General features: G+C 46.5%; 179 protein-coding genes, 4 tRNA genes and 1 pseudogene (2 of these 184 running past the window's edge). 148 read left to right on the forward strand and 36 right to left on the reverse strand.

Annotation, left to right across the window (positions count from 1 at the left end; translation table 11 throughout):
- From ACTHPG_RS16675 to ACTHPG_RS16735, 13 genes are all read left to right on the forward strand, one after another.
- Positions 1 to 662 carry the 3' portion of an efflux RND transporter periplasmic adaptor subunit gene (locus ACTHPG_RS16675; RefSeq protein WP_440390657.1) on the forward strand. Its footprint begins 448 nt before the window's first position, so only the last 662 of its 1,110 coding nucleotides appear in the window; its start codon lies beyond the left edge, outside the window; the stop codon is at positions 660 to 662.
- Positions 662 to 3,574: an ABC transporter permease gene (locus tag ACTHPG_RS16680; protein ID WP_440390658.1), complete on the forward strand. Its 2,913-nt coding sequence runs from the start codon at positions 662 to 664 to the stop codon at positions 3,572 to 3,574. The genes ACTHPG_RS16675 and ACTHPG_RS16680 overlap by 1 nt, the downstream gene beginning before the upstream one ends.
- A 2-nt stretch (positions 3,575 to 3,576) precedes the next feature.
- Complete coding sequence (locus ACTHPG_RS16685; protein WP_278298937.1) at positions 3,577 to 4,440, forward strand: ABC transporter ATP-binding protein; 864 nt, start codon at positions 3,577 to 3,579, stop codon at positions 4,438 to 4,440.
- Positions 4,441 to 4,461: 21 nt separating this feature from the next.
- On the forward strand, positions 4,462 to 5,913 hold the full coding sequence (locus ACTHPG_RS16690; RefSeq protein ID WP_440390659.1) for an ABC transporter substrate-binding protein: 1,452 nt from the start codon (positions 4,462 to 4,464) through the stop codon (positions 5,911 to 5,913).
- 133 nt (positions 5,914 to 6,046) lie between these two features.
- A complete protein-coding gene (locus tag ACTHPG_RS16695; protein ID WP_017687342.1) occupies positions 6,047 to 6,211 on the forward strand; it encodes a hypothetical protein in 165 nt (54 codons plus the stop codon).
- A 71-nt stretch (positions 6,212 to 6,282) separates the two neighbouring features.
- Positions 6,283 to 6,356: transfer RNA gene (locus ACTHPG_RS16700), tRNA-Met, on the forward strand.
- Positions 6,357 to 6,412: 56 nt separating this feature from the next.
- Positions 6,413 to 6,486: transfer RNA gene (locus ACTHPG_RS16705), tRNA-Ile, on the forward strand.
- A gap of 187 nt (positions 6,487 to 6,673) precedes the next feature.
- Complete coding sequence (locus ACTHPG_RS16710) at positions 6,674 to 7,099, forward strand: hypothetical protein (RefSeq protein WP_440390660.1); 426 nt, start codon at positions 6,674 to 6,676, stop codon at positions 7,097 to 7,099.
- Positions 7,100 to 7,333: 234 nt separating this feature from the next.
- On the forward strand, positions 7,334 to 8,890 hold the full coding sequence (locus ACTHPG_RS16715; protein WP_440390661.1) for a tetratricopeptide repeat protein: 1,557 nt from the start codon (positions 7,334 to 7,336) through the stop codon (positions 8,888 to 8,890).
- Between the two features lie 138 nt (positions 8,891 to 9,028).
- Positions 9,029 to 9,208, forward strand: a complete 180-nt coding sequence (locus tag ACTHPG_RS16720) for a hypothetical protein (RefSeq protein ID WP_062835425.1) — start codon at positions 9,029 to 9,031, stop codon at positions 9,206 to 9,208.
- A gap of 169 nt (positions 9,209 to 9,377) precedes the next feature.
- Positions 9,378 to 10,052 (forward strand): hypothetical protein, encoded by a 675-nt coding sequence (locus ACTHPG_RS16725; protein WP_440390662.1) that lies wholly within the window; start codon positions 9,378 to 9,380, stop codon positions 10,050 to 10,052.
- A gap of 117 nt (positions 10,053 to 10,169) precedes the next feature.
- Positions 10,170 to 10,292 (forward strand): sporulation protein YjcZ, encoded by a 123-nt coding sequence (locus ACTHPG_RS16730; protein WP_083679583.1) that lies wholly within the window; start codon positions 10,170 to 10,172, stop codon positions 10,290 to 10,292.
- Between the two features lie 157 nt (positions 10,293 to 10,449).
- Positions 10,450 to 10,779, forward strand: a complete 330-nt coding sequence (locus tag ACTHPG_RS16735) for a DUF1904 family protein (protein WP_339235837.1) — start codon at positions 10,450 to 10,452, stop codon at positions 10,777 to 10,779.
- Between the two features lie 39 nt (positions 10,780 to 10,818).
- On the opposite strand, the gene ACTHPG_RS16740 is transcribed toward ACTHPG_RS16735, so the two are convergent.
- Positions 10,819 to 12,045, reverse strand: a complete 1,227-nt coding sequence (locus ACTHPG_RS16740; RefSeq protein ID WP_440390663.1) for an MFS transporter — start codon at positions 12,043 to 12,045, stop codon at positions 10,819 to 10,821.
- A 141-nt stretch (positions 12,046 to 12,186) separates the two neighbouring features.
- On the reverse strand, positions 12,187 to 12,375 hold the full coding sequence (locus ACTHPG_RS16745) for a DUF6199 family natural product biosynthesis protein (protein ID WP_051447369.1): 189 nt from the start codon (positions 12,373 to 12,375) through the stop codon (positions 12,187 to 12,189).
- Positions 12,376 to 12,687: 312 nt separating this feature from the next.
- Here ACTHPG_RS16745 and ACTHPG_RS16750 point away from each other — a divergent pair, with 312 nt between their 5' ends.
- Positions 12,688 to 13,836, forward strand: coding sequence for an ATP-binding protein (locus tag ACTHPG_RS16750; RefSeq protein ID WP_440390664.1), 1,149 nt, complete (start codon positions 12,688 to 12,690; stop codon positions 13,834 to 13,836).
- A 110-nt stretch (positions 13,837 to 13,946) separates the two neighbouring features.
- Entirely contained in the window at positions 13,947 to 14,429 is a 483-nt protein-coding gene (locus tag ACTHPG_RS16755) for a NucA/NucB deoxyribonuclease domain-containing protein (RefSeq protein ID WP_215079494.1), read from the forward strand.
- A 122-nt stretch (positions 14,430 to 14,551) separates the two neighbouring features.
- Here the strand turns inward: ACTHPG_RS16755 and ACTHPG_RS16760 are convergent, their stop codons facing one another.
- On the reverse strand, positions 14,552 to 14,776 hold the full coding sequence (locus ACTHPG_RS16760; RefSeq protein WP_440390665.1) for a hypothetical protein: 225 nt from the start codon (positions 14,774 to 14,776) through the stop codon (positions 14,552 to 14,554).
- A gap of 207 nt (positions 14,777 to 14,983) precedes the next feature.
- On the opposite strand from ACTHPG_RS16760, the gene ACTHPG_RS16765 reads away from it, so the two are divergent.
- The 3 genes from ACTHPG_RS16765 (at position 14,984) to ACTHPG_RS16775 (ending at position 18,954) form a co-directional block, all read left to right on the forward strand.
- The gene (locus ACTHPG_RS16765) at positions 14,984 to 15,433 is read left to right on the forward strand and encodes a hypothetical protein (RefSeq protein ID WP_440390666.1); all 450 of its coding nucleotides are present in this window, start codon (positions 14,984 to 14,986) and stop codon (positions 15,431 to 15,433) included.
- Between the two features lie 236 nt (positions 15,434 to 15,669).
- Positions 15,670 to 15,755 (forward strand) — tRNA-Leu (locus ACTHPG_RS16770).
- Between the two features lie 277 nt (positions 15,756 to 16,032).
- The gene (locus tag ACTHPG_RS16775; RefSeq protein WP_440390667.1) at positions 16,033 to 18,954 is read left to right on the forward strand and encodes an insulinase family protein; all 2,922 of its coding nucleotides are present in this window, start codon (positions 16,033 to 16,035) and stop codon (positions 18,952 to 18,954) included.
- Between the two features lie 155 nt (positions 18,955 to 19,109).
- Here the strand turns inward: ACTHPG_RS16775 and ACTHPG_RS16780 are convergent, their stop codons facing one another.
- Positions 19,110 to 19,817, reverse strand: a complete 708-nt coding sequence (locus ACTHPG_RS16780) for a helix-turn-helix domain-containing protein (protein ID WP_440390668.1) — start codon at positions 19,815 to 19,817, stop codon at positions 19,110 to 19,112.
- Positions 19,818 to 20,066: 249 nt separating this feature from the next.
- Here ACTHPG_RS16780 and ACTHPG_RS16785 point away from each other — a divergent pair, with 249 nt between their 5' ends.
- The 5 genes from ACTHPG_RS16785 (at position 20,067) to ACTHPG_RS16805 (ending at position 23,702) form a co-directional block, all read left to right on the forward strand.
- On the forward strand, positions 20,067 to 21,287 hold the full coding sequence (locus ACTHPG_RS16785; protein WP_440390669.1) for a MalY/PatB family protein: 1,221 nt from the start codon (positions 20,067 to 20,069) through the stop codon (positions 21,285 to 21,287).
- 242 nt (positions 21,288 to 21,529) lie between these two features.
- Positions 21,530 to 22,198, forward strand: coding sequence for a uracil-DNA glycosylase (gene ung / locus ACTHPG_RS16790; RefSeq protein ID WP_440390670.1), 669 nt, complete (start codon positions 21,530 to 21,532; stop codon positions 22,196 to 22,198).
- A 19-nt stretch (positions 22,199 to 22,217) separates the two neighbouring features.
- Entirely contained in the window at positions 22,218 to 22,637 is a 420-nt protein-coding gene (locus tag ACTHPG_RS16795) for a hypothetical protein (protein WP_017687369.1), read from the forward strand.
- Between the two features lie 232 nt (positions 22,638 to 22,869).
- Complete coding sequence (locus tag ACTHPG_RS16800; protein WP_440390671.1) at positions 22,870 to 23,454, forward strand: TIGR00730 family Rossman fold protein; 585 nt, start codon at positions 22,870 to 22,872, stop codon at positions 23,452 to 23,454.
- A 119-nt stretch (positions 23,455 to 23,573) separates the two neighbouring features.
- Positions 23,574 to 23,702 (forward strand): hypothetical protein, encoded by a 129-nt coding sequence (locus tag ACTHPG_RS16805; protein WP_255319930.1) that lies wholly within the window; start codon positions 23,574 to 23,576, stop codon positions 23,700 to 23,702.
- Between the two features lie 218 nt (positions 23,703 to 23,920).
- Here ACTHPG_RS16805 and ACTHPG_RS16810 read toward each other — a convergent pair whose 3' ends face one another.
- On the reverse strand, positions 23,921 to 24,187 hold the full coding sequence (locus ACTHPG_RS16810) for a hypothetical protein (RefSeq protein WP_440390672.1): 267 nt from the start codon (positions 24,185 to 24,187) through the stop codon (positions 23,921 to 23,923).
- A gap of 232 nt (positions 24,188 to 24,419) precedes the next feature.
- Here ACTHPG_RS16810 and ACTHPG_RS16815 point away from each other — a divergent pair, with 232 nt between their 5' ends.
- The 8 genes from ACTHPG_RS16815 to ACTHPG_RS16850 all read left to right on the forward strand — a co-directional run bounded on the left by ACTHPG_RS16815 (position 24,420) and on the right by ACTHPG_RS16850 (position 31,444).
- Positions 24,420 to 25,157, forward strand: coding sequence for a glycerophosphodiester phosphodiesterase (locus tag ACTHPG_RS16815; RefSeq protein WP_440390673.1), 738 nt, complete (start codon positions 24,420 to 24,422; stop codon positions 25,155 to 25,157).
- Positions 25,158 to 25,429: 272 nt separating this feature from the next.
- The gene (locus ACTHPG_RS16820; RefSeq protein ID WP_036614761.1) at positions 25,430 to 26,485 is read left to right on the forward strand and encodes a FecCD family ABC transporter permease; all 1,056 of its coding nucleotides are present in this window, start codon (positions 25,430 to 25,432) and stop codon (positions 26,483 to 26,485) included.
- A gap of 2 nt (positions 26,486 to 26,487) precedes the next feature.
- Entirely contained in the window at positions 26,488 to 27,519 is a 1,032-nt protein-coding gene (locus ACTHPG_RS16825; RefSeq protein WP_440390674.1) for a FecCD family ABC transporter permease, read from the forward strand.
- A 44-nt stretch (positions 27,520 to 27,563) separates the two neighbouring features.
- Positions 27,564 to 29,279 carry an ABC transporter ATP-binding protein gene (locus ACTHPG_RS16830; protein ID WP_440390675.1) on the forward strand — a complete coding sequence of 572 codons (1,716 nt, stop codon included), beginning with the start codon at positions 27,564 to 27,566 and terminating at the stop codon, positions 29,277 to 29,279.
- A gap of 233 nt (positions 29,280 to 29,512) precedes the next feature.
- Positions 29,513 to 29,842, forward strand: coding sequence for a hypothetical protein (locus tag ACTHPG_RS16835; protein WP_440390676.1), 330 nt, complete (start codon positions 29,513 to 29,515; stop codon positions 29,840 to 29,842).
- A gap of 64 nt (positions 29,843 to 29,906) precedes the next feature.
- Positions 29,907 to 30,476 (forward strand): DUF3221 domain-containing protein, encoded by a 570-nt coding sequence (locus tag ACTHPG_RS16840; RefSeq protein ID WP_440390677.1) that lies wholly within the window; start codon positions 29,907 to 29,909, stop codon positions 30,474 to 30,476.
- 48 nt (positions 30,477 to 30,524) lie between these two features.
- The gene (locus tag ACTHPG_RS16845; protein ID WP_440390678.1) at positions 30,525 to 30,953 is read left to right on the forward strand and encodes a DUF5071 domain-containing protein; all 429 of its coding nucleotides are present in this window, start codon (positions 30,525 to 30,527) and stop codon (positions 30,951 to 30,953) included.
- Positions 30,954 to 31,006: 53 nt separating this feature from the next.
- Entirely contained in the window at positions 31,007 to 31,444 is a 438-nt protein-coding gene (locus tag ACTHPG_RS16850; protein ID WP_440390679.1) for an Imm8 family immunity protein, read from the forward strand.
- Positions 31,445 to 31,583: 139 nt separating this feature from the next.
- Here the strand turns inward: ACTHPG_RS16850 and ACTHPG_RS16855 are convergent, their stop codons facing one another.
- On the reverse strand, positions 31,584 to 32,486 hold the full coding sequence (locus tag ACTHPG_RS16855) for a manganese catalase family protein (protein WP_091014199.1): 903 nt from the start codon (positions 32,484 to 32,486) through the stop codon (positions 31,584 to 31,586).
- A gap of 264 nt (positions 32,487 to 32,750) precedes the next feature.
- Between ACTHPG_RS16855 and ACTHPG_RS16860 the strand changes: the two genes are divergently transcribed.
- From ACTHPG_RS16860 to ACTHPG_RS16875, 4 genes are all read left to right on the forward strand, one after another.
- Positions 32,751 to 33,059 carry a hypothetical protein gene (locus tag ACTHPG_RS16860; RefSeq protein WP_440390680.1) on the forward strand — a complete coding sequence of 103 codons (309 nt, stop codon included), beginning with the start codon at positions 32,751 to 32,753 and terminating at the stop codon, positions 33,057 to 33,059.
- A 56-nt stretch (positions 33,060 to 33,115) separates the two neighbouring features.
- Complete coding sequence (locus tag ACTHPG_RS16865; protein WP_433745322.1) at positions 33,116 to 33,436, forward strand: DUF3889 domain-containing protein; 321 nt, start codon at positions 33,116 to 33,118, stop codon at positions 33,434 to 33,436.
- A gap of 196 nt (positions 33,437 to 33,632) precedes the next feature.
- Positions 33,633 to 33,854 carry a hypothetical protein gene (locus ACTHPG_RS16870; RefSeq protein ID WP_421885944.1) on the forward strand — a complete coding sequence of 74 codons (222 nt, stop codon included), beginning with the start codon at positions 33,633 to 33,635 and terminating at the stop codon, positions 33,852 to 33,854.
- The gene (locus ACTHPG_RS16875) at positions 33,838 to 34,119 is read left to right on the forward strand and encodes a hypothetical protein (protein ID WP_440390681.1); all 282 of its coding nucleotides are present in this window, start codon (positions 33,838 to 33,840) and stop codon (positions 34,117 to 34,119) included. The genes ACTHPG_RS16870 and ACTHPG_RS16875 overlap by 17 nt, the downstream gene beginning before the upstream one ends.
- A gap of 74 nt (positions 34,120 to 34,193) precedes the next feature.
- On the opposite strand, the gene ACTHPG_RS16880 is transcribed toward ACTHPG_RS16875, so the two are convergent.
- From ACTHPG_RS16880 to ACTHPG_RS16890, 3 genes are all read right to left on the reverse strand, one after another.
- Positions 34,194 to 34,430, reverse strand: coding sequence for a DUF3892 domain-containing protein (locus tag ACTHPG_RS16880; protein ID WP_017687389.1), 237 nt, complete (start codon positions 34,428 to 34,430; stop codon positions 34,194 to 34,196).
- Positions 34,431 to 34,543: 113 nt separating this feature from the next.
- Positions 34,544 to 34,987 carry a GNAT family N-acetyltransferase gene (locus tag ACTHPG_RS16885; protein ID WP_440390831.1) on the reverse strand — a complete coding sequence of 148 codons (444 nt, stop codon included), beginning with the start codon at positions 34,985 to 34,987 and terminating at the stop codon, positions 34,544 to 34,546.
- Positions 34,988 to 35,226: 239 nt separating this feature from the next.
- Positions 35,227 to 35,484 (reverse strand): hypothetical protein, encoded by a 258-nt coding sequence (locus ACTHPG_RS16890; RefSeq protein WP_440390682.1) that lies wholly within the window; start codon positions 35,482 to 35,484, stop codon positions 35,227 to 35,229.
- A 146-nt stretch (positions 35,485 to 35,630) separates the two neighbouring features.
- Between ACTHPG_RS16890 and ACTHPG_RS16895 the strand changes: the two genes are divergently transcribed.
- The 5 genes from ACTHPG_RS16895 to ACTHPG_RS16915 all read left to right on the forward strand — a co-directional run bounded on the left by ACTHPG_RS16895 (position 35,631) and on the right by ACTHPG_RS16915 (position 40,254).
- Positions 35,631 to 35,703, forward strand: a tRNA-Val gene (locus tag ACTHPG_RS16895).
- A gap of 182 nt (positions 35,704 to 35,885) precedes the next feature.
- Positions 35,886 to 38,099: a M1 family metallopeptidase gene (locus tag ACTHPG_RS16900; RefSeq protein WP_440390683.1), complete on the forward strand. Its 2,214-nt coding sequence runs from the start codon at positions 35,886 to 35,888 to the stop codon at positions 38,097 to 38,099.
- Positions 38,100 to 38,307: 208 nt separating this feature from the next.
- Positions 38,308 to 38,580 (forward strand): hypothetical protein, encoded by a 273-nt coding sequence (locus ACTHPG_RS16905; RefSeq protein ID WP_440390684.1) that lies wholly within the window; start codon positions 38,308 to 38,310, stop codon positions 38,578 to 38,580.
- On the forward strand, positions 38,567 to 39,565 hold the full coding sequence (locus ACTHPG_RS16910; RefSeq protein ID WP_440390685.1) for a hypothetical protein: 999 nt from the start codon (positions 38,567 to 38,569) through the stop codon (positions 39,563 to 39,565). The genes ACTHPG_RS16905 and ACTHPG_RS16910 overlap by 14 nt, the downstream gene beginning before the upstream one ends.
- 2 nt (positions 39,566 to 39,567) lie before the next feature.
- Positions 39,568 to 40,254, forward strand: coding sequence for a hypothetical protein (locus ACTHPG_RS16915; protein WP_440390686.1), 687 nt, complete (start codon positions 39,568 to 39,570; stop codon positions 40,252 to 40,254).
- 124 nt (positions 40,255 to 40,378) lie between these two features.
- Here ACTHPG_RS16915 and ACTHPG_RS16920 read toward each other — a convergent pair whose 3' ends face one another.
- On the reverse strand, positions 40,379 to 41,572 hold the full coding sequence (locus tag ACTHPG_RS16920; RefSeq protein ID WP_440390832.1) for a chromate transporter: 1,194 nt from the start codon (positions 41,570 to 41,572) through the stop codon (positions 40,379 to 40,381).
- 222 nt (positions 41,573 to 41,794) lie between these two features.
- Here ACTHPG_RS16920 and ACTHPG_RS16925 point away from each other — a divergent pair, with 222 nt between their 5' ends.
- From ACTHPG_RS16925 to ACTHPG_RS16945, 5 genes are all read left to right on the forward strand, one after another.
- Entirely contained in the window at positions 41,795 to 42,214 is a 420-nt protein-coding gene (locus ACTHPG_RS16925) for an organic hydroperoxide resistance protein (protein WP_017687397.1), read from the forward strand.
- 143 nt (positions 42,215 to 42,357) lie between these two features.
- Entirely contained in the window at positions 42,358 to 42,537 is a 180-nt protein-coding gene (locus tag ACTHPG_RS16930; RefSeq protein ID WP_310336912.1) for a hypothetical protein, read from the forward strand.
- Positions 42,538 to 42,611: 74 nt separating this feature from the next.
- On the forward strand, positions 42,612 to 42,812 hold the full coding sequence (locus ACTHPG_RS16935; RefSeq protein ID WP_433745291.1) for a hypothetical protein: 201 nt from the start codon (positions 42,612 to 42,614) through the stop codon (positions 42,810 to 42,812).
- Between the two features lie 199 nt (positions 42,813 to 43,011).
- Complete coding sequence (locus ACTHPG_RS16940; RefSeq protein ID WP_278298976.1) at positions 43,012 to 43,566, forward strand: copper amine oxidase; 555 nt, start codon at positions 43,012 to 43,014, stop codon at positions 43,564 to 43,566.
- 98 nt (positions 43,567 to 43,664) lie between these two features.
- Entirely contained in the window at positions 43,665 to 43,982 is a 318-nt protein-coding gene (locus tag ACTHPG_RS16945; protein WP_036614722.1) for a DUF1292 domain-containing protein, read from the forward strand.
- Between the two features lie 204 nt (positions 43,983 to 44,186).
- Here the strand turns inward: ACTHPG_RS16945 and ACTHPG_RS16950 are convergent, their stop codons facing one another.
- Entirely contained in the window at positions 44,187 to 45,662 is a 1,476-nt protein-coding gene (locus ACTHPG_RS16950; RefSeq protein WP_278299186.1) for an aminotransferase class I/II-fold pyridoxal phosphate-dependent enzyme, read from the reverse strand.
- Positions 45,663 to 45,838: 176 nt separating this feature from the next.
- Here ACTHPG_RS16950 and ACTHPG_RS16955 point away from each other — a divergent pair, with 176 nt between their 5' ends.
- From ACTHPG_RS16955 to ACTHPG_RS16970, 4 genes are all read left to right on the forward strand, one after another.
- Positions 45,839 to 47,131 carry an MFS transporter gene (locus ACTHPG_RS16955; RefSeq protein WP_440390687.1) on the forward strand — a complete coding sequence of 431 codons (1,293 nt, stop codon included), beginning with the start codon at positions 45,839 to 45,841 and terminating at the stop codon, positions 47,129 to 47,131.
- Positions 47,132 to 47,385: 254 nt separating this feature from the next.
- On the forward strand, positions 47,386 to 47,985 hold the full coding sequence (locus tag ACTHPG_RS16960) for a hypothetical protein (protein ID WP_278298978.1): 600 nt from the start codon (positions 47,386 to 47,388) through the stop codon (positions 47,983 to 47,985).
- A gap of 508 nt (positions 47,986 to 48,493) precedes the next feature.
- Complete coding sequence (gene gndA, locus ACTHPG_RS16965; protein ID WP_440390688.1) at positions 48,494 to 49,903, forward strand: NADP-dependent phosphogluconate dehydrogenase; 1,410 nt, start codon at positions 48,494 to 48,496, stop codon at positions 49,901 to 49,903.
- 203 nt (positions 49,904 to 50,106) lie between these two features.
- Positions 50,107 to 50,616 (forward strand): shikimate kinase, encoded by a 510-nt coding sequence (locus ACTHPG_RS16970; protein ID WP_440390689.1) that lies wholly within the window; start codon positions 50,107 to 50,109, stop codon positions 50,614 to 50,616.
- A 145-nt stretch (positions 50,617 to 50,761) separates the two neighbouring features.
- On the opposite strand, the gene ACTHPG_RS16975 is transcribed toward ACTHPG_RS16970, so the two are convergent.
- Positions 50,762 to 51,067: a rhodanese-like domain-containing protein gene (locus ACTHPG_RS16975; protein WP_017687407.1), complete on the reverse strand. Its 306-nt coding sequence runs from the start codon at positions 51,065 to 51,067 to the stop codon at positions 50,762 to 50,764.
- Positions 51,068 to 51,172: 105 nt separating this feature from the next.
- Between ACTHPG_RS16975 and aroA the strand changes: the two genes are divergently transcribed.
- The 4 genes from aroA (at position 51,173) to ptsP (ending at position 56,798) form a co-directional block, all read left to right on the forward strand.
- Positions 51,173 to 52,468: a 3-phosphoshikimate 1-carboxyvinyltransferase gene (gene aroA, locus ACTHPG_RS16980; protein ID WP_440390690.1), complete on the forward strand. Its 1,296-nt coding sequence runs from the start codon at positions 51,173 to 51,175 to the stop codon at positions 52,466 to 52,468.
- A gap of 59 nt (positions 52,469 to 52,527) precedes the next feature.
- Complete coding sequence (locus ACTHPG_RS16985) at positions 52,528 to 52,962, forward strand: CoA-binding protein (protein ID WP_124116073.1); 435 nt, start codon at positions 52,528 to 52,530, stop codon at positions 52,960 to 52,962.
- A 198-nt stretch (positions 52,963 to 53,160) separates the two neighbouring features.
- Positions 53,161 to 55,041 carry a glucose PTS transporter subunit IIA gene (locus tag ACTHPG_RS16990; RefSeq protein WP_440390691.1) on the forward strand — a complete coding sequence of 627 codons (1,881 nt, stop codon included), beginning with the start codon at positions 53,161 to 53,163 and terminating at the stop codon, positions 55,039 to 55,041.
- The gene (gene ptsP, locus ACTHPG_RS16995) at positions 55,038 to 56,798 is read left to right on the forward strand and encodes a phosphoenolpyruvate--protein phosphotransferase (RefSeq protein ID WP_440390692.1); all 1,761 of its coding nucleotides are present in this window, start codon (positions 55,038 to 55,040) and stop codon (positions 56,796 to 56,798) included. Before ACTHPG_RS16990 ends, ptsP begins: the two co-directional genes overlap by 4 nt.
- A gap of 121 nt (positions 56,799 to 56,919) precedes the next feature.
- Here ptsP and ACTHPG_RS17000 read toward each other — a convergent pair whose 3' ends face one another.
- Positions 56,920 to 57,444 carry a type 1 glutamine amidotransferase domain-containing protein gene (locus ACTHPG_RS17000; RefSeq protein WP_440390693.1) on the reverse strand — a complete coding sequence of 175 codons (525 nt, stop codon included), beginning with the start codon at positions 57,442 to 57,444 and terminating at the stop codon, positions 56,920 to 56,922.
- A 276-nt stretch (positions 57,445 to 57,720) separates the two neighbouring features.
- On the opposite strand from ACTHPG_RS17000, the gene ACTHPG_RS17005 reads away from it, so the two are divergent.
- From ACTHPG_RS17005 to ACTHPG_RS17020, 4 genes are all read left to right on the forward strand, one after another.
- On the forward strand, positions 57,721 to 58,134 hold the full coding sequence (locus ACTHPG_RS17005; protein ID WP_440390694.1) for a hypothetical protein: 414 nt from the start codon (positions 57,721 to 57,723) through the stop codon (positions 58,132 to 58,134).
- A 122-nt stretch (positions 58,135 to 58,256) separates the two neighbouring features.
- Complete coding sequence (gene ytxJ, locus ACTHPG_RS17010; protein WP_440390695.1) at positions 58,257 to 58,604, forward strand: bacillithiol system redox-active protein YtxJ; 348 nt, start codon at positions 58,257 to 58,259, stop codon at positions 58,602 to 58,604.
- Positions 58,605 to 58,696: 92 nt separating this feature from the next.
- Positions 58,697 to 59,710, forward strand: coding sequence for a catabolite control protein A (gene ccpA, locus ACTHPG_RS17015; RefSeq protein WP_440390696.1), 1,014 nt, complete (start codon positions 58,697 to 58,699; stop codon positions 59,708 to 59,710).
- A 120-nt stretch (positions 59,711 to 59,830) separates the two neighbouring features.
- Positions 59,831 to 60,526 (forward strand): 5'-methylthioadenosine/adenosylhomocysteine nucleosidase, encoded by a 696-nt coding sequence (locus tag ACTHPG_RS17020; protein ID WP_440390697.1) that lies wholly within the window; start codon positions 59,831 to 59,833, stop codon positions 60,524 to 60,526.
- Between the two features lie 121 nt (positions 60,527 to 60,647).
- On the opposite strand, the gene ACTHPG_RS17025 is transcribed toward ACTHPG_RS17020, so the two are convergent.
- Entirely contained in the window at positions 60,648 to 61,280 is a 633-nt protein-coding gene (locus ACTHPG_RS17025) for a GNAT family N-acetyltransferase (RefSeq protein WP_440390698.1), read from the reverse strand.
- 294 nt (positions 61,281 to 61,574) lie between these two features.
- Here ACTHPG_RS17025 and acsA point away from each other — a divergent pair, with 294 nt between their 5' ends.
- Positions 61,575 to 63,299: an acetate--CoA ligase gene (gene acsA / locus ACTHPG_RS17030; RefSeq protein ID WP_440390699.1), complete on the forward strand. Its 1,725-nt coding sequence runs from the start codon at positions 61,575 to 61,577 to the stop codon at positions 63,297 to 63,299.
- 238 nt (positions 63,300 to 63,537) lie between these two features.
- Here the strand turns inward: acsA and ACTHPG_RS17035 are convergent, their stop codons facing one another.
- Positions 63,538 to 66,636 (reverse strand): transglycosylase domain-containing protein, encoded by a 3,099-nt coding sequence (locus tag ACTHPG_RS17035; protein ID WP_440390700.1) that lies wholly within the window; start codon positions 66,634 to 66,636, stop codon positions 63,538 to 63,540.
- Between the two features lie 293 nt (positions 66,637 to 66,929).
- Between ACTHPG_RS17035 and ACTHPG_RS17040 the strand changes: the two genes are divergently transcribed.
- Positions 66,930 to 67,139 (forward strand): helix-turn-helix transcriptional regulator, encoded by a 210-nt coding sequence (locus ACTHPG_RS17040; protein WP_440390701.1) that lies wholly within the window; start codon positions 66,930 to 66,932, stop codon positions 67,137 to 67,139.
- Between the two features lie 553 nt (positions 67,140 to 67,692).
- Here the strand turns inward: ACTHPG_RS17040 and rpsD are convergent.
- Positions 67,693 to 68,292, reverse strand: a complete 600-nt coding sequence (gene rpsD / locus ACTHPG_RS17045; protein ID WP_062835377.1) for a 30S ribosomal protein S4 — start codon at positions 68,290 to 68,292, stop codon at positions 67,693 to 67,695.
- A 465-nt stretch (positions 68,293 to 68,757) separates the two neighbouring features.
- On the opposite strand from rpsD, the gene ACTHPG_RS17050 reads away from it, so the two are divergent.
- The 5 genes from ACTHPG_RS17050 (at position 68,758) to ACTHPG_RS17070 (ending at position 73,826) form a co-directional block, all read left to right on the forward strand.
- Complete coding sequence (locus ACTHPG_RS17050) at positions 68,758 to 70,749, forward strand: sensor domain-containing diguanylate cyclase (protein WP_440390702.1); 1,992 nt, start codon at positions 68,758 to 68,760, stop codon at positions 70,747 to 70,749.
- A 101-nt stretch (positions 70,750 to 70,850) separates the two neighbouring features.
- The gene (locus ACTHPG_RS17055) at positions 70,851 to 71,738 is read left to right on the forward strand and encodes a hypothetical protein (RefSeq protein ID WP_440390703.1); all 888 of its coding nucleotides are present in this window, start codon (positions 70,851 to 70,853) and stop codon (positions 71,736 to 71,738) included.
- Between the two features lie 111 nt (positions 71,739 to 71,849).
- Positions 71,850 to 72,965, forward strand: coding sequence for an aminopeptidase (locus ACTHPG_RS17060; RefSeq protein WP_440390704.1), 1,116 nt, complete (start codon positions 71,850 to 71,852; stop codon positions 72,963 to 72,965).
- A 96-nt stretch (positions 72,966 to 73,061) separates the two neighbouring features.
- A complete protein-coding gene (locus ACTHPG_RS17065) occupies positions 73,062 to 73,307 on the forward strand; it encodes an HPr family phosphocarrier protein (RefSeq protein ID WP_036614658.1) in 246 nt (81 codons plus the stop codon).
- 225 nt (positions 73,308 to 73,532) lie between these two features.
- On the forward strand, positions 73,533 to 73,826 hold the full coding sequence (locus ACTHPG_RS17070) for a YlaN family protein (protein WP_017687426.1): 294 nt from the start codon (positions 73,533 to 73,535) through the stop codon (positions 73,824 to 73,826).
- A gap of 235 nt (positions 73,827 to 74,061) precedes the next feature.
- On the opposite strand, the gene cax is transcribed toward ACTHPG_RS17070, so the two are convergent.
- Complete coding sequence (gene cax / locus ACTHPG_RS17075) at positions 74,062 to 75,132, reverse strand: calcium/proton exchanger (protein ID WP_339310020.1); 1,071 nt, start codon at positions 75,130 to 75,132, stop codon at positions 74,062 to 74,064.
- Between the two features lie 183 nt (positions 75,133 to 75,315).
- On the opposite strand from cax, the gene ACTHPG_RS17080 reads away from it, so the two are divergent.
- Positions 75,316 to 75,678: an Asp23/Gls24 family envelope stress response protein gene (locus ACTHPG_RS17080; protein WP_017687428.1), complete on the forward strand. Its 363-nt coding sequence runs from the start codon at positions 75,316 to 75,318 to the stop codon at positions 75,676 to 75,678.
- A 175-nt stretch (positions 75,679 to 75,853) separates the two neighbouring features.
- Here the strand turns inward: ACTHPG_RS17080 and ftsW are convergent, their stop codons facing one another.
- On the reverse strand, positions 75,854 to 77,143 hold the full coding sequence (ftsW, locus tag ACTHPG_RS17085) for a putative lipid II flippase FtsW (RefSeq protein WP_440390705.1): 1,290 nt from the start codon (positions 77,141 to 77,143) through the stop codon (positions 75,854 to 75,856).
- 13 nt (positions 77,144 to 77,156) lie between these two features.
- Positions 77,157 to 77,504, reverse strand: a complete 348-nt coding sequence (locus ACTHPG_RS17090) for a YugN family protein (RefSeq protein WP_062835371.1) — start codon at positions 77,502 to 77,504, stop codon at positions 77,157 to 77,159.
- Positions 77,505 to 77,714: 210 nt separating this feature from the next.
- Between ACTHPG_RS17090 and ACTHPG_RS17095 the strand changes: the two genes are divergently transcribed.
- From ACTHPG_RS17095 to ACTHPG_RS17130, 8 genes are all read left to right on the forward strand, one after another.
- On the forward strand, positions 77,715 to 78,884 hold the full coding sequence (locus tag ACTHPG_RS17095; RefSeq protein ID WP_440390706.1) for an amidohydrolase: 1,170 nt from the start codon (positions 77,715 to 77,717) through the stop codon (positions 78,882 to 78,884).
- Positions 78,885 to 79,033: 149 nt separating this feature from the next.
- The gene (locus tag ACTHPG_RS17100; RefSeq protein WP_440390707.1) at positions 79,034 to 80,728 is read left to right on the forward strand and encodes a DNA repair helicase XPB; all 1,695 of its coding nucleotides are present in this window, start codon (positions 79,034 to 79,036) and stop codon (positions 80,726 to 80,728) included.
- A gap of 36 nt (positions 80,729 to 80,764) precedes the next feature.
- A complete protein-coding gene (locus ACTHPG_RS17105) occupies positions 80,765 to 82,483 on the forward strand; it encodes a hypothetical protein (protein WP_440390708.1) in 1,719 nt (572 codons plus the stop codon).
- Positions 82,484 to 82,635: 152 nt separating this feature from the next.
- A complete protein-coding gene (locus ACTHPG_RS17110) occupies positions 82,636 to 83,073 on the forward strand; it encodes a YlbF family regulator (protein WP_278298997.1) in 438 nt (145 codons plus the stop codon).
- 30 nt (positions 83,074 to 83,103) lie between these two features.
- Complete coding sequence (locus ACTHPG_RS17115) at positions 83,104 to 83,367, forward strand: YlbG family protein (protein WP_095290540.1); 264 nt, start codon at positions 83,104 to 83,106, stop codon at positions 83,365 to 83,367.
- A gap of 165 nt (positions 83,368 to 83,532) precedes the next feature.
- Positions 83,533 to 83,970 carry a hypothetical protein gene (locus ACTHPG_RS17120; RefSeq protein WP_017687436.1) on the forward strand — a complete coding sequence of 146 codons (438 nt, stop codon included), beginning with the start codon at positions 83,533 to 83,535 and terminating at the stop codon, positions 83,968 to 83,970.
- Positions 83,971 to 84,100: 130 nt separating this feature from the next.
- Entirely contained in the window at positions 84,101 to 85,015 is a 915-nt protein-coding gene (locus tag ACTHPG_RS17125; protein ID WP_440390709.1) for a selenium metabolism-associated LysR family transcriptional regulator, read from the forward strand.
- Positions 85,016 to 85,094: 79 nt separating this feature from the next.
- Positions 85,095 to 85,964 (forward strand): PHP domain-containing protein, encoded by an 870-nt coding sequence (locus tag ACTHPG_RS17130; RefSeq protein WP_440390710.1) that lies wholly within the window; start codon positions 85,095 to 85,097, stop codon positions 85,962 to 85,964.
- A gap of 144 nt (positions 85,965 to 86,108) precedes the next feature.
- Here the strand turns inward: ACTHPG_RS17130 and ACTHPG_RS17135 are convergent, their stop codons facing one another.
- Positions 86,109 to 86,555 carry an N-acetyltransferase family protein gene (locus ACTHPG_RS17135; RefSeq protein ID WP_440390711.1) on the reverse strand — a complete coding sequence of 149 codons (447 nt, stop codon included), beginning with the start codon at positions 86,553 to 86,555 and terminating at the stop codon, positions 86,109 to 86,111.
- Positions 86,556 to 86,840: 285 nt separating this feature from the next.
- The gene (locus ACTHPG_RS17140; protein WP_440390712.1) at positions 86,841 to 88,613 is read right to left on the reverse strand and encodes an Rqc2 family fibronectin-binding protein; all 1,773 of its coding nucleotides are present in this window, start codon (positions 88,611 to 88,613) and stop codon (positions 86,841 to 86,843) included.
- Between the two features lie 354 nt (positions 88,614 to 88,967).
- Here ACTHPG_RS17140 and ACTHPG_RS17145 point away from each other — a divergent pair, with 354 nt between their 5' ends.
- The 19 genes from ACTHPG_RS17145 (at position 88,968) to spoVM (ending at position 110,551) form a co-directional block, all read left to right on the forward strand.
- Positions 88,968 to 91,826 carry a cation-translocating P-type ATPase gene (locus tag ACTHPG_RS17145; protein ID WP_440390713.1) on the forward strand — a complete coding sequence of 953 codons (2,859 nt, stop codon included), beginning with the start codon at positions 88,968 to 88,970 and terminating at the stop codon, positions 91,824 to 91,826.
- Positions 91,827 to 92,010: 184 nt separating this feature from the next.
- Complete coding sequence (gene dapF / locus ACTHPG_RS17150) at positions 92,011 to 92,844, forward strand: diaminopimelate epimerase (RefSeq protein ID WP_440390833.1); 834 nt, start codon at positions 92,011 to 92,013, stop codon at positions 92,842 to 92,844.
- A 213-nt stretch (positions 92,845 to 93,057) separates the two neighbouring features.
- Positions 93,058 to 94,947: a bifunctional homocysteine S-methyltransferase/methylenetetrahydrofolate reductase gene (locus ACTHPG_RS17155; protein WP_440390714.1), complete on the forward strand. Its 1,890-nt coding sequence runs from the start codon at positions 93,058 to 93,060 to the stop codon at positions 94,945 to 94,947.
- 19 nt (positions 94,948 to 94,966) lie between these two features.
- On the forward strand, positions 94,967 to 95,866 hold the full coding sequence (locus ACTHPG_RS17160; protein WP_440390715.1) for a YicC/YloC family endoribonuclease: 900 nt from the start codon (positions 94,967 to 94,969) through the stop codon (positions 95,864 to 95,866).
- Between the two features lie 51 nt (positions 95,867 to 95,917).
- Positions 95,918 to 96,178, forward strand: coding sequence for an extracellular matrix/biofilm regulator RemA (gene remA / locus ACTHPG_RS17165; protein ID WP_006209218.1), 261 nt, complete (start codon positions 95,918 to 95,920; stop codon positions 96,176 to 96,178).
- A gap of 13 nt (positions 96,179 to 96,191) precedes the next feature.
- Positions 96,192 to 96,764 (forward strand): guanylate kinase, encoded by a 573-nt coding sequence (gmk, locus tag ACTHPG_RS17170; protein ID WP_017687445.1) that lies wholly within the window; start codon positions 96,192 to 96,194, stop codon positions 96,762 to 96,764.
- 157 nt (positions 96,765 to 96,921) lie between these two features.
- Positions 96,922 to 97,134, forward strand: coding sequence for a DNA-directed RNA polymerase subunit omega (gene rpoZ / locus ACTHPG_RS17175; protein ID WP_036614619.1), 213 nt, complete (start codon positions 96,922 to 96,924; stop codon positions 97,132 to 97,134).
- A gap of 138 nt (positions 97,135 to 97,272) precedes the next feature.
- A complete protein-coding gene (coaBC, locus tag ACTHPG_RS17180) occupies positions 97,273 to 98,508 on the forward strand; it encodes a bifunctional phosphopantothenoylcysteine decarboxylase/phosphopantothenate--cysteine ligase CoaBC (protein WP_440390716.1) in 1,236 nt (411 codons plus the stop codon).
- 3 nt (positions 98,509 to 98,511) lie between these two features.
- Positions 98,512 to 101,061 carry a primosomal protein N' gene (priA, locus tag ACTHPG_RS17185; RefSeq protein WP_440390717.1) on the forward strand — a complete coding sequence of 850 codons (2,550 nt, stop codon included), beginning with the start codon at positions 98,512 to 98,514 and terminating at the stop codon, positions 101,059 to 101,061.
- Positions 101,062 to 101,178: 117 nt separating this feature from the next.
- Positions 101,179 to 101,667, forward strand: a complete 489-nt coding sequence (def, locus tag ACTHPG_RS17190) for a peptide deformylase (RefSeq protein WP_145322836.1) — start codon at positions 101,179 to 101,181, stop codon at positions 101,665 to 101,667.
- Between the two features lie 12 nt (positions 101,668 to 101,679).
- Positions 101,680 to 102,633 (forward strand): methionyl-tRNA formyltransferase, encoded by a 954-nt coding sequence (gene fmt / locus ACTHPG_RS17195; RefSeq protein ID WP_440390718.1) that lies wholly within the window; start codon positions 101,680 to 101,682, stop codon positions 102,631 to 102,633.
- On the forward strand, positions 102,630 to 104,132 hold the full coding sequence (gene rsmB / locus ACTHPG_RS17200) for a 16S rRNA (cytosine(967)-C(5))-methyltransferase RsmB (RefSeq protein WP_440390719.1): 1,503 nt from the start codon (positions 102,630 to 102,632) through the stop codon (positions 104,130 to 104,132). Before fmt ends, rsmB begins: the two co-directional genes overlap by 4 nt.
- A gap of 254 nt (positions 104,133 to 104,386) precedes the next feature.
- Positions 104,387 to 105,427 carry a 23S rRNA (adenine(2503)-C(2))-methyltransferase RlmN gene (gene rlmN, locus ACTHPG_RS17205; RefSeq protein ID WP_440390720.1) on the forward strand — a complete coding sequence of 347 codons (1,041 nt, stop codon included), beginning with the start codon at positions 104,387 to 104,389 and terminating at the stop codon, positions 105,425 to 105,427.
- A gap of 7 nt (positions 105,428 to 105,434) precedes the next feature.
- The gene (locus ACTHPG_RS17210) at positions 105,435 to 106,211 is read left to right on the forward strand and encodes a Stp1/IreP family PP2C-type Ser/Thr phosphatase (RefSeq protein ID WP_440390721.1); all 777 of its coding nucleotides are present in this window, start codon (positions 105,435 to 105,437) and stop codon (positions 106,209 to 106,211) included.
- The gene (gene pknB / locus ACTHPG_RS17215) at positions 106,208 to 108,418 is read left to right on the forward strand and encodes a Stk1 family PASTA domain-containing Ser/Thr kinase (RefSeq protein ID WP_440390722.1); all 2,211 of its coding nucleotides are present in this window, start codon (positions 106,208 to 106,210) and stop codon (positions 108,416 to 108,418) included. Before ACTHPG_RS17210 ends, pknB begins: the two co-directional genes overlap by 4 nt.
- A 61-nt stretch (positions 108,419 to 108,479) precedes the next feature.
- Complete coding sequence (rsgA, locus tag ACTHPG_RS17220) at positions 108,480 to 109,388, forward strand: ribosome small subunit-dependent GTPase A (protein WP_440390723.1); 909 nt, start codon at positions 108,480 to 108,482, stop codon at positions 109,386 to 109,388.
- A 1-nt stretch (position 109,389) separates the two neighbouring features.
- The gene (gene rpe, locus ACTHPG_RS17225) at positions 109,390 to 110,049 is read left to right on the forward strand and encodes a ribulose-phosphate 3-epimerase (RefSeq protein WP_433745189.1); all 660 of its coding nucleotides are present in this window, start codon (positions 109,390 to 109,392) and stop codon (positions 110,047 to 110,049) included.
- 3 nt (positions 110,050 to 110,052) lie between these two features.
- Positions 110,053 to 110,304 (forward strand): hypothetical protein, encoded by a 252-nt coding sequence (locus tag ACTHPG_RS17230; protein WP_105410212.1) that lies wholly within the window; start codon positions 110,053 to 110,055, stop codon positions 110,302 to 110,304.
- Positions 110,305 to 110,470: 166 nt separating this feature from the next.
- Positions 110,471 to 110,551, forward strand: coding sequence for a stage V sporulation protein SpoVM (spoVM, locus tag ACTHPG_RS17235; protein ID WP_019424875.1), 81 nt, complete (start codon positions 110,471 to 110,473; stop codon positions 110,549 to 110,551).
- Positions 110,552 to 110,744: 193 nt separating this feature from the next.
- On the opposite strand, the gene rpmB is transcribed toward spoVM, so the two are convergent.
- Positions 110,745 to 110,933, reverse strand: a complete 189-nt coding sequence (gene rpmB / locus ACTHPG_RS17240; RefSeq protein ID WP_017687459.1) for a 50S ribosomal protein L28 — start codon at positions 110,931 to 110,933, stop codon at positions 110,745 to 110,747.
- Between the two features lie 636 nt (positions 110,934 to 111,569).
- On the opposite strand from rpmB, the pseudogene ACTHPG_RS17245 reads away from it, so the two are divergent.
- The 9 genes and pseudogenes from ACTHPG_RS17245 to glsA all read left to right on the forward strand — a co-directional run bounded on the left by ACTHPG_RS17245 (position 111,570) and on the right by glsA (position 123,418).
- Positions 111,570 to 113,380, forward strand: a pseudogene (locus ACTHPG_RS17245) (DAK2 domain-containing protein).
- A gap of 76 nt (positions 113,381 to 113,456) precedes the next feature.
- Positions 113,457 to 114,320, forward strand: coding sequence for a DegV family protein (locus ACTHPG_RS17250; RefSeq protein WP_440390724.1), 864 nt, complete (start codon positions 113,457 to 113,459; stop codon positions 114,318 to 114,320).
- 10 nt (positions 114,321 to 114,330) lie between these two features.
- Positions 114,331 to 116,376, forward strand: a complete 2,046-nt coding sequence (gene recG / locus ACTHPG_RS17255; RefSeq protein WP_440390725.1) for an ATP-dependent DNA helicase RecG — start codon at positions 114,331 to 114,333, stop codon at positions 116,374 to 116,376.
- A 113-nt stretch (positions 116,377 to 116,489) separates the two neighbouring features.
- A complete protein-coding gene (locus ACTHPG_RS17260) occupies positions 116,490 to 116,777 on the forward strand; it encodes a stage VI sporulation protein F (protein ID WP_278299015.1) in 288 nt (95 codons plus the stop codon).
- Positions 116,778 to 117,708: 931 nt separating this feature from the next.
- The gene (locus ACTHPG_RS17265) at positions 117,709 to 119,361 is read left to right on the forward strand and encodes a LytS/YhcK type 5TM receptor domain-containing protein (RefSeq protein WP_440390834.1); all 1,653 of its coding nucleotides are present in this window, start codon (positions 117,709 to 117,711) and stop codon (positions 119,359 to 119,361) included.
- 10 nt (positions 119,362 to 119,371) lie between these two features.
- Entirely contained in the window at positions 119,372 to 120,169 is a 798-nt protein-coding gene (locus tag ACTHPG_RS17270; protein ID WP_440390726.1) for a LytR/AlgR family response regulator transcription factor, read from the forward strand.
- Between the two features lie 180 nt (positions 120,170 to 120,349).
- On the forward strand, positions 120,350 to 121,585 hold the full coding sequence (locus ACTHPG_RS17275) for an L-lactate MFS transporter (RefSeq protein ID WP_440390835.1): 1,236 nt from the start codon (positions 120,350 to 120,352) through the stop codon (positions 121,583 to 121,585).
- A gap of 271 nt (positions 121,586 to 121,856) precedes the next feature.
- Positions 121,857 to 122,339 carry a GNAT family N-acetyltransferase gene (locus ACTHPG_RS17280; protein WP_440390727.1) on the forward strand — a complete coding sequence of 161 codons (483 nt, stop codon included), beginning with the start codon at positions 121,857 to 121,859 and terminating at the stop codon, positions 122,337 to 122,339.
- Positions 122,340 to 122,476: 137 nt separating this feature from the next.
- Positions 122,477 to 123,418, forward strand: coding sequence for a glutaminase A (gene glsA, locus ACTHPG_RS17285; RefSeq protein WP_440390728.1), 942 nt, complete (start codon positions 122,477 to 122,479; stop codon positions 123,416 to 123,418).
- Positions 123,419 to 123,641: 223 nt separating this feature from the next.
- Here the strand turns inward: glsA and ACTHPG_RS17290 are convergent, their stop codons facing one another.
- Both ACTHPG_RS17290 and ACTHPG_RS17295 read right to left on the reverse strand, forming a co-directional pair.
- Positions 123,642 to 123,983, reverse strand: a complete 342-nt coding sequence (locus ACTHPG_RS17290; RefSeq protein ID WP_440390729.1) for a YolD-like family protein — start codon at positions 123,981 to 123,983, stop codon at positions 123,642 to 123,644.
- The gene (locus ACTHPG_RS17295) at positions 123,980 to 125,224 is read right to left on the reverse strand and encodes a DNA polymerase IV (RefSeq protein WP_440390730.1); all 1,245 of its coding nucleotides are present in this window, start codon (positions 125,222 to 125,224) and stop codon (positions 123,980 to 123,982) included. Before ACTHPG_RS17295 ends, ACTHPG_RS17290 begins: the two co-directional genes overlap by 4 nt.
- Before the next feature lie 857 nt (positions 125,225 to 126,081).
- Between ACTHPG_RS17295 and ACTHPG_RS17300 the strand changes: the two genes are divergently transcribed.
- The 6 genes from ACTHPG_RS17300 (at position 126,082) to ACTHPG_RS17325 (ending at position 134,214) form a co-directional block, all read left to right on the forward strand.
- A complete protein-coding gene (locus ACTHPG_RS17300) occupies positions 126,082 to 128,307 on the forward strand; it encodes a hypothetical protein (RefSeq protein ID WP_440390731.1) in 2,226 nt (741 codons plus the stop codon).
- A gap of 26 nt (positions 128,308 to 128,333) precedes the next feature.
- Positions 128,334 to 129,542 (forward strand): HEAT repeat domain-containing protein, encoded by a 1,209-nt coding sequence (locus ACTHPG_RS17305; RefSeq protein ID WP_440390732.1) that lies wholly within the window; start codon positions 128,334 to 128,336, stop codon positions 129,540 to 129,542.
- Between the two features lie 22 nt (positions 129,543 to 129,564).
- The gene (locus ACTHPG_RS17310; RefSeq protein ID WP_440390733.1) at positions 129,565 to 130,965 is read left to right on the forward strand and encodes a glycosyltransferase family 2 protein; all 1,401 of its coding nucleotides are present in this window, start codon (positions 129,565 to 129,567) and stop codon (positions 130,963 to 130,965) included.
- Positions 130,966 to 131,030: 65 nt separating this feature from the next.
- Complete coding sequence (locus ACTHPG_RS17315; protein WP_440390734.1) at positions 131,031 to 131,834, forward strand: response regulator transcription factor; 804 nt, start codon at positions 131,031 to 131,033, stop codon at positions 131,832 to 131,834.
- 80 nt (positions 131,835 to 131,914) lie between these two features.
- Positions 131,915 to 133,282, forward strand: a complete 1,368-nt coding sequence (locus ACTHPG_RS17320; RefSeq protein ID WP_278299022.1) for a nucleotide sugar dehydrogenase — start codon at positions 131,915 to 131,917, stop codon at positions 133,280 to 133,282.
- A gap of 8 nt (positions 133,283 to 133,290) precedes the next feature.
- The gene (locus ACTHPG_RS17325) at positions 133,291 to 134,214 is read left to right on the forward strand and encodes a hypothetical protein (protein WP_440390735.1); all 924 of its coding nucleotides are present in this window, start codon (positions 133,291 to 133,293) and stop codon (positions 134,212 to 134,214) included.
- A gap of 263 nt (positions 134,215 to 134,477) precedes the next feature.
- Here the strand turns inward: ACTHPG_RS17325 and ACTHPG_RS17330 are convergent, their stop codons facing one another.
- The gene (locus tag ACTHPG_RS17330) at positions 134,478 to 135,350 is read right to left on the reverse strand and encodes an AraC family transcriptional regulator (RefSeq protein WP_440390736.1); all 873 of its coding nucleotides are present in this window, start codon (positions 135,348 to 135,350) and stop codon (positions 134,478 to 134,480) included.
- Between the two features lie 683 nt (positions 135,351 to 136,033).
- On the opposite strand from ACTHPG_RS17330, the gene ACTHPG_RS17335 reads away from it, so the two are divergent.
- The 9 genes from ACTHPG_RS17335 (at position 136,034) to ACTHPG_RS17375 (ending at position 145,968) form a co-directional block, all read left to right on the forward strand.
- Positions 136,034 to 137,212, forward strand: coding sequence for an LLM class flavin-dependent oxidoreductase (locus ACTHPG_RS17335; RefSeq protein WP_440390836.1), 1,179 nt, complete (start codon positions 136,034 to 136,036; stop codon positions 137,210 to 137,212).
- 213 nt (positions 137,213 to 137,425) lie between these two features.
- Positions 137,426 to 138,700 (forward strand): ABC transporter substrate-binding protein, encoded by a 1,275-nt coding sequence (locus ACTHPG_RS17340; RefSeq protein ID WP_440390737.1) that lies wholly within the window; start codon positions 137,426 to 137,428, stop codon positions 138,698 to 138,700.
- A 3-nt stretch (positions 138,701 to 138,703) separates the two neighbouring features.
- Complete coding sequence (locus ACTHPG_RS17345) at positions 138,704 to 139,576, forward strand: carbohydrate ABC transporter permease (RefSeq protein WP_440390738.1); 873 nt, start codon at positions 138,704 to 138,706, stop codon at positions 139,574 to 139,576.
- A 49-nt stretch (positions 139,577 to 139,625) separates the two neighbouring features.
- Positions 139,626 to 140,441, forward strand: a complete 816-nt coding sequence (locus ACTHPG_RS17350) for a carbohydrate ABC transporter permease (RefSeq protein ID WP_440390739.1) — start codon at positions 139,626 to 139,628, stop codon at positions 140,439 to 140,441.
- A 113-nt stretch (positions 140,442 to 140,554) separates the two neighbouring features.
- A complete protein-coding gene (locus ACTHPG_RS17355; protein WP_133385462.1) occupies positions 140,555 to 141,772 on the forward strand; it encodes an MFS transporter in 1,218 nt (405 codons plus the stop codon).
- Between the two features lie 698 nt (positions 141,773 to 142,470).
- A complete protein-coding gene (locus ACTHPG_RS17360; protein ID WP_440390837.1) occupies positions 142,471 to 143,097 on the forward strand; it encodes a cell wall hydrolase in 627 nt (208 codons plus the stop codon).
- A 513-nt stretch (positions 143,098 to 143,610) separates the two neighbouring features.
- Positions 143,611 to 144,489, forward strand: a complete 879-nt coding sequence (locus ACTHPG_RS17365) for an SPFH domain-containing protein (protein WP_440390740.1) — start codon at positions 143,611 to 143,613, stop codon at positions 144,487 to 144,489.
- Between the two features lie 215 nt (positions 144,490 to 144,704).
- The gene (gene yaaA, locus ACTHPG_RS17370; protein WP_440390741.1) at positions 144,705 to 145,457 is read left to right on the forward strand and encodes a peroxide stress protein YaaA; all 753 of its coding nucleotides are present in this window, start codon (positions 144,705 to 144,707) and stop codon (positions 145,455 to 145,457) included.
- Between the two features lie 229 nt (positions 145,458 to 145,686).
- Complete coding sequence (locus ACTHPG_RS17375) at positions 145,687 to 145,968, forward strand: DUF6809 family protein (protein WP_440390742.1); 282 nt, start codon at positions 145,687 to 145,689, stop codon at positions 145,966 to 145,968.
- 138 nt (positions 145,969 to 146,106) lie between these two features.
- On the opposite strand, the gene ACTHPG_RS17380 is transcribed toward ACTHPG_RS17375, so the two are convergent.
- On the reverse strand, positions 146,107 to 147,468 hold the full coding sequence (locus ACTHPG_RS17380; protein WP_440390743.1) for a right-handed parallel beta-helix repeat-containing protein: 1,362 nt from the start codon (positions 147,466 to 147,468) through the stop codon (positions 146,107 to 146,109).
- Between the two features lie 570 nt (positions 147,469 to 148,038).
- Entirely contained in the window at positions 148,039 to 149,631 is a 1,593-nt protein-coding gene (locus ACTHPG_RS17385; RefSeq protein WP_440390744.1) for a catalase, read from the reverse strand.
- A gap of 181 nt (positions 149,632 to 149,812) precedes the next feature.
- On the opposite strand from ACTHPG_RS17385, the gene ACTHPG_RS17390 reads away from it, so the two are divergent.
- Positions 149,813 to 151,795 carry an ATP-dependent DNA helicase gene (locus ACTHPG_RS17390; RefSeq protein ID WP_440390745.1) on the forward strand — a complete coding sequence of 661 codons (1,983 nt, stop codon included), beginning with the start codon at positions 149,813 to 149,815 and terminating at the stop codon, positions 151,793 to 151,795.
- 556 nt (positions 151,796 to 152,351) lie between these two features.
- Here the strand turns inward: ACTHPG_RS17390 and cysK are convergent.
- Together cysK and ACTHPG_RS17400 are read right to left on the reverse strand one after the other, a co-directional pair.
- On the reverse strand, positions 152,352 to 153,293 hold the full coding sequence (cysK, locus tag ACTHPG_RS17395) for a cysteine synthase A (RefSeq protein ID WP_440390838.1): 942 nt from the start codon (positions 153,291 to 153,293) through the stop codon (positions 152,352 to 152,354).
- Positions 153,294 to 153,506: 213 nt separating this feature from the next.
- The gene (locus ACTHPG_RS17400; RefSeq protein WP_440390746.1) at positions 153,507 to 153,893 is read right to left on the reverse strand and encodes a hypothetical protein; all 387 of its coding nucleotides are present in this window, start codon (positions 153,891 to 153,893) and stop codon (positions 153,507 to 153,509) included.
- Between the two features lie 448 nt (positions 153,894 to 154,341).
- Between ACTHPG_RS17400 and ACTHPG_RS17405 the strand changes: the two genes are divergently transcribed.
- Positions 154,342 to 157,908, forward strand: a complete 3,567-nt coding sequence (locus tag ACTHPG_RS17405; RefSeq protein ID WP_440390747.1) for an S-layer homology domain-containing protein — start codon at positions 154,342 to 154,344, stop codon at positions 157,906 to 157,908.
- Between the two features lie 447 nt (positions 157,909 to 158,355).
- On the opposite strand, the gene ACTHPG_RS17410 is transcribed toward ACTHPG_RS17405, so the two are convergent.
- Positions 158,356 to 158,589, reverse strand: a complete 234-nt coding sequence (locus ACTHPG_RS17410; protein WP_440390748.1) for a hypothetical protein — start codon at positions 158,587 to 158,589, stop codon at positions 158,356 to 158,358.
- Positions 158,586 to 159,623: a nucleotide-binding protein gene (locus ACTHPG_RS17415; protein WP_440390749.1), complete on the reverse strand. Its 1,038-nt coding sequence runs from the start codon at positions 159,621 to 159,623 to the stop codon at positions 158,586 to 158,588. The genes ACTHPG_RS17410 and ACTHPG_RS17415 overlap by 4 nt, the downstream gene beginning before the upstream one ends.
- Positions 159,624 to 160,473: 850 nt before the next feature.
- Between ACTHPG_RS17415 and ACTHPG_RS17420 the strand changes: the two genes are divergently transcribed.
- Complete coding sequence (locus tag ACTHPG_RS17420) at positions 160,474 to 161,208, forward strand: YitT family protein (RefSeq protein ID WP_440390750.1); 735 nt, start codon at positions 160,474 to 160,476, stop codon at positions 161,206 to 161,208.
- A 202-nt stretch (positions 161,209 to 161,410) separates the two neighbouring features.
- On the opposite strand, the gene ACTHPG_RS17425 is transcribed toward ACTHPG_RS17420, so the two are convergent.
- Positions 161,411 to 161,881 (reverse strand): DUF2188 domain-containing protein, encoded by a 471-nt coding sequence (locus ACTHPG_RS17425; protein ID WP_440390751.1) that lies wholly within the window; start codon positions 161,879 to 161,881, stop codon positions 161,411 to 161,413.
- Positions 161,882 to 162,082: 201 nt separating this feature from the next.
- Here ACTHPG_RS17425 and ACTHPG_RS17430 point away from each other — a divergent pair, with 201 nt between their 5' ends.
- From ACTHPG_RS17430 to ACTHPG_RS17480, 11 genes are all read left to right on the forward strand, one after another.
- Positions 162,083 to 162,883, forward strand: coding sequence for a lipid II flippase Amj family protein (locus ACTHPG_RS17430; protein WP_440390752.1), 801 nt, complete (start codon positions 162,083 to 162,085; stop codon positions 162,881 to 162,883).
- Positions 162,884 to 163,464: 581 nt separating this feature from the next.
- Positions 163,465 to 164,070 (forward strand): anthranilate synthase component II, encoded by a 606-nt coding sequence (locus ACTHPG_RS17435; RefSeq protein WP_440390753.1) that lies wholly within the window; start codon positions 163,465 to 163,467, stop codon positions 164,068 to 164,070.
- 28 nt (positions 164,071 to 164,098) lie between these two features.
- Entirely contained in the window at positions 164,099 to 165,895 is a 1,797-nt protein-coding gene (gene pabB, locus ACTHPG_RS17440) for an aminodeoxychorismate synthase component I (RefSeq protein WP_440390754.1), read from the forward strand.
- A 17-nt stretch (positions 165,896 to 165,912) separates the two neighbouring features.
- Positions 165,913 to 169,683, forward strand: a complete 3,771-nt coding sequence (locus ACTHPG_RS17445; protein WP_440390755.1) for a condensation domain-containing protein — start codon at positions 165,913 to 165,915, stop codon at positions 169,681 to 169,683.
- Entirely contained in the window at positions 169,673 to 172,141 is a 2,469-nt protein-coding gene (locus ACTHPG_RS17450) for a non-ribosomal peptide synthetase (RefSeq protein WP_440390756.1), read from the forward strand. Before ACTHPG_RS17445 ends, ACTHPG_RS17450 begins: the two co-directional genes overlap by 11 nt.
- Positions 172,134 to 185,648: an amino acid adenylation domain-containing protein gene (locus ACTHPG_RS17455; RefSeq protein WP_440390757.1), complete on the forward strand. Its 13,515-nt coding sequence runs from the start codon at positions 172,134 to 172,136 to the stop codon at positions 185,646 to 185,648. Before ACTHPG_RS17450 ends, ACTHPG_RS17455 begins: the two co-directional genes overlap by 8 nt.
- Positions 185,649 to 185,731: 83 nt before the next feature.
- On the forward strand, positions 185,732 to 199,708 hold the full coding sequence (locus ACTHPG_RS17460; RefSeq protein WP_440390758.1) for an amino acid adenylation domain-containing protein: 13,977 nt from the start codon (positions 185,732 to 185,734) through the stop codon (positions 199,706 to 199,708).
- Between the two features lie 28 nt (positions 199,709 to 199,736).
- A complete protein-coding gene (locus ACTHPG_RS17465) occupies positions 199,737 to 199,889 on the forward strand; it encodes a hypothetical protein (protein ID WP_440390759.1) in 153 nt (50 codons plus the stop codon).
- A 141-nt stretch (positions 199,890 to 200,030) separates the two neighbouring features.
- Positions 200,031 to 200,645: a TetR family transcriptional regulator C-terminal domain-containing protein gene (locus ACTHPG_RS17470; RefSeq protein WP_440390760.1), complete on the forward strand. Its 615-nt coding sequence runs from the start codon at positions 200,031 to 200,033 to the stop codon at positions 200,643 to 200,645.
- 72 nt (positions 200,646 to 200,717) lie between these two features.
- Positions 200,718 to 201,956 carry an MFS transporter gene (locus ACTHPG_RS17475; protein WP_440390761.1) on the forward strand — a complete coding sequence of 413 codons (1,239 nt, stop codon included), beginning with the start codon at positions 200,718 to 200,720 and terminating at the stop codon, positions 201,954 to 201,956.
- Between the two features lie 17 nt (positions 201,957 to 201,973).
- Positions 201,974 to 202,684 carry a thioesterase II family protein gene (locus tag ACTHPG_RS17480; protein ID WP_440390762.1) on the forward strand — a complete coding sequence of 237 codons (711 nt, stop codon included), beginning with the start codon at positions 201,974 to 201,976 and terminating at the stop codon, positions 202,682 to 202,684.
- 57 nt (positions 202,685 to 202,741) lie between these two features.
- Here the strand turns inward: ACTHPG_RS17480 and msrA are convergent, their stop codons facing one another.
- Positions 202,742 to 203,704, reverse strand: a complete 963-nt coding sequence (gene msrA / locus ACTHPG_RS17485; protein ID WP_440390763.1) for a peptide-methionine (S)-S-oxide reductase MsrA — start codon at positions 203,702 to 203,704, stop codon at positions 202,742 to 202,744.
- Positions 203,705 to 203,885: 181 nt separating this feature from the next.
- Positions 203,886 to 204,497 (reverse strand): TVP38/TMEM64 family protein, encoded by a 612-nt coding sequence (locus tag ACTHPG_RS17490; RefSeq protein WP_440390764.1) that lies wholly within the window; start codon positions 204,495 to 204,497, stop codon positions 203,886 to 203,888.
- 199 nt (positions 204,498 to 204,696) lie between these two features.
- Between ACTHPG_RS17490 and ACTHPG_RS17495 the strand changes: the two genes are divergently transcribed.
- Together ACTHPG_RS17495 and ACTHPG_RS17500 are read left to right on the forward strand one after the other, a co-directional pair.
- A complete protein-coding gene (locus tag ACTHPG_RS17495) occupies positions 204,697 to 205,635 on the forward strand; it encodes a Gfo/Idh/MocA family protein (RefSeq protein WP_440390765.1) in 939 nt (312 codons plus the stop codon).
- 32 nt (positions 205,636 to 205,667) lie between these two features.
- On the forward strand, positions 205,668 to 205,982 hold the full coding sequence (locus tag ACTHPG_RS17500; protein ID WP_440390766.1) for a hypothetical protein: 315 nt from the start codon (positions 205,668 to 205,670) through the stop codon (positions 205,980 to 205,982).
- A 25-nt stretch (positions 205,983 to 206,007) separates the two neighbouring features.
- On the opposite strand, the gene ACTHPG_RS17505 is transcribed toward ACTHPG_RS17500, so the two are convergent.
- The gene (locus ACTHPG_RS17505) at positions 206,008 to 206,826 is read right to left on the reverse strand and encodes an AraC family transcriptional regulator (protein WP_133385436.1); all 819 of its coding nucleotides are present in this window, start codon (positions 206,824 to 206,826) and stop codon (positions 206,008 to 206,010) included.
- 190 nt (positions 206,827 to 207,016) lie between these two features.
- Here ACTHPG_RS17505 and ACTHPG_RS17510 point away from each other — a divergent pair, with 190 nt between their 5' ends.
- From ACTHPG_RS17510 to ACTHPG_RS17535, 6 genes are all read left to right on the forward strand, one after another.
- A complete protein-coding gene (locus ACTHPG_RS17510) occupies positions 207,017 to 208,129 on the forward strand; it encodes a Gfo/Idh/MocA family protein (RefSeq protein WP_440390767.1) in 1,113 nt (370 codons plus the stop codon).
- Between the two features lie 209 nt (positions 208,130 to 208,338).
- Entirely contained in the window at positions 208,339 to 209,307 is a 969-nt protein-coding gene (locus ACTHPG_RS17515) for a sugar phosphate isomerase/epimerase family protein (RefSeq protein WP_062835305.1), read from the forward strand.
- 24 nt (positions 209,308 to 209,331) lie between these two features.
- Positions 209,332 to 210,060, forward strand: a complete 729-nt coding sequence (locus ACTHPG_RS17520) for a ThuA domain-containing protein (RefSeq protein ID WP_440390768.1) — start codon at positions 209,332 to 209,334, stop codon at positions 210,058 to 210,060.
- A 334-nt stretch (positions 210,061 to 210,394) separates the two neighbouring features.
- Positions 210,395 to 210,691: a winged helix-turn-helix transcriptional regulator gene (locus ACTHPG_RS17525; protein WP_076333333.1), complete on the forward strand. Its 297-nt coding sequence runs from the start codon at positions 210,395 to 210,397 to the stop codon at positions 210,689 to 210,691.
- A gap of 194 nt (positions 210,692 to 210,885) precedes the next feature.
- The gene (locus ACTHPG_RS17530; RefSeq protein WP_440390769.1) at positions 210,886 to 211,617 is read left to right on the forward strand and encodes a hypothetical protein; all 732 of its coding nucleotides are present in this window, start codon (positions 210,886 to 210,888) and stop codon (positions 211,615 to 211,617) included.
- Between the two features lie 193 nt (positions 211,618 to 211,810).
- Positions 211,811 to 212,524 (forward strand): hypothetical protein, encoded by a 714-nt coding sequence (locus ACTHPG_RS17535; RefSeq protein ID WP_440390770.1) that lies wholly within the window; start codon positions 211,811 to 211,813, stop codon positions 212,522 to 212,524.
- A gap of 88 nt (positions 212,525 to 212,612) precedes the next feature.
- Here ACTHPG_RS17535 and ACTHPG_RS17540 read toward each other — a convergent pair whose 3' ends face one another.
- Positions 212,613 to 213,329 carry a Crp/Fnr family transcriptional regulator gene (locus ACTHPG_RS17540; RefSeq protein ID WP_440390771.1) on the reverse strand — a complete coding sequence of 239 codons (717 nt, stop codon included), beginning with the start codon at positions 213,327 to 213,329 and terminating at the stop codon, positions 212,613 to 212,615.
- Positions 213,330 to 213,759: 430 nt separating this feature from the next.
- Between ACTHPG_RS17540 and adhE the strand changes: the two genes are divergently transcribed.
- From adhE to ACTHPG_RS17590, 10 genes are all read left to right on the forward strand, one after another.
- Complete coding sequence (adhE, locus tag ACTHPG_RS17545; RefSeq protein WP_440390772.1) at positions 213,760 to 216,372, forward strand: bifunctional acetaldehyde-CoA/alcohol dehydrogenase; 2,613 nt, start codon at positions 213,760 to 213,762, stop codon at positions 216,370 to 216,372.
- 811 nt (positions 216,373 to 217,183) lie between these two features.
- Positions 217,184 to 219,442: a formate C-acetyltransferase gene (gene pflB, locus ACTHPG_RS17550; RefSeq protein WP_440390773.1), complete on the forward strand. Its 2,259-nt coding sequence runs from the start codon at positions 217,184 to 217,186 to the stop codon at positions 219,440 to 219,442.
- A 95-nt stretch (positions 219,443 to 219,537) separates the two neighbouring features.
- Positions 219,538 to 220,290 (forward strand): pyruvate formate-lyase-activating protein, encoded by a 753-nt coding sequence (pflA, locus tag ACTHPG_RS17555; protein ID WP_440390774.1) that lies wholly within the window; start codon positions 219,538 to 219,540, stop codon positions 220,288 to 220,290.
- Between the two features lie 211 nt (positions 220,291 to 220,501).
- Positions 220,502 to 221,869 carry an ABC transporter substrate-binding protein gene (locus ACTHPG_RS17560; protein ID WP_440390775.1) on the forward strand — a complete coding sequence of 456 codons (1,368 nt, stop codon included), beginning with the start codon at positions 220,502 to 220,504 and terminating at the stop codon, positions 221,867 to 221,869.
- Between the two features lie 52 nt (positions 221,870 to 221,921).
- Positions 221,922 to 222,806: a carbohydrate ABC transporter permease gene (locus ACTHPG_RS17565; protein ID WP_440390776.1), complete on the forward strand. Its 885-nt coding sequence runs from the start codon at positions 221,922 to 221,924 to the stop codon at positions 222,804 to 222,806.
- Positions 222,806 to 223,636 carry a carbohydrate ABC transporter permease gene (locus ACTHPG_RS17570; protein WP_278294248.1) on the forward strand — a complete coding sequence of 277 codons (831 nt, stop codon included), beginning with the start codon at positions 222,806 to 222,808 and terminating at the stop codon, positions 223,634 to 223,636. Before ACTHPG_RS17565 ends, ACTHPG_RS17570 begins: the two co-directional genes overlap by 1 nt.
- 32 nt (positions 223,637 to 223,668) lie before the next feature.
- Positions 223,669 to 225,504, forward strand: a complete 1,836-nt coding sequence (locus ACTHPG_RS17575; protein ID WP_440390777.1) for a cache domain-containing sensor histidine kinase — start codon at positions 223,669 to 223,671, stop codon at positions 225,502 to 225,504.
- Positions 225,501 to 227,132, forward strand: a complete 1,632-nt coding sequence (locus ACTHPG_RS17580; protein WP_440390778.1) for a response regulator transcription factor — start codon at positions 225,501 to 225,503, stop codon at positions 227,130 to 227,132. Before ACTHPG_RS17575 ends, ACTHPG_RS17580 begins: the two co-directional genes overlap by 4 nt.
- 28 nt (positions 227,133 to 227,160) lie before the next feature.
- The gene (nagZ, locus tag ACTHPG_RS17585; RefSeq protein ID WP_440390779.1) at positions 227,161 to 228,807 is read left to right on the forward strand and encodes a beta-N-acetylhexosaminidase; all 1,647 of its coding nucleotides are present in this window, start codon (positions 227,161 to 227,163) and stop codon (positions 228,805 to 228,807) included.
- A gap of 274 nt (positions 228,808 to 229,081) precedes the next feature.
- A protein-coding gene (locus ACTHPG_RS17590; protein ID WP_440390780.1) for a stalk domain-containing protein crosses the window boundary here: on the forward strand, positions 229,082 to 230,686 show its 5' portion. 645 nt of this gene lie beyond the right edge of the window; only the first 1,605 of its 2,250 coding nucleotides appear in the window; the start codon lies at positions 229,082 to 229,084; its stop codon lies off the right edge, out of view.

Genomic DNA, 230,686 nt, shown 5'->3' on the forward strand with positions numbered 1-230,686 from the left:
ATGAGATGGACCCGGTGGAGTTCGAAGAGGCAACGATTGCGTTTGAAGAACTGCGCCAGGAACTCGCCGATCTGGAAGCACAACTGGGCAAAGCCACGTTGACTGCTCCGTTCGGTGGTACCGTAATTGCTGTGCAGGTTGAGAAGGGCGCAGCCGTGAAAGCGTATGATCCGATTGCTACGATTGCGGATACATCGAATCTGGTTGTGGCAGCTACCTTTGCCAAGGAAGATCTGGAGAAGTTCTCAGCCGGTATGAAGGCAGAAGTGGACATTAATGGAGCCGGTAAAGTCCCTGGCAAAATTAAAGTCATGCCTCTTGCTGAAGCATCGAGCAGTGGTAGTGGCGAAGGAACGGGGGAAGGTGGGACCCCTCCAACCAAGGAGACGCTGGATAAGTATGTGATCGTAACACTTGCAAAAATGCCTAAAGGCGTAGAACGTGGCACCCCTCTCTCGGTCTCAATTGTAACGCAGCGTACCGAGAACGCCATTGTGATTCCTGTATCCGCTTTACGCTCCATCGGTTCAAGAACGTACGTACAAGTCGTGGAGAGTGATGGTAGCAAGCGTGAAGTGGACGTTGAAGTTGGTCAGCAGACATCGACAGATGTTGAGATTCTGAAAGGTCTGACCGTAGGCGAGAAAGTAGTGGGGCGCTAATGGGGCTGCCATTGCTTCGACTGCTGTTCCGCAAAATGTGGAACACGCGCTGGATGACCTTTAGCACACTGATCGGATTAATTGTGGCGGTTGCGTTCACCGTCAGTATCCCCATGTATGCCGATGGTGCGTTGAAACGGGTCGTCGCGCAAACGCTGCAGGATAACAGTGAAGGATTGCCAGCCGGTTCGTTACTCATGAGTTATCAGGCACCTGGTGGCGTGAAGACAGACACACGGGGTCTGGACGAAGTGGATCGTTATATTCGTGAGGACGTTCCTCGCGACATCGGGTTTCCTTTCCATACGTATGTGAATTCGAGATCCATTCGCAGCACAGAGGTGAGCCCCGAAGATCCAACCAAAGTGGATGCCAGCAGAGCACGCAGTATGAGCCTGGGTACGATGAGTGGGCTGGATGCACAGGTGAATTACTCTGCCGGGGTGAAACCTGGAAACCAGGTCAAAGATGACACGATTGAGGCAGTCATGTTGGAAGAGGGCATGTACCGTAACGATCTGCACATTGGTGACATTCTGGAATATCCGGTTTATAGCGGTCTTGATATCACGTTGCGTGTGAAGATTACCGGGTCCTTCAAGGCAGATGATCCGAACAGCCCTTACTGGGTGCAAGGATTTGACGGCATGATGAATGGACTTTATGTGGATGAATCGGTTTTTAATGATGTTTTATTGAAGGAAAAAGGGATTCCGCTTCAAAACTCACGTTGGTATTATGCCTTTGATCTAAAAGAAATTCAAACCAGCCAGTTATCAGGCCTGACTTCCGTGCTGGAAAGGCTGGATATCGATCTCTATCAGCGGTTGAAAGATACAAAAGTGGACATTACCTTCGGTGACCTGCTCAAGCAGTTCCGCAGTCAGAGTCTGCAATTGCAGACGATGTTGTTTACCTTGGCGGCACCGATGATTGCAATGGTCTTTTATTTTATTGCGATGAACGCCAGACAGTCATTACAGAAGCAGGAGAGTGATATTGCGGTATTGCGCAGTCGTGGAGCTTCAGCTCGGCAGATCTTCTCTCTTTACCTGCTTGAAGGCATATTTCTTGGCGCTATTGCGCTGGTTATTGGGCCGTTGCTCGGTTGGTTTATGGCCAAGAGTATCGGATCAGCAAGTGGCTTTCTCTCATTCGTAGATCGGAAGTCCATTCCGATTGGTGTATCCAAAGAAGCTATTCTGCTGGGTGTAGCAGCGGTACTTGTTGCGATCATCGCATCACTTATCCCTGCGATAACCTATGCACGGGCAACGATTGTATCTGCCAAACGGCGGCAAGCACGTACAGACCGTGCGCCCGTATGGCAACGCTGGTTCCTGGATGTTTTGTTACTGGGTCTGGCTGGATATGGATACTACCTGTTCTATGAACGTCAGATGTTGACCTTCCAGACGGGAATGACAACCGATCAGCTGCAGGTACAGCCGTTTCTGTTCTTTGTGCCCGCACTTGCGATCTTTGCGCTTGGACTATTCTTCCTGCGCTTGTTCCCGTGGATATTGAAGCTTATTCAGCTAATCGGCCGCAAGTTTCTCCCGGTCCCGTTATATCTGACATTAACGCAGCTATCGCGTTCATCTTCGTCCTATTATCCGTTGATGATCCTGCTTGTATTAACACTGGGACTCGGGGTGTACAACTCGGCTGCAGCCCGGACAATTGATCTAAACTCCACGGAGCGTACGCTCTACCGTTATGGTTCGGATGTAATCATGCAAACCGTATGGGAAGGAACGCCTGAGATTAAGCCTGGTACCGGACAGAATGGGGGTACGGGTGGAGGTCAACAAGGCGGCGGTAGTTCCGGTGGTGGCGCTCCCGGCGGAGGAAATGGCGGTGGAGGTGGAGGTGCTCCAGGTGGCGGCGGTGGATCTTCGCAACCGTCCAAAGTCATCTACTCCGAACCTCCTTTTGAAGTGTTCCGCAGATTGGATGGTGTGGAACATGCAGCAAGAGTACTACAGACCAAAGGTAATATTATCGTCTCTGGTAAATCGGGTGGACAGGGAATGCTGGTCGGAATTGATAATGTGGACTTTGCCCAAGTGGCTTGGTTCCGCAACGATCTGTTCCCGGCTCATCCTTACAAGTACCTTGACTTGTTAGGTAAATATGAAGGGGCTGTATTGGTCTCTTCCAAATTTGCTGACAAATTCAAGCTGAAAACCGGAGACCTCGTCTCCATGGGTGTACAGGGCCAGGCGATTGAATTCGTCGTGTTTGGGATTATTCCTTACTGGCCAGCCCAATATCCGGATCAGATGCCATTCTTCGTGGCGAATCTTGATTATATCTATGATCAGGTACCTCTGATTCCATATGAGGTATGGCTGAAAATGGAACCGGATGCCAAGGTGGCTCCTTTGATGGAGAAACTTGCAGCAGAAGGTATTGAGTTATCCTCTGTGCGTGACGTACGCACCGAATTGGTATCTCAGGGTAAACATCCGTCACGGGGTGGTGTATTCGGGATTCTGAGCCTTGGTTTCCTGGTATCGGTGATTATCTCGTTGATCGGATACGTGCTGTACTGGTTCTTCAACCTGTCCGGTCGTGTTGTGCAGTTTGGGGTATTACGAGCCATGGGATTATCCCGGGCACAACTGAGCGGCATGCTGCTGCTGGAGCAAGTCTTCACGGCGGGGCTGTCGATCCTGCTTGGTATTGGTATCGGTCAGGTATCCAGTCGTTTATTCTTGCCATTCCTGCAAACGACGGACAATGTATCTGCTCAGGTACCTCCGTTCCGGATTGTGTTTGAACAGCAGGATATGTTGCAGCTGTATGGGGTCACGGTGGTGATGCTGGTCATCGGTGCAACGATGTTGCTCTGGCAGATTCGCAGACTGCGGGTTCACCAGGCGGTCAAAATGGGAGAGGAGAGGTAAACGTGATCCAATGCGAAGGACTTGTCAAAATTTTTAAATCCAGCGATGTGGAAGTCGTTGCCCTTCAGGGTCTCAACCTGACTGTCAATCAAGGTGAAATGATGGCCATCATCGGTAACAGCGGTAGCGGTAAATCCACGCTGCTGAATATTCTGGGCGGGCTTGATCGCCCTACGGCTGGTACGGCTGTTGTGGGAGACTGGGATTTGCTGAAGATGACAGATGCCCAATTAGTTGAATACAAACGTCATACGGTCGGATTTATCTGGCAAAATAACGGTCGTAACCTGCTGCCTTATCTCACTGCACTGGAGAACGTGGAGACGCCCATGATTCTGGGAGGCAAGCGTGATCGTGCTTACGCAAAACAGTTGCTCGAATGGGTAGGCCTTAAAGATCGGATGCATAACAAATTGCATCAATTGTCAGGAGGAGAGCAGCAACGGGTAGCGATTGCGATCTCATTATCCAATCGACCCAAAATTCTGCTCGCAGATGAACCAACCGGTTCGGTCGATTCCGAGACATGTGATACAATCATGGGCATTTTCCGAAAAATGAACAAGGAACTCGGCGTTACGATTGTCATCGTTACCCATGACTTGACGCTAGCCGGCAAGGTAGACCGGATCGTAGCGATCCGTGATGGTTTGACCAGTACCGAGTTTGTGAAGCGCAACCCGAATTTGGATGATGAGCATAACTTGTCCGAAACGGGTATGCCGGACATTCATGAAGCATTTGTCATTATTGACCGTGCAGGGCGGCTTCAGGTGCCAAAAGAGTATCTGGAGGCCTTATCCATTGATAACCGGGCTACATTGGAATTTGACGGTGAACGTATTGTCATTACACCGCCAAGATAATTAATGAGGGGGAATTGGGAGATGAAGAACAGGTTGTGGGGAAAACGTGTGCTGGCTGTCATGGCTACTGCTACGCTGGCATTGCCGCTGATAGCTGGCTGTACGGCAAGTGAGGCGAAGGATACAGAACAACGTGTATTGCGTGTGGCTACAATGTGGGGAGGACAGGATGACAGTTACTTCCGTCAGCAATTTACCGATGCTTTTGAACTGACACATCCCAATGTAACGATTGAGATTGTAGCTGCTGTTGACCAGAGCAGCATGTATGGATATGGCAACACAGAAGAGCAACAGGAAGCTCCGGATACGATGGAAAGTCTGAAGAAAATTATGACGGGGGATAACCCGGTTGACGTTATCGTGGCGGATACCTCTACAGTCAAATCATTAATTCAGGAGAATCTGGTAAAACAACTGGACCCACTGATTCAGGAAGACAAGTTTGACACCAGTGATATAGTGCCTAGTGTACTGGAAGGAATTAAGGACCTTGGGGATCAGAGCATCTATGCCTTGACACCAACGTTCTCCTCTTCTGCTCTGTTCTACAATAAAGGTATGTTTGAAAAAGCAGGGGTGGAACCACCAACGGACAACATGACATGGGACGATATTTTCAATCTGGGGACCCGACTTACGAAAGGCGAGGGTAAAGACCATGTATTTGGTTTCTCCTTCACCACATATCAGGGAGGTTCGCCATACTACTCCATGCAACAATACTACAGCTCGTTGCAATTGAAGACGTTTGACGACAAAGCAGAGAAGATGACCGTAGATTCTCCTCAGTGGGAGAAAGTGTGGAGCACCATCAGCAAACTTGCGATTGATAAAGTTATTCCTAAAGGCGATGAACCACAGGATCAGAATCCGAATGGACGTTATGATCCGGTTCAGGGGGATCTCTTCCTGAGTGGCAAGTCAGCCATGGTTATTGGTGATTACAGCTATATTAATCAATTAATTGATGCGAATAAAAATGCAGATAAAATGAAAGATTTTACGAAGGTAGATTGGGATGTAGTCACACCTCCAGTTCACCCGGAAGCTCCTGAAATCGGAGGGAGCATCTATCTGAGTAACTTGATGGCGATCAACAGTGCTGCTCAGAACCCGGATGATGCGTGGGAATTGATCAAGTATATGAACAGTGAAGATTGGGCCAAGATCAAAGCACGTAGCAGCTATGAGATGGTATCACGGAAGAGCTTTATTAAGCCTAAAGATGGTCTGGATTACAACATTCAAGCCTTCTATTCTCTGAAGCCTATTCCGCCAACGAATACCAATCTGGATAAACTGTATCAAAAATCCCCAGGCTTATGGCAAGTAAACGATAAAGGGATGGAATATTTCAATCAGGTACTTGAGAACAAAAAGACACCAAAAGAAGCGCTTGGTGAGTGGGCAGCTAAAGGTAACGAGATGCTGGAAAAATTGAAAAAGGACCCTAAAGCCACGTTTCAATGAGAAATGAGAGTTGATTTAGTAGCATCATTAAAGGATAGCCGCTGAAGATTTTAATCTTTGGCGGCTATTTTTATGAAAATGGGGTATTCTACAAAAAGCGGAATAAATGACGACTCCGGAAAGGACGAGCGGTATGCACTGGGTATATTTCAGCAAGTTGTATGCAACCAAATTTCAGGCAGGATGTCTGGCCAAACGTATGGAGCAGGATGGATGGATTTACGGTCACAATGAACCGGCTGAAGTGGAAGTTTATCGATCACGCAAAGGACGTTACGGTGTACGTTTTATTCCCTGACATTACCCCTTGACTTATTGGGATAGAATGGTGTATATTAATTAAGTCGCTGTTTTAATATTTCTTACTGACGCGGGGTGGAGCAGCCCGGTAGCTCGTCGGGCTCATAACCCGAAGGCCGCAGGTTCAAATCCTGCCCCCGCAATTGAGTTTCACTTGGATGATCCACAGCCATCATCTGCACGTTATACATTATGTCTAGGGCCCTTAGCTCAGTTGGTTAGAGCGGTCGGCTCATAACCGATTGGTCACAGGTTCGAGTCCTGTAGGGCCCATACTCTTAAAACCCTTGCCAAGCAAGGGTTTTTTTCTGTCTCCATATAAGGCTCTGGAGAAGGAGAACAAGGTAGCTGGTTCATGGTGCCTTTCTGATATGCCCTTTTTTGCGTATCTCATTGTATGTCCATGCCATATCTTAAATCTCGCATATACTATCCTATCCACACATAGGAGGTAGATTACATGAGTCAATTTATTGATGCAAGAACCTCGCAGAATGCGAGTTTGGCTAACTCGATCGCTATTCCCATTCTCGTAATTAACACGCCACAATTATTTGGACAGATTGGTTTGGTAACGACAGCTGGTATCGGAGCTAACCCGCGTGTACAGTTTAAGGGAACCGTTTCTGTACAGCTTCCATTAGCTCTTGCTGGAATTACAATTACTATTGTTAGAGGAACTTTGGCAACGGACCCAGTTATTTATTCTGCCACTTCCACATTTAATCTGAGTGTTCTTGCACCTCAGGTTATTACCTTCTCTGCCGATGACTACAATCCGCCGATTACGCCGCAATTGACATACACTGCATTTGTCAGCTCCAACTTGCTCGGTACAGTTCGTGTAGGGCCTGAGAACTTTGACGGAGTATTATATTCCGACTAATATTGAGTGCCCATGCCTAGACGAAACTAGATCAATATTTCTTAAATGAAGGAGACTACGACCTGCCCTCAAAGGCAGGTTTTTTTCGTGTTGAAGGGGAAGACTGAACTTCATCGAGTAAATAGGGTTCTATGATATAATACTTTACAGAGATTGAATGGTATTGGACATAAATAGTACGTGAACATCTTAGAATTTTATGAAATTAGTAATAGAAAGCAGGTTTCCATTTTAATGATGTCAAATGAAGGTCAACGTTTTCGTTACAGTGAAGCTCCAGTCTGGGATTGGCAGAGAGCTTATTATGAACAGCAGGGGCTACAGGCTTGGACAGAGAATCAGGTCCCTCAATATATTACCAGTAATCCGATGATTGCCACGGCATATGCAGAGATGATTTTTGGCTTTCTGCAGGATCTCGCTAACAAAGGAAAGATTACCGAGACTGTGACCATTCTTGAACTGGGAGCGGGTGTAGGGCGTTTGGCGCATCAAGTTCTCCTGAAACTGATTGAATTAAAGGAATTTGCTGGAGTACAGTTACCACCCTTCAGATATGTAATGACGGATCTGGTTGCGGAAAATGTATTGGGTTGGAAAGAGCATCCATCCATGCAATCCTTTATTCAACAAGGTATAGTGGATTTTGCATGTTTTGATGCCGTAGCGGATACGGAATTAAACCTGACCATCGCAGGCACGGTTATTCGGCCTGGTGATCTGAAACAACCGTTATTGTTGATTGCCAATTACTTTTTTGACAGCATTCCTCAGGAATTAATCTATATTGGGGATGGCGAGATCTACGAGTGTGATCTTCTTGTTCAGTCTCCGGACCGTCGTCTTGATCTTGATCCCGCTGAGATGTTGAAGAATATGACGCTGAGTTATGCGTATCGCCGAGCGCCTGAATACAGTGCAGATAACTATCCGTATTCCGAACTGATTACGTTGTACAAGGCGGAGCTGGAGGATTCTCACATCCTTTTCCCGGCAATTGGATTGTCCTGTCTGGAACGTTTGAACAAGTTGTCACAGTCGGGTTACGTGTTGATTACCGCTGATAAAGGGGATCATCGCCTGGATAACTGGAAGTTCGCTGAGCCTCCTGAATTTGTCCTGCACGGGAGTTTTTCCCTAACAGCCAACTACCATGCCATTCAATATGTCTTGGAACAACAGGGGGCCCATACACGGTTCACAACACATCATTATAAAGATCTGAATGTGGGATGCATGTTGATGGTGGACGAACCCATCAGTTATGTGAATACCCGTCTGGCCTACCATCGATTTGTTGAACGGTTTGGACCGGATGACTTTTTCAGCATGAAACAATGGGTAGACTCTCAAATAGAGAGTATGGCGTTGAAGCATATTTTGCCGTTTTGGCGTTTGGGTGGATATGATGCCGAGTTCTTGATTCACAGTGCTACGCACATTTCCAGTCTTCTTCCTGATGCAAGTGATGAGGAAATGCTCGATATTCAATCTGGCATTCATTCGATGTGGTCGTCCTACTATGTGATGGAGCAGCAAGGAGGGCTCGCATTTCTGGCAGGGCAGTTATTATATGAAATGTATATGTATGAGGATGCGAAACGTTTTCTGGAGATATCATTGGTTGCAGATCCAAGTAACCATAATCCGGCAGTCCTGTACGACTTGGCCGTGTGCTGTTATGAACTTGAACTGGAAGAAGAGACCTTGTCATATACCCATCAAGTGCTCGCTCTGGAACCCGATCATGAAGAGGCAGCAGCGTTACTCCAGAGTTTCGATTTGATCTGAGGGAACAATTATAGTCTTGTCTCCTATATGTATAGAAATAGTGAATGGTTGTATATAAAATGAAACCTAATTGGGTTGTAAACGTATTAATGGGATATTAAACCAATTATCTATTTCAATAAAAAAGGAGACAACGACATGAAAAAAGTCTTATCCGTTGCATTATATCCATTGATGTGGGTTGTGGGTGCAGTTAGCTTTCTGTCTGTAAATGCAAATAGTGCAGCAGGCAGCGCCCTCTTTGTAAAAGATATCGCTACAGATCGAAGCTATGATGGACAGGCCATCTATGATAGTATTGAACGTAGAAATGCCTAACTACATACCATTGAACTGTAAAGGTAATTGTTTCAACGAGCAATAACATGAGAACAATTACTCTTGAAGTGAAGTACGATGAGCAGTATTCTGTCCGTACAACCTTTAAGCCGGTCTCGTACCTTATTCAGGTATGAACCGGCTTTTATTTATGAATGGGGGATACCAGATGAAGATTATCATTGGACAACCGAGGCTGGAACAGCATTTGCTGCAGCTTGAAGCTGAACTCAAGCAACATCCTGATGCAGATGTATTACTTTTTCCTGAAGGATATCTGAATCAAAATATCGAGGAAGCTTGCCGCCTGGCGGCTACATATGGAACCATGATTGTATCAGGGCATCGCAAGTTGCACGAACGTCCGAAGGACCGATCGATCATCATCAATAAGGTCGGAGACATTGTATTGGAGAAAGCCAAATACACCCCTGCTGAAGTGGTAGAGGAGCATGGGTGGACGATAAGTACCTTGTTGTGTGACGAGCTGGTCCTGCAAGGATTTCGCAATGAGAAAATAAAAAGTGTGGACATGATAATGCATTCCATTGGTGTAGGTATGTTTAGTGAAGAACAGTACAGTGAGTGGGTCGAAGAGGCTCGGCAGATTGCTTTGCAGCATCAATGCATCGTCATGGGGACAAGCCATGCGGATGGCTCATACCGCGACAGTGAGATCTCCATTTCGATTGCCTACTGTATAGCGCCAGATGGAGAAGTTGTGCTGGCATCCCACAGTGATACACGTACTCGTACAATCCTTTTGGACAAAGGGCATACAGACCCATCATCTCAGAAGTCGCAAAAAGACAGTGTGAATATTACCATCGCTCCATACGGTTAAATCATCGGATATGAATCCCGAGATGAATGGGCTGTTGAACTTGCCGAATCGCCCGGTCACTTGTGCTGAATATGCATATGTTATGGCATACCTTGAAATTCAAAGGAGGCCAATCAAATGAGTCAAGTTGGATACGGTTGTGGCAATGTTGGTGGATTTGGCGGCGGATGGACTTCGACAAGTGCAATTCTCGTGCTTTTCATCCTGCTCGTAATCATCACAAAATCTTTCTGGCTGTAAGTCGCGTATAGAATCGTGCAGGCAAGGGCTCCGCTGAGACTTCGGCGGGGCTTCTCCTATTATTGATGCAACATATGTCATCCATGACATTTGACAACTGAAAACAATGTGCTTAAAATCACATAAGAGACTATTAACAGAGATTGAAGGGATAGCAATGCCGTTTATTCGATTTAAAGGATTCACAGGTCCTCAGCTAGAGGAAGTTGTACCCCAAATTACAGAGCAGATGGCCCTTATTACTCATATTCCACGGGAGAGAATGAAGGCAGAGCGTCATGATGTACAAGCGCTAACACCTTCTCCAGCTTCTATAGAGATTCTGATGTTTCAACGTGATCAGGAGGTTCATAACCGGATTGCCTCGTCGTTGCAGGCTATTCTGGAAGAAGCGTACATGCCGGATGTACATATTTTCTTCAACATATTGTCACCCACGTTGTATTATAAACAAGGCAAGCCACTGACAGATTATCGGTTGGATTGAGGTTGTGAGGGACGAGCAGATAATGCTCGTCTTTTTGATTTACATATTTCTCGTATGTTTAATAATATGCTCGCTCCTGTGAACCCGGCTCAACGATAAAGAGCATATCGCAGACACGATAAACAAGGCTCCACTGATAAGGTATACCCATCGAACGCCCATTTGATCGGCGACTAGACCAAAGATGACTATGGATACACTCATCACTGTGGATATCAGGACCCCACGTGTGGCGTATACCTTGGTTAGGGATAGGGCAGGCACAATAATGCTCTGAAGCGCTGTCTGCTGAGCCGCAGCACGAATCTGATTAACTGGACCCATGAGTATGCATAACACCAGAGCAAGCCATGGCAGGCTGTTTAGACCATAAGCGATGGTCAGCAGGCTGAAGAGAAGAGAACCCATCGTCATGCTAGCGATCAGATGTTTCTGAATCCATTTAGCCAGTGCAAGAGCCAGAATACCTCCAAGCATGGTTCCAGTAGCGTAACTCGAGTTCATGAGTCCCCACCAACCTTCTCCTCGTTCCAGAGCTTCTTTTGCAAAGGCTAGCGTAACAGCTCCAAACCAGATGGAACCCGCCATAGCCTGGGCAATGTCCATAAGCGTGATCCAGCGTAAAGATGGATTCTTCCAAATCATGCTCCAGCCTTCCCTCGATACATTCCATGATACAGCAGATTTTTGGGGTTGTTCAACATTTCGTGTGAGCGAGCCCATGGCAATCATGAAGATCAGAACGGCCCAGGACAGGCTTACAGCTGCCCAGAATGTCTGTGACGCCCCCCAGTTCATCACGGCGAATCCCGTCATGGCGTACCCTACAATGGTTACTGTCTGATTGGAGAAAGAAAGTAGGCTATCGGCTTTCTCAAGATCTTCTCCCTGAACCAATCGTGGCGTTAACGTATTCAGTAACGGAGATTCCCATCCGTCCAAAAAGGATAGTATAACCACACCGATCAAGAGAAGCGGCAGCTGTGAAATCAAATGATTCAACGAAATGGCTATACAGGTCATGGTGAATGTTTTGGCTATGGAAATGCTGATCAATAGTTTGGAGTATGCGAAACGGTTCACAAGTAATGGCAAAGTGAAACCTGCTATGATGCGTGCAATGATCTGAATAAGGGGAAACATTGCAGCATAGAGTACCGATCCAGTGTGACCGTATATAAATGTAGTTATGACCATGATATAGATGACATTAATAAGCGAGAGCAGTGTTTTGACGGCCCAATATGGATAAAATGCGATGTTCATGCCAAGGATGTCCTTTCCGAAACGATACATCTATATTACGGGCAATGTCATCCTTGCACCACAAACAAAGTTATCATTTTCCCGTCATTTCAACGCAAAAAAGAAACTGCCGAGCGGGGCAGTCACTTCTTGTGCCTATAGTTATGCCATAGCGAGTGTGAAGGCGATAAGCAACATTAGCAGGCTGGTTGTTCTGACCATAGTCATATAAGGCCTGCTGGGTTCGGCTTCACCCCGGGAAATCCAGCCATAACGCAGATACCAGCCGAATTTGGGGAAACAGAGATTGATAATACAGAGCACCATGAATATAAAAAAGAGGGTTCTCATACCCATCTTCCTTTCTTACTTACATAACGGATCTCATCTTATCGTTTGCGTCTGGTAAAAAAGACTACAATCAAAATAATAATGATGATAATTAACAGAAATTTCATGCGTATTCCTCCTGATGACCGTTAGGTTATTGTCGAATGTTAGTTATCAACTATTACCCAAGAACCACATGACTTGAATAACTGTGTTACAATTAAAATATATTGTTTTTATATCAACACATACCATTTGGTTAGTTGTATCTCCATATAATGTACGATTACAGACTATATAAACATTAACGTGTGTGAGATGAAGGAGGAAGGCATGAGCCAACATAATCAATCCCCATTACAGTGGGAATTTATCATCTCGAAAGTGAAATCCTCCGTGACCGTGGTCGATGCTACATTGCCTGAGCTTCCGCTCATGTATGTAAACGAACACTTTACCCGGCTGACAGGATACACGTATGAAGAGTCTGTAGGACAGAATTGCCGATTTTTGCAAGGACAGGACACAGACCCCGAAACGGTAATGCAGATTCGTGATGCATTAAAGAAACAACAGTCCATTAAGATTGATATCTTAAATTATACAAAAAGTGGCCAGAAGTTCTGGAACGAACTGAATATTGATCCGATCTTTAATGAATCCGGAGAGTGTTTATATTTTGTAGGCATTCAATACGATATCTCAGAACGGAAGTATGCCGAACAACAGTTGAAGTTCGCAACTTCCATGGCTGAGATGAACAGCAGAGGGCAATTGGAATTCATCGGAAAGCTGAATCACGAGCTTCGTACGCCACTCAACGGCATTATGGGTATGATCGAACTTGCCAGTATGGGTGAAACTACGGATGAACAGAAAGAATACCTTGAACTTGCACGTCAATCGGGTGAGGCGCTACTTAACATTGTTAACAATAGCCTGGATATGGCGAAGCTGGGCAGAGGCAAAATGGATGTTGAAAACATTGAGTTTCAACCTCTGAAGCTGATCCAACAGATTGTAAAGACACATGAGCCGGCGGCACAGAATAAACACATACGTTTGCTCTGTCATGCTGATCTGAATGTTCCTGATGTACTTATCGGTGACCCGCTAAGACTTCGGCAGGTACTGGATAATTTGCTGAGTAATGCGATCAAGTTCACGGAACAGGGTGAAGTGCAGTTACAGGTGGATGTGAGGAAACAATTGATGGATACCGTTATATTGGTATTCTCTGTACGTGATACGGGAATTGGCATTCCTCCACATCAGATGGAACAATTGTTTGATGCATTTACTCAAACCGATATCTCCCATGCGCGCCGATTTGGCGGAAGCGGGCTTGGACTGACCATCTGCAAAGAACTGCTGGAACTGATGAATGGCCAGATCTCGGTGGAGAGTACCGAGGGGAAAGGTACACAGTTTGAGGTGATACTACCCTTGCTGCGCCAACAGGCCATTCCCAATGTAGGATAACCAAACAAGCAGGACAGCCGGGTGATCTCGGCTGTTTTTTTTATTGTATTGAATTGTTCTGCGAACGGGCGTTCTGTTATAATGTAAGTGTTGAATGGGGGAGACACAGCATGAGTAAGAGACGCACAAGACGAAAACGCAAAGGTAAGCAAGGTTTCAAAAAGCAGGTACTGACACTGGTAGCGATGCTGCTGGTAGCCCTCTACGCCTGGGCTGGGGGAGAATGGCCCGAGGAGATACCTAATCCATTCGGAGGGACTAATAAGAGTGTAGACCATACCATTACATTTCCTTCGGAGCGCTATCCTGAAACAGCCAATCATATTAAAGCTGCGATCAAGGCGGGGCATTCGGATGTATGCACCATTGATCGTAGTGGAGCTGAAGGCAATCGGGATCTATCACTCAAGGGTGTTCCGGTCAAAAAAGGTAAGGATCGTGACGAGTGGCCCATGGCGATGTGCGCTGAGGGAGGAACAGGTGCAGATATCCAATACATTACCCCAAAGGATAATCGCGGTGCAGGTTCATGGGTAGGGAATCAGTTAAGTACATATCCGGATGGAACACGAGTGAAGTTTGTAGTGAAGTAATGACAGGATATGGGTGGACAGAAACAAGGACAGCAAGGTCTTTGTTGGGAGGTTAGTGGCAACGTGGTACAGGATAAGTAGATAAGAAAAACCAGACGTGCATGCGTCTGGTTTTTTGGTGACTATACGAGTTGCATTCCGCTTAAATGATGAGAACGGATGCTTAACAGACGTGTAACATGTTCAACCTCATCAAACGGTATCCACAGACTGCCGTGAACTGTACGTAAGGATAGAATGGATGTATCAGCGGTATGCTCGGGATATCCGGTTACCGTCTGACCGCTTGTATTACGAACCATGATCTGTTGCTTGCGCCGGATGGCAATTTCTACCTCTTTTTTCATAAGTCATTGCTCCTGATTATGAGATGATAATTCCATATGTCAATGTTTTCAATGGTTAATTTGTCTTCTTTATCTAGTCTATCAGAACTAGGTATAGATTTCCAGAAGTTAAATCAATAATTTCATAGGTGATTTGTCTTAGCTCTGGATTAGCTGTTTTTGAATGAGGATTACGGGGTTATATTAGGGTAAAAGGAGGGGAACGGAATGACAAAATTGATTATTGGGCTGGCCCGTACCGAGAACGAGGCAATAATCATGCTGAACAAAGCTAAAGAGGAAGGTATTAAGGATAAATATTTGGGAGCGGTGGCGAAGGAACAGCTCAATCTGGAGCTGGTGAGCGAGAAGACGGGTCTGCCCAAACCTTTGAAGGGTGCAGGATCGGATGGTGCCTTTGGTGCGCTAAAAGGTATATTGGCTGGTCTGGGAAAACGGATGGATCAGACGATGTCGATCGGAAAAGCAGTACGCAGACTCGCCGGCAATGAGATTGGGAGTGAGACCGATGATTTGGTGCTTACACTGACTGAAGCGGGGATCTCGGAAGAAGACGCAAGGTATTATGAAGATTGGCTGTTAAAGGACCATATCTTGGTTATCGTGGAGTGCAGCGAGGAAGAGGCGGCTCGTGTTAGACCGATTTTACTTTTTTAGTTTAATTTAAGGCTGATTTTAGGTTTCTTTAATGTTGGGGAGGTATTCTTATCTCACACCTCCCTTAATATAGATTGGTTTACCGGAAGTCCGGGACCGCAACTCGGACTTTCTAGGCACTGTGAGCTGATCGCTTGCAGTGCCTGTTTCATTTTTTATTATTTTTAATAAAAGGTGTTGCAAAGTTAATTGTTTCATGGTAAGATATTTCTTGTCGCCAAGAAATACATAATCCTGCCGGGGTGGCGGAATTGGCAGACGCACAGGACTTAAAATCCTGCGGTAGGTGACTACCGTACCGGTTCGATCCCGGTCCTCGGCATCTCAAAAAGAAAGATCGCATGACGCTTGTTAACCAAGCTGCATGCGATCTTTTTTGTGTTCTTTAATATGAATGTGATATCATAGCTGACCACTTCACCATGCAGTTCATAAACATAAACGCTGCATAATACATATCAGAAGGTACATTTATCTGACTTTTATGAAGAGACGGAACAATGGTGTATACTATCCGTAGGCATATATTACCTTTACCTTGCTGAACGATATAGTCACAAAACCAATAAAACAATCTTATGGACGGAGGACTCAAGTTTATGTTGAAACAGCTTAAGCCATACAAGGTGTTACAGGAGCGCAGAATTGAAGAATTGAAATCGGATGCGTATCTGCTGGAACATCAGAAATCAGGGGCCAAAATTGTACTTTTGTCCAATCAGGACGATAACAAAGTATTCAGTATCGGTTTCCGCACACCTCCGGAAGATGATACAGGGGTAGCCCATATTCTCGAACACTCCGTGCTCTGTGGGTCCAAGAAATTTCCGGCCAAGGATTCTTTTGTTGAGTTGCTGAAAGGTTCCTTGAATACATTCCTTAACGCCATGACGTATCCCGATAAGACGATCTATCCGATCGCGAGTCGTAATGATCATGACTTCCATAATCTGATGGATATATATCTGGACGCGGTATTGAATACGAATATTTATGAGAATGAAAAGATATTTTTGCAAGAGGGCTGGAACTATAATCTGGCCTCAGCAGATGATGAGTTAACCTACAACGGAGTTGTATATAACGAGATGAAGGGTGCCTTTTCTTCACCGGAACGAATGGTGCGCAGAGAAGTGCTGAACTCCCTTTTCCCGGATACTACATATTCCTCCGAGTCTGGCGGATTCCCGGAAGCGATCCTGGATCTAACTTATCAGGGACTACTGGATTTCCATACAAGATACTATCATCCGTCCAACAGCTACATCTATCTCTACGGGGATATGGATATGGAAGAGAAGCTGCAATGGCTCGACGAGAACTATCTAAATGCATATGATCGTATCGAGATTGATTCGGCCATTCAACTTCAACCTGCTTTTACAGAACGGGTAGACACGGTTAAGACTTACTCTGCCGGAAGTACGGAATCGGAAGTGGATAATAGCTTCTTGACCTATAATGCGGTGATCGGCACAAGTCTGGACAAGGAACTGAACATTTCGTTTCAAATCCTGTTATACGCCCTGCTGAACGCTCCGGGAGCGGTACTGAAGCAGGCGTTGCTGGATAAGGGAATTGCGAAGGATGTCTACGGTTCGTATGATGACAGCCTGTATCAGCCTGTGTTCACGGTGGGACTGAAGAAGAGTAATCTGTCGAGCAAAGAGGATTTCCTGGGAACGGTCAGAGAAGTGCTTGAGCGTGTGGTGAAAGAAGGTTTCGATCCTAAGGCGCTCCTTGCAGGAATTAACTCGTATGAGTTCAATCACAGGGAAGCGGACTATGGCAGAATGCCGAAGGGCCTGATCTACGGATTCTCCTCCCTGCAAAGCTGGTTGTACGATGAGGAAGCACCGTTCACACATTTGGAAGCCAATGATGTATTTGCTGAGCTGCGGACGAAAATGAACGAAGGTTACTTTGAGCAGCTGATCGAGAAGTATCTATTGCAAAACACACATACTTCTTTTGTAGCCCTGACACCTGACAAAGGATTGAATTCGCGCAAAGAAGAAGCGCTGAAAGCACGTCTGAAAACCATTCAAGCGGGTCTTAGCGAGGAAGAAGTGCAGACGCTGATTCAGAAAACAGAAGCACTCGCCGAGTATCAGAATACACCTTCAACCAAAGAGCAGCAGCAGGTCATTCCAACGTTATCGATTAAAGATATTGAACCCAAAGCCTCTAAGTTGCATCAAACGGTAAACCAGGTCGACGGCACAACCGTTCTGCATCATAACCTCTATACGAACGGGATTGGTTATCTGAGACTGCTGTTCGATATCAAAGAAGTGCCACGTCATCTGCTACCGTATGCAGGATTGCTGAAAAATGTATTGGGTTACGTGGATACTCAAAATTACTCGTTCAATGAATTGTCCAATGAAATCCACATTCATTCTGGTGGTATTCATAGCGGGATTGGATCGTATGCCAACGCGCATAAGCACAATGAATTCAAGGCTACCTATGAGTTCAACGCGAAAGTGTTGTATGACAAGCTTGGATTTGCCTTTGACATGATCCAGGAAATTGTCTTCACGTCCCGATTCGATAATTCGAAGCGATTGTATGAGATCATCTCTCAGATGAAAGGCAACCTGCAACGTAATCTTATCAATAGCGGACACTCTGCGGGAATTGGGCGGTCTTCGTCCAAACATTCAGCGGTTGCGGATTTCAGAGAAGCTGTGAGTGGTATCGCCTTTTACCAGTGGCTTGAGGATCTTCAGGCGAACTTTGAGGCGAGAAAAGAAGAGTTATCTTCCAGTCTGCAAGAGTTGACGGGGTATATTTTCAGACCGGAGAACTTGCTTGTCAGTTACACTGCCGATGAACAGGGATATGAAGGATTGGAGCAACAGGTGTCTGATCTGAAAGCGAAGCTGTTCACACATGAGGTTGCCAAAGAAGAGTTTACATTCACACCGGCTACTCATAAGGAAGGATTCCGTTCCCCTTCAGAGGTGCAGTATGTGGTGCAAACGGGTAATTATATCGATAAAGGATATCAATATACGGGTTCGTTACGAGTCCTGCAGGGCATTCTGTCCCTGGATTACTTGTGGACCAATATCCGGGCCAAAGGCGGAGCTTATGGCTGCATGTCAGGCTTCCGACGTAACGGAGACAGCTACGTTGCATCGTACCGTGATCCAAATCTCGATAAAACGTACAAAGTATATGAAGAGATACCGCAATATTTGACCGACTTCCGGGCAGACGAGCGGGAAATGACGCGTTATATCATTGGTGCGATTCAGGATCTCGATACGCCGAGAACGCCTTATGGCGAAGGGGCATTCTCCCTGGAGTGTTATCTGTCGAATGTGACTGAAGCGGATCTGCAACAGGAGCGGGACGAAGTGTTAAGCACGAAGGAAAGCGACATTATCGGTTTTGCTGAGCTCTTATCGGCCATACTTGAGCAGCAGCAGCGCTGCGTGATCGGTAATGAGAACAAGATAGAGGAACAGAAGCAAATGTTTGACGAGACGCTGGATTTAATTAAAAACTAAACGTCGGTCTCGCTAATTTTCGATTCAATAAACGCCTAATGCGAAAGGCACTTTTATGAGCTGCGCAACAGCTTATAGAAGTGCCTTTTTTAATGGGTAGCCATGAGGTGCAACTATCTCCATCCCATATGAGAATGGTTAACACGCTGCGTTGTTCAAGTGACAGCAAGCATGTTATATATTTTCAGGGTCCGCAGATCTTCCTTTGAGATCTTCAATTCATTATATAACTCCTGATTCTCGGGCAGCGGGGTTCTTGAGAATAGCATTTTGAGCGCGATCGGCATGAATGGTCTGAAAGAGACGCCAGCCATCAGTCCCCATTTTTTCTCCGATTCCTGAAAAGAGGCCAGAATATTAATATATAGGTTCTCCAGCGGCGTAGCCTGATTTTTCAAAATCAGCGTGGTGAGCGTATCATAATGTTCGGTGTGGCCCCAATACATATTCTCGCATTCTTGATAGTTCTCAAAATCCTTCACATTCATATACATCACGGTGCGGTAACGGTTGGCATCCGATTGAGCCATCATGTCAATGACACAACGAATGAGACTGTTGTTACGCCCGTCATAAAAGTAGGAATAGAAGCGGGTAGAGTTCTTGAAAAAGCTGGACGGGACCGCATTCATCAAGGGAGAAGCATGTCTTGGCTCTTGGTACAAGAGCTGTTCTACCTGGATGTTGAGCGCGTTGGCAATATGATGTAACGTCACCAGATCGAGTGTAATATCGCCGCTCTCATACTTGGACAGGGTGCCCTTGCTCTTGAAGATCTGATCCGCCAGCTGTTGAACCGTCAGTCCCCGCCACTTCCGAAAGTTTCGTATTTTCTTGCCAACTTCCTGATTGATATTGTTCATAACCGGTTCTCCTTATGTAATGTTTCTTGAGAGTACGTGAAAATGATGAAAGTCATTCATAAAAATGATGTTATATGAGAAATATATCACTTTTTCGCCGAAAAACCTATTCTGGAGAAACAATGAACTTTATTTGTTTCGTCAGGATAGATTGTATTGCATTTGATGCAACTTCTGCGTCATGGAATAATAGATGTCATACGACACGAACCGACAATGAAAAGTAGAGCAGACAGAGGAGCAGAAGCTATGAAATATAACTTTGATGAGATTATAGATCGCACAGGTACGAATGCCATGAATACGGATGGTTTCCGTCAATATATTTTTAACGCCACAGATGATATGACATTTCCATTTAAGGACGAAGAATTCATTCGCATGTGGATTGCAGATATGGAGTTCGCCACACCTCCCGAGATTCTGGATGCAGTTAAGGAACGTTTGGACCGTAGAATCATGGGTTACTCTCAGGTGTTCGATCCGGCATACTATGAAGCTGTCTCGAATTGGATGAAACGGTACTATGATTGGTCCTTCCCCAAAGAGCATTTGGAGACCTCGAACGGGATCATTCCCGCTTTATATGAATTGGTGGAATATATCTGTCAATCGGATGAGAAAGTACTGATCGTGACCCCGTCTTATGGTTTCTTCCAATCAGCTGCGGTGCATAATGATCTTGAGTTGGTATGTTCGGATATGCTCAATGAGCAGGGACGTTACTCGATTGATTTTGAAGATTTTGAAACCAAAGCCAAGGATGAGAAGGTAAGGGTATGTATTTTCTGCAACCCGCATAATCCGTCTGGACGCGTCTGGACAACGGAAGAGTTACAGCGTGTGGGTGAGATCTGTCTAAGGAACAATGTATGGATTATTTCGGATGAAATTCACTGTGATCTGCTGCGGACTGGCCAAAGACATACGCCACTTGCGAAGCTGTTCCCGGATACGGATCGAATCATTACCTGCATGTCTCCGAGCAAAACATTCAACATGGCCGGTCTGATGTTTTCCAATGTCATCATTCCGAATAAGGCACTTCGAGACATCTGGCAGGCACGCCATTATGGTTTCAAAAACCCACTGAGTATTGCTGCTACTCAGGCAGCATACGAAACGGGTGATGAATGGCTGAAACAGTTAAAAGGTTATCTCGACGCCAATTTCACCTGCGTGGAAGAGTATGTGAAGCAGCATCTGCCACAGGCTGTCTTTCACATCCCGGAAGCCACATATCTGGCTTGGATTGATATCTCGGCATATGCTCCCCAAAATGTAAGTTTACCGTTATTTTTCGCTGAGCAAGCGGGTGTGTTGCTTGAAGATGGTCATATGTTTGTAGCGAATGGCGAGGGTTGTATTCGGTTGAATCTGGCTTGTCCGCGTTCTGTCCTTCAGGAAGGATTACGTAGAATCAGCAGTGTGCTTGTGAAAGAAGCCGTAGAAGTGCCCGTTTATGTATAAAGGTATCAGGTCATCACGAAATAGCGTGGTGGCTTTTTCGTATGGGTATACAAAGTGCAGCAAGAACAAGGTTTATTTTTGAGGTGAATGTATAACCTGATGTGCAATTCTGGTCTGCTGTCCCCGGTTATGTTAAAATGGTGGATAGTCTATGAGTTGCATGACATGCGGCTCTCAGAAGGAAGAGCCCAGTAGATGGGCTGCACGTATCTGCATTCATCAGGGGAAAGGAGCCTATACATATGTTTGGAAACGACTGGGACAAGGTGCTCCAGGAAGAGACAGAAGCGGAGTATTTCAACAAGATTCGTTACACCCTAGCCGCCGAGTACAAATCTCAGACGGTCTTTCCGCCCAAAGAAGATCTGTTCTCCGCACTGAAGCTGACACCATATCATCAGGTTAAGGCTGTTATTATTGGTCAGGATCCTTATCACGGAGCAGGTCAGGCTCATGGCTTAAGCTTTTCGGTTAGACCGGGGGTACGCGTGCCACCTTCTCTGAAAAATATATATAAGGAACTTCACGCCGATCTGGGCCTGCCAATTCCGAATCATGGATCTCTGGTTCATTGGGCACAGCAGGGAGTCCTGCTGTTAAATGCTGTTCTGACGGTTCGTGAAGGTCAGCCGAACTCCCATCAGGCATTGGGCTGGCAGACGTTTACGGATGCTGTCATCCGTGCGCTGAATGAACGTTCAGAGCCGTTGGTATATATGCTGTGGGGAAGTCATGCTCAGAAAAAAGGTGCATTTATTAACAGGGACAAGCACCTGGTACTGGAATCTACACATCCCAGTCCGCTGGCCGCACATCGCGGATTCCTCGGCAGTCGTCCCTTTTCCAAAGCCAATGATTTCCTGACCTCCAAGGGTATTGAACCGATCGATTGGAAGATACCTGAAAACTAGACAGATGGAGGTGAGAACATTGCGACATTGGATAGGACGAAAAGTAGCGGTATATCGTGCAACAGGCATACGGGAGCCATTGAAGGGAACGCTGGTCGAGTGGGATGAAGAAGCGGAATGTGTACGGATTGGACCAAAACGGATCAAGGTATCGTTTGACAATATCGCAATGATCAGACCTCTTCCCGAAGAGAGTCTTCCCTTAAAGAAAGCACGTTCTGAAGTGCATAAGGTTGGATATGTGATGAAAAAGGCAATTCAGTTCGAAAATGCGATCTATTTCAAGTCACAGGTTATGATCTGGCGCCGGGCCAAAATTGTAGCGTTATCCACGACGATTTTGCGTCATGACGAGGATCAGGTCGAGCTTGCAGATGGCCGGGTTCTGCGTAAAGACAAGCATATGTTTGTCGTGCGTTCACGCCGTGGGATACGTTAGATATACGAAGATTTAATATTCATTTCATGCAAAGATCATACGGATTTAATGTTCGGTCTGTATATTAGGTAGTAACAACCCCTTCTAAATTGATGTGTATTGATATGGGAGCCCGGCCGGCTGCAAACGGTCGGGTATTTTTTTGCCCATTGGTTCTGTTAACCTGTTGTACATACCCATTACATTCATGTTGTATACTATTAAAATAGATCATGAGAAGGAGTGAAACCCAATGAAACGTATAGCTGTTTTTGCAGGCTCCAATCCGGGAAATCACCCCGATTATACAGAGAAGGCTGTTCAACTGGGCAAACAGATTGCTGATAGCGGTTATGCACTGGTCTATGGTGGTTCTTGCATGGGCTTGATGGGGGCAGTAGCCGATGCTGCTCTTGAACAAGGGGGAGAGGTTATCGGGGTTATGCCTACCGGATTGTTCCGGGGCGAGGTTGTTCATGGAGGGCTCACACAACTGATTGAAGTGGGAACCATGCATGAACGGAAGGCTACGATGGCTGAATTATCCGATGGATTCATTGCTCTTCCCGGAGGCATGGGTACATTTGAAGAATTATTCGAAGTACTGTGCTGGGCACAGATCGGTATTCATCGGAAGCCCGTTGGTTTATTGAATGTCAATGGATATTATGGACCGCTGATGAAGATGGTAGAACATAGCGTTCAGGAAGGATTCTCCAACACTTCGCATCTCAGTCTGTGGAGTCTGGAATCTGATCCGGCTGAACTGCTCAACCGAATGTCATCCTATATTCCTGCAGAGTTGACTCAGAAGTGGTCACAACTTAACGGGAAATGAGTGCATAAGAAGATTGCCTGTACCCAATCGTTCCTCGGGAGAATTTTCGATCTGCCCAAGCAAGTTGCGCTATCGGACATAGTCTATAGTGTACTTTGATGAAGAGGGGAGTGTCACTGATGAGCGAACTCAAAGGTACAGGTTACGGGTATTGCGGAGGCTTCGGTGGAGGAGCATGGACATCAACAGGTGCAATTCTCGTTTTGTTCATTCTGTTGGTTATTATCTCACGCACATTCATTCTGTAATTCGGTCAGTATTCCGGGACGGGGATGACACTGCAGAGGCAGCGCCCGAATAAAAAATGACCTTTCCAAAGAGACGCCGGTATATGCCGGCGTTTCAGGGGAACGGTTTTTTGACGTTTAAGCATACGGGAGTGAATGAAAAGCAAAAACCTGCCCCTGAATTAGGTCAGAAGCAGGAGAGAGAGCCTCCTGAGCCAATAGCTGCAACAACAAGCAGTCTACACCACAACAGCAGTTTGATCCGGGACACTTAACGATTTCCAGGCGATATATAGCCCGATGGCGGCTGCAATTAAGGAGAGTATTGCTGCAACAATAGCCAGCTGATCCAGTGTGCTGGATGAAGTGGAGTTAAAAGAACGCTGATTAGCCGTTTTGCCGGATTTGTTTTTGATATGGACAGATGATCTGGAAAGCCTGGAAGCCGACTGTAACTGGGATGTGTGAGCACGCTTAGGTATCGATTTTTTCTTTGAGGGATTCAATAGTCAACCTCCTTATAACGGAGTTCAGTGCTTGCATCGTTCATACTATGTTATGTCGAACTTCAGATTGAGTTCGCATAAATGAGTGAATCCCCAGCCCGTTCGATATTGTGCCCGGTCGCTAGTGTTCGTGAAGCAGGCAACCCATTATACGCTCTGTTAATACAGGCATAACAAACCGTGTTTATAGTAAGGGTCATAGAGGTGAAGCTTGAACACAGGAGGCGCTGGAATGAGGAACATGGAGATTATTGCCCATCGCGGTGCATCTGCCGTATGCCCGGAGAACACGATGATCGCTTTTGAACGGAGTTTGGAGCTTGGAGCGACAGGGATCGAAACCGATGTGCAGATGACAAGGGATGGCAGACTGGTACTGATTCATGATGAGACGTTAAGCCGAACTTGCGGCGCAGAAGGCTGGGTCAAGGATACGACGTACGATCAATTGCGCACACGGGATGCCGGGTCCTGGTTCCATGCCGATTTTGCCGGGGAGCGTATTCCTTCGCTGGAAGAGTTATTCAAGCTGGTACAGGGGAAAGGAACACTGCTTAATCTGGAATTGAAAAATGGTATTATGAGTTATAAAGGGATGGAAGAGAAGGTTATACAGGCGATTAGGGACTGGAATTTAGAGCAACAGGTCGTGCTGTCCAGTTTCAATCATGCTTCGCTCGTAAGATGTAAACGTCTTGCGCCAGAGATCCGTACAGCGCTTTTATATATGGAAAAGTTGTACCGTCCCTATGATTATGCGGCCAAACTCGAAGCATCCGGCCTTCATCCCTACAAGTTGGCAGTTACACAAGAAGAGGTTGCTGCTGCACTGGCACATGGTATTGTTACCTATCCATTTACGGTCAATGACCCTGCCGAGATGCAGGCCATGATTGACATGGGGGTGCAAGGAATCATTACCGATGTTCCTGATGTCCTGGCATCATTGATTACGGTACATGCTCGTTAAATGAGTCTGTATTTTATATGTTCTCCATATGCAATGACAAGGCTGTGTTCGAGCTTTTTGGCTCCTGCGCGGCCTTTTTGCGTGTAAAATTGTGTGCAAATCTTCATATATGCAATAAACATGTCCTATTTGTCCATTGCCAGAGTCTATGGATTCACTTACAATGGTCTATGGGAATGAGAATCAATATCATTAAAGTTTGGTATTTATAGAGAGGTGATTGTTATGTACATAGGTTTGAGCAGTTCCACTCATAACGAGGGTGGGCGCGTATGAGTTCACAAGCTTCACCAGAAAAACATAATCCGGACTCACCCACAGCGAAGATACATACCCGTCCGTGGGCAGCCACACTTATTCTTACAGGGGGAGTTTTGCTACTCGCTCTGGGTATGGCGTTGTCCATTTCTTTTGGCGCTGCGGATATTAAGCTTAGCGTGGTCTGGAAGGCCATCTTCGATTTCAACCCTGAGTTGACTCCGCATCAGATCATATGGGAGATTCGGTTACCACGTATCCTTGGAGGAGCCATGGTAGGTGCATGTTTCGCTGTAGCTGGTGCGATCATGCAAGGCATGACACGTAACCCGCTGGCCGATTCAGGATTGCTTGGGTTAAATGCGGGAGCTGGATTTGCGCTTGCCGTCTGTTTTGCCTTTTTCCCTGGCTTGCCATTTATGTACATCATTATGTACTCCTTCCTTGGAGCAGGGCTTGGAGTCCTGTTGGTATATGGTTTTGGTGCAGCTTCCAAATCGGGTCTTACACCACTGCGTCTTGTGCTTGCAGGTGCAGCTGTATCAGCCATGTTGTCCGCACTTAGTGAAGGAATTGCATTGTATTTCAGAATTGGACAAGATCTGGCTTTTTGGACAGCCGGTGGTGTAGCCGGAACGAAGTGGTCTCAGCTTGAGGTCATGTTCCCATGGGTACTCGCTGCACTAATCGCAGGTCTTCTCATCTCCCGTTCCATTACTCTGCTTAGTCTCGGAGAAGATATTGCTGTGGGCTTGGGGCAACGTACGGGCCTAATCAAGCTCATAGGCCTGATTGTCGTGCTGATTCTTGCAGGTACGGCTGTGTCCGTAGTAGGTGCGGTCGGTTTTGTCGGACTCATTATTCCCCATCTCACGCGAAAGCTGGTTGGGGTCGATTATCGCTGGATTATTCCATGTTCCGCTGTGATGGGGAGTCTGTTGCTTGTATTTGCGGATCTGGCTGCACGCATGATTAACCCGCCGTACGAGACGCCAATTGGCGCATTGGTTGCTCTCATCGGGGTGCCATTCTTCCTATATCTGGCGCGTAAAGAAAGGAGGACTCTGTAACGATGGAATCCTCAACAATAGTTGGAGCAGAGCGTAAGAAGAGAACCAAAAGTGCGATTGTCCTCATTGTGCTAGCCCTGTTAATTATTACGGCTTTTGTGGTGAGCATGAACACAGGTTTTACCAAGCTTTCGCCGCTTGAAGTGATGCGTACCCTGTTTGGCGGAGGCACGGCGAAACAGGAATTGATCCTGTTTGAATTCCGTCTGCCACGTATTGTGATTTCGGTGCTGGTCGGAGCAGGACTAGCGTTATCTGGTTGTATTTTGCAGGGGGTATCTCGGAATGCGCTGGCAGATCCGGGGATCCTCGGGATTAATGCAGGTGCTGGTCTGGTCGTTATGTTATTTGTTTCCTTTTTCCCGACAACAACAGCAGCGCCGGTATTTCTTTTGCCAATTCTGGCCCTGATCGGTTCCGGTTTTGCTGCATTTCTGATCTATGTTCTCTCTTACAAAAAAGGAGAGGGCATCCTGCCTACGCGTATGTTGCTCACGGGGATCGGGGTAGCGGCTGGAATAAGTTCTGCCATGATTGTGCTTACCTTACGGCTTAGTCCGGAAAAGTATCAATTTGTAGCTACCTGGATGGCAGGCAGCATCTGGGGTTCGAACTGGAAATTTGTAACGGCATTGCTGCCGTTTCTAATCATTCTTGTACCGCTAGTAATGTACAAGGCACGTGTACTGAACGTACTGAATCTGGGGGATCAGACGGCAAGCGGACTCGGGACTCCAGTGGAGCGTGAGCGACTGATATTGCTTGCGGCTGCAGTAGGACTTGCCGGCTCATGTGTATCTGTGAGTGGGGGGATTGGTTTTGTGGGTCTGATCGGACCGCATTTGGCGCGTCGTCTGGTGGGTCCAAAACATCAATTCCTGTTACCTGCATCTGCACTAATTGGTTCATTGCTTGTTCTGGTTGCAGATACGCTGGGCCGTGTCATTTTACAGCCTTCGGAGATTCCCGCGGGTATCCTGGTTGCCATTATTGGTGCGCCATACTTCCTGTATCTCTTAAGTAAGACGAAATAGAACGTAATCATTATGGTGTGATTGCATAAGGAGGACTTCCGTCCATGCTTCGCCGTTTCTTTGCCTATTACAGGCCTTACAAAAAGCTCTTTATTCTTGACTTCAGTTGTGCGATTCTGGTCGCACTGCTGGAACTTGCTTTTCCACTGGCAGTCAACCGGGTAGTCGATGATCTGCTGCCAGGCGGACGCTGGGACTGGATTCTATGGGCGTGTCTGGCCTTGCTGGGTATCTACTTCCTGAATTCATTCCTGAACTTCGTGGTTACCTATTGGGGACACAAGTTGGGCATTAACATCGAGACGGATATGCGTAAAAGTCTGTTTAATCATGTGCAGAAGCTATCCTTCCGTTTCTTCGATAATACCAAAACAGGACATCTCGTGTCCCGCATGACTAACGACCTGATGGATATCGGTGAGATTGCCCATCATGGTCCAGAGGATGTATTTATTGCGGTAATGACACTGATTGGTGCATTTAGTATCATGATGAGCATTAACGGAAATCTGGCGGTGTTAACCTTTATCATCGTACCGCTGATTATTTATCTCTCCCTCTACTTTGGTAGCAAAATGTCCAAGGCATTCAGCCGAATGTTCGGTGATATTGCGGACTTCAACGCTCGTGTTGAGAACAATATCACAGGCATCCGTGTTGTTCAGGCTTTTGCCAATGAAGAGCATGAAAAAGCACAATTCGCTGTGAACAACGGTCGTTTCCGTCAGACGAAACTAATCGCATACAAAATCATGGCCTGGAACTCCTCTGTCAGTTATATGCTGATGAAGCTGGTATCCCTCTTTGTCCTGGTATGCGGAACATGGTTTGTCATTAACGGCAGCATGACCTATGGTCAGTTCATTGCATTTATCATGCTGTCCAATGTGTTCCTGACACCGATTCAGAAGATCAACTCGGTTATTGAGACGTATCCCAAAGGTATTGCAGGCTTCAAACGTTACACCGAGCTGCTTGATATGGAACCGGATGTGGAAGATCGTCCAGGTGCCGTATCGGTATCCCATTTGCGTGGAGATATTCGTTATGAGCAAGTGACCTTTGGTTATTCGGACCAGGAACCTGTACTCAAAGGAATCGATCTAAACGTGCATGCAGGGGAAACCGTGGCCCTCGTTGGTCCGTCGGGTGCAGGTAAAACAACGCTGTGCAGTCTGCTGCCGCGATTCTATGATGTGCTGGAAGGTCGCATCACGATCGATGGGCAGGAGATACAGGATATGACGCTCGATTCCTTGCGCAGTCATATCGGAATTGTACAACAGGATGTATTCCTCTTCGATGGAACCATTCGCGAGAATATTGCCTACGGCAAGCTGGATGCATCCGAAGAAGAAATCTGGATGGCTGCGAGACGTGCACAGATGGAACCGTTGATTCAGTCGATGCCGGAAGGGCTGGATACGTTAATTGGCGAACGCGGCGTGAAGCTGTCCGGTGGACAGAAACAGCGTTTGTCCATTGCCCGCATGTTCCTGAAAAACCCGCCAATTCTAATCCTGGACGAAGCCACATCAGCGCTGGATACGGAAACGGAGGCAGCGATTCAGCAATCCCTGGCTGAGTTGTCAGAGGGCCGAACCACGCTGGTCATTGCTCACCGATTGGCAACGATCAAAAATGCAGACCGTATCATTGTCGTTGCCGAACAGGGCATTACGGAACAGGGACGTCATGAGGAATTACTCGCAGCAGGTGGGGTGTACAGCCGCCTTCACTATGCGCAGTTTGGCGCGTAACCTGTTCCATGTTGATGTAACATTGTAAATACGAGAAGTAACGCCATCGTTCTTGACTTGGAAGGGGTCAGGACGTTGGCGTTTTTTTTCTTTTTCATGATTAGGGTGAGAGTCTGCGGTGCAACGTTATTGTTTGCCTGTGATCATGGAGATGGAAACGGGTAATATAGTAAAGAGAACGCTTAACATGTAAGATGTGTTCATCATCTTGTAAGAAGTAGGAGGTGCATGATATGCAGGTGAACGATATGCTGAAAATCCTTATAACCTGTCTATTATTTATTCTGATTTGGTGGCTTCTGACTCAAGGGATTCGCAAACTTTCCAGTACTCGTGCGGGGTCCGGTTTCCGACGCTGGGGTGGCTGGTCCATTGGAATTTTCATTGTTGGTGCCGTGCCACTCGCTTTTTCGCTATACACAGAGATCTTTGATGAGCGCCTGGATGCCAACATCGGGTTAGGACTCGCAATGTTATTTGTCTGGGCCTACTGTGCTGTCTTGTTATGCGCAACATTGGTGATCTGGGGAAGATACGTGTACAAAAGGGATATTAAGAAGTGAATGCAACAATAATCCGACCGGGTACGTTAAATATAGGGAGAGGTGTTATTAAAGGGGGATTCTTGTGAAAAATCTTCGTCGAGTCCTTATATTGCTCACCATCCTAATCGTATGCCTTACGGGATGTTCAGGGCATATCGAGTGTAACTCCGTGCAGACTCAAGAGAGTGCATCAAGTAAAGATGGATTCAGTGGTTATGTGGTTGATCGCAAAGACGATTCCATTCTTGTGGTTGATCCAGCTTATGTAGATTACAGTTCTAGTGGAGGAAACAGTCGGTATTATCCTGCAAAATGGTTCTCCAATGCGCCAGATCCGCAGATCGGCTCCTATGTTGAAGTGTGGACGGATGGAAGACCTGAAAATCAGCCTTATCCCGGGCAGGCCAGAGCAGATAAGATAGAGAAATCTTGTCCATATACGCCAGACGGTGCTCATCTAAGTGAAGCGGACGCAATTCGGGGCGGACTATACTCACCAGATGGAGCAAAGGTACGTGTTCCCGTAATCGAAGATGTACAATTTGATCAGGTTACAGGAACGTGGACTGTTCGTATGAGAGATGCGATGTCAACGATGGAGAATCAAGATAAGATGGATATCAGCGTAGAGGATGTAGAGACAGTCGAGTAACAAGAGGGAATTTCATTTTGCATATGATAGATGAGAAAGGAAAGTTAAATGGATATTAGGGCGTGTCTTCCACGTGACAAGTTTGATTTTGAAGCAGTTAGCAAGTTAAATGAATTTAGTAATGAAGAGTTGAAAGGCATTATTCCAGAACTTATGCAGTGGTTACAAGACGGGAATTGGCCAATCTCTAAGCCGGTAGAGGTTCTACTATTGAGATTGGGGGAGGATTTAATTCCTCATATTAAGGATGTGTTACAGACTCAAGATCCACAGTGGGAATATTTCATTTTGGTCGGATTGATTGATCGATTGCCTGTATCTTATCTAAGTACGCTAGAAACGGATCTGGTAAGGATATTGGAGTCTCCAACACCAAGTGAGGTACTTGAGGAGTTGGATGAGGTTATCTTTGAGCTTTTGGAAAAAATGAAGGTAAACCAAAGAGAGATCAGAGAAGATGGAAGTTTGGATACATAAAAACTGGCGCAATAAGAAAAATGAAGAAACTAGATACCTAAGAGGGGCGAAACGTGATTAAACCGATTTTGAAAGACCTTATTATTACTGGAGATCCGAATATCCATGGCAAGTTACAATTCACGGGAACTGAAGACATTGGAGACGATTTTTACTTGACAGGTACAGCCTGTATTGGGACGGAAGATTCTGAAGGTGAGGATAATTTTGATTTTACAATCATAACTCCGAAAGCTTTAGAAAAAGAACTTAGAGATGGAACAGATATCGTATTAGGTGCAAGGCACTTTATTGTTAATAAACTGGATTTCGAACTGATATCCGAAAAAATAAATGAAATTCTTATGAAACAGCAAGGAGAAACCTGGGAAGATGTAGCTAAAAATCTTGCCCCTTATTTCAGTTGGGAATATACAGATTCTATTCGTTTAATAAGTGAGAAAGAGCTATGGCAGATGATCAACAAACATTCCGTTGAAGACGCTGATTAACTTAAAAATGAGAATTTAATTTACCTTCCAAATCACCTTACAAGGATTGTTGATGGACAAGAAGACAGTAAAGCCCCCAATACTGCGTTGACAGTATTGAGAGCTTATTAGTTTTACACAGTGCATGTACAGCTCCAACTTAATCCGCTATATTCCCTGCCATCTTCAGACGGCGAGCAATTTCCTTAAAGTCTTCTTGTGAGATGCCTGGTGCGAATTCTTCCTCGACCGCAGGAGCTTCCGGAATCGGGAATCCTTCAGGTATCCCTTGGATCACTTCAAGAGGTTGTCCATCTTCGGGATGAGTCCCTTTCCAGATCTGGCCGATCGCATTGAAGTCTTTATCACTATAGGTGTACAGCTTGGTGTGTACCCCTTTTTCTTCATATTTACGTGCCTCATTGAAGGCTTTGTTGTTCAGTGAAGGAATAGGAACCAGCTTGGTCACATTTACGCCAGTTGCAATCTCAAGTGCTTTTGCATATGCCACGACATGCACGCCGCCACGTACCAGCAAGAAACCAACCACTTCCCGGGCCGCCGGGTGATCCGTCATCTCATATACTTTCATCTTATGGGTACGAGCGCCACATTCGAGGAAGAAGTTATGCAGCAGATCCTCGACCAGGTTACCGCTGTTAAAGACATTTGCTCCCGTCCATGGATTACCCATAGAGTCGAAAGGCATTGCGCCTTGTGCACCTGCCAGGTAGTGATAGGACAGACGAGCATCTTTCACGGAACCTAGCGGCGTATCGTCGGGTTCTTTGTACTCGGTTGAGCCTCTGAGGCACTTGTTAATGCCATGAGACACAAGCTCAACATGACCCAATTCTTCGGCTGTAATACTCATGACCAGGTCGTAGAAGGGTTTTAGTTTTTCTTTGGATCGAAAATTAAATGATTGATAGAGGTAGTTGTTCAACGTTGACATTTCTCCGAATTTGCCGCCGAGCAACTCTTGTATGGCTGCTGCAGCATTCGGATCTGGCTTCTCGACATTGGGAATCTCAATCAGGATTTCATCCAATCGTTTGAACATTCGGGTATAACCTCCTCAAAGTGGTATTGCAGATCGTGTAGGGTTGCATGATTGTGAAATCACTCAGTCATGGCCTATTACACATGTTTTGGATTTTTTAAACAAAAAACCAACCAAATGGGACTTAGGCATCGCATAACGCATGCCTCATATCCTCTCTCTTTTGTTATTTCCAGTACGATGATTTTTATGTATAATCAAACATTCAAACGAGTCTTCACGTTACATAGAGAAGAGAGTCAAAAATTCATAAAGGAGTAAGAGATGAACAGATGTTGGGTACAAATAGTTGGGATTGTGATGTTTCTAATGATTCTGATGTACATAAGCAGCGTGCCTGCCACAGCATATGTCGTTATGAACGAGGTTAAGTTGGATGAAGATACGAAGCAGTTACTCGAGAAGAAATACGGGTTGGAACGTCCTGAGGAGCCACAGACACAACAACACGTTTTCTCGGGAGACTGGGGGATGAGTTTTCGGACAGAGCCGCCTGATTCGTTTGACCGGCTTGTTCATGTGGTTCCTTTTTCCCTACGGCCACTGGCCTGGATCTTTCGTTTATTCGTGTAAAATGATACCCGGACGGGCAATATAACAGAAATATATTGTCCCAAGGAGTGAGTGATATGAGAATGCTCATTGTTACCGTCATGTCGGTAGTCTTGAGTTTGGCCGGAATGACATCAGGAACAGGTGCCGCTATCCCTGATTATGCGAAGTGGGGAATTATAGCGGTGAAAGAAACACAGACCAAGTATAATGTGGATATTTTGGACTATAAGCACATCGGTCGTACCTCTCTAACAGCAGATCAATCACGGGAACAGTTCAAGTTATGGGTTCGTGCCAAAGACGGCAAGCAGTTCGCAGTTTATGTGAATGTTGATTTTAATCCATCTACACAGCAATTAATGAAAGTACAATTTTCGGAATCGGATCGACACTGATCCTTTACTGAACCGGGGTATAACAGGTGATGTTTTCATATCAGCAGCATTATTAGAGGAACCAGACTCCCTTGATCATCAAGATGAAAGTCTGGTTTTTTTATTTTTTCAAAATCCTTTTTTTACTATTGAATAAAGAACTTATGTTCGCATATAATATGAAATACAAACAAACGTTCTTATCGGAGGGATGATTATGCTAGGTAAATATATTGGCCAGATGGTGGAGCTTGTCTACATGGATCGTGCAGGACAGATTACGCAGCGACAGATTCGAATTAACAGTGTACGTGGCGGGATGATTAGAGCATCAGCGGGAAAAGAAGGCTCACCCAGAACCTTCCTGGAGCAAGGTATTCTGGCATGGCGTCCTGTTAAGGACCTGAATGAGGAGGTAAAGTATGCTGAACGACTTTGAACGCAAGATTTTGCGTATTATGGTGAACTATGCAGGACAACGGCGCAGAATGCCGCGTATGGATGAACTGGAGAACAAGACGGGACGAAGCAGTCCTCACATTCATGAGTCATTGCTGGAGCTTGAACGCACCGGGCACATCGCGTGGGAGAATCGGTCTACGCTTGAAGGTATACAGATTTTGAAGGCATGGGAACAGGTACAGCAGCCGATGCGAAAAAGCCAGCCCTCCGGGGATTCGGCAAAATATTTTACGGACTATTAGTCCCCATAAGAAAACGCCAACCCGGATAACCGGATCGGCGCTTACTGTGGCACACGTACGCGTATGCATCTATTTTAGAAATGGGGAAGTTGATCCAGATTGTTGGTCGGGTCACCGTCGGCATCGCCGCGAATGTACATTTCGCCATCCTTGCCTTTAAATACATTCACACCTGCAATAGCGCCAGCCTTTACTTCTGCAAGTGCCTGCTGATAGTCCAGTACACGTCCTGCTGAAGTCTGAAAGGCTGTCAGGTCACCGTCGCCATTTTTCTGTACGGCTGTGAAACTCTCGCGTGTTGTTTGATCCATGATGTCACACTCTCCTTATATGACGAGATAGGAATCTGCTTACCTGATTAGCCTATCCGAATTCATCGAAAGTATGCACCATGTGCGGATAAAGACCTGCCAACGCTGAGGTTTTACAAGCTCTTTCTCATACGAACATGCAGAATATCTGCATCATAAAAAGGTTCTTCCGAAATCACTTCATAGCCCAGTTTTTCATAGAATTTCTGTGCCTGACATTGAGCATCCAGTATAGAATAGGATAAGCCGAGTTCACGTGCCCGCTCCTCCATCGCGAGCAGAAGCACACGTCCATAACCATATGAACGATGAGACTCAAGCACCGCGATCCGCTGCATTTTGGCCGTATCCTTGCTGTAGTAGATCAGACGTCCTGTGGCTACAGCTCGTCCATCCGTACTTAACAATACATGATGCACATCCGGACTGATGACATCAAATTGATCAATCTCAATCTCGGCAGGTACCTGTTGCTCGATCACAAAGACGTGATGGCGAATTTCCAGGGCTTGCTCCAGTTGTTCTTCTGTCGATACATAACTAATCTCAGCTGCCAATTCCATTCCTTCTTTCTGCTCTTGCGCGACATATCAGACTGAATTATACAAAAAAATGTTTTTCCTGTATAGTGAAGTCTGGAACATACTGGGAGAGGAGGCGGAGAGTGATGGGGATGGCAGGCATCATGGTCATTACATTGTTAATGTCGGCGGGAATGATTGCTCTGTTGTATTACGTGACCAAGAAAGCATACTCACGCAAGTGGGATGAAGATGAGTAATTCACAGGTTAACCATCACGGCAAGACTTCACTGCTTCCTCGCGGAGAGTATACATCTTGAATGACAGATTTGGAGTATACGTCCAGCCAGACTGGCAGAGATTCAACATTCTCATTGGGTTGTTTTAACTGTTGGAATTGAACCGTATGATCGTCCCGCTCCAGGCCGCAACCAGTAACGGTGGTAATGAGAATCAGCAGCCCAGCGTAGAGAAAGAAGCATTTCGTAAATGTATGTTTAATGGATGTTAACCGCTTTGTTAAGTTTCTCATAGGGAATTCACCTCGTTTTCTGAAATGGTAATCTTTCCTTTATTGTGCACCAATTCGGGTGAATTATAACCAAATAAATCATTGACAATGAACACGGTTACTTGATATGATACTGTTACTTGAATGGGAAATAAATTATATATCATGATCTGTTAGCTCAGCTGGGAGAGCACTATCTTGACAGGGTAGGGGTCAGTGGTTCGAGCCCACTACAGATCATACACGAGAAGTCTTACGATGTAAGGCTTCTTTTTTATTTACATTAAAAGTGCGATTGGAGCAAGCCTCATTTCTCTTCATCTTTATTTAAACAAAACTTAAATAAAACATAAATTCAACGTAAGGTTTCTCTTTTATACTTGGTTCTGAGGTTAGCATAGAACAGGAGAAGGAGAGAACTTATGAATTATTCAAGTCCATTTACATCAAAGTTAGCTAGAGTAGGGATCGCGGGTACACTGGCTTTAATACTGGCAACCAGCCCACTTGCGAACATGGGCGTTGCCGCCGCGGAAGCTGTGTCATCACCTGTATCTACGAAGATACATAACACACAGAAAGACTCCCTGGAGCAGTCCCCGATTCAATACCAGATCGAGGCTCGGCTGAATGAGAAAGACATGACGATTCAGGGGAGCGAGAAGGTAACGTATCGCAACACAAGCAAGGATACTCTCCAGCAGCTGGTCCTGCATACATATGCTGATGCGAATCTCTCCAAGTCTACACAGGCGAGCATGTTCCAACAGGACAATGAACAGATTAGTGAAGAGCATCCGGAGAAGACAGCGGAAGACTTTCTGGGTGGCATTGATATTCAGGCTGTAACAGCAGATAGCCAATCGCTGGATTTCCACAAGGATAACCAAGCGTTGACCGTGCAGTTGAAAGAGTCCGTTCAACCAGGCGAATCGGTAACACTTCAATTGAAATTCCATCTGAAGATACCTTATGGCTCACAGCGAGTTTCCTATTACAAGGATATAATCAATGGTGCACACTGGTTCCCGGTTATGTCTGTATACGATGAGGTCAAGCATCAGTGGAATAAGGCACCGTATAGTCGAACATTCGAGAGCGATTATTACACCTCATCGGACTTTGAGGTTCAATTAAACGTGCCTGAGGAGTTTCAGGTAGCCATGCCTGGCTCTATCACCACTCAAAACAGTACAGAACATGGACGTAAAATTGTTTCCGCCGCAGCCGAGAATACGAGAGAGTTTGTTTTCTTTGCCAGTCCTAATCTTCAAGTGGAGCGCGCTACCCGTAACGGTCTGACGGTAGAATACTATTATTACAACGATGATCCATCCAAGAAAGAGATCGTTGATCGGTACATTAACCAGGCATTCAAAGTGATTAATTTCTATAATGAGAAATATGGCAAGTATCCCTATTCAGAGTTCCGAATTGTCGAGACGTATGTACAAGGCGTTGCCGTGGAGTATGCGAGGCTCATTCAGATGGGACAGATTCACGATGGTGCGGTTCCAGAAGAAGATACAACCTTTGTTCATGAAATAGCGCATCAGTGGTTCCATGCATTGATCGGTAATAACTCGGAGACAGAATCCTTCCTGGATGAAGGCTTTGCCGATTTCTCCATGGTGTACTTTGCAGAGAAACAGGGCGATAAGCTAAATGGTTTCAGATCCATACAGTTTGATAATGCGCCTGTAGACATGACCATTGCGGCAACAAACGATGAAGCCGGGGAGTTAGCCGGTCTGGTATATTATCAGAAGGGGCGGCAAGCGATCTATCAGCTGTACCGTTCTGTCGGTGAAGAGAAATTTGACGAGTTGATGAAGACATATTTCAAACGCTACGTATATCAAAATGCAACAATAGAGGGGCTGCTTCATACCATTGAAGATGTGCTTGGTAAGGAAGTACGTACCGAGATGGAAATGGCCCTATATCAGCCTAATTTTGTCTTAAAGCCGGAATACCAATTATCCAAAGAAGAGACTGCGGCATATGTGCATGATATCTTACAAGTGCAATATCAGGCTGTCATGAGTATGATGACTAATCTGCCTTATGAAGTGATGACTAGATTGATGGACAAAGTTCTTCAAGGCGAGGAATTAACCATTGTGCTCAGCGATCAGGTGAGTAAACTTGCAGCTAAACAGCAGGAAGAGATGGTTGATCAGTTGACCGGATTTCTTGATATGAGCGGTATACGATACGAGGTTGTACGGGATCGCAAGGAACTGAAGCAAAAGATGAAAAAAGAGATCGGTAACAGCAACCTTATTGTCATTGGCAATACCAAGTCAAACGGAATGGTGCAGGCTTTAAAATCCAACATTATCGATCGGGCGAAACAGACCGGTTTTCCTTGGAAAAATATCATGAATCAGCCTCTCGCCGCTGGTGCATATGTTATCCAACATCCCTACAACCAGAATCGATTAATGCTTCATTATTTCTGGAATGAAGATCATCTGAGTAATGCATCATTTGAAGCTTTTAAGCTGAAAATACAGGAGTCTATCGGATTCACGAACGACTTTTACCAATATTATGTACTGGATAACCAAGGCAAGGAGAAATCTGATAAAAAAGTAGCGAATCCCTTATCTCCACTTTTTGCACAGGAATAAGTAGTTGGTTTTGCAGTTTCTTCATCTTCATTCAAGCAGGTTAGCCAATTCTTATGGGTTAGCCTGTTTAGTCTTGTTAACATAAGCAAACCGTTGGTTGAATGAAAATCAGACTTAGAATAATAGGCTGCAATATGGGCATAATGCTTTAACAGAAAGGTAACTTCATGAATATACTTATCGGGAGAAAACAATAGGAGGGATTAATATGAAGAATCAACATTATCCGGGCGTATCAATGAAAGGGACAATGGCTGATTACAACGGTAAAGGCAATAAAGGAATGAACAAAATGAAAGCGTATTCATATAATGCTAGAATACGTCCTATCATTCGTATTACTCAGGAGCCGGCTGCGAATGTGGGTAATGTTGTTGATTATTCAATCCTATTCATGGACACTTCGGATGTTTTATATTTGCGACCGGCAAATGGTAATCCCCTGCTCACGAAGGAGTTGAGTTCCCATGTCTACGACTGAGAATATTGCTCAGGCAGCACTCGAAGCAGCAATGAAGGCGAATAGAGCCATTGCACCTTATGACTATTGCGATGCAGAATCCAGACGGATGTACACGCCTCAATTTGATAAAAAGATGGACAATCCCATATATACCGCTGCAATGGCGGGTCTGCAATCGATCTACTGGTTTCGGGCGATCAAAGTGAAGGGGCTTATCCCTGATGCGAAAGCAGATTATTATGCCACGTATTCAACCAACCATAATAACATCGGAGGTATTGGACTAGCCTATGCGAACAGTCCAACAGGACCATGGACCAAACACGGGCAGGTCTATCTTGATACCGTAGTTGGAAATTCAACGGAAACGCCATTTGTGATCTGGAACGATGAAGAACAATTGTTCTTCATGTATTATCAACAAAGCGGACTGGGGATCAACCAATCGACGGCACTTGCGACCTCTGTAGACATGATCAACTGGACAAGAGTGGGTTTGATATTGGACAAACCTCCCGGCTTCCCGGGGGATGGTCATACCGGTTACTTCTCATGCTTCAGGAATGGCGGTAAATGGATCGGTTTCTCGGTGATGGGCGGCGGCGACTTTGGCCGTAAATGTATTTGGCATTCTCATGACGGACGTAACTGGTTAGCTGATCCAAGACCGTTAATGGGTGGTAACGATGCGACATTGTCAGCGGAAGAAAACATTTCGAGACCCAATGCTGGTGTATTTATGTACAAAGGGAGCATGTGGTGGTTGGGCATGTTATCGGCTTATGCTTCAGGTGGGGTCACGACTGTAGCTCGGCCTGCCATAGCCAAGATCAGCGCAGACTTTCGTCAACTGCTGGACAAACCTTCAGATATATATTTTCCGGCATTGAATTGGGAAACGACCAATATGCAATCCCTGATGGTGTCCGTTATGGACGGCGTAGTGTACGTGTATTACAATACCGATCATAATATCGGTGTAGCCTATTCGGTGGGGGTGTAGAGATGCTTATACGTGATGCAGCGGGTCAGATTGTACCCTTTGGAAAGGTCCACAAACAGCTTGTGGCCGATTTTCTTTACGGAACGTTACCGGATTGGGTGGAGGTGGTGGGCACACCTACGTTTGAGCCTTTGCCCGACAGAGGAACCATAACAGTTACAACACCGACAACGGCAGGAGCCACGGCAGAGTTGAAAATGAAACATCTGATCGATAGCTCGAAAGTGACAGCCATTGCGATAACATTGGAAGCGCTACAATTAAACGGGAATATTGGAATCTCAGTTCAGGTTGGCATTAAATCAAAGGACAGCAAGGCCGGAATTACATTTTTTCAGAACGTTAATCAGAAATATGGGATGGTTCGTGCCTACAAGGCAGATGGAACGTACACTGATTTCAAACAAAACATGGTATTCTTCACCACACATGGCGTAGCAGGAGATGAGGCGCAGAACCGTAAGAATCTCACTGTGCTGCTCTGCACCGGATTACAATTCTCAGCCGGGTTGGAGAGACCATCCGTATGGCTTGGTGCGGATGATCAGTATGGCGGTGTTGCTGCTGACCTTAGTGGCGGGCTGTTCCAACATGGAGAGCTGCAATGTCTGTTGAAATTGACTACAAGCAAAGCCGAGGCCAAATATTTCAAATGTGCGCAGGTGAAAGTGGATATCTGGAGTAACTGATTGGAATGAGAAGAGAATGAATAGATGATCTGTAAGGATGGGTGAAGAGAAATACTTGCAGTGATTTGGTACCTAAACATGGACGCTTCGAAAAGGAAGTGCGGTGTTTGGGTACCTTTTTTATTTAAAGGAGTTTCATGATTGTACCGCCTGCTGCACCGGCAACGACAACGATCCAAGGTGGTACTTTCCAAAAGACGAGCATTAGAAACAACATGCATACGAGTGCAAAATCAACAGGAGTTAGAATCGCAGTTGTCCAAAGCGGATCGTACAATGACGCGAGCAAAATTCCTACTACGGCTGCATTAATTCCGGTTAATGCGCCTTGAATTTTAGAGCTTTTGCACAAAGAATTCCAGAAGGGCAATGCGCCTACGATCAGAAGGAATGCTGGCAAAAAGATAGCGATCGTTGCAACCAAAGCTCCTGGAACGCCACGCATCATCGCTCCTAAATAACCGGCAAAGGTGAACAACGGTCCAGGTACAGCTTGTGCTGCTCCATATCCCGCCAAAAAGTCGGACTTGCTGATCAGACCTGCCGGGACGAATTCACGTTCCAGTAAAGGAAGTACAACATGCCCTCCACCAAATACAAGTGAGCCTGAACGGTAAAAGCTATCAAAGAATAACAGCCATCCCGAACGATCCAATGGTGTGAGTAACGGGAGAAGAATCAGGATACCCAAGAATGAAGCCAAGCAGACTATAGCCAAGTTACGACTCACCGGGATAGACAAGTCTACTGTCCTAATACCTGTCATTTTCCTGAAATGGATAATGCCGATCATTCCTGCAATAACAATAAAAAGGATTGGAGTGAACGCAGTCTGCCACACAAGAGTTGCCGCTGCAGTAAAGATAGCGATCGTTGCCCTGTAACGGTCAGGACTTAGTTTTTGCCCCATACCCCATATCGCCTGAGCGACAATAGCTACAGCAACAATCTTAAGGCCGTGAATCCAGCCTGCACTGCTAATATCAAATCCTTGCAGAAGAAAAGCGAACAAAACTAACGCAAGGACAGAAGGAAGTGTGAAACCAAGCCAAGCCATCAGGCCTCCCGGCAATCCACCGCGGATGATGCCAATTCCAATCCCGACTTGACTGCTGGCAGGCCCGGGCAAAAATTGACATAGCGCAACCAAGTCGGCATAGCTTCGTTCATCCATCCATTTTCTACGGCGAACATATTCTTCATGAAAGTAACCGAGATGAGCGATCGGCCCTCCAAATGAAGTTAGACCGAGTTTGGTGGATACAGCCAGAACCTCAGAAAGTGCTCTGACTTTATGTTTGGGCTTGTCTGGTGTCAGAAATGAATTATTCTCCAAACGTGTTATTCCTCCTAACTGTTTGTTAACTACATGATAATCCTCTTCATCGCTATTCATTTAAACGCAGCATTAAACTATATTATTTTTTTACATTAACTATTTACATGCACAATTAAATTGTGTACAATGTAATTGTTAGCGATAAAGAAGAGAACAAAATTTATTGAAAATAAATCTAATTAACCAAAGGAGTTTTCAAGCATGAAAACATTATATGAGACAACAGTCATCAATACAGGCGGACGTCAAGGAATCGTACAATCCCCGGATAACGTATTTATGCTGGATGTTGCGGCACCGCCTGAACTCGGAGGACAAGTGACGACAGCTACGAATCCGGAGCAGTTGTTTGCAGCAGGGTATAGTGCATGTTTCAACTCCGCATTGGAGTTCCAATTGAAGAAACACAAAGTTGAAATTGAAAGAAGTACTGTAGCTGCTACCGTAATGTTGGTGACGGATTCTGAGGATAACGGCGTGAAGCTTCAGGTGGATTTGGAAGTTAAAATTCTCGGTCTGGATGAGGAGACAGCACAGAAGTTTGTGAAACTTGCTCATGACTACTGCCCATATTCCAAAGGAATTAAAGGAAACGTCAATGTTAACGTGGAACTGGCATAATCATTGAAACTGTTTTTTTGATAAAGAAGCCTCCGAGAAATCGGAGGTTTTTTGGTTTTTATACAGAAAAATCAAATTTACCCTGAATTATGGGTTATAATGGTATTAAAATTATGCAAACTGCTGAAAGGGGAATGAACTTTATGATGGATTTTGGCAAACCACCCCATGGCTCTGAGACCGATACCCACCGTCAGCGTCATCAGGAGAATGAACAGAAGTACCTGTCCGGAGGCAAGAGCATTTGGTATGAAATCAGCAACTGGCTCATTCTCGGAGGGATCCTCCTTGTCATCTTTTTATTATTCAAATACGTTTTTTAAATAGACACACAACCGGGCGAATCCCCATATGATGCATTACATCAGTAAGCACTTGGGGAAATGGGGAATCCGGGATGGCAAAAGCAAAGGGAAAGAAAGCTCCCGCATTAAAGAGTGACAAAATTCGTGTATCCATGAAGTTGGTCACTTCGGATGTATGTGAGAGATGCAAGACACCATGTACACGAGGAATGGATTACGCTGCACGGATGAGAACCGAAGGGGCTATTGGCAAGGGCGTTCCCTGTATTCTGACCCGCCATACTTCTTCATAACTCTTCGTATAATGCCGTATATATAACAATTATAGAACAGGGGCTTCCTTTAATGAGGATCGCCTCTTTTTGTGCATTCCAAGGGGTGGAAAAAATTCTGGATAAAAAATGAAAAATGATGAAAAACAGCGCAACTTTGTGGATGAATCTGCAGTATAAATGTACAACAGCTAGCAGCAGGGGAGGGAATATTGACGGGATGAAATGGAAACGAATATTGCTTTGTGTCACGGTATTCTCCTTGCTCGGCGGGTCTTTATTGTTTGCAGATTCGGTGAACGAGAAGATTCGTGTTCTCATTAACGGCAAGGAAGCAGCTGATGGAGGTTATCTCATTGATGGAACGACCTACGTACCTGTAAGGGAAGCTGGAGGCGTCGTCAAATGGGATAGCAGTAACAAGAGAGTAACGGTGATCAAACCGAATGTACATATTTTTCTCTTCAAGGGAGACACTGTATTTGGCAACGTTAACGTAGGCAAGTTAAAATTCAATGTATTTTCACAAGTGGACAGTCTGACAGCAGATGTAGCGGCGGTAAAAGTAACGATTACCAATCCGAGCGGTCAGGTGAAGGATATCCAGTCCCAGGAACTTACAACGCAGAAGGATAACTTCTGGTTCCGCACATACGATTTTACGTACGATTTCAGTCGTGCTGGCAAGTACCAAGTCGGTTTTCATATTAAAGAAAATGCAAACAGCAACTACGTCCTGGTAGCGGAGAAAATCATTACAGCGCTGAACGATTGAAGCGAAAATAACCCTGTGAGTTAAAATTGACCTGGGTCAGTGAACATGTTACGATATGCAAGGTTACACAATTTCTATTTATAAAGCGAGGTATTTCAATGAGCGATCACACACATGAACACGGCGATGGCTGCGGATGCGGGCAAGACCACGACCACGACCACGAGCATGAAGAAGTCCTTCTCACATTAACAGACGAGAACGGCCAAGACGTGGAGATGGTTTTGGTGGAGACGTTTGACGTGGAGAAGCATGTTTATGCGCTCCTGCTGGAACGTAACAATCCTGAAGCTGACGGCATCATCCTGCGTATGGAAGAAGAAGACGAGGAAATGGTGCTCTACAATATTGAAGACGAAGAAGAGTGGAACCGCGTTGAAGCGGCTTACAACGAACTCGTTGCATCACAAGAATAGTCATTCTTTTGGAACATAACATGAAGGCTCCTTGATTTCAGGGGGCCTTTTGTTTGCTTTTAAGAAGTTGACGAGCATATGTATCATTGGTTTGAACGACAAAATAGACGGGAAAATGCAAACCCGCTTCTCCCACAGAATAAAAAAAGACCAAGCGCAAGGCTTGGTCTTTCAGTTATATTCTTTGCATAGTGCAGGGGTGTTTTAGAAAATGGCGTCGGCTTCCACGATCACTTTAACGTTGGTTACGCTGCGATCCTCGGGTCCTTTGACAGGCAATCCGACTTCGACATGATCGATGATGTAGTCGATGTTTTCCTGGGTAATAACCTCACCCGGTAAGAGGATCGGAATTCCTGGCGGATAGACATAGATGAATTCCGAGATAATACGTCCTGCAGACTCCTTAAACGGAATCACTTCGGTATCACCGTAGAATGCATCACGTGGCGTCAGCATCAACTGTGGAATATCCGGAACTTTTACTACCAGTTCATGAGCCGGATTCACTTGATAATAGGTACGGGAAAGATCCTGTAAAGCGTTCAGCAAGATATCCACGCTGTCATCCGTATCTCCTGGCGTGATGAGGCACAGAATATTGTACATATCACTAAGTTCGACCTCGATGTTGTAATGCTCACGCAGCCAGTTCTCCGTCTCATATCCTGTAATACCCAGATGGCGAACATGGACTGTTACTTTGGTTGGGTCATAATTGAAGGTCGCTTCTGTACCCAGCAGCTCTTTACCGAAGCAATACAGTCCATCCATATCGTTAATCGAACGTCTGGCAAACTCGGCTAGTTCAATCGCCTTCTGTGCAATCTCACGACCGTGGAGCGCCAGGTTACGTCTTGATGTATCGAGTGAAGCAAGCAAAATGTATGAAGTGGATGTTGAGGTGAGCAGACTCAGGATCGTCTGTACACGCTGTGGATTCACGAACCCATTCTTCGTGTTCAGATTAAGTACGGAACTTTGTGTCATGGAGCCACCAAGCTTGTGAACACTGGTTGCAGCCATATCGGCGCCTGCTGCCATCGCAGACAACGGCAGATCCTCATGGAAATGAATGAGTACGCCATGTGCTTCATCAACAAGTACAGGGACTTGGTAGCTGTGTGCCAGCTCAACAATTTCTTTTAGGTCTGTAACTACGCCATAATAGGTCGGGTTAATTACAAGCAATGCCTTGGCATCCGGATGGCGCTCAAGTGCGCGACGGATAGACTGTGTGGTCACTCCATGGTCAATACCCAGATTGGCATCTTGGGATGGAGAGACGAATACGGGTTTGGCGCCTGAGAAAATGATGGCGGACAGAACCGATTTATGCACATTCCGGGGCACAATAATTTTGTCACCCGGTGAGCATACAGACAGAATCATGGTCATAATGGCACTGCTTGTGCCTTGTACACTAAAATAGGTATAATCGGCTCCGAAGGCATCTGCTGCCAGAATCTGTGCTTCCTGAATGACACCGGTTGGCTGATGAAGATCATCCAGCGGTGCGATGTTAATCAAATCTATGGAGAAGGCATTATCGCCAATAAATTCACGGAATTCGGTATCCGCTCCCAATCCTTTTTTGTGGCCCGGAATATGAAACTGTACCGGATTGAGTGCCGCATGATTTTTTAAAGCGGTAAACAGCGGCGTACGGTGGTGATTCATCAGTGCTGTCACAACCCTTCCTAATAAAATTGGTAAACAAAGATGAGTATAGCAAATTAAGAACCGAATGCAACAGTATAATCGACAATTTTTTAAATTGCCGAGATTTGGGCACATTCCCCACGGTTACACTAAGGATAGGGAATAGGCAAATGAACACCGAAAGGGGAAAAAGAATGCAAACTGATACAAAACCAGTCAAAATTTTGCGCTCCCCATTTTTTATCGCGATGTGGCTGACACTTTTTCTGGTTGAAATTATCAAAGGAGCCCTGTTGGTAGCTGTTCTGCCCGTGTATATGGACAATATTCTGGGTCTGTCCGCAGGTGTCATTGGTGTGGCATTCGCTCTTCAATATCTGGGAGATAATCTGTTCCGAGCGCCTTCCGGCTGGGCAGCAGAACGGATCGGGTTCCGCGCAACGATGGTCACAGCACTAATCTGTACCTTAATCGCTGTTATTATGATCCTTTTTCTCAAAAGTGCCGTTGGACTCGCCATGGCCTGTCTGATTCTTGGCATAGGCACGTCACCGCTCTGGCCTTGTGCCATGACAGGGGTGACTGCGATGTCAGGTCCACAGAACAAGAATGGTACAGCAATGGGGGCGCTGGAGATGGCCGCTCTGGGCGGTACAGGTCTTGGACCAGTCGGCATGAACTGGTTGCTGGAGCGTACGCATCATGATTATCGCACCATATTTCTGGTGTTGATGGGTTGTGCCATTCTCGTTATTCTGGTGGCCATGATCCTTCCTGGACGTGTCATTGTCGAAGGAGAGCATGCTGAGCAAGCGGCGAAGAATAAGGATTCAAAATATCCGGCCAAACCGAATTTGCTAACACCGTTCATCCGGCTGCAAAAGAGTGTGAAAGGCACACTGCAACGGGTACGCAGCACGCTTAATGTTAATCCACTGGTGTACCCTGCCTTGTTCATGCAATCGTTTGTCATCGGGCTGCTCAGTCCAGTAATTACGCTATATACACGGACAGACCTGCACATCTCACCGAACCTGTATAGTTTGTTGCTGATTGCAGGTGGTGGAATCACCGTTATTGCCTTACTGCCTGTAGGCAAAATGGTAGACCGGTTTGGCACGAAACCGTTCCTGAACGTTGGTTTTTTAATGGCGTCAGCAAGTCTGTTCGCATTTTCCTCCATAACCTCCATTCCGGTGGTGTTCGGTGTTGTCATGCTGGTGGGAGTCAGTTATGCCATGATTTTGCCAGCCTGGAATGCGTTTGTGGCCACGCTGATTCCCAAAGGCGAGCGAGGAGCGATCTGGGGATTCTTCCTTACCTTGCAGGGATCGGGCATGGTGGTAGGCCCCATTGTATCCGGACTGCTATGGGATCATGTTAGCCATCCGGCTCCGTTCATCGGGAGTGCCGTTGTCATGGCAGGGCTTGCCGTAGTGCACTTTGTTTTGTCCCGCAATCCGTTTCGTACCGCTCCAGCCAAATAAGCAAAAGAAAAGGAAGTTCCACCAACCGTCCTGGTTGTGGAACTTCCTTTTTTGGTGTCCGTTATACCACGAAAATCGGGGGCTTGCCCCTGTGCGTCTGCGGAAAGCTGCAATCCCGCGGTCCTTTCGGTGAAAAATAGTCAAATAACCAAGTACCCTTACATAAAATGAAGTATAAAATAGGGTAAGCCGATTGAGTAGAAGCGATTGAAGACGAGGGCCGGAGTTGATCCGGTACAGATGGAGGGAGTGCCGTGAATAAGAGTTATGAAGTTGAATATTGCAATCTGGAGCTGCGGTTCAACCGTCGGCATATCCAAAATTTGATCAAAGACCTTATTCGTGAGGGGTATTCACTATATTGGAGTGAGGACGAATCCTTTTTCATCCTGTCTGTCCGTACTGGCCGCAAGCTGGTAAAGCTCCGTTTTCAACAGACACGCAGTGGAAACTATAAGATGACAGGCGATTACCTTATCAAAGACGCGAAGCTTGCAGAGTGGCTGGAGAAGCTGATTGGAGATACACGCGGGCATGCGGTTGTGAAGCGGTTTAAGGATCAGCAGATGACCGTGGAGAACATTTTATTCGGTGAAGTCATTCGGCTCGTGGAGGTTTCCGGGTTCAAGCAACGTGTAATCTTTCAAAAAGAACCTGCGCCGACGGCGGAAGAGATGGAAGAAATGTTCCTCTCACGCGAAGGCGAGGAAAGGCTCATGTTGTTGCGCATGGAAGTGGACGATGAGCTGGAGCGCCTGCATACGGCCATTCAGGTAGATAATGTGGATAAAGCCAATGCCTGCCGTGAAGTACTGAAACGGTTGTCCGGGCATCTGTTGATGCTGGAAGGATGATGGGTAAAGATTCTGATTATAATCTGAGTTAAGAGCCCTGGTATATGCCAGGGCTTTGTGATGATGTAACCAAACCATTTGTACGAACAATCGTCGTCAAACCGTTTGGTCATTTAGGGTCGACAAGGACCAAGAATAGAGTAATCTGAGTTCTCAATCCAGACATCGAATTCGTTCACCCCATGGTTGAGCAGCAGCTCAGCTTCAAAAGAAGTGATGGGTACCGCCCATAATAGCTCTACTGTTTCATGACCTACATGGATCTGTTCGAGGGATTCTTTTTCTCCCCGCAGTTTTGCACAAAGACAATATTTGATTACCTTGTCATGTTGTATTATCTTCACGGTTGTATTTATGAAAATACAATGAACACCTCAGCAGATTGGGGAGTTTTCTTAATGTGACACGGTCTCACGGGGTTCACTTCTATACATAAAACCGTTAAAATGGGAGTATTGTTGAGAATTTATTTCAATAAAATTAATTGGAGCAAAGGATGGAGGACCAGATGACAAAACAACAAATTGGCGTAATTGGCCTGGCTGTCATGGGCAAAAATTTGGCCCTTAACATTGAAAGCAAAGGTTTCTCAGTATCGGTATATAACCGTTCCCCAGAGAAAACCCATGATCTTCTGAAAGAAGCTGAAGGTAAAAACCTGACAGGTTCATTCTCCATTGAAGAGTTCGTAGCATCCCTGGAATCCCCGCGCAAAATTTTGATCATGGTACAAGCCGGCAAAGCGACCGACGCTACCATTGAACAACTGCTTCCTCACCTGGATGAGGGCGACATCATTATCGATGGAGGGAACGCATACTTCCCTGACACGCAACGTCGCAGCAAAGAGTTGGAAGACAAAGGCATTCGTTTCATCGGTACAGGTGTATCCGGTGGTGAAGAAGGCGCACTGAAAGGCCCTTCCATCATGCCAGGTGGACAGGAAAGTGCTTATAAACTGGTTGAACCGATTCTGACGGCGATCTCGGCCAAAGTCGGTGACGATCCATGTTGTACATATATTGGACCAGACGGTGCCGGACACTATGTAAAAATGGTGCATAACGGTATCGAGTACGGAGACATGCAGTTGATTGGTGAAGCGTACCACTTGCTCAAATCCGTATTAAACGTTTCTGTTGAAGAGCTTCATGCAATCTTTACGGAATGGAATCAAGGGGAGCTGGACAGCTACCTGATCGAAATCACGGCAGATATCTTCTCCAAATACGATCCAGAAACGGGCAAACCAATGGTTGACGTTATCCTGGATGCTGCTGGACAAAAAGGAACAGGCAAATGGACAAGCCAAAGCGCGCTGGATCTCGGTGTACCATTGTCCATGATCACAGAATCCGTATTCTCCCGTTTCCTGTCTGCAATGAAGGATGAGCGTGTAGCAGCAAGCAAAATCCTGAATGGACCAGCAACTGAAGCATTCTCTGGGGACAAAAAAGCGTTCATCGAGAGCGTGCGTAAAGCCCTCTTCGCAAGTAAAATCGTATCCTACGCTCAAGGATTTGCACAAATGCGTGCAGCTTCCGACGAGTATGGCTGGGATCTGAAATACGGCAACATTGCCATGATCTTCCGTGGCGGTTGCATCATCCGTTCGCAGTTCCTGCAAAACATCAAGGAAGCTTATGATAAAGACGCAGCTCTGAAAAACTTGCTCTTGGATCCTTACTTCCAAAACATCGTTGAGTCTTATCAAGGGGCATGGCGTGAAGTTGTAGCGGCTGCTGTAAAACAAGGTGTTCCGGTACCTGGCTTCTCCAGCGCTCTTTCTTACTACGACAGCTACCGTACAGAGCGTCTGCCAGCCAACTTGCTGCAAGCTCAACGTGACTACTTCGGTGCTCACACATTCAAACGTGTGGACAAAGAAGGCAGCTTCCACCACAACTGGATGGAGTAGTCCCACCTATACGAATCGATGAGATTTAGGATAGAGCGCCTTAGAGTCGCAGATTTGGCCGCTTGAGAGGCTCAGAAGAGGTTTGGCGTTCCGGTGATTGCCGGTTAACGTCAGGCCTCTTTTTGGTCTTTCCCCGTCCGCAGGGCTGTGTTATGATAGGACAAAAGTGCTCACGAATTGCTTGAATTAAAGGAGTGTACACCTTGAGCAAGTCTAACAATATTATTCTCATTGGTATGATGGGAACCGGCAAATCAACCGTCGCTGACATGCTTGCACGCGAGCTTGGTTATCGATTGATTGATGTAGACGCCGCGGTGGAAAAAGAGGAAGGCTGTACGATTCCGGAACTGTTCACTGGCAAGGGAGAGACATATTTCCGTGATGCCGAGAGCCGCATGTTATGCTCGATGCTGGAGAAGAAGTCACAGGTCATAGCGACCGGAGGTGGCGTGGTACTGCGTTCGGATAATTGTGACGTGATGTTGAAAAATGGTTGGGTTGTTGCCTTGACTGCTGATCCGGCAGTGATTGTAGAGCGTGTTAGTGGTTGTGACAATCGTCCACTCCTCGCAGGCAATGCAGAGGAACGCATTCAGGCAATTATGGAAGAACGGAAAGATGCATATCGGTTCGCGCATTATACGGTGGATACAACTAAGTTATCCGCTGCTGAAGTGACTCGTTTAATTTTAGCGCATTACCGCGTCTAAGCTTGTTATCATCGAAGTTTGATGGTTGATAGGTGGGTGATAAGTGTTGCAGATATAACAAAACGGGCCATATTGGCCCGTTTCTAGGATTAGAGTAGTTTAGAGGTGAAAGGTTACAATTGACTTTGTTCCACTCCAGGTTTCTCTAGTCTTCCTGTTGCCACTGAAGCATACCGCCGACCATGTTGGTACAGCCTTCATATCCCAGTTGCTGCAGGTATTCGCAGGCACGCTCACTGCGGTAACCGCTACGACAGATGATCACGATCTCGCCTGACTTCTCAATCTCAGACAGTCGGTCCGGAATCTGTCCAAGCGGGATATGCTTGGCCCCTTCGATCATGCCTTGCGCGACTTCATCGTCCTCGCGGACGTCTATCATCTGCAGCTTCTCTCCCGCCTGTAAACGGCGGCGCAGCTCAGACGTTTCAATTTCAGCTATTTGTGTCATATTCAGGTCCTCTTTTCTGTATGGACTTAACGCTATAATGATACCCAAGCGATGCACAGAATGTCAATTTGGCCACAATATAATCAATGAAGGAGAATTTCATCCATGGACGTTATTGTTAAACCAACCCCTACTCTGAACGGGGAAATCGGGGCTCTGTCCTCCAAAAACTACACTACCCGCTATCTGTTGGCTGCTGCGCTGGCAGAAGGTACCAGTACCATTCATTTCCCGGCACACAGTGAAGATAGTGACGCCATGCGCAGATGTATCCGTGATCTTGGGGCAGTACTTGAAGAAGATGACAGCAAGATTGTGATCCAGGGCTTCGGCAGTCATCCCCGTGATGTGCGTGAATTGAATGTAGGGAATGCGGGTGCTGTACTTCGTTTCCTCATGGGAGTTACAGCGCTCTGCCCGGACGTTACATTTGTGAATACATACCCGGATTCGCTGGGTAAACGTCCGCATGATGACCTGATCGATGCGCTTGGCCAGTTGGGTGTAGAAGTACAGCACGAACAAGGACGCTTGCCGATTACCATCAAAGGTGGCAATGCCAAGGGTGGACACATTCGTGTATCCGGCTCCGTCAGCTCCCAATATCTGAGCGCATTGCTGTTTGTTACGCCTTTGCTGGCAGAAGACAGCACCATTGAAGTGCTGAATGACCTGAAGTCCAAGGTCGTTATCGGACAGACGCTGGAAGTGTTGGAGCAGGCCGGCATCGTTATCCATGCAAGCGATGATTACATGTCCTTCCGTGTACCAGGTGGACAGGCATACCAGCCAACGACTTATACGGTACAAGGGGATTATCCTGGATCAGCAGCGGTTCTTGCAGCAGCAGCGGTTACACAGTCTGATGTGAAAATTCTGCGCCTGATGGAACAGAGCAAGCAGGGTGAACGTGCCATCGTTGACGTGCTGCGCATGATGGAAGTGCCATTGACACATGAGAACGACGTTGTACACGTTCAAGGTAATGGAAGACTGAAAGCGATCGAATTCGACGGGGATGCCGCGACGGACGCCGTTTTGGCTATGGTAGCCGCAGCTGTGTTTGCGGAAGGCACGTCACGGTTCTATAATGTAGAGAACCTGCGTTACAAGGAATGTGACCGAATCACCGATTACTTGAACGAACTGCGGAAGGCAGGAGCGAACGTTGAAGAACGTCAAGCTGAGATTATCGTACACGGACGTCCGGAAGGTGTTGAAGGCGGTGTTGAGATTAACGCTCACTTCGATCATCGCGTTATTATGGCGCTTACAGTCGTTGGTCTGCGTTCCAAGGAACCGCTTCGTATTCGGGATGCACACCATGTAGCCAAGTCTTATCCGCAATATTTCGATCATTTGCAGGCGCTTGGCGCCTCCGTTCAATGGGTAAAAGAGTAAATAACTGAGAATCAGTCTTTTGAACACGCACTTTAATCAGAGAAGGATGGTGCTTGAACATGGAATTTAACAACCCTACTCGTGAAGAAATTGGACAAATTTTGCGCAAGGCAGGCAACATCGCAGTCGTCGGTTTATCAGACAAATCGGATCGCACTTCTTATATGGTGGCAGAAGCCATGCAGAGCAGAGGTTATCGCATCATCCCGGTTAATCCACAAGTGCAAGGTGAAATCCTTGGCGAGACGGTATATGCCACCCTCGCGGATATTCCAGAGCCGGTAGACATTGTCAATGTGTTTCGTCGCGATGAGTTCTGCGCGGATGTAGCACGTGACGCCGCTGCCATCAAAGCAAATGTCCTGTGGCTTCAGCTTGGCATCCATAGTGATGAAGCGGTTCAGATTGCGGCAGAGAACGGCATGACAGCGGTAACGAATCGTTGTATCAAGGTAGAGGATTCCATCGTTCTGCGCGGTGCTGGACGCGGCTGAGAGGCTCGTTCATCTGTGATCGGATGATCTCCTGATCTGACCCAATTGAATGAACATAGGTTGAATCCCGTTAACTTGAAGTTGACGGGATTTTTTCTGTTCTATTTTTGCCTTTATTAATTACCAATTGGTTACTGTTTTTACTTTGACAAAACGTTGCGTAAAGCTTACCATCTAGGATAGAAAGGAGAGGTCGCCATGAATTGGCTCGGATCCTTGCAGCAGCTCGGACGAGCGGTAATGCTGCCTACAATGGTCCTGCCCGCCGCCGCAATTTTGCTCAGTGTTGGCAGTCTGCCTTGGGACGCCTGGGGATTGGATATTGTCGGTGAAGTGTCTACCGTGGCCGGACACGGTATTTTTTATTTCTTACCGTATTTGTTCGCTGTCGGTGTAGCACTGGGACTCTCCAACCAGGCCGGACAAGCGGGACTTGCTGCTCTGGCTGGTATCGTGATATATGATCAGGTGACTCGGAACTTCGGTGACGGCACCGTTCAGCCCGCTTCCTTAATCGGAATCATACTCGGCGCGCTTGCCGGTGGGATGCATAATCGGTTTAAAAGCATTAAACTGCCCGAAATTTTACAATTTTTCGGAGGTTCAAGGTTTGTTTTGCTCATCGTCGGACTCTGTTCGGCATTGTTTTCCTGTTTTATGTTATGGATCGCTCCGATTTTACAGCATGGATTGAATGCCATTGCCACTTGGGAATACAGTCTCGGGGGATTTGGCTTGTTCATCTACGGAGTGTTATACAGGGTACTGGTCGCTTTCGGACTTCATCATCTGCTGAACAATGTGTTTTGGTTCCAGTTAGGAACGTTCGAAACGCCTGATGGTAACATTGTACAAGGGGATTTGCCCCGATTTTTTGCAGGTGATCCAACCGCAGGATTCTTTATGGCGGGTTTGTTTCCCATCATGATGTTTGCCATTCCCGCAATAGCCTTTGCGATTATTCAGGAAGCCAGGGAAGATTTGAAACCGAAAATCAAGAAAACTTTTCTGACATCGGCGCTCGTATGTTTTCTAACCGGCGTATCGGAACAGATTGAGTTTGCTTTTTTGTTCGCGGCACCGTATCTGTTCATCGTGCATGCAGTCATGTCCGGCGTTGCCATGTGGATTAGTTACTGGCTTGATATCCGGCATGGGTTCTCTTACTCCGCTGGTATTATTGATTACATACTCAATTTCCATCTATCGGAGAATGCTTGGAAGCTCATTCCGATTGGCATACTATATGGGCTGGTTTACTACTTCCTGTTCCGCTGGGCGATTCGTACGTTCAAGATTCCAACACCAGGACGCGAAGAGGGCTCCATGCTGGAAGATTGGGTGGGCAACATTCCTTATCAGGCGCCTTTAATCCTCGAAGCATTGGGTGGGAAGAGTAACATTGTACAGGTTGAAGCATGCATTACACGTCTTCGCCTGACTGTGCATGATGACCGCCTGATCGACACGGGTGCAATGAAGAGTATGGGGTCCGCTGGACTAATCAAGCTGGGTGGCGGTAACGTACAGGTGGTATTCGGGACCTACTCGGAATTGATTCGGGAAGAAATCGCGAAGCTGCTGGAAAGAGATCTGCAACAAGTTCTGTTCTGTGCTCCCGTTCAGGGTAAAATGCTACCGATTGAAGAGGTGCCGGATCAGATCTTTGCAGCCAAACTGGTTGGGGATGGCGTAGCTTTTGTTCCGGAAAAGGGAGAGCTGGTCTCGCCCGTGTACGGAACGATTATGCACTTGTACCCGACCATGCATGCCCTGGGTATTTCCACCCGAGAAGGGCTTGAGGTATTGTTGCATATTGGTATCGATACCTCTCAGTTGAAAGGCCATTTTGAAGCTTTTGTTCAGGAGGGCGATACGGTGGAGCCAGGGCAGTTGTTGATCAAGTTCGATCTGGCAGTACTTCGCGAGCAAGCAGCGTCACTGACAACACCAATGGTCATTACGAATCCGGATCGCGTAAAATCATGGAGTTTTGCTCCATTTAAGCAAGTGAAGAAAGGTCAGGCATCCGTTATGTCCGTGGTGCTCTATGACAGGAACGTTGGAGGGGTAGAATGAAGATACAAGGCATCAACGGAGCTGCAGGCATAGCCATCGGCAAAGCATTTGTCCTGCCCAGTTGGGAATGGGATCTGCCGGATCAAAAGATGGATTCGGTGGATCTCGCCCAAGAGTTCGAACGGTTGTATGAGGGCATACGGACATCAAAGGATGAGATCGAATATATCAAAAATGAGTTCAAGGAAGTTGTTGGTCCGGAGGAATCCAGTATCTTTGATGCGCATCTGGCAATTCTCGAAGATCCGGTATTCATGAACGAAATTCGTGGCATTATCGAGCGCCAATATAAGGCGGCAGAAGTGGCGGTCAAAGAAGCCATTGATCACTTTGTCACGATGTTTGACTTACTGGAAGACGAGTATATGAAGGAGCGTGCCATTGACATCAAGGATGTGGGTAACCGTCTGCTCAAGCATTTGCTTGGTGCACCGGAGATTACACTTCCTTCGGATACCCAGCCGTATGTACTCGTTGCCAAAGAATTGTCGCCATCTCAACTGGCGCATTTGAATCCCACCCATGTGTTAGGCATTGTAACCTTGATTGGCGGGAAAACATCACATTCTGCGATTATGGCTCGTGCTCTTGGCATTCCTCTCGTTTCCGGTCTGGAAGCGAGTCTTGGCATGCCGGTAGAGACAGGTGATATGCTTGTTGTGGATGGTGACAATGGCTTGGTATTTACGGACCCGGATCGCAAGACGATTGAACGATACACCATGCTTCGCAGCAAACAACTGAAGAAAAAGGAACAACTTCAAGTACTTGCTACCGTGGATGCCGTAACCAAAGATGGGGCTGTTTTGCACTTGGCATCCAATATCAGTTCGGTGAAGGAATTGGACCTTGCTTTGAAACAAGGAGCCAAAGGGGTGGGCTTGTTCCGTACAGAGTTCTTGTATATGGACCGTGCTACGTTCCCTGGTGAGCAAGAACAGTATGAGGTGTACCGTCTAGTGGCAGAGAAAACAGCAGGACAATCCGTTGTTATTCGTACACTGGATATCGGTGGTGACAAGCAACTTGATTATTTTGAATTGCCAGAGGAAGACAATCCGTTCCTGGGTTATCGTGCCATTCGGATTAGTCTGGACCGCAAGGATCTGTTCAAAACACAGCTTACAGCCATTCTGCGTGCCAGCGCTGCCGGCAATGTCAAAATCATGTATCCGATGATCTCCTCGGTAGAAGAGCTTCAGCAGGCTAATGAGATTCTTCGTGAGGCGATGTCCGATCTGGACGAGCGGGGACTGTCATACGACCCTCACATTCAGGTGGGGATTATGATTGAAGTTCCTGCAGCGGTGATGATTGCTGACCTTCTGGCTGAGGAAGCGGATTTCTTCAGTATTGGTACGAATGATCTGGTTCAATATGTATTGGCAGTAGATCGAATGAATGAGCAGATAGCTCATATGTATCATCCATATCATCCAGCTGTTCTGCGAATGCTTCGTGCCACAGCGGATGCGGCTCACACCGCCGGAATTGATGTTAGTGTCTGCGGGGAGATGGCGGGGGATGAACGTGCCATTCCGCTTTGGCTGGAACTTGGCATTCGCCACTTGAGCATGTCTCCACAATCCCTGTTACGTGTGAAGCACAGAGTGCTGAATACAACGGCATCGGATGCCAAAGAAGAAGCGCGTAAGTGCTTTGCCCTGCGCACTAGTGGAGATATTGAGGAGCGTCTACAGCTTTTTAATGAATCCACAGGCAGCCCAGACGAACAAAGTGGTTCGAATGCATCATGATTGGGATAAATGGATATAAATGCCTTAAAGTTAATATATTTACATTTGTAATAATGATGTTTTAGAAAGCTTGTTAAATAAAAACAACCCCATTGTGCATGAGCGCACAACGGGGTTGTTTTTATTTGTCAGCGAGTGCATCACAGAATGCTTTGCCGTAAGGTGGAAGGTCAGGCGGACGGCGTGCTGAGATGATATGTCCATCAACAACAACCGCTTCATCTTTCCAGATCGCACCTGCATTCTCCATGTCATCACGAATGCCTGGTGTAGAGGTTACTGTAACCCCGTCCAGAATTTTGGCAGAGATCAGAACCCAGCCCGCATGACAGATCTGTCCAATCGGTTTCCGGTCTTCATTCATTTCCTTTACAAGCTCCAGCACCTTGGGATAACGACGCAGCTTGTCCGGCGCCCAGCCGCCTGGCACGAGAATACCATCATAATCCGAACTGTCAAGTTCATCGAAACTGTATTCGGCTTCAGCAGGCACACCATATTTGCCAATATAGGTTTTTCCTTTTTTTTCTCCAGCAAGATGCACTTCTGCACCTTCTTCACGAACCCGATGCACAGGGTACCACAATTCTAAATCTTCGAATTCTTCATCGACCAGAGCGATGACTTTTTTACCGGTTAATCTCATGTCCATCTCTCCTTTTTGTGGTGATTAGGGATGTCGCATCTTTCATTGTAACAGATTCTCCGTGGGAGTTCATGGAAGTGCATGTTCACTTTGGAGGAAGCGATTACAAGTCAGTGACTGCCTGCATTCGACAACCTTGATCTGGAGGGAGTGGTAATTTGTGCAACCTTTTATTTGCAGCAGGATTTGAGCCGAAATAGGTCGAATGGTACGTATATAGAGTATAGAACGAATGAGGTGATGGTTGTGCGCAAGTCGTGCAGATGTGGACATGTAATGGAGTTGGAATTAAGAACAGTGGTTTACGCCAAAAAGGTGGAGATTCGAAACGTACCCGTATTTGCGTGTACAGATTGTGTATCCTACGAAGTGCTTCCGCCAGTCAAGCCGGATTTAACAGAATGTATAAGCACACTGGGTGAACAACCCGTGAAGCAGGATGTATCTTTTGGTGAGCGCAATGAGCTGGCAGACCTGTTCCATGAGCAACTGCTGGCCTGGCCGGATGCGACGGATCGGGAGATGGAATATCGCATGCAGCAAGCGGTGGAAGAGCGCATTAATCTGTTACTGGACATTATGGGTTACGCAACGAAGTCTGGAGATGCTGCGTGGATTGAGACCACAGAGCGCAGATTAAGTCAATTATCCGGATTTGTGTGGCAGGAGTACTTCTCGAATGCTGTCTAACTTTGACGTGTGAAATGCTTGTTTTCATGAAAATTGGCTTTTTCGCGCACTTTTTGTTAAGATATCGAAGAGTGAAAACGCTCAACATAGCGGTATTCCTGGTAAAGGGGGATGTATATCTAATGGCTGACATGACTAAAATGACAAGTATTGAACAGCTAAACTCCGCAGTGGAGGCTACCGAGGATCAACCTTTGCTTCTGTTTAAGCACAGTACGCGCTGTCCGATCAGCTCCAACGCTTATCAGGAGATGAACGATTATTTGCATAACAATGCCAATGAAAATGTGAAATACGGCATCATCTATGTGGTGGAAGATCGCCCAGTATCCAATGAAGCAGCAGACAAGCTGGGTGTTAAGCACGAATCTCCACAGGCGATCCTGATTAAAAAGGGAATTCCTGTATGGCATACTTCCCATTCTGATATTACTAGAACCACACTTACGAATGTTTTGAGTGAGTCCTAAAGCCTATTTTAATTGATTAATGCAAAAATTTGTCGTAATATAAATCTTAATGAAAATGGTATGAAAATTTACTGGTAATGGAGAGAAGTACTGTGACGGTAACCATTTATGATGTGGCACGTGAAGCTGGAGTGTCTATGGCAACGGTATCACGGGTAGTTAATAATAACCCTAATGTCAAACCGCAAACGCGGAAAAAAGTATATGAGGCCATCGAGCGGTTGGGATATCGTCCGAATGCGGTAGCCAGAGGTCTGGCAAGCAAGAAGACAACCACGGTCGGGGTCGTTATTCCGGATATTTCGAACTCAACCTTCGCGGAGATTGCCCGCGGAATTGAAGATATTGCGAATATGTATCACTACAACATTATCTTGTGTAATGCAGATAAGAAGAAAGAAAAAGAAATTCGTGTTATTAACACATTGCTCGAAAAACAAGTAGATGGACTGCTCTTCATGGGTGGAACAGTAACCGACGAACACATTCAGGCGTTCCAGTCTGCAGCTGTGCCGATCGTACTTTGTGCAACGAGTGATGAGAAGGGAACATTCCCTTCGGTGGATATTGACCATGAAGCAGCTGCGTTTGACGCGGTTAACACCCTGATTCGTCATGGACACAAGGAAATTGCGATGATCAGTGGTACACTGCAAGATCCTGCGAATGGATATGCCCGTTTCCAAGGTTACAAGAAAGCACTGGAAGCAGCGGGGATTGAATACCAGGAGGATCTTGTTCGAATCGGTAACTATCGGTATGAATCCGGTGTGGAAGCAATGAAATATTTCCTTGGACTCAAGAAAAAACCATCAGCTATCTTTGCTGCAACAGATGAAATGGCGATTGGCGCTATTCACAGCATTCAGGATGACGGTCTGAAAGTACCGGATGACTTCTCCATTATTAGTGTGGATAACATCCGTATGGCTTCCATGGTACGTCCTCAGTTGACGACAGTGGCACAGCCAATGTACGATCTTGGCGCAGTTGCGATGCGTTTGCTGACCAAGTTGATGAAGAAAGAAAATGTAGAGAACCCACGGGTTATTTTGCCGCATGAAACGATTCTCCGTCTGTCTGTAAGTCACTCAGATGTAGTGTAATCGGGATTATATACAAGTAAGGGAGAAGCCATTCTCTCTACATAGTGGATATGCGAAAGCTCCGGAGACGGAGCTTTTGTGCTGAATGAGGTTAAAAGTGAAAACAGGAGGTATCCGAAGATGCGTGAAACGATTGGGATTATCGGAGCAATGGATGAGGAAGTTGAGCTTTTACTGGCAGGTATGAAGCAGCTTGAGACGGTCAAACAAACCGGGATTACATACGTTGCGGGCGAGTGGCTGGGCAAGCAAATTGTCGTGTGCAAATCCGGCGTAGGTAAAGTGAATGCAGCGGTTACGACGCAAATCTTGATTGATCGTTTTCAGGTTAATCGCATTATCTTCACAGGTGTTGCCGGTGCAGTTAACCCGGAGCTGAACATTGGAGATATGGTTATATCGTCTGTATGTGTTCAGCATGACATGGATGTAACGCCACTGGGATTCGAACGCGGGGTTATTCCTTACCAGGAGACATCTGCGTTCCCTGCGGAGGCTTCGCTTATTACACTGGCTGAAGAAGCGTGTAAAGCGATGGGAGCCAATTACCTGATCGGTAAGGTGTTGTCTGGAGACCAGTTTATTGCGAATAAAGATACGGTTAACATGTTATATACCGAAATGGACGGGGCATGTGCGGAGATGGAAGGAGCTGCAGTTGCTCAGGTCTGTTACATGAACCGTGTACCCTTTGTGGTCCTGCGTGGGATGTCAGATAAAGCGGATGGTTCGGCGCATGTTAACTTTGCTGAATTCACCGTGGAATCTTCGCAGCGTTCACATCGCATTGTGGAGCATATGTTAGAACATATGTAATGGAAATACCCATCCAAAATCGATGAAAAACCGCCTTTCGATTAGCTGTTCCATGAGGTATGGATCAAGCTGCGAGAGGCGGTTTTTGTTATGTATATTGTTTTTCGAACAGATCATCGAATTAGTACATGAACCGATGGCGGAAGCGTACACGATCAAATTGTTCTTCCGATGTGATGGGCACCTGATTTCCGATACGTACCATCAAACAGTTCGCAGGATGTGAACAGATCTCAGGGTCATCTGTTGCATACCAGGTCATGTCGATCGTTTGCATCAGCCTCTCCATCATTTTTCGATAATCCCATACGTTCAATCCGCTGCCCTTCAGATCCCAATGCCAATAATATTCTGTGGTGAAAATAATGTAGTTCTCCATGTATTGATCTTCCAGAGCCGTAAGCAACATCTCACGTCCAATGCCAAGCGAACGATAGTCGTCCGCAACTTCGATTGCCCCAAGCTCGATCAGATCAGTCATGTTGCCCTCCGACCAGCGTTCACAATCATCCGCGTAGTGGAAGGTTACATAGCCAATAATCGTTTCATTTTCGTGTGCAATGATAATTCGACCTTCTGGCAATGCTGCAATCTCGGCCAGAGCTTCCTGCTGCTCCGTTGGGCGCCGAAAGGCATCCAGATCCGAATGGAAGGCAAGACGGCTTATCACCTCGGCCTGCACAGGGCCTTCAACAGTAATCCGGTGGCCGGACTTGAAGATGGAACGCATATGATGTTCTTTGATATGTTCCATGGTTCTTGCTCCTCTCTCTCCTACGTATAGAGGTTGTTCAAAAAGGAAGATATAGCAAAAATCCAAAAAATTGAAAAGCCATAGACGACAATTGAAAAGATTTGCTATAATTGCGTAGACAAAAAATGTTCACAATTCAATAAAGTATGGATAACATCTGTTTGGCCGAGCAGTACATGATGAGAAGTTCTCTCTACTAATGTAAGCGCTAACTGGAAGTTCAGTCAACACAAAGGCAATGAGAAATGACCCCTGACGGGAATCGAAATGTCGAGTTGAAGGAGGCTGGCAAGCATGAGTCAAGCACATGGTGAGATGCTGCAAACGGTTGTGTCTGAATCTAATCTGGGCGATTACACGGAGGCGAGAAGCCGGTTCGATTGGGAATCGGTGGAAAGGCACTTTACGTGGCACGCCAGCGGAAAAGTAAACATGGCGCATGAAGCAATTGATCGTCATGTACTGGAAGGAAGGGGCGGAAAAACCGCTTTATTGTATAGCGATGCTTCACGCGAAGAGGCCTATACTTTTGCTGATCTGAGTGAACAGTCGAGTCGGTTCGGGAACGTTCTCCGCAAATATGGCATCTCCAAAGGGGAACGGGTGTTTATTTTTATGCCACGGAGCCCTGAACTGTATTTTAGTCTTCTGGGCATATTGAAAGCTGGAGCCATCGCGGGCCCATTGTTTGAAGCTTTTATGGAAACGGCAGTGAAGGATCGGCTGGAGGATAGTGGAGCAGTAGCGCTCGTGACAACGCCGGAATTACTGAAACGCATCAAGCGTTCCGAGTTGCCTGAACTCAAACATATATTTATTGTGGGTGGGGGCGCTCAGACTGAAGAAGGACTCATCGATTTTGATGCAGAGATGTCTGCCGCTTCGGATGAGATGGAAGTCGAGTGGTTAAATCGTGAGGATGGTTTGCTTATTCATTATACCTCAGGCTCTACGGGGAAACCGAAAGGCGTGTACCATGTTCAAAATGCCATGATTCAGCACTACTATACAGGTAAAGTTGTTTTGGATTTACGTGAGGATGATGTGTACTGGTGCACTGCTGACCCTGGTTGGGTTACAGGGACTTCTTACGGCATCTTTGCTCCATGGCTCAACGGAGTGACCAATGTGATACGAGGTGGTCGTTTCAGTCCTCAAGATTGGTACAGCACCATCCAGAAGAATAAAGTCACGGTCTGGTACAGTGCACCAACGGCCTTCCGTATGCTGATGGGAGCAGGAGAAGAGACCATTGCCCAGTTTGATCTGAGCAGTCTGCGTCATGTCATGTCTGTCGGTGAACCGCTCAATCCGGAGGTTGTTCGTTGGGGTTGGAAAGCCTATGGCCAACGAATTCATGATACCTGGTGGATGACGGAGACAGGCGCACAACTGATCTGTAATTACCCTGGAATGCCGATCAAGCCTGGCTCCATGGGACGTCCGTTGCCTGGCATCGAAGCAGCCATCATTGATGATCGCGGGCAGGAATTGCCGCCGTACAGTATGGGGAATCTGGCGATACGTGCACCTTGGCCATCCATGATGGCGAAGATCTGGAATAACCCTGTGAAATACGAGGAGTATTTCAGACTTACAGGCTGGTATGTATCCGGTGACTCCGCTTATATGGATGAAGAAGGATATTTCTGGTTCCAGGGGCGGATTGATGATGTGATTAATTCGTCAGGCGAGCGTATCGGACCCTTTGAAGTGGAGAGCAAGCTCGTGGAGCATCCTGCGGTAGCGGAGGCGGGTGTAATTGGTAAGCCGGATGTGACACGTGGGGAGATCATCAAGGCCTTTGTGGCGCTTCGTGAAGGATATGAGGCGACACCGGAGCTGAAAGAAGAGATCTATCGTTTTGTCAAAGAGGGCTTGTCTGCCCACGCTGCTCCACGTGAAATTGAGTTTAAGGATAAACTGCCCAAGACACGTTCCGGCAAGATCATGCGGCGTGTACTGAAAGCCTGGGAGCTTGACCTGCCAGCAGGAGATCTATCCACCATTGAGGACTAACGTGGCAGTGCTAGGATCTCGCTAGGATTATCAAATGTGTCGGTGTGGATGCCGATACCAATAAGTGACGTGGAAGAGGTTAATACTCTACAAATCCAAATATGGTGACTCTCCCATGAAAATGGGGTGTAAACGCCTGCTTTATGCCAATGGCATGATAGCAGGCTTCTTTAGCTGCTGCACATGTGAATAAAAAGCCACACCCCCAGATATGATCTGAGGATGTGGCTTGTTTGAATCAGGGTTGAAAATGTACGGCTGCAGAAGGTTCGGATTCACCCGCACTGTTACTGGCAGATACCTTGAACCATCCACTGGTAGATGCGGGTACTCCATAGTCCATGGTATTTCCCGCTGTTGTTCCAATTTTGGTGTAAGGAGCCGAGCCTGTTTCACTGTAATATACAGCGTAACTATCAGCGTTTGAAGTTGACGCCCATTGAATGCGCAGTCCTTGAGTGAGAGCAGATACGCTGACTTGACCAGGTGTGCCTGGGGCTGTTGTTGGCGTATTATCGGTCTGCGTTTCTCCTGGGGTAATGACTGTGCCTGGAACCTCAATCGGCTCATTAATCTCTTCTTCCACAGGAGGAGCTACACTTCCAACACTATTGACTGTAGCGCTAGGAGCAGACTCTCTGCCTGCAACATCTACTGCGGTTACATAGAAGGCGAAGTTGCCGCCTTGTGCTGCATATGCAGAGAATGATCTGGATTCACCAGTCAGGACAACCTGCCCCTGGTTTTGGAATCCTCCACCGTTCACAGAACGGTACAAACGATAACCCACGACATCATTTTCAGGTGTGGCATTAAATGTAATGACAGCTCTGTCACCCGAGGTTGAGATTCGTACGTTACCCGGTGCATCGGGAGCTTTGCCGTTATCTGTTCTTGGATCAATCTGTGTCGGCATGTCTGCATCAGCATCTTCAGGAAGATAATAAGCAAGTGACTCATGTCGACTCATACGTGAGAATGCATTTTGCAATTCTTTGATAAGATCCGAGATTGGCTTTTTACGCTTGATTACTGTTTTTTCCTTCAACATGTCCGAAGGTGTTCCGTCACGCGGAATATAATTTACACCATTGTAAGTGATGTATTTGGCTTTGGCGACACCATCATCGCTATCCTTCGGAACAAACTTGCTGTTGAAAATATCCGTAACAAACTTGTCAGTCATGGATGTTGGCAACTTACCGCTGTAAGCCGATACTGTGCGTGTTTCGATGCCAGATGGTTTTTTGAACGAATCTGTGACGAACAGATCTTTTTGCGTATCGATCACTTCATTCAGGATTTTCGACCACAGTTGCTGCGCACGTTTTCGCTGTGATTTGCTTTCCAGCGTATTCACAGGCTGTTTGTATCCAACCCACACACCAAGTGTGACATCTGGTGTATAACCTTCAAACCAGACATCTGCATAGTTTTGAGTGGAACCCGTTTTACCTACAATCGGTACACTCTTCGCATATTTGTAATTCTCACGTACTTTATCTGCCGTTCCTTCTGTAATAACGGTCCGAAGCATATCCGTCATGAGGTATGCTGTCTGCTCCGAGAAGGCTTGGACAGGTTCAGTATCGTGTTTATAGACGATGTTGCCTTTGGAATCTACAATTTTGCTAATCATGTAGGAATCGTTATATACACCATTATTGGCGATGGCACCATAGGCACTGGTCAGTTCTTCAACGGTAACTCCGTACTGGAGACCTCCGAGAACACCGGTCTGAGCCTGATAGTCTTCCTTCTGAATAGTGGTGATGCCTAATTTTTTGGCGAAGGCCCATGCTTTGTCGATCCCGACTTCTTCATTGAACAACTTCAAAGCCGGTATATTAAGTGAGTAATTCAGTGCTCTGCGTGCCGTAACAAGGCCTTGGTAACGGTTATTGGCATTCTTTGCAATGTGGTACCCGCTCGGACCACTTTTCAAGATGATCGGTGAATCATCAATAATCGAAGCTGGCTGAACAAGACCTTCATCTAGCGCAGGAAGATAAGCAGCTATAGGTTTCATCGTTGAACCAGGCTGACGTATCATCTGCGTTGCGTAGTTCATCTGTTCATCCTGGAAATCCCGTCCTTCAATCATGCCCAGAATAGCACCGGTTTTGTGATTAATTAGCATGGCAGCAGTTTGTTCTTTTCCTTTTACAGGATCATCTGCTGAGAAGTTGCTGTCATCTTCCGCAATGGTGCGCATCGTTTTGTAGATACTTTTGTTAATGGTTGTGTAAATGCGATATCCACCTGTCCGCAGTTGCGTCTGAGCTTCCTCTAATAACGCGCTGCTTTCCTTCTGAGGTGTATCTGCATCTGTAGCTTGATCTGTAGATTCAGCTGTGTCGGAATTCAACTGTTTCATCAGAATCTGTGCAGCTTGGCGTTCCGTTTCCATCATAAGATATGGATAAGTGTTGTAAGCTTTAATGGTCTTCGGAGCGAGTGAGCTTTTGATATCAAAAGCAAGAGCTTCGTCATACTCGGACTGATTGATCTTGCCCAGTTCGAGCATACGGCGCAGTACCAGATGCTGACGGTTGATTGCGCGGTCAAAATTCTCCTCTACAAAATCACCTTTACCGTTAAAAGCGGAGTAAGAGGAGGGGAGTTGTGGCAATCCAGCAAGATAAGCAGCCTGAGCAATATTGACTTTTTCTAGATCGTTAATATTGAACAATCCCTTGGCGGCCGCTTTAATTCCGTAAACGTTGTATCCGCTGGAACCATTGCCAAAAGGAACTTTGTTCAGATAGGCTGTCATGATCTCGTCTTTGGTCAGGAAACGTTCGAGCCGAAGTGAGAGCAAGATTTCTTTTACTTTTCGATCTTCCGTGCGATCCAGATTCAAAAACACACGACGTGCCAATTGCTGAGTCAGTGTACTACCCCCGGTTTGTACTGATTCTTTCAGCACTTTTTGTTTCACCGCACGTAGTGTTCCGCTCATGTCTACACCTTTATGTTCGTAAAAATGATTGTCTTCAATCGAAATGACTGCATCAATAACCTTTTGTGGGATCTGGTCCGTAGTGACCGGACGCCTGTCTTCTTCCGTACGTAATTGACCGATCGGACTGCCGTCGGCAAAGTAAGCAAAGCCTGTGATGGAGTTTTCGCTGACTTTTTGTTCAATCAGGGCCCTTGAACGGACAGGCTCGTCTTTCACAATGGAACTGACGTATCCCATCAAAGCACCGCCTACAAACAGTGCCCCCATAAATCCAAGGACAACCATCCATTTGACGAAACTTCCCAGTCTGCGGGCAAAGCTGCGTTTGCGTACAGGCTGTTCATCGGGCTTTTTCTTATTAACATCAACCATTCAGTGTCTTCCTCCTTTTAACAGCACTTATTATAGCATAAAAAGGCGGGTTTGCATGCCTGAGAAATACGAGTAATGGTCGAATTTTGCCATTATTTTAATTTGTGTTATTTATTATGCCTGATTATGTACCATATCATAATGAGATAAGAGGAAGGCTAGTGGGGAGTTAATCTCCATCAGTTCTAAATTGATGGTACGAGCTGATGTAAAGTTAGCTTGACATTATTTGAGGTAAAATGTATATTTTTTGTAAAGTTAGCTTTACATTTTAGAGTGAGGACATGGTATTTATGAAGAATAAAATTGAGTTCTATCGTCGACAGCGTGACATGACACAACAGGATCTGGCCGAGAAGGTTAACGTATCACGTCAGACCATTATTTCATTGGAAAGAGGGCGCTACAATCCGTCGATCATGCTGGCGCATCTTATTGCCCGGGTATTTCACAAAAACATTGAACAAGTTTTCATTTTTGAGGAAGAGGGGGATGTTGAGTGAGAAAATGGACATTGGTATCAATTGTTATGTGCGTTGTCGGATTAATTGTTTTTTCAATTGCGCTGTATCAGAAGTTTGCATTAAATAATCCTAACCTGTCGTTCGCTATGCCTTTAGGATTTGGCTTACTTGGATGCTCGGTTTTAAATTTCATCATTTTGGCTATGGATAACAAAGGGAGTAAGCGGATTGCGAACTCGGAACATGATGAAAGATTGATTTCACATTGTAAATCTTCATTTTCAATCGGGTTTATAGTCATGTTTCTTGTCATAATTACAATCCTTGTGATATATCAGTTCGGAATCGAAATAGAGGTATTTGAATCTGCGATTGTTATCATGGTTAGTGGTATTTTTTCGTCGGTGACGTACTTTATATATAAGTTTATAAGATATTAGGTTATCACTCCATTATCAAAACGGTATCCTTCATTCTTTTGCTGATTGATATGGCGAATAATTAATATTACCAAAGCCCAAAAGATAGAAAAACAGCTGCCGAGAAAATCTCGACAGCTGTTTGAGTTGAAACTTTAATGTGAGTGCAACGATTAACGGTTGTAGAACTCGACGATTTGTTTTTCATCGATGTCTTGGGACAATTCAGCGCGCTCAGGCAAGCGGATGAATTTACCTTCTACAGCTGCTTCGTTGTATTCAACGTATGCTGGAAGATGCGAACGGCCTTCCAAAGCTTCTTTAACGGAAGAAAGAGCGCGGCTCTTCTCACGCAAGCCGATTACATCGCCAGTGCTTACTTGGTAAGAAGCGATATCGACTTTTTTGCCGTTTACAGTTACGTGACCGTGTGCTACCAACTGACGCGCTCCAGCGCGGGAGTTAGCAAACCCAAGGCGGTAAACGAGGTTGTCAAGGCGGCATTCAAGCAAGAACATGAAGTTCTCACCGGCAATACCTTGCATTTTTTGAGCTTTAGAGAACAGTGTGCGGAATTGCTTCTCGCCCAAACCGTACATGTGGCGCAATTTTTGTTTTTCTTGCAATTGCATACCGTAGTTGCTCATTTTTCTGCGTTGGTTAGCTCCGTGCTGACCTGGAGGGAAAGGACGTTTCAATTCTTTGCCTGTTCCGCTAAGGGAAATGCCGAGGCGACGGCTCAATTTAAATTTAGGACCAGTGTAACGTGCCATGTTTAAAGTAGCTCCTTTTTAGTTAAAGTTCATATTAGGGCTCTGTTTGCGCTCCAATTTGTTGATGCGGGCTTGGCCTCGCATAGAACGATCAGGAAAGTTCAGCCGCTGTCCTGAAAGCAACAAAAAGAATGAGGGTGACACAACCGGTAATGCCCAAATTTAAAGACCCATTAGTAGTCTTCATCAACAATTTATATTACAGTTTAAGAGAACCAAAGTCAAGCGTAGAATAAAAGCAAAAAAACGTCTAAATTTGTCGATAGGTCATTGGGCCTAAAATAATGGGACAATTTTCTGAAATATGGATGCAAAAAAGCTTTAAACAGAGTAAAATAGATTGTATCTTAACTTTAAATCATCTTTATGTAACAAGGTTATCGCAATAAATTTGCAGGTTTGCGATAACGTCTGCAGATTAATGCATCCTGGTGGATGCAAAAACGGTGCAAAGGAGCGCCTGACATGTTAGAACATCTAAGAAGTTTACCTGCCAGCTTGAATTCACGAAGTTCGGGCGATTCCGCATCTTTTGCCGCTTCTCGTTCTCATGAAGAGCATGTGTTGTGGATGCAAAAAATGGATATCACACCTTTTGATTTTTCATATTTGGGCAGCTTGCTAGAGCAGGCATACAGAGACTGGAACTCCAGAGTGGGTTCAAGCCCCGCCAGGACATCAACCTTTTACAGCGTGTGGGACACGGAAGGCGATTGCATCGGATACGATAGCGATCTTGAAGCTGATCCGGGCGTGGATGCACGCAGGCTGGTATTGGAATGTTTGGATAAGAGACAGGTTCTGTCCCTTAAAGGGACAAGCGAACGGGGAGAATATCTTATAATAACACATCCCTTATTCTCCAGAACGAACAAGGATATGTTTGCTATTTTCACTGCTGTAATCTATGAATCCAATCGATATGAAACGTCTGAAGCTGTGGTTCAATCTGAGGCAATGCATTATCACACCTGCTTTTACCGAAGATTTGAATACATATTTATGACGGACCTTTTACATGCTCATGAACAAACAGCACGTGAGGAACACCGGAGGTCCATCCTCTTTCAGATTGTCCAGCGAATGCATGACAAAATGGATGTTGAGGCCATATTGGATGAGGTATTTGACAGTATGGACTATTTGTACCCGGCCACTTATATCAAATTGTATATGTCTCAGGATCAGAGCAACTCTGATCCACGGATTAAACCGTTGCTTGTCCATGAGCAAGGAGAAGATATATGTGTGCGTTCATTTATGGAAGGCAAGCTGATCGTTGCTCGCTCAGATGATGCAGAGAACCGCATTGTAGATGTAGGGATTCCGCTGAAAGGCAAACAGGGCATATATGGTGTGTTCCATATCGAAATGAATGAAGAGATTATGGAAGAATCGGATCTGCAATTGATTACGATGATGGTAGACACTGCTGGTACGGCCTTTGAAAACGCCAAATTGCACGAGCAATCCAATATGTTGATTCAGGAACTTCGTTTAATTAATGATCTTACACAGCGCTTGAACAAGAGTCTGCATCTTTCGGAGATTTATCAATTGTCCGAGCAAGAGTTAAAAGAAATATTCCAGGCTGAAACGTGTTGCATTCTTCAACTCAATGACAGCACGCATGACTTCGAAGTCATGTCATCCAACGTGAAAGATGTTTTTCACCAATCCTTTTCTGTAGATTACGGTATCGCAGGATTGGTGTATCGAACAGAAGAACCGCTTATTATCCCCAATTATGCGCAATATGATAAAGTATCCTCCTTCTTCATGGAAGATACGGGGTCCATGTCACTGATCGCATCACCGATCAGAGTCAATGGTGAAGTGAAGGGTGCCATTTTGCTGGGACATAGTAAAGAGCATTATTTTTCATATGATAACTATCGGCTCTTACAGATGTTATCCATTCATATCGGGATTGCCTTGTCGAATGCCACGCTGCATGCCGAGGTTCGACGATTGGCTAATCTGGATATGTTGACAGGTCTATACGTAAGGCATTATCTGGATAGTGTAATTCATGATCGGCAAGCTCATGAATTCTGTGGTTCCCTCATTGTGGTGGATATTGATCAGTTCAAACAGGTGAATGATACATTTGGACACCAGACGGGGGATCAAGTATTGAAACAAGTAAGTGAGATCGTCACCAGCTCTGTTCGCCCGCAGGATGTCTGCGCTAGATGGGGGGGAGAAGAGCTGGCGATCTATATGCCACAGGTGAGTGTAAGGCAGGCGCTGGATTATGCGGAAGTGATTCGAAAGAGAGTCGCAGAAGAGACCAGACCTCTCGTCACGGTGTCCAGTGGCATCGCAGAATGGAATTGGATGGATGAGAAGGTTAGTGTGGAGTCGCTGTTTTATCGGGCTGACATGGCCTTGTACAGCGCCAAGAATGGTGGTCGGAACAGAATCGTTGTAGAGGAACAGAATGTAACGCGTTAAGAGAGAACCATTCCAATTGCGGAGTCGTTCTCTTTTTTTTATGCATCGGAGGTCAAGTTGTGTATAGAAGGAAGTATAAGCGCATACGGGCGGGGCAATCTATGGAGAAAGTTCATGGAAGGGTGAAGATAGATATGCTTAATCGCCATTCGGCACGTACATTATGGTTATTTGTGAGTATCGTGATTATTGGTGTCCCGGGTTGTGGATTCCAAAGAGATCGAACGCCTGAAGAGGTTTTCTCCCTGGCTTTATCGGGGATAGCGGGAAAAGAGACATTGAGTTTTGAGGGGGAGGCAGGACTTCGCCGGGAGAACAGTGGATTGTTCGAGAATCAGTTTAAATTCGAAGGCAAGCTGGAGAATCATGATCGTCTGACCCTTCAGACCCGATTACCTGGAGAAGTAACTGCCGTGGGCACAGGCATTCAGACGACTGCCGTAAAAAATAACGGACAGCCCAGTGGGTTTAGTGCCTCCTTCGAGCGGAAACAAGGGCAATGGATGTCATTGTCAGCGCAACATGAGCCGCTGCGTGGTTCTCTTTCCCGCTTTAATCCAATAGCCCAAATGGAGAAGATTGATCAGATGAACAAAACCATTCAATCCGAGTATGGGGCTGGCCGCCGAACCAGAACATTACGGATTGAACTTGCACCGGAAGACGCCAAAACATGGGCTCTAGCCCAGTTAAACGACGAGATGAACGCCATCCGGGCAGAATATATGCATAAGGCAGCTACCGTGAAAGGGGCGCGTAAGGAGAAGCTTGAGAAGGATCTGGACAAAGTTTGGAAACAGGGTGAAACAACGATGCAACAGATGATGAAACAAGCGAGCGTACAGACGGTATATCATCTCACTGTAGATCGGAAGAGCAGTCTGCCTCTTCGCCTATCCTCTGAGAGTCAGGTAAGTTACACGGACAACAACCGTAAAAGTAACAAAGAAGCCCTTGTCACCGATGTAAACTTCAAGTCATATCAATAAAGGAAGTGAGGGACTGCCTGCTGACGGAATGACTGTTCGCGTGCTACAATAGTATCGTAATTTACCGTTGTTCAATTCAAGCATGGCAGATGACAGGAGGATTTTACCAAGATGAAGGACCCAAGAATTCAAAAGCTTGCAGCAAGCCTGGTGGGCTATTCTGTAGATGTACAACCTGGTGAAAATGTATTGGTCGAGATGATTGGATCAGAACGTGATCTGATTAACGCTATCATTGAAGAGGTAGGCAAAAAAGGTGGTAACGTCTTTGTACAGTTGACCGATAAAACCATACAGCGTGCGATGCTGAAAAATGCGACAGAAGAAATGATGAAAACGTGGGCAGAGATTGATCTGAACCGTATGAAGCAGATGGATTGTTATATCGGTATTCGTGCGGGAGAAAATGTGAATGATCTGTCCGATGTGCCGGAAGAAAAAATGAAAATGTACAATGCATTGTACTCCCACCCGGTACATAGTGAACAACGTGTCAAACATACGAAATGGGTTGTACTGCGTTACCCTAACGCAAGTATGGCGCAACTCGCCAATACGAGTACAGAGGCGTTCGAAGATTTCTACTTCGACGTATGTAATCTGGATTACGCCAAAATGGACAAAGCCCAAGACTCGCTCGCTAACCTGATGAAGCGGACGGACAAAGTTCGTATCACTGGACCGGAAACAGATCTGAGCTTCTCCATTAAAGATATCGGTGCAGAGAAATGTTCCGGGCAAAAAAATATTCCGGATGGCGAAGTGTACAGTGCCCCTGTGCGTAACTCCGTGAACGGAACAATTAGTTATAACACGCCAACGCTGTATAACGGAGTGACATTTGAAAATATCAAATTCACGTTCGAGAATGGTAAAATCATTGAAGCAACGAGCAACGATACAGAGCGCTTGAATGAAATCCTGAATTCGGATGAGGGTGCTCGTCATATCGGTGAATTCGCGATTGGATTCAACCCGCATATTCTGCACCCGATGAAAGATATTCTATTCGATGAAAAAATCGCAGGCAGCTTGCACTTTACACCAGGTCAGGCCTACGAAGAAACAGACAATGGCAACCGCTCGTCCATCCACTGGGATCTGGTGTTGATCCAGCGTCCGGATTATGGCGGCGGGGAGATTTATTTTGACGATGTGCTGATTCGTAAAGACGGTATTTTTGTGATTCCTGAGCTGGAATGCCTGAATCCAGACCGTTTGAAGTAGGAACAGGATTTTGCTGTTGCTAGGAAAGCGGATTCACGGTATCATGTAGTGGTAATTAATAGATGATACCAATAGTAAAAAGACGGAGGGATTCCTATGTCGAGTAATAACGCGGCTGTAGTGGAAATTGCTCAAACAGCAGGCAAGTTTACTTCTTCAATCGTGCTTCATTCGGAGAACAAGTATATCGATGTGAAAAGTATTCTCGGATTGTTTACAACGCTAATCAGCACGCACAGCTATGAACTGCATGTTCATGGTCCAGATGCAGTTGAAGCAAAAGCAGCCATGTCAGAAGTATTTGCGAAGCATGGACTGAATGTAAGCATCGCATCTGAGTAATAACTCTCAAGAAGCACCTCTGCCTTTTTTGGCAGGGGTGTTTTTTGGCATGGAGTGACCTGAATACTCATCTGGACGGGACTCGAGCAGGTGGATTATGCTTTAATGGAAAGGTTAAATTTGCGGGCTTATTTTGGTCAGGTTCTTGTATTAGCTCTTCATTTCGTCTAATATTAGAGGTAGAACGTCTTTACGCGATTTTTGGGACATAGGGGGGAAAAATGCATGACTTCATCTGATCTGCAGGACCAGCTGAATTTGAAAGCGATCAGTCTTCTTCAAGAAGATGCAGATAAAATACAGAAGCTTATTGAAGTACAGATGGAGAATCTGGCTACCCGCTACTGCCCTCTCTATGAGGAAGTATTGGATACACAGATGTATGGGTTCTCCAAGGAAGTTGATTTTGCTGTTCGTGCAGGGCTCCTTCCAGAAGGTGCAGGTAAGCAGCTGGTTAGCGCGCTTGAGCGGAATTTGGCAATTTTATATGAAGCCTTGAACAAGAAGAATGAGCAATAGCCTGCAAATGCGCGGGTCAGAATAGAAGGCATGCAGGCGTTTATGCATGCTTTTTTTGTGCGTCCGAATGGACTGGGGATGCTAGTCGGTCGGAAGGCGTATACAAGCAAAGAGACAGCTCGACATGTGTATTCGGGCTGTCTCTTATAGTTTGGATCAAAAGGTTGTTCTGTCATCGAAGTGTCTTGTGTAATTATTCTTTTCTTTAACTTATATAGCTTGGTGAGGGGGCTCGTTACACCAGGAAGAAGGATACGCCGAGTATGATATATACCACGAGCAGGAGTAGGCCTTCGTACCAATTCGTTGAACCATCTTGGGTAATGGATTTCGCAATAAACACGGATACGCCGATGGCGACCAGTTCAATCGTTGTAAATACGATATCCATGGTTCTGCCTGTGAAGTAGCTGACAAAAATGAGTACAGGGGCAACAAAAAGTGCGATCTGCAAGCTGCTGCCGACCGCAATCTCAACGGCCGCTCCAATTTTATTTTTCATGGCAAGCATGATCGCTGCACTGTGTTCGGCCGCATTACCGATGATGGCCACAAGGAATGCACCGACGAACAGTTCGCTAAGACCAAATTCCGAAGTGAAGACTTCGAGGGTGCCCACCAGCCATTCACTGACAAAGGCAACCATGACCGTTGCGAGTACCAGATAGAGAATGGATTTTTTCTTGGACCATGCCGGTGCATGCTCATGCGGTAGTTCTTCATCGCGATCTTCAGTGACATCTGCAAGATACTTTTTGTGCGTCACCATGGAGAAGAGTAACCAGGCAATGTACGCGAGAATGAGCAATCCGGCTACGATGAGACTTAGTGTATTGGTGTCTTTCTGTGTAATGGAATGTGTATTGAGAAAGACAGCCGGAATAAACAGGGCAATGATGGCAACAATCATCAGGGATCCATTCAGACCTGCGAGTGAAACATTATAATTCTGAATTTTGAACTTAAGTCCTCCGGCAAAAATACTTAACCCGAGCACTAACAGCAGATTTCCGATGATGGAACCTGTCAGACTTGCTTTGACCATGTCGAACAGTCCCTCTTTCACGAGGAAAATGGCGATGATCAATTCGGCGGCATTACCAAAGGTCGCATTAAGGAATCCACCCAGCCGTTGTCCGGCGTAGTGGGCAACATTTTCGGTGGCTTTACCTAAAAAACCGGCCACAAAAATAACCGAAATGGCTGATATCACGAACTGTAGAATCGAATCCCATTTCAAGTAGTGGGCGATGGCACTGAGTGCAAAGAACGCAATCAGCAAAATGGATGAAATCCGGTTTCTCACAACAAACACCTCGGTTATAAAATATTTTGTTTTTAATATGCAATGAAAATGCTTATGAGATTATTTTCATATTTCAATATAACCAAATGGTGGTAGGTTGTAAACGCATCTTTTTGAGTTTAATTTGCTTTTTGGGGTGGAAAGGATTTAAAATACGAGTAACGAAGTGAAGGAGGATGTGGCATGGCAGAACAACTTCAACTGGAGAGCGGAAACATCCGGATTGCCGATGACGTGGTTGCGAAAATTGCCGGAATGGCTGCAATGGAAACGCCCGGAATTGCCGCAATGTCTGGAGGTTTGTCAGAGGGCTGGGCGAAGCGACTCAGCGGTAAAAACGTACAGAAAGGCGTGAGCGTTGAGGTCGGCCAGCTGGAAGCAGCCATTGACCTGCGCATCATCGTCCTGTACGAAACCCCGATTCATGAAGTTTCCCGTATGCTTCAGCAGAATGTAAGAGAAGCGGTAGAGACCATGACCGGATTACGCGTGGTTGAAGTCAATGTAAAGGTAGAAGGCGTATCTTTCAAAGGCGACGATCTGTAGAAATCGCAATCCGCGATGGAGGACAGAAGCATCATAGTCCTGTTCTTCATCTTGATAGACAATGTGTACCACAGACTAACCAAAAAAGCTGCGCATCCGATCGGGTGCACAGCTTTTTTATGTTTCTTTTTCTTTTAAATGATTACCTGTTTCGTTTCTGTTAAAACAGTCCCGTTTATCGAATCCGACGGATGGATTCCCGTGAACGAAGAGCGGGAGAGGTGCGAGTCTGTGTCTGTACAGTCACGGACTTGGTTTTCTCTTCCTTGATCACGTCGAGATTGTTAGTGCGCGAAATACTAAGCAGAATGCCCATGGCAACCATCATCACAAAGAGTGAGGTCCCCCCATAACTGATAAACGGAAGCGTGACTCCCGTCACCGGAATGGTCTGAGTTACACCACCAATGTTGATAAATGCCTGAATCGCGATCAATCCCATAATTCCAATGCCGACCAATGTCCCGAATGGATCGGGACAGCGCAGAGAGACAATAATTCCTCGCCAGATGAAGTACAGGTAAACGAGCAGGAATAGTGTACTTCCGATGAACCCAAGTTCTTCCCCAATCACGGAGAAAATAAAGTCATTATACGCATTTGGCAAATAGTGCAGCTTCATCGTACCTTGTCCAATCCCGGAACCTGTCATGCCGCCATCACCAATGGCAACAAGGGACCTGTAAAGGTTAAGACTTCCGCCATTAATATCGGATAATGGATCAAGAAAAGCCTGAATACGTCCGATCTTGTAGTTCTGCTCGGCAGTGACCGCTGTTGCAGAAGTTGTCATGTCTGAAGGGGACATGGAAGAGAACAGGGAATTCGCTCCGAATGCCAGTGCTCCACCGAGTACAACCAAGAGAATCGAACCCAGGATATGTTTCATACTGGCTCCACCGGCATAGATCAAGAGACCACAGGTGGACACCAAGATGAAGGTAGTACCAAAGTCTGGTTGCAACATGATCAGTCCTGCAATGAATCCAACGATGAACAAGACGGGAAAATACCCTGTCTTGAAAACCCTGAATTTCTCACCTTTTTTGGTGATCAGAGCAGAGAGATATAGAATGATGGCAATTTTTGCGAACTCTGCAGGCTGAAGACTGAAGCCGAAAATGTGAATCCAGCTTCGTGCACCGTTCAATACTGCGCCCGAGATCAAAACAATCACCAGCATGACCGTAGTGATCAGGAAAAAGGGTGCATAGAGCTTTTTGTACTTGTTGAAGCGGATATTCATGGCAAAGAACATGCCAAATAGACCGATAATCGCCCACATAAGTTGTTTTTTCGTGAAGTAAAGGGCATCATTGTTAAATCTTTCGCTTGCGATTGCAATGCTGGAACTGGAGCTGAATACCATCACCAGTCCGAAGCCCACCAACAATAAAGTGAGGATTAGCAGTTGAAAATCCGGCGTGCCTCTCTTCGTTTTCGTTTGGGCCGTTTGTTGTTTCATCGTTTGGCCCAGCCTATGCTTCCAGCAGTTCTTTGAGCTGCTGTAATTTTTCGGCTGCCAGCTTCACGACTGGCTGTGGAACGGAAGAGTCATAATCCAGACCGTGAGGGAAGGTGGCTTTGCCAAGATAAACGGCTTCAACAGCAAGAACGGTATCCGGTTTTTCCAATTTGCCTTCCACTGCGCGGGTATTAATGCGTACAAAGTATTCTGATTTGGTTTGTTCATCTTCAATTTTGTAGTCATATGTAGCACGGTAATATTCCCATTGCCACCGGACAAATCCGACTTTCTCGGCGCTCTCATCCAGGTATGCCAAGTCGCTCTTCAAGCCATCCAAGCCTGTATTCTCAAAAATCATAAGCGTTTGATCCTCCTCATAAGCTTCCGAGTATAATTTCTCGAGTATTTCTCTAGTTCATGATAGTATGTTTCCCCTTCCCGTGCAAGCTTTCGAGAGGCGTTTCGTATCGGTTTTCTTCCAATTCTGCTACAATATACAGCAATAGGTTTGAAGAGGAAGGTTCGGGCTTGATATAAGTCCCGTTTAAGATTGAAAGGGTGGAGAGATATGACTAATAATATATGGTGGGAAGATCTGCAGATCCACATGGTGGAATGGCGGCGTCACCTTCATCGCAATCCAGAGGTTTCCTTTCATGAGGAGAAGACATCCTCTTTTGTAGCGGATATGTTGGAGAGTTTTGGCGTTGAAGTGAGGCGCCATGTTGGTGGGCATGGTGTCATTGGTACAATCCGTGGGGACAACCCGGGTCCTGTCGTCATGCTGCGAGCCGATATGGACGCACTGCCAATTCAGGATGAGAAGAATATCGAGTATGCGTCACAACAAGCAGGCGCAATGCACGCATGTGGCCACGATGGTCATATCTCAATCTTGCTCGGTACGGCATTGTATTTCAGCCGCCACAAGCAGGAGATCCGAGGCGAGATTCGCTTTTTGTTCCAGCCAGCAGAAGAATTGCTTCCAGGCGGTGCAGTCCAGGTCATTGCTGATGGCGCACTTGAAGGCGTGGATGTCATATACGGCATTCATCTGTGGACTCCACTCCCTGTAGGTGTTGTTGCCAGCAAAGCAGGAGCGATGATGGCGGCGGCCGACGATTTTTACATTGAGATCAAAGGTAAAGGCGGACATGGCGGGATGCCGCAATCCACGGTAGATAGTCTAATCGCGGGTTCTGCGCTTGTGATGCAGCTTCAGACTGTTGTGAGTCGTTCGGTTGATCCATTGCAACCGGCGGTGCTGACCATAGGTACAATGCAGGCGGGCTCTGCTCAGAATGTAATTGCAGAGCAATGCAAAATGAGCGGTACGGTAAGAACGTTTGATGAAGAGACCCGAAATGGGATGAAAGAACGAGTACTTACTATGGTGGACCAGACAGGGGCTGCGTACGGCGCAGAAACTCAAGTGAAATATATTATGGGATACCCCCCTGTGGTGAATGATGAACTGGAGACAGCGCGTTTCTTCAGGGAGGCTACACAAGTGTTTGGGGCAGAACGAGTGCAAACATCGCCAATGCTGATGCCAGCGGAAGATTTTGCGTATTATCTGCAGAAGGTTCCAGGGTGCTTTATGTTTGTTGGAGCAGGCAACCCCGATAAAAACGCGATCTATCCACATCATCACCCGATGTTTGATTTCGATGAAGACGCCATGCAGACAGCCGTGAAATTGTTTATTGCCATGGCTAAGGGTTACACAGCCGAATGACTTTAGATGCAGTTGGGCATCCTGTTCATACCGAGGTATGGGCAGGATGTTTTTTTTTATTTTAATAGAGGTTTTTTGAACTCTCAATTCAGAGGTTCATTTTCGGAAGCTACCGAAACTGGACTTTTTTGTGATAGGAGGAGATTTGAATGGAAGGAACAGAATATAAGGAAAGAACAGATGCTTGTATCGTTCAGCGAGATTTTACAGTTTTGCTGGAAGTCGGCCACCCCGGATTCGAAAGGGCAAGAGAGGAGTTGGGGAATTATTCGGAACTGGTCAAGACACCGGCTGCATTTCATACCTACCGAATCACTCCGTTGTCGCTCTGGAATGCAGCTGCGCTGGGATGGAATGCAGATCAGGTCATCGCAAGTCTGGAACGGGTCTCGCGCTGGAATGTGCCTGCTGCACTCCTACAGGATGTTCGGAGAATCATGGATCAATATGGAAAATTAAAGCTGCATTCCGAAGCAGATCATACCAGAATGCGCCTTTATAGTGAGGATGAACGGTTGCTGGATGAATTAAGTGGATTGAAAACGATAGCTGCCTTTCGTATGGAACGCAAGGACGCTCATGAACTTCTGCTCCAGGGAGAACAGCGAGGGTTATTGAAAAGGGAATTAACACGATTGGGTTATCCTGTACTTGATTACGTGGGGTATCGGGAGGGAACCAAGCTCTCATTTGAATGGCGAACCGATAATCAAGGAGACCACTCTGAGCGATTTGCATTACGTGCTTACCAGAGAGAGGCTGTGGAGGCATTCGAAGGCAGTGAGGGCATGGGAGGGAGTGGTTTACTCGTACTTCCTTGCGGGGCAGGCAAAACGGTTATCGGCATGGCCGTGCTGGAGCGGCTTCAATGTGAATGCCTTATTTTGACGTCCAATACGACATCTGTGCGACAGTGGATTCAGGAAATTCAAGACAAAACCACGATTACCCGCGAACAGATTGGGGAGTATTCAGGTCAGAAGAAACAGGTGAAACCTATTACTGTAGCTACCTATCAGATTCTTACACATAGAAAATCAAAGGATGCTGATTTTACCCATATCAAACTGCTCAGTGAGCGACAATGGGGACTGATCATATATGATGAAGTGCATTTGCTTCCAGCGCCGGTGTTTCGTGCAACTGCCGATATTCAAGCTACGCGAAGGCTGGGATTAACGGCCACGCTGGTTCGAGAGGATGGCTGTGAACAGGATGTATTTTCGCTGATTGGTCCGAAGCTCTATGATATGCCGTGGAAACAACTGGAGCAGCAAGGGTGGATTGCTGATGTACAATGCCAGGAGATACGTATCCCGTTCTCCCCGGAACTTAGAACGAATTATCTGCAAGCTGAGGTTAAGCACCAATTTCGATTGGCTGCCGAGAATCCGGCGAAGGTACGTGTAGTTAAGTGTTTGCTGGAACGCCATCGGGATTTACCTGCGCTAGTGATTGGTCAATATCTGGACCAACTAGAATTGATTGCCCGGGAAATTGAAGCGCCTCTGATCTCGGGAAGCATGTCACAGCAAGAGCGAATCAAATGGTTTGCCGCTTTTCGACGTGGAGATATCAAAACGATTGTTGTATCCAAGGTTGCCAATTTTGCCGTAGATCTGCCCGATGCTGCTGTAGCGCTTGAAATATCCGGGAGTTTCGGTTCTAGGCAGGAAGAAGCACAGCGGTTGGGACGAATTTTGAGACCAAAAGCAGGGGAAAACAAAGCGTATTTCTATGCGTTGGTATCGGAGGATAGCAAGGAGCAAGACTTCGCATTGAATCGCCAGATGTTCTTGGTAGAACAGGGATATGAATATGCCATCGTTCATGAGAACGGATAGTATATATATACTCGTGAGACGAGGAGGGAATGGGATATGCCTTCATTTGGACCAAAAGACGAGCTTGTGGTACTGGACCTTGATTCATGGTCAAAACTTACTTTGGTAGAGCAAAAGGTGCTTGGTGCAATTTTTCACAAACATGCAGGTCAGCCTTTTTCCTCCCTCTTGCCGCGAGAACAGTGGGCTGTTGAAGGACTAAGTGTTGCAGAAGCGAACTCTTCATTCGTGAACCTTCGCCAGCAAAGATGGATTGAAACTGTTTATAAGAGTTGGGGTGAACGATTATTCTATATTCCTGCTTCGCTGATGGAGACTTTGACGATTGCTTACGCGCAAAGAGTGGGTATAACCGTTAAACAATTAATGATGAATGCTCAAGTTGTGCAGGAAGGAAAGCCGAATGTAGCTGCTGAGCTACTTCATGTGATTGCCTGGATCGGGAGAGAAGGACTTCCTTTGACAGGCAAGGGCACTATACATAAGAAAAGTGTTCAAAAATTAAGTGTGATCACGGTGTTATCTTCGTCAGACTTTGATGGTTTGGGCATCCAATATGAACATTCGGATGTGTACCCGACCCATGTAGCGATTCTTCTCGATCTGCTGCTCAGTCTGAATCTGGTTCAGAAGTCTGACGGCCGAATTCAGGTGGTACATCATCGATTACAACAATGGTTGAAGCTCTCATGGAGACAGATGCACCGGGAGATATATCAAGTGTGCATGGAAAGGTACGGAGACACTGAACCTGCGTTGCAGCATTTCCGTTATCAATTGGCAGTGCTTGCGCCAGAAAAGAATATATGGTGCCATATAGAGAATTCGGAGTTAAAACCACGAGTCAGGGGCTGGATCTGCGCACTGGCTGGTTGGGGTTATGGTGACGTCGGAAAGGACCAGTCTGGAGAACTTGCATTTCGTTGGCTGATTGAACCGCAGAACCTGTTACATCAAGAACAAGAGATGATAAGTGAGACGGAGCCATGTGGATTTTACATGCAGCCTGATTTTGAGATGTTGGTGCCGCCCGAAGCAAAGCCTGATGTGATCTGGATGCTGGAGCAATGTGCAGAACGGGTGACGCGTGATCAGATGTCCATCTATCGCATAACGAAAGAACGATTCATTTCGGTCATCGCCAGAGGGTATGGATTACATGAATGGATAGCGTTTCTGGATCAATATGCTCTCACAGGCATACCGGAGAATGTACGTATTGCGTTGGAAGATTGGGGAAAGGAGACGGATGCTGCACCGTTGCCTGTAGATCGGAACATGGAGGTCATGGTAGCATGTACGGGCTCCAAAGATGATCCGAAGTTATTGGAAAAAGAAGTGTTGAGCAGTATGTATTCTTCTTTCTACACACCCGATAGTCAAGGTCTGGTTGATATTCCTGCATCTCTGCATGGATTGGAGCGTGATCATTCAGTCATTGAGAAGAAGTTCTCTCTGATCGGGTTGGAGGAGATACCGGAGACCTGGTACAGGGAGTGGCGTCGATATCATAGTTCAACCGCACGACAGATTGCTGCCAAAGCCATTGAGTGGCAGACGAAACTGGGGATTCAACAGGGAAATCGTACGCAATACCTCATTCCACATCAGGTAGAAGGTCATGAACAATGGACTTTAAGCGGTTGGTGCTTGCTGGATTCAAGTGAACATACTTTAGAAACGGAATGGCGTACATTCTCTCCGTCAGAGTGGGATACAATGCGTCTTATCCTGCCAGATGATGTCATAACCTGACTGTTTCACGTGAATATCAGGTAGAAAGGCGAATTTATGAGCAGTCCCTCTTTCTAAATGCAGGAAAAACTCTTCTTAACTATTCATGGATATGCTATGATGAGGTAGTCTACGTTAAGTAGAACTTTATATATAGATAGGATGAATATTTCATGAGCGTAGCGGAAATGAACACGGTCGATATGGCCCAAGTGTTAACGGGCGCATATGAACTGGGCGACATGATTAACCAATCTGCCGAAGTATCGGATTATTTATATTGGAAGCAGCAAGTCGAGACTAATCCCGAGATTCAGATGGGGATTCGCAAGCTGAATGCCAAGAAGGAACTGTTTGAAGAAACGCAGCGTTTCGGTCATTTTCACCCGGATTATCATGCGGCGAAAGACCAGGTGAAGGCGCTGGAACAGGAGTTGGAAAACTTTGAGGCGGTAGCCCGCTTCAAACAGGCAGAGAAATCCCTGGATGATATGTTATTCCAGATGTCAGAGACTATTGCATTCGCAGTGTCAACGACCATTAAAGTGCCAAGCAATGATCCGAATCCAAAGGGCGGCTGCGGTAGTGGCGGCAAGTGTGGTTGCAGTTAAGTAATCAGTATAGAAGGGCGGGGAACGATGATGTTTGCGGAAAGGACAGGATTCATTATTTGGGTCAGTGATTTGAAAGCTGCCCGTAATCTCGAAAAATATGGCACCGTGCATTATATCTCCCGCCGTATGCATTATGTGGTCATGTATGTTAATGCAGAACGGGCAGAAGATACGATGAAAAACGTGAAGCGACTTTCCTATGTGCGCAAGATCGAACGTTCGTATCGTAATGAGATCAAAACCGAGTATGCCAGCAAAACGATGGACAAAACAAGCTTTTACGGAATATAGACGAGAAACTGGAGGGACCCCTTGGGGTCGCTCTTTTCTTGAATTATGCACAAATGGACTTTAATGAAAAAAAGTTAAACTTACGCCTTGAGGTTGCGGGACTAATGTTGTAATATATTTGGTAATAAATAGATAGAAAGTCCTATCTGGTGGAGAGTGATTCCCATGCGTGATAAGGTGATGCAACGTTGGAGCACCTACGAGCCGTTTTTCGTGGCTCTTGGAGACAAGAAAGTGGCCGACATCGTCATTACCCATCATGCCAAGATGCGGTATGCAGACCGTATTGAGCCTGCACGTAGTGATGATGACCATATTGCGGCGTGGTTATGGGAGTGTCTGAAGCAGGACCGTATAACACCATACTACCGTAATGAACAGGACGTCTACCTGATTGATGAGGATCTGGTGGTAGTCGCCGAATTTTCCGAACTTGAAGGAGAATATGATATTGCGGGCAACCCGCTGCACAAAATGATCGTAGTTACGTTTCTGGGACGAATGTCGGAGACCATTGAATTAAGGGACTTGAAATCATATTATTCATGGTTAAGACATTCAAGAAGAATGACGCTGGTCAAAAATAGCCGTAAGCATAAGTAAGTTGATTAGATTCAATATGTTGAAATCATAGATTCAAGTCGTATCGCATGCAGACAAGCTGCATGCTTTTTTTGTTGCCAAGCGGGAAATCGGCTACAATATAGAGAGTGTAACGAAGAGGGGCGAAGATATGAATTTTCACCAATTGCATATATTTTATACGGTAGCAGAGAAAGGAAGCTTCTCGGCTGCTGCACAAGCATTACATATGACTCAACCGGCGGTCACGATGCAGATTCAATCATTGGAGGACTATTTTGGAACCAAGCTACTGCATCGTTCCACCAAAAAAATAGAATTATCCGAGGCGGGCCGGACTTTATTACCTCATGCCAAACGAAGCGTAGAGCTGGTTAGACAGACGGATGAAGCGATGTCAGCGTTTACCCAGATGTTACAGGGCCGACTCCAGCTTGGAGCCAGTTTAACGATCGGGGAATATGTGCTTCCACGCATGCTCGGACCATTTGCACTTCAATATCCGGATATTTCAATTGTCATGAAAGTGATGAATACAACTCAAATTATGGATGATATATTGAAGCACCAGCTTAACTTTGGTCTAATTGAAGCGCCAGTGCACCATCCGGACATGATTGTAGAGCCTGTCATGCAGGACGAGCTGAAACTGATTGTACCTGCCGGGCATGATCTGGTTAAGCGTAGCAAAGTGAACATTGAGGATGTCATGAATTATCCGTTTGTGCTGCGTGAGAAGGGATCGGGTACTCGTCAGGTGATGGAAGACCAATTGCAAAAGAAAAAGATTGATCCACAGGATATGAATGTTGTGATGGAACTTGGCAGTACAGGAGCGGTAAAATCGGCCGTTGAGGCAGGGGTAGGCATTACGATGTTATCTCCTTCTTCCGTGCAGCACGAGCTGGCTCTGGGACTTGTTCATATTGTGGATATCCGAGGACTTGAATTCAAACGGCAGTTCTACGCCATCCATCTAAAATCATCCTTATTACCCCTGTCAGCAGTCGCTTTCCTGAATTATCTGCGTCAACAGGAGCAACCTGAGCCAGAGCACAGAACGTGAGTGGCATAATAGTTGGCAGCATCAATAATAGATAAGATTTAATCACAATCCACTTTTGGAAAGAAAGGAGTTGCCGTACGTGAATCAAAGCAAAGGACGCTGTGATCTGCATACCCATAGTCAGGCCTCTGATGGAATGCAACCACCGGCAGATAATGTGAAGCTGGCCAAACAAAAAGGGCTATCCGCGGTTGCTCTAACGGACCATGATACAGTAGCTGGTGTAGCGGAAGCACAGCAAGCGGGAAAAGAGTACGGTATTGATGTTGTTGCCGGAGTGGAGATTAGCACACGGGCTGGCGGGAAAGATATTCATGTGCTCGGGTATTATGTGAATACAGAGGATGAGCAATTCCTGCAACGGTTGCGCGGATTACGAGAAGCGCGAGATGAGCGGAATCATCTGATTATCGCCAAGCTTCAGGAACTTGGGCTTGATATAAGCTGGCAGGAGGTACTGGATGAGCTGGGACGGCCGTTAGAGCCGGATGAGAGTATCGGCAGACCTCATATGGCCGATGTGCTGGTGAAAAAAGGGTATGCTGTTGACATGCGGGATGCATTTGATCGATATCTTGCTGAAGGCAAACCTGGCTTCGTGTCTGTGCCCCGTGTTGACCCAGAGGACGCGTGCGAGTGGATCAGAGCTGCAGGCGGAGCCGCTGTGATTGCCCATCCGGGTCTCTATAAGGATGATGAATTGGTACGTCGAATTATTGCAGACTCTCGTCCGGCTGGTATTGAGGTGTTTCATTCGGACCATGGCCCGGAAGAGGAACGCAGATATGCTGAGCTGGCTAGGGAATATGATCTTATTGAGACAGGTGGATCGGATTATCATGGAGAGCGGCAAGGTGTTGTTTTTCATGGGGATCTTGGCAGCAAGACGGTAACAGTAGATGTGTTGGAAAAGCTAAAGGCAGCTGCCTCACAGCAACAAGGACTATAATAGTGATGTATTAGAGTGCGATCTGAATATAAATGGTTCTTTGCTTTATTAAGTTATATTTCAGGGTCAAATGAGTATAGGACATGGAAACATAGCAGACTAACCTGCATGTATTCATGTCCCTTTTTTTGTATCGAAAAGTGTCTAAGTGATGGAATAGTTGACCCAATCGCCACGTGTAGCTCCAAGACGATCGAATAATTGCTGTGCCCGTTCATTAGTCACTGCTGTGATCCAGGACATATATGCACAGCCATGATCACGTGTATATTGCTGGCAGTGTGCAAATAACTGGGCTTCTGCTTCGCCTTCTCTGAATGTTTCCGTAACAAAAAGGTCATTCATGATGGCGACACGCTCTGCTTTCATCGTGCTGTAAGTGAAGAACAGGGTGGCAAATCCGATAAGCCTCCCGTCCTCTTCTGCCACGAATTGAGCACCGATCTGCTGTTTAAGCAGGTTATTGATCAAAAGCTGGATGGATTGATCACCTGGCCAGGGGTTGTGATAGAATCCTACCACATAGTCATACATTAATGCAGTCAGTGGTTTCAGATCATCAGGTTGAGTTTCTCTAATATGTATGGGCATGATACACTTCCTTAACAATAAATTTATTCGTAAGAATTGAATTATTATACATATAAATGAATTAGTATTCAATCCGAAAAGAAGGAATTAGCTGTGCTTCATCTTCATATATCATTCAAATAAATAACAAACTCCCCTGAACCGTTAATGCTCAGGGGAGTTTTCTTTGTTACTTTTACATCTCTATATAAGTTGAACTAATCATTTACACGAAAACAGCGATTGGAAGGTTGTTCTGTCATCGTAATGTTAGTGTAAATAATCTTTAGTTCAACTTATATAGCCTTATCCATTTTTAATGGTGGATGGCAGACTCTTGATCAATTCATCATTTGGCGTGACGAACAAGGTCTTCTGATGATCATATATGACAAAACCAGGCTTCGCACCACTTGGTTTGCGTACATGACGGATAAGCGTATAGTCCACAGGTACACTGCTGGACTCCTTGGCTTGACTAAAGTAGGCAGCAAGCTGTGCTGCTTCTTCCAATGTAGCTTCACCAAAGTCCGTACTGCGAATAACGACATGAGAACCTGGGATGTCTTTGGTATGCAGCCAGGTGTCGTTGGAAGAAGCGAGACGGTTCGTCACGTACTCGTTTTGCAGGTTGTTTTTGCCTACAAGAATATCAATTCCCTCCGAGGAGGTGAACTGGTGCACGGTCGGACGGTCGCTTTTCTTCTTCTTTTTCCCCTTTTTATTGCGATCACGAAGGTATCCTTGCTGCACAAGTTCGTCCCGTATTTCCTCAATGTCGTTCATTGATGCAATGGACAGCTGCTGTAACAGGTTATCGAGATAGTCAATTTCGTCTTTGGTTTTGCCAAGCTGCTCATGAATCACAGCCAGACTGTTCTTGTACTTGTTATACCGCTTGAAATAACGTTGTGCGTTGTCAGACGGTGTGAGCAGTGGATCAAGCTGAATGGTAATGTTGGCTTGGTCTTCATCGTAGAAGTTCACAAGCTCCACGCTCTTGTCCCCTTTGTGGACCTGATGCAGAGAGGCAAACAGCAATTCACCCCATAGTCTGAACTTGTCAGCATCGTCCGCTTCCAGCAGATCCTTGTTCAGATTGTCCAGCTTTTTGATGTTCTTGCTTCGCTCGTTCTGTAGAAAACGGAGCAGATCACTTACTCTCTGTTTGACCGTGTCCCGTTCAGCCTTGTCTCCGTAATAATCTTCCATGCACTTGCTCATTGTGTCATAGGTTTTCTCTACGTCCTGAATGCTCTGAAGATGAACCGCCGAGAAAATCATCTTGCCTTTGGCGTTCATTCCGGTTACAGGCGTGTAGATATGTTCTCTCACAGGTCCCATCACGGCTTCAAAAGCGTTCCAGAGTGCACCTGCCCCAACTCGGCCCTCACCCTCAACCACAGTGGGATTGCTCCCGGTGTCTCCAGCAGCAATCCCACGGGCTGCAATCTCTCCTGCAATTAACGGGCTTAGACCGCTAAAGGAATTCACAAGCCAGCGTGATGCTTCGTCTTCAGTGGCATGATAGCTCTCCTCGAATGCTGTACGGCTTATTTCGAGCGGATTACTTTTATGTTGTTCAGGTGGGGCGGTGTAGGAGAAGCCGGGCATGATGACCCGGTAGCTGCTGATGGACGGGGTCACATGATGAATACCATCCAGAATCGTTCCTGTAACGGGATCAAGCAAAATAATATTACTGTGACGTCCCATCAATTCAATGATGATCCGTTTAACCGAAACATCTCCCAGTTCGTCGCGCTGGCGCACATCGATATGGATGATACGTTCCATGCCAATCTGACGGATCTCCTCAATGATTGCACCCTCACAGTGCTTGCGGAGCAGCATGCAGAACATGGGTGCTTCCGTAGGGTTAAGGAAAGTCTTTTCCGTAAAATGCACACGGGGATAGGTTGGGCTTGCCGAAACAAGCAATTTACTGTTACCGCGCTGAGCACGCAGTGTGAGAACTACATCATGGCCATTCGGTTGATGGATCTTGCTGATACGTCCACCAATGCAGCCTTGCAATTCATGAACAATGGCCCGTGTTACGATGCCGTCCAATGCCATTTTTTCCACTTCCTCTCTCTATCGAGCATCTGCACAATCATGTCAAATGCTTCATCTATATAACTGAAACGTGCAACCAGGTATGTAAAAAACAAGGACTGGCTGCAGATTCTTCGTTGCTTACCTGTTGAACGCTGATCATGGTACTGCGCAGAAGATCGCAGACTTTTATTTTAGCCTATTCTGTCCATCAGGGAAAGGATTCACCTTCCGGGTGCTAATCACAGACCTGTCCGAATACATATAGAGCAGGTAGTTTGTCCGGCATAGTGTACAGCCTGTCGACCAGCACGCCGGTGAAGCATGTGAGCTTATTTAGCAGATGAAATACAGACTGGGAGGGAAACATGAAGCATGGAACATACCAAGTGGCATCAACTGAGTGATGAAGAGCTTCGTAACACTCTTGGCGTCAGTCCGCAGGATGGATTGACGGATGAAGCTGTAGCAGAGAAGAGGAAAGTGGCCGGTTCAAATGAACTGAGCGAGGGGAAACGCATATCGCCGATTACGTTGCTCTTGAATCAGTTCAAGGATTTTATGGTGCTGGTGTTGATGGGAGCAACGTTGGTATCCGGATTGCTGGGTGAGTATCTCGATGCGGTAACGATTGTAGCCATTATCGTACTGAATGCGATTCTGGGGTTTGTACAGGAATTCCGGGCTGAACGATCTCTTCGTGCTTTGAAACAGTTATCTGCACCTCTTGCCAAAGTGCTTCGTTCAGGCCAGGAAGTACATCTTGCTGCCAAACAACTTGTGCCCGGGGATATTGTCATGGTGGAGAGTGGGGATCGCATACCTGCTGATGTGCGCTGGCTGCAAACGAACAGTCTGGATGTGGAGGAGTCGGCACTTACCGGGGAATCGGTCCCCGTAAGCAAACATTGCCTTCCGATTGCCGATGAGGACGTTCCGCTGGGTGATCAGAAGAATATTGGTTTTATGGGTACCATGGTCACTCGTGGTACAGCCAAAGGTGTGGTTATCCGTACAGGGATGGAGACAGAGATGGGCAAAATCGCCGACCTGATCCAGAATACGGAGGAGCAGGAAACACCGTTACAACACAGGCTGGAGCAACTGGGCAAAATCCTGATTTTTGTCGCATTGGGATTAACCATTATGGTAGTTGTTGCAGGGATATTGCACGGACAACCAGCCGTTGGCATGTTTCTGGCAGGAGTCAGTCTCGCGGTAGCTGCCATACCGGAGGGTCTGCCGGCTATTGTAACCATTGCACTCGCACTAGGCGTGCAGCGGATGATCAAACGGAAAGCCATTGTACGCAAACTGCCTTCTGTCGAAACCCTTGGCTGTGCATCCGTTATCTGTTCGGACAAGACAGGCACGCTCACCCAGAATAAGATGACGGTAACGGATGTGTGGCTGGAGGGACGCAGCATCAAGGTTACCGGGGATGGTTATGCACCTGAAGGACAGATGTTGGAGAACGGTCGTGCGGTGGAATTGAAGAGTGACCAGTCACTTCGCAGAATGCTCCAGATCAGCGCGCTGTGCAACAATGCCAGTATTGTGGAAAGTGTTGCAAGCGAGGGGGGGAGCAAGAAAAAGGGCAAGGACAACAAAAAGGACGGCAAGAAAAACACGAAAAAAGGTGATCTCCAAGAAGAAACGGTCAAGCGAGACGATGTATTGTGGGAGCTGAAGGGTGATCCGACGGAGGGGGCACTCGTCACACTGTCCTCCAAAATGGGGCTTACCCCTGCTGGCCTCAAAGAGTTGTATGCCCGGGAGCAGGAGTTTCCGTTTGATTCGGAGCGCAAACGCATGTCGGTCCTGGTTCATCATCAGGGAGGCCGAATGATCTACACCAAAGGTGCGCCGGACGTGTTGATTGGACACTGCAGCTATATTTTGTGGGAAGGCAAGGTCGTACCTTTCACTGGAACACTGCGGCAGAAAGTGATGGCAGCCAACGAGAGTATGGCCGGTGCGGCACTGCGTGTCCTCGGAATGGCCTATCGTGAAGTGCGTCCGGAAGAAAAAGTGGCTGACGAACACGCAGCCGAGAGTCAGCTTGTATTCGTGGGCCTTACAGGCATGATTGATCCGCCGCGTCGTGAAGTGAGAGATGCGATTGCAACATGCCGCAAGGCGGGGATACGAACTGTCATGATCACAGGTGATCATGGAACAACGGCAGAAGCCATTGCCCATCAACTCGGAATTCTTCCACGCGGTGGTGCTTCCCTAAGTGGTCAGCAGCTGGCAGGCATGACGGACGACCAACTGGATAAACAGGTAGAGGGAATCTATGTGTTCTCAAGAGTGTCTCCTGAACATAAGCTTCGTATCGTGAAATCATTACAGCGCAAAGGGCATGTCGTTGCCATGACGGGGGATGGGGTGAACGACGCTCCGGCAATTAAGGCGGCAGACATTGGGATTGCGATGGGCATTACGGGAACAGATGTCACGAAGGAAGCTTCAGCGCTTATTCTGAGTGATGATAACTTCTCGACGATTGTGGCTGCCATTGAAGAAGGCCGTAATATTTATGAGAACATTCGAAAATTTATCCGTTATTTGCTGGCGTCGAACGTGGGCGAGATTTTGACAATGTTCTTTGCAATGATGATGGGCTTGCCACTGCCACTTGTACCTATTCAGATTCTGTGGGTTAACCTGGTGACGGATGGGTTGCCTGCAATGGCGCTCGGGGTGGATCAGCCGGAAAAAGATCTGATGGAACACAAACCCCGTGGTGCCAAGGAAAATATCTTTGCCCGCAGACTGGGTTGGAAAATTGTCAGTCGGGGTGTATTGATTGGACTATGTACACTCGGAGCGTTCTGGCTTACCCTTCAGGCTGCGCCGGATAACCCGGGTCAACTGATCAAAGCACAATCTGTGGCTTTCGCTACGCTCGTGTTGGCACAGCTCATTCATGTCTTTGATTGCCGCAGTTCGCGCTCGATCTTCCACCGAAATCCGCTGCAGAACAAGTATTTGGTTCTTGCCGTGATTTCATCGGTTGTGCTGATGCTGGTTGTCATGTACGTTGAGCCGCTGCAACCAATCTTCAAAACCGTACCCCTAGGTTTGCGTGAATGGGCAATCTGTATCGTTGCTGCAGGCATTCCAACGTTCCTCATGGGCGCAGGCAGCGTGTGGGGTGGTCGTCGTAACCGCCGTCGCATGGGTGGTTCTGGACGCTTCGTACCGAAAAGTACAAAGTTTTCAGCATAAAATCAATTCCTTTTCCTTACCTATTTCGTTATGCTATCCTCAAAATGATTCGAAGCGGCAGCTTTGGCATTTTGCAGGATAGCTTTTTTTTGTGTAAATGTTGAATATGAATTTCTATGGTAATCCTGTAGAAGAGCAAGAATATAGCTTTGGCAGCAGACTGCCAAAAGGAGTGGGCAAGATGATGGAATTTACGAAAATGCATGGACTGGGTAACGATTTTATCGTTGTATTTGGTGAAAAGGAACTTCCGGCAGATGCAGCAGAATTGGCTGTGAAATGGTGCAACCGTTTCTTCGGTATTGGTGCGGACGGCCTGGTTTATATACTGCCTTCGGAGAAGGCGGACTTTCAGATGCGTATCATGAATTCGGACGGTTCGGAAGCAGAGCAGTGCGGTAATGCCATCCGCTGTGTATCCAAATATGTATACGATCACGGTCATGTCAGCCAGGAGCAGATTACCATTGAAACGATTGGTGCCGGGGTGCAACCTGTTACTCTCAACATTCGTGAGGGTAAAGTGGAAACGGTTCGTGTGGATATGGGTGAACCGATCCTGAACGGTCTTCAAGTGCCTACCACTGTAGATGCCAATCCCGTGGTTGATCACTACATTGAAGCCAATGGACATGCGTTCAAATTCACTGCTGTATCCATGGGTAACCCGCATGCAGTGATCTATGTTGATGATGCTGTTAATTTTGATCTCACGACATGGGGCCCACTTCTTGAAGTGCATCCCATGTTCCCGAAAAAGATCAATGTGGAATTCGCCACAGTTCGTGACCGTGGTTATGTGGACATGCGTGTATGGGAACGCGGAGCGGGTCCAACACTTGCTTGTGGAACCGGAGCTTGTGCAACGCTGGTATCCTCTGTCCTGAATGGACATACGGATCGTACAGCTGTTATCAGCCTCAAGGGTGGGGATCTTCACATTGAGTGGAATGAAAATGACAATCATGTGTACATGACTGGACCAGCCGAAGTTGTTTTCAAGGGAGTTACATCATAATTAAGAGAACAGTGTAATCCAAGAGGCCTGCGGGCCTCTTTTTTTGTTAAAGGATAGTGCGTGTCTCCTGTACAGAGACATATTGGGGGTTATGTGGAAAGAAAGTCCATATGAGCTGGATATTCAACAAAAACCTTTGTTTTTCTTCTTTTGGTAGCGTTTTTTGTGTTACATTAGTATGAAAATGATCACAGCTAGGCGGGGGGAAAAGGGATGAAGGCGGATTTGCGCAAAGTTATGCAGGAACGAGTTCTCATTGGAGATGGGGCCATGGGGACTTTTCTGTACCAAATGGGATTCCCGGTAGGGATTTCATATGAAGAGTTAAACTTGATTTCACCTGAAGTGGTGGCGGAAGTACATCGCCGTTATCGGGACGCAGGTACAGAGATATTTGAAACGAATACGTATTCTGCCAATTATGACAAGTTGTCCAAGTTCGGTTTGGAGTCGAAGGTGGAGGATGTGAACCGTACCGGCGTTCGTATTGCCAAAGAGGTGGCTGGAGCTGACGGTTATGTTCTTGGTGCAGTAGGCTCTATTCGCGGCGGCAAGCGGACGAACGTCTCCACAAGTGAACTGAAGCGCTTCTATCAACAACAGATCTTTGCACTGCTTGATGAAGGCGTGGATGGCATTCTGCTTGAGACCTTCTATGATATCGAGGAAATGGATATTGCCCTTTTGCAAGCGCGAAAGCTAAGTGATCTGCCCGTGATAGGACAGTTCGCGGTAGAGGATGTAGGACACACACTGGACGGATATACAATGCCCGAAGCATTCCGGATCATGCGGGAGCAGGGTGCAGACGTGATCGGTTTTAACTGTCGCTCAGGTCCAAACGGAATTATGCGTGCCATGGAAACCGTCTCCGGACGTATCGGTATTCCCATGTCAGTCTACCCAAATGCGGGTGCAGCAGACTATGTCGATGGTCAGTTCCGTTATGGTGCGACTCCGGAGTATTTTGGTCAGACGGCAGTGCAATTTGCCGAGCTGGGCGCTCGTATTATCGGCGGTTGCTGCGGTACGACACCTGATCATATTACCGCTATGAAAGAGGCGCTTGCTGACTACGTGCCTTCACCTATTTTGGAGCCTGATCCGTCAGAATCCAAAGCGCGTATTGTGCTGCATGAGCATGTGGATGAGCGCTCCGGACGCGGAGGTCAGCCTACGATTGTCGATCTGGTCAAGCAGCGTCACACGGTCATTGTTGAACTTGACCCGCCGCGTGACCTGGACATTGCCAAGTTCATGAAAGGTGCGGAGACACTAAAGGCAGCAGGAGCCGATGCCCTGACACTGGCCGATAATTCTCTAGCGGTTACACGGATGAGCAACATGGCGCTGGGGCATCTCGTTCAGGATCGCACGGGTCTCCGTCCACTGGTGCATATTGCCTGCCGTGACCGGAATCTGATTGGAACACAGTCTCACATGATGGGGTTTGATGCACTGGGTATTAATCATGTACTGGCTGTAACAGGGGATCCTGCAAGATTTGGTGATCTGCCGGGTTCAAGCTCGGTATACGATCTAACCTCTTTTGAAATCATACGAATGATCAAGCAGTTGAACGATGGTGTGGCCTTCTCGGGTAAACCGCTGAAGCAAAAAGCGGGCTTTGTAATCGGAGCAGCGTTTAACCCCAATGTGAAATATCTGGATAAAGCCGTGCAGCGTCTGGAGAAGAAGATTGCCTCTGGCGCAGATTACATCATGACTCAGCCTGTCTATGACCCGGAGTTAATCGTGGCAATGCACGAAGCGACCAAACACCTGGATGTGCCAATATTTGTAGGTGTAATGCCACTGGCAAGTGGACGGAATGCAGAGTATCTGCATAACGAAGTTCCCGGAATTCAGCTTTCGGATGAAGTACGCTCCCGTATGGCGGGTCTGGAAGGCGAAGAGGGCCGTGCGATGGGGGTAAAAATTGCCAAGGAACTGCTGGACGTAGCAACAGCACATTTCAAAGGCATTTATCTTATGACACCGTTTATGTTCTACGGCATGACGGCAGAACTGACTCAATACGTATGGGAGAAGTCGGAGCATCAATGTCCTACTTGTTTCAACCCTAATAATCAATTACAATAGTAAAACGGATGTGATGCCGATGTCATTCAGTATGACCGGATACGGTCAATCCGCCTTTCATTTTGGCGGCTATAAGGTACAATTAGAGATCAAATCTGTTAATCATCGTTATTGCGAAGTGATGATGCGTCTGCCAAGAGAGTGGACGTATTATGAAGACGGTTTGAGGAAAATCGTACAGAGTCGTTTAAAACGTGGACGGATTGATGTTTATGTAATGAAGGAAAAAGAGGAAGACCAGGCTCTTCCCGCTGTTCTGAATGAACAGACGGTCAGGGCCTATCTGCAGGCTGCAGAGCAACTGGAAACCCAATATGGAATGCAGGGCAAACCAAGTATTGTGGATATGCTTGGACTGCCGGACGTCATGGTTCATTCGGATGGGACAAGTTCCATTCCCGAAGAGCAGAAGGACGAATGGGAGCGAGTACTGCAGGAAGGATTGAAAGAGGCTCTGTCCAGCCTTGAACAGATGCGCGCTCGCGAGGGTCTTCATCTGGCCAGTGATCTGGAACGACGGATTACCCGTCTGGAGTCACTGCATACCGAAATGCTTGATCTTGCACCAACTGTGGTAATTGATTATCGCAACAAGTTAAGGCAGAGGCTTACGGAAATGCAGGAAGAAGGCTCTTTCCCTTTTGATGAGCATAAATTGGGTATGGAAATTGCAATGTTTGCCGATCGTTCTAACATAGAAGAGGAGCTTACACGTCTACTGAGTCACTTTGGACAGAGCAGGGAACTGCTGAAGAGTGATGAGCCCGTAGGTCGTAAGTTGGACTTTCTAATTCAAGAGATGAATCGGGAAGTCAATACGATTGGATCAAAAGCCAACCATTTGGCTCTGGTGAATCGTGTTGTCGAGATGAAGGCGGAGCTGGAGAAGATTCGTGAGCAAGCGGCGAATATCGAATGAACGTCCAAATTTCGGCAAAAGAGTCGCATGTATAGGGGGAAGAACCTGATTATGGCAATCAAACTCATTAACATTGGATTCGGTAACATCGTATCGGCGAACCGGATTATATCCATCGTGAGTCCGGAATCGGCGCCGATCAAGAGAATTATACAAGAGGCAAGAGATCGCCACATGCTGATTGATGCAACGTACGGAAGACGTACTCGTGCCGTTATTATTACGGATAGCGATCATGTCATTCTGTCTGCAGTTCAGCCTGAGACGGTCGCCCATCGTCTTTCTTCGAAAGATGATGATAACGACGAATAAAATGGAGTGTAATATGTCTAAGGGATTACTGGTAGTGTTGTCCGGCCCATCTGGGGTCGGGAAGGGTACGGTATGCAGCGCTTTGCGCAAACGGGTGCCGGAATTGATCTATTCCGTATCGGCGACAACCCGTCAGCCTCGTCTGGGTGAAGAACATGGTGTGAACTATTTCTTCAGAAGTCATGAAGAGTTCCAGAACATGATTGCTGAAGATCAATTGTTGGAACATGCGGAGTATGTTGGTAATTATTACGGAACACCGCGTGATTTTGTTGAGAAAACGATTAACGAAGGCCGTGACATCATTCTGGAGATTGAAGTTCAAGGCGCGTTAAAAGTGAAAGAGAAATTCCCGGAGGGGATCTTTGTTTTCCTGCTTCCTCCTTCATTGGACGAGCTGAAAGATCGCATTCAGGGCCGTGGTACCGAAAGTCAAGCGACCATTGATCACCGGATGTCCGTAGCGGTCGATGAGATCAGTCTGCTGGAGCAGTATGATTACGCTGTTGTTAATGATGAAATTGATTTGGCGTGCAAGAGAATAGAAAGCATCATAATCGCCGAACATTGTAAGATCAATAAATAATCCCTTTTGCCGCTGCAGAATGCGATATAAGTGGGGCAGTTGTCATATCATCTACTGAAGCACTCCTTCTCGGAATGCCCGGATTTGAAGACATGTCACATCAGTTCTGTCAGGCGGCAACTTGTGATTATACTAATGCGAAGAGGTGTTTGTTAATATGCTGTATCCTTCTATTGATGAAATGATGAACAAAGTCGACAGCAAGTATTCCCTTGTTGTTGCTGCTTCCCGCCGGGCTAGACAGCTACGTGAAGGTGAAAAAACGGATTTAAGAGGTGCGAGATCCCATAAACAAGTTGGCGTTGCACTGGAAGAAATCTATGGAGACCTGCTCGTTGTCATCAAAGGACAGGACGAAGAAGAAGAGTAAGCCGCCTGCGGCTGCTCTTCAACTGCATACGGCGCAAGCCGGATTAATTGACAACCGCGAGGTTGTTATTTTTTTACGAATAAGCGTATTTTAACGGAATCTTATTTAGACGTCGTATAAATATCGGGGGAAATAAATATGTTGAACGGTAAAAAAATCGTACTTGGTGTGACAGGCGGCATAGCCGCTTACAAAGCGGCAACATTATGCAGCAGACTGGTACAAAAGGGAGCGGATGTTCATGTCATTATGACAGCTTCCGCTACACAGTTTATTACCGAATTGACGCTGCAAACGTTGACTCGAAACACCGTATATACCGATACATTTGATGAGCGTGAGCCAGCAGTTGTATCCCACATTCATCTGGCCGATCTGGCTGATCTGGTTCTGGTTGCTCCGGCTACAGCGAATGTGATTGCCAAGATGGCGCACGGCATGGCAGATGATATGCTCTCAACGACGCTGCTTGCCACGACAGCCCCTGTCATGATTGCTCCAGCGATGAATGTACATATGTATGATCATCCAGCTGTAAAGCATAATATGAGCCTGCTGGTGGAACGGGGTGCCATGATGATTGAACCGGGTGAGGGTCTGCTTGCGTGTGGATATGTGGGCAAGGGACGTCTGGAAGAACCGGAGAGCATTGTGGACGTGGTGGAACGTTTCTTTGAACAGCGCGAGTCTGCAGACCGAAGTCGGCAGGGGCAAGCTGCATTGTTACAAGGCAAGAAGGTTGTCGTTACGGCTGGAGGTACGATTGAGCGCATTGACCCCGTACGATACATTACGAATGATTCATCTGGCAAAATGGGGTTTGCCATAGCTGCAGCTGCGCGTGATCTGGGGGCAGATGTGAAATTGGTCATGGGCAATACCCAAGCCGAGCCACCAGAGGACGTTGAGTTGATCCCTGTACAGTCTGCACAGGATATGTACGAAGCCGTAACACGTGAGTGGAATGACGCAGATATCGTGGTGAAGGCGGCGGCAGTTGCCGATTATCGTCCAAAGGAAGTTTACACTGAGAAGATCAAGAAGAAAGGCGACACGTTGTCGCTCGAACTTGTTAAAAATATAGATATTCTTGAAACGCTGGGCAAACAGAAAACCCATCAGTTTTTGATTGGTTTTGCTGCGGAGACTCAGTCCGTTGAGATGTATGCACGTGAGAAACTGGAACGGAAAAACTGTGATCTGATCGTAGCCAATGATGTAACCCGCACGGGTGCAGGATTTGGAACAGACACCAACGCGGTACTTATCTATGACCGGGAAGGTTTGGTGGAGGAGCTTCCAGTGTTGGCCAAGGACGATGTGGCTTATCGGTTGCTCCGGATTGCGGCGGAGCGCATTGCCGGGAGGAATTAGGATATGGAGATTGCCAAGGTCATTGTCGATGTTCCCGTGAAGGAAACAGACCGACCGTTTGATTACCTGGTACCTGAATCGATGAGGGAATGGATCGAGATTGGCAGCCGGGTGGGTGTACCTTTTGGTCATCGGACGGTGCAGGGATTCGTGATTGATCTTGTGCCGCGTACCGGAGAGGAAACATTCAAGCTCAAGCAGATTCAGGAGTTGCTGGACATTGTTCCCCCATTATCTAAGGATTTGGTTGAGTTGGCCGAATGGATGAGTGGGCGTTATGCCAGTAACCGGATTTTGTCATTGCAGGTTATGGTGCCGACCGCATTGAAAGGGAAAGCAGAGCGGTATATCTCGCTGGGAGATGCACTTGATAGCCAGATGGAGGGTGCACAACCGGATGATGAGGTGTTATTTGTTTGGGGAGAAGAGTCTACGAACGAAAAAGTGCAGCAGGACATCATCCGTTTTGTCAAAAGTCGGGGTCAGGTACCGTTGCAACAATTGAGTCGCAAATATCCCAATCATGCTGCACTAATTAAGAAATTATTGCTTGGTGGTGTGCTGCTGGAGAGTCAGGCCATCAAGGACAAGCTGAATAAAAAAACGATGAAGTCTGTTGATCTGGCCGTAGGTGTGGCTGCTGCTCAGGAAGCACTTGCATCATTCCCGGCGAAAGCACAGCGGCAGAAGGAGATTTTGGCTTTTTTGCTGGAAATGAAAGAACTGTTGCCCATGCCGATGAAAGAAGTGTTATCTACACTGCAGGTATCAGCGGCGACGATGAAGGGTCTTGAGGAAAAGGGATTGATCGTCACCGAGGATGTTGAGGTCTTTCGTGATCCTTATCAGGGCAGGAAGTTCAAAGCGACTGAACCGCTGGTTCTGACCGCCGAACAGAAACAGGTCTACGACAATATCAATGGTCGATTACAGGAACAGCGCCACGGGGTATTTTTGCTACATGGTGTTACGGGAAGCGGCAAGACGGAAGTCTATCTTCAAACCATTCAACGATGCATCGAGCAGGATCGGCAGGCTATTGTGCTTGTGCCTGAGATCGCACTGACACCACAGATGGTGGAACGCTTTAAAGGGAGATTCGGCAATCAGGTTGCTGTCATGCACAGTCGTCTGTCCGGTGGTGAACGTTATGATGAATGGCGCAAGATTCGCGAGGGTCAGGTGAAGGTTGCGATAGGGGCGCGTTCAGCCGTATTTGCTCCATTTAGTCGGCTTGGGTTGATCATTATGGATGAGGAACACGAGACTTCCTACAAACAGGAGGAAACGCCCAAATATCATGCCCGTGATGTAGCGGTAAAAAGAGCACAGCAACACCAGGCTGTGGTTGTCCTGGGTTCAGCGACACCGTCGCTGGAAAGTTACTATGCGGCACGCTCGCAGAGCAACGACGATTTTGCACCACTCTTGCTGGAGATGCCAACGCGGGCACTGGGCAACAAGCTGCCCGAAGTGCGAATTGTTGACATGCGCGAAGAGTTGAAGGATGGTAATCGCTCCATGTTCAGCAGGGCTTTGCACAAAGGGCTGGAGGAGCGCTTGGAACGTGGCGAACAGACGGTGCTTCTGCTGAATCGCCGTGGGTACTCAACCTTTGTCATGTGCCGAAGTTGTGGATATGTGGCAGGCTGTCCCGAATGTGATATTTCATTGACGTACCATCAGCGCTCCAATAATCTCCGTTGTCATTACTGCGGTTATGCGGAAGCGGCTCCGGAAGTTTGCCCGGATTGTGGAAGTGAGCATATTCGATATTTTGGTACAGGTACACAACGGGTTGAGGAAGAACTTGCGAAGCTATTTCCGGGGATTCGGGTCATACGGATGGATGTGGATACAACAACGGAAAAAGGGGCTCATGAGAAGCTGCTGAAACAGTTTCGTGAGAAAAAGGCAGACGTGTTGCTGGGCACCCAGATGGTTGCAAAAGGGCTCGACTTCCCGGATGTGACTCTGGTTGGCGTAATAACAGCGGATTCAGCATTGAATTTGCCTGATTTTCGCGCTGCCGAAAAAACGTTTCAGTTACTGACACAGGTCGCTGGCCGAGCGGGTCGGCATCAATTGCCTGGTGAGGTGTTTGTTCAGTCCTATACACCGGAGCACTACTCCATTGGCCATGCGAGTCATCATAACTATGTGTCGTTTGTACGGGAGGAATTGCTGCACCGTCGCAATTTGCAATATCCGCCTTACTGTCGTCTGATTCTGGTGACCTTTTCGCATGAGCAGCTTCCCGTGTTGATTCGTCTTGCCGAGAACTACACGCGGATACTGAAAGAGAAGGCTAATGCGGCTGGATGGCTCGGCAGTCTGGATCGATTCAGCAATGATGCTTTTGATGTACTGGGGCCGGTAGCGTCCCCGATTCCTCGGATCAAGAATAGATACAGATTCCAATGTATGATAAAATGGCGGGGGGATGTAGACGCCATAGGACTCGCTCTGGCGACAGCCCGGCGCATGGATGAGGATGTTCAAGCGCAGAAATTGCTCATTAGTCTGGATGTAGACCCGCAAATGTTAATGTAAACATTCTGCAGCAATGCAGATGTAAACAAGCGGTATAAACATAGATTAAAATGAAAACCCAAAAAATACAGAATATCGTCCTGAAATTATGATGAGGATTAGGAAGGTGCTTACAACATGTCGATTCGCATTATCGTGCAAGAACCAGATGAGGTGCTCCACAAGAGAGCGAAAGAAGTAACCAAAATTACACCGAATGTACAAAAATTGCTGGATGATATGGCTGATACCATGTACGATGCGGAAGGTGTAGGTCTTGCTGCGCCGCAGGTTGGCATTTTGAAACGTCTGATTGTTATCGACGCAGGTGATGAGCAAGGGCTGATCAAGATGATTAACCCGGAGATCATTGCAAGTGAGGGAGAGCAATTCGGACCGGAAGGCTGTCTGAGTATCCCTGGCATTAACGGTGATGTTCGCCGTTTTGAGACCGTTACGGTCAAAGGACTGGATCGTGAAGGCAAAGAGTTGATTATTACAGGTAGTGGCTTGCTGTCCCGTGCATTCCAGCATGAAATTGATCATCTGGATGGCGTGCTCTTTACGGATATCGCCGAGAAAGTGTACGAAATTGCAGCCGATCAAACGGGACCGCGTCGTAATTAAGGAGTGATCGATTTGAATATTGTTTTTATGGGAACACCTGAATTCGCAGTTCCTTCTCTCGATATGCTGATTGCAGAGGGATACCATGTGGTGGGTGTGGTGACTCAGCCTGATAAACCACAGGGACGCAAAAAAGTACTTACGCCAACACCGGTTAAGGCCGCGGCAGAACGCCACGGTCTGCCGGTGTTTCAACCCGTTAAATTGCGTGATCCGGAAGCGGTAGCTCGCTTGGCTGAATGGAAGCCGGACCTGATTGTGACTGCGGCTTTTGGTCAGATTCTGCCCAAAGCCGTGCTGGATATGCCTGTTCGCGGTTGTGTGAACGTGCATGGCTCTCTTTTGCCGAAATATCGGGGAGGAGCTCCGATCCAACGTTCCATTATTAACGGTGAATCCGTGACAGGAGTCACATTGATGTATATGGCTGAAGGTCTGGATACCGGAGATATGATCTCGCGTGTGGAACTGCCGATTACGGATGAAGATACATCAGGATCGATGTTTGATAAGTTAAGTGAGGCTGGTTCCAAACTGCTTCAGGCAGAAATGCCACGATTGATTGCAGGCGAGACAACGGCGGTCCCTCAGGATGATGCCGAAGCTTCGTATGCTCGCAATCTGACTCGGGATGACGAGAAGATGGACTGGAGTCGAACTTCACGTGAATTATTCAATCAGATCCGTGGCCTTGTGCCATTTTCGGGTGCATTCACGATGTGGGATGATCAGGTCTTCAAAGTCTGGGCTGCGGCTAACCCCAATCAGGTGGATCTGGTAACTTCTTCGGATGCTGGACAAGCAGAGCCGGGAACCGTGCTGCAATTGAACAAGGCAGGGATTGAAGTTCGTACAGGCGATGGGTCTCTCTGGTTAACTGAAGTGCAACCTGCAGGCAAAAAGGTGATACAAGCCGCTGACTTTGCCCGTGGCGGTACACTGAAACCTGGAACGGTGCTGCGATGAGCGGTAATACATCAGGTCGTTCGTCAGGACAAGGTCAGAAAGCTTCCGCGAATGCAGCCGGGCGCGAAGGGAACCGTCGTCCGAATCCGGGGAAATCGGGTGGCGCAGGAAATACTTCCTCAAATGGTGCATCTCGCTCCCAGAAACCCAAAACATCTGCTCGTGCATTGGCAGTCAAAGTTCTGAGTGCTGTTGAGCAAGATGGAGCATACAGTAATCTGGAGTTGAACCGTCGTCTGAAAGAGGCGGATTTGAGTCCTGCGGATGCTGGACTAGCTACCGAATTGGTGTATGGAACAATCGCTAGATTGAATACACTTGATTATTATCTGGAACGTTACGTCGCCAAAGGAGTATCCAAACTGCAACCATGGGTTCGCAGCCTGCTGCGGATCAGCGTATACCAGATGATATACCTGGATCGGATACCAGAGCATGCCGTGGTAAGCGAAGCGGTTAATCTGGCGAAGAAACTGGGCCATCAGGGAATCTCGGGAATGGTGAATGGTGTACTGCGCAATATGATCCGCAATCGGGATGAACTTCGTATTCCGGAACATCTGCCCGTTGCCGAACGTATTTCACTTGAGCATTCCCACCCGTTATGGATGGTTGAACGCTGGATTGTCCAGTACGGCGAGGAGACAGCGGAAGCCATCTGTCGTGCGAATAATGAACCACCAGCAGTAAGTGTCCGAGTCAACACAACGATGACCACACGGGAGAAACTGATGCATGAGATGGCAAGCACTGGTGCAGTCGTTGAAGCTTCCCAGTTGAGTTCCGATGGAATTCTTGTACGCAGTGGCGGAAATATGGCACTAACGTCCTGGTATCGGGACGGTTTATTCTCTGTACAGGACGAAAGTTCCATGCTCGTAGCAGAAGCGGTTGCGCCGGAAGAAGACCAGCTTGTATTGGATTGCTGCGCAGCCCCAGGAGGTAAAACAGCTCACATGGCTGAGAAAATGCACGATCGTGGTCGAATTGTCGCTAACGATGTACATGCTCACAAGCGCCAGCTGATCCTGGATCAGGCGGAGCGTCTTGGTCTGAGTTGCATCGATGCTGTAACCGGAGATGCTCTTAATCTGAACGAACGGTACCCGGAAGCGTCGTTTGACCGCATTTTGCTAGATGCACCATGTTCCGGCCTGGGTGTTATTCGACGCAAGCCAGATGTGAAATGGACCAAATCCGTAGAAGATATCGAAGATATCGCAGGCTTGCAGCGTGAACTGCTTAATCGTGTTGCGACACTGTTAAAACCAGGTGGTATTTTGGTTTATAGCACATGTACGATTGAGCCTGCTGAAAATGAGGATATGGTTGCAGACTTCCTGAATCGACATCCGGAATATCGCCCAGCAGAAGCATCCGTCTGGTCTGAATCGGAGACAGCCAACTTGAAGGTTGTGAACGGAGGCATTCAGATTTTGCCACAATACGCTCACAGTGACGGATTTTTCATCGCACGGTTGACAAAAACAGCGGAATAACAGTTTAATAAAGCACGGAAGCATGACCGCCGAGGGGAACTTCGGCGGATTTCTTTGTGATGGGGCTTCGGCATTATGGTCAGAGAAAAGGGATGACAGGGTGCGATGGCGGGATTGAGGTGTTATAATGCATGAAGTACAGATATCAAGGGTATACATGGATGTAACGTGGTCTTTGTGATAGAATAGGACGAATGGAACGAAAAGAAGGAAGCCAAACGAAAAGAAAAGAAGGAATAGGTGTTGACAATAAAATGAAACCTTTTATATATGATTATTCTCTGGAACAACTACAGCAATGGGCTGTTGAGAACGGGGAGGCGGCGTTTCGCGGTGGTCAAATCTTTGACTGGATTTATGTAAAACGCGTGAATGATTTCAGTGAAATGACAAATCTGTCCAAGCCATTGCGTGAGAAGCTGACAGAGCAATTTGAATTCGTAACACTCAAGGAAATTACAAAGTTTGAATCCAAGGATGGAACGGTCAAATTCCTCTTTGGTCTTCATGATGATCATGCCATTGAGACAGTAATCATGAAGCATAACTACGGGAACAGCATCTGTGTAACCACACAGGTTGGATGTCGTATTGGTTGTACATTCTGTGCATCTACATTGGGTGGACTCAAGCGTAACCTTACAGCCGGGGAGATTGTTGCCCAGGTTGTGCAGGCTCAGAAAATTCTGGATGAACGCGGCGAACGCGTAAGCAGCATTGTAATCATGGGTTCAGGCGAACCTTTCGAAAACTATGAAGCAACGATGACTTTCCTGCGCATTATGATTCATGAAAAAGGTCTGAACATTGGTCAGCGGCACATCACGGTATCAACAAGTGGAATCGTTCCGAACATCTACAAGTTTGCAGATGAAGACACACAGATTAACCTCGCGATTTCGATCCATGCACCGAATGATGCACTTCGTTCGAAACTGATGCCGGTTAACCGCCGTTTTCCTTTTGAAGACGTGATGGAGTCCCTTCGTTATTATCTGGCCAAAACAGGTCGGAGAATTACGTTTGAGTATGCGCTTATTGGTGGCGTAAACGATCAGCCAGAGCATGCAGCAGAACTGGCAAGTGTGCTTAAGAACATGTTGTGCCACGTGAATCTGATTCCGGTTAACCATGTACCTGAACGCAAGTACGTAAGAACATCGAGAAGCGACATTTTCAATTTTCAGAAGATTCTTTCGGAACAGGGTGTTAATGTAACCATTCGTCGTGAACAGGGACATGATATTGCTGCCGCTTGCGGTCAGCTTCGTGCAAAGCATATGGAGTTGAGGTGAGAACGTTTTGATCAAAACAGTTCATGTGAGCCATATCGGACGAGTGCGTTCGGTGAATGAGGATTCAGCCTGGATTCGTAATCTCGAGACAGGATATATTCTGGGTATTGTTGCCGATGGCATGGGCGGACATCTTGCAGGGGATACGGCAAGCCGCTTGGCAGTGGAGACGCTGGTACAAGATTTGGGAACACTGGAACCAGGTCTGTCGCATGCGTCTCTGTCTGCAGCTCTTAGCGATGCAATTTTGCATGCCAACGAAGTTATCTTCCGCACGGCATCCACAGATGACAAGTATCATAATATGGGCACAACGGTGGTTGCGGCATTGTTGAACGATACGGAAGGTGTTATTGGGCACATCGGTGATAGCAGAGCCTACAAAATTGCGAACAAAGCTGTAGTTCAGCTAACCGAAGACCATACACTGGTGAATGAATTGTTCAAAAATGGTCAGATTAGCAAAGAGGATGTGTCCCATCATCCACGTCGCAACGTACTAACTCGTGCGCTTGGAACAGATGCCGAGGTGAAGGTGGACCTGGACACCGTCAAGCTGGAGGAAGGCGAAGTTCTACTCCTGTGCAGTGATGGTCTCAGTAACCTGGTCAGCAATGAGCAGATTATTCAGGTTGCCGGCAATCTGGAACTGGCATTGGAAGATCGCGCAGACCGACTGCTCCAGTTGGCTTTACTTGCCGGGGGAGACGACAACATCACGGTTGCATTGTTCGAGTTGCAGAGGGATGGTTCCGTGGATACGGAAACGGGGTGTGAGTCATGATTGGGCACCAGCTAGGCGGACGCTATGAAGTGATTGAGCGTGTCGGCGGTGGCGGCATGGCTCTTGTGTACAAAGCACAGGATCTTCTGTTAAACCGGAATGTAGCGATTAAAGTCCTTAGACAACAGTTTGTGCATGACGAAGAGTTTATTCGCCGTTTCCGCAGGGAAGCACAATCGGCAGCATCGCTGTCTCATCCGAATGTAGTCAGCATTTATGACGTGGGGCAGGAAGATGACGTTCATTATATTGTCATGGAGTACGTGGAAGGCAAGAACCTGAATGAAATTATTAAAGAACGTGCGCCTCTGCAGGTGGACGAATCGGTGCGAATTGCTTCACAGATTGCAGATGCTCTTGATCACGCACATCATAATCAAATCATTCATCGGGATATCAAACCCCATAATATATTAATTGGCCGGAATGGCCGTGTGAAAGTAACGGATTTCGGGATTGCCCGTGCCGTTACATCTACAACGATTACGCAGACGGGTTCTGTAGTCGGTTCTGTACATTACTTCTCACCGGAGCATGCCAAAGGCATCGTTACTGGTGAAAAATCGGACTTATATTCTCTTGGGATCGTACTCTATCAAATGCTTACGGGGCAACTTCCGTTTCTGGGTGAAAGCCCAATCAGTGTGGCATTGAAGCATTTGCAAGAAGAGTTCGACGAACCACGCAAATTCAATCCCTTGATTCCGCAAAGTGTTGAGAATGTCATCTTGAAATCCATGCGTAAAAATCCGCAGGAACGTTATCAATCGGCCAAGGAAATGCAGACCGATCTGGAAACCTGCCTGATGCCGGAGAGACGTAATGAAACAAAGATTGATTTTCCTGACGAGGATGATATCGACCAGACTCGTGTTATGCCTGCCATCAAGCCTGAACCGCGAGGAGTTACGTCGACGGGTGCGGTGCCGGTGATGGAGTCTGACGAAGAAACAGGCAAGGGTAAAACGAAATCCAAGAACTGGAAGAAACCAGCACTACTCATTTCATTAACTGTTCTTATTCTAATCGCCATGGTGGGCGTTGTATGGTATGTCAAGGGTATGCTGGTTGTGCCTGAAGTTACCGTTCCTAACGTAATCACACAGACGGAAGAAAAGGCTCGTGAGATGCTTGAGGAGAAGGGACTCGTCGTCAGTGATGAGGTTATTCGTCTCTATCAGGAAGGCGTCGAACCTGGAATTGTCTATGACCAGAGCAGAAAAGAAGGCGATGTCGTCAAAGAAGGTTCTGAGGTCCAGATCAGTGTTGGTGCTGAAAAAGAACTGGTGAAGATGATTGATGTCAAACAGGAGACTTATGATGAGGCTGTCAAGAAGCTGACTGCGCTTGGCATCAAGGAAGATCAGATTCAGCGGAAAGAAGAGTACTCCAATGAAGTGGCTTCAGGTTCTGTTATTTCCCAGACACCGGGTGTCAATGAGGAATTCGATCCTGCTATAGTTCAGATTGAGTTAATCGTAAGTAAAGGTACGGAGACGGTCAAAATGCCTGACCTGAAAAATCTTACCCGCAGTGAAGCCGAAGAAAAACTGAAATCTGCCGGACTTGAGCTTGCTCAGGTGCAGGAAGAATCAAGTTATACGGTGGACCAGGGCAAAGTGACGCAGCAGTGGCCTGTGGAAGCGGGCACAGAGGTTAGTCCTGGCGATAAGATTACAATCTTTATCAGTACAGGGTATCCGCCTGAAGCGCTGAAATATCCTTTTAATATCAATGTATCACCCAAAGAAGAGGGTAAAAACAGTAAAATCCGTATCACATATGAAGATGCACGCGGCAAGAATCAGGAATGGGGAACACGTACCGTGAACTCAACCCAGACTTTGACCATTCCGCTTGTGCTGGCACCAAATGAGAATGGGGCTGTGTCCGTATATCGGGATGGACAGTTCCTGGATACGTATCTTGTCTCCTACAGTGAAGCCAAAAACGGAACAGTGAATGTACCTTCCATTGACCCGGAACAAAACACGCAGACGCCGCCAGAAAATGAGCCTGACCCAGGGCAAGGCAGCGTAGATGAGGGCAGTGTTGACCCCAATCAGGAAGGCGATCCTGAGTCCACACCGGCAGACGGTGAAGGTGACAGCGAAGATGAAGACACTTCTGCCATGAATAATGGTAAAGGACACGGCAAGGAAAAAGAGAAGAAGAAGGAAGTCATTAACGCATCAAGCCGTCCATAAGGGCGGCTTATGCTGGCGTCTGGATTAAATGTACCATCATCAAAAGGAGGGCGACGGAGCTATGCCAGAAGGTATCATCGTTAAAGCGCTAAGCGGTTACTATTATGTCATGCCAGTGGAAGACAACGGGGTTCCTTCGGTTGAAGGTTCCGCCGTTCAATGTCGAGCCAGAGGTATCTTCAGAAAACGGGGAACATCACCGCTTGTAGGTGACCGTGTCAGCTACATGTTGACTGAGAACGGAGAAGGAACGGTAGATGAAATCCGGAAGCGTGAGACTGAACTCATCCGTCCTCCGGTAGCCAACGTAAGTTTGGCTGTTCTGTTGTTCTCGGTGAAAGAACCGGATATGAACCTGAATCTGTTGGACAAGTTCCTTGTTCACATCGAGCAGGCTGGTCTGGATGCTCTGATTGTTCTGACCAAACAGGATTTGGCTGATCCAGCCAAAGACACGGTTGCCGAAGTCAAAGCATTGTATGAACAGGTTGGTTATGAAGTGATCTCCACAAGTTCACGTACCGGCGAAGGCAGTGAACTGCTCAGAGAACGTCTCGCTGGCAAGATTAGCGTATTCTCAGGTCAATCCGGTGTAGGCAAGTCGTCCATGTTAAATGCATTGATGCCTGGCCTTACGCTGGAAACGAGTGCGATCAGCATGCGTCTTGGACGAGGAAAACACACCACCAGGCACGTAGAACTTATCCCGTTGGATAATGGCGGGTTTGTTGCAGATACGCCGGGATTCAGCCAATTGGACTTTCTGGAGATCGGCGTGGAGGAACTCTCCACGTGTTTCCGGGAATTCGCCCAGTTTGCAGATCAGTGCAAGTTCCGAGGCTGTACCCATACCCATGAACCAGGTTGCCGTGTGCTTGCGGCCAAGGAGGAAGGTCTCATCTCCGAAAGCCGATATGAACACTATGTGCTATTCCTGACTGAAATGAAAGATAAGAAGCGGAGGTATTAACATGATTAAAATTGCCCCATCGATATTATCAGCAGATTTTGCCCGACTTGGTGCGGAAGTTGCAGAAGCCCAAGCTGCAGGAGGAGACTGGATTCATGTTGACGTTATGGACGGTCATTTCGTCCCTAATATTACGCTTGGACCTGCCATTGTGAAGGCCATCGCTCCACATACAAGCTTGCCGCTCGATGTGCACTTGATGATTGAGAATCCGGAGCGTTATGTTGAGGAATTTGCCAAAGCGGGTGCAGCGGTAATTACCGTTCATGCTGAGGCGTGTGTGCATCTGCACCGGGTCATTCACCTGATCAAGGAACAGGGAGTGAAAGCAGGAGTTGCCCTTAATCCGGGAACGCCGGCGTCTGCCATTCTTGAAGTTCTGGATGATGTGGACATGGTTCTTGTTATGACAGTGAATCCTGGTTTTGGCGGACAGGCTTTCATCTCGGGTACCATGAACAAAATCAAGCAGATTCGTACCTGGTTGAACGAAAAGGGACGCCATGATGTACATATCGAAGTAGATGGCGGAATTGCAGCCGATACAGCCCCGCTTGTGGTGGAAGCTGGAGCGGATGTGCTCGTTGCTGGGAGTGCCGTATTTGGCCGTGAGGATCGAGCTGCCGCGATAACGGAAATTCGCAGTAGCTACGGAGGCTGATCTATGACCCTTAAGGAGACACTGTGGACGATGGCTGCGAGTCTGGTGACGGGACTTGTGCTTGCTCTGTTTGCGGTTATTCAATCCCCGTATAATGCCATTACGTCATTAATCGGGGTAGGCGTTGTTATTATGTATTTCCGCAAATTTGATCGTACGGGACATCGGGTTACTTTTGTTATCTTCGGCATACTGTATTATTTAATGAGTGTTTTCATGATCGCTGCCTATCAATATATTCCTACCCAAACGTAAATGACCTGATTTTCGGGCTTGTCATTGTGGAATAGGGATGGATGGTTCCGCATAAATATGGTTACATGAGCAGGTTTCTCATGTAGCCTTTTTTGTCGTGTTAAGGTAAAGAAGGCCTGAAGCATAGGATACGGCGGACGCATGAGCATGATGGGGAGGGTGAATTATGAAATTTTACACATTCAAACTGCCGAAGTTTTTGGGAGGGTTTGTAAAGGCGATTCTTAATACGTTTCAAAAGAACTGATCCGATTGATAAGGTAACAGGGAATACCGCCGCTTTGGCTCAGGCTTATCTGAGATTCTTACCTGCGCAGCGCCATGCGGCGGCCATTCACATGTTAATGAGCGTATTCAAGAATCCCTTTTTGAATACCAAAAAAGCACCTGCAAGGAACAAGGTGCTTTTTGCTTACCCGATTTATAGTAGCTTTGCGTGATTATACGCGAGTCACTTTACCGGCTTTCAGTGCACGGGTGCTTACGTATACACGTTTTGGTTTGCCGTCAACGAGAATGCGGACCTTCTGAACGTTTACGCCCCAAGTACGACGGTTACGGTTGTTAGCGTGGGATACGTGGTTACCGGTGCCCGGTTTCTTACCTGTCACATAACATTTGCGAGACATAGATTACACCTCCTATCCTAAAATAACCAGTTGCCTTCAGAAACGAAAAGTCATTCCATAAGGACTAAATTGTTCTTCCTGATCTTAAAGATCAGGCTTCAGTAGCTAATGGCGTTGTTTAAGCCGGCATAACCGGATCATTTCCATTACTTAACCTGCATAAAACAATACTTGAATATAATATCATAATCAAAAAAGCTTCGTCAACTGATCCAAAAACTTTATTTATTTCTCCTGTCTAATATAGTACAATGTTGAGTAGTCCATAATACAGTGGTGAACAGGCTGTTGCCGTGAGGAAGTCGGAGAATATACCGTACTTAGAGGTCGGTGGTCTGCTTTTTGGCAACGCTGTGAGCTGCGGCATTCCATCATTGGCACCAGTCTCCATGCGGCATTCATGCCGGCTCTTGATACCGGTGCATATCCGTATGCCCCGAAGTTAGGGGTGCAGAGAGTGCAGGATATTGGTAGCCCGGCCGCCCAGACCGTTAATCCGGCTGACAAGTTGTATTGTATGCCTGTGCCGGACAAGGTATGGACGAAGAATAACGCAGTCCGCGTTAGCGCATGAACAGACCAGACACATCTTGGTGCAAGGTGTTCGTGTATCAAGCTAGGAAGGGGAATTCTCACTTGAGTATACGTTCTTTAAATGGAACAGATTTCACCGCAATGGTACTTGCCGGAGCGGAACAACTTGGACAGCATGCAGAGCACGTCAATTCCCTGAATGTTTTCCCTGTGCCGGATGGTGACACGGGAACGAACATGAATTTGACAATGAGTGCAGGAGTTGCAGAGATTAAAAGAAAAAGTTCTGCCTCCATCGGAGAAGCTGCCGGTATTCTATCGAAAGGCCTGCTTATGGGCGCACGGGGGAATTCAGGAGTTATTCTGTCGCAATTGTTCCGTGGATTTAGTCGTTCAGCTGCTCCCTATGAGGAACTGAATACGCTCCAATTTGCAGCAGCCCTGCAGAACGGTGTTGACGCAGCTTACAAGGCAGTCGTAAAACCCGTTGAAGGGACCATTCTTACCGTAGCCAAGGAAGCGGCGAAACATGCCAATTACTACGCAAGACGGACGAATGATATTACTGAATTAATGAATGAAGTTTTGTTAAAAGCAAAAGAAGCACTGGCAATGACTCCGGAATTGCTTCCTGTACTGAAACAGGTGGGTGTTGTGGATTCAGGTGGTCAGGGGCTTGTATATATCTACGAGGGCTTTATGGAAGTATTGCTGCAAAGTGACGGTGCGAATCGTACTTCGCTGAACAAAGAAGTAACCCCATCCGTGGCAGCATCTGCTTTGAAACCGGCTGCACCCGCAGAAGTGGATATCAAGAAGCCTGCACAGCAGCAGGTGATTGCACCGGAGATGCCACTGTCTGCTCAGGCGAGATTGGAAACGGAAGATATCGAATTCCTGTATGATATGGAATTTTTCATTAACCGCGAGCTTGGAGAGAACGCAGGTATGGCATTTGATGATGAAGCATTCCGGAAAGCGTTGTCAGTTAATGGAGATTCGATCATTATCATTGCCGATGATGAAGTCATCAAAGTTCATGTCCATTCCAAGACACCAGGTGATGTATTGAATCTGGCACTGCACTATGGTGAGATAACACAGATTCACATTCTCAATATGCGTGAGCAGCATCGCGATCTCCTGACAGCAGGCATGGACATTGCTCCATCCCCTGAATTGTTTGCAGAGATTCCACCTGAGGCAGCGCGCAGTATGGAAGAGGCTGTGCTTCCTGCAGATGAGATGGCGCCTTATGGTTTTATTGCGGTATCTTCGGAGACGGTATTGCAGAGATTTTCCAAAGTCTTGGCGTGGATGTTGTTCTGTCCGGTGGACAGACGATGAATCCGAGTACTGAGGATTTTGTAAAAGCTGTACGTTCCATTTCTGCAGAGCAAGTATTCATACTCCCGAATAACTCGAATATTGTACTGGCTGCGGAGCAGGCACGTGAACTGCTTGAAGATGAGCGCCGAATTACGGTTATTCCTAGCAAGACCATTCCACAGGGAATGGCTGCTGCTTTTGCTTTCCAGGAAGATGAATCTGCGGAAACGAACCGTGACCAAATGGTGGAGGCCATCAGCCGGGTGCAGTCCGGTCAAGTGACTCACGCGGTTCGTGATACGCAATATGATGAATTGGATATCAAGGCAGGACACTATATCGGTATTCATAACTCCAAAATTGTAGCGACGGATGAAAGCATGCTTCAAGCATGTGAAGGTCTGCTCAAGCAGATGATGGAGAGTGGAGATGAAGTGGTGACGGTTCTTGAAGGGGACGAAGCTGATCCTGAGGTTACTGCTGCCCTCGCTGCATGGCTTGAAGTACAGTATCCTGATGCTGAGGTAGAGGTACATCGTGGAGGACAGCCAGTGTACTATTATTTGTTCTCCGTAGAGTCCTAATAAAGGTTGTTCGAAAAGTCTCTCGTTGACTTTTCGAACATGTATTAATAGCACTCTAGCGAAGAGGGGGAGAATCATGAGCCACAAGGTTGCGATAGTAACAGACAGTACGGCGGATATTCCTGAAGAAATCATTCGCAAATACGGAATTCACATTGTTCCGCTACGTGTTCTGTTCGGCGAAGAGACCTATGCAGATGGCGTTGATCTGACTTCGGAACAATTCTACGAAAAATTGAAGAGGGTATCTGTGCTGCCTACAACTTCACAGCCTTCTCCAACCGATTTCATGAATGTATATCAAGCACTGCTTGATGAGAACCCGGATCGACCGATTGTATCGATTCACCTGTCATCTGGCATGAGTGGTACCTATCAATCGGCCATGCTTGGCAAGTCTCTGCTGGAGCGTGAGGGTGACATCACCGTGCTGGATTCAAAGTCAGCATCGTATGGATACGGTTTAATGGTGGTACAGGCTGCTGAACTTGCCGAACAAGGCAAGCCAGCAGTCGAAATCGCTGCTGCCATTGAAGGGATGCAACAATCTCGCAAATTGTTCTTTCTCGTGGATACTCTGGAGTATCTGCAAAAGGGCGGTCGGATTGGCAAAGCTTCAGCCATCTTGGGAACGTTGCTTAATATTAAGCCGATCCTGTCTATTGATGAAGAAGGCGTGATCTACGCAGTTGAGAAAGTCAGAGGTCATAAAAAAGCAATGGCACGCATTATTGAGCTGTTCCAGAAGGATCTTGTAGGCAAACGGGTTAACCTGGCGGTAGGTCATACCGCTGACCCGGGATCAGCAATCGCTTGCGCAGAGCAGCTGCGTGGTCATTTTACACTGAATGAAGTGGTCTATACCAATATTGGGGCCGTCATCGGCAGTCATGTTGGACCTGGTGTCATTGCGATCTTTATGTGGCCTGTTCCGGAATGAGGGATTAGACATGAAATTGGAAGAAATATCAGTTAAGCAAATTAACGGCGTGAGTGCTCTCAAAGAGGGAGAGCTTCACGCCTTTGGCATCTCTACTGTTAAAGACCTGCTGGAATACTACCCGTTCCGTTACGAGGATTATCGTCTGCGTTCCCTTAGTGAAGTGAAGGATGGGGACAAGATAACGGTCCAGGGACAGGTGATGGGTATTCCTGTATTACAACGTTACGGTAAAAAGTCGCGTCTTACCTGTAAGATCATGACGGAAGAGTGGATGATCACAGCAACGTGGTTTAATCGCCATTTCCTCAAAGAACAGCTTACTCCCAATCGGGAGATTGTGATTACGGGAAAATGGGAACAAAAACGTATGCAGATGACCGTGACTGACTCGGAGTTCCCCGATAAAGGCGATGGGCGTTCAGGCACACTGCAACCTGTATATTCAGTAACAGGCAAGTTGACGCAGCAATGGATGCGGAAAACGATAAATCAGGGATTGATTCAGTTCGGTGACATGATTCCCGAGATTCTTCCCCAGTCGTTGATGAAGAAATACAGCTTAATGCCACGCAAACAGGCGATTGCGGGGATTCATCGTCCACAGGACAACCGGGAAGGTCAGCAGGCCAGACAGCGAATGGTGTATGAAGAGCTGTTTCTGTTCCAGTTGAAGATGCAGGCGTATCGTGCATTAAACCGGAATCGCATGGATGGCGTGGTACACACCACGGACAATACAACGATTCGTGAGTTTGTACGCAGTCTACCTTTTGAATTGACAGACGCTCAGAAAAAGGTGGAGCTCGAGATCCTGCATGATATGCGTTCACCCTATGCGATGAATCGGTTATTGCAGGGTGATGTCGGATCGGGGAAAACGGTTATTGCGGCGATTGCGCTATATACGACTGTTCGCTCCGGTTTTCAAGGGGCTCTGATGGTGCCTACGGAAATTCTGGCGGAGCAGCATATGCGTTCACTGCAAAAGCTGTTTGAACCGTTTGGGGTAACCGTAGGGCTGTTAACAGGCAGTGTAAATGGGCGTAAACGTAAAGATCTGATCGCATCGTTGCAAATGGGCATGATTGATATTGTAGTGGGTACACACGCCCTGATTCAGGAAGATGTTTTCTTCCGGGATCTGGGCCTTGTGGTGACGGACGAGCAGCATCGCTTCGGGGTGAATCAGCGCAGCGTTTTACGACGCAAGGGATATAATCCGGATGTATTAACGATGACGGCTACGCCCATTCCACGGACACTCGCCATCACGGCTTTTGGGGATATTGAGGTATCCACGATCTCAGAGCGTCCGAAAGGACGGATTCCGATCTCTACCTATTGGGTCAAGCACGATATGATGGAGCGGGTGCTCGGGTTCATTTCCAGAGAAGTGGATCAGGGACGTCAGGCCTATCTGATCTGTCCACTCATTGAAGAGTCGGAGAAGCTGGATGTGCAGAATGCGATAGATCTGCACGTGCAGATGCAGCAGAACTTTCCGAAATATCGTGTAGGACTGCTGCATGGACGAATGACGGCTGCGGAGAAAGAAGAGATGATGCGTGACTTCTATAGCAATGATATTCAGCTGCTCGTCTCCACCACCGTTGTGGAGGTAGGGGTCGATGTGCCGAATGCAACGTTAATGGTCATTATGGATGCGGATCGTTTCGGTCTGTCCCAGCTGCATCAGCTTCGTGGTCGGGTTGGTCGTGGTGCCCATGCATCCTATTGTGTACTGATTGCTGATCCCAAGACAGAGGTCGGGCAGGAACGCATGAAGGTCATGACGGAAACGGAGGATGGATTCGAGGTATCTCGTCGGGACCTGGATCTTCGGGGTCCGGGTGATTTTTTTGGTACAAAACAAAGCGGATTGCCCGAGTTCCGTCTTGCCGACATGGTTGCCGATTTTGCTGTGCTGGAACAAGCACGAGATGATGTATCCCGGTTGATTTCGGAAGCGAATTTCTGGACGTCTGTGGACTATGCAGCTCTGCGTGATTTCCTGCAGCAACAGCAAGTATTCAAAGGCGATCTGATTGATTAAAGCTTCCCTTGACAGCTGTTTTTCGGTTGACCTTAGTAAAAAAAGACAAGTGTACAAGCCCTCCCGACATATGAATAAGAAGTGAGTTCATTACTTGGGAGGTGCTATACGTTTTGGGTTATCAACAATATGGAATTAGTCCGCAGCTGGTGGAGCGGATCAAATTAAAGATGAAGAATCCGGCTGTCAAAGAGCGTATCAAGAAATTGATTGATGGCGTGACGAAGTCTGATCTGCAGGATAAGGCCAAGGTCAGAAGATTGGTCAAGTCTTCCGCAGTCATTATGAATGAAAATTTCTCTGCGGCACAGGAGGAGCAGTTTGTTGCGTTTGTGCTTGCACAGAAGATTGATCCGAACAATACATTTCATCTGATTAAGCTGTGGGGGATGTTTAGGTAGGGATTCCATGTAATATTGGGTGAGCTAAAATAGAGTTGTTTACACGTGGGCACTACGATGACAGAATAACCTTCCGAGCGCTGTTATCCCCAGATTTTCTGATTGACCCTTTTCAAGGTGAAATCCGGGGATAAAGGCGCACGCTTCGCTTCTTTAGGTTATTTCTGTCCTCTCCGTTGTGGTGTAAACGAAAGTACTTTAGAAAGACCAAATTACATGATTGATTGTTTGGTAATTTAGGAAGAGGTGTTCCATTAGTCATGTAGATGACATGATGGAACACCCTTTTTTTGTGTGGTGGAGAGCAGCTGGGATGAAGACAGTCTTAGTTAAGTTTCGAATTGGGAATTTTATGTATTTTCTTTAGTTGTACTCTTTTCATCTTGGAAAGAGCTGATGAATATTAAAGTTATGACTAAAACTACAATGATAATGCTATTGGAAGGGAATTCTTTCAGCATGTAGTCTTGCACAAGTAAGATTAGGATTGAAATAAATAAAATAAGTTTTAGGACAAGCCTTGTTGAGCGATCGGGATGTTGACTTCGTCTGGAGACAGCATATAGGGTAAGCCATATTAGACTAAAAAGAAAAAATGAACCTAGCAGTAAAATGGCAAGCATGCATGAACACCTTTCTGTTATTAATTTTGAACAATTGGAATAACATGACAAGTCATTAATTATATCATAGGAATTTCTGGATTTGTTGATTATATGGAAATATGAAGTGATCGCTGGCCTATACATGTGCTTTTTTTTTTGATTTCACAGGATGTACTTTGCTTTCCTCCGGGGGGAGCGGTAAACTGTTGCATACGAGTTGTATGGATCAGGCTTAATATAGATGTTGTGGCGGAATGGCGTTACATCCATAAGACATGTTTTTATTTTGGACAGATGTGGAGGAAGTACGATTGGAAATGTTTACGATGCTGCTGGGTTTATTTGAACGAGCGGCGCTGCTGATTATATTTTTATTCTTTCTTTCGAGGGTGCCGAGGTTCAGGCAGATTCTGCAAAAGGGGAAATTAAGATGGCAGGAGTCTATTGCAGTTACCTTGTTATTCTGTGCTTTTGCCATCTTCGGGACATATACCGGCATTAATGTGGAAGGTTCTCTGGTGAATGTGCGGATCATCGCCGTGTTATCTGGTGGTATTTTGTTTGGAGCGCCTGTGGGTATTATTACGGGGATTGTTTCCGGGGTGCATCGGTATTTGATCGATATGGATGGAGTCACAGCCATACCGTGTCTTATCACAAGTATCCTGGCAGGTTTGGTCTCCGGATATATACATAAGTACACGCCCAAGCCCAAGCGATGGATTATCGGTATTGGTGCTGGGATGATCTGCGAAGCGCTCACGATGTTACTGATCCTGCTATTTTCCTATCCCGATCCACTGGGTGCCGATATTGTTTCGAAGATTGCGTTGCCCATGATACTGGGTGAAATCAATATTGGTCTGATTGTGCTCCTGGTGCAGAGTGTTGAAGGGGAAAAAGAAATGATTGCAGCTCGTCAGGCGAAGCTGGCGCTAGAGATTGCGAACAAGACCTTACCGTATTTCCGGTCCATCGATGAGGATTCTCTGCGCAAGATCTGCCGGATTATTCAAGAGGATATTCAGGCTGATGCGGTTGCGATCACCGATACTCGGAATGTACTGGCTTATGTGGGATTTGGTGAGGAACGCTATCATATTGGTAATGAAATTATAAGTGAGATGACCAAGAAGACGATCTCCAGCGGGGAGATTACGATCAGTAATGATGTCATTGACGAAAAAACACCGGATATCCACTCGCTGTTAATCATTCCGCTCAAGGAACGAGGGGACATTACAGGTGCGCTCAAAATCTATTATCGCAAAGCCTACAAAATTACGTATCCTTTGCAAACGATGGCTGTAGGTCTGTCGCAGATCATCTCGACACAGATGGAAGTATCACGGGTAGAAGAGATTAAGGCTGCAGCCAACAAAGCAGAGCTCCGCGCATTGCAGACTACCATTCATCCTCATTTTCTGTTTAATGCGCTAAATGCGATTGCTTCATCCATTCGAACCAAACCGGATCGTGCGAGGGAACTGATTGTGAATCTATCGGGGTACATGCGTTACAATCTGGAGCTGTCGGATGAGTTAATTGATATTCATAAGGAACTGGAGCAGGTCCGTAATTATGTAGAGATTGAGAAAGCCCGCTTTGGCAGCCGGTTGAATGTAATCTATGAGATTGATGAGGTCGCGGTGCATATTCCGAGCCTTGTCATTCAGCCGCTCGTCGAAAATGCAATTATTCATGGCATTCTCAAGGTGAAAGGACCAGGGACTGTTCGAATTCGGGTACAGGATTATCCGGAGTTTGTACGAATCAGTGTCAGTGATACAGGCGCAGGTATTAGTGCAGATATTATTGAACGCGTATATCATGACCGTATGCCTGGTAACCAGATCGGGCTGTATAATGTGCATCGCCGGGTCAAGCTTATTTACGGTCACGGTGTAACCATTACAAGACTGGAACAAGGAACCGATATTTTATTTGATGTGCCCAAAGGAGATGTCGTAACAAGGTGATGATGGATCAATGAGAGCTCTTATTGTGGAAGACGAGATTCTGGCAAGCGAAGAACTGAATTACTTAATTCAGGAACATAGTCAGATTGAGGTAGTGGATCGCCTTGAAGACGGGCTGGATGTACTGAAATTTTTGCAGGAACAAGAAGTGGACGTCATTTTCCTCGATATCAATATTCCCTCGCTGGATGGCATGATGCTGGCCCATCATATTGGGAAGTTTGCTACAAAACCCTATATTGTTTTTACTACGGCGTATAAGGAACATGCAGCAGAAGCCTTTGAATTGGAGGCATTCGATTATATTTTGAAGCCTTATGACGAGAAGAGAATCGCTGCGATGCTCCATAAGCTGGAGATGGCTTTCAAGCGTGATCACACGCCGGCGGAGCAACATGTTGAGGATGGAACAGCCCCTGCGGCGGACGGATATTCTGCTGTTCAGGGTGAACTGGTACGAGATATGAATTCCCATACGGACAGAAGAATTAATCTGCTGCGGAATGACAATATTATTGTTACGGATACGGCAGATATCTACTATGCGGAAGCGCAAGAGAAAGTGACGAAGGTATATACCAAAAATGGGGAGTTCACCATGCCAGTGAGCATATCGGATTTTCACAGCCGTTTGCCACAGGACACGTTCTTTCGCTGCCACCGTTCGTACGTTGTCAATCTGTCGCAAATCCGTGAAATCGTGCCTTGGTTCAACAATACGTATCTGCTTCGCCTGCGCGATCTGGAAGCTGAAGTACCCGTGAGTCGCGGGAAGGTCAAAGAATTCAGGCAACTCATGCGCATCTAGAAGCATTTCATTCCGCATCTGATGCAACTCATGCTCAAAACGGTGTAATGAATCCCCTTTCATGTATGATTACCTTGTGAACGCATTCATGTATATGACATCGGCAAAGGGGAGATCACGATGAAAGCAGCAATTTCATCCGTTCCATCAACACCTGAATCAACATTTGCACCTACAAAAATGAACCGCTGGCTTATTGTTTTGGGGACCATCATTGTACAAATGGGTCTTGGAACCATCTATACCTGGAGTTTATTTAATCAACCGCTGTCTGACCGTTTCGGATGGGACGTCAGCTCGGTCGCGATAACTTTTTCAATTACCAGTTTTGCTTTGGCATTTGCCACGTTGTTTGCAGGACGGTTGCAGGAACGTTGGGGTCTTCAGCGCCTGATCCGTGTGGCCGGGGTTGTGCTTGGGCTGGGTCTTATTCTGAGTTCCCAAGTCTCTTCGTTAACATTGCTGTACATTTTGGCTGGATTTGTCGTTGGTTTTGCAGATGGTACGGCGTACATTACGTCGTTGTCCAATCTGATCAAATGGTTCCCGGAGCGTAAAGGTCTGATCTCGGGAATCTCGGTAGGTGCCTTCGGTACCGGTAGTCTATTGTTCAAATATGTGAACTCGGCTTTGATTGGGGCCGTTGGTCCTGCTCAGGCATTTATGTATTGGGGCATTATCGTTCTGGTTCTGGTGGTTGCGGGGTCATTCCTGATTCGTGAAGCCGTTGTTCGTGAACAGGCTCCGGCAAGCAAGGAAGGGTCCAAACAAGTCGTGGCACGTCATGACTATACTGTGAAAGAGATGCTGCGTACAAAAGAAGCGTATATGCTGTTCGTTATTTTCTTCACGGCATGTATGAGCGGTTTGTATCTAATCGGTATTGTCAAAGATATCGGGGTGCAGCTTGCAGGTCTTGATGTAGCTACAGCTGCCAACGCAGTGGCCATGGTTGCAATCTTTAACACAGCAGGGCGGATTATTCTTGGGGCACTGTCAGATAAAGTAGGACGGATGAAAGTCATCGCTGGTGCGCTGCTGGTTACAGCCGTAGCTGTTATGACACTTAGTCTGGTTCAACTAACCTTCGGGATTTTCTTCGCCTGTGTAGCGGCCGTTGCATTCTGCTTCGGTGGTAATATTACGGTATTCCCGGCGATTGTAGCCGATTACTTCGGACTGAAAAATCAGAGCAAAAACTATGGCGTGATTTACCAGGGATTTGGATTCGGTGCTTTGGCAGGATCATTCATCAGTGCCCTGCTGGGCGGATTCCATCTTACCTTCATCGTGATTGCGGTACTCTGTGCTGTCTCGCTGTTGCTTGCACTGATCATTACCCCTCCAGGTCAAGGTCGTCGTGCACGTCAACGTGAAAAACAGATGAACCTGAAGCCTTCATCACGGGCAAGCTAACAACATGAACTGGAAGTATGGAAAACGGAACAGAGAATATTTCTTCATCTTATAAAGCAAATTAATAAACAAATGAAGTAAAGCGGTCTCCAGATGAGGCCGCTTTTTGGTATCTTCTACAGTACCCCATTGCCAGTCTGTTGGTCCGATTAGACCATCTGGCTGCCTGCGAGCATGTTGCCTGATGTGCATTACATCATTCGCTTCTGTTATACTCTAGGTGAATTCAATAACACCAAGACCAAGTTATGTACCCCAGAGGAGGCATATCATGAAATTCATTAAATACACACAACCTGATTTTGATGATTATTATGCATTGGTTTCCAATATGGAAGTGATGAAACAGATTACAGAACGTGCAATACCGGAGCAAGAGGCGAGAACGCAATTCGAGTCCATGCTGGATTTTAATGAGCGTTCCACTTGCGGACATTACCGGGTATTTAGCGAAGATGGTGCCGGTGTGGCGTATGCCAAATTGATTCCGGATCAAGAGGACCCGACCAGAGCTGAGATTGGTTACATGATCCTGCCTGAACATTGGGGAAAAGGCCAAGGCACATCCATTGCGTCACGGTTGATTATCCAGGCACAAGCTGCAGGGATTGGATCGCTCTATGCAGTTATCGATCCGTCTAACGTCGCTTCCCGTCAGATCTTAAACAGACAGAACTTTGTGTCCACATGGACAGGTGATTACGATGGTCTTCCTGGTGAGATTTTGGAGTTAAATCTTCAAAGGAAGCGGTAAAGGAAGGGTTCTGAGGGTAATCAGATCATATGGGCATCTTGCATAAGGCGGATCAAGCTTATCATCATCATGGTCATGAGCTTAATCATGCGGATCTCATGTAAGATGCCTATATAGAGATGTGGAGGAGATGACATATGAGCAATTCAACCATGGAGCGTCTGAATGCATTGCTACCGGAGTGGCTGGAAACCAGTCGGTTGCACACCGGTCAGGGTAAGGTGGCTTCTTATATTCCGGAACTTGTCAAAGCCTCTCAGGATGAGCTGGGTATACATATCATGGACGCCGAAGGGAACTATGTTTCCGCAGGGGATTGTGGTGTCCCGTTTACGATGCAGAGTATCTCCAAAGTATTTACTCTAATTCTGGCCTTGATGGACCATGGGGAAGAAGCGGTCTTCTTTAATGTAGGAAAAGAACCTACAGGCGACGATTACGATTCGATGATCAAGCTTGAATTGGTTGAACCCGGCATTCCGTTTAATCCTTTAATCAATGCAGGTGCGATTACCGTGTCCTCTTTAGTTGGAGGAGACTGCAAGGAAGAGAAATCCCGCCGTATTTTGGAGTTTTTCCGCAAGCTGGCGAATAATGATCAGCTGGGTTATAACGAGGATGTATTCCAGTCCGAATCGGAGAGCGGTCATATGAATCGTTCACTTGGCTACTTTTTGAAGCATAACGGGGTCATTAAGGATGAAGTTGAAGATGTGCTTGCTGTGTATTTCCGTCATTGCTCCATTGAAGTGACGTGTGCAGATCTGTCTCGAATGTCACTTGTTCTGGCCTACAATGGAACAGATCCGATTACGGGCATCGAACTCATTCCTCGTCGTTATGTACAGATTGCCAAAACCTTCATGACGACCTGCGGGATGTACAATGCGTCAGGCGAATTTGCCATTGAGGTCGGTTTGCCTGCCAAGAGTGGTGTATCGGGAGGGATTTTGACCCTTGTACCAGGACAATTCGGCATAGGTCTGGTTGGCCCGGCTCTGAATCGCAAAGGCAACAGTATTGCCGGCGTGCATCTGCTCGAGCGTCTGTCCAAGGAATTCGACTGGAGCTTTTTCTGAAAGTTTTCTGAAAGAAATAGAACTACCCGCATATGTAGCCGATGAATCACGTATCCGATATTTTGCTTCTTTTGAACGAAGTGAATGGTTCGGATAGTCTCGTCGGCTGCTTTTGGTATTCATCAGGATGTGTAGGAAGGTAGTCCTGCATGGTAACGACTACGCTGCATCTATCATGGAACATCCACAACATTGAGGTAGGTATATTATCTTCAGTCAGTACTCAGTCATTGGCTAAGGCAACATCTGTAATCAGGTTCATCTGAATGTCCCGGGACCCGCCTTCCATCTGGAGTCTGAGGGTCCGGGCAGGACGGTCCAGTCGAAGCACCTGCCCCGTATAACGGATATTGTCGTGTTCATGAAACACGGCAATGGTGACCACATCTCCAAGCATCATCGAGTTGCTGAGCAGACGGGACATTTCTTCTGCCGCTTGAGCATCCAGTGATGGTCGGGTACGAGGAGCAAGTTGTTCCTGATGAAGAATGTAGGCTTCCCGGTGTTCGGGGAGCATCATGCGTGAGGACTCGAAGATCCCGTTTTGCTGCAATTTTTTACTCATTTATAATGACCTCCAATTTTATGAGAACGTTCATGGGCCTGCGCGGATGAGCAGAGGGAGGATGCGCGCATAATGGCAGTATCTCCGTACCTGCGCTTGATATCATCTGTCGCACGTTCCAGCTCTCTTTTGCGTTCGCGGTCATCGAACCAGGATAGCTGCACTTCCGAATCGGGTACAAGTCCGGTCAGTGACACGCTGATGCGGCGGATGGGTAATCCGTCCCAATGGCGCAGGAACAGCGCTGCTGCCGCATCGTATACTTCATCCGTAATGTTGGTGGGTTCATTCACCTTCATCTGGCGGGAGAAACCGGTTGGCCGATCATAATCCTGTCCGCGGCATGCAACCGAGACCACATGGCCCATGAGTGATTTGTCCCGGGAACGTCGACTGACGAGTTCCGCCAGTTCGAGCAGTACCACTTTGATATCTTCCCAGGAGTCATAGTCCCGGGGTAGCGTCATCTGATGTCCAATTCCCTGCTGCTGATGGGCATATGTCCCGGGTTTGACCGGGGAATCATCCATACCCCGGGCGATACGCCACAATACCTCGCCATTCACACCCCAGCGTTCTCTCAGCCGGGACAGCGGGGTCTGGGCGAGATCACCAATCGTATGGACCCCCATCTTGTAGAGATGCTGCGCCATGCGGGAACCGACCATGAACATGTCTCGGACGGGCTTCTTCCAGATGGTGGACGGCAGATCCTTGCGAGGCAGCGTGCAGATGCCACTGGGGACTTTTTTGGCATACAGGTCACAAGCCATCTTACTGACGACTTTGGTATCACTGATACCAATGCGAATGTACACACCCGTCTCTTCCATCACTCTGGATTGAATGCTGCGTGCAATGGTCTCGGGACTGCCGAACAGATCCAGGCTTCCGGTGACATCGAGAAACTGTTCGTCAATACTATACGGTTCCACCAAATCGGTGAATGACTGAAGGATGCGCGTAATATGAAGGGAAACCCTGATGTACTCGGCCATCCGCGGGCGAACAACAACAACATCCGGACATTTGGCGAGAGCTTCGCCCAATCGTTCCGCCGTTGTGATCCCATAGGACTTGGCGAGTGGACAGGCCGCAAGAATAATACCTGAACGGCGCGCCGGATCTCCCGCAACAACGAGGGGGCGGTCCTTGTATTCGGGATGTGCAGACTTCTCCACACTGGCATAGAATGACTGGCAGTCGGCCAACATGATGACACGTCTGTCTTGGCGGGGCATAAGACTTCTCTCCTTATCCGTGATGCTGTGCTCTTCTGTTTAGCGTTTGTTTTCTTCATTTGAGTATCGATAATTAACAGTTTATTTACAGTATGGAACAAGTGTTCTTGTTTCATAAGCATATCCGACATTTCGAAAAGCGGCAACCGGAATTATTTTGCAAATTGGACACAATTATGGATTAACAATATTAGAGGCAGAAATTAGGAAATAAGATGTGCTTTTTTACATTTAATGTGAGAGATCTGTGACCTCTGGGTGATGACCGGGCGTTCATTCAGCTTTTTGTAAAAGAGTGATTCATGGGCACAGTCCTATAGAGGGGGACTGACGTCCTTTTTTGATTTTCTGCATTTTTCAGAAAACCTTGATGTGACGCGGAATATCGCTGATGCGTTATCGGACTATAGTATCAATTTTGTAATCTTTATGGTTAATACTGTAAAAAGGGCCGCAACTTTAAAATATGATTCGCGTTTAATGGGGTATGTGTTCAAACGGCAAACGTTGCCTGTACCCGCGTTGCACATAACAATAAAGGTTCCAGAATTGCAAGATCAGCAGGGTATCCAAACCATGCGATTCCAGCAGATATTAGTGTTCAAGAATAAGACGTATCCCAAAGGCTTCCCGGTGCCAGTTGATGGACCTTTTTACGAATCATGGGCAGAATGTTCCATTTCATGTTTGCTTCCATCAGCCTAGTTACAAATGCAGAGTCTTAGCGCTATAGTGAGAACTACACCGCTGACATCTCTACCAAGCGGACATCCGAAGCGGAATGATTCGTAAACTTCATGTTGGACCATTCGGTGTTGAAGCAGGATGCATATTAGAGAGGTGAGCAATCTAAAGACATGAGCAGACAAAGACGAAGACGCTGGCTATTAACGGTGTTGACAGGGGCCGTGGTGGTGACCGGTGGGATATTTGCCGGATGGCACTATATGCAGCCCAAGCTCGTTACGTACACAGCGGAGAACGGCACGGAGATGAAATTCAAGACCGATGGAGACAGATTTATGGAATACGGTCCGGATGGAACGTGGAGGGAGATGTTCGTCAAAGGTGTCAATCTGGGCGCAACATCACCGGGGCATTACCCGGGAGAATTTCCGCTGACCAAAGAGGATTATTTGCGGTGGTTCCAGCAGATTGAGGATCTGGGAGCCAATGTGATCCGGGTATACACGGTTCACGAACCGATTTTCTACACCGCATTGGTCGAATATAACCGCGGACGGGAGCAACCGTTATATTTTATACAGGGCATATGGTCACCTGAAGAAGAGTTGATTGAGAAGCAGGATGCTTACGCGGCCCATATTGAGCAGACGTTCAAGCAGGAGATTGAAAAGGCAGTATCTGCTGTCTATGGCGACGCGGACATTCCCGCCAAGCAGGGAGAGTCCAGCGGCAAATACAAAACAAATGCAGGAAAATACCTGATGGCCTGGCATGTGGGCACGGAATGGGACCCGGCGATGGTAGACAACACGAACGAGAAACACGCGGACGTTCCACAGTACAAGGGAGTTCATTTCTCGGCTACTCCAGAAGCTTCACCGTTTGAGAACTGGCTGGCAGAGTTGCTGGATCATACGGCAGTCCTGGAGAAGAAGTATGGATGGGAACATCCGATGACCTTCACCAACTGGGTAACGACCGATGTGCTGGATCATCCCGGTGAGCCGTTGTATGAAGAGGATCTCGTCAGTGTGGATGCTCGACATATTCAGCCGGAGGCGTGGCAGGGAGGTTATTTTGCAGCCTACCATGTGTACCCATATTACCCGGATCTGTTCCATATCGATAAAACGCTCCAAACGATTAAGGATGAGAACGGGGAGTACAACACGTACAAAAGCTATCTTCGTAAACTTAAAGCCGAGTTTTCCGATATGCCTGTCATGGTTACAGAGTATGGCGTACCCTCTTCTCTTGGTATTTCCCATCTGGGTATGGGAGGACGGAATCAGGGTGGACATAACGAAGTAGAGCAGGGAGATATTGATGCGTCACTGACGAAGGATATTTATGATGAAGGGTACTCGGGAGCCATTGTGTTCATGTGGCAGGATGAATGGTTCAAAAAAACATGGAACACAATGCCACTGGAAATCCCGGCTGATCGCCGTGCATATTGGCTGAACGTGCTGACGAACGAGAAGATGTTTGGTCTGCTTGCCATGGATCCTGGTAAACAGGAACAGTTGACCATCGACGGATCACTGGATGACTGGGATGATCTGAAGGATGAGGAGGTCACGACCTGGCAGGGCCAAGTGGACGGCATTCAGGAAATGAAGATGACCCATGATGAAGCCTATCTGTATATTGGGCTGACCTTGGATGAACCTTTTGACCCGAATCAGACGGTGCTGCGGATTGGAACCAATACACTTGCTGGAGGTAGTCAGCCTGATACGTTACTCCCGGGCCGGACGCTCAGTGATGGTCTTGAGACGGTAATTACACTGGGACAGGATGAAGAATCTCAGGTGGAGATCGCCAAGGATTATGACTTTAATCAGCGTCTTTACGGCAAGGAAGGATACGACATGCTGCCAGATCAGCAGTCCGATTCCGCAGATCCGTTCCATCCATGGAATCTGGCAGTCAGCCTGAGGATGACACCGCCGGATACCCGATCCGCTCATCCATTCATGAATGAAGAGGTTGGAACATTGAAACGGGGAACGACGGCTCCCGGCCAGTCCGATACGGATTCATTAACGGCGTGGCAATATAACGGCAATCAGGTGGAGATGCGAATTCCCTGGATGCTGCTCGGGTTCGGTGATCCAAGTTCGCTGCAAGCGATCGACTACGGACCGCTCAAGAATGGACGTGAGTTTTCCACAGTTGCTGTGGAAGGTGTTACCCTCATTCCATGGTTAACGGATCGTGCCACGAAGAACGTATCCTGGCCTGGGGGTGAACAGACGACCCTGGACCTGAAGACGTTGCCAGTGTATAGCTGGCAGCCTTGGGAGCAAGTGCAGTATAGTGAACGGCTGAAGCTGAGCTACGAAAAAATGAAGAAGAGCTACGAGAAAATTCCTAGTTTTCAGATCGAATAAATGATTTTAAAGGAGGACCTTTTCACATGTTTCCAAGTTTGGCTCTGGCCTATCTGTTTTTGTACATCTGTATCGGACTGGTTGTTGTAGGCGTCATCGTATTGTTTGCCATGAAAATGTCCCACAATGGCAAACGACGCAAGGCGGCGTTCTATGAACTGAAGCAGCGTGACTACTTCACCTACCTGCAAACAGCCTTGACCGAGAATAGTCCGCTCAAATTGCCACCAGGCAAACTGGCTCCGCTGGAACGCAGAGTCATTCAGGACAGACTGATTGAATGGATCGATCAGTTCAAGGGTGAATATCGTGACAAATTAATTGCACTGTGCCGTGAAGCAGGATTCGTAGAGCATGATCTGAAAGAATTGGGCCGTCTGAGGTACGGTCGTCAGATTGATGCCGCGTATCGCTTGGGTGGCATGCGTTGTCCTGAAGCCGTTCCGGGTTTGATGGAATTGTTGAAGGATGAGAAACCGGGTCCTATGGCCATTATGATTGGTCGATCGATCTCCAGATGTACGACCCAACAAGGCGAACTGAAAGATATGCTGGCGATACTATTAACCAAAGGCAAGTCCATTCACCATCTGGCAGCAGATATTCTGCTTGAAACGAGTCTGGATACGAGCAGAATTCTAATTGAATTGCTGGAAGACCGGAATCCGGATTTTGTCAAAGTCGGACTGGTTGCCATGTGGGGACAGGCTGTACCTGAAGTGATGCCTGCACTCGATAGACTGGTAGGCGCAGAACATCAGGATGTACGTGCCGAAGCCGTAAAGCTGTATCTTAGCGCAAGTCCGGCACTTCGGGATGAGACGATTCTGAAACTGATTCAGGATAACGACCCGGAAGTTCGCGCCGAAGTGGTACAAGCACTCGGATCGAAACATGCATCGGGCAGCATTCCATTGCTGCGCAAAGCATTGCGGGATGAAGACTGGAGAGTCCGTTATAACAGTGCCGAGAGTCTGAGCAAGCTCGGAGAACCGGGATTCGAAGCACTGTGTCAAGCAGCGGTACAAGGTACAGGTGTTGAACGCGAGATTGCGATGCAGCAGATCGAGAGCACGATGCAGCACACGAGAACCGATGACAGAGCGGTAGAGCAGATGATTGCCCATAACAAAAAAAGACTGCTGTACGATCGCTATTTTGGCCCTGTCCGAGAGAACAGAACCAGCAAGAAACGCACAGGTGTCGCTACGGTAGGAGGGGATTACACTGCTTAGGGATCTACTATTAATCTACGGCATGGTCGCAATCTACTATGTTGTTTTTGTAAATACGCTCTATTTTTCCATTCTCGCCTTGTCGTTCCGTAATATCTGGACGATCTTTCGGCGGTCGCATTATTCCAAATACAATACGTTGTCAGGCTCCGAGCTGGTGCCTTCGGTTTCTCTGTTAGTACCGGCATACAACGAGGAACTGACCATTATTGAGAATGTGAACTGTCTGATGACGCTGAATTATCCAACGTATGAAGTCATTGTCGTGAATGATGGCTCCAGTGATGCCACGCTGAAGATCCTGTTGGAGGAATATCGTCTGAAGCCAGTACCTAATACGAAGATTCGGGGCAAGATCGCCTGTCAGAAAATTCGCGGGATCTACCATAATCCGGAGTTCCCTGATCTGTATGTCATTGACAAGGAAAATGGCGGGAAGGCCGATTCCCTCAATGCAGGGATCAACTTGTCTCATTATCCGCTAATCTCTTCCATCGATGCCGACTCATTGTTGGAGAAAGATGCCCTGATCCGCATGGCACGCATGTATATGGAGAATCCGGAAGAGACAGTAGCCATCGGTGGGGATGTAAGGATCGCCAATGGATGCAAAATAGAAAACGGGGCAGTGCAAGATGTGTCGCTGCCGCGCAAGATCTGGCCCATGTTCCAGTCCATTGAATATCTCAAAGCCTTCCTGGGCGGACGAATTGGCTGGAGTCACATGAACGGTCTGATCATTGTCTCCGGTGCCTTCGGTATGTTCCGTAAGGATGCTGTTATCGCCGTAGGTGGATATCGGGATGGTTATCCTGGGGAAGACATGAACATTATCATCAAGCTCCACCGGTATATGCTGGAAAATAAATTGAAGTATCGCGTTGCCTTCTGTCCTGAGGCGGTTTGCTGGACACAAGCACCAGATTCCTACCGGATCTTGTCCAGTCAGCGCAAGCGCTGGGGCCGTGGGAACCTGAAGAACATGCTTGAGAATCGCGGTATGTTGTTCAATCCGAAATATAAGGTTATGGGTATGGTGACCATGCCATACAACGTTATTTTTGAAGCGCTGAACCCGTATTTCCGGATTACCGGACTTCTGGCTCTCGCCGGATATGTGCTTCTGGATATGACACAGTGGCCGATCCTGCTCTTGTTCGGACTGTTGAACTTCGTAAGTGGTTATCTGCTGAGTGTAGGCGCACTTGTCCTGGAAGAGATTGCGTTCAAACGTTACAACAAACTCTCCGATCTGGTCAAAATGCTGGTCTACTCCGCGCTGAAATTCGTGGGCTACCATCAGCTGGGGGTACTGTGGAGATTGCAGGGACATGTACAGTTCATGCAAAACAACAATTCATGGGGTACCATGACACGCCAAAGCTGGTCCGAGGATGAGAAGAAAACAAGCGAAGCCGCTTGAGTACAGAGATCAGGGTAAGTTACAGCAACATGTATAGATAATCGAGGAGAAGGGTGGAAAAGAACATGCCAAATACGGCGACATTGCAGCGTGAGGCTGCCGTTAATGTGTACCGAAGTGTAGAACAGGGATTGAAGGAAACGGGTGCCGAAACATGCGGTTTAATGTTCATCCATTGTGCAGGAAATGCTCAACCTGAGCAGCAGGTCAGGACATATCTGGAGCAAACGAGCGCGACATCGTTCCAGGTGTGGAAGGATGGGGCGACCCAGACGATTGCTGTCCTGCTGCCAGGGTTGTCACTGGATGAGGTTCATTACGAAGGGCTTCGGATCAAGCATGAGCTGCAAGAGACGATACCCGGTGCCGATCCACAGATTACACTGGCCAGTTTCCCGGAAGGGGAGCGCCCTTCGAAGGCAACCATTCAGCATATGGCTGAATCCTCGAAGCTCGTAGATTCGTCGGAGATTCATATCTACACGCTGGACAATACGGCGGACGAGCCGGAACGCATTTTGATTGTGGACAATGATCCGACGGTACGTGAATTCCTGCAATTGCGACTGAAGATGCAGGGATACGAAACCTATGAAGCTGTCGATGGACTGGCTGCGCTGGAATTGATCGAGAAGGTTACACCAGACTTGGTGCTCACGGAGCTGAATCTGTATGGCATCGACGGTCTGCCGTTCATCCATCATATTCAGAAGCTGGAGATGGAGCAGCCACCCAAAATTGTGGTGTTAACCGAGCAGCGTGTCGAGCAGACGATCAGTCAATGCTTCCGCAGCGGAGTGGATGATTATATGACCAAACCGTTCTCGCCTGTAGAACTGGATGCCCGAATCAGACGCTGCCTGCATTAGAAGATAGAATAGAGCAACAGCAAACCATCTATTTACATGGATTTTAAGCACCACCAAATACACTACCCGGAGGGAATATCATGGAGAATCAACAATTCCACACATTACTGAATGCGATTGAAAATAAAGAAGCTGTACTCGGCGTTGTCGGGCTCGGTTACGTAGGACTTCCACTTGCTGTGGAAATGGTCAATCAGGGTTTCACGGTAATCGGAATTGATCTGGATGCGTCCAAAGTAGAAAGTATCTATCAAGGAGATTCCTATATTCACGATATTTCATCCGATGAGTTGAAAAAAGTCATGCAAAGCGGTCGTTTCCAGCCAACGACAGATTACAGCATGCTGCGCGTGATCGACGCACTCAGTATCTGCGTTCCGACACCGCTTAGTGAGAATCAGGATCCGGATACATCTTACATCGAGACCGTTGTAGATCAGATTAAACTGCATATGAAACCAGGTATGCTGATTACGCTGGAGAGTACCACGTATCCAGGTACCACCGAAGAACTGATCCAGGATGAGTTGGATAAAATTGGACATGAAGCAGGCAAAGACTACTTCCTGTGCTTCTCGCCTGAGCGTGTAGACCCGTCGAACGGACGTTTCACAACTTTTAATACGCCGAAAGTGATCGGGGGCACAACTGAAGCCTGCCTGAAACTTGGAACAGCGTTATATAGCAAATATGTAGAAACGGTAGTACCGGTATCTTCGCCAAAAGTGGCTGAGATGTCCAAACTGTTGGAAAACACATTCCGCAGCGTGAACATTGCCTTTGTGAATGAAATGGCGATGATGTGCGACCGCATGGGCATCGATATCTGGGAAGTGATTGACGCAGCGGCGACGAAACCATTTGGTTTCATGCCATTCTATCCAGGCCCAGGCATCGGTGGACACTGCATTCCGCTTGATCCGATGTACCTGTCATGGAAGGCCAAAGGCTTCCGTTTCTATAGCAAATTCATTGAGCTGGCGCAATCCACCAATGACAACATGCCATATTATGTATTGAACAAAACGTCAACAATTCTAAACGAATACGCTAAATCCGTACGCAAATCCAATATTCTGCTCCTTGGTATGTCGTACAAACCGAATATTGCCGACCTGCGTGAATCACCAGGACTGGAAGTATATGAACTGTTCAAGGAAAGTGGAGCTAACGTAAGCTACTACGACCCACATGCGGATTCCTTCAAGGACAAACATGGCGAGACCGTACACAGCGAAGTATTCAATCTGGAACAGTTCAAGAAGTACGATTGCATCGTGCTGATCACCAACCACAGCGATTTGCCTTACTTTGATATTGCCGAGATGGGTGTACCGATTCTGGATACGCGTAATGCATTCCGTTCGTACACACATCCGCATATCTACAAAATTGGTCACTCGGTACAGCATCCAGTGTTTGAACCAAGTGAAGCGTTACTCGTCTGAGGAAATATATGAGGCAACGGGGCAGACAGGTGGGGATGGCGAAATGGGCCATTCTGGCTGTGGTGTTGTGCCTGCTGCTTCTGTCCTGGATGTTTAAGTGGTTCTCCACGGAGGAACACAAAGCGACCTGGCTGTGGGACACGTCCATTATTGCGGAGCAGACGCCGGAGATTATTGCCTTTTCCAAAGAACAGGGCGTGGACACCATCTTCCTGCAAATCCAGGATGAGGTGCCTGATGAAACTTATCGCCAATTCATTGCGGCTGCAGGGCAGGCTGAGATTGAAGTGCATGGACTTAACGGTCATGCAGACTGGGCCTATGAGGAGAAGCGGGATGAAGGGCTTGCTTTTATCGAGCGAGTACGAGCATACAATGCAGCTTCGGCCAAGAATGAACGTTTTCAGGGCATTCAACTGGATGTGGAGCCGTATCAGCTGAAGCGCTGGGAGAACGAGGAGAGCAGCGTCATTGCAGAATGGCAGAACAACATGAAGGCCTGGACAAAAGCCGGCGAGGATGCCGGACTGTATATGAGCGCTGCCATTCCGTTCTGGCTCGACGCCCGTCAGTCGGCTGAAGGTGAGGGTTCCTTCAGTCGCTGGGTCATCTCCCACTTCGATGCGGTAGCCATTATGGCTTACCGGGACAGTGGGCAGCAGATGTATGATCTGTCCAAGGAAGAACTGGACGAAGCGGATGATCTCGGCAAGAAGGTCTGGATCGGAGCGGAACTCGCGGATACACACGAGGGGGATCACCTGACCTTTTTCCGTAAACCGGTTAGCAATATGAATGAAGAGATGGCAAAAGTGTTCGATCTGGGTTCCTCTCATTCATCTTTTGCGGGTGTGGCTGTGCATCATTATGAAGCATGGTATGCCAAGGAGAATGGTATTCCACTTGCACGCAAGGATGAGAAGAAGGAATAGCGTAACGTCAGCGAAAAGTTTCTGAATTCTGCATGATATGTGAATCAAACTATAGTATAGAAAAAAGGCAAGTCCCGGGTAGATGGGACTTGCCTTTTTTGGTGGTGGATTTATATAAATTGAACGAAAGAAAATTTACACTTGCCACTTCGATGACAGAACAACCTTTTTAATAGAGGCGACATCTTGCACAAGCGCACACAAGGCGTGGTGCATGGTACACGAGGCTGAATTTATAGGCTGGGGAGCGAAAGGTCGCTCCCTCACTCTTTCGTGTTCTCCGCTGTGCGATAACGATTGGGTGGCAAACCGACTTGCTTTTTGAACGCTTTGGAGAAGGAGAACAAGTCGGGATAACCCACGGAATGAGCCACTTCAGTTAAGCTTAACGGCGTCTGTACGAGCAGACGTTTGGCTTGATTCATTTTCAATTGCTGAATATATTGCACAGGGGACAGACCATAGGCTTTGCGGAATTGTTTGGCAAAATGAGTCCGATCAACACCCGCATGAGCAGACACACCTTCCACAGAGATGCCGCCTGCAAAATGAATGTCCATGTATTCCTTGCCTTTCTGAAGCCAAGGCGTGGCCGAATCTGGTTGCAATCCTTTGGTTGCAGGGGAACGGGCTATCCGGTCAAAGAGGCTTAGAAATCTGGTGAGTCGTCCCAGATCGCTCGCTCCATCCTGCGGTTTGCGCACATCCTCCATGAACGAGCGCATGGCATTTGCAGTCTCGGGTGTTAATACACCCGAACGATACGGTGAGTCGGGTTTAAGTCCGATTCGAGACAACAGTTCGGCTGCGTATGCGCCATCAAACGCAATAAATATTTTTTGCAACGTATGCTCCGGGTCCGTCCAGTACTCATGTGTAACATGGGGAAAAAGACAGAATGCATCCCTGGTACGAAGCGTATGACGTTGTCCATCCTGTATGAATGTACCTTCCCCCTCCAACACAAACAGCAAATAATGATAAGGTGTGGTACGCGGGCCAATATGATAGTTGGTCTTGGCTATATTACGGCCAATGCGAATCGGCCAGGCGCCACCAGCTTTCTCGAATTCAGATGGAGTGAAGAAAATGATATCCAAAAACTCATGGTGGTCCTCCTTCATGCTCTCGGTCATCAGGAACACCTCTTTAATTTATAAGTATCGTAGATACGATCTAAAATTTCCGCTTACAGATGTAGTTCAAAAAGTCCACTTTTGATTACGAATCATGCCTAGTGGCATGATCAACATCGAAGCTGAAATTCAGCCGAAATAAGCGAGAGGCTTACGAAGTATGTTTCCTTTGGAAACATTGTGGCTGCTCACGTAGTTTTCCTACGCTCCGCTACTCCATTTCTAGCTTCATTCCATCTTCTCGGTACTGAAAACCAGACTTTTTGAAGATGTATTTAAACCTATTATACAGGTGGGTTTTATACATATTCAAGATCAGCAAGACCTAAATCTGAGAAAAAACCACAAAATGACAAAATAAAATTACCGCGAAATGACATTGCTCACAGACAAATCAATTGATATGATGTCCATACCTATTAAACCAAGTTAATTAATCGGCATTTTTTTGATTATGCCTAATAAATCAATTTAAAGAATGACACGACAACGGAGGGGACAGAAAGAACCTGAAGAAGCGAAGCGGGCGCCTTTGTCACCGGATTTTCCCATGAAAGGGGAATGAAAAGAAATCTGGGGACAAGAGTGCTCGAAAGGTTTTCTGTAACCGAAGTGCTTGAGTGAAACATTTTTAGAGCAATTTATCATAGAAGGGATTGACTTTTGTGAGCGAACAGGAAGAAATGAAGTTTGGATGGTTTTTGCCTACAGCAGGAGATGGGAAGTATGTGGGGGTTGCCCCGGAGCGGGAGCCGAGTCTGGATTATCTGATCGATGTGGCACAGACGGCGGAGAAGGCAGGATTCGAATTTGTACTGATTCCGACAGGGGGAGCGTGTCTGGACGCATGGGTGGTTGGCTCGGCAGTAATGAGTCACACGAAGACATTGCGTCCCCTCGTCGCCATTCGCCCGGGTTTGGTTACACCCGTACTCGCTGCACGCATGGGAGCGGCATTGGATCAGCTATCTGGTGGTCGGGCCATGATCAATGTGGTAACAGGGAGTTCTGTTCGCGATTTGGAGGAACTTGGCGATCCACTCGCACATGCGCATGATGAACGGTATGTGCGGGCGAGCGAGTATATGGAAGTCATGAAGCGTTCATGGACGCAATCGACGGGACTGAATCTGACGGAGTTTGCTGGAAGTGGTTCGAACTCTGGCATATCCAAGGACCCAAATCCTGAATTCAACGGCCAGTATTACAAATTCAAGGGACCGGTAGGCATGCCGGAGACGGTTCAAAATCCGCATCCACCATTCTATCTGGGAGGAAGTTCACCGATTGCCAAGAAGGTCGCCGTTGAACATGCAGATACGTTCCTCATGTGGGGTGAACCTCATGACTGGATTCAGGAACAGATCGAAGAAATTGAGGTTATCCGTCAGCAGGTGAAAGAGGAAACGGGACAAGATCGTCAGCTCCGTTACGGCATGCGTGCTCAGGTACTCATTCGGGATACTGAGGAGGAAGCATGGGCAGCAGCTTGGGAGATTATTAGCAAAGTACCACCAGAAGCGATTGAGAAGGCCAAAGCCGCTTTTGCCGAGACGGATGCAACCAACCAACGCAGACAGAACGAGCTACGGGAACTGTCCGAGAAGCAGCAGTTTGTCGTAGGTCCCAACCTGTGGACAGGCTTGTCCGTTGTGCGTTCCGGCGGTGCAATTCTTATTGTGGGTACGGCGGAACAGGTCGCAGAGCGGTTAATGGAATATGGAGATCTGGGTGTTACGACCTTCATTCTATCCGGTTATCCGCATCTGGAAGAGGCTGAAATCTTCGGACGGACCGTGATGCCGATCATTCGCGAGAAATGGAAAACAAGACAGAAGCTTCATCAAGTTACTACTAACTAAGTAAGTTTAACTAATTTTTTATACGAAAACGGAGAGGGCAGAAATAACGTGAAGAAGCGAAGCGTTCGCCTTTATCCCCGGATTTTTCCTTTTATAAAAAGGAATCAAATAAATCTGGGGATAACAGCGATCGGAAGGTTATTCTGTCATCGGAGTGGTCAGTATAAACATTCTTTAGTTAAAATATCAAGCATCCTCAGGAGGTCGTCTTTCATGAAAAAAAATAAAAAAATGATCCTGCCGCTCGTCAGTATGCTGGTGATGTCCATCCTGTTGTCAGCTTGCGGCGGCGGGGATAATGTGTCCTCTGGAGATAACGGCTCCTCGGGTTCAGGCAAGGTTACAATCAGCTTCATGCACTGGCGCGGAGAGGATTCCGAAGCACTCAACAAGACCATTGACGCATTCGAAAAAGAAAACCCGAACATCAATGTGGAGATGCAGACACTGCCCTCCGATCAATACCAGTCCACTGTACAATCCAAAATCAGTGACGGTTCGGTAGGAGATGTATTTGCTTCCTTCCCGGGTGCACAATTCGAAGCCTTCACCAAGGCGGGATTGTTCACGGACCTGAGCGGATCATCGTTCCTGTCAGCCTACAATTCGAAGTTGATTGAAGCAGGACAGCACGATGGCAAGCAATATGCGATCCCGTATCAACTCGTATATAACGATCCCATCTATAATGTAAAACTGTTTGAACAATACGGCTTGACGCCACCAACCGATTGGGAAGGCTTTCTGGCTCTTTGCCAGAAGTTGAAAGACAATGGCATCATTCCAATTGCCTTTGCCGGAGCGGACATTGGTCCAGGCCAATTCATGAATACGATGGTGATGAACAACGCACCAAGTGACGACATTTTTACCAAAGTAGAAGCGGGCGAAGCTAAACTCACAGATGAGTTCTGGGTGAAAACGTTGACTCAAATTAAGGAACTGAACGATAAAGGTTACTTCCAGCAGGATGCACTGGGTACGAAAGACCCTGCGGCTGGGGCACTGTTTATTCAAGAAAAAGCAGCAATGCTGGCAAGTGGATCATATCAATTGGCTCAGAACAAGCAGCAGAATCCAAATCTGGAGCAAAAACTGCTTGCGCCAATTACGGTAAGTGCAGATCAAGCGAAGTATGAAGGGGTGCATACCACTACTTTCATGCTCGCGGTGAACAGCAAGTCGAAACATCCGGAAGAAGCGAAGAAGTTCATCGAATTCCTGAGTAATCCGGAAGTGGCAAGCGACTACGCCAACCAGACGGGACAGAATGTAACAGTGAATGATGTGAAGTATGATACGCCTGAGCTTCAGGTAGCCGGAGAATGGGCAAGCAAGAAGACCGTGTTCCAGCCACGGTTTACCATCCTGAACGGAGACAATCAAAAAGCAGTAACCAACTCCATTCAGGCCGTGCTGAGCGGTACTTCTCCAGAAGAAGCAGCACAGCAGGCACAATCGATCATTGATCAGCATATCGGGAAATAAACGATGAAAAACCGTCTTCAGCTATCCCTGTTTCTGATCCCCGGGTTGCTGCTGTACGTTGGATTGTTCGTATTTCCTACATTGACGGGGCTGTTCTACTCCTTTACGGATTGGGACGGGGTATCCCCGTCGTATGCATTTGTAGGGCTGGATAATTACAAGGACAGTCTCAGCAGCATCGTATTCCGCAAAGCCTTCGGCAACAACGTGGAGTTCATGTTAACGGTTGTTATTGCACAAACCTTTATTTCACTTGTCCTGGCGCTGCTTCTGGTTCGCAATACCAAGACACGCATTGTGCTTCGGGCATTGTATTTCCTGCCTGCGATTCTGTCCTCCGTATCGGTCGGACTGATCTGGGCGTTCATGTATGATCCATCCATCGGATTGATCAACTACGGACTGAATGAAGCCGGGATGAGCAGCATCGCCCGCAACTGGATTGGTGATCCCAAGATCGCCATCTATTCCATCGCTGCGGTACAAGTCTGGGCTCACGCCGGCCAGATGATGATCGTATTCATCGCAGGGCTGCAAGGCATTCCGGCAGAACTGTATGAAGCGGCTCGCATGGACGGTGGCAGCAAATGGCAGGTATTCCGTAAGGTGACCTGGCCGCTCCTGGCACCTTCGGCAACGATTGTGGTGGCCTATACGACGATTCAATCGTTCAAGGCATTTGACCTCATTTTCACCATGACGGACGGAGGCCCGAACTACGCAACTGAAATTTTGACAACCTATATCTATCATACCGCCTTTGGCAGCTACTCATTTGGTCTGGCTTCTGCCGGTTCGATGATCTTCCTGGTGTTGCTCGCGCTCTTGACGCTGTTGCAGTTCAAGGCACTGCGTGCCGACCGGGTAAGCTATTGAGGTTGATGTTGGAGCATTCATGCTGCAACCGAGGCAGAAGGGAGTTCACATGTTTTTAAAATGGTTCAATCGCCTGATCCTGTTGGTGTACGCGCTGTTGATCCTTGTGCCGCTGTACTTTGTATTCGTATCTTCTTTCAAAACAAGCAGCAACTTCTTCACCAGTCCATTCAGCTGGCCGGACCCGTTTACGTGGGATAACATCACTGGCATGTTCCGTAACCAGCCGATGTGGCAATATTTCGGAAACAGTCTGGTCGTGACACTTGGTACGGTTGCTATTGAGTTACTGCTCAGCAGCATGATTGCTTATGCCATTGTCCGCTGGGGCGGGAGTGTAGGTAAAATTGTGTTTGCTCTGTTCATAGCCGGTCTGATTGTTCCTTCCCAAGTGAGCATGTTGCCGATCTATTCCCTCACGCGTACGCTCGGGTGGTCGGACAGTCTGACGGGATTGATCGTCGTATCCGCCGCAATGCTGATGCCTGTCTCTGTGTTCATGCTGACAGGCTTCATGCGTATGCTCAATTCGGAGATTCTGGAAGCGGGCAGTATGGATGGAGCGAGTGAATGGAGACTCTATACGCGGATTGCATTGCCACTGGCTGCACCTTCGCTGGCGGCAACGGCTACGTTCCTGCTCGTCATGGTATGGAATGATTTGCTTATTCCGATGTTAATGCTCAGCAGTAAGTCCAAGCTAACGTTACCGCTAGCGCTTATGCAGTTCCGCGGGGAATACGTGACGAACTATCCGATGATGCTTACGGGTGTGCTGGTCACCGCCATTCCGATGATTGCGTTGTTCCTTCTACTTCAGCGTTACTTTGTTGCAGGTCTGACAGCAGGTTCACTCAAGGGGTGAGGTATCGCAGAAATCGGAAGGAAAAGCTTATTTTGCATTGATTTCTGGAGCATTCTGCATAATAATGATTTAGTGTCAGAATGACTACATAGAGATCAAGGGAGCTATAAGTGATGAGCAAACTGGAAGTGTTGCGAAATCCCAAGCAGCGCAAGCTGCTGTTCAGTGCCGGCATGAGCTGGCTGTTTGATGCAATGGAAGTTGGCATGATCTCCTTTATCGTGGCTGCACTCGCCAAGGAATGGAGTCTCAGTCCCGGACAAGTCGGGGTGCTCACAAGTATTAACTCGATCGGTATGGCACTCGGTGCTTTACTTGCAGGTGCACTTGCGGACCGTTTTGGACGGAAGGCCATTCTGATGTGGACCTTGTTAATCTTCACGATTGCAAGCGGTCTATCTGCATTGGCGACTGGATTTGCCGTATTGTGTGCACTACGTCTGGTTGCGGGTATTGGACTTGGCGGAGAGCTGCCTGTGGCATCCACACTGGTATCGGAGTCGATGCCTACAGCGGAACGTGGACGTGCCGTTGTATTGTTGGAAAGTTTCTGGGCTGGGGGCTGGATTGTATCGGCGCTCATTGCCAACTTTGTCATCCCGGAGTACGGATGGAGAATTGCCTTTGCCATCGGTGCACTTCCGGCGTTCTATGCACTGTATCTGCGTCGTGCCATTCAGGACCCGCCGCGGTACAAGAATCATACCAAGCTTCACAAAATCACGTTCCGCGAGAAAGTGGCTACCGTCTGGTCAGCACCGCATCGCCGTACAACGTTGATGCTCTGGATTTTGTGGTTTACCGTCATTTTCTCTTATTATGGCATGTTCCTATGGCTGCCATCGGTTGTGATGGCAAAAGGGTTTACGCTGGTTAAAAGCTTTCAGTACGTGCTGATCATGACGATTGCACAGTTGCCAGGTTACTTCACCGCAGCGTACTTTATTGAACGTTATGGTCGCAAGTTCGTACTTGTTGTCTATCTTACATTGACTGCATGCAGTGCGATTGCGTTCGGACTCGCAACCACGGAAGCAACGATTCTGGCTGCGGGCATCTGCCTCTCCTTCTTCAATCTGGGAGCCTGGGGTGGTCTGTACGCCTACAGCCCGGAATTGTATCCGACTTCTGTGCGTTCCACAGGTGTTGGACTTGCGACATCAGTAGGCCGGATCGGTGGCGTGCTTGCTCCACTGATGGTCGGTATGCTGGTTCAGCGTGAAGTGGCAATCAGCCTGATTTTTACGATTTTCTTCGTGACGATCCTCATTGGCGCAGCCGCTGTACTGTTCTGGGGCCGGGAAACGAAGGGACAAGAACTCGCCGAGTAATTGTCATTATATTCAAGCGCAACTTTTGTACGGGTCTGCCTGCCTACGGAAATGGGGGGTGGACAAGCGGTATAAGGTTGATACAAGAAGAGGTGTGACCCTGATACGACCATGGGCTCATGCCTTTTTTTGTTATGTCTAAGACTCATTTTTACATGCTCCATCGGTCCGATAGACTTCATTTTTTCTATATCCTATAATGACACTCGGGATGTAGAGCCGTGAGGATTCAGGGGAAAGAAGTGGGATCTGAATTCAGAAAAGTGGAGGTTAATGGCATGATGAAGAAGTATAACCAGATGGCACAAATGAATGAAAAGACTCACGCGAATAGCATAGATGAAAGCCATAATGCCGTGATTGACATGGTGCGTGCACATAAGAATAACGACATATATGTAACGTACCGCGATAAGAACAGTAATGAACTGAGTGAGATAAACGGAATGTATGATGTGTATGTTGTGGATGAAAGTAAACCCATGAAAGAGATGGAGGTCACCAATATAATGAATAACATGACGATTACGAAAAATATGGAGTACACAGGGAGCGAGAATGCTCGGGTTAGAGTTGGTAGTACGAATGAAGGAGCTGATGCGCGTACGATTGCTCACACTATGGAACCTATCACCGTCAGTCGGAAAGTCACTCATGGGAAGGGGAAAGCGGCTGGTAAAAGAGCAGGGCGGGTCAGCATGCTTCTCGGTGCCTGCGCGTTGACGCTGGGATTGACCGTGGCAGCGCCTTCTGCGGGGGCACAGAAGCTGGAACAGGGCGTTCGCAGTGAACATGTGCTGCAATTGCAGGAGCAATTGAGCGACCTGGGGTATTTTGACGCCGGTATGACCGGTTATTACGGTTCGATCACCAAAAGCGCTGTCCGCAAGTTCCAGCAAGCGCAAGGACTAAGTGCGGACGGAGTTGCAGGTCCGGCGACGCTGAACAGACTGAACAAAAAGGCCAAGGCCGAAGGCGAGACCCTGCGCCAGTTGGCGAAGCTGATCCATGGTGAAGCACGCGGAGAATCTTTTGAAGGGCAGGTCGCTGTCGGAGCGGTTGTCATGAATCGTGTGCATTCGGATGCATTCCCGTCATCGATCTCGAAGGTCATTTTCCAGAAAGGTCAGTTCACGGCGGTTGACGATGGACAGTTTAATACCAAGCCGACGGCGACCTCTTATAAGGCAGCACGCAAAGCATTAAATGGCGTTGATCCAACGAATGGAGCGCTGTATTATTACAATCCGAAGATTGCCACTTCGGTGTGGAGTAAGAGCAGGCCGACATTGTTGACCATTGGGCAGCATGATTTTACGAGATGAGTTCAACTTGAGATGTGTAGTGTAGTATTTGAAGTAATAATAATGGACCTCGGCTGTACGCTGCTGAATGCAGACGTGCTACCGGGGTTTGTTTTATAGATAGCTCGTATTGGCGAGGAGTGCGTGCGGAAATCTCATATAGTCTTCATCAATGGGAATGGTCAGCATATAATCATACTTACGGTGTATTAATGGGAAAAGGCGTTACAAAAAGCGGCACGGGATATCTTTGAAACCAAATGGAATATATTAAAGTATATATATAGAAGATATAAAATATTAATTACATATTTGGATGGATGATAATTAATATTAAACGGATGTAGATCATGCCACTAAGGTTCTGCTAGGTTACATCCATAGAGGGGAGGACGAATATGCCATTTATTGGGGGAATCATTTTAATCTTGATCCTAGCATTTATTCTATGGGCATTAATGATCCCGCTATTCAATAAAATAGGTAGTAGAATTCTGAAGAGATACAATAAATTCAAACAAGAGGAGAATGGTGATGAAAAATTCAAAGACGTTTAGAGCAGGGGCAATTGCGGTTGCTTTAGTTATTATTGTGGGCGTACTACTGGTGACCTTCTTTGTCACACGAATTCCTAATGGATATGTCGGGGTTGTCTATTCACCCAATGGAGGCGTAAAAGATAGTACACTGAGTCAAGGGTGGAAACTGGTTGGAGCGTTCGATAAAGTGACGAAATATCCGATTCGAATTCAAACGGTGGAATACAGGGATATTCAGATTGCTACTTCTGACGGGAAAAACATCACCATCGATTTTGCTTACAACTACCAGGTAGAACCAAGTAAAGTATCTTCTATATTCAATACATTTGGGCCAATTAGCATTCAAGAAATTGAGGATACATATCTCAAAACACGTTTCCGTGACGCTGCCCGTAAAGGTATTTCCAAGTTTACAGTCATTGATGTGTATGGTGAAAAGTCATCCGAAGCAGGCGTCGATGTGCAACAACGTTTCTCTGATGACGTTAAAGAGTTAGGCTTTATTGTATCCAACGTTACTGTAGGTGTTCCTCAACCTGACGCCAAGACTCAGGAAGCAATCGATAAACGTGTCGAAGCATCTCAAGAACTGGAACGTAAAACGACTGAACTTGAGATCGCCAAGAAAGAAGCAGAACGCAAGCGCGTGGAAGCACAAGGTAATGCAGACAAACTATTGATCGAAGCAGAGGGTCAAGCTAAAGCCAATAAAGAGCTTCAACAATCCTTATCAAGTCAACTCGTTGAATATGAAACCATCAAGAAATGGGATGGAGCCCTTCCATATGTAAGTGGGTCCAACACGCCAATGATTCAATTGCCGACTACCAAAACAGAGCAAAATAGCGGCGCGGGAAGCGTATCTCCCTAAATAGCGGTTGGAAATACACGCCGTACTTTCTCATCCAATTGAATAATTGAATTATAATGAACAAGCCGGTCCAATTGTGGGCTGCTTGTTCATTTTTGAGTCTATTTAAAGATATTGCGAGGAGAAAACGTGAGCCTCACCATTGGATTCATTTAGCCAATCCTGTACAATGGATAACGACAATAACAACGGTAGATTAAGGATGGGTCAGCACGATGAGAATGATCATATCACCAGCTAAAAAGATGAAGATCGATACCGATCTTATGGCTATCGCGGAGATGCCGCAATTTATAAATGAGTCAGAACAGCTATTGAGCTTTCTTCAAAAGTTATCCTATGACGAGCTCAAAGCGATGTGGAAGTGTAACGATGCCATCGCCGAACAGAACGTGGAGCGGATTCGGTATATGAATATAAAAGCAAATCTTACGCCAGCCATTTATGCCTATGAGGGCATTCAGTATCAATATATGGCTCCGGGTGTTTTTCAAGACGAGGAACTGGCATATCTTCAGCAGCATTTACGTATCTTATCCGGTTTTTATGGCATGTTGCGGCCTTTGGATGGGGTAACCCCTTATCGATTGGAGATGCAGGGCAAGCTGCAAGGTCCGGGTTTCAAGTCACTCTATCAATTCTGGGGCAGCAAACTCGCAGATCAGCTTCAAGCGGACAGCAACTGTATTCTAAATTTGGCTTCCAAAGAGTACAGCAAGAATATCACCCCTTTTCTGAATGAGGAAACCCGCTTTATCACTTGTGTATTTGGACAGATGGTTGATGGGAAACTTGTTGAAAAGGCAACCCGCGCCAAAATGGCCAGAGGTGAGATGGTGCGATATATGGCAGAGCGTAAGATTACAGATGTGAAGGATATCAGGAGCTTTGATCGGTTAGGTTTTGTTTTCTTAGAAGAGAAGTCGGATGAGAGTAATTATGTATTTATATATTCAGAGGAGAAATAGCCAGATTCTGACGGTACTTGAGAGATATAAGAAATTTTTTGGTGAAAAAGTAAACTATTAATGGACACATAGCCTCAGTGAAAAACGAGGTGAATAATTTTATTCTGACATGATTAAATGTTAACTTCGACTCAATCTTACTAAAGACGAAAAAACACTAGCGGATTTCCCGCTAAATCCCAGTCTCACCTCATTCCTTAATATACAATTTTCCTGAGGTGACTTTACCATGAAGGATAACATGTCAAACCTGATCGAGGAATTGTTTCACGGGAACCTGCGGTTGGACGAATCAATTCATCCTGAGCAAGAAGAGTATCAGGAGATCAATCGCCAGATTTCGGACCTATTGCAGGACTACAAGACACAGCTTACCGATAACGAGTACGATGCTTTAGAGAAACTGATCGACCTGATCGGACAATCCACGTCCATGTATGTGGAAGCGGCATTCGAGCAAGGTTTTCGCACAGGTGGCAGACTGATGATTGAGGTTTTAGGCAAAACGTAAGTATTTATCTATCTACCTTTTAAGCCAGTAGACAATACAAAGCAATTCAAAAATCCCCTTCTCCATCACCACCGATCAGGTTGGCATGGGGAGGGGATTTTGCTTTTGAATTATTCCTTTATCTCACTAACCAACAACCTACCTCGCCCCAATATTCGTACCTGATGGCGTACCCGAGCCAATCAGATCACTGCCGTTCGCAAGCTTCAGGAAGTTACCCAAGACAGGCGTTCCGTCCGCGCTGCGCGTTACCGAAGGCACGAGGGAGACAAAGTCGGTTGCGCTGGCGAGAAGGCCTTTGTCGTTGACGCTCTTTTTGTTCTTCCACCAAACGTTGGTGCTGCTGACGTCGGTTCCGCTGGTTTTGTCACTGGCACCACCTTGGAAGGACAGGTTGTTGGTGAAGATATGAGTGCCTACATCAAAGGCAAAGTTGCTTTGTCCATTGTTCCAGGAGGTGTTGTTTTTCATCTGGATCGAACCGGGATTGCTGTTGTAGGTGAAGCCATGCTTTTTGTTATTAAACGCAATGTTGTTCTCCACAATATGATTCACGGCAATCTTCTCGCCGCCGAGCTTGAATCCGTTACCATCACTATTAGAGGTAGAGGTCCCGTCTGATGTTGCACCGTTCGCGTAGGCGATGCTGTTGCGGATCGTGACTGCGCCGATGGCGCCAGTGTCTGTTTTGCTATACAGATCCCAGCCATCGTCCACGTTATAAGCGGCAATGCAGCCGTCAAAGACGTTTCCCGGGCCAACCGTCAGCTTGGCGGCAAAACCGTCCGCATCCTCGCCGTCATCCGGGTCATAGTTGTTGTGGGAGTAAGAACGGATCACTTCGTTATATGAAGGCCATTCACTCTTGGCAGCTGTGGAAGCATAGCGTCCCATTTGAATACCCGTATCCCGGTTGTGATGCGCCTCGATCTGCTCCAGTCGGTTATAACTGCCTCCGATGAAGATGCCGTTATCGCCCGCACCCTTCACCTCAAGCCCTTTGACGAACCAGTAGTCTCCGAACATTTGCAGCCCGCGATTGGTAGAAGCGAAGGCTTGTGCTGAGAAATCAAATACAGGTTTTTCCGATCCATACGCCACCAGATTTTTACGTTGTCCGGATGTACCGCTATTGCCTCGCTCAATGGTAATGGTTTCGGAGAAGCTGTAGGTTCCGCCGCGCAGATAGATTGTTTTACCCGGTGCGATCTGGGTCAGAGCATTAGCGAGTGACGTTGGGCTGTTGATGGTTCCCGGATTGCTGGCAGAGCCGCCAGGAGATACATACAGATCCCCAGCAACAAGTGTGATATTCGAAGTCGCCACTGATTCAGAGGGATTTTGCAAGCTGCTCTCAATCAGTTCTTCAGCTCCAACAGACCCACCACCAATCAATAGTAGAGGGAACGCGGCGCATAGACAGATCTGGGCCATTTTCGATTTCAGTGAACGTTCGGATCGTACAGATGCATGAGTGGATGTGGATGGGAATAATTTCATTACGCAAACCTCCTTGGTTAATTGGGAATAGAATGAAGAGCATGTGGTAGCCGTGTAACCGATCGTGATCTACGAGATAAGTCAGGCCGGCTGGTTGGATACAATCTCCTAGACACAGGTTTATGGTAAGTGTTGTAAGCGTTATCATCAATAATCATCTGATCAGATGGAGTTACATGCAGGCAGGTCGGGCCTGGAAGCTTCCAATACCTGTGATATCACGTGAATTATGTAATCTTTCCATTGGGTGATAGATCTCATTTAATGAAGAATCATCTGAAATGAACGTAACGAAGCACTCTTTTCCATCCTCAGAGCATCCGTTTTACCTTTGATCCACTCCTATGAACTTCATATAATTTAAAATAAATAGCAGCATGCATCCTGAAGTGGAGATTACACCCAAGTTAAACATGAAAAAGCCCTGATCGTAGCTGCAACTGGCAACTTGACGATCAGGGCTATACTTAATCCAGAACGTAATCTGCTTACTCGAAATACTCACTCCAAATATTTACACATATGCTTTAACCGTATCAAACTTATCAGTCTAAACGCGGTCCAGCTACTTTAATAACCATCCGTCTCACGACTGCGTTTCTCTGCTTGCTCCACGCTTGGTTCATGTTTCGGTTGAACCGTCGTACTATCATCGGTTGGTACAGAAGCCAGTCCTTCTTCCACACGACGACCGTAATCGGCATCCGCTTGGGTAAAATAAGAGATCATGCGCTCCCGGATATCCGGTTTGCATTGGGCCAACGCGCCAACCATGTTGCTGATTAGCTCATCCCGCTCCCAATCCTCGAATGCCCGGTACGTATCGCCCGCCTGTCCAAAGTCATTCGTGCGCTCAATCTTCTCGCGGACAAGTCGGCCTTCCACCAGTGGTTCGTGTTCCGGACCACGTGGTGCTGCTTCCTTTAGTCCACCGAGAGAGGAAGGCTCATAGTTAACATGCGGGTTCTGACCCGGTGCCCGATCGACCTGATACTGCATCTGTCCGCCGCTTTGATTGGTCGCAACACGGTTCTTCGGCGCATTGACAGGCAGTTGCAGGTAGTTCGCACCGACCCGGTGACGTTGAGTATCCGAATAGGAGAAGGTGCGTCCTTGCAGCAACTTGTCATCCGAGAAATCCAGCCCATCCACCAATACACCTGTACCAAATGCCGCTTGCTCCACTTCATTGAAATAATCCTCGGGATTGCGATTCAACGTCATTTTGCCTACAGGCAGAAATGGAAACTGATCCTGCGGCCATAACTTTGTTGGGTCCAGTGGATCGAAGTCCAACTCCGGATGCTCGCCATCCTCCATCACCTGAACGCACAGCTCCCATTCGGGATAGTCCCCTTGTTCAATGGCGTGATACAGATCCAATGTCGCATGGTTGAAATTGTGCCCTTGAATCTCGCTTGCGTCTTTTTGCAGCAGGTTGCGTATGCCTTGATTGAGCGGTTCCCAGTGGTACTTGATGAGTACGCCAGTGCCTTCCTGATTGACCCATTTGTATGTATTGACTCCTGATCCTTGCATCTGGCGATAATTGGCCGGAATACCCCAAGGGGAGAACAGGAACGTCACCATATGGGTAGCTTCAGGACTGAGCGAGACAAAATCGAAAAACCGCTCCATATCCTGTGCATTGGTCAGCGGGTCGGGCTTGAAGGCATGTACCATGTCCGGGAATTTGAGCGGGTCGCGAATGAAAAAGATTTTCAGGTTGTTACCGACCAGATCCCAGTTGCCATCTTCGGTATAGAATTTCACCGCAAAGCCGCGCGGGTCACGCAGCGTCTCGGGAGAATGCCCACCATGAATCACCGTTGAGAATCGAACGAATACGGGGGTTTCTTTTCCTTTTTCCTGAAACAGACGTGCACGCGTGTACTTCGATACTGGCTCATCTCCAGCCGTTCCATACGCTTCAAATACGCCATGAGCGCCAGCGCCGCGGGCATGAACCACCCGTTCCGGAATACGTTCACGGTCGAAGTGAGTAATCTTTTCAAGAAAATGATAGTTCTCCAGCGTGGTCGGTCCACGGCTGCCTACAGTTCGTACGTTCTGATTGTCTGTGATGGGGTGGCCTTGTCGGTCTGTTAATGTGTCTGCCGCTGTGTCTGAGGAATGCTCAGGTTGTGAAGACTGATTATCCATGGAGCACCGCCTTTCCTTAAAGTGGATTCTTGTATATATTTTCCCTGTAAATAGGTTCTATACATTAAACCTCACAAATAACCTAGCAAAAAAAGCTTGTCACCAGCCTTACTGCGTGAGATAATTAACTTTTGCCCTGCGGCCTTTTTTGAACGGAAATGAAAGAGGACCGCGTCTAAGAATGGAGGCTGACCTAGGATTGTCTACACAACGTTATCCTTTTGCATATGATCCGGCTGAACCTTTTGTATCCCGTCTGGGAGAATGGGTTGCCGATGTTTTTTACGATATTTTGCCTGAGTCCGGCTTCGAGGTACGGGATGAACAGATTTTTATGGCATATCAGCTCGAACGGGCCTATGGAGATAAAAAGACCATTATGGCGGAGGCCGGTGTTGGAACAGGTAAGACGTTAGTCTATCTGCTCTACGCGGTCTGTTATGCACGTTATACGGGCAAACCGGCCGTGATTGCTTGTGCCGATGAGTCCTTGATTGAACAGCTTGTGAAGCCTGGCGGAGACATTGCGAAGCTGGCTGCACATCTGGATCTGGAAGTGGACGCGCGTCTCGGAAAATCACCGGACCAATACGTCTGCCTGAACAAATTAAGTGCGGTGCGATTTGCCGATGAGGATGCGCCTGTTATTGAAGAAGTGCATGAGAGTCTGCCGGATTTTGTGAACACGCCGGGTACACTTCAAGCCTTCCATCCGTATGGTGACCGCAAACAGTATCCGCATCTGAACGATCGTCAGTGGAACAAAATTAACTGGGACCCGTTCCAAGATTGTTTTGTATGTCCAAAAAGACAACGCTGCGGCCTGACGCTGTCGCGTGACCATTACCGCCGTTCCAAGGACATTATCATCTGTTCCCATGATTATTACATGGAGCATGTCTGGACCTATGATGCGCGCAAACGCGAGGGACAACTGCCACTGCTGCCTGATCACAGCTCGGTTGTATTTGATGAAGGACATTTGCTGGAAGAAGCAGCCCTGAACGCATTGAGTTACAAGCTGAAACACCGTATTTTTGAGGAACTCGTGACTCGCCTGCTTGAAGGAGAGATTCGTGAATCCCTCGCCGAGCGTGTGGATGAAGCCATTGAGAGCAGTGAACGCCTGTTTGCGTTACTCGATACGTATACGGTGGCGATTCCGGGATCGGAACGGAAAGAAGTTCGGGTAGAAGCACCACTTCTGCGTGAGATTGAACGTCTGACCAATGTATTGGATGCCATTGGCGAAGAATTGGTATTTGAAAGTGGATTGTTCTCGCTGGATGGGTACCAGATGCGTGTCGTTGAAGAACATCTGGACATGATTCAGTCTGCACTTGCGTTGTTCCGTAAGGAAGACGGCTACATCTGCTGGGCGGAAGAGAGTGAAGACGAGACGACATTATCGATCATGCCGCGTACCGTGAAGGAAATGCTGAATGAGCGTGTATTCAACACAGGCATTCCAATTGTGTTCTCCTCTGCAACGTTATCTGTGGACAGTTCATTCCGTTATGTGGCGGACAGCCTCGGCATTGATGATTTTGTATCGTTCTCGGTGGCTTCCCCGTATGATTATGCGGACAAAATGAAGATGAAAATTACCGATAAAGCTATACCGGGTCATCCGGAGAACGAAAATCGCATGCGCGACGCAGTATCCATGCTTCAGGAAAGTGGAGGCCGTGCGCTGATCCTGTTCCGTACGATGGAAGAATTGCGTGCATTCAAGCAGGACATTGTTCATGTGCCTGAAGCAGAAGGTTTGCGCTTTATGTATGAGGGAGATCGGGAGATCAGTGATCTGATCGCGGCATTCCAGCAGGATGAGGAGAGTGTGCTGTGCTCCGTTAATCTGTGGGAAGGACTGGACGTTCCAGGACCGTCATTATCCAACGTGATGATCTGGTCGCTCCCGTATCCGCCACAGGACCCTGTGTTCAATGCAAAACGCAGTGCGTCGGCTGCACCTTACGAAGAGATCGATCTTCCGTATATGCTCCTGCGTGTGAAGCAAGGTCTTGGACGTCTGATTCGGACAAGCACGGATTCCGGTTCCGCGGTCATTCTCGATGAATCGCTGTATACCAAAAAGGAAGCCAAAGACCGCATTGCGGCCCTGCTTCCCGAAGGTGTGGAATGGACAATTCTGACACACTAATGACTGAATTCTAAATCATACAAAATCGTACTAAATCCTACATGTAGATTGGATTATGCGTTCTAACCGGGCCGAAACGGCTCCCATCAGAAAAAAGCTCTTGTTCTCTGCGGATACACCATCCGTATGTGAGCAAGAGCTTTTTTTTATTATGATGGTTTCTCCAATGTACTTCTTTTCCCTTTTTTTCGAGGGATTTTCCCTTGCTTCCAATCGCTCCAAATTTCTAACGAACCCACGTCACCTTATTAGCGTGATAATTAAGAGATGTAGAGTCTAACAATCTCAGTAACGTTATCCCGCCGAAAATAGCTTCTAAGCCCGTAAATCAACCAAATTTGGGGGAATAACGCCGCTGTGATTCGTTACACATCAAACCTACATAAATAGGAGTGAATAGCGTGTCTTAGGTTCATTAGAAGCAATGAGAGCTAAATGAATACTACATGAGTGAGTACTAAATGAATGTTTATAAGGGAGGGACTCTGTCATGCTCATGACTCATGAGACAAGGAAGCCCCTTTTTGATGTGTACAGATTTTAAATTTTAGCTGTGTTAAAAAATACCCATGCTCAGATACCGTTCCCCGGTATCCGGCGCAATGCAGAGCACCCGGTGCCCCGGCCCCAGTTCCTTCGCGATGCGAAGGGAGGCCCACACCGAAGCCCCAGAGGAAGGGCCGAGCAATAGCCCTTCCCGGGCAGCAAGCTGCCGCATCGTATCCAGTGCGTCCTCATCGGACACTTGGATGATGGCATCCCATACGTCGGTATTCAGGATGTCCGGAATGAACCCCGGACTTGTACCGACGAGTTTGTGTGGTCCGGGCTCGCCACCGGACAACACCGGAGAACCTTTGGGCTCCACCGCATAGATGCGAATATCAGGCAACTGCTTGCGCAGCTCTTCCCCGGTGCCGGTAATGGTACCGCCGGTTCCCGCCGTGGCAATAAATGCATTCAGTTTGCCATCCATCTGCTGCATAATCTCGGGAGCCGTGGTGATCCGGTGGATATCCGGATTCGCCTGATTCTCGAACTGCTGCGGAATAAAACTTCCCGGAATGTCTGCCTGAAGCTCTTTTGCTTTGCGAATCGCACCTGGCATCCGCTCCGCAGCAGGAGTGAGCACCACATCTGCGCCGTAGGCTTTCAGAATGTTGATGCGCTCCTTGGACATATTGTCCGGCATGATCAGAATGGCTTTGTATCCTTTGGCAGCGGCGTTCATGGCCAGACCGATGCCCGTGTTGCCACTGGTGGGTTCGATAATGGTTGCACCGGGCAGAAGCAGTCCTGCACGTTCAGCTTGAACGATCAGGTTATAGGCGGCACGGTCTTTGACGCTGCCACTTGGGTTGAAGTATTCCAGTTTCACGTATACGTCAGCGGAGTCGCTGCCTGTGAGCCGGTTCAGTTTAACGGCAGGTGTCTGGCCGATCAGTTCTGTTACATCTGCGGCTACGAGAGGATGTTGCTTTGTATTATTTTGTGACATCGATAAAGAATTCGAATGGGATTCCATAAAGTACAGCTCCTTGATTAATAAGACATTGAGAACATATCGTTATCCCGGATTGGAATGGTTGGATATGTCTTCTCCATCTTAATGAACACAGCATGCCATGGTCAACCCGTTCAACCCTTTTGTATGGAGAAAGTATGAACGGTTTTTGGCGGCAGGATCAAGATGTAATCTAAATCATATTCATCACGTTTGCGTCAGATCCATCTGTAGATGGTGACTCAACTCTTTTTTGACCTCATTGCGTGCAAATGTCCAGAGCATATAGAACCGTTGCATGTATCCCCTGCACAAATAAACGGTTTCAATGCCATCCTTTCCCCGCGTTTCCTCCAGAACTTTTACTCCACGGGCTCTCATCTGTTTGCGCAGTCCCAGCATCTCCTTAAGTACTTCATTCTGAATGCGAGTGAGCGACAGAATATAGACCTCGGGCATTTTCAGAAGCAGCGTATTCATCGTTTGAATATCCCGTTCCAGTACATCCAGCAAAAGCGTACGCACAACCATACCTTTGATCAGACGATGATCTTCGTCCGTAGGCGTTGGGGCTGAAGTGGAAGAGGCGGCCATATGTTCACTTCCTTAGCCATAGATATCATTTTGATCAAGAACAAATGTTCTTGTTTATATTATAGTCAGCATAATCCTGAGTCATGCGGGTTTCAATCTGAAAATATTTACATTTTCTCTTTAAGGAAGCTTAAATCATATGCAAACCCTTGTGGAATAAGGCTCATAGGCAACTTCAACTTGTCGAAATGCAGAACATAAAAGGAGAATGTACTCACCGTGTTTAGAGTTTGTTTATAGTAGCTCGTTATACTATCTTTAAAATTTCAAACTACATCGAAAGGAGTACTAATATTTAAAAATACATATTCAACAAGTGTACGTTTGATGGAAATACGAGCATGTTAGCTGGGTAGCTCTTAAGTAGATTTATAAGATTGACACAAGGTTGGAGCTAGGTGGGACAGGAGCAGGGAATTTACTATGATGAATGGAAGGACGATCACGGATGAATAAAAGATTACTGAGGTTTAAAAGAGTGATAACGATGCTGGTTGTAGCTGCATTAATTTTTGGAGGAATTCCGGGGTTTCAGGCGTCAGGTATAGATCGTGCTTATGCGGCAAGTGGAACATGGGTAGATGTAGGAGGGGTGGGCTTCACATCAGGAAGGGTGGAAAATATTGATTTAGTTTTTGATAGCGAAGGGACACCGTACACCTTATTTAAAGATGCAAGCAATAGCGGAAGAGCAACGGTACTAAAATATGGTTCCGGTGCATGGCAATCTGTTGGACCTGCAGGCTTCTCTGCTGGTGGAGTATATACTTCTTCGCTCGCATTCGACTCTCAAAATACTCCATACGTAGCGTATCAGGATACTGATAATGGAAGCAAGGCTAGCGTAATGAAGTTCAATGGGAATCAGTGGGAGTTTGTGGGTACGCCTGGTTTTTCGGCAGGAGCTGCGCTTTATGTTACTTTGGCATTCGGTCCTAATAATACGCTCTATATTGCATATCAAGATCGTGCTGCAAGTAGTAAAGTGACAGTTAAAAAATGGAATAACAATCAGTGGGAGAACGTTGGAACAGCTGGTTTTACAACAGTTGGTGTATCAGAGATGTCCAAACTGGTTTTTGACTCCAATGGTATTCCTTATATTGCATACACAGAAGATTCCACAAATAACAAATTGACTGTCATGCAGTTTGCAGGTGGTTCATGGAAAAATGTAGGGAATGCAGCATTTACAGCAGACTCGGCATCATATCCTTCACTTGCATTTGGTCCGAACAATGTACCTTATGTTGCATTTCAAGACGGCTCCAACAGTTATAAGGCAACAGTAATGAAACTAAATGGCAGCCAGTGGGAAATCGTAGGTAATCCAGGATTCTCATCAGGAATGCTAAATAGTATGTCTTTGGCCTTCGATCCGCAAGGTGTACCGTACACCGCTTTTAAAAATCTACCGAGTAATGGCATGATGATGCAACAAGGTGTAATGATGAAATTGGACGGGACTCAATGGACTGTCGTTGGAGGAGAGCCATACTTCACAGGTTCGATAAACGAATCTTCACTCGCATTCGGCCCGAACGGAATGCCGTATGTTGCATATGCAGACGCTACGAAAAGTAACAAATTGACAATTAAGACACTCTCTACAGATCATTCAGTGACTTATAATGCCAATGGTGCAATTACTGGAAATGTCCCCGTAGACAACAATAAGTATCAAAAAGATGCAACAGTAACCGTGTTTGACAATACGGGAGAACTGACAAGAGAAGATCATCAGTTCATCGGATGGAATACAGCGGCAGATGGTAGCGGAACCAGCTACAGCGCAGCAGATACTTTCTCCATGAACGATAGTGATGTTACGCTCTATGCACAGTGGCAACCACTGTATGTAAATATTAGTTTTGAATCGAATGGTGGAACTGAGATTGACAATCAAAAGGTGAACTATAACAGCCCAGCAGTAAATCCTGATACTCCGGAAAAAGCAGGATATACGTTCTCGGGCTGGTATCAGGATAGCCAATTGATTCAACCTTTTGACTTCAATACGAATCTAACGCAAAATATTACGCTTTATGCGAAGTGGATGTCATCTACTGCAACACTCTCCACCCTTACGGTAAGTTCAGGGCAGCTGACACCAGACTTCTCTGTAGATGAGCTTGATTACCGCGTAGATGTTGAAACTGACGTGACAAGTGTAGACTTCTCTCTAAGCAAAGCAAATGAAGAACAAGTCGTACACGTAACAGGCGCTACAGATGAAACCGTCACAGATGGTATATACACATACACAGTTACGGATCTGGTATACGGCTCAAACCCTGTAAACATTAATGTTCAAGCGGAGGACGGCACCAGTAACGACTATAAACTTAACATCAATCGAATTGACATCACCAATGCCAAGTTAAATGAAATAGCTCTACCTTCGATCACATTAACTCCGACATTCAATCCGGATGTGGAGATTTATGAAGCAACGGTCAATAGTTCCGTTGGCTCGACCGGAATTAGCGTTAAACCGGATCAAACTGGAGCCACAGTGAAAATTAATGGTGTTAGTGGTAATAGTACAGTCGTGCAGTTAGTCAGTGGCATGAATACAATTATTATTGAAGTGACTGCATTGGATGGAGTAAGCAAGAAAACATATACACTCAATATCAAGCGTAACAGTGATAGCTCAGGTGGATCGGGTGGCAATGGAAGCTCCGGGGGTTCCAGTTCTGGTGGAAGTGGTGGGTCTACACCAGTGACTACTCCCGTCGTAACTCCCCCAACTACAGGTGCTCAGGTACTCGTGAACGGTAAAGCTGAGAATGCTGGAATCTTGACTACTACTGAAGTGAACGGAAGAAAAGTTGTAACCCTTACAGTGGACGCAGCTCTTATCGCACAAAAACTTCAAACCGAGGGCAACAAGGCTGTTGTTACGATTCCTGTGACAGGCAATGCTCAAGGAGATCAGGTTATTGGTGAACTGACGGGGCAGACTGTCAAACTCATGGCTGAAAAACAAGCCGTATTGGTGCTTCAAACGGATATTGCCTCATATACGTTGCCAGCACAACAGGTTAATATTGAGCAGCTCGCGCAGCAACTAGGTGTGAATTCTGACCATTCCTTGGAGGACATCAAACTGCATGTAGAAATTTCACAGCCGACAGCAGCAGTCATACAGACAGCACAAACAGCAGCTCAACAAAATGGATATGCACTTCTGGGATCACCAGTTGATTTCAAAGTAACAGCCACCTTGAATGGCAAATCCGTGAGCGTGGATAAGTTCAATAGTTATGTATCACGTACAATTGCATTACCAGCTACCGTTGATCCTAACCAAATCACCACGGGTGTTGTGGTGGATGCAGAAGGAAGTGTGCGCCATGTACCCACAAAAATTACACAGGTCAATGGGATGTACCATGCACAGATTAACAGCTTGACCAACAGTGTGTATGCCGTTATCTGGCACCCGCATACCTTCACTGATGTAGCCCAACACTGGGCCGAGACAGAAGTGAATGATATGGGTTCACGTATGGTTATCGAGGGCATCACTGACACAACCTTTGGACCGAACCGTGGAGTTACACGTGCAGAGTTCGCTGCCATCCTGGTACGTGGATTGGGGTTGAAACTTGGTGAAGAGGCTAACTCTTTCCAAGACGTGAGTGGAAGCGAGTGGTACGCTGAAGCTGTGAATACGGCGGCTAGCTATGGATTAATCGATGGTTATAAAGATGGAACATTCCGACCACAGACACAGATTACTCGTCAGGAAGCGATGGCACTCATTGCACGAGCTATGGAAGTGACTGGAATGGAAACAGCTGCTTTTGTCGGAAACGTTCAGCAATGGTCTGATTACGCAGATGCTGAGCAGGTAGCAAGTTGGGCCAAAGAAGCAGTAGCATCCAGCATCTCCACCGGACTGGTGTCCGGACGTGGCAAAGATACCATTGCTCCGAATCAATCCATTACCCGGGCTGAAACAGCTGTGATTATACGCAGATTGCTTGAAAAGTCCGGTCTGATCTAAACGGGTCACAGCTTATGTGTACGACAAATGAAACAGGGCGCGCGAGATTATGCGTGGCCTGTTTTTTTTTTGAAGAATTAAATTCTGCTCAGCTCTTATTGATTTTATAGGTCAAAAATATGTTATTAAAATTATTTTTTCATTTATTTATTTACAGAACGTATGTTCTTATATTATAATTGGAAATAGAAGGTAGGGAAGAAGTGAGCTATTACAATTAACCTCGCCTTCTTGAATTTACTGAAAGAAACCATCAGGACAAGCCTGATCCAAAATTAGGTATAATTTATGGGTTTTGCAGGAAACCTAAGGCCATACACTAAATGAGACTCATGCAATGCAGGTTTATTTTGGCGAAAAATGAAAACAAAAAAGCCCCTGCCTTGGGCGGCGGGGCTTATGGAATACTGCCGATTCAGCGGCAGGCTTGATGATGTGTGCAAAAGATTACGCAAGATATTGAGGCTTTTCGTAGAACGCCTCTTTTTCAAGGATGACCTTATACGGTTTTTCCTTGCCCTTCAGGGAGGGCCCTATGGTCGTTAGCGGTACGGCCGGCTTGTGGAAACGATCCTCTTCCTTGGGTTCCGGAACCGGTCGTGATGATTCGGGCGCAGAACTGAGGCGTACCTTTTTTTCGCTGCCCCAGCGCTTGCTTATTTTTTTCGTTTCCGGTTTCATTCCGGTTCGCCTCCTAACAAATCGTTGATGGCGTTGAACAGTTGACGATTCTGTAGGTCAATCTGCTGAAATACCGCCTCATCCGCTTCAATATGTCCAATAATGTGAACGGTGATTACATACCTCTTGGCTACAGGATAGCATAGCAGATACTCTTTCTCAAGGTAATCATCATACAGGTTGATTTTGATCTTGTTCTCTTGGTAAGAATCAATCACCAGGATGCGCTTGGGATCATCCGGCTGTTTATCGTCGTTAGCGGACAAGTCATACTTTCTCCCCGGTTCTCCAACATTACCACATAATTGCTCAATATAACCACTGTCATCCGTACGGTATATGGCTGTGCCGCGTACGGCAAATGGAGGGTGAGAGACAAAGGCGGTGCGCAGGGCATCGCTCATTCGCTCCAGCATTTTGGCATCTGCTTTGCGGGTACGCAGCAATTCCCTAAAGAACCGCAGCAATTTGAGCAGTTGTAACCGTGCTTCTCCCTCAGTACGCTTGTGCTTCTCAATGATATTCTCCAATTCTGGATCACTCCAGCGTCCTTGTTCCTCAATACTGTCTGCAATTTTGGAACATGCCACTGAGACAGCTGGTGCCCACTTTCCATCAGAACGGATTTCGTACACAAGTGGATTTAAACCCAGCAAATCTGTGGGCATACGCAATCCCTCGACCTTGGTCGTGTCCTTCATGTCCGTAATATCTTCAGGAAGAATGAAAAAAATACGCTTTCGTCCCAGACGGCCCATAAACAGACCCATTTCCAGCATTGTATTATCCCGGACGGACGCGTAGTACTTTCCGCGAATTTTGGATATATCATCCGGGTGAAAAATAAAAATGGCAAAGTCTGTTGTACGGACTTCTGCTTCCAGGTCGTCCATGGTATAGCTGCTTGGATTAAATACACCGGAATACCAAGGGGTAACTTCGGCTGAAAAACGTAAGTTTTCGTGTACTGCGGCTGCAATCGGCTTCGCTTCCAGCGAGCAGCCAATAAAGACTCTTGGCTTTAACGTTTTCATCAATCCGCCTCGCTTAAACGGTAGTGGGATTCAATTGTTATATTATACCATAAACAGCAGGGTAAGTATGGAAACGTTTGAACTGGACAAAGAATAAAGCCGATTACGTTTGCTATAGTGTATGTGTGAAAGGAAAATGATTCCTTTAAAAAGCGTCAAAAAATAAAAAAGGGCCCCAATTTGTCACAGTTGGGTGACTGACAGTTATTTTTGGAAGCTTTGGTCATAGAATAAAGGAGCAGGTTGCACCATTAGCAAGCATTGCTTATCCTGGTGTGCCCGTACGACTGCTGGAGCAGCCCAGATGCTGCTTTATGCGCATATTTGACGGGTCGGCTGTTTAGACCCGGTCACGTTGGTGTTATATAATAGAAGAACAAGCAAGTTAGCTTTGGTGTTTAAGCAGAATCTTTACACGGTAACGAAGAGTGCAGAACCCGTCTGAAGAAACGAAGTGCTCGCCTTTATCAACGGATTTTCCCATATGAAATATGGGATCAAAAAAATCCGTGGATAACAGCGATCGGAAGAGGGTACTGTAATCGAAGTGTTATAGTGTAAAGTATAATGTTTAACCAAGCACAGCTAACCACAACAGAACAGAAAGGATCAGGATACCATGAGTTCCCGAAGGACAATCTCCCCAAGGACGATCTGGAAACGTTACGATCTCTCATACACATAGCGCCCCTTGTAGAGTACACCAACCGGTTCAAAAAAACGGCTGACTCTGCGAAAGAGGGGATTGGAATGAATATTCGAAGGACGTACACGATGATTTCTTCCAGGCTTGCCTTTTGCAGGGTACGGTCGGTCTAAAAACCAACCTACAAACTGCGAGGGAACCTGAATGAAGAGAACATCGTTAACCTTACAACACGTTAAAACAGAGGCGATCAAGTTCGCCATTATGCTGCTCGGTACATTTATTTTAGCTTTTGCCTATTATCACATTAACTTTCAGAATCATTTATCGGAGGGCGGATTTGTCGGTCTGGCCCTGCTCGGAAAATACGCAACAGGCTTATCGCCTGCCATCGGTATGTTGCTACTGGACATTCCGGTCATGATCCTCGCCTGGTTCCTCAAAGGCTGGAAATTCATGATTCAGGCATTGCTTGGCGTCGCTGCATTTTCCCTATTCTATGACGGCTTTGAACGATACTCCACATTGGTGATGTCGTTTAACGGAAATCTGTGGATTCCGGCAGTTCTATCCGGTGTATTGACAGGGGTAGGCGCTGGGATCGTGCTTCGATTCGGTGGAGCGACAGGCGGAGACGATATTCTCGCCGTGCTGGTTAGTCGCTGGAAGGGATGGAAGCTGGGGACCGTTTTCTTTGTCAGTGATGCTTTTGTATTGGGATTGTCGCTTTTCTTTCTTCCGGTAAAAGAAACTTTATATACAATTCTGGCCGTATGGATTGCCAGCAAAGTCATCACGTATGTCGTTAGTGTTCCGGCTCGAGGAACTGTGGCTACGACTTCAGCTGTGAAATTGCCGATGCCATCGGCTGCAGCCAAGGCGGTTAACGCTGCTGCTGTTTCACAACGAACTACGGTGGCTAGAGGGGTATCTCATTGACCATACGGTTCAGAACAACCATAACCTGTATGCATCCTATCCAGGTCTTAATCGTTAACGTTCATATAAAATCCCTTTTGTCTGCTCTTCAGCAGCAAAAGGGATTTTATTGTTTTCGCTCATGGAATGATTTTATTTTCGCTGAACTGCGCAATGACAGCCGACTGTGAAAACAGATAATTTCCGATGTCATCCAGTTCATTCAGGGCTTAATTGAAGAAGCAATCTGACCATCCTGATTATGGATAATGACTCGAATATTTTGTTTGCTGCTAAGTGCTTTGGCCTTATCTACGGCTTCTGCCTTCGTATCAAATGTGGAGAGATAGGCCGACTTTCCTTCTTCTTTAATCGCCCAGCCAGAGTCGGTAGGTACAACATGGATGTTTTCATGGCTTTTGGACGAAGAGACGGGCTCCGAATGACGACGCTGCGTAGAAGATGACGTTTTACGGTTGGGGTCTTCGGAAGAAGATGTGGAGTCCGTTTTCGAACCTCCCGGTGAGGGATGATTTTCATCCCATTCTTCCGCCTTAGCTGTCGCTATGGCAATTGATCGCCCTTCCTCATACCCGTCATCGAGCAGCGCATTGGCAATCTCAATTGCTTTGTGTCTGACACGTGGTTCCAAGTTCTTCATGGATACTGGATAATCCTGTTTATTCCAAGGCATATGAACCCCTCCTGTACAATAATGGATTAGTTGTATATTACCCAGTGACGGAAGGGGTAAACGATAAACAGGTGAAGTCGTAATTCCAATGAACGATAATTCAGAAGGATCCCGTTCCTATACTTTTGCAAGCTGGAGGCGTATAATGCTGTCCAGGAAAGAAATAAATTCAATAAGAGGAAGATAAAGGAGTACATACATATGTTTAGTCTTAGCCTGGCAATCCCTATGTTATTCACTATGCTGATTCATGCCGCAGACAGCTTGTCATATGCGCTCCGCCTCGGTGGGTTACGCACGCGCAGAATCGCGCTGGCCATCTCTTTGGCAGGGATATTGCTATTGGTTTCCCGTACCTCTAATATGGCCCAGGGCCCAATGGTAGGTAATCTGGTGGATACAGCAACACGTGGAGCCAATCCGCACTTTGCAGCACAGCTTCACTGGTTAATGGGTGCGGCAACCATTGGAACGGCGTTAGCCATATTGTGTTTCCCAACCATGGTTAAGCTCTCATCTAGAATGGTTGTACATTTTGAGGTAGCCGGTTCCATCCCTGCGATGGTTCGCAGCATGCTGAAGCGAAACAAAATCAGGAATGCAGTGTATTACATCACGCCGCCATCCTGGAAGATGGCCAAGCGATTGGTACAGCATGGGATGCCAAGACGGTTGATGATGCTAAATGTAGCGGTAACCGCAATATACACCACGGGTGTCCTGTCCAGCTTGTACGCAGCGTATCTTTACCCAGGACAGGCTGTAGCAGCATCCCAATCAACAGGTCTGATTAACGGAATAGCAACCATTTTGTTGACTATTCTGATTGATCCGCGAATTTCCCTGCTCAGTGACAAATCATTACGTGGTGAGATTCGTTTGGATCGCATGAATCAGATCTACGGCTGCATGCTCGTATCCCGTCTGTTCGGTACAATGGTGGCACAGTTGTTATTAATTCCATTTGCGTATTGGATTGGTTGGATTGTTAATATGATGTGATGATAGAGCTGGCCTTGTCAGGAATGTATCCATACTATCCTGAGGGCCAGTTTTTTTCGAATTCCGACTAACCTGAATTGTAAAAAGACAAAAAAACTTATTTTATATTTAAAATTTACATAATAGGTTATTAAAGTGCAAAATATTTAAAACAATGGTGGTATACTTGTTTAATATGGGTTAATATGAAATGGGAATGTGTTTTCACTTTAATTCCCAACATTTGAGAAAATTTCATGATGAATCATGCAACACTTCAGATAACTTCCAGTTTTTACCACAAAAAAGGCAACCAGACGTCGTTCTATTTGCTTCTCCTTTACTAGTCACTTATTCCAATGGACCAACCCTCTGATTAGATTTCACTAACGTTTAGTGAATATTATTTGGCGTATAACACAAAAAAATGAACTTAATTAAACCGAACAGTCTGTTTTTTTGAAATCTTTCAGTCTAGTATTCTTGATTTTACTAGGATCAGAATGGCTATGCGCACCATTTTTTAGACCGAATAGTCAGTCTCTCAGCTCGCAAGTCATCCTTTGCTGAATTTTATTTCAATATTGGAGGGATACCTGCTTATGATCGTTATGATTGATAACTTTGATTCTTTCACGTATAACCTTGTGCAGTACTTCGCTGATTTGGGTCAGAGCGTAAACGTGTATCGCAATGATGCGATTACGGTGAAAAGATTGGAAGAGATAGCGCCGGATTATATCGTGATTTCTCCAGGTCCATCTAATCCGACTAACGCCGGAGTTTCTCTTGAAGTGATTCGACATTTTGCTGGAAAGATTCCGATTCTTGGTGTATGTCTTGGCCATCAGGCTATCGCTCAGGCATTTGGAGGGACAGTGGAATCAGCCAGGCATCTGATGCATGGCAAGACCTCGGATATCTCGCATGATGGAAAAACGTTGTTTGAAGGGATGCCTGCCGTTCTAAACGTGGCAAGATATCACTCGCTTATTGTCAATCCCGATCTCCCGGAAGATTTGGAAGCCACCGCATGGTCCAGCGAGGGGGAAGTGATGGGACTTCGTCATAAGAAATGGACTGTAGAAGGAGTCCAGTTCCATCCGGAATCCATTATCACGCCATCCGGCAAACAGATTCTGGCTAACTTTTTGCAGAACTGCTCTAATCAAAAGACGGAATCCGACTCAAGTTACGTTACGCTCTAAACTAACTTCTCAAGGAGGTAATCTTCGAATGAATCCATCCGATGCCAATCCGTATATCTTATTTGATTTTGTAGGCGAGGATCGATGTAAACAGCGTAAAATCTTCAGAAATCCTGTTGAAGTCATTAAGGCCATATCCATTGAAGAGGTCAAACCTGGGTTGAGAAAAATTCAGGACGCTGTTGATAAGGGGTATTATGCAGTAGGTTATGTGTCCTACGAAGCTGCGCCGGCTTTCGATACCGCTTTTCGAGTTCATTCAGATGGGGTTTTACCGCTCATATGGTTTGGTATTTTTGAAGGGTATGATACAGGTTATGCATCTTCATCTGATGACTATCAGATTTCAGGATGGGAACCAACGGTTACAGAGAAGGCTTATCACCAGAATATACATAAAATTCACGAAGCCATCGCGCGGGGAGACACCTATCAGGTCAATTATACGATGCGTCTTCGATCGGAATATGAGGGTGACCCTTACGCTTTTTACACAAAGCTATGTGATGCACAACAGGCGGATTACTCAGCCATGCTGCAACTCGGTGATATCAGTATTTTGAGTGCTTCACCTGAATTGTTTTTCAAAAAGAATGGAAATCAGCTGGAGACACGCCCGATGAAAGGAACAGTGAAACGGGGGCTTTATCAGGAACAGGACGACGAATTGGCCGAGTGGCTGCATCACTCCCCGAAAAATAGGGCTGAAAATGTGATGATTACGGATTTACTCCGGAATGATCTTAGTGTTATTGCCGAGACGGGAAGTGTGCATGTACCGAGACTTTTTGATATTGAGAAATATTATACTTTGTTCCAAATGACCTCTACTGTTACAGCAAATACAAGGTCCCACATACAGCTGGAGGACATGTTCTCAGCACTTTTTCCCTGTGGTTCCATTACTGGGGCACCGAAAATCAGCACAATGGACTTAATCTATGAACTGGAAGATACGCCAAGAGAGATTTATTGCGGATCGATTGGCATGTTGAGTCCGGATGGTTCATCCGTTTTCAATGTAGCGATTCGGACAGTATGGATTGATCATCAGCGGAATCAGGCTGAATACGGTGTGGGCGGAGGTATCACTTGGGATTCGACAGCTTCGGATGAATACGCAGAGGCCAAAACAAAAGCGTTGATGCTAACGGAACAAAAGCCGTATTTTGAATTATTGGAATCGCTTCGATTGGAGAATGGCCTGTATTTCCTCTTGGAAAGACATCTTGATCGGATGATGGATTCTGCAACCTATTTTAACTTTGGGGCGAATAAAGAGGATATTCGTAACCAACTGATTGCTTATGCCAAGGAGCATTCAACCGACCTGCATAAGGTCAGAGTGTTGTTATCTCCAGTGGGAGAAATTAGGGTTGAGAGCACACCGCTTATAGAACGAAGGGAAACACAGACGGTAGCTCTCGCGAAATCACCAATGTTGTCCACTCAGCGCTTCTTATACCACAAGACAACGTATCGGGACATGTACGATGTTCATCGTGAGGCGTGTGGAGATGGTTATGATGTTCTGCTGTGGAATGAGCATGGGGAACTTACTGAATTCACAACAGGCAATGTTGTCATTGAGCAACAGGGTAAAAAATATACACCACCAAGAGATAGCGGATTATTAGCAGGTACTTTACGAAATCAGCTCCTGAATGACGGAGTACTTGAAGAAAAAGTATTAACGTACAGAGACATCATCGAAGCAACAAATATATGGCTGATCAATAGTGTCCGTGGGTGGATCTCCGTTAAAGTTTCACAGGAAAGTCTGGACCAATCGTTACATGAACTTACCGTTACTTCAGGACAGTGAAAGGAGAAAACGTTCGAATGTCATTTCATACTAACCTCCAGAGTTATTTAAGAAATGAGCTTCCGGTTCAACAACTTTCAATATCCATGCGGGCAACGTCCTCTTTTGTAACTTGGGATGAACGTAGTATCCAACCGACTGCTTCCGCCGTATTAAAGACGCAGGAACATTTCAAATATGGTCAGAGACCGAAGCTGTGGGATTCACAATCAATTCTATCGGATGGGAAACAAGCGATCCTGACAGGCAAAGGACTTGACTGTTCGGGACATCCTCAGACGCTTGCTCAGGCATTTGATCTTACTGTGAGGAATCATCCAAAGAAAAAATTGCACTATAAGATGGAAAATGGGGAAGTGCGAATATCAGACTATTTGGAATTGTCACAGAATGCTGAAAGCATCCTTCAAGGGCTAAGTCAACAAGGTGTTCAGCCGGGAGAATCCGTCATTTTGCAAATTGAACGTATAGATTACTTCGTAGCTGCAATCTGGGCTTGTATACTTGGCGGTATGAACCCCGCGCCACTGAAGCCAGCTCTTCATTTGCCAACCGATCACGTGGATCATCACAAGCTGAAGCAGGTGTGGGGGTTATTGGATTATCCCCTCATTGTAGGAGATTCCGCTGGAATGATCGAGGAGGAAGGCACACGTGAAGAAGCGGTAATTTCGGTAAAGGAGCTATTGCAGCATAACCGTTCCCAGAATAGGCATAGTAGTAAGCCCCATGACCCTGTCCTTACCCTATTTACATCAGGAACAACAGGTACACCGAAATGTGTCCGGTATCAGAATCGCCAGATCCTTGCGAATATTATAGGTATCGAACAACATCTGGGCCTCACATCTGAGGAGATTACCTTGAATTGGATGCCTTTGTATCATGCTGGTGGATTGTTAACCAATCATATCCTTGGAGTTGTGTTGGGCAGTGAGCAAGTGCTAAGTTCTGTTGAGCGTTTTTTGAATTCTCCCACTTCATGGCTGGAAGATATAGAGGAGCATCAAGTCACATTCACCTGGGCTCCTAATTTTGCCTATGCACAGCTGAATCGGCATGAAGCGGTCCATGCCAGGCCATGGGACTTGTCATCCATTCGAACCATATTGAATGTAGGTCAGCCGATCTCAGCTCACACAGGCAAGGAATTCCTTCTTCAGTTCGTTCCATTTGGACTTAGCGCTGGTAGCATTGTTCCAGCATATGGCATGACTGAGTTTTCGGGTAGTCTCTGCTTCAGCAGAACGTTTGATCATTCCGAGACAGGTGGAATTCAGCATATTGTGAAGGGATCAATGGATCATAAATTAATCTCTGCAGACGCCCCCAATACGGACGAAACAATAGCATTTGTCGAGATTGGAGAGGTAATTCCCGGAATAAGTCTGCGTATAGTAAATGATCGCAATGTTCCGCTTCCCGAAGCTCATGTCGGGAGAGTTCAACTCAAGGGAGATTCAATCATAACGGAATATTTCAAGAACAAGGAAGCAACTAACAACGTATTGACTGAAGATGGGTGGTTTGAATCGGGAGACCTCGGTTTTGTTAAAGATGGAATGTTCACATTAACAGGCAGAGAAAAAGATGTGTTAATCATGAACGGTAAAAATCTTTACAACTATGAGATTGAAGCAGTGATGAAGCAAATATATGGTGTTGATGCTGACTATGTGGCAGCAGCAGGAATTTCTGGTGGCGAGTCCGGCAATGATGAGCTGTTGTTATTTTATTCCCCTCACATTGACGATGAAGGCTTAAATATGTTTGTCATTCAGGAGATGAGAGGTAACATATCGAGACAATTTGGCGTAAATCCAAGGTATATCGTTCCGGTGAGCAGAAGGGAATTCCCGCGTACACCTACAGGTAAAATCCAGCGACTACAACTGATAGATTTACTACTGGATGGTCGATTTGATGAAACGCTCAACCGAATAGAGTGTATGCTTCATGCACGTCAACAGGCTCAGACGATGATGGAAGCAGAAGTTGCAGCAACTTCTGTTGAGCAGGATGCTTGTGTACAGGCGGAAGAAGAGGGTTCCGGGGGGACACAGATCCAGCAGGACAAGCGGTGCATTATTCACTACACATCAGAGCAAGATCATTGCCATGAGGCGCTGGTGTACACCAAAGTACGTGAATATGTAAAGGAACATAATGTACTTCTTGACCGAATTGAAGTGTACAGACAACCTCATATAGGTGAAAGTGCATCGGTTTCTTCTGAGTACTATCCATTTCTTGAGAAGGCATTTCAATCCGTCTTGGGATTGACCCAGGTGGCCCACCATGATGATTTTTTTCAATTAGGTGGTGACTCCCTTCGCATGATGCGTCTGCTCGCGATGATTGCATCCGAGTATAAGGTACGTATTCCGGTACATCGTTTTTTCAGACAAGCAACCATCAACGGAATTCTACAGGAATTGCAGAATGCGGAACCGTTCAGCAACCATGCTCCTATCCCGGTACAGCAGCAACGAACGCAGAAACTTCCGCTTACATTGAAACAAAAAAGTCAATGGGTCCTGCACATGATTGCTCCAGAGAGTGCCTTTTATACCAATACGTGTTCAATTCACTTCACCGGTGTTTTTCATATATACAGACTTCAGAGCGCTGTACAAGCACTGATTATGCGGCATGAGGCCTTGCGTATTCGCTATGGTGTCCAGGATGGGGAACCGTATCAATATGTCAAGGAGCAAGGATTTGAAATAGAAATTAGACAGGTGGATCTTACCCAGCTCCAGGAAAATGAAAGACATGTTGCAATCAGGATGGAGATTGATCGGGAATCCAACTTGCGGTTTGACCTTGTGAACGATGCATGTCTTCGGTTGTGCCTGATTGATTGCGGTCCAGACCAGCATATCCTGGTTGTGTCCATGCACCACATTATCTCTGATGGCTGGTCAGTAGAGATTTTTACCAAGGAATTGCTGCAATTATATAATGCAGATTTGGGAGATTCGCATCAAATGTTGTCGCCACCTTCTGTCTCCTATTCCGATTATGTGCTCTGGCAATACTCCTTGGAGCAGAGCAGTGATTCTCCGCTGTGGGAACTAAAAGAGTACTGGATCAATAAGCTTAACCGGACATTACCTATCATACAGGTACCCTATGATTTTCCATATCCTGAGATTAGAACGTACAAGGGAAATACGCTCGAACGTATCGTAAACTCCCAATTGACCTCCCGGACATTAGTGAAGGCAAACCGGTCAGGGGTTACGCTTTTTATGCTCTTATTCGCGGTGTATGGTTACCTGATCCATCGTTTTACCAGACAGCCCTATGTCCCCATTGGTACCGTAATGTCGAACAGGACCCGTGCCGAGGTGGAGAATCTCATCGGATTTGTAGCGAATACCGTTATTTTACCGGTCGAGTTTAGTGAAGATATGACGTTTGATGATCTGCTGGAACAGGTTAAAGGAATGTCCTTGGATGCTTATCAACATCAGGAAGTACCTGTAGAAATGCTGTTACCTGATCTTACGTATCATACGGCACCGGGATTGACACCGGGTTTTCAAGTCATGTTCACATTGCAAAATGAATTCACACACCGATATCAGCTTCAGGACGTATCTGTACGGTTGATGATTGAAGCAGGAAGTACATCCAAGTATGACTTGATTCTACATGTATATGAAGAGTCGGATATTCTTAGGCTGCGTATGGAATACAACACGGATGTGTACAGACTGGAAACCATCGAAAGGCTTCTAGAATTCTATATCACCATGCTGGAAGGGGTTGTTGAGCATTAAGCTGTCGAGTCTGAATACAATGCCTGAAACCGAGAGGCGTATGCTTCTGGAGCAATTCAATGATACGAAGACCACATACCCGCGAGAAGCAACACTGATCAGTTTGTTTGAGGAACAGGCGAAACGTTCCAGTGACCGGATTGCCTTGCGTTATGAACATACAGAGATGACATACGCCTCATTAAATAGTAAGGCCAACCACTTGGCGTTATATCTTCGACAGCAAGGCGTGAAACCAAATCAGGTTGTAGGCATTTTGTTTTCACGTTCACCCGGAATGGTTATCAGCATTCTTGCCGTACTTAAGGCAGGTGGAGCTTATATGCCGATTGATCCAGAGTACCCGAAAGAACGTATTCAATACATGCTTGAAGATAGTAAAGCACAACTCTGTATTACGGAAGAGCAGGAGTATCTGCCTGAAGAAATGTCAATTAAGGCGATCGTTCCCGACCTGCTGGATGACGAGGGGATAGAAGACATCTACGCAACCAATCCGAAACAAGTGAACCGACCTTCGGATTTGGCTTACATCATCTACACCTCAGGATCAACGGGCAAACCAAAAGGGGTCATGATTGAACATTCCAATGTGGTCAGGCTGCTTTTTAATGACCGAAACTTGTTTGACTTCACCAAAGAAGATGTGTGGACACTGTTTCATTCATTCTGTTTTGATTTCTCGGTATGGGAAATGTATGGGGCGTTATTGTACGGTGCCAGATTGATTATAGTTCCTCTGAATGTGACAAGAGAGCCAGCACAATTCCTATCATTGCTACAAAAGGAACAGGTCACCATTCTGAACCAAACTCCGACTGCCTTTTACCGAATGGCTAAACTGGAAGTACAGTCAGACTTGGATACACCGCTGGCTGTTCGAAAGGTGATTTTCGGGGGAGAAGCTCTTCAACCTACACAACTGTTGGAATGGAAGAAAAAATATCCTCAAGCTCAACTCATTAATATGTATGGCATTACGGAAACAACAGTACATGTGACATATAAGGAAATGGATTGGGATGATATCCAAGGCAAAACAAGCAACATTGGGAAACCCATTCCTACGCTTCAAATTTATATTCTCGATGAACAGCGGGAATTGGTTCCGATCGGTGTGGAAGGGGAGATTTATGTTGGCGGTGAAGGCTTGGCCAGGGGATACCTGAACCGAGAAGAATTGACGGCCGAACGGTTTGTTCCCCATCCCTTTGCACCCACACAGCGGTTATATCGAACTGGAGATCTTGCCCGCTGGCAGATGAACGGTGAACTTGAATATTTGGGAAGGATCGATCATCAAGTGAAGATCAGAGGTTTCCGAATCGAACTTGGTGAGATCGAATCCAGACTTTTGGAGATAGATGGTATACAGCAAGCAGTTGTAACGGTCAGGGAAGTGGATACAGGAGAGAGCGTTCTCTGTGCATACTATGTCTCTGATCGACTTCAGCAGAGCAAAGATTTAAGAACCAGACTGTCTCAACATCTGCCACATTATATGCTGCCTGCTCATTATACTCAGTTGAAGGCTCTGCCAATGACACTCAGCAACAAAGTTGATATCAGAGCACTTCCTGCTCCTAGCGACAGTGTGATTCCAACGGATGTTACCGATTTGGTTATGCCAAGCCATGAACTGGAATGGCAGATGCTGAACATCTGGCAGGAGATGCTGGATAACCGCAATATGGGGGTAGAGTGTGATTACTTTGAGCTTGGCGGAGACTCCATTCGTGTCATTGAACTGATCAGCCGAATGAACAGAGAGCTTGGACTGCATATCCAAATTGCCGATATGTATGATTATCCAACGATTCGCGAGCTGGCTAGACATCGTATTTCCCTTGATGCACCCGATAACATCCGGAACGAGATAGAGATGGAGTTATTACAGATGCGTACAGAATGGCTCGAGAACCCGACATTACGAGCCTTGTTACCCTCCAATGTGGAAGACGTGTATCCCATGAGCGATATTCAGCAGGGAATGGTGTTCCATTACATGAAAAATGAAGGTCTGGGTGTATATCATGATCAGTTTATATATGAGATTCATGAGCATCGAATTCAAGTGCCGAATCTTCAAACCGTTATGAATGAACTCATAGATAGGCATCCCATTTTGCGTACTGGTTTTAATATTTCCGATTTTCCCGTACCGGTCCAATATATTTGTGAACGTATACATTTTGATATTCAGGAGGTTGTGCTGGATAGTCGGGACAGCGAATCGATAGAACAGGAAATTCGGCATTATATGGAGCTTGATCGGAAGCGCCCCTTTGATATCGAGCATGCTCCGCTCTGGCGTCTCGTGATTTTCACCTCCAAGGAGGAGTCATATGTGGGGTGGATCTTTCATCATGCCATTCTGGATGGATGGAGCGTTGCCGTCTTTATGTCGGAATTACTGAATTTGTACGGTGCTCTCAAAGGAGGGGAAGTCAGTGCCTAATCCGTTAAAAACGAGCTACAAAGATTATGTTATAGATCAGATGGCCCAATCTAGAAATTCGTCCATTATGGAGTATTGGCGTGAAGAACTGCTGGATTATCGAAAATACTCATTCCCGGAACAGTCCGAGATTCATCATGGCAATTCAGTAGCCAACTCAACTGTGACTCCTCTTCCATCGGAACTGTACACCCAGTTAAAAGAAGCGGCACGTAATCAGCGTGTTACGGTTAAATCCTTGTGTCTGTCTGCATTCGTCACTTCTTTATATATGATGTCATACGAGGATGATATCCTGATCGGGCTTGTCGAAAATGGACGTCCTATCCATGAGGATGGGGCACGCATATTGGGCTGTTTCCTAAATACTGTTCCTATGCGCACACAATTCGACTCTCTGGTGAACTGGGGAGACATTACTCAGGATGTATATCGTAAACAAGCTGCACTCAAAAAGTATGGCCGGTTGTCCCTTGTTCAGATTCTGAATGCAATTGGGGAGCAAAGCAGCCGAGAAAATCCGCTGTTTGATATCGCCTTTAACTATATTGATTTTCATGTGTATGAGTCTGTGGAAAAAGGAATGTTTGAATTTAAGTCTTACAGCTATGAGCAAACAAACACGCTCCTTGATTTCAGTATTTCAGTAACTCTCGGTGAGTTGTCCGTCAAAATGGTGTCATCTTATCCAACAGCATTCACAGATCAGCTGCTTGAAGTATATCTGAGGGTTCTTGGTTGCTTGCTTAGCAAACCTGAAGAGAAGATCGATACAGCCGGTATTATCACGGAGGAAGAATACACGTTACTCGAAACTTACAATGACACAACTGCCGAATATCCTTATGAGGCAACCATTGTAGAACTGCTCGAGCAACAGGTTATACAGCAATCTGAACGAACCGCAATTGTCATGGGGGAGGAGAAGTTATCTTACCGGGAATTCGGTAAGCGAGTGGATCAGTTTGCAGTTCAGTTGCTCGAATCTGGTGTTGAACCTGGACAGAATATTGGACTTGTTTCAAGACGGTCCATAGAGATGATAACGGCCATTTTCGCCATTTTGAAAGCTGGCTGTACCTACATTCCGCTGGATCCGGAGTTCCCGACTGAGCGAATTCGTACGATGCTTGCAGATAGTGATGTGACTGTACTTATCGCTGAAAAGGATCTGTTCATCAGTGGCTATGAAGGCAAGCAGATCAATCTGATCCAGCAAGAACAGTTACAGAGTGACTGCGAGCGGCAAGGTGTGGACATGTTCACGAAATGCCATAGATCGGCTGAAGATGTCGCCTATATTATGTATACATCGGGGTCTACAGGTAAACCGAAGGGTGTACAAACGACACACCGTAACATTGTAAAGACCGTAATCAATAACGGTTTTATGGATATTCTTGAAACGGACCGGATGTTGCAACTCTCCAATTATGCATTTGATGGCTCAACATATGAAATATTCGGTGCTTTACTAAACGGAGCTACACTTGTGCTGATTCCCAAAGAAACCGTTCTTAACGTGTCAGAGCTTGCTGATACACTGGAGCGTGAACGAATTACTTCGGCTTTTATGACTGCTGTACTGTTCAATGCCATTGTGGAGTGGGATGTTCAATGTTTGAAACATGTGAGAAGGCTTTTCTTTGGCGGAGAGGCTGGATCCAAAAAGCATGTGGAGAAGGCTTTGCAGGTTCTGGGGAATGACCGGATTGCTAACGGATACGGTCCGACCGAAACGACCGTTTTTGCAACGACTTATCTGGTCAATCAACGTTTGCTGGATTATAACACAGTTCCCATCGGAAGACCTGTTCACAATACCCGGGCTCATGTAATGAATCGAAAAGGACAACTTCAACCTGTTGGAGTACCCGGCGAATTGTATGTTTCCGGTGATGGACTTGCGTCAGGTTACCTGCATCAGGATGAGTTAACCGAAGAACGTTTTGTAATCGGTTCTGCTGGAGACAGAATGTACAAAACAGGTGACCTCGTTCGCTGGTTGCCGGATGGAAACCTCGAGTACATGGGAAGATTGGATCAGCAAGTGAAGATTCGTGGAAACCGGATTGAACTTGGCGAGATCGAGGACAGGCTATCGAGGATTGAATCGATTCAGGATGCTGTGGTCACGACAGAGAAAGATGAGCAGGGGCATACCTATTTATTTGCGTATATCGTCCCAAGTGATAACAAAACTCCTGTGCTGGACTGGAAAAAAGAGCTGAGGCAGACCCTGCCTGAATATATGGTCCCCAATACGTTCGTTACATTGAAAACCTTCCCCATGACACTGAACGGTAAGCTCGACCGGAAGGCACTTCCCAAGCCCACGAGAAGACAGACCAACCATTTTGTTGCTCCGGCTAATGTATTTGAAGAGAAATTAGCACATATCTGGGAAGAAATATTGGATATACAAAGTGTGGGAGTAGAGGAGCATTTCTTTGAAATCGGAGGGCATTCACTTAAAGCTATGATGCTTGTAGCCAGAGTGCAGAAGGAAACCGGCGTAAAGGTTTCACTACAGGATGTATTTATCATGCCTACGATTCGGGAGATGGCCATGTGGATTATGACAGCACGCTCGACAGACCAGCCTGGAGAGGAACTTGTGCCTGTACCCTACAGGGACACGTACCCGGCATCTTCCATTCAACAACGGATGTACATTGTTCAGCAAATGGAAAATGCAGCAGTTAGCTACAATATGCCTTTCCTGGTCCGATTAAATGGCAAGCTGGATGTAAATGCCTTGGAGAAATCAATGCAGATGCTGATTGAGAGACATGAGACATTGAGAACATCATTTGAGTTACACCATGGTGAACTGCGGCAGCGTATTCACAGGCCTGAGCAGATATCTCTTGAATCGTTACGTTTCAGTGAAGCTGCATTAGCAGAGGCGGAAGAATCGGCTATCCAGTCGTTTGCTGAACAATTCATCCAGCCATTTGATCTGGGAGAAGCTCCTTTGTTCCGAAGAGGTTTGCTTCGGATAAATGAGGAGAGTCATGTGCTGCTGCTTGACCTGCATCATATTATTTCAGATGGACAATCCATAGAGATTCTAATATCGGACTGGGTTCGGTTATACCAGGGGCAGACTCTTTCGGACCTGAGTGTGCAGTACAAGGATTATGCTGTCTGGGAACAGGAGAAATATCTTCAACAAGAGGCATACAACAAAAGTCAGGAGTACTGGTTGTCCTTGTACCAAGTCGAAGTCCCGGTTCTTGAAATACCAACAGATCATCTGCGCTCGCCGATCCGCAGATTCGAGGGAAGTCGTGTGAATGTAACGTTAGAGCCTGCCCTCGTGAGTCAATTAAAAGATGCGGCTACGACCAATCAGCAGACCTTATTTATGCTTATGATGGCGTCCTATCAGATTTTGTTGTCCAAATATTCTGCGGCAGAAGATGTTATAGTGGGCACCCCGTTCACATGCAGAGATACAATCCAACATGAACGAATGGTAGGCATGTTCGCCAATACGCTGGCACTTCGAAGTGAACCCAAGGCAGAACTGTCAGTAAGCGTATATCTGGAGAAAATGAGAGAAATTACGCTGGCAGCATATCAATACGGCCGATACCCACTGGAAGATCTGATAGATCGCTTGTCGCTTCCGTTTGATTCAAGTCGACATCCATTGTTCGATACAATGTTTATGTTGCAGGATTCAGCAACAACACAGATGCATATACCGGGACTTGAGGTTCAGTATGAAGAGTGGGATCATCATACATCAAAATTTGACATGACATGGGTCTGCACATATTCCGAAGATGATATGACGTTATCTGTTGAATATCGAACGGATCTGTGGGAATCCCATACCGTAAAACGGATGATACAACATTATGTACATTTACTGGAGCAGATTGTGGCTCTCCCAGAACAGAGTATCGGGGAACTGGAGCTTGTAACCGAATCCGACATGGCACAGATAGATGGATGGAATAACAGCCATGCAGATTATCCTCAAGATGCTTCCGTGGCTGAGCTGTTCGAACAGCAGGTTGAGCTCGGTAGAGAGAATCCGGCCGTCGAGATGGACGGTTATCGTGTTACGTATGGGGAGTTAAATGATCGTGTGAATCGTCTTGCACGATACCTTATTTCAAGGGACGTTCAGGTTGGGCAACGTGTCGGGCTAATCATGGACCGCTCCATTGGGGTCATTGTTGCAATGCTCGCCATCGTCAAGAGCGGAGGGGCGTACGTCCCTATTGATCCGAGCTTCCCGGCGGACAGGAAGACATTCATGTTGAAGGATAGCGGAGCAAGGTGGTTGATTGCAGATCATCCTGATCAGATCCCCAACTATGATGGCGAAGTTCTGATTTTTAATGAAAATGCCTGGGCACAAGAGTCCGGATTGAATCCGGTTCCTATCCGAAATAATGTGAATAACAGCGCGTATGACGAGTCTCCTGGCTCGGAAGATCCCTTATATGTCATGTACACCTCTGGTTCCACCGGTACCCCAAAAGGGGTAATTACGACGCACCGCAATGTGATCAAGACGGTGATTCATAATGGTTACGTAGGTATCACACCTGAGGACCGCCTGCTACAGATATCTAATTATGCGTTTGACGGATCGACTTTCGACATCTATGGTGCCCTGTTACACGGTGCTGAACTTGTTTTGCTGAAACGGGAAGAGGTGCTGGATGGGAATGCTCTCGCCAAGGCCATTCGCGAACAACATATCACGATTGCTTTCATGACAACGGCACTATTTAACACACTGGTAGATCTGGATCCGGCATGCTTGCACGGGACTAGGAAAATTCTCTTTGGCGGTGAGAAAGTATCCGGAACACATGTCAAAAAGGCCGTTGATTTGCTCGGCAAGGATAGACTTGTACATGTATATGGGCCGACAGAAACAACGGTATTTGCCACATTTTACTCCATCGTTTCTGGTGAATACATTCCCATTGGACAGCCAACGAATAATACAAAAGTGTATGTGCTGAATCATGAAGGCAAGCGATTGCCTGTTGGTATTCCTGGCGAGTTGTATATAGGTGGACAAGGACTTGCCCAAGGATATTTGGGACAACCGGAGCTCACCCGTGACAAATTTATAGCTAGCCCATTTATTCCGGGAGAACGTCTATATCGGACTGGAGATTTGGTTAAATGGCTACCGGATGGAAACCTGGAATTCATTGATCGAATAGATCATCAAGTGAAGATTCGTGGTAATCGGATCGAACTAGGGGAAGTAGAGGGGCGCCTGCGTAAGCTGTCAGGTATCCATGAAGCGATAGTGATGGCGGATCGTGATGATCAGGGACACTCCTATCTATGCGCGTACATTTTACTTCAGGATGGAGAAGCCAAGCAGTCCTTTCAAGAACGGGTAACGATGTGGAAGCAGGAACTCAAGCAACAAATGCCTGAATATATGGTCCCAACCGTCTTCTCCATATTGAATGAGATACCGCTCACTTCGAATGGAAAGATTGATCGGAAGAAACTTCCGAAGCCGACCATTGTACGAGGGCAGCAATATGTTCCGGCAGAGAATCCAGTCCAACAGGGCTTGATTGAGATATGGGAAAGCGTTCTAGGCATTAAGAAGATAGGAATACAGGATCATTTCTTCGAATTGGGCGGACACTCTCTGAAAGCCATGTTACTAGTAGGCAAGATTCACCAGGAACTTGATGTCAGACTTACCTTGCTGGATGTATTCCAGACGCCAGTTCTTCGGGACATGGCTGGATGGATTCAAAAGGCCACTCGAAATCAGTATAAAGCCATTGATCCGGCACCGATGATGCAATCATATCCTGTTACAGCGGTTCAGAAACAGATCTATTACGCCCAGCAATATGAAAACAGTGGAACAAGTTATAACATGCCAATGTTATTTGAGATATCAGGAGCATTAGACACCGCTCGTCTGGAAGCATGTTTTAGACGGCTCATCGCACGCCATGAAGTCCTGCGGACCTCATTTGATATGGAAAATAGCGAATTAATTCAACGCATTCATTCGATAGATGAAGTGGAATGGAAGCTTGAAAGGTGGACTATGGATTCATTGGAATCCTCGATCAAGGAACGGGATGGAACTGAACCAGATCCGATGTCTGGCGTGATGTCCACTTTCGTTAAACCATTTGATTTGGCAGAGGCACCGCTGATCAGAGCAAGCGTATTTGAGATCGATAAGGAACGGTATGTGCTGGCACTGGATACACATCACATTGTGTCTGACGGGGTATCTACTCATCTGATATATGATGAGCTATTTGATCTTTATCAGGTGCGGACGCTTGATCCGATACGTGTTCATTACAAGGATTATGTGATGTGGAAACAGAAACAGCGGACGAGCCGTACCTATGAGGAAGCACAGCAGTTCTGGTTGGATCAGTACTCAGAATTTGAGAGTTCCGCAGAACTTCCAATGGATCGTGCACGTCCTGCCATCAGATCCTACCGGGGGGCATCTTATACATTTGGTTTGCCAAGTAAAAAGGTACAGGAATTGAAAAAAGCAGCTGCCGGTTACGGGGCTACTCCATTCATCCTTCTTTTATCAGTGTATGGCCTGATGTTATCTAAATATACGGGTGATGAGGACATCACCGTAGGGGCACCGATTGCCGGACGAGAACATGTAGATGTGGAGCCCATTGTAGGGATGTTTGTAAACACGTTGCCTTTAAAGCTTAATCCGGCTGCTGATCTGACGGTTGGTGATTATATCCAGCATGTCAAAAAATATATGCTGGCAGTACATGAACGAGGCATATATTCTCTCAGTGATCTATTAGATAAACTTCATTGTTCTTTTCAACCAAACCGAAATCCCTTATTTGACACACTGTTTGTACTGCAGGATATGACGCTCCCTGTCAAAACACTTCAGGATATGTCTGTTCGCAAGTTGGATTGGCATGGACAGCAGGCCAAATTCGATATGTCTTGGGTATGGCATGAAGATGGGGATGAACTCGTGGCTGAGGTTGAATACAGTTCAGATCTATGGGATCGGGTTACCATCGAACAAATGACTCGTCATTATGTTCATTTGCTGGAACAACTATTGAGTAGCGCGGATACGAAACTTCGGGAGCTGGAGCTGCTTACCCCGCCAGAAAAAAAGTATTTTAGAGAGCTTAATAAAACCGATGCAGAGTATCCAAGAGACTGGACTGTTACGGATGCATTTGAATCCATCGTATCAGAGCAACCTGAACACGAGGCACTCTTGTACGGCACAGAGATGGTGACATATGGACAACTGAACGAACGTATAAACCGGATGGCGGCATTACTGAAACGACGTGGAATTAAACCTGGAGACTGTGTGGGACTGTTAACACATCGTAAACCGGAGATGATCATTGCCATCCTGGCGATATTAAAAGCGGGAGGAACGTATGTCCCTCTCGATCCCAAATTCCCGGAAGAGCGACTAACATACATTTTACGGGACAGTGGAGCGCAGTGGCTCATCATGGAGCAGCATCAGACTCTTGATTCCTACGCGGGAACAATCATCCCACTGCTCGAACCACAAGTTTATGCAGAGGGGAGTTTAGTACAAACGCCAATCTCATATTCAGCAGAGCAGCCAGTCTATATCATGTACACCTCGGGGTCTACCGGAATGCCCAAGGGTGTGGTAACGAGTCATCGCAATGTAGTGAAAACCTGTATCAATAGCGGATTTGTTGAAATTGGGCGAGAGGATCGAATGTTACAGTTGTCCAATTATGCATTTGACGGGGCCACATATGAAATCTTTGGAGCACTTCTTAATGGAGCCACGCTCGTGCTTATGCCTAATCAACACGTTTATGATGTGTCATATCTTACCCGCATATTAAGACAAGAGAGGATCACGAGTCTCTTCATGACAACCTCTCTGTTCAACACGGTAGTTGATTATGACGTACACAGCTTGCGTGGTATGAGGAAACTGTTTATTGGGGGCGAAGCTGCCTCGGTGAAGCATGTCATTAAAGCGCTGGATGTGTTGGGGGAACATCGGATTGTAAATGGGTATGGACCGACCGAGACGACCGTATTTGCAGCAACGTATTCCATTGATGAGAGCGTAAGGAAAACCGGGCGTGTTCCCATTGGCCGAGCCATTCATAATACAAGGCTCTATGTATTGAATACATGGGGCAAGCCTCAACCTGTGGGAGTTCCTGGAGAATTGTTCATCGGAGGCGAGGGGCTGGCTGCCGGATATCTGGGACAACCGGAGTTGACGAAAGAAAGATTCTTGGACTGGCAGATGGAAGGGGAAGATAGAGTCTATCGTACCGGAGACCTCGTAAGGTGGTTAAAGGATGGCTCTATCGAATATCTGGGAAGATTGGATCAGCAAGTGAAAATCCGTGGAAATCGGATTGAACTGGCAGAGATCGAGGATCACATCCTTGCACTAAAGGAGGTCAACGAAACTGTAGTTACCGCACATCGTGACGACCAAGGGCATTCCATGTTGGCGGCTTATGTTGTAATTGACCCTGCAAGTGTACTTGCCCAAAATGAAATGAAAAACGAACATCAAGCCGAAAACTGGAGAAAAATATTAAAAGAAACACTTCCTGACTATATGATTCCATCCGTATTCATCCATCTTCCATCCTTACCGCTAACACGGAATGGGAAGCTGGACCGAAAAGCGCTGCCTAAACCCGACATTGCAAGATTGTCTTCAAATTATGTGGCTCCTTCAACACATACGGAGAAGGAACTGGCGCAATTATGGACTGAGGTTCTGGACCTTACACAAGCGGGCTTGCATGATCATTTCTTCGAAGTGGGCGGTCATTCACTGAAAGCAATGGTACTCATAGCGAAAGTGCAGGAGAAATGGGGCATCAGATTAAGCATGCCGGATTTATTTGATGCGCCAACGCTGAAACAGATGGCTTCCTCGATTGACCAAGGGGATAAGCAGAATCATACTCGTATCCCGCGCGTCAATGAGCAAGAGAATTATCCCGTATCGTCGGCTCAGAAGAGATTATATTTGGTGGAACAATTTGAGGATACCGGCACAAGTTACAATATGCCCATGGTGCTGAGGATAAACGGGAAACCCGATTTCACCCGGTTAGAGCTTGCACTCAAAGGACTTATTCGTCGGCATGAATCGCTAAGAACCTCCTTCAGAATGGTTGATGGTGAACTGCGACAGCTCATTCATGAATTGAAAGACATGCATTGGAAACTGGAATACAGAGACGAACCTGAGACTCTTGCTGTTCATGAAAAGGATGAACAGATTGCTCGGTATATTGGCATATTTGTCCGGCCTTTCGATCTTGGATGTGCACCGCTTATGAGAGCAGGCTTATGTGCACTTTCAGACAGAGAATATGTGTTGGTCATCGACATACATCACATTGTGTCGGACGGAGTGACGACCGGAATTCTGTATCAGGATTTGATTCAGCTCTACCAGGGACATTCTCTTGATGGAATGACAGTGCAATATAAGGATTACACCGTGTGGATGAATGAACAGAAGGACAAGTCGTCCTACCTGACGAGTGAAGATTACTGGCTCAAACGGTACGAGAAAGACATCACCGTATTGGATATCCTCACAGAGGGGCGTCGTCCAGGCAGGCGACAGTTCACAGGTTCTTCCCATACGTTTGAACTGAGTGCTGAGCTGAGTAGTGCTGTGAAACAATTAGCACAACAGACAGATGCAACACTCTTCATGGTGATGTTGGCAGCGTATAACCTTCTTCTGTCCAAGTACACCGGGGAAAAGGATATTGTTGTGGGCATTCCATTTGCGGGAAGAACACATACGGATATCTCTTCCGTTACAGGCATGTTCGTGAACACTTTGGCGCTAAGACAAGAATTGTGTGGTGATCTTCGGATTCACGAGTGGATCGGTCATGTGCGTAGGGACACATTGCTGGCTTATGAACATGGAGAGTACCCAGTGAATGAACTTATCGAGAAGCTGCAAATTACAAGAGATCCGGAGCGCAATCCGTTATTTGACACCATGTTTGTTCTACAGGATGCCAAACCCCGAACGGTAGAACTGCAAGAGTTGCATATTGAACCTCTGGATTGGATGAGTAACACTTCTAAATTCGATATGACTTGGGTAGTTCACGAGAATCAGGAATCTCTTAAACTGACCATAGAATATGCGACAGACCTTTACGAACATTCTCAGATGGAGAATATGGCGCTTCACTATGAGCATGTGTTAAGGCAAATGTCTACCTCTCCAGACATATTGCTGGAGGAGATCAGGCTGATTACTCCCTCGGAAGAGCAGGAGATATTGGGACAGTTCAATGACACTTATGCAGAGTATCCGCGTGATCGTACAATTAGTCAATTGTTTGAAACCCAAGCGTTGCTTCGTCCCAATCAAACGGCATTGCACTTTTATGGGGAGACGCTAACCTATCAGGAGCTTCACCAGAAGGCCTGTCAGCTTGCAAGCTATCTTGAGCAGAGCGGCTTACGCCGTGGACATGCTGTCGGATTGTTGGCAGACCGTTCGATTGACATGATTGTGTCGATCTTGGGAATCTTGCAAGCAGGGGGTGTATATGTTCCGCTGGATCCATCCTATCCACAGGAGAGAATGATCTATATGTTGGAACACTGTCATGCCAATATGCTCGTTGCTCCATCGGACAGACCTCTCCCTGGGTTCAAAGGGGTCATGGTGCCACTGGAAGAGTCCAGTCGGACTCTATTAGAGAAAGACACATTATCTGTTCAATACGATGGTAGTTCCACGACATTATCGGATGAGGCGACCCTGCCAGCGTACATTATGTATACTTCGGGATCGACCGGTTTACCGAAAGGTGTGGTCACTACACACCGAAATGTCATAAAGACTGCGATGAATAATGGATTTATCGATATCCGTGAAGAGGATCGGATGTTACAGCTCTCCAACTATGCCTTTGACGGATCAACTTATGAGATCTTCGGTTCATTATTAAACGGGGCAACGCTTGTACTGATCAGCAGAGAGGACATGCTGGATATCAACAAGCTTTCCTCCATCATGAAGGGTCAGAGGATCACATCTGCCTTTGTAACCAGTGTTCTGTTTAATGCGCTGGTCGATCATGATGTAACCTGCCTGCAATATGTGCATCGATTATTTGTTGGAGGAGAGGCACTCTCCAAATCGCATGTCATGCAAGCTCATCAATATCTGGGAGACGACCGGATCGCGAATGGGTATGGTCCGACCGAAACAACTGTTTTTGCAACGACCTATAATGTTGGGCGTCATCTGACAGGTCACAGTTCGGTACCTATTGGAAGACCCATTCATAATACAAAAGCCTATGTTCTCAATGCGCAAGGCCACCTTTTACCTGTTGGTGTAGCCGGTGAATTGTATATTTCCGGTGAGGGTGTAGCAGCGAAATATGTCGGGGATGCGGATCTGACGCAGAACAGGTTTCTGGAAGATCCATTCTGTCCCGGTGAACGAATGTATCGGACAGGGGACAGAGTTCGATGGATGCCTGATGGCTGTATTGAGTTTCTTACACGGATCGATCATCAGGTCAAAATTCGCGGGCACCGGATTGAACCGGGAGAGATTGAGTCTAGGCTGATACAGCATTCTGACATACAGGAAGCAGTCGTTGTTCCTCGACAGGACACTACAGGACATTATCTGTGTGCTTATATCGTTTCATCGGGAGGATTCCAAGAACAAGAGCTCAGAAAGTATGTTCAGCAGAGTTTGCCCGAATACATGGTGCCGTCGTATTTTGTACCTATTGCAAAGCTCCCGGTAACGCGTAACGGCAAGTTGGATCGAGGAGCTCTCCCGGCACCGGATCTGAACAGCATAAAAGGAGATTATCGTGCACCTGTAACTCATGAAGAACAGATATTGGCCCAAGTCTGGTCAGAAATACTGGGTGTGGAACGTGTGGGAATCGACGACAACTACTTTGTCCTCGGAGGGGATTCCATTAAGTCCATACAGATTGCATCAAGACTCACTCGTCATCAGCTCAGACTACAGGTGAAGCATTTAATGCTGTATCCGACAATCGCGGAGTGTGCCGAGTTCCTGGAACCTATGGAAATGAGGAAAGAACAACTGGACATCATTGAAGGAGAGATCCCTCTTACGCCAATTCAACAATGGTTCTTTGCACAAGGGTACAGCGACATGAATCATTGGAATCAATCCATGATGCTATACAACCCAGAAGGGTGGGATACGGACACGGTAAAAGAGGTGTTCCATAAACTTTATGGACACCACGATGCACTCCGTATCCGATTCGATATGCAACCCGATGGTGTGGTACAGCGCGTTTCATCAATAGACAAGGATAAGGATTTCCCTGTGGAAATATATGAAGTGGAAGCTGACGGAGACGATGCCCACCTTGAACGTCTTGCCACAGCGATTCAATCCAGGGTGAACCTGGGACATGACTTAATTCAGCTTGGTGTGTTCAGAACACCTGAAGGTGACCATCTGCTTATTGCAATGCATCACCTTATTATTGACGGTGTATCGTGGCGAATTCTGCTGGAAGATTTCCATTGCATGTATCAGGCTATTCTCCTGGGTGACAAGACGGTGAAGTTGCCTGAGAAGACGGATTCCTATGCTTTCTGGAGTCGTGAACTTCAGAACGTAGCCACAGCGGAAGAGATGAAGCGTCAACAAGCCTACTGGAACAAGTTAAATCAGAAAGCACTACAACTTCGTGATCATCATGATAAACCTGGTTTGCTCAAACAAAGCAAAACAGTGACTATGGAACTGGAACCATACAGAACGCGCCAGCTATTGACTGAAGTTCATCGTGCGTATCATACCGAAGTCATGGATATTCTGTTGACGGCTCTCTCCATGACGTATGCAAAAGACATTGTTATCGATCTTGAAGGACATGGAAGAGAAGGAATACTGGACCATGTGGATACCACAAGGACCGTAGGCTGGTTTACCACGATCTATCCTGTGCTTCTCCGTACAACTCATGAAGAACTTGGTGAAGCGCTGCGTCATACGAAAGAAATGCTCCGTGGCATTCCCGGCAAGGGGACCGGGTATTCAATCCTGAAATATTTGACTACCGGGTTCACTTTTGAGGGTGGGCCGTGTACTCCCGATATTGTCTTTAATTATCTTGGACAGTTTGGAGGAGATACACAAGGCGAGTCGATCGCCGTGTCACCCATGCCTATGGGAGAATTAATCAGTCCACTTAACAGAATGTCGCATTTCGAAGAGTGGAACTGTGTTGTCGATCAGGGGAAATTCCAACTGATCCTTCGTTATGATCCCTTAAGAATGGATGAGAGAGAAGCTATGGAGCAAGTAGCCCGCTACGGCTCGAATCTGGAGAGATTGATTGTACATTGCCTGACTCGTGAAGCTGAGGAATTTACACCCAGCGACTTTAGCGATGCAGACCTCACGTTGGACGAACTTGATGATATCTCGGATATCATTGACAAGTTGTGAGCATTCCGGAGATTCCTGAGAATGAACAGGGGATCTCCGGGGCTCCTTCGGCTATCTATAGATTTAAGGGGAGGATATAAGGGATGATGAACAAACCGGAAATTGCTGATATTTATCCATTATCTCCAATGCAAGAAGCATTGCTTTTTCATTCGCTTTACGACCAGGGAGACGTATATTTCGAGCAAATGATCTTTACGATTGAAGGGTTCGTTGATGTTAAAGCATTGGAACGCTCCATGAACAAAGTTATCGAGAGATACGATACGCTTCGGACAATCTTTATTCACGACAAAATCAACAAGCCAAGACAAATCGTGTTACGAAACAGAAAAGTTAAATTGGAATACACTCAAATGACTGAGTCTGATCCTAGCGAGCAAAGGAAGAGCATTCGGCAGATAGCGGAAGAAGATCGCCAGCGGTCTTTTGACTTGTCCAAAGATCTGCTGTTACGCCTGCAAATGATCCAAACTGGCCCGGCGGCATATACGCTAATCTGGAGCAATCATCATATTCTAATTGATGGATGGTGCCTGGGCATCATTTTCCAGGAGTGGTTCTCCCTCTACAAGCAGGAGACTCACGGAACACCTGCACAACTTGATCGTGTCATTCCCTATAAAAGATATATTAAATGGTTGGGTGAACAGCAGGAGATCGAAGCCAGAACCTATTGGAAGAATTATCTCTCTGGTTATGAGAACGGAGCGGACTTCCCTGTGGAAATAACTTCGGATTCAGCGGAACAACCGTCGATTCAGGAGATTACGTTTAGTATGGGCAAGGTACTGACTGAGCAGTTAATGGATGTAAGCCGTAAATATCAGGTCACGATGAGCAGTCTTTTTCAGACGTTGTGGGGAGTCGTGCTTCAATACTATAGCAATTCTGACGATGTGGTTTTTGGAACTGTAGTATCTGGAAGGTCGGCTGCCATACCGAATGTGGAGAAAATTGTAGGTTTGTTCATTAATGCTGTGCCCGTACGAATAACGTCGGATGAGAAACAATCGTTTGCCCAATTACTGAAAGAGACTCATCAAAATGCCATTCTTTCTGAGGAGTTTAGCTATCTGTCTCTCGCTGAAGTGCAAGCGGAAGCAGGTCAGAATGGTCAGCTTTTTAACCATATCATGGTGTATGAAAACTACCCGTCCAGTACCAGCATGTTTGATACCAAACAGTTCGAACTTGGATTTGATATTACCTCCATTGAAGCATATGAACATACCAATTATGATCTGAACATTTCCATAGGCCCAGGTGAAGAGATCCGGGTCAAGATCAATTATAACGAGCAGGTATATTCGGATTCTTTTATTAGGCGATTGTTTGTTCACCTGAAGCAAGCCTGTCTATTGATTGCGCAAGAACCGGAAATAAGTGTTGCAGATATTCGGATCCTGACCCCGGAAGAAAACAGCATGCTGGTGAAAGGGAACGAGACCACGGCAGACTATCCGAGGGATCAGTCCATTTCAGAATTATTTACTCGACAGGTCGAGTTAAATCCTGATCATCCAGCGATTCAATTAGCACACCAGACATGGACCTATGCAGAACTCCATGCTCTGGTTGAAGATTGGGCCAAAGCCATACAATGGCATGGTATACAGCCAGGAGACAGAGTAGGTCTGGTTGCGGGGAAATCCATGGAGATGATTGCAGGCATGTTGGCTATTATTCGGGCTGGTGCCGCCTATATTCCGCTTGACCCCACATTTCCGGCCGAAAGATTGACCCATATGCTTCACGATAGTGGTGCACGATTTCTCCTTCGGTTCACTGAATTGGAATTGCCTCATTATGAGGGAGATATCTTAACCTTGGACATGGTGATGACGCATGAACGTTCATTCAACATGAACAAGTACCAAGAGATTGATTTCCTTTCGAGTCCAAGGGATGCAGCGTACATTATCTATACTTCAGGTTCAACTGGAACACCTAAGGGTGTGGTTGCGACACACCAAAATATAATCAAGAGCGTGCGAAATAATGGCTATGTGGAACTGAACTCCAACGATCGGATTCTGCAAATTTCGAATTATGCTTTTGATGGAGCTACCTTCGACATATACGGGGCATTGTTAAATGGCTCAACGCTTGTACTGGCTACTGAAGAAAAGATGCAGAGTGTAGCTGCGCTTGCTGATCTGTTCGCCGAGGAAGAGATTTCGGTGGCTTTCATGACCACTGCGCTATTCAACACGATGGTGGATTGGGACCCGAGTTGTTTTAGTAAGGTGAGACATCTTTTGTTTGGGGGAGAGAAAGCTTCAATCCGGCATCTGAACAAGGCATTAGCTGTTTTGGGACCAGAACGGTTATTGCATATGTATGGGCCAACAGAAACGACAGTGTATGCAACCTATTATCCGATAACACAGCCTGATGTGGCACCCATAGGCAAACCGATTCATAACACCACTGCTTATGTCATGAACTCCAAACGTAATCCAATGCCTGTCGGTGTGACGGGAGAGTTATACATTGGCGGTGAAGGGTTGGCCAGTTACCTGAATGCTCCAGAGCTGATGCGAGAACGTTTTGTCGATAACCCGCATGCTCCCGGTGAGAAAATGTATAAAACCGGAGATTTGGTTAAACGTCTGCCTGATGGGAATTTGGAATATATAGACCGCAAGGATCATCAGATCAAAATCAGGGGTCACCGCATTGAGCTGGGAGAGGTGCAGGAGAAGATGAGAGCTCTTTCCGGCGTGGAAGATGTTCTTGTTACGACATGGCGGGATGCCCAGGGGAGTTCTAACTTAAGTGCATATATCATCCCTATTCAATATGAAGAGGGTCAGGCAGAGCAAAATCAGCAGATTCAGGAATGGAAGTTGGCATTGAAAGCCCGCTTGCCTGAATATATGATTCCTGCTACATTCCAGATTCTTAGGGTATTTCCGCTCAATTCCAACGGCAAAATCGATCGCAAAAACCTTCCGCTTCCTAAGGTGATGGATCAAAACAAAAATCTGCCACTGTCTGGAGTTACAGAACAGAAACTGGCTCAGATCTGGGAAGATGTATTGGGCGTCAAACCAGGTGCCGGGGATCATTTCTTTGAGCTTGGGGGCCATTCGTTAAAAGCCATGATGCTGGTAGCCAAAATACATAAAGAGATGGACGTAAAACTTTCTTTGCATGAAGTATTCCGTGCAGCAATACTGCGGGAAATGTCCGTATGCATAGAAAATTCTCGCAAAAGTGTATATAAGGCTATTCCTGCCGTGGAAGTACAAGAATCGTACCCAGTGTCCTCATCGCAAAAAAGAGTCTACATTGCACAACAGCTGGCTCCACTGGAGACCAGCTACAATATGCCGATGGTACTGGAGATTGAAGGTAAGCTTAACCGCGATAAACTGGAGAAGGCCTTCATACATCTTATCCAACGGCACGAAGTTCTAAGAACGCGTTTCATCTGGTCCGGTGAACAATTGCGGCAACATATTCTGGAACCCGCGGAACTAAGCTGGGGTTTAATCAACTATGAGATGCAAGCGCAACAACCGGGAACGTATTTCGGCACTGATGGTCTGAATGGGCAAAAAACGACGATTGCCTCATATCTTGAGAAATTTGTACAGCCATTTGATCTTTCAACCGGTCCGCTGATCCGTGCAGCTCTTGCTGAAGTTACATCCAATCATAGTCTCTTGTTCATTGATACTCATCACATCGTGTCTGACGGTGTATCCACTGGAATTATCTATAAGGAACTGACCCAATTATACGAGGGAGAAGAGCTGTCACCTGTAAACCTACACTATAAAGACTACTCCGTATATGAACAAAATGAGCGAACGAGTCAGAGATATGAGGAAAATCGGAAATACTGGTGTGGCCAATTCGAAGGTGAACTTCCGAGCACGGAGATTGTACCTGACTATATCAGACCTTCCGTTCGGTCTTATGAAGGGTGTTCGATTTCATTTCAACTCGAAACGGAGCTCACAAATCGGTTGAAAAGCCTTGCTGCTAAGCACAAAACCACATTATATGTGGTCTTGCTGGCTGCCTATAATATCATGTTATCCAAGTATACCGGAGAAGAGGATATTGTGGTCGGATCACCTATTGCAGGGAGGTATCATGAAGATGTTCAGCCTATGGTTGGCATGTTCGTCAATACGCTGGCCCTGCGTAATCAGTTGCCAGGTGAACTCTCATTGGATGAATTCATAAGACGGGTGAAGTCCAATTTTGTTGAGGCGCAAGAGCATGGAGAGTTCCCTCTCGAGGACCTCCTTGAGCATCTTCAACTATCCAGGGATCTTAGTCGACATCCGTTGTTTGATACCCTTTTTGTACTGCAAAATATGGATATTCCACCAATCCAACTGACGGGAACTACCTTTACTGCAGCGGAGTGGGACTGGAATCATGCCAAATTCGATATGACATGGGGATGCCAGGAGGATCGCCTTGGCTTGAACTGGACAGTGGAGTATGCTTCCTCCATCTACAAAAAATCTACCATTCTGAAAATGATTGATCACTACAAAAATATCCTTGTGCAGATGGGGAATGCCTCTTACATGAGGCTAGAGGAAATCCATTTATTAACGAACGATGAGCAATCCGCTATGCTTGCCTGCAATGAAACCCAGGCAGAATATCCGCGTCAATCCAGCATTTCGTCAGCGATTGATGAGCAGGCTGCCCGAACTCCTGATCAGATTGCGGTCATTGATGAAGATCAGAGTCTAACGTACAGGGAATTTAACGAAGTAACAGACCAATATGCACGGATACTGATGGAAAAAGGAATGAAGCAAGGAGATGTTGTGGGTCTATTGACAGACCGTTGTATGGGAATGATTATAGCCATTTTCGGGATTCTCAAGACAGGTGCAATGTATGTCCCTATTGACCCTTCTTTTCCTGAAGAACGCAAGCGCTTCATTGTGGAAGACAGCAATGCCAATTGGCTGATCACAGCCAATGAGTTGACTGTGACCGGGAGCAGTGCACAGCATCTGATACTTGAAGAAATGCTTCAAGAGGCAGCTAGGACGAGGGAACAACTCAGCAAATGGAAATTGCCAGCGGTCCCATCGGAAGCAACAGCATATGTGATGTATACTTCAGGCTCGACAGGTAAGCCCAAAGGAGTGATGACCAGTCATCGAAATATTATGAAGACGGCTATTCACAATGGCTACAGTGAACTGTCCGCTGCCGATCGGGTACTCCAAGTATCCAATTATGCATTCGATGGTTCAACCTATGAGATTTTTGGGGCACTATTAAATGGTTCAACACTCCTATTGATAGCCAAACATACATTACTCGATGCTGCCGAGCTAGCGAGAACGATGGATGAAGAACGAATCACATCTGCTTTTATGACGACGACGTTATTTAATACCATGGTCGACTATGATGTTACGTGCTTCAAGCATGTGAGGAAACTGTTCTTTGGTGGAGAGAACGCATCGATTAAGCATGTACTGAAAGCACTGGATTACTTGGGCGAGCATCGTGTTGTGAATGCGTACGGACCGACAGAAACGACTGTTTTTGCAGCGACGTATTCGGTTGAGAACAGCTTGCATCCACATACTCGGGTTCCCATCGGACGTCCGATACACAATACACGATTATATGTACTTAATCGGTGGAGTCAATTGCAGCCTATAGGGATTCCTGGTGAACTGTACATCGGTGGGGAAGGTGTAGCGAAAGGATACTTGAACCAGCCTGATTTAACGGAAGAACGCTTTGTTCCAGATCCATTCGTCCCTGGAGAAACGATATATCGGACAGGAGATTTGGTAGTTTGGAGAGAGGATGGTCAACTGGAATACTTGGAAAGAATGGACAACCAGATCAAAATTCGGGGAAATCGGATAGAACTCGGCGAGATTGAAACCAGATTGAAAGAAATCCCCTCCGTAAATGAAGCAGTGTTAGTTGCACGTAAAGAGGAGCGTGGCGAAGGTTCCCTTCTGTGTGCATATGTCGTACCCGAAGATCTTGTGATGAAGAAGATGGACAGCTCCGATCTGGTTTCGAAATGGAAGAGTGAATTGAGGCAGTCACTTCCGGAATACATGATTCCTGCATTTATTCTCATTATGGACACCATACCGATGACATCCAATGGAAAAGTGGATCATGCTGCTCTTCCCAAGCCTTCGGCAAACTGGAATACGGTGGAGGTCATACAGCCTGAAAATACGTATGAAGAGCAGTTGCGGCATATCTGGTCCGAAGTTCTCGGGAAGGATTATCCAGGCATGCTGGAATCATTTCTCGATCTTGGAGGACACTCGCTTAAAGCGATGACCATGGTAGCCAAAATACATCAGATGTTTGATGTAAAGCTAAGCCTTCAAGATATCTTCAGCCATCCTACCATTCGGGAGCAGGCAATGCTTATCCAGGGGAACGACAAGCTTCAGGGGTATGTCCCCTTGCCTATTGTGAATCAGGATACAAGTTATGATGTGACTTCTGCTCAGAAAAGATTGTATATCATTCAGCAAAATGAACATATGGGTACCAGTTATAATATGCCGATGGTACTACGAATCGAAGGTCATCTGAATATGGAACGACTTGAAAACGCTCTGCTTCAGTTGATTGATCGCCATGAGTCCTTACGAACCTCTTTTCTGTTGGAAGATGATCAGGTTAGACAACAGGTACACGCGCTGGGTGAACTGGACTGGAAACTTGATATGACAGAAGTAAATAATGGCACATTGCAGTACGGGTCTATAGATCATGACGAGGCGTCATGGATTGCATCATGTATTATTCCTTTTGATTTGTCAGCTCGATGCTTGTTCAGAGCGTATGTCCGCAAGCAATCGGATACACAGCATCTTTTATTGCTGGATGTTCACCATATCGTTTCGGATGGGATATCAACAGCGATTATGTACGATGAGTTATTCAGAATATATGAAGATGAAGAGCTACCGCTTCCGCAGAAACAGTATAAAGATTACGCTGCCTATGAGCAGCTACAGCAATCAACGGAAGCCTACAGTGCTGCTCGTGATTATTGGCATCGACTGTATGAGGGTGATCTGCCGATATTGGACTTCCCTCTGGAAAATGTGCGTCCACGAGTACAGCGCTATGAAGGAGCGCAACATACATTCCTTCTGGGTGACGTTCTTGCCAAGCGCCTGACCGAGCTCGCGGCGAATCAGGACACAACCTTGTATGTACTGCTGTTAGCCGCATATTACATTCTGCTATCCAAATATAGCGGACAGGAAGATATCATTGTGGGTACACCGATCGCAGGCAGAGATCATGTCGAAACGGCTTCCATGGTGGGGATGTTTGTTAAAACGTTACCTTTGCGCAGCGAAATCAAGCCGGAACTTACGGTTGCAGGGTACTTGGCTTCATTGAAGCAACGTGTACTGGATTGCTCCAATCATGCGCTGTACCCACTTGAAGAGCTGCTGGATCATCTGCAAATGGTCAGGGAACCGAGTCGACATCCCCTGTTTGATACGGTATTTGTACTACAGAACATGAACATGGCTCAGCTAAGAGCGGATCAGCTTAATATTGATCAGATGGAGATAAGAGCAGGACGATCCAAGTTTGAGATGACTTGGGCTGGACATGAGTTGAAAGAAGACATCTCCATGACGATTGAATACAATACCGACTTATTTTCCCATGCCAGGATCCAACAAGTGTCTTCGCATTATGCGCACATTCTTGAACAGATGGTTAACGATACCCATCGGAATCTCAACGACATTGAATTGTGTACATTGGAAGAAACCCTTTACTTTGAGCAGAATGAAGGACAAGTTGTCGAATATCCAAGAGAAGAAACAATCCCCGTGCGGTTTGAAAAACAAGTGAGACAGCACGCAGATCGTCCTGCGTTGATCATGGGCTCCATGAACATGACATATAGCGAGCTGGGTAAGAATGTTAAACGAATGGCTGAAAGGTTAAAACACGAAGGGGTTCGTCCGGGAGACAGGGTCGGATTGTTAACGGATCGCTCCATGGGGATGATCGTGTCCATTCTCGGCATTCTACAATCCGGAGCCACGTACGTTCCACTTGATCCGGGCTTTCCACAAGAGCGCCTCGTCTTTATGCTTGAAGATAGCCAGGCAGAATTGCTGATTGCTGAGCAAGGTCGGACTGTTTCGGGATTCTCAGGGAAAACGATGGTGTTAAATGAACAGTGCTGGAGTGCAACTCTTTATGGAGAGAGCTGGGGAGATCAAGAACCCCCGCCGGATCATGCAGCTTATGTGATGTATACATCGGGTTCAACCGGGAAGCCAAAAGGAGTCGTAACGACCCATCGCAACATTATGAAGAACAGTATCCAAAACGGGTTTATTGACATGATGCCGACGGATCGGGTTCTGCAATTGTCCAATTATGCTTTTGACGGATCGACTTATGACATTTTCGGAGCCTTGTTGAATGGTTCAGCACTAATCTTGATTCCCAGAGAGGATATGCTGCATATTACAGAACTTGCCCGTACATTGGACGAACAGCGAATTACAACTGTCTTTATGACGACAGCATTGTTTAATACACTCGTAGACTACGACATGAGTTGTCTAAAGCATATGAGAAGACTATTTTTCGGCGGGGAGCCAGGCTCCAGAAAACATGTCCTGAAAGCATTGGATTATCTTGGTCCCCATCGCATTATTAATTGTTACGGTCCAACGGAGACGACTGTTTTTGCAACAACATTTTCTGTGGACGAGAGTATGCGGGACAGAAGCAATGTGCCAATAGGCTGTCCAGTTCACAATACACAGGTCTATGTGCTTAATCGGTGGGGAAAAAGACAGCCGGTTGGGGTACCCGGAGAACTTTATATCGGGGGAGAAGGATTGGCACAGGGTTATCTGAATCAACCAGTGTTGACGGCAGAGCGGTTTGGCGAGAATCCGCTGAAAGCAGGAACAAGACTCTATCGTACAGGAGATTTGGTGAAGTGGCTGCCTGATGGAAACTTGGAATTCCTGGACCGTTTGGATCAGCAGGTCAAAATTCGTGGCAATCGAGTAGAGCTGACAGAGGTCGAAGGCAGACTTCTGGTTTTGCCGGAAATTAAAGAGGCGATGGTAACATCTGGACGGGATGAACAAGGGCACTCCTTTCTCTCGGCATATATCGTTCCTCATTCAACATCCGAGCCTAGGCTGGCGGTAATTATTCGGGAACAGTTGCTTCACGTTCTTCCAGATTATATGGTCCCTTCAACCTATGCCTTGCTTGACTCTTTTCCACTCACCAGTAATGGCAAAGTGGATAAGAGAATGCTTCCGAAGCCACAATCTCTTGTATCCGAGCGTTATGTTGCACCAACCGGTCCGCTCGAAGCTGAATTGGTAGATATCTGGAGTAGTGTTCTGGGATTACCAAAAGTAGGCATTCACGACCATTTCTTTGAACTTGGAGGACATTCTCTCAAGGCTATGTCCCTGATTGCCCAGATTCATAAAGCTTTTGATGTAAAGTTGACGGTACAAGATGTGTTTACCTACACTTCCGTATTGGATCAGTCCAAATTTATTCAGAAAACCAGAGGGACTCATCGTTATGCATCGTTGCAACCTGTGGCGGTTCAAGATACCTATCCTGCATCATCAGCGCAGAAAAGATTATTTTTCATTCAGAATATGGATCAGCAGAGCACCAGTTACAATATGCCAATGATTTTTGAAATTGAAGGTCAACTCTTTGCTGAGCGACTCGAGGAAGCTTTTATCGCCCTGATCCATAGACATGAAGCGTTGCGTACGTCTTTTGAACTTGTTCAGGGTGATCTCAGACAGCATATATGGCCTGCAACAGATCTGGAGTGGAGGATGGAGCGTACATTTGCTGAAGGGAAGGAAACAGTTGATATAGAGACGTACGTTCATTCGTTCGTTCGTCCCTTCAATCTGAAAGCACACAAGTCGCTTATCCGTGCAGGCTTGTTAAGTACTTCATTAGATAGGCATATTCTGGTTGTGGATACTCACCATATTGTTTCTGACGGCACATCGACCAGTATTATCTTCAGTGAACTGTTTCAGTTGTATGAACAACAAAAATTTGAGCCGCTTCCTGTTCAGTACAAGGAGTATGCTGTTTGGGAACAGGAACATAAGAAGGCGGGAAGCTATCAAAGTAGTGGGGAATACTGGTTGAATCAATTCCAAGGTGAACTTTCGGTGTTGAATCTACCTTATGATGATTCCTATGGCAGAACCCATAGAGCTACTGGGGCACGAGTAGAGATACAGCTTAATGAAGAGCTGACCGAGCAGCTCCGGATTCAGGCAGAAGAGTACAAAACAACGTTGTATACGGTAATGTTGGCGGGCTATTCCGTCCTGTTGTCCAAATATGCCGGACAAGAGGATATCGTTATCGGTGTACCTACAGCCGGTCGGGAACATGCGGATACTGCATCTGTAGTTGGCATGTTCGTGAATACGTTGGCATTGAGGTTGAGGCCAGCAGGAGAGATGGAAGTACAGAAATATATTCAACAAATTCACGCCCAATTGATGCAGGGCTACGAACACGGGATGTATGCTCTTGAGGAGCTGATTGAACAGTTGGCATTGCCAAGAGAACTGAACCGACATCCCCTATTTGATACGATGTTTGTATTGCAGAACATGGAGCACTCATCACCTGAAGCGAGTTCGTTCTCCGTCCGTCAGGTACCTTCTGGCTCCAGTGAGCCGAAGTTCGATATGACATGGGGAAGTGTTGAGCACGCCGGAGGCATAAGCCTGACGGTTGAATATAATGAAAATCTGTTCTCTTCAGACACGATTGAGCGCATGATGCATCATTATGAACATATCTTGCAGCAGATGGTGATTCGTCCTTATGAGCAAATCATGAAGATTGAGATGTGTACTCCGGAGGAAAGGCTTCATCTGGCAAGTCTAGAAGGAGAGATTGTAGACTACCCAAGGGAAGAAACGATATCTCAAAGGTTTGACAAGCAAGTGCTGCGATATGGGGATCGTCCATCCGTTGTCATGGGTTCAGAGGTGATAACCTATGGCGAGTTGGAGATAAGGGCCAATCAGCTTGCAGAGATGCTCAGACTGAAGGGAATCACCCCGGGTGATGTGGTAGGATTATTAGCTAATCGATCCATAGGCATGATCGTCTCCATTTTGGGGATTTTGAAGGTGGGATCTGCATATGTACCGCTTGATCCAACATTTCCGGAAGATCGGTTAGCCTACATGTTGAGAGATAGCCAAGCCCAACTTTTGTTAGCCGAAGCTAATCTGGGCGTACCTGATTTTCAGGGTCCAACGATAATGCTTGATGAACGCTTGTGGAGTGAGGGGCTCAAGAAAGAGATTGTGTCTGATCAGGTCCAGTCATGGACGTCTGATTCACCTGCCTATGTCATGTATACATCCGGGTCGACTGGTGCACCCAAAGGAGTCGTGACTACGCATCGGAATATCATGAGAACAAGTATTAATAATGGTTTCATGGATATGGGGCCAGAAGAGCGGGTATTACAGTTGTCTAATTATGCATTCGATGGATCTACCTATGAAATATTCGGTGCATTGCTTAATGGAGCTGTCCTGGTGCTGATTCCCAGAGAGGACGGTGTACACACAGGTGAACTTGCCAGAACGCTGAAAGAAGAACGGATTTCCTCTGCTTTTATGACAGCTTCACTGTTCAATACCCTTGTGGATTATGATGTGACTTGTCTGAAACATGTTCGCAAACTGTTTTTTGGCGGCGAAGCAGCCTCCCGAAGTCATGTTCTAAAGGCTCTGGATTATCTGGGTCCACACCGGTTGGCTAACGGATACGGACCTACAGAAACGACCGTCTTTGCTGCAACCTACACTGTGGATGAAACACTAAAAGATAGACGGAATGTACCTATAGGGCGTCCGGTTCATAATACCAAAGTTTACGTGCTTAACCGTTGGGGACAACGACAGCCGATTGGTGTTCCGGGGGAACTCTATGTTGGTGGAGATGGCCTGGCATTGGGATATCTCAATCAGCCTGCGCAGACATCAGAACGATTTATTGAAAGTGTTATAACACCTGGAGAGATTATTTATCGTACTGGTGATTTGGTCAGATGGTTGCCTGATGGAAATCTGGAATATCTGGATCGTCTGGATCAACAAGTCAAAATTCGTGGCAATCGCATTGAACTTCCGGAAATCGAGGATCGCTTGATAACACTACCTGAAGTAAGAGAGGCTGTAGTTGTTCCCAAACGGGACAAACAAGGTCATTCCTACCTTGTGGCCTACGTTGTACTGCAAGGGGAGGAACAGGCTGGACAGGAACAACTGGCTCATATCAGGCAAGAGCTAAGTTCAATGCTTCCACAGTATATGATCCCGTCTAGATTTGAATTTCTGAATAATCTGCCGCGCAACTCCAATGGAAAAATAGATCGGAAAAGCTTGCCGGAGCCAGACAATCAACTGACGAATGGTTATTGTGCCCCCAAAAATACACTTGAACAGGATTTGGCATTAATTTGGGCAGAGGTACTGGGCATCGATCGCGCAGGTACAGAGGATCATTTCTTTGAACACGGTGGACATTCACTGAAAGCCATGATGTTAAATACGCTTATACAAGAGCAGCTTCATATCCGGATAGATCTGCAGGATGTATTTAAGTATCCGACAGTTAAGTTGTTGGCCGCTTACATCCAGCAGCAAGGAGCAAACCTTTATCAGGATGAATATGAGCGTATTCAGCCCGCACCTGAACAGCGCGTCTATCCTGCAACGCCTTATCAAGCTTACGGTTACGAAGCAAGCGTGGGCAATAATCATTGGAATATGCCAATGGCATTTCGTATCAAGGGAAGACTTCAGGCGGAGAGGCTGGAGAACAGTTTTAGGGCTCTAATAGAACGCCATGAAGCCCTGCGTACCTCATTACACAAAGAAGAAGGACAAGTTGTTCAGTGTATTCACCAGCAGGCTCATTTTGATCTGATTCAGAAGAAGGTGGAATCGGAGTCGGACAGAATACGTATTATGGAATCATTCATTCAACCGTTTAATACAAAGCTACCACCACTTCTTCGTGCGAAGCTCCTCCATATGGGAGAAGAGGATCATGTGCTTCTGATGGATATGCATCACGCCATATCGGATGGCACATCCGTGGGTATTTTGATGAACGAATTGGTTCAGCTCTATCAGGGGTTAACACTTCCGCTTGTTCAGTTACATTATAAAGATTATGCTGTTTGGCAAAAAGACAGGCTTGATCGGGGAGGGTATGCCGAATCCCAAATCTTTTGGAAGGAAACACTTCAGGGCTACCACCCGTTTACGGTAAGAGACGAGCGTGTAAGTGAAGAGGACATCACTTCTTATGAGGGGGATCAGATCGTTGTAAAGCTACCTGCCGGCCATCTCGTACAACTTAGAGAAAAACTCCATGATTCAAGTTTAACGGATTATGCTATTTTATATTCGGTATATCTGCTTGCGTTGCATCAGAAGACGGAGAGAACGGACATGATTGTTGGAACGTATGCATTTGGCAGAAGCAGGCCTGAATTGCAGGACACGGTTGGTTTATTTATTAATTCAATTCCTTTGAGAAATATAATATCAACAGGCGATACGTATTACGAATATCTTCTTAAGCTCCAGGCTAACCAAATACAGGCATTTGATCATCAGAATTATCCATTTGAAAGAATGCTTGAAGATGCAGGTTTCTCTTCTGCGCCTGGTGGACAATTGCTGTTTGATACCATGTTTAACCTGAATAATTTTGTTGATCGCTCTGTAGAAACTTCTGAAATTCAGATCGCGCCATTCAAGTATGAATGGAAGTTCAGTGAGTATGAGATCTATGTTACCGCTCAGAAAACCGGAGAACATTTCAGTATCCATTTTGACTATCGCGTGGCAAGTTTCAGCCGGGAGGAAATGGAGCAGTTCACCAATCAGTATCTGAGATTATTCGAACATATTGTGGAGAAGCCACATATTCTTATTGATCAACTGAATCAGATAAACCATTGGAAAGATTCTGTGATACACTAATATAAACCATTCATAGGAGGAGAAAAAGATGAGCAAATTTTTCAAATTCGGAGTTGTAAGGGACGAAGAGGTACCCGAAGAGATCAATGAATTGGTGGAAGAAACAGAGAAGCTGCCTGAGACGATTAGACAGGAATTAAGTGACGCTTTCAAAGAAGAAGATGAAGATAACAATAACTAATCAATAAATAATTTATTTTTTCCTAATGTACCCTCTTGCAAATCTCAGGAAAATATGAGATATGTAAGAGGGTACATACATAAAGTGCATTGACGGAAAAATTTGGGTGTGATACTATTAGACTGAATGGTCAGTCTTTTTATGGAGGGGTCTTCAATCGAAGTCAAACGGAGAAAAGATGTTGCTCAGATCAAGAAAGATATTGCTCGCAATACCAAAGAGTTATTTGCTCAAAAGGGATATAGTGCAACCTCCATGGAGGACATATGTACAATTAACAATCGAAGTAAAGGCAGTATATATTACCATTTCAAAAGTAAGGAAGAACTATTCATGTACCTCATCAAACTCAATAACGAAGAGTGGATGGATTCATGGCTGGAAAAGGAACATCAGTATGAGACGTCCGTAGATAAACTATATGGTCTTGCCGATCATTATGTTGACGATTTGGCGAATCCGCTCAATCATTCGATTAACGAGTTTGTCTCAGGTCAGGTGGTCAGTCAAGAGATGCTGGATGAGATGCTGTCCCTGATCCGTATTCCTTATATGACTTATGAGCGGATCATTTCGAAAGGTATTGAGGATGGCGAATTGAAACCGGAAGATCCACAGGATCTAATGCACATTATTAACGGTCTTTTTAACGGATTAAGCACCCTTTATTATGAGAAGGACCTGATTGATATCAGACGTCTCTACAAAAAAGGGATTGCCAGTCTGTTAGTGGGCATCCAACAACTTCAACCATGAAAAGCTGATGTTATATCAGTTTTTCTTTTGAAAATTAATAAACCGGACAGTCGGTTTAAAGGGAGATGGAGAATGAGCACATTGTTCAGGAACAAAGCTTTTCTTATCGTCACAGGGTCTGATCTACTGCAGAATCTGGCTATATGGATACGGAATATGGCGATCCTCTATTATGTAATGGACCAGACCCAGGGCAATCCGATTGCGGTCTCACTAATTACTGTACTTGAATATGCGCCGATTTTCGTTTTCTCCATCATTGGCGGTGCACTTGCTGATCGCTGGAATCCCAAACGTACCATGATATTGGGTGACATCCTTAGTGCATTATCCATTGTGATGATCATTGCCGTTTTATCTTCCGGTTATTGGCAGATTTTATATGTCGCCACATTTGTGTCCTCGATCGTTAGTCAGTTTTCACAGCCATCATCGGTTAAAATTGTAAAACGCAATGTAGAGGAAGAGCATGTGCAATCTGCAATTGCCATTACACAGAGTGGTCAATCACTTTTCCTGATTCTTGGCCCTATCGTCGGAACTTTTATTTATACCTTTATGGGAATTCAAACTTCGATGTATGCGTTACTTATTTTGTTTGTAACTTCTGCCATTCTTCTTACGTTTCTGCCGAAGGATTCAGCCCAGCAGGAAACGGAAACTTCATTACTGGCGGATATCAAGGAGGGCTGGCAATATGTCGGGCAATCCCGTTCATTAAAAATGCTCAGTCTGGTATTCATTTGTGTAGGACTCTCCTCAGGTCTCATCAGCCCACTAGAAATATTTCTGATCACTGAACGTTTGGGACTTGAACAGACGTCGTTACAGTTTTTGTCTGGTGTATCTGGATTAGGCCTGTTAATCGGTGGAGGAATTGCTGCTGCTTTCAGTGGCAAGATGAATCAAACACTGACACTTATGGTAGGTGTGATGTGTCTGGCTGTAACCACCATGGGCGAGGTATTATCCAGTTGGTTCTGGCTGACTCTTGTAATAAGTTTCCTGAGTTCCATTAGTCTCGCTTTTATCAACGTCATTATCTCCACATACTTGGTTACCCAGATTGATGAGCGCTTGATTGGGAGGGTTAATGGTACCATCACCCCATTATTTATGGGGGCCATGCTCCTCGGCTCTTCCATGGCGGGTGTAATTATGAATAGCACATCCTTAGTTATCGTCTATATCATCTCGGTTACCGTGATGATACTGAGCATTCTTCCAGGCATGAGAATTCAATTTGGCAGTAAGCAGAATGCTCCTGTGAACACATTGAATCCGGAAGTCGTACATCAAGCCGTAGACTAGAAAATTGGAGGAAGTTCATGAATTGTATACATCTCATCTGCTTTCCTTATGCCGGGGGTTCATCCATGATGTATTACCGCTGGCGTAATAACCTTCCTTCTCATATTCAGTTACATCCGGTTGAATTGTCCGGGAGAGGCCGAAGAATGAATGAACCCCTGTACACATCCATGGAACAGGCTGTGGAGGATGCGTATTTATCCATTCCATCCCACCTCTTCGAAGAGAAAATTGTTTTATTTGGGTATAGTATGGGAAGTCTTATTGCTTATGAACTGGCTCATTATATCAAGGATAAGCAGGGCAGAGATCCAGCGCATCTTTTTGTGGCTGCGAGAAAGGCTCCGCATATAACAAAACATAAAATAGCACTACATGCATTGCCTCACGATAAGTTTGTTCAGGAAATGCTTCAACTTGGCGGCATGTCACGAGAAGTTTTTGAGAATAAGGAATTAGCAGAGATCTTCGTTCCTTTGCTCAGATCAGATCTGCAGATCGTGGAGAGCTACCAGTGGGCAGAGACCAGAGAACCGTTAAATACAGATATAACCGTTCTTGCCGGGGCTGATGATGTGATTCCCATGGAACACATGCATGCATGGAACCAAGTAACGAAAGGGAGTTGTACACTAAGTGTCTACCCGGGTGACCACTTCTTCATCCATCAGCAGTATAACCGGATTACGGAGCAGATCGCTCGTGTAATGAGCGAGTATGATGTATAAGGATGTATATAAAAAGAGCAGCGGGAACGTCGTCCCACTGCTCTTTTTTAATGACGCTTATTGGAAAAGGACGGCGTACTCCCCGTATCCTTCTTTTTGCAAGTCTTCTTTGGGTACAAAAAAGAGTGCCGCAGAGTTGATGCAATAACGCATTCCACCTGCTTCAGCAGGACCATCGTTGAACAGGTGACCCAGATGGGAATCGCCCTCACGACTTCTCACTTCGGTACGAATCATGAAGTGGCTGAGATCGGTCTTTTCCTTTACATTGTGGTCACGTAATGGACGTGTGAAGCTCGGCCAGCCGCAACCGGAATCGTATTTGTCAGTAGAACTGAACAATGGCTCTCCGGATACGATGTCCACATAGATACCGTCACCATGGTGATCCCAGAATTCGTTATGGAATGCAGGTTCGGTGGCGCTGTTTTGCGTAACTTCATATTGAAGCGGCGTCAGACGTTCTTTCAGCCCGTCTTTGTCCACGTTGCCGGACCAGTTGCGTTCAATGAAATCTACGCGTCCAGAACCTTTGCTGTACCGTTTGTAGTGGGCAGGATTCTTCCGGTGATAATTCTGGTGATGTTCTTCCGCTTCATAGAACGGTTTGGCTGGCAGAATGGGTGTGAAGATTGGCTTGTCAAAACGCCCGCTTTGTCCCAGCTCCGCTTTGGAAGCTTCCGCAATCTGGCGCTGCTCCTCACTGTGATAGAAGATGGCTGTCTGATAGGAAGACCCGCGGTCATGGAATTGCCCGCCTGTATCCGTAGGGTCAATCTGCTGCCAGAACAGTTCAACCAGCTTCTTATATGGGAAGATAGCAGGATCGAACGTAATTTGTACAGCCTCTACATGTCCTGTTGTCTCCGAGCAGACCTCTTCATATGTTGGATTCTCGGTATGTCCTCCTGTATAACCCGATACGATCTTGTGAATACCGGGCAGTTCTTCAAAGGGGGATACCATACACCAGAAGCATCCGCCTGCAAAAGTTGCTAACTCATTTGAATGTTGTTCCATGCTATAGTCACTCCATTTCTGATGAAGATTTAGCGCTGGTGTTCGAACTCCAGCAATCTACCATTTTTATTCAACCTGTTACCACAAGCATTGGGCTTGTTCTTCTATTATATCCTGAATTGGCAAGCCAACCAAGCTGCAAAGAAAACAAGCTAGAACTGATGGCTTATGAATTCTGAATTCAGGCTTTGTTGCGTGACCGAAAGCGAAACAAGAGCAATACAATGGCCATGAACACCAGATATCCGGCAAGGATCGCCAGGCTCAGCCAGATTGATGTTTCAGCCTGGGCCCCTGCATAGGCAAAAACAAAAATCGCTGGCATTTTGCCAATAGCTGTAGCGACCATGAAGACCCAGAATGGCGTATACGTTATACCTGCGTAGATATTAACGGCCATCTGAGGCACGACTGGCAACAGTCGCATCGACATGACACCCATGAACGGATGTGCTTCCATCCATGTGGTAAAACGGTTCAGACCCTTAATGCGTTCGAGGTACGATCTCGCCTGATGTCTGAAGATGGTTCTTGCTCCGCCATAGACGAGTATGGCAGCAAGTGTTGTGCCAAGCCAGCATATCCAGGCTGCTGTGGGAGTACCGTAACTGTAACCAAAAGCGATAATAACAAACTTATAAGGAATTACTGGCACAAGAGCAAACAATGTTGCCATGGCGAGTAACAGCGGGATGGACTGATGGAGATCGGTCCAGGCCAGCAGTTCATATCTGTAAATAAACGTGACTCCTGCAAGTAAAACATATAGCAGAAGCCATAACCATTTTCGCAAAATCCCAAACGCTCCTTTCAGATCAGGCAGGTCTGGTCGTGTCCCGATCTGTACTGCTGTTCCTCATCAGTTTACCACGTTCGCCCATGGTCTGAACAATTCGTGTGAAGTCTGCTGCAATCACTGGCAAGTTGCAGTCTGAAGGGTTACACTATAGGACGTGGAAATATAGAACCGAACTGAAGGTGGAATGATCATCATGGAAACAAACCAACGTAAACGAATTGCAATTATCGGCCTCGGGGGGATTGCGCGTAAAGTATATTTGCCGCTGTTAACAGCTCATCCGAACGTGGAGATTGTAGGCATTATGAATCGGTCTCCGGAGCCGGTTCAGGCCGTTCAGGAAACGTATCGATTAGAACGGGGCACAACGGACCTAAAAGAACTGTTGTCCTGGGACTTGGATGCGGTGTTTGTACATACAGCAACGGAAGCGCACTTTGACATTGTCATGCAATGTCTGGAACAGGGATTGGCCGTGTACGTAGACAAGCCGTTATCCTATACACTTCGGGAGTCGGAAGAGATGACGGCTTTTGCCGAGGCACAAGGTCTGTTGCTCGCAGTAGGCTTCAATCGAAGATTCGCACCGATGTACCAAAAGGCGAAAGAATGGATGCAGGGTGGCGAAGGCTTCGACTCCCTGACAGTGACCAAACATCGTACAGGCATTCAGGATCGTCCTGCGGCAGAAACCATCTATGATGATCTCATCCATATGCTGGATTTGATGTTGTGGTACTCGGATCATAATGTGGAGTTGCTTCACCAATGGATTCGGAAGAATGATCTGGATAGACTATTGCATGCAACCGGTACGGCCAAGTTGGGCAGAACAGCCTACGGTCGATTCGATATGGTGCGTGAAGCTGGGGCAGATCTGGAGAAGATCGAACTGCACGGTGGTGGACGATCTGTTGAAGTGGTAAACATGGACATGATCAGCTACATGGAAAAAGGGAGCCTGGAAACCAAAGAAACGTTCGGGAGCTGGGATACCGTGTTAGCACGCAGAGGTTTTAGCGGAGCAGTTGACAATTTCCTGGCATGTCTCGACTCACCTGATGATTGTCTGATCAGTGCAAGTCATGTCATGGACAGTCATGAACTGGCTGAACAATTGATTCGCAAATAATTGCAGAATACACATACGGAGGAATACACGTCATGGATGAATATGAAAAGGAACGTGCTAAACAGATCGAGGAAGCTGTCATTGAAACCTATAAACAGGAAGAAGAGATGATGATCCTGGTGTTTGCCCAGTGGTGTGTCAATAATAATTTGGACCCGGAAGAGATGTACCGGCAAGCCTACCCGGATCAGCAGAGCAACGAGCGATTGCAGCAGATGCAGAAGCTGATTGTATCCAAGGAGGAAGCCGGTGAGATCCCGGATGATACGGTACTTGGTGTGTTGTCCATGTTCGGCAATGAAGATCTGGCGATGGTTGTATCCGAGGCCATAGCCGCGCGCAAATAAGCTGCAATTACGTATATTGGTATAACTACATCTGTTCCCGGTGAATAACGCGGAATTCCTTCGGTGACATGCCGAACCGGGAACGGAATACCCGATGGAAATAGGTATAGTTGTTAAATCCGGAAGACTCAGACACTTGCTCCAGGGTCATTGGACTGAAAATAATCCGCTCCCTGGCCATGTTCAGCCGGACGTCAAGCGTGTATTGCATGATGCTTTTGCCAAACGCTTCTTTGAAGAGATGAACACCCCGTGAGACACTGATGCCAATATGTGTTGCCACATCATCCAGCTTGAACAAAGAGGAAGCGTTTTCTTCAATGTAGTTCTTGATCTCATAAGCCACATAGTTGGTGTTGGTTATTGTTGGATGCTCCGCGAGCAGACGATCCACTTCGAGACATAAAATCCGCATGTAATAACTTGAAATTTCCGGATAAGGATTGGAAATGCGGCGTTGCTCCAATACGAGCTGTCGAAACAGTACTAAGAGACTTTCCGTCAGTTCGACTTTGATCCGGGTCGGTCGTTTGTGTCGCTTCCACCACTCATCCACCCATGAACCGTTGAAGAAGATGTGATAGTCGCCACTCTCCACCAGTCGTTCTCCCATCGGATTGGTTTCATTGTCTATTCTCAGCTCATAAGGCTCGTCAGGATCAAAAAGAAGCAGATCGCCCGCATCGACCAGGGACATGTCCCCGTCAATACGTGCACGGCAACGCCCGTCTGTTTGCAGTCTTAACAGGTAGTTCTTCACACCTTCAGGCTGCACCATGGCGTAGGGTTTACGATGAAATGAAAAGCCTGCTGTAAGAACTTGGCAGGAAGAATCTGTAGGCATGGGCATACTCCTTGCAAATTGAAAATTATGACCAGATAGTTCATGTTTTAATCATATTATTCATTTTAATTGAAGCTGAAACGGAATACCATAGTATTAGATTTAAGGAAGAGGAAACATCCAAACAAACATATGTATCTCAACCATTCAAACGCAGATTTTCACCATGCGTAAGGAGATGACCGTCACAGTGGAGAAAATGAAAGCAGGCATCATCGGGTGTGGTAACATCAGCGCCATTTACCTGGAAAATCTCAAAAACAACCCGCTCATTGAAGTCGTGGCTGTTGCGGATTTGATTCGTGAACGCGCTCAGGAACGGGCAGATGAATTTAATATCGCAAACGTTTACAATGTAGATGAGTTGCTGCAAAATAACGAAATTGAACTTGTGTTGAACCTTACGGTTCCTGGCAGTCACGCCATGACCGATATGGCTGCACTTGAGGCAGGCAAACATGTGTATGCCGAGAAGCCGCTGGCGATTTCGCTTGAGGATGGTCGCAAGGTTGTTGAACTGGCTGAGGAAAAGGGATTGTATGTTGGTTCTGCACCGGACACCTTCCTTGGTTCAGGCATTCAGACAGCTCGTAAAGCCATTGAGGATGGGCTGATCGGCAAGCCGATTGCTGCGACTTCGTTCTTCATGGGTGGAGGTCCAGAAGCTTGGCATCCTAATCCCGAGTTCTTTTATGTCGCAGGTGGTGGACCGATGTTTGATATGGGACCTTACTATCTGACCGCTCTGATTACGCTGCTTGGACCGATACGCAGAATCAGCGCCTCGGCAGGCATACAGATCGCAGATCGCAAGATCGGCTCTGGGCCGAAGGAAGGTACAGCGTTGCAAGTAGAGACGCCTACCCACTTGGCAGGAACCATTGATTTCGCAGAAGGTGCCATTGCGACCATGATTACCAGTTTCGATATTCGCGGAGCTTCGGATCTGCCACGTATTGAAATCTACGGTACAGAAGGTACGCTAAGTGTACCGGACCCCAACTATTTTAACGGGGAAGTGAAGGTTCGCAGATACGGTCAAGACACGTGGGAAACGATTAAACCAGCCTTTGAAAGTGGACAAAACGAACGAGGCATCGGCGTAACTGAAATGGTTGAATCCATTCGTGCCGGACGGGAACACAAAGCCAGTGGCAAGCTTGCTTATCACGTACTGGAAGCCATGCATTCATTCCAGCGTTCTTCACTTGAAGGCAAGCATATACATCTGGAGAGCAGCTATGACGCTTTTTCAGTAACTCGCACAGTTCAAACTGAGATTGAAACCGTGGACTCACACTAGTCTGAGTAACAAATAACAAATGTTCTTAATTTGTTGCTCTTTCGAGTCATGGGGAATAACCAGTATTCTTACGTTCAATTTCAGGATAGAAACACTCTCGATTTTCCACACTAATCAAACAGGCATGTGATCTGAACGGTATTGGTTTACAATTCAATTATTCATCAATTCAGCAATTATTCGATATCTAATCCAGGGAGGAATCGCACTTGAAACTCGGCGTATTTTTGGTACTATTCGGAGGACGTAAATTGGAGGATGCACTTGATTATGTAGCATCCAAGGGATTAAAAGCGGTAGAGATCGGAACAGGCGGACATCCAGGCAATGCCCATTGTAAACCGGATGAATTGTTAAGCAACCCTACAGCACTGAAAAACTTCAAAAATGCAGTGGAATCACGCGGTTTGACGATCAGTGCACTGAGCTGTCACGGTAACCCGCTACACCCGCAAAAAGATATTGCCAAAGGATTTCACGATGATTTTGTTAAAACGGTAGAACTGGCTGAGAAGCTGGAAGTACCTGTAGTGAATACATTCTCCGGTTGTCCCGGAGACCATGAGGATGCGAAATATCCGAACTGGCCTGTTGCGCCATGGCCGAATGATTTCCAGGAGATCTTGAAGTGGCAGTGGGAGAACAAGGTTATCCCTTATTGGACAGAGTGGGGTAAATTTGCAGCAGATCGTAATGTAAAAGTTGGATTGGAACTGCACGGTGGATTCTCCGTCCATACCCCTGCAACCTTGCTGAGACTGCGTGAAGCAGCAGGTGAAGTGATCGGAGCGAACCTGGATCCAAGTCACATGTGGTGGCAAGGTATTGATCCAGTGCAGGCGATTCACATCTTGGGACGTGAAGGAGCAATCCATCACTTCCATGCAAAAGACACAACGATTGATCCGATCAACGTGAACAAACACGGTGTAACGGATATGCAAGATTATACGAATATGCTGGATCGAGCTTGGCAGTTCCGCTCGGTCGGTTATGGACATGATAACAAGACATGGGCAGACATTATGAGTGCCTTGCGTCTGGTCGGATATGATTATGTAGTAAGTATTGAGCACGAAGACGGTCTGATGTCGGTTGAAGAAGGATTCTCTAAAGCCGTGCAAAATCTCCAGCAAGTATTGATTGAAGAGCCGCTGGGCGATATGTGGTGGGTTTAGAGTTACACTAGGGGGAAATTGAATATGATCAACGTCACCATTTGGAATGAATTTGTCCATGAGAAAATTCACGATGAAGTAAGGGAAGTCTACCCGGATGGTCTGCATCGAGCGCTGGCTGACGGACTTGGCGGCGAAGGCTTTGCTATTCGTACAGCTACACTGGATCAGCCTGAACACGGATTAAGTGATGAAGTGCTGAATTCTACGGATGTGCTTATATGGTGGGGACATATGGCACATGATCGCGTAAGCGATGAGATCTCACAGAAGGTTGCGCAGCGAGTGCTGAACGGGATGGGAATGATTGTGCTCCATTCAGGTCACTTCTCCAAACCATTCAAAGCGCTGATGGGAACCAGTTGTGATCTGAAATGGCGTGTAGCTGACGAGCAGGAAATTGTATGGTGTGTGAACCCATCCCATCCAATTGCAGATGGTATTGAAGGCAAGATTGTATTGGAAAAAGAAGAAATGTACGGTGAATTCTTTGATATTCCAGTACCGGATGAACTGGTGTTTGTAAGCAACTTCCAGGGTGGAGAAGTATTCCGGAGCGGATGCACGTTCCGGCGTGGTGAAGGTAAAATCTTCTATTTCCGACCAGGTCATGAGACGTATCCGACCTATTACAAACCGCAAATATTGAGAGTAATCAGTAATGCAGTGAAATGGGCATATCCTGCCCGTAGCTTTAAGCCGGAATTTGGCAAGAGCGAACCTGTAAGACCATTTGGTGGCGTGCTGGTTTAATTCATAATTTGCTCTATTCCTGGAAAGTAATCAAAAAAGTCTGGGGATAACATAATCTATACCAAGGAACCCTTCTCCAAGTCGATGATGACTGTGGCAGTTGGGTTCTTTTTGGGTAAGATAGTCGTATGGGGAAGTTATACGATATTTCCCATGGTTGCTTGGCAGGTTGTAAGGTATACTTGGATGTAAGAAGTTATGCTTCTAAAATTTAAACTTTTTAGGGGCAGACGTTTTCTTTAATGCTTAAATATGTTATTATGAAATATACTAACAAAATGTAAGTTGAGTGATCTCTAAAGAGGTGATTAATGTGGAAGGTCAAGACTTGCGGATGTGTCCGCGTTTTGAGACGGCGTTTTCCTTTTTGGGCAAGCGCTGGAATGGTTTAATTATTCAAACGTTGATGAGTGGTTCGAAGCGATTCAAGGATATCTCCAATCTGATTCCATCCATGAGTGATAAGATGTTATCCGAACGGATGAAAGATCTGGAGAGTGAAGGTATTCTGGTTCGTCACGTCTATCCCGAGACGCCGGTTCGTATTGAATATGAATTGACGGATAAAGGTAGAGCGCTCCAGCCTGTCATGAATCAAATTCAAGACTGGGCTGAGAAGTGGGTTGACTGACGAATAAGCAATATTACTCACTTGCGTTGCATGAAAGGCATAGACTCCTGATTTCTGTGGAAATCAGGGGTTTTTGTCTTAAGTATAACGTGGATCGTCGTTTTTCTCTTGGGCTATGCACATGTTGTCATGAGTTGTAGTATAATCTATAGAAAATGGCCACAGACGGCCGGAGCGAAGGAGGCCCACTTGTCATGAGAGAAGAAAGCTTATCCCGCGAAGTACGCTACGGCAAGAAAGATATTGCAGAACTTGAGAGCGCATCCATTCAGGTCCATCTAATCTACAAAAAAGCTGCAGAGTTATTCAAGCACACAGCATATTCCCAATCGGTTAAGGACGATCTAGTCGAAGTGAATAGGCATTCTGTGAACAGCGATGGTCCGAGATTAGCTCCGGCGGTGCTGCAAAAATGGATTCAAACGTCCAGGGGCTGGAAGTGTATCGGATGTGAACTGAGCGAACCTGATTCAAGGATGTCGCAGATGGAAGAAACAATACAGGGTAAGCAGTTGATTCTGGATGTGGGTGTAGGGCGGTTGGCTCAGGCAGAAATGCTGATTCAGGCGGTTGTCTGGTCCCAATATGAGAAGATTCGAATGTTTGCACCATGGCTTGGTGATGAACCCTTTTATAGTGTGCAGGAACTGGATGTCATTGCCCGTTATATTGTTCCTACCTATTTCTCGGAACGGCCTTTGCATGAGCAAGGGAAGGTATTCAAGGTACATCAACAATATGGGCAGATTCCGTTGTATCAGGAGTATGTAGACGCACCTTCATGTTGTGTGCAGGTAGACGGTGGATTGCTTGAAGGGCGATTGCTTACAGGTGTATATGTATCTGAGGAGCAGTTCTTCGGGCTTAATCCCTATCTGAAAGATGGCGATGGAGGACGGACATACATGCAGGCTTGTGTCCAATAAAGCATAACCATGGAGATCTGATCATTGCTTAATATAGGAGAGCCTGGATGCAGGCTCTCTTTCTTGTACAAGCCCGATTTGGAGGGGCATACAAAAAGTAACGGCTTTGACACTTTTTTTTGTTGAAGGTTGTGCCATAATAGAGGTTATGGACAACAGGGTGAATGATTTTACGCAGGGTGGTGTTACCTACATGATGAAGAAAATCCCCGGTTACATAGGTGTATGTTTGCTCCTACTGGCGATCCTGGCTGGTTGCAGTGAGACACAGCCTTCTGAGCAGCCAATTGTCAAAGAGACAGAAACAGCGAATACGATTACAGTGGCTGTCGATGGCAGTACGTTTTTGCCTGATGCAACAAAGTCCATTAAGCGAGATTTTAGTGAGGGTTTGACACTCAAAAAAGCATTACTTAATAGCGGACTGGTTGATTTTACGGCAGATGGCAAACGGATTCAATCCGTTGGTGAAGTGTCTCTGGATTCTTCGCTTAGCTGGGCTGTCAAATTAAATGGCAAGGATATTGAACAGGAAAATTGGAACATGGAGCTTCATGCCAAAGATGAAGTGATCATTTACGTGAAAGCCGCTGACAGTGGGGGAGATGGCGTTGCCTATCAGACAACGTTACTCAAGGTGAGCGGTGGAAACATTATGCCAACCCTGAATCGTCAATATGCCGGAGTCTATGTTCAAGAGTGCACCGTTCGCGATGTGTTGAAGTCCAGCGGGATTGTAAGAATGTCGGAGAATAACAAATTCGTCGTTTCGGTGGAGAATGTCACACCTCGCATGAATGAGCGGTGGGTTATTATGGTGAATGACAAGGAATTAATGGAAAATGGTTTGGACATGAAATTGAATCCACGTGATGCGGTAAAGCTTGAATTGACCAATGCATCCTAAGTATACGAAGAAGCCCAATCTCTATTCAGAGAACTGGGCTTTTTTTCAATATAATATATAAGCAACATTCGATTAGCATAGTCAAATATTAAATACGACAGATCTCGTTCGGGCAAAGTTCACAATGACAGATCCCTTGCAGCATCTTCAGATCTTTGATGACGATCATGCCATTGTCATATTCAATCGCATCTTTCTTGCGCAGATCGCTTAACATGCGGTTTACACTTTCACGGGTAGCTCCGATCATATTGGACAGGTCCGTGTGTGTAATTTTTTTGTGAATAATGACATGCTCTCCATGAGGCTCACCATACGAATTCGACAACCGAATGAGGGTGGAGCAAAGCGCACCTGGTTTGCCATATAACATGAGATCCCGGAACTTCGTCTGTGTCAGCCGGTGGTGGATGCCCATCCATTTCATAAAGTCGATCGCGAAGTCACAATGCTGGCAGATTAGCATCTCCAGGTCCTTATGCTCCAGTACACCGATCTCACTGTCCTCCAGCACTTCCGCTGAGAAGGTATGTTTAGAGCCAAAGAAGGGATCAGCCTGCCCAATCATATCACCGGATTGATACATGTACATGATCAGTTCCTTGCCTTCATCCGTGGATTTGGTGATCTGGGCACGGCCCCGTTTCATATAATAAAGTTTGTCAGAGACGTCTCCTTCCCAGTACAGATGTGTACCTTCCGGATAAGTTCTATCTTTCATGGTAACCAGCAGATGGTTGAAATTCGCTTCCGAGAAACAGTTGGTATTGCCGCGCTTTTCCAGTACAGTCGTTAGTTCCATCATAAGTCTATCTCCCCTTTGTGTCCATCGGATGGACTTCTGTAGCTTACAGTAGCCTCCGAGGTTTGCCGCAAACCGTTGCCGTCCTGATCAGGGTCATCTCGGCCGGGAGGAAGGACGGTACAAATTGCGGTGGTTCAATTTTTAAGTTCAGTATATACCTAATCTTACCGTTTGAGGGGGAAGGAAAGGGGGCAAAAATGACGAAATTTCAAACATTGTGATTAAATTCACTTTTATTGGAGAGCATGATTTTTATAGCCCTATATTTTATATAGGAAGGAAAAATGATTGGATGCAGGACACTACAAAACTTAAATTAAATTTGCTATACTTTGTGAAAAAAATCACATAATTAAATTTATTGACATGTTACGATGTGAATGTAAAGAAGAGAGACAAACCAATACGAACCTTTAGGAGGATGAGGGAGATGGCTGTAAAGAACGAGGTCGCCCCAGCAAAAGAACCGACAGCAGGTCAGTATATTCAAACGTTAATCGACAAAGCGAATAAAGCACACGCCGCATTCATGAAGATGGATCAGATGCAGATTGACCGGATTGTGCAAGCGATGGCGCTTGCGGGTCTGGATAAACACATGATGCTCGCCAAGATGGCCGTAGAAGAAACAGGCCGCGGAGTATATGAGGATAAAATCACTAAAAATATATTTGCAACAGAATATGTGTACCACAGCATCAAGTATGACAAAACCGTAGGTGTGATTGAAGATAACGAGTATGAGAGCTTCCAGAAAATTGCGGAGCCGGTTGGTATTATTATGGGGATTACACCCGTCACGAATCCAACATCAACGACGATGTTTAAAGCACTGATCTCCATCAAGACGCGTAACCCGATTATCTTTGGTTTCCACCCATCTGCACAGAATTGTAGCCGGGAAGCTGCCAAAATCCTGCGTGATGCAGCGGTGAAGCATGGTGCCCCAGAGGATTGTATCCAGTGGATTGATGATCCTTCCATGGATCGTACGAACGAACTGATGAATCACAATGATGTGGCTCTCATTCTGGCAACAGGCGGATCAGGCATGGTACGTGCAGCGTATAGCTGCGGTAAACCTGCACTGGGCGTAGGGCCGGGTAACGTACCTTGCTTTATTGAGAAAAGCGCAGATATCAATCAGGCAGTGACGGATTTGATCCTGTCGAAGTCCTTCGACAACGGCATGATCTGTGCTTCCGAGCAAGCAGTCATCATTGAAGAGCCGATCTTTGATCAAGTGAAGAAAAAAATGATTGCAAATGGCTGTTACTTTGTTAACAAGGATGAAGCAGCAAAATTGACAGCAGGAGCAATTAATGCCGAGAAATGTGCTGTAAATCCTGCGATTGTTGGTCAATCTGCCGTAAGCATTGCGAAGTTGTGCGGTATTGAAGTTCCGGCAGGTACCAAAATTCTCGTGGCCGAGATTGAAGGGGTAGGTACGAAATTTCCATTGTCGGCTGAGAAATTAAGTCCGGTACTGGCTTGTTACAAAGTCAAAACGGCAGCAGAGGGTATTGAACGTGCAGCAGAAGTGGTTGCTTTTGGCGGCATGGGTCACTCCTCGGTTATCCACTCCACAAATGAAGAAGTGATTGGCAAATTCGCAGATCGTCTGCAAACTGGACGGATTATTGTGAATTCACCATCTACACACGGTGCCATCGGGGATATCTACAACACGAACATGCCGTCATTGACACTGGGATGCGGATCATACGGACGTAACTCGACTTCTTCCAACGTAACCGCTGTGAACTTAATCAATGTGAAAAGGGTGGCTCGCCGTACCGTGAATATGCAATGGTTCAAAGTGCCGAATAAAGTCTACTTCGAAAAAGGGGCAACGCAGTATCTTGCCAAAATGCCTGACATCACACGTGTTGCCATTATCACGGATGCCATGATGGTGAAACTGGGATATGTGGAAAAGGTAGAACACTACCTGCGTCAACGCCAAATGCCAGTAGCAATCGAAGTATTCTCCGATGTAGAGCCAGATCCGTCCACAACAACGGTAGATCGCGGAACCGAAATGATGCGCCGCTTCCAGCCAGACTGCATTATCGCACTCGGCGGTGGATCACCAATGGATGCTGCGAAAGCCATGTGGTTGTTCTATGAATATCCGGATACGGACTTCAACGATCTGAAGCAGAAATTCATGGATATCCGCAAACGGATCTACAAATATCCGCGTCTCGGCGTAAAAGCGAAATTCGTAGCGATTCCAACGACATCCGGTACAGGTTCTGAAGTGACATCGTTCGCGGTTATCACAGATAAAAATCAAGGTAATACCAAGTATCCATTGGCTGACTATGAGCTGACACCGGACGTAGCAATTGTTGATCCGGAGTTCGTGTACTCCCTGCCTAGAACGGCTGTTGCAGATACAGGTATGGACGTACTGACGCATGCGATTGAAGCTTATGTGTCTGTCATGGCGAATGATTACACGGATGGACTTGCGATCAAAGCAATTCAACTGGTATTCCAATACCTGGAGCAATCGGCACTGCAAGGAGATAAATTGGCTCGTGAGAAAATGCATAATGCTTCCACCATTGCCGGTATGGCGTTTGCCAATGCATTCCTGGGCATTAACCACAGCTTGGCGCATAAATGGGGCGGTCAGTATCACACCGCGCACGGACGCACCAATGCAATCCTGATGCCGCACGTCATTCGTTACAACGCGAAAAAACCGACCAAATTTGCATCGTTCCCGAAATATTCGCACTTTGTAGCGGATGAGCGGTATGCCGAGATTGCACGGATTCTGGGATTGCCTGCACGTACGACAGAAGAAGGCGTAACGAGTCTCATCAATGCCATTCGCAAACTGAACAAAACATTGGGGATTGAAGAATCGTTCCAGGAAATTGGGTTTGATGCCAAAGACTTCGAAGCACATGTGGATTATCTGGCAGACCGTGCCTTCGAGGACCAATGTACAACCGCCAATCCGAAGTTGCCGTTGGTCACTGAACTGGCTGATGTATACCGCAACGCTTTCTACGGAAAGTTTGAATAATGATTTAGAACGAAGAGAGTGCCTTGCGGCCAAGAAGATCAGGGTTCCCCGAGAGGGGAGCCCCGATTGCCGTCCTTCACACCCTAACGAAGAGGGCAGAAAAAAAGAGAAGCGAAGCATCTGTTTTTCAGAGTTTATTCTAAGATTTGGTTTGTTGCTCCGAGCATAGAGGAGCAAAGGGGTTCTTAAAGAGGTTACACGGAATCCGTGATGTGATCGTTTGAGCCAGATGTTCACACAATAACGGAGGGGAGAGAAAAACGGAGAAGGCGAAGCGTCCATTTTTCGGGAAACGATTTGAAGATTTGTCTGCTCCAAGTACAGCAGAGCGATGGTTCCCAAAGGAGGCAGGACGGAATCCGGGATGCGGCCGTTTGAACAAGAATGAGAGAGTTCACACGAGAACGGAGGGGAGAGAAAAAAACTGAAGAAGCGAAGCGTTCGCCTTTATCCCCGGATTTTCACTTTTGAAAAAGTGAATCAAAAAAATCCGGGGATAACAGCGATCGGAAGGTTATTCTCTCCACGGAGTGACCAAGTGTGAATTACCAGATGTGTTCAATGGGACACAGCGCAGGTGGAGTGAGTTAGTTCACTGACTTTGTGACATAAATCACAGATGATGAAAGCACCAAGACGTATACTGAAAATGTAAGAAAAACATTCATTCCGCGGTTCCGGTTCCCAAGTAGAGAGAACATGTTCCGGTTTATGTGAAACAATTCACATTAATCGCGGCTCTGGGCACACAATGCTACGAATGAGGCAAGATGTTATGTGTCCAGAAATCCAAATTAGTGGAGGGATTAAGATGTCGGTGATTGAAAAAGATGTCAAACAACAAACAGGCTGGAGAAACTTTACCAAAGGAACATGGACCAAATCCGTAGATGTGAATGATTTTCTGGCACACAACTTGTCTCCGTATTACGGTGATGAAGCATTTCTCGCAGATGCAACCCAGAATACCAAAGAATTGTGGGAGATTGTATCTGATCTGACCAAAAAAGAACGGGATAACGGCGGTGTCCTTGACGTTGATGTGAACACACCAGCGACTATTGTTTCTCACCAACCAGGTTATCTGGATCAATCCAAAGAGCAGATTGTCGGCGTTCAGACCGATGCTCCATTCAAACGTTCCATTCAACCAACAGGCGGAATCCGGATGATGATTGATGCATGTGAAGCATACGGCTTCGAATTGCCTCAAGGTGTCATTGATATATTTACAAACATTCGCAAAACACATAACCAGGGTGTATTCGATGCTTATACTTCCGACATGCGTGCAGCGCGTAAAGCAGGGATTATTACAGGTCTGCCAGATGCGTACGGCCGTGGCCGGATCATCGGTGACTATCGTCGTGTAGCTTTGTACGGGGTAGACTTCCTGATCCGTAACAAAAAAGGGGAATTGAACGCACTCGAAGTTGATGTCATCGATGAAGATGTCATTCGTTTGCGGGAAGAATTGTCTGAGCAGATTCGTGCATTGCAGGAATTGAAGCAATTGGGCGAAATGCATGGGTTCGATATTTCCTTGCCAGCGACAACAGCAAAAGAAGCATTCCAATGGTTGTACTTCGGTTATCTCGCTGCCATCAAAGAGCAGAACGGTGCTGCGATGTCCCTGGGACGTGTATCTTCCTTCCTGGATATCTACATTGAGCGTGACCTGCAAGAAGGCATCTTGTCCGAAGAACAGGCTCAGGAACTCGTTGACCATTTCGTAATGAAACTGCGGATTGTCAAATTCCTGCGTACACCGGATTACAACGAATTGTTCAGTGGAGATCCAACATGGGTGACGGAGTCCATTGGCGGTATGTCTGTGAATGGTGAAACACGCGTAACCAAAAACAGCTTCCGTTTCCTGCATACCCTGCACAACCTGGGACCTGCACCAGAGCCAAACCTGACTGTACTATGGTCCACGAAGCTTCCAGAAACTTTCAAAGATTATTGCAGTAAAGTATCCATCGAAACCAGTTCAATCCAGTATGAAAATGATGATCTGATGCGTCCGATCTACGGAGACGATTATGGTATTGCTTGTTGTGTATCAGCGATGAAGATCGGTAAACAAATGCAATTCTTCGGCGCTCGTGCCAACCTGGCCAAAGCTCTCCTGTATGCGATCAACGGTGGTCGTGACGAGAAATCCGGAGCACAGGTCGGACCTGAGTATCCTGCCATCACAAGTGAAGTGCTGGATTACAATGAGGTCATGAAACGCTTCAAACCAATGATGGAGTGGCTCGCAAAGCTGTACATGAACACCCTTAACGTCATTCACTACATGCACGACAAATACAGCTATGAGCGTATCGAAATGGCGTTGCATGACCGTGACATTGTACGTACGATGGCTTGTGGTATCGCAGGTCTCTCGGTTACAGCAGATTCACTGAGTGCAATCAAATATGCCAAAGTAAAACCAATTCGTAACGAGCAAGGCATCGCTGTTGATTTTGAAATCGAAGGAGACTTCCCTTGTTACGGTAATAATGAAGACAGTGTAGACAGCATTGCTGTTGAACTGGTTGAGAACTTCATGGGCATGATTCGCAAGCACAAAGCATACCGTAACGCAATACCAACACAATCCGTTCTTACGATCACTTCCAACGTGGTATATGGTAAGAAAACAGGGACTACACCGGATGGTCGTAAAGCAGGTGAACCATTTGCTCCAGGTGCGAACCCAATGCATGGTCGTGACAAAAAAGGCGCATTGGCATCCCTGGGCTCTGTAGCCAAATTGCCTTATGAACACAGTCTTGACGGTATTTCGAATACCTTCTCCATCGTGCCAAAAGCCTTGGGTAAAGAGGAGACTACACGTAAATCCAATCTGACTGCGATGATGGATGGTTACTTCGGTCAACACGCTCATCACCTGAACGTTAACGTATTTGATCGTCAGCAACTGATTGATGCGATGGATCATCCGGAAAACTATCCGCAACTGACTGTACGGGTATCCGGCTATGCGGTCAACTTCATTAAACTGACTCGTGAACAACAGTTGGATGTCATCAACCGTACGTTCCATGGCTCGATGTAAGTAATTTGCAAGTGCAAGTAGAAGACCGCTAGAGTAAGGCATTCCATATCATATCAAACGCACAGCGGATGCGGATACAGAAAGGAAGAGGCAACATGGTTAACGGACATATTCATTCACTCGAAACTTTCGGGACGGTTGACGGCCCAGGCATCCGCTTCGTGCTTTTTATGCAAGGATGTCTACTCAAGTGTCAGTACTGCCACAACCCTGATACATGGGCGCTGGATGGTGGAAAAGAAATGACGCTAGAGGAGGTATTGGCTGAAATTGAGCCATATCTGACCTACTACCGCAGTTCTGGAGGCGGACTCACGATATCTGGCGGAGAACCAACGCTGCAGGCTCACTTCGTAGCTGAAATCTTCAAAGAGGTGAAACGCCGCTGGGGATTGCATACCACACTGGACAGCAACGGATTTAACGAACCGGAACGAATTCATGATCTGTTGGATCACACGGACCTGGTTCTGCTGGATCTCAAGCATATTGATGACGAGAAACATATCAAGCTGACAGGAAAATCCAACGAGAGAACGTTGAAAACGGCCAAGTGGTTATCGGAGCAAGGTCGGAAAATGTGGATACGTCACGTGTATGTGCCTGGCATTCATAACGAGGAAGAGGATCTGCTTAACCTCGGACGGTTTATTGGAACATTAAATGGCGTCGAAAAGTTCGAAATTCTTCCATACCATCAGATGGGGATCTACAAATGGGAAGCGCTCGGCAAAGTATATCCACTGGATGGCGTTCCTTCGCCAAGTGAAGAAGAAGTGGAGCGGGCATATCGCCTGATCGAACAAGGTCGCCAGGAAACGGCTGGCGTGACTTCTCCCGGTAAGTAATCTACCTTTATATATCAACCAAGCAGTCCTTGCGAACCTACTTCGCAGGGGCTGTTTTTTTGGTTTCTCAACATGAGCCAAGGGCGATTATTGGTTCAGTGAAGGATTTTATCCCTCCATTGATGAATTGTCATCCTTACGATGTAAGCTCCGGCTTTTTATAATCAGAGTGTAAAGCCAAATGCTCAATATCTTGAGGAGGGTCAACCAGATGAAAAAAGGAATGACATTACTGCTTTCATTATTGCTTATCACTTCATGGACTTTGGCGGGATGCGCAAGCTCAAGTAACGAGCCACAGCAGGGCGCAGGCAATACACCTGTGGAGGAGACAAGTAAGGAGCCGGTTGAGATGCTTCTTCGCCACACGCAGGTGGGGGCTGATAAACAGAAAAGACTGGCTATCCTGCAGGATGTTGTGGACAAAGTTGAAGGCGAGATACCCAATCTGACCTTTACGCTGGATGGTGTCGAATCCGATGTGAATCGCAAGGAGAAGCTACGGGGAGAGATGGCGGCAGGCAACCCGCCGGATATATTTGAACTGTTCGGTAGCCCGGATTCCAAAGTGTATGCCAAGGAAGGTATGCTGCTTGATCTGACGCCGATTCTGCAAGAGTTGGGTATTCAGGACCAGTTTACATCCCTTGAGCCGTTTACGTATGAAGGTAAAGTATACGGACTGCCGATTGGCGGTTCGGGTGAAGGTTTCTTCTATAATAAAGCGTATTTCGAACAAAAAGGATGGAAAGCCCCAACCACCATGGCCGAGTTGGATAATATATTGGCCGAGATCAAAGCTGATGGCAAAGTCCCGCTTGCTTCTGCATCCAAGGCAGGCTGGGTTCCACTTATGTTAACCAACCACTTGTGGTCCCGCTATGCCGGGCCTGAGATTACTGCAAAGTTTGCAACAGGTGAAGCGAAGTGGACCGACCCGGGTGTTGTGCAAGGTTTTGCCAAACACAAGGAATGGGTTGACAAAGGGTATTTCAAAAAAGGTGAACTGGGCTTCGAGTACGCCGAATATACCACGCAATTTACAAGCGGCGAAGCGGTGTTAATGTATGACGGAACATGGAAATCATCTGTATTCAAGGAAGGTCAGAGCGGTGAATCGCTCATTGGCAAGGTTGGATTCTTCAACATGCCTCCGGTAGAGAACGGCGCAGGTGATCAGACGTCTTTGATGCGGGATGTAAACAATGGATACGGATTCTCGGCAGCAGTGGCGGACGACCCGCAGAAGCTGGAAGCCGTAAAGGCTTTTATCAAAAATTTCTACAATGAAGATATGCAGATCCGCGGTCTTGTGGAAGATGGTGTGTTGCCTGCCATGAAGCTGGACGAGAAAGTGCTGACCGATAGCATTACCGATGATCTGATGAAAGAAATTGTGGCCGTACTTAATGCGTCCAAGACGTCTTTCCCGGCATTTGATGCACTCGTTCAGGCCGATGTGACGACAGAAATCAGTAATCTGCAAATCCAGAAGTTGATTGGTGGACAGACCACGCCAGAGAAAATGGCAGAAGAGCTGCAAAAGGTGCAGGAGGAAGCAAACGCATCAGTGGAATAAATCCAATCCAAGTTGAAACTGCGACCGTTGAAGTGACTGAAGGAGGCTGACCATGAATGCTTCACTCCGCAGACCGTTAATCTATACGCTGTTTGTACTGCCGGCCTTAATTCTGTTTGTAATGTTCTTCCTATATCCTATTGGCAGCTCCTTATATTACAGTCTGACGAGTTGGAATGGGGTATCGGCTGAGCCACGTTTTGTGGGCTTATCCAACTATGTAAAGGCACTGACTGACGAACGATTTTGGATTTCCACGCGAAATAATGGATTTTTCATCGGATTTTCCGTATTGATTCAAGTACCCCTGATTGTCCTGTTTTCGCTTCTGATTGCCAATGTGAAAAGGCTAAAAGGTCTGTATAAAACAGCTGTTTTTTTACCATCCATCATGTCGACAGCCGTGATCGGTATCTTATGGGGGTTCATCTATGAGCCTAATATCGGACTGTTAAACAAAATGCTTCATGTGTTGGGCATCGATCCAATCTATTGGTTGTCGGATAACCGATTTGCCATGTTGTCCATTTTGGTGACCAATGCCTGGCAGTGGACGGGATTTTATATTGTTATGGTTCTGGCGGCTATACTGGCGATTCCCCGTGATCTGGATGAAGCGGCTGCAATCGATGGGGCAACGGCAGTGCAACGAGCAATGCGAATTACATTGCCGCTGATCCGCCCAATCATTTCAGTGGTGATCATGTTATCCATTGCAGGTGCCATGAAAGCAGCCGACATCGTGATTGTCATGACCAAAGGTGGGCCCGCTGGGTCCACCGAGGTTCTGGCGACATACATGATCAAATATGCGATTACCAATTTCAAATATGGTTATGGCAATACCATTGCGGTACTGATCTTTGCTCTGACGCTTGTGCTCACCGCGCTGTATCAACTGCTGGTGGCGAGAAAGAGCGAGAAGGTGGAATATTGATGGCGAAAAGCATAAGAAGCAGTATACCTCATGTGTTGTTAATGCTGTATTTAATCGCGATTTTGTTTCCGTTTTTATTTGTAATCTTCTCTTCCTTTAAACAGGATAACAATGAAATTGCCCTGAATCCATTTGGTCTGCCTACAACATGGGAGTTTAACAATTACGTGGAGGCCTGGGTGAATGCGAAGATTGGCACGTATTTTTGGAACAGCCTGTACATTTCGGTCCTGTCATCCGCATGCACGATTGTGCTCGGTGCGATGTTTGCTTTTGCGGTAACCCGGATGAGACACCGGAGATGGAGTCTGTTTCTGTACAGCCTGATTCTGGCGGGTATGCTTATTCCCAACAATGCACTCATGCTGCCGATCTATTTGCTTGTTCGCAAAATGGGCATATTGGATACACATCTGGCATTAATCGTGCCCTATGTGGCGAATGCGATCCCCTTTACCATTATTATACTGGCGGCTTTTATGCGTTCCCTGCCTGGCGAAATTGAGGAAGCGGCGGTCATGGACGGCTTGAGGGCTCCGGGTATCTTTGCTAAAATAGTGATACCTCTTACGATTCCGGCCATTGTTACCGTTTTTATCGTTAATTTCCTCGGCAACTGGAATGAGTTTCTACTCGCCAACTATTTCTTATCCACCGACAAATTGCGTACGCTGCCAGTGGGCATGGTCCAGTTTCGGGATCAATATCAGATGAACTATGCCCAGATGTCCGCAGGTATTGTATACAGTGTTGTACCTGTACTTGTGATCTACGCTATACTCCAGGAGAAAATTATTGAAGGTGTAACTGCAGGTGGTGTCAAAGGTTAATACCATGAACCAGTGAATAGGGAGAACGGGATATGAACTTGCGAATGAAGCTGGCCTTGGCATTTCTGCTGCTGATCATTGTACCCATGTGTGCGCTTGGTATTGGCATGTTTCTGGTCACGTCACATACGATTGAGAAAAAATACAATCAACAGGCCGAATACGCGCTTCAGGCCATTAGTTACAATATCGAGAATGTATTTCAGCAGATTAATAATGTGACCGACAATGGGATAGCGACATCGGTTTTTCAAATGGCTTTGAATGCCAAAGATCCGACCAAGCAGGATCTGGGAACCGGTAATCAGTTGTCCCTGAATGCCAGCCAGCGCAATTTCCGTTCCCTTCTATATAATTATCCATTCATCAGTTATGCCTTTTTATATGATTTGCGTTCGTCCGAGAACAATCAGATTGTCTCCATTTTCACCAAAGAAAATTTTCAAGCCCTTCATTTTCAGCAATTCAAAGTACATCCCTTATTCAACGAAATTCAGCAACTCAATGGCGTGCCCAAATGGCTCGCACCTTTGGAATATCCGGAATTAACCGGGGTAGAACCTGTCTTCACCCAGATCAGACTGGTCAAAGAACTCAGTTATTTTCAGAATATCGGCGTGCTTGTTGTTCAGATCAAAAAAGGAGAGATCGACCGAATCTTCCGTCACCTGCAAATCAGCGATTCGGCACAGGATACGTCATTCCTGTTAATCAACGAAGAAGGGCTTATCGTCTATGATCCTGCAGGTCGGTATAACGGTGAGAACATGCAAAACCTGGGTGCTGAATCGGGCAGTTACGGTCCCGGCTTTAACAGCGTCAGAACGGTCTTTGATGGCAAGGAGAGCATCATTTCGCAATATCATCTGAAGAACTATAACTGGAGTCTCGTCAGTGTGACTTCATGGGAAGCCTTATCTGCAGAAACGAATGCCTTTGCAGGTTGGTCTGTCATTATTATTTTGTCGTGCCTGTTTGCCGCCATGATCTTTAATCTATTTTTCATGAATCGTATTACCGGCAACATTGCTGTACTTGTAAGGTTTATGCGTCGTGTGGACGATGGTGATTTTAATGCGAGGGTGGAAGGAAAAGGTTTTGACGAGATGCAACTGCTTGCGCAAGGGTTCAATGAGCTATTGGATCGAATCGGGGGATTATTCCGTCGTGTTCGGGCAGAGCAGGAGCAAAAGGCCCAGGCAGAACTACGTGTACTACAAGCCCAGATCAAACCCCATTTTCTGTTCAATACATTGGAATCGATCAATGGTTTGGCATTGCGTGGTGAGAGGCGCAAAGTAAGCGAGATGGTGACCAGGCTGGGCAATATGCTTCGTATCAGCATTCAGGATCAGGAAGAGATTCCGCTGGGTGAGGAAATAAGGCATTTGCAGAGTTATCTGGAGATTCAACAGTACAGGTTCAGTGATTTGTTTACCTACAAGATTGACATTCCACCCCATCTGTACAGTTCAATTCTGCTCAAATTGACCCTCCAGCCTCTGGTGGAAAATAGCATTCAACATGGGTTTGAGGGGATCACCTATCCAGGTGTACTGCGGATAAGCGCATATGCAAAACGGGGTCAACTTGTGTTGTGTGTTGAGGATAATGGGATCGGTATTACCCAGGAAATGCTGGCACGATTTGAGTATATGGCAGCGGATCCACCCGAGGATATGCTGGCGAAAGGTGCGAAATCATTATCGTCCATTACAGAACGCCGGGGATTGGGATTACGAAGTGTGGCAGATCGAATTCGTATTCAATACGGAGCCGGATATGGCATATTCATATGTTCAGCACCGGGGTATGGCACAGTTATTCGATGCATCATTCCATTATATGAGCAGGAGGAAGCCGGATGAATCTGACTGCAATGCTGGTTGACGATGAGCTCCCGATTCTGGAGAATCTGAACTATATTTTACCTTGGGAAGATATGGGGATTGAAATCACAGGTACAGCGAGAAGCGGGGCAGAAGCGCTGGGGAAAGTGACAGAAGGTCATCCAGACATACTCTTGTGCGATATTCGGATGCCGTCTATGGATGGATTGGAACTGATTCGTATACTGCGAGAGCAGGGTGAGACGTGTGAGATTATTTTGCTGACCGGGTATCAGCAGTTTGAGTATGCTCGGACCGCTATTCAATATAATGTTCATGAATACATATGCAAGCCCATTGATTATTTGCATCTGGAGAATAAGCTGCGCGAACTTGCCGGGCAGATCCAGAAGAGACGTCTGGAAAGTGAGTCGCAACGTAATCGCAGCCAAGAGATGGAAAGTTGGATCAGACATAAACAGTTGATGGACCTGTTGCGAGGAGAAGCACCGTTGAAGATTGCCTATCCTGCTTCTGTTACTGAATTTATAGAAACTGCCGTGCCGTATAGCTTGTTGCTGGTGGATGCGGTAGGTTATTTTCGCCATTCTATCGGCTGGACCGAGCTTCAGCATGAGCGATGGCATGAGATCGTAAGTTCCAGACTTAGAGAAGTGGCGGAGAGAAGTACGGAGAACTGTCAGATTCTTTCGACTCGCAAAGGTGAGTGGTGCATCCTGCTGGAGGCATCGGGTGAGTGGAAACGTGGTTCAGAGGAACTGGCCCATCAATTGTGTCTCGAATTGAATGCGATTTTATCCTTCGATTCAAGTGTAAAAGTCAGGGTTGTTCAGGATGTTGTGCCCGTGAACCTGGAAATTCAAATACTGGGGCGATACCGGTATTGTCAAAAAATACTGATGTCCCATGCGGAGAGTGAAGACAGCGTGTTGAAGGCGGGCTGTACCGAAACGACCTTACCGTATGATCATACGGCCTCCAAAGGGGCAAATTCATGGATTACAAGAGAAGATCTGGAGCTGGTTACTCGGTGGATTCGACAAGGGAACAAGCAAGGGTTACGCGATGTGTTGGATCGGCTTAGACATCGAATGGGGAATTCAGGAGAATCCTTCGATAGGATAGATGAAACCAATCTTCGGTTTATGCTTGTACACATGCTTCGGGAACTGCGCGAAGTACAGGCCATTCCTGATGAGCACGAAGTGAATTATTGGAATGCACTGCAAGGGGCCGTTTCCATGAGGGAACTCCTTGAACTTGCAGAGGCCGTTGCCCAAGCCTGTCAGGGCAAGCAAACGCAGCCACGTCCTTCCGTATCGGAACTGATCCTGTCTGCATGTGAGTATATGGACGCACGACTGCAACAGGACTTGGGAATAGATGAAGTCTCAGATTGGCTCGGAATCAGCCCAGGCTACTTCTGCCAGCTATTTAAAACCCAAATGGGTGTTACTTTTGTGGAATACATGACGCAGAAACGGATGGAAAGTGCCGCTTTATTGTTGAGTACAACCGAATGGAGCATTACAGCGATTGGGGAAGCAACAGGGTTCAAGGAGCGTCGCTACTTCTCCAAGGTGTTTCATAAACACTTCCACATGAAACCCTCCGAGTACAGGCAGAGTAAACGATTGGGTTCGTAGTGGCAAGGGAAACGAGAGGAGAGGTCGAATGAAACCTTTGAATGATCTGACGTTGGAGCAAAAGGTAGGCCAATTGTTGATGTGTGGATTTCACGGTCAGCACGCAGATGAACAGATTACTCACTTAATCCGAGACTATCACGTCGGGGGTGTCATTTATTTCCGGCGCAATGTCGAAAGTGTAGATCAATTGACAAGGCTGTCCGCCGAACTACAAGATCTGGCTGCCGAAACGGGGGCATGGCCCCTTATGATTTCGGTAGACCAGGAAGGCGGCATGGTTGCTCGGATTGACAAAGAGGGAATGACGCAAGTACCGGGCAATATGGCACTCGGTGCGACAGGCAATCCGGAATATACTCTGGCGTGTGCCCGAATTCTGGGGCGTGAGTTAAAAAGCATCGGTATTGATATGAACCTAGCGCCAGTGGTCGACGTGAATAACAACCCGCTGAACCCGGTCATCGGTGTACGTTCATATGGTGAAGATGCTGAAAGTGTGGCCGCTCATGGCGTAGCAGCCATAACCGGATATCAATTACAGGGTATAGCTGCTACTGCCAAACATTTTCCGGGACACGGAGATACCGCTGTAGATTCTCATCTGGGTATGGTTACGGTACCTCATGATCGAAACAGGCTGGAACAGGTTGAGCTGCTGCCGTTCCGTCAGGCGATTGAGGCCGGGGTCGATGCTATTATGACAGCTCATGTGATGTTCCCTTCAATTGAGTCCGAGCCCATTCCCGCAACGTTGTCGCATAAGGTGTTAACGGGCCTGCTGCGTGAGGAAATGGGTTTTGAAGGCATTATTATTACAGATTGTCTTGAAATGCATGCAATATCCAAGCCATATGGGGTAGCTGAAGCTGCCATTCGTGCTGTAGAAGCAGGAGCAGATCTGATACTGGTGAGTCATACCTTGGAAGATCAGGTTGCTGCGCTGAAGGCCATTGTGGATGCCGTTCGAACGAAGCGGATCTCGGAAGAGGTTATTCATCAGGCGGTGGAACGCATTATGACATGGAAAAGAAAGCGCTGCGGGCAGCAGATTGATCATCTTGTTTTGCCGAAAACGAATGAAACGGTCGAAGCAGCAGATGTTGAACCTGCTAATCGCACTGAATCCACCGAACCCAGTGATACCAGTAAACGAAACGAATCGATGCTGTTCAAGATTGCTTCAGGCAGTATTACGATTGTTCATAATGATGGGCTGCTGCCGTTGGACCCAGAGAAGGACGTGTATGTCATCTGGCCAGAGGTTGTACAACGGACAGAGGTGGATGAACCATGGTCTCATACTGAATCACTTGGTATGGCGCTTTCGCAGTTGCGAGGCAGAGTTCGTGAACACAACATTACAACTCAGCCTACACATGATGAAGCAGAGCGGATATTGGCGGAAGTGTCGGAGAGTGAGCAAGTGATCGTATGTACTTACACATCGGCGGGTCATCTTCCGAAAGGGCAACAGCATTTGGTTGAAAAGCTTAGTGAGAATCATTCGTTGGTTGTAATTGCTCTGCGCAATCCATATGATCTGCTGGAGATTCCGAGGCCGGGAAGTTATCTGTGTACGTATGAGAATACACCTGCAGTCGTCCGGGCACTTTCCCATGTGTTAACCGGTGGACTGCGGCCAACAGGAGGTCTGCCGATCCGTTTGTTCTAGACTTTTTCAATGACTGCATCTCTCAGCGATATGGTGCGATTGGACCATATTGCTGAGAGATTTTTTTGTTGAAAATTGCTATTGGGCAATTTTGGAATCTGATGCCGAAAAGATATTGGATAGATAACTATTTTCATAGTATTTTCCTTCTATTAAAAGTTTACAATTCTCCTCTACATTTTTTAGCAACTTTTCCCGGTTGCAAGCGTCTAATAATATGACTTTTTGAGGGGGATATTTATAAAATGGGAGCAGAAGGAGCCAAAGACAAAGAATGAATTTGAAGAAGAAATTGTCCATACTTACCGCTTTTGCTGTTTTTCAGGCGTTTGCAGTGATTCCTGCGAATGCACAATCAGCAGATCAGAGCGATACTACACCAGTGAATACAGCCAAAGTTAAATCCGTTGAGGTTGTGAAGAAAGAACAAACCATCGCGGAATCTGAAGTGAAATCAGGAACAGACACGCCAACATCCAATAATGAAACAACTGAAGAAGTGAACCCTGAGACCAATGTTCCTACAGGAACTGATGCTACTCCAGTTGATCCGGAAATGGAACCGACGGAGGAAGAAGGTACAGCTGAGGAAACACCAACACCGGCACCAGTAGAAGTGGAGCAACCGTCTACAGGGAGTTCATCTGTTGCTGGAGGCGGGGGAGACCTTACTCTTTATATGAACAGTAATAAAATGATGCAAGATGGCAAAACATATCTTGCCGGACAGCCAATGGCTGTAAAAAATGGTGTATCCTATGTAGCCATCCGTGCTCTCGTTGATCGGGTTGGCTATGATGTCAAATATGATAACACAACGAAAGAAACGATTATTATTAGTGGTGAAGATGAGCTGCGTTTCAAAACAAACAGCAAGATCTATACCGTTAATGGTGTGTCCCGAACGATGAAGGGTGCAGCTTATCAACAAAAAAATACGTTCATGGTGCCGTTGACTTCAATTACACAGGCTCTGGACATTACGTATAAAGTAAATCAATCTGCCAAAACGGTTGTATTGAATCTGAGTACCAAACCGGTGGCGAGCTTCACAGTACAAAAAGAGATCTTTGCCGGCGACCGGGTAACCTATACAACCCGATCCAGTTCTCCCAAGGGACTCAGCATTGTAGATGAGCGTTGGACAGGCCGTCAGGATTCATTCGACCAACCTGGGACATATACAGTAACCTATGCGGTTCAGGATTCAAGTGGTCAATGGAGTGACCCGTATTCGGTTACGATTAAGGTTGAACGACCGAATCTGCCACCTGTCGCAATGTTTACAACAGATAAAGAAGAATACAAAATGGGTGAGAAAATCACTTACATCGATCAAAGCACAGACGATGAGAACGCAATTGTAAAAACAGAATGGGATAACAATGCGCTGGCATTCTTTGTTCCAGGACCGAAGACCGTAACGATTACAGTTACCGATAAACATGGTGCTAGTGATAGCTATACCAAGATGATCAACATTACGGGCGAGACGCTGTATAGTTTGTCCGACTTCAATCAATTGTTCACACCCGTTGGTGAGAAGTTCACCTTCGACGGTGGCGGAGTACCGGCATTGGAGAAAGTTCCTTTCACGTATTATGATGAGCCGAGTTTGCTGATCCGCAGTAACAGTCCGGAAACGGTGAATACGGAAGGTATTGTGTACAAGGAATCTTCCTTCGGACAGACACGTTTCATGATTCACCATGTGAACAACACGGGCAAAAATGTGAAAATGTACGTTGTAGCGACTAACAATAATGCTTATACGGCGTCCATTGAACAACAAAACATGGGCTTTGCAGGACCGTCACCTTTTGCAACGGTAGCTGGAAAGCTGTCGATCGACCGTTGGTTCCAATCCATGCAGAATGGT

This window comes from Paenibacillus sp. SAF-068 (assembly GCF_051967555.1).
In the GTDB taxonomy this organism is placed as follows: Bacteria; Bacillota; Bacilli; order Paenibacillales; family Paenibacillaceae; genus Paenibacillus.

Bases quoted from the DNA above. Each gene is read 5' to 3' on its own strand.
- ACTHPG_RS17145 (WP_440390713.1), top strand. From the start codon at position 88,968: ATGGAACATACCAAGTGGCATCAACTGAGTGATGAAGAGCTTCGTAAC.
- ACTHPG_RS17040 (WP_440390701.1), top strand. From the start codon at position 66,930: ATGAAGAATAAAATTGAGTTCTATCGTCGACAGCGTGACATGACACAA.
- ACTHPG_RS16775 (WP_440390667.1), top strand. From the start codon at position 16,033: ATGTTGAAACAGCTTAAGCCATACAAGGTGTTACAGGAGCGCAGAATT.
- rsmB (WP_440390719.1), top strand. From the start codon at position 102,630: ATGAGCGGTAATACATCAGGTCGTTCGTCAGGACAAGGTCAGAAAGCT.
- rpmB (WP_017687459.1), bottom strand. From the start codon at position 110,933: ATGTCTCGCAAATGTTATGTGACAGGTAAGAAACCGGGCACCGGTAAC.
- ACTHPG_RS17405 (WP_440390747.1), top strand. From the start codon at position 154,342: ATGAATAAAAGATTACTGAGGTTTAAAAGAGTGATAACGATGCTGGTT.
- ACTHPG_RS16680 (WP_440390658.1), top strand. From the start codon at position 662: ATGGGGCTGCCATTGCTTCGACTGCTGTTCCGCAAAATGTGGAACACG.
- ACTHPG_RS17115 (WP_095290540.1), top strand. From the start codon at position 83,104: ATGTTTGCGGAAAGGACAGGATTCATTATTTGGGTCAGTGATTTGAAA.
- ACTHPG_RS16695 (WP_017687342.1), top strand. From the start codon at position 6,047: ATGCACTGGGTATATTTCAGCAAGTTGTATGCAACCAAATTTCAGGCA.
- ung (WP_440390670.1), top strand. From the start codon at position 21,530: ATGTTTGGAAACGACTGGGACAAGGTGCTCCAGGAAGAGACAGAAGCG.
- pflB (WP_440390773.1), top strand. From the start codon at position 217,184: ATGTCGGTGATTGAAAAAGATGTCAAACAACAAACAGGCTGGAGAAAC.
- ACTHPG_RS16870 (WP_421885944.1), top strand. From the start codon at position 33,633: ATGCTAGGTAAATATATTGGCCAGATGGTGGAGCTTGTCTACATGGAT.
- ACTHPG_RS17095 (WP_440390706.1), top strand. From the start codon at position 77,715: ATGACTAATAATATATGGTGGGAAGATCTGCAGATCCACATGGTGGAA.
- ACTHPG_RS17080 (WP_017687428.1), top strand. From the start codon at position 75,316: ATGGCAGAACAACTTCAACTGGAGAGCGGAAACATCCGGATTGCCGAT.
- ACTHPG_RS17435 (WP_440390753.1), top strand. From the start codon at position 163,465: ATGATCGTTATGATTGATAACTTTGATTCTTTCACGTATAACCTTGTG.
- rpe (WP_433745189.1), top strand. From the start codon at position 109,390: ATGATTAAAATTGCCCCATCGATATTATCAGCAGATTTTGCCCGACTT.
- ACTHPG_RS17250 (WP_440390724.1), top strand. From the start codon at position 113,457: ATGAGCCACAAGGTTGCGATAGTAACAGACAGTACGGCGGATATTCCT.
- ACTHPG_RS16830 (WP_440390675.1), top strand. From the start codon at position 27,564: ATGCTTCGCCGTTTCTTTGCCTATTACAGGCCTTACAAAAAGCTCTTT.
- ACTHPG_RS17350 (WP_440390739.1), top strand. From the start codon at position 139,626: ATGTTTTTAAAATGGTTCAATCGCCTGATCCTGTTGGTGTACGCGCTG.
- ACTHPG_RS16725 (WP_440390662.1), top strand. From the start codon at position 9,378: ATGAAGATTATCATTGGACAACCGAGGCTGGAACAGCATTTGCTGCAG.
- ACTHPG_RS17135 (WP_440390711.1), bottom strand. From the start codon at position 86,555: ATGCCCATACATATTAGAGAAACTCAACCTGATGATCTGAAACCACTG.
- ACTHPG_RS17460 (WP_440390758.1), top strand. From the start codon at position 185,732: ATGATGAACAAACCGGAAATTGCTGATATTTATCCATTATCTCCAATG.
- recG (WP_440390725.1), top strand. From the start codon at position 114,331: ATGAAATTGGAAGAAATATCAGTTAAGCAAATTAACGGCGTGAGTGCT.
- ACTHPG_RS16915 (WP_440390686.1), top strand. From the start codon at position 39,568: ATGCTTATACGTGATGCAGCGGGTCAGATTGTACCCTTTGGAAAGGTC.
- ACTHPG_RS17315 (WP_440390734.1), top strand. From the start codon at position 131,031: ATGCCAAATACGGCGACATTGCAGCGTGAGGCTGCCGTTAATGTGTAC.
- ACTHPG_RS17575 (WP_440390777.1), top strand. From the start codon at position 223,669: ATGAACTTGCGAATGAAGCTGGCCTTGGCATTTCTGCTGCTGATCATT.
- nagZ (WP_440390779.1), top strand. From the start codon at position 227,161: ATGAAACCTTTGAATGATCTGACGTTGGAGCAAAAGGTAGGCCAATTG.
- pknB (WP_440390722.1), top strand. From the start codon at position 106,208: ATGATTGGGCACCAGCTAGGCGGACGCTATGAAGTGATTGAGCGTGTC.
- ACTHPG_RS16880 (WP_017687389.1), bottom strand. From the start codon at position 34,430: ATGGATCAAACAACACGCGAGAGTTTCACAGCCGTACAGAAAAATGGC.
- ACTHPG_RS16935 (WP_433745291.1), top strand. From the start codon at position 42,612: ATGGCAAAAGCAAAGGGAAAGAAAGCTCCCGCATTAAAGAGTGACAAA.
- ACTHPG_RS16760 (WP_440390665.1), bottom strand. From the start codon at position 14,776: ATGAAAAAAGAGGTAGAAATTGCCATCCGGCGCAAGCAACAGATCATG.
- ACTHPG_RS17155 (WP_440390714.1), top strand. From the start codon at position 93,058: ATGAAGGCGGATTTGCGCAAAGTTATGCAGGAACGAGTTCTCATTGGA.
- ACTHPG_RS17125 (WP_440390709.1), top strand. From the start codon at position 84,101: ATGAATTTTCACCAATTGCATATATTTTATACGGTAGCAGAGAAAGGA.
- ACTHPG_RS17275 (WP_440390835.1), top strand. From the start codon at position 120,350: ATGAACCGCTGGCTTATTGTTTTGGGGACCATCATTGTACAAATGGGT.
- yaaA (WP_440390741.1), top strand. From the start codon at position 144,705: ATGAGAATGATCATATCACCAGCTAAAAAGATGAAGATCGATACCGAT.
- ACTHPG_RS17020 (WP_440390697.1), top strand. From the start codon at position 59,831: ATGCGTGAAACGATTGGGATTATCGGAGCAATGGATGAGGAAGTTGAG.
- ACTHPG_RS16755 (WP_215079494.1), top strand. From the start codon at position 13,947: ATGAGTAAGAGACGCACAAGACGAAAACGCAAAGGTAAGCAAGGTTTC.
- ACTHPG_RS17570 (WP_278294248.1), top strand. From the start codon at position 222,806: ATGGCGAAAAGCATAAGAAGCAGTATACCTCATGTGTTGTTAATGCTG.
- ACTHPG_RS17530 (WP_440390769.1), top strand. From the start codon at position 210,886: ATGAGAGAAGAAAGCTTATCCCGCGAAGTACGCTACGGCAAGAAAGAT.
- ACTHPG_RS16825 (WP_440390674.1), top strand. From the start codon at position 26,488: ATGGAATCCTCAACAATAGTTGGAGCAGAGCGTAAGAAGAGAACCAAA.
- ACTHPG_RS16815 (WP_440390673.1), top strand. From the start codon at position 24,420: ATGAGGAACATGGAGATTATTGCCCATCGCGGTGCATCTGCCGTATGC.
- rsgA (WP_440390723.1), top strand. From the start codon at position 108,480: ATGCCAGAAGGTATCATCGTTAAAGCGCTAAGCGGTTACTATTATGTC.
- ACTHPG_RS17520 (WP_440390768.1), top strand. From the start codon at position 209,332: ATGATCAACGTCACCATTTGGAATGAATTTGTCCATGAGAAAATTCAC.
- coaBC (WP_440390716.1), top strand. From the start codon at position 97,273: ATGTTGAACGGTAAAAAAATCGTACTTGGTGTGACAGGCGGCATAGCC.
- ACTHPG_RS16835 (WP_440390676.1), top strand. From the start codon at position 29,513: ATGCAGGTGAACGATATGCTGAAAATCCTTATAACCTGTCTATTATTT.
- ACTHPG_RS17105 (WP_440390708.1), top strand. From the start codon at position 80,765: ATGCCTTCATTTGGACCAAAAGACGAGCTTGTGGTACTGGACCTTGAT.
- rlmN (WP_440390720.1), top strand. From the start codon at position 104,387: ATGAAACCTTTTATATATGATTATTCTCTGGAACAACTACAGCAATGG.
- ftsW (WP_440390705.1), bottom strand. From the start codon at position 77,143: ATGAAACAACAAACGGCCCAAACGAAAACGAAGAGAGGCACGCCGGAT.
- ACTHPG_RS17290 (WP_440390729.1), bottom strand. From the start codon at position 123,983: ATGAGTAAAAAATTGCAGCAAAACGGGATCTTCGAGTCCTCACGCATG.
- ACTHPG_RS17430 (WP_440390752.1), top strand. From the start codon at position 162,083: ATGTTTAGTCTTAGCCTGGCAATCCCTATGTTATTCACTATGCTGATT.
- ACTHPG_RS16940 (WP_278298976.1), top strand. From the start codon at position 43,012: ATGAAATGGAAACGAATATTGCTTTGTGTCACGGTATTCTCCTTGCTC.
- ACTHPG_RS17425 (WP_440390751.1), bottom strand. From the start codon at position 161,881: ATGCCTTGGAATAAACAGGATTATCCAGTATCCATGAAGAACTTGGAA.
- ACTHPG_RS16800 (WP_440390671.1), top strand. From the start codon at position 22,870: ATGAAACGTATAGCTGTTTTTGCAGGCTCCAATCCGGGAAATCACCCC.
- ACTHPG_RS17300 (WP_440390731.1), top strand. From the start codon at position 126,082: ATGAGCAGACAAAGACGAAGACGCTGGCTATTAACGGTGTTGACAGGG.
- ACTHPG_RS16715 (WP_440390661.1), top strand. From the start codon at position 7,334: ATGATGTCAAATGAAGGTCAACGTTTTCGTTACAGTGAAGCTCCAGTC.
- ACTHPG_RS17100 (WP_440390707.1), top strand. From the start codon at position 79,034: ATGGAAGGAACAGAATATAAGGAAAGAACAGATGCTTGTATCGTTCAG.
- ACTHPG_RS16955 (WP_440390687.1), top strand. From the start codon at position 45,839: ATGCAAACTGATACAAAACCAGTCAAAATTTTGCGCTCCCCATTTTTT.
- pflA (WP_440390774.1), top strand. From the start codon at position 219,538: ATGGTTAACGGACATATTCATTCACTCGAAACTTTCGGGACGGTTGAC.
- ACTHPG_RS17060 (WP_440390704.1), top strand. From the start codon at position 71,850: ATGAAGGACCCAAGAATTCAAAAGCTTGCAGCAAGCCTGGTGGGCTAT.
- ACTHPG_RS16875 (WP_440390681.1), top strand. From the start codon at position 33,838: ATGCTGAACGACTTTGAACGCAAGATTTTGCGTATTATGGTGAACTAT.
- ACTHPG_RS17070 (WP_017687426.1), top strand. From the start codon at position 73,533: ATGACTTCATCTGATCTGCAGGACCAGCTGAATTTGAAAGCGATCAGT.
- ACTHPG_RS16780 (WP_440390668.1), bottom strand. From the start codon at position 19,817: ATGAACAATATCAATCAGGAAGTTGGCAAGAAAATACGAAACTTTCGG.
- adhE (WP_440390772.1), top strand. From the start codon at position 213,760: ATGGCTGTAAAGAACGAGGTCGCCCCAGCAAAAGAACCGACAGCAGGT.
- ACTHPG_RS16750 (WP_440390664.1), top strand. From the start codon at position 12,688: ATGAGCCAACATAATCAATCCCCATTACAGTGGGAATTTATCATCTCG.
- ACTHPG_RS17110 (WP_278298997.1), top strand. From the start codon at position 82,636: ATGAGCGTAGCGGAAATGAACACGGTCGATATGGCCCAAGTGTTAACG.
- ACTHPG_RS16720 (WP_062835425.1), top strand. From the start codon at position 9,029: ATGAAAAAAGTCTTATCCGTTGCATTATATCCATTGATGTGGGTTGTG.
- priA (WP_440390717.1), top strand. From the start codon at position 98,512: ATGGAGATTGCCAAGGTCATTGTCGATGTTCCCGTGAAGGAAACAGAC.
- ACTHPG_RS17380 (WP_440390743.1), bottom strand. From the start codon at position 147,468: ATGAAATTATTCCCATCCACATCCACTCATGCATCTGTACGATCCGAA.
- ACTHPG_RS16945 (WP_036614722.1), top strand. From the start codon at position 43,665: ATGAGCGATCACACACATGAACACGGCGATGGCTGCGGATGCGGGCAA.
- ACTHPG_RS17365 (WP_440390740.1), top strand. From the start codon at position 143,611: ATGAAAAATTCAAAGACGTTTAGAGCAGGGGCAATTGCGGTTGCTTTA.
- ACTHPG_RS17535 (WP_440390770.1), top strand. From the start codon at position 211,811: ATGATGAAGAAAATCCCCGGTTACATAGGTGTATGTTTGCTCCTACTG.
- def (WP_145322836.1), top strand. From the start codon at position 101,179: ATGTCGATTCGCATTATCGTGCAAGAACCAGATGAGGTGCTCCACAAG.
- ACTHPG_RS17385 (WP_440390744.1), bottom strand. From the start codon at position 149,631: ATGGATAATCAGTCTTCACAACCTGAGCATTCCTCAGACACAGCGGCA.
- ACTHPG_RS17475 (WP_440390761.1), top strand. From the start codon at position 200,718: ATGAGCACATTGTTCAGGAACAAAGCTTTTCTTATCGTCACAGGGTCT.
- ACTHPG_RS17400 (WP_440390746.1), bottom strand. From the start codon at position 153,893: ATGGCCGCCTCTTCCACTTCAGCCCCAACGCCTACGGACGAAGATCAT.
- ACTHPG_RS16990 (WP_440390691.1), top strand. From the start codon at position 53,161: ATGAATTGGCTCGGATCCTTGCAGCAGCTCGGACGAGCGGTAATGCTG.
- ACTHPG_RS17565 (WP_440390776.1), top strand. From the start codon at position 221,922: ATGAATGCTTCACTCCGCAGACCGTTAATCTATACGCTGTTTGTACTG.
- ACTHPG_RS16905 (WP_440390684.1), top strand. From the start codon at position 38,308: ATGAAGAATCAACATTATCCGGGCGTATCAATGAAAGGGACAATGGCT.
- ACTHPG_RS17340 (WP_440390737.1), top strand. From the start codon at position 137,426: ATGAAAAAAAATAAAAAAATGATCCTGCCGCTCGTCAGTATGCTGGTG.
- ACTHPG_RS16735 (WP_339235837.1), top strand. From the start codon at position 10,450: ATGCCGTTTATTCGATTTAAAGGATTCACAGGTCCTCAGCTAGAGGAA.
- gmk (WP_017687445.1), top strand. From the start codon at position 96,192: ATGTCTAAGGGATTACTGGTAGTGTTGTCCGGCCCATCTGGGGTCGGG.
- ACTHPG_RS17050 (WP_440390702.1), top strand. From the start codon at position 68,758: ATGTTAGAACATCTAAGAAGTTTACCTGCCAGCTTGAATTCACGAAGT.
- ACTHPG_RS17295 (WP_440390730.1), bottom strand. From the start codon at position 125,224: ATGCCCCGCCAAGACAGACGTGTCATCATGTTGGCCGACTGCCAGTCA.
- ACTHPG_RS16855 (WP_091014199.1), bottom strand. From the start codon at position 32,486: ATGTTCAAACGATTGGATGAAATCCTGATTGAGATTCCCAATGTCGAG.
- ACTHPG_RS16925 (WP_017687397.1), top strand. From the start codon at position 41,795: ATGAAAACATTATATGAGACAACAGTCATCAATACAGGCGGACGTCAA.
- ACTHPG_RS16975 (WP_017687407.1), bottom strand. From the start codon at position 51,067: ATGACACAAATAGCTGAAATTGAAACGTCTGAGCTGCGCCGCCGTTTA.
- ACTHPG_RS17140 (WP_440390712.1), bottom strand. From the start codon at position 88,613: ATGGCATTGGACGGCATCGTAACACGGGCCATTGTTCATGAATTGCAA.
- ACTHPG_RS16690 (WP_440390659.1), top strand. From the start codon at position 4,462: ATGAAGAACAGGTTGTGGGGAAAACGTGTGCTGGCTGTCATGGCTACT.
- ptsP (WP_440390692.1), top strand. From the start codon at position 55,038: ATGAAGATACAAGGCATCAACGGAGCTGCAGGCATAGCCATCGGCAAA.
- ACTHPG_RS17355 (WP_133385462.1), top strand. From the start codon at position 140,555: ATGAGCAAACTGGAAGTGTTGCGAAATCCCAAGCAGCGCAAGCTGCTG.
- ACTHPG_RS16785 (WP_440390669.1), top strand. From the start codon at position 20,067: ATGAAATATAACTTTGATGAGATTATAGATCGCACAGGTACGAATGCC.
- ACTHPG_RS17480 (WP_440390762.1), top strand. From the start codon at position 201,974: ATGAATTGTATACATCTCATCTGCTTTCCTTATGCCGGGGGTTCATCC.
- ACTHPG_RS17120 (WP_017687436.1), top strand. From the start codon at position 83,533: ATGCGTGATAAGGTGATGCAACGTTGGAGCACCTACGAGCCGTTTTTC.
- glsA (WP_440390728.1), top strand. From the start codon at position 122,477: ATGAGCAATTCAACCATGGAGCGTCTGAATGCATTGCTACCGGAGTGG.
- ACTHPG_RS17410 (WP_440390748.1), bottom strand. From the start codon at position 158,589: ATGAAACCGGAAACGAAAAAAATAAGCAAGCGCTGGGGCAGCGAAAAA.
- gndA (WP_440390688.1), top strand. From the start codon at position 48,494: ATGACAAAACAACAAATTGGCGTAATTGGCCTGGCTGTCATGGGCAAA.
- ACTHPG_RS17360 (WP_440390837.1), top strand. From the start codon at position 142,471: ATGCTTCTCGGTGCCTGCGCGTTGACGCTGGGATTGACCGTGGCAGCG.
- ACTHPG_RS17160 (WP_440390715.1), top strand. From the start codon at position 94,967: ATGTCATTCAGTATGACCGGATACGGTCAATCCGCCTTTCATTTTGGC.
- cysK (WP_440390838.1), bottom strand. From the start codon at position 153,293: ATGTCACAAAATAATACAAAGCAACATCCTCTCGTAGCCGCAGATGTA.
- ACTHPG_RS16745 (WP_051447369.1), bottom strand. From the start codon at position 12,375: ATGAGAACCCTCTTTTTTATATTCATGGTGCTCTGTATTATCAATCTC.
- ACTHPG_RS16900 (WP_440390683.1), top strand. From the start codon at position 35,886: ATGAATTATTCAAGTCCATTTACATCAAAGTTAGCTAGAGTAGGGATC.
- ACTHPG_RS16820 (WP_036614761.1), top strand. From the start codon at position 25,430: ATGAGTTCACAAGCTTCACCAGAAAAACATAATCCGGACTCACCCACA.
- ACTHPG_RS17470 (WP_440390760.1), top strand. From the start codon at position 200,031: ATGGAGGGGTCTTCAATCGAAGTCAAACGGAGAAAAGATGTTGCTCAG.
- pabB (WP_440390754.1), top strand. From the start codon at position 164,099: ATGAATCCATCCGATGCCAATCCGTATATCTTATTTGATTTTGTAGGC.
- ACTHPG_RS17445 (WP_440390755.1), top strand. From the start codon at position 165,913: ATGTCATTTCATACTAACCTCCAGAGTTATTTAAGAAATGAGCTTCCG.
- ACTHPG_RS17265 (WP_440390834.1), top strand. From the start codon at position 117,709: ATGCTGCTGGGTTTATTTGAACGAGCGGCGCTGCTGATTATATTTTTA.
- ACTHPG_RS16910 (WP_440390685.1), top strand. From the start codon at position 38,567: ATGTCTACGACTGAGAATATTGCTCAGGCAGCACTCGAAGCAGCAATG.
- ACTHPG_RS16805 (WP_255319930.1), top strand. From the start codon at position 23,574: ATGAGCGAACTCAAAGGTACAGGTTACGGGTATTGCGGAGGCTTCGGT.
- rpsD (WP_062835377.1), bottom strand. From the start codon at position 68,292: ATGGCACGTTACACTGGTCCTAAATTTAAATTGAGCCGTCGCCTCGGC.
- ACTHPG_RS17270 (WP_440390726.1), top strand. From the start codon at position 119,372: ATGAGAGCTCTTATTGTGGAAGACGAGATTCTGGCAAGCGAAGAACTG.
- ACTHPG_RS17505 (WP_133385436.1), bottom strand. From the start codon at position 206,826: ATGCCTACAGATTCTTCCTGCCAAGTTCTTACAGCAGGCTTTTCATTT.
- ACTHPG_RS17325 (WP_440390735.1), top strand. From the start codon at position 133,291: ATGAGGCAACGGGGCAGACAGGTGGGGATGGCGAAATGGGCCATTCTG.
- ACTHPG_RS17580 (WP_440390778.1), top strand. From the start codon at position 225,501: ATGAATCTGACTGCAATGCTGGTTGACGATGAGCTCCCGATTCTGGAG.
- ACTHPG_RS16860 (WP_440390680.1), top strand. From the start codon at position 32,751: ATGAACAGATGTTGGGTACAAATAGTTGGGATTGTGATGTTTCTAATG.
- ACTHPG_RS17560 (WP_440390775.1), top strand. From the start codon at position 220,502: ATGAAAAAAGGAATGACATTACTGCTTTCATTATTGCTTATCACTTCA.
- ACTHPG_RS17320 (WP_278299022.1), top strand. From the start codon at position 131,915: ATGGAGAATCAACAATTCCACACATTACTGAATGCGATTGAAAATAAA.
- ACTHPG_RS17330 (WP_440390736.1), bottom strand. From the start codon at position 135,350: ATGACCGAGAGCATGAAGGAGGACCACCATGAGTTTTTGGATATCATT.
- ACTHPG_RS17310 (WP_440390733.1), top strand. From the start codon at position 129,565: ATGGTCGCAATCTACTATGTTGTTTTTGTAAATACGCTCTATTTTTCC.
- ACTHPG_RS17525 (WP_076333333.1), top strand. From the start codon at position 210,395: ATGTGTCCGCGTTTTGAGACGGCGTTTTCCTTTTTGGGCAAGCGCTGG.
- ACTHPG_RS16710 (WP_440390660.1), top strand. From the start codon at position 6,674: ATGAGTCAATTTATTGATGCAAGAACCTCGCAGAATGCGAGTTTGGCT.
- ytxJ (WP_440390695.1), top strand. From the start codon at position 58,257: ATGGCTGACATGACTAAAATGACAAGTATTGAACAGCTAAACTCCGCA.
- ACTHPG_RS17335 (WP_440390836.1), top strand. From the start codon at position 136,034: ATGAAGTTTGGATGGTTTTTGCCTACAGCAGGAGATGGGAAGTATGTG.
- ACTHPG_RS16930 (WP_310336912.1), top strand. From the start codon at position 42,358: ATGATGGATTTTGGCAAACCACCCCATGGCTCTGAGACCGATACCCAC.
- acsA (WP_440390699.1), top strand. From the start codon at position 61,575: ATGAGTCAAGCACATGGTGAGATGCTGCAAACGGTTGTGTCTGAATCT.
- ACTHPG_RS17035 (WP_440390700.1), bottom strand. From the start codon at position 66,636: ATGGTTGATGTTAATAAGAAAAAGCCCGATGAACAGCCTGTACGCAAA.
- ACTHPG_RS16890 (WP_440390682.1), bottom strand. From the start codon at position 35,484: ATGAGAAACTTAACAAAGCGGTTAACATCCATTAAACATACATTTACG.
- ACTHPG_RS17005 (WP_440390694.1), top strand. From the start codon at position 57,721: ATGGAGTTGGAATTAAGAACAGTGGTTTACGCCAAAAAGGTGGAGATT.
- spoVM (WP_019424875.1), top strand. From the start codon at position 110,471: ATGAAATTTTACACATTCAAACTGCCGAAGTTTTTGGGAGGGTTTGTA.
- ACTHPG_RS16950 (WP_278299186.1), bottom strand. From the start codon at position 45,662: ATGAATCACCACCGTACGCCGCTGTTTACCGCTTTAAAAAATCATGCG.
- ACTHPG_RS16740 (WP_440390663.1), bottom strand. From the start codon at position 12,045: ATGAACATCGCATTTTATCCATATTGGGCCGTCAAAACACTGCTCTCG.
- ACTHPG_RS17090 (WP_062835371.1), bottom strand. From the start codon at position 77,504: ATGATTTTTGAGAATACAGGCTTGGATGGCTTGAAGAGCGACTTGGCA.
- ACTHPG_RS17025 (WP_440390698.1), bottom strand. From the start codon at position 61,280: ATGGAACATATCAAAGAACATCATATGCGTTCCATCTTCAAGTCCGGC.
- ACTHPG_RS17230 (WP_105410212.1), top strand. From the start codon at position 110,053: ATGACCCTTAAGGAGACACTGTGGACGATGGCTGCGAGTCTGGTGACG.
- ACTHPG_RS17465 (WP_440390759.1), top strand. From the start codon at position 199,737: ATGAGCAAATTTTTCAAATTCGGAGTTGTAAGGGACGAAGAGGTACCC.
- remA (WP_006209218.1), top strand. From the start codon at position 95,918: ATGGCAATCAAACTCATTAACATTGGATTCGGTAACATCGTATCGGCG.
- ACTHPG_RS17000 (WP_440390693.1), bottom strand. From the start codon at position 57,444: ATGAGATTAACCGGTAAAAAAGTCATCGCTCTGGTCGATGAAGAATTC.
- ACTHPG_RS17420 (WP_440390750.1), top strand. From the start codon at position 160,474: ATGAAGAGAACATCGTTAACCTTACAACACGTTAAAACAGAGGCGATC.
- ACTHPG_RS17495 (WP_440390765.1), top strand. From the start codon at position 204,697: ATGGAAACAAACCAACGTAAACGAATTGCAATTATCGGCCTCGGGGGG.
- ACTHPG_RS17280 (WP_440390727.1), top strand. From the start codon at position 121,857: ATGAAATTCATTAAATACACACAACCTGATTTTGATGATTATTATGCA.
- rpoZ (WP_036614619.1), top strand. From the start codon at position 96,922: ATGCTGTATCCTTCTATTGATGAAATGATGAACAAAGTCGACAGCAAG.
- ACTHPG_RS17500 (WP_440390766.1), top strand. From the start codon at position 205,668: ATGGATGAATATGAAAAGGAACGTGCTAAACAGATCGAGGAAGCTGTC.
- ACTHPG_RS17540 (WP_440390771.1), bottom strand. From the start codon at position 213,329: ATGATGGAACTAACGACTGTACTGGAAAAGCGCGGCAATACCAACTGT.
- ACTHPG_RS17055 (WP_440390703.1), top strand. From the start codon at position 70,851: ATGGAGAAAGTTCATGGAAGGGTGAAGATAGATATGCTTAATCGCCAT.
- ACTHPG_RS17305 (WP_440390732.1), top strand. From the start codon at position 128,334: ATGTTTCCAAGTTTGGCTCTGGCCTATCTGTTTTTGTACATCTGTATC.
- ACTHPG_RS16845 (WP_440390678.1), top strand. From the start codon at position 30,525: ATGGATATTAGGGCGTGTCTTCCACGTGACAAGTTTGATTTTGAAGCA.
- aroA (WP_440390690.1), top strand. From the start codon at position 51,173: ATGGACGTTATTGTTAAACCAACCCCTACTCTGAACGGGGAAATCGGG.
- ACTHPG_RS17390 (WP_440390745.1), top strand. From the start codon at position 149,813: ATGGAGGCTGACCTAGGATTGTCTACACAACGTTATCCTTTTGCATAT.
- ACTHPG_RS17375 (WP_440390742.1), top strand. From the start codon at position 145,687: ATGAAGGATAACATGTCAAACCTGATCGAGGAATTGTTTCACGGGAAC.
- msrA (WP_440390763.1), bottom strand. From the start codon at position 203,704: ATGGAACAACATTCAAATGAGTTAGCAACTTTTGCAGGCGGATGCTTC.
- ACTHPG_RS17345 (WP_440390738.1), top strand. From the start codon at position 138,704: ATGAAAAACCGTCTTCAGCTATCCCTGTTTCTGATCCCCGGGTTGCTG.
- ACTHPG_RS17065 (WP_036614658.1), top strand. From the start codon at position 73,062: ATGTCGAGTAATAACGCGGCTGTAGTGGAAATTGCTCAAACAGCAGGC.
- dapF (WP_440390833.1), top strand. From the start codon at position 92,011: ATGGAATTTACGAAAATGCATGGACTGGGTAACGATTTTATCGTTGTA.
- ACTHPG_RS16730 (WP_083679583.1), top strand. From the start codon at position 10,170: ATGAGTCAAGTTGGATACGGTTGTGGCAATGTTGGTGGATTTGGCGGC.
- ACTHPG_RS16765 (WP_440390666.1), top strand. From the start codon at position 14,984: ATGACAAAATTGATTATTGGGCTGGCCCGTACCGAGAACGAGGCAATA.
- ACTHPG_RS16985 (WP_124116073.1), top strand. From the start codon at position 52,528: ATGGAATTTAACAACCCTACTCGTGAAGAAATTGGACAAATTTTGCGC.
- ACTHPG_RS17415 (WP_440390749.1), bottom strand. From the start codon at position 159,623: ATGAAAACGTTAAAGCCAAGAGTCTTTATTGGCTGCTCGCTGGAAGCG.
- ACTHPG_RS16865 (WP_433745322.1), top strand. From the start codon at position 33,116: ATGAGAATGCTCATTGTTACCGTCATGTCGGTAGTCTTGAGTTTGGCC.